We start from the raw sequence: 175,144 nt of genomic DNA, 5'->3' as shown, positions 1-175,144 counted from the left end.
CCCGTTTACGGTGGGCTGGAAGGTGAACCTCTGCAGCGTCGGGGAGTTTCGGCGTGAACGGCGTTGCTGTAACTGCCTTTCCCGCCCGCCCACCCGTCTCGGGCGTTTTTGGGTTCACCTATTAACCCGTCGTAAACGGGTGGTGGGTGGGCGCAAGGTGGCCATGTTCTCCGGGCCGTGCCCGGTGTGGACCTTCCGGGCAACAGCCCTGCCCCGTCAACTCGCCCTGCCCAGCCGATCAGCACCTCCCACACGCCGGGGGAACCCCAGACGCGGGCCACAGCCTTGACAATGAAGCTGGGCGTGGTGAGTGTTTTTGAAGCCGCACCCATCATCACCAGGGCCTCGGCTACGGCGACGAGGTCTCTGCTCGATTCTTGCAAGGGGGAAGGTGTGTGACGTTCACGATTCTCGCGGCGGACCCGCAAACCGGGGAGTTAGGGGTTGCCTCGTTCAGCTTTGGGCTTGCCGTCGGAGCCGGAATTGTGCACCACTCCCACACATACGGACTTGTCGCCGTGCAGGCGCTCGGCGATCCGGCGTGGGCATCTCGTCTGCTTCCGAACCTCGCTTCGGACGCGTGGCCCGATGCCGTTGCCGAGCTGAGCCGAACACCTGGTTTCGAATCCGGTCAGGTGGCTGGACTATCGACCAGCGGCGACACCTTCGCGTTCACCGGCTCGGACACGGAGGCGTTCGCCGGGGCTGCTTGCGAGCAGAACATCTGCTGTGCCGCGAACCTCATGGCGGTTGACTCCCTTCCCGTCGTGGTGACCGATTACTTCCGGTCGCTCGACCCCCAGATGTCGTTGGCTTCCCGACTCGTCCAGTCGGCGCACCACGCAGACGTGCTGGGTGGCGATGTGCGTGGGCGCATGTCGGCCTTCGTCAGGACATTCCACAGCGATCCGGAATACCGGCCGGTGGACTTGCGTGTCGACTGCCATCCGGACGCTGTCGTGCAACTGCTGCACCTTGTGCGGATCGAGCGGGCTCACAGATTCCTCACTTCAGCGCTCGACAAGCAAGGCAGGTACGCCGACGTTTCGGCTACGCAAGCTGCCTACCAGCTCGCTCCGGAAAGCGCGGTCGCTGCGTCGGCGCACTTGCTCGCCCGACTCCGGACGGAGGACCTGACCGATCCCGAGCTGAGAGCCTTCACCGACGAGCTGGTTCGACAACAACCCTGTCTTCCTGAGCGTCTTCGGCGACTGGAGTCGGCGGGACGCCTTCCGGACGGAACAGCGGAGGGGCTCGACCTGCTCGAGGCACCTCAGCGGGATGCATGACGCGGACGGATCGAGGCTCCCGTTGTGGACGGATGGCCTTGCCGGTCGCCGTTCAGAACCGGAGCCTCGACGTGTCGTCGGTCTGCCACCGTCTGCCTCGTCAAGCCACCTGCGCTGCCGGGGTGTTCGGGGTTGTCGCTGGCGGAACGGCTGGTCGGGCTGCCGGACCCGCGCCGTCGCCGGGGCGTACGTCACCCATTCCTGGCGGTGCTGTTGATCGCCGCCTCGGCCGTGGTGGCGGGAGCGCGTTCGTATGCGGCGATCGGGCAGTGGGCCCGCAAGGGGCGGAGTCAACGGTTTGGTGGATGTACCACAAGGTGCGTGGCCGGAGGGGCATGGTCCGGGCCGATGCGGTGCTCAAGGCTGCGGCGTTCACCAGGTCACGATCGACTGCGTAGCCATCATCAGATAACCAAGGATCAATCCTTCGATTTCCTTGTTCAGGTAAAGAGGGAATGGAAAAGGCAATATTCCCACGCGTGCGTGGTCGATTCGTGCCGAAGGCGTGGGGGATTTTCTTACTTACCCGCCAGGGGGCGTGGAGTGAAAAGTAGCCACGAGTCAATCGCCAAGCTCAAGTCTCGCTCAGAATGTTCGATTTTTCTTGACGATCACCTAGGCATTCGATGATTGTTCTGTCCATGTCGCTCCCGGAGGGGGCGAAACGGAGGGAACCAATGAACGCCACGCTGACTCGCGCATGGACAGCCGCTGTGCTGACCGCCTTTCTGGCTGTAGGAGGGGGAGGGGCGGGCACTGCCTTTGCGGTGGACACCCCGACGACGGCCAATCCTGACAATGCAGACCAGGACGGGAACCCGATCCCTCAGGCGCCGGCCGACGCCGACGTCGACAGTACGGTCCACCCGGACGGCTGCCCGGCCGACCCGGGCTTCTCCTTCTCCAAAGTCAAGAGCACGTTCGTCGGTGACAAGACCAAGACCGTCTACGGACAGTCCGGCATTTTGCTCTCGGTCTCGGTGGCCAAGGGCCACACCTGGACCGGCACCGTCACGTACGCGGCCAAGTTCAGCGAGGGGATCCTCTTCGCGTCCGCCGAGGAGACCATCAGCGGCTCGATCTCCTACGCCAAGACCACCACCGTCACCCTGGGTGGGGCGTGGAAAGTTCCGGCGAACCAGGCGGATGGATGGCTTGCCCTTGGTTCGAAGGGATACTCCTTCAACTGGGAGCGCGGTTCTTACAACGGTGGCTGCAAGTGGATCGTCTCGAATCACGGGACCGCCAAGCTCCCGGCGCTCTCGCCCTACATCGCCCACTCGTGAGCTGAGGACGACCTGATGAAGCGCTCCCTGCTGGCCGCATCCCTGTCGGCTCTGGCTCTGGTGTCGGCCTGTTCCGGCGGCTCTCACTCACAGGCGACCGCCACCCACGGGTCGACGTCGGCACCGGCGAAAGCGACGACGGGGTCCGATGCGACCCCTTCTCCGGCGCAGACCCCGACGAGCCCGGACCGCCTTCCCAATCCGGTCCAGTCGTCACTCCCTGTTGGGTCGAAGACGTTGTACACGGGGTCGGGGCATGGCGCGGGCGGCGTAACGCTTCCGGCATCCGCGGGGAAAGCCTCATCCGTCACGGTGATGTGGACATGCGCCGGTCCCTCCAAGTTCAACGTAATCGCAGCTGGAAAGTCCCTCATCGGGTCTCAGTGCGGTGACGGGAGCGGCGTGTTCACCGCCGAGATACCGCACGCCAAGATGCACGAACTGGCGTGGAAGTTCTCAGCGGCCAATTCGGTGATCTGGCGGATCGTCGTCACCCAGCCATCCGGGAACTAAGCAGTTCACCATGGGCATTACGGTTGGCGGCGCCGATCCTTCACGCCCGTTTTAGGCGTTCAGTGCTTCTGGCTGACACCCAGCGCGGCCACGCGGTCTTCCTCGCCAGGACGAAGGGGGCGCACTACGCGTTCACCGTGGAGAAGAACCGGCCCGCGTCGCACGAGCGTCTGCGCACGCTGCCCCGGGAGCGGGCTACGGCGAAGTTCTACGACCGCAGCGAGGGCCACGGCCGCAAGGAGACACGGGTGGTTCAGGTGCTGACCGTCGAGGACCTGGACTTCCCGCATGCGGCGCGGGTAGCAACTACGCCACGATCAAGGGACTTTGAAACAGCCCTGGGTCTGGGGGCGGAACCCCCAGGGACGGTCACGCCCCACTCAGCTCGGCCACTCCCACGCGCCGGAACTCGATCGTGTCGTACGCACTCACCGCCCCCGTCTCATAAAGCACCCCCACCACGCCCCCGCCCATCCCCACCAGATCCGAATACCCCGCCCACTCCCCCGACAACGTCACCGCCTTCACAAAGCTCCCCCCGCCGTCCGCACTCCGCCAAACAGCCATCCCCTGCCGCGCGTTGGGAACAGACGGCGCCGAGAACAACAACGGAGCCCCCTCGCCCGGCAGTTGGAGAACGCTCCCCTCCACCACCGGCACGTCGTCCAGCGTGTGCTGGACCGCGTAAGGCCGGTCGAGACTCACGCCCCCGTCACTGGAGTACGTGTCGAGCCGGTTCCCCACACTCGTGCCCAGCTGATCCCGCGAGCTGAAGTACAGCCGCCCGTCGGGGAGTTCGGCCGCGGACGACTCGTTCGCGTTGTCGATCCCGTCGTACGTGGAGTCCACGAACCCCACCCGCCACGTCTCACCCCCGTCGTCGCTGTACAGGTCGTGCCCTCCGTAGTACTTCGCCTCCTGGCCGGTGTCGGTGGACCCGGCGGCAGGCGCGGCGGAGTGGTTGGCCGGGATGACCAGGCGCCCCGCATGCGGGCCCCGCGTCAGCGCGACCGCGTGACCGGGCCCCGTCGCGTACCACCGCCAACTCGGCGGCTTCACCTCCCCCGTGATGTCCCGAGGAGCCGTGAAGGTGCGGCCGTCGTCCCAGCTGCGCTGCACGAACACCCGGCGGCTCTGTTCCGCCGTGACCTCGCCCCGCATGATCTGGCCCTCGGTGACGGCGCCGCTGTTGTAGGAGGTGACGAGCACGATCGCGCCGGTGCGCGGGTCGACTACGGGGGCGGGGTTGCCCCGGGTGTCCCCGTCCCCCGCGGCCACCACCGCCAACGGGCCCCACGTGCAGCCGCCGTCGGTGGAGCGCCGGAGGACGACGTCGATGTGGCCGGTGTCGCCCGCGCTGTTGTGGCGTCCCTCGGCGAAGGCGAGGACGGTGCCCTGGCCGGTGACGACGGTCGCCGGGATGCGGTAGGTGTCGTAGCCGCCGTCCCCGGAGACATACGGCACGGACGACGTGCAGCCGGAGCGCGCGGAGGCGTTCGCGGCGAAGGTGATCGGGGCAACCAGTACTGCTGCTACGAGAAGCGTGCGGCTCAGGATGGTCATCGCTCTCCCTTACGGAGGTCGCCCTCGCGGGACGACGCCGACCTGTCCGTCACAGCCTCCCCGGAGTCACCGGCCCGGACGCGCGCCCCACGACGCGCACGCCACCGGCACCACCTGTCCCGGCCACCACGCCCCAACTCGCCCATGACACGCCTGACGTGCGTCTTTCACAGCGATCACCCGACGTTCCCGCGCGTCGAGGCACGCGGCGAGACACGCGGCGGACCGCATCGGGGAGTTCGGCCGGACGAGTGTCCGTGCCGAGGGAGGAGGGCCGGGGAGCGGGTCCGCCTACGACGGCGTCCGCGCCGCCGCCAGCAGCCGTGTCACGTCGTCCGAGCAGATGGTGAGGGCCGCGCCCACGGTCGCCAAGGCGTCGCGTTCCGCCGGGGTGTAGGGGCCGTCCGCGAGGGCGATGCGGGCGCCCTGGAGGAGGATCGATTCGCGGCCGGCGGGGGCGAGGTGCGGGGCCAGGGGGTCGAGGGCCTCGTGGAGTTCTATGGCGAGGCCCGCTCCGCTGGGTTCGCCGAAGACGCGGCCGGTGTCGGCGGCCAGGGCCTCGACGAGGGCGCCGAGCTGTTCCTCCGTGCACTCCTGGAAGCCGGCGGCGCGCACGGTGCCCGCGGCGGCCTCCAGGGACGTACGGGCGCAGCTGCCGCCCGCCGCGAGGACCGCGAGGGCGACCGTGTGGACGGCGTCGCGGAGCATCGCGGAGAAGCGGCTCGTGGTGGGGTGGTCGAGGACGTCGGTGCCGTAGTGGCCCTGGCAGGCCGCGCACTCGACGACCGGGCCGGTGTCACCGCGCGGCAGCACCGGCATGCCGAGCAGGGTGAAGCGGCGGCGCCCGGTGAGCCGCTGGTAGTTGCGGTCGCCCCCGCATCCGGGGCAGAAGAACTCGCCGTCTCCGACGCTGGTCCACGCGGTACGGATGCCCAGCACGCGCGCCGCTCGGCCCTCGTGGACCACTCGGCCGTCTCGTCCCCGTTCAGGCAGCACGTCGCACCTCCGTAACGCCGCGGCAACATCGCCGCGCTGGCGTGATGTTAGCCACATTGTCGAGCCGGAGTCAGTACCCCGGACGAGACCTCTCCGTGACCTGCACACGGATTGGCCGGGAAACGACGGGGCCCCGCCCGCCGGAGACCGGCGTACGGGGCCCTTCTGCGACGAGTAAACCGCCGGTCAGGATGGTTCAGCGGGTAGCGCGGTTGACGGCCGAGACGACCGCCTTCAGGGACGCACGTGTCGTATTCGCGTCAATGCCGATTCCCCACAGGATCTTGTCGTCGATCGCGCATTCGATGTACGAGGCGGCCTGCGCGGAGGCTCCCTCGCTCATCGTGTGCTCCTGGTAGTCCAGGAGCCGTACGTCGATGCCGACGGACCCCAGGGCGTCGAAGAACGCGGAGATCGGGCCGTTGCCGGAACCGGTCAGGACGGTGTCGACGCCGTCGACGGTGGCCTCGACCTTGAGCGTGTCCACGCCGTCGGTGTCGGTGGTCGACTGGCCGTTCTTCACCTGGATACGGCCCCAGGCGTTGTCCGGGTTGGGCAGGTACTCGTCCTCGAAGGTCGCCCAGATCTGCTTCGGGGTGACCTCGCCGCCCTCGGCGTCCGTCTTGGCCTGAATGAGCTTGGAGAACTCGATCTGCATCCGGCGCGGCAGGTCCAGCTTGTGGTCGTTCTTCAGGACGTACGCGATACCGCCCTTGCCCGACTGCGAGTTGACCCGGATGACGGCCTCGTAGGACCGGCCGACGTCCTTCGGGTCGATCGGCAGGTACGGGACCGCCCACTCGATGTCGTCGACGGTGACGCCCTTGGCGGCCGCGTCGGCCTCCATCGCGTCGAAGCCCTTCTTGATGGCGTCCTGGTGGGAGCCGGAGAAGGACGTGTAGACCAGGTCGCCCACGTACGGGTGGCGCGGGTGGACCTCCATCTGGTTGCAGTACTCCCACGTACGACGGATCTCGTCGATGTTCGAGAAGTCGATCTGCGGGTCGACGCCCTGGGAGAAGAGGTTCATGCCCAGGGTGACCAGGTCGACGTTGCCGGTGCGCTCGCCCTGGCCGAACAGGCAGCCCTCGACGCGGTCGGCGCCGGCCATCAGCGCCAGCTCGGCGGCGGCGACGGCCGTACCGCGGTCGTTGTGCGGGTGGATCGACAGCACCACGTGCTCGCGGCGGGACAGGTGACGGCCCATCCACTCGAAGCGGTCGGCGTGGGTCGAGGGGGTCGAACGCTCAACGGTGGCAGGCAGGTTGAGGATGATCTCGCGGTCCGGGCCGGGCTGCCAGACGTCCATGACCGCCTCGCAGACCTCCAGCGCGAAGTCCAGCTCGGTGTCCGTGAAGATCTCCGGCGAGTACTGGTACCCGAACTCGGTCTCGGGACCCAGCAGCTTCTCGGCGTACTCCATCACCAGGCGCGTGCCGTCGACGGCGATCTGCTTGATGTCGTCCTTGGAGCCGCGGAAGACCACACGGCGGAAGACGGGCGCGGTCGCGTTGTAGAGGTGCAGGGTCGCGCGCTTGGCACCCTTCAGGGACTCCACGGTCCGCTCGATCAGGTCCTCGCGGGCCTGCGTCAGCACGGAGATGGTGACGTCGTCCGGGATCGCGCCGTCTTCCTCGATGATCGAGCGCACGAAGTCGAAGTCGGTCTGGCCGGAGGCCGGGAAGCCGACCTCGATCTCCTTGTAGCCCATCTTGACCAGCAGGTCGAACATCGCACGCTTGCGCGCCGGTGACATGGGGTCGATCAGGGCCTGGTTGCCGTCACGCAGGTCGGTGGAGAGCCAGCGGGGGGCTGTGGTGATCCGCTGCTGGGGCCAGGTGCGGTCGGGGATGTCGACCTGCTCGTACTGGCCGTACTTGTGGATCGGCATGGAACTGGGCTGCTGGCGATTGACGCGGCTGCTTGCCATGATGCGGGGGCTCCTCGTGGTGTCCTGAAGGACGGCCGACGGCGCAACGCCAGACTCCGCGGGGAGGGGGTCGGCCTACGACTACAGGCCCTCGCCGCGGCAGCTAAGGAGAAGCAGCCCGATACGCATGATGCTCAGCAGAGTAGCCGAGTCGTACGCCGTGCGGGGGGCCGTATCACTATGCGGGATATTCGCCGTCGTATACCACTCTCCGCTACGAGACTGTGATGAATGTCCGCGTTTTCCACCAATCAAGGTTGCCGGTAGTGACATCCACGTCACTCGGTGCCAGGGTGCCGACCATGACGACTCACGGGGGCTTCGAGCCCGTCTTCTGCACGATCGTCCCGCCGCATGTCCTCGACAAGCTCGCCCAGCACGAGGACCCCGCGCTCTCCGGTCCCGCCCGCGAGACCCTGGAGCGCGACGCCTACGAGCGCACCCACCGCCGGCTGACCACCGTCATCGGCGCCCCGTCGATCGCCGCGCCGGTCGCGTCCGACAAGCCGCAGCGGACGATCTACGACGCGAAGCACAAGCAGGACCTGCCGGGGAAGAAGGTGCGCGCCGAGGGCTCCGACCCCGGCAAGGACGCCACCGTCAACCGCGCCTTCGCCGGGCTCGGCGCCACCTTCGAGCTGTACCTCAACGCCTTCAACCGCCACTCCATCGACGGCCAGGGCCTGCCGCTCAACGCGTCCGTCCACTACGACGTGAAGTACGACAACGCGTTCTGGAACGGCGAGCAGATGGTGTTCGGCGACGGCGACGGCGAGCTGTTCCTCGACTTCACCATCCCGGTCGACGTCATCGGCCACGAACTCACCCACGGCGTCACGCAGTACACCGCGAACCTGACCTACTTCGGCCAGTCCGGCGCGCTCAACGAGTCCATCTCCGACGTCTTCGGCTCGCTCATCAAGCAGTACACGCTCGGCCAGACCGCCGCCGACGCCGACTGGCTGATCGGCGCGGGCCTGCTCGCCCCGCGCGTCTCGGGCGTCGCCCTGCGCTCCATGAAGGCCCCGGGCACGGCCTACGACGACGACGCCCTCGGCAAGGACCCGCAGCCCGCGACGATGGACGACTTCGTCAACACCGGCAGCGACAACGGCGGCGTCCACATCAACTCCGGCATCCCCAACCACGCCTTCTACCTGGTCGCGGACGCCATCGGCGGGCACGCCTGGGAGAAGGCGGGCCAGATCTGGTACGACGTCCTCACCGGCGGCGAACTCAAGAAGGACGCCCTGTTCGCGGACTTCGCGAAGCTCACGGTGGCCGCCGCGAAGACGCGGTTCGGGGACGGCGGCGAGGAGTTGCAGGCCGTGACGAAGGCGTGGGAGCAGGTCGGGGTCCCGACCTCGTAGTCGCGACGGTCGCGCCGGACCCGTATCCGTACTAGACAGGGCCCATGCGTATTCAGGTACGACGCACGGGCGGGTTCGGCGGTATCCAGCGCCGCGGCGAGGTCGACACCTCGACGCGGCCCGATGCCCACGAGTGGCACGCGCTGGCCGAACGGGCGGTCGCCGCCGGGCACAGCGCGCCCACGACGGGGGTCCCGGACGGCTTCCACTACGAGATCACGGTGGACGGGAAGACGGTGCACACGGCCGACCCCCGGCTCACCGACGATCAACGGGAGCTGATCTCAAGGGTGTTGAAGGAAGGCGCCTGAACGGGTGTCGACGGGTGGGGCGTAACTGCTTGTTCACGCCCGCCCGTTGACACCCGTTACCGCCGGTACCGATGATCCGGCGCATGGCGATTGATGCAGGCAACCCGATCCCTCGGTTCCCGGCCGGATTCCTCTGGGGCGTCTCGACTTCGGCCCATCAGATCGAGGGCGCTGCGGACGAACGCGAACCGTCCGTCTGGGACAGGTTCGAGGCCGAGCCGGGCCGGATCAAGGACGGCTCGACGGCGGCGGTGGCCTGCGACCACTACCACCGCCACCGCGAGGACGTGGCCCTCCTGGCCGACCTGGGCGTGGACGCGTACCGCTTCTCGATCTCCTGGCCGCGGGTGAACTCCCCCGGCGGCCTCGACTTCTACGACCGCCTCGTCGACGACCTGTGCGCGGCGGGCGTACGCCCGGTCCCGACCCTGTTCCACTGGGATCTCCCGGTGACGCGGGACTGGTTGGACCGGGACACGGCCGCCCACTTCGCGGAGTACGTGTCGGTGGTCGCCGACCGCCTGGGCGACCGCGTGAAGAAGTGGATCACCCTCAACGAGCCTGCGGAACACACCCTGTTGGGCCACGCGCTGGGCGCCCACGCCCCCGGCAAGACGCTCCTGTTCGACGCGCTCCCGGTCGCCCACCACCAACTCCTGGCGCACGGCCTGGCGGTACGGGCCCTGCGCGCGGCCGGTGCCACCGACATCGGGATCGCCAACTCCCACGGCCCCACTTGGCCGGCGTCACAGGAGCCGGAGGACATAGAGGCGGCGAACTTCTACGACCTGCTCCTCAACCGCCTGTTCGCCGACCCCCTCCTGCTGGGCGAATACCCGTCCGGCCTGGGCGAGTTGATGCCGGGCGACGTCGAGTCCGACCTGAAGGTGATCTCCGAACCCATCGACTGGTACGGGATCAACTACTACGCGCCGAGCCGGGTCGGGGCACCCCAGGGCGCGGAGATCGAGTTCGGCGGCCTGACGCTCCCCGCCGAACTCCCCTTCTCGGTACGGGAGATCGAGGGCGTCCCGGTGACGGACTTCGGCTGGCCGGTGGTCCCCGAGGGCCTGACGGAACTCCTCACCACCTTCCGCGACCGCTACGGCGACCGCCTCCCGCCCGTCGTCATCACCGAGAACGGCTGCTCCTACGACGGCATCGACGACCAGGACCGGATCGCCTACCTCGACGGCCATGTCCGGGCGCTGCACGGGGCGTTGGAGGCGGGCGTGGACGTACGCGGGTACTTCGTGTGGTCACTCCTCGACAACTTCGAGTGGGCGGAGGGCTACGAGCGCCGCTTCGGCCTCGTACACGTGGACTACGACACACAGGCACGCACTCCGAAGGCGTCGTACGGCTGGTTCCAGGGCATGCTGCGGGCGCAGAGATGACGACGACGGGGAGTTCAGTGGACGACGGCAACCCGGCTCCCGCCACGGCCACTTCGGCGCTCGCCCTGGCCGAACCCGTCGAACGCGTGGGCCGGGGCTGGACGTCCGCGCTCTCGCTCGCCAACGGGGCGATCTGGGTGGGCTGGTACGGCCCGCTGCAGATCCTGCTGGCGTCGCAGGCGAAGGACTTCGCGCCGGGCACCGGTATGTCCAAGGAGTCGATGCTGGCGTGGGTGACGGGCGCGGGCGCGCTGGTGTCGCTGGTCGCCAATCCGCTCTTCGGCGCGCTGTCCGACCGGACGACGGCGCGGTGGGGCCGCCGTACGCCGTGGATCGTGGGCGGGGCGGCGGGCGGGGCGCTGTCGTTGCTGCTACTCGCGGGCGCTGGCGGGGTCTGGACGATGGCGCTGGGCTGGTGCCTGGTCCAACTCACCCTGAACGCGGCCTTCGCGGCGGTGACCGCCGCCGTCCCCGACCGCGTCCCGCGCCTCCAACGGGGTTCTGTGGGCGGCTGGTTGGGTGCCGCGCAGATCCTGGGCGTGGTGGGCGGTACGGGGCTGGCGACGGCGGCCGGGGGCATCGGGGCGGGCTATGTGGCGTGCGCGGTGTTCACGGCGGTGGGCGTGCTGCCGTACGTGCTCCGCTACAAGGATCTCCAACTCCCGCCCACGGAACGGCCGGTGTGGTCCTGGCAAGGCTTCTTCAAGGGCTTCTGGCTGAGCCCGCGCCGCTATCCCGACCTGGGCTGGGCGTGGCTGACCCGCTTCCTGATCAACCTGAGCAACGCGCTGGTACTGCTGTATCTGTTGTATTACCTGCGGGACCGCCTGCACTACCACGACCCCGACCAGGGTGTCCTGATCCTCACGGCGGTGAACGGGCTGACGCTCCTGGCCACGGTGGTGGTGGGCGGGGTCTGGTCGGACCGCGTCGGCCGCCGCAAGCCGTTCGTGATCTGGTCCGGCGTGCTGATGGCGGTGGCGACGGCGGTCCTCGCGGGCTGGCAGACCTGGCCGGGTGCGATCACCGCGGCGGCGGTCCTGGGCATCGGCTTCGGCGTCTTCACGTCGGTCGACTTCGCCCTGATGACGGACGTTCTCCCGAAGGCCCTGGACCGCGGCAAGGACCTCGGCGTCATCAACGTGGCGAACGCGTTGCCGCAGGTGGCGGCGCCCGCACTCGCGGCGCCGATCGTGACGTATCTGGGCGGGTACCGGGTGCTGTATCTGGTGTCCGCGGTGATCGGGATGGTGGGGGCGTTGTTGGTTCGGCGGATTCGGGGGGTGGACTGAGGTGGGTCAGAGCACCCCTGCGTCCCGTGCCGACCAGGCCGTCGGGAACAGCGGGCGGTAGCCCAACTCACGGCGGATCCGCTCGGTGGACATGATGCCCAACCACGGGTCGGGGTCGGTGTGTTCGTGGAGTTCGGCGGGGATCTCGACGCCGTTGAGCAGGTGGAGTTCGACCGCGGTGACCGGGGCGTCGTCGGCGATGTTGTAGATCCGGCCGGCGATTCCCGGGGTGTGCAGGATGCGGAGGAGGCCCTGGGCGACGTCCGCGTGGTGGCCCATGTGGAGGCGTTGGTTCGAGGCCCAATGTGCCGCCCACTGGAGGGAGTTGGCGAGGTGGGGGTCGCCCTCGCCGTAGACGAAGGGCAGTCGGGCGACTCGTACGTCCATGTCGTCGAGCGCGAGGAGTTCCCGTTCCGCCGTCGCCTTCGCGTCGGGGTAGGCGCCCCACATACGGCCGCCGGGGCGGCTCTCGTCCTCCTCGGTCATGGGGCGGCCCCGCCCGGTGCCGTACACGAGCCCCGTGCTGACCTGGACGAAGCGCCGTACGCCGGAGGTCAGGGCGGCGTGGCCGAGGGCTACCGCCGCTTCGTGGTTGACGGCCCAGGCCTCCTCGTCCGGTACGCCGCGGAAGGACGCGGCGACGTTCACGACCGCGTCCACGCCGGCGACCGCCTTGCCGAGGGCGTCCTCGTCGCGCAGATCGCCGAGTACGACCTCGGCGCCCAGGTCGGCGAACCGTTCGCCGCGGGCCGCGTCCCGTACCAGCACCCGCACCCGCTCGTCCGGCCTCGACTGCGCCAGCAGCCTCGGTACGAAGCGGCGTCCGACCTGGCCTGTCGAGCCTGTCACCAGTGTCAACATGTTGTGCTCCTCTCGTCTCCGACCAGCTTTGGGCAGGCGGGCCGGTACCGGGAGAGACCTTCCGATCAGGGGATCGGCACTCCCTGGATAAGCCGGGCGGACTGCCGCACCCTGGAAGCGTGAACCGAGCCGAACTCGCCGACTTCCTGCGCCGCGGCCGGGCCCGCCTGGACCCCGCCGACGTGGGCCTCACGTCCGGCCCCCGCCGCCGTACGCCCGGGCTGCGCCGCGAGGAGGTGGCCCAGCTGACGGGCATGTCCGTGGACTACTACACACGCCTGGAACAGGCCCGCGGGCCGCACCCGTCCCGTCAGATGCTGACGGCGCTGGCGCGGGCGCTACGGCTCACGGAGGACGAGCGCGACCACCTGTTCCACCTGACGGGCGAGGAGCCGCCGCGCCGGGGCGCCTCCGGGCACCTGCAGCCGGGCCTCCTCCTGGTCCTGGACCGGCTGCACGACACCCCGGCGCACGTGTCGAGCGACTGCGGCGAGATGATCGCGCAGAACGCGATGTCGCGGGCGCTGACCGGCGACGTGTTCGCACGCCCGCCCCAGGACCGCAACCTGCTCCGCCGTTTCTTCCTGAACCCGACGGCACGGGAGATGTTCCCCCCGGAGGACGTCCCGGACCACGCGCGCTCCCACGTGGCGAACCTGCGGGCAGTGGCCGCGGCCCGCCCCGACGACCCCGAGCCGGCCGCGCTGGTGGCCGAACTCCGGTCGTCCAGCGAGGAGTTCGCGAGGCTGTGGGAGGAACACGAGGTGGCGGTACGGCGCCAGTCCACGAAGCGGTTCCGCCACCCCCTGGTAGGCCTCATAGAGCTGGACTGCGAAATCCTCCTGAACCAGGACGCCCACCACCTCCTGATCATCCACACGGCCCGCCCCGGCACGGAGTCGTACGAACGCCTGCAACTGCTAAGGGTGATCGGCCTCCAGGACATGTCCCCCACGCCCCTGGGTGCTACGCCCCCAGACCCCCATCGGCCCTGAAGGGGCCTCGTCCTCAAACGCCGGACGGGCTGGATGGTGCGGACCGGCACTAGAAAGTTCCGGTCGACGAAACCCCGGCCCGGCGCCAGAATCCCAGCCCCTCCGAGAGAACCCAGCCGCGCCGGCATGACCGGCCGCGCCGAAAATCCAGCCCCTCACACCCAGCCCCTCCGGCGTCTGAGGAGCGGGGGTCCGGGGGCTGGCCCCCGAGGCGGGGTCGAAGGGGCAACGCCCCTGGAGGATGGGACGGGTAGGGGCGGCGGGGGCGAGAAAAACCCTCAGAACCCCCAACTCCCCCTCTAGAAGCCCAGCTTCCGCAACTGCCGAGGATCCCGCTGCCAGTCCTTCGCGACCTTCACATGCAGGTCGAGAAACACCGGCGTACCGAGCAACGCCTCGATCTGCTTACGCGACTTGATACCGACCTGCTTCAGCCGCGCGCCCTTCGGCCCGATGATGATGCCCTTCTGGCTGGGCCGCTCGATGTAGACAAAGGCGTGGATGTCGAGGAGCGGCTTGTCGGCGGGCCGGTCCTCGCGAGGCAGCATCTCCTCGACCACGACGGCGATGGAGTGCGGCAGTTCGTCCCGAACCCCCTCCAGCGCGGCCTCCCGGATCAACTCCGCGATCATGACCTGCTCGGGCTCATCGGTGAGGTCACCCTCGGGGTAAAGGGCCGGCCCCTCCGGCAGCAGCGGAATCAGCAGATCGGCCAGCAGATCCACCTGCTGGTCCGCGACCGCCGACACCGGCACGATCTCCGCCCACTCGAACCCCAGCTCCTTGCCCAGCTGATCAATGGCGATCAACTGCTCGGCAAGCGTCTTGGAGTCGACCAGGTCGGTCTTCGTGACGATCGCGATCTTCGGCGTCTTCTTGATGGACGCGAGTTCCTTGGCGATGAAACGGTCACCCGGGCCGAGCTTCTCGTTCGCCGGGAGGCAGAAACCGATGACGTCGACCTCGGCCCACGTCGTACGGACGATGTCGTTCAGCCGCTGCCCGAGCAACGTGCGCGGCTTGTGCAGCCCAGGCGTGTCCACCAGGATCAGCTGCGCGTCCGGCCGGTGGACGATGCCGCGCACCGTGTGCCGCGTGGTCTGCGGCTGGTTGGCGGTGATCGCCACCTTCTGGCCGACCAGAGCATTCGTAAGGGTGGACTTGCCCGCGTTGGGGCGGCCCACGAAGCAGGCGAAGCCGGCGCGGTGAGGGGCCTCGGACGGCTTGGATGACGGGGTACGAACGCTCATGGCGCCCATTGTCCCTGATCCACAAGCTCCCGCCGCACAACAGTCCACCCGAGCCCGGCACGGTGAGCTTTCGGAAACCCCACTGCAACGAAACGTCACGGAAACACCCCCGTGCACAACCGGAAACCCGGGCCGGTGACCCTCTGACGAGCCCCCACACCGTTGGAGACGACCGTGACCCTCGCCGCCACCGAAGCCGCCACTCAAGCCACCGCACTGGCCGCCGCACACGTCGACACCGGCGACACCGCCTGGCTGCTCGCCGCCACCGCCCTCGTCCTGCTGATGACCCCGGGCCTGGCCCTCTTCTACGGCGGCATGGTCCGCACGAAGAGCGTCCTCAACATGCTGATGATGAGCTTCGTGTCGATCGCCCTGGTCACGGTGGTCTGGCTGACCGCCGGATACTCCCTCGCGTTCGGCGACGATGTCGGCGGCGGCCTCATCGGCGGCCTGAAGCACGCCGGCATGGCCAACCTGGGCCCCGACAGCGTCCACGGCACCGTCCCCACCCTCCTCTTCGCCACCTTCCAGCTCACCTTCGCGATCATCACGGCCGCGCTGATCAGCGGCGCGGTCGCGGACCGGGTCCGGTTCGGGGCCTGGCTGGTCTTCGTACCCGTCTGGGCACTCCTCGTATACGTTCCCGTCGCGCACTGGGTCTGGGGCCCGGGCGGCTGGATCGCGGCGCACCTCGGCGCCCTCGACTTCGCGGGCGGCCTGCCCGTGGAGATCACGTCCGGCGCCTCGGGCCTGGCCCTGTGCCTGGTGGTCGGCCCGCGCCTCGGCTTCAAGAAAGACGCCATGCGCCCGCACAACCTCCCCATGGTGATGCTGGGCGCGGGCCTGCTCTGGTTCGGCTGGTTCGGCTTCAACGCGGGCTCCGCGCTCGGCGCCAACGGCCTCGCCGCCGCGGCCTTCCTCAACACCCTCACCGCCGGCTGCACCGGCCTCCTCGGCTGGCTCTTCGTGGAGCAGAAGCGCGACGGCCACCCCACCACCCTGGGCGCGGCCTCGGGCGCGGTCGCCGGCCTGGTCGCGATCACCCCGTCCTGCGGCTCGGTCTCGCTGCTCGGCGCGCTGGTCGTCGGCCTGGCCGCCGGTGCCGTCTGCTCGTACGCGGTCGGCTGGAAGTTCAAGCTGAACTACGACGACTCCCTCGACGTCGTCGGCGTCCACCTGGTCGGCGGCATCATCGGCACCCTCCTGATCGGCGTCTTCGCCACCACCGAACTGACCGGCGACACCGACGGCCTCCTCTACGGCGGCGGGCTCGCCCAGCTCGGCAAGCAGCTGGTGGCCGTGGTCGCCGTAGGGGCGTACGCGTTCCTCGTGACGTACGGCATCGGGAAGCTGCTCGACAAGGCGATGGGGCTGCGGGCGAGCGAGGAGGAGGAGCGGACCGGTCTTGACCTTACGGTGCACGCCGAGAGCGCATACGATCACGGCGTCCTGGGCCACGGAGCCCCGGTCGGCGCCACCCTCCCCTCCGCTCAGAAGGTCAGCACCCAGGCATGAAGCTCATCACCGCGATCGTCAAGCCGTACCGCCTCGACGAGGTCAAGACGGCGCTCCAGGAGCTCGGCGTGCACGGCCTGACCGTCACCGAGGCCAGCGGCTACGGCCGGCAGCGCGGCCACACCGAGGTGTACCGCGGCGCCGAGTACCGCGTCGACCTCGTCCCGAAGGTGCGGATCGAGGTCGTCGTCGACGACGCGGACTCGGACGCCGTGATCGACGCGGTCGTCAAGGCCGCGCAGACGGGGAAGATCGGGGACGGGAAGGTGTGGTCGATCCCGGTCGAGACGGTCGTACGGGTTCGGACGGGCGAACGCGGCCCCGACGCGCTCTGACCGCGAGCACTCCCCCGACGAACCCGACCGCGAGCAGCAGCGCCGCCGCGAGCCACGGCAGCGCGAAGAACGACGCGCTCGCCGACTGCTTCGTGCCCGGCGCGCTCGCGGTCAACGTGATGTCCCCCCAGTCGAGTTGGGGCGACCCCTTCCACGGCTCGCTCAGCTTCACGCGCTGCCCCGGCAGCAACTCGGCGGGGATCCTGGTCAGTCCGCGTGTCAGCAACGTACGGCCGAACAACCCCTGCGCCTTGAGCGTCACCTTCGGATCGAGGGTGACGTTCCCGGTGTTGTGCAGCGTGTAGGAGATCGTGGCGTCGCTGTCCCCCAACCCCGGTACCAGCGGCTGGTGATGGGACACATGGACGTGTTCCACGGCGAGCGCGGGCAGCGTCGGCCCGCTCACCCGGAGGTAGACGCGGGCGCCGACGGCCCGCTGCACGCCGAGCGCGAGGGAGCCGTCCCCCTTGTCGACGCGTTCGTCGAGGGCGACCAACGCGCCCGGGTGGTCGCCCGGTTCGGCCCCTTCGGGCACGTGAAGCGTGAACGGCACGGTAACTGTCTTGTGGGCGGGCACAGTTACCCGCGACTTGGCGGGCTTGGCCCAGGCCCCCACCCCGCGCATCGTCTCCGTCACGGTCCGCACGGCGAACCCGCCGTCACGCGCGGTGTTGTAGGCGTCGGCCGCGTACAGCCGGAAGGTCAGCGGCTTCGCCGTCTTGTTGGCGACGACCACCTTGTCCTGGATGGTCTGGCCGGGATCGGCGGAGAGATAGAAGTACGGCCGCGCGGCGACCTGCGAGGCGGCCGGGTAGACGGACCAACTGCCGTTGTCGGCCGCGGAGGCGGAGGGCGCGGCGAACACGCCGGAGCAGAGGCCGAGGCAGAGGCTCAGGAGGAGGACGTACAGCTTGCGCATGGGTGCGGACCCCCACGGACGAGGTGTGTGGCGGTCGGGCGGGTGCGGGCGCCCGGCCACCGGAGGTGAGGCGGACGGTCAGGTGAGCGTCAGCGTGAGCACGCCGGAGTACGAGCCCGGAGGCGTGAACGCCGGTACGTTCAGGGAGAGTCCGGCGTCGACGGTGAACTGGCCGCCGGTGACGGTGCCGTCGGGCGTGGACGCGAGCGTCGCTCCCGAACTGCCCACCGTGCCCGCCGAACCGGCCGCGCAGGTGCTCGGGCTGCCCGCCTTGGTGACGCAGGCGGGTGTCCAACTCAGCGCCCCGGCATCGATCTTGGCGCCGGGACCGGTGAAGTCGGTGACCTTGCCGGTCAGGGACCAGCCCGCGGGTCCGCCGCGGAAGTCCTGGACCGTCACCGTGTTGAGGGCGCCCGTGGAGGCACCGCCCTTGCCGAAGTCGACGGCGGAGAGACCGACGGCGTCCCCGGCCTGCGCCATGGACAGCGTGCCCGCCTTGACGGTGGTCGTCAGCTTCTGACTCCCCGGCGGAACGGGCGTGGTGTCGTTGACGACGTAGGCGGCCGGTCCGGCACCGAGGTCAGCGCTCCACGCACTGCCCTCGTAGGCCACGACACCGGTGGTCGTCTTGTCGTTGACGACGAGCGAACCACTGATCGTGCCGCTGCTGCTCGCCGTGACGGTCGCCGTGTCCGCGGTCTGGGCGGTTCCGGACCGCCCGGCCAGGGTCACGGTGGCACCCGGGGTGAAGTTGCTGCCGGTCACGGTGACACTGTCACCGGCGTTCCCGGAGGCCGAACCCAGGCTGATCGCACGGGTGTTGACCGGCACGGTGGCGGTCGCGGTGACGGTCTCGGAGACCGGGGCCGGCGGGTTCGTCACCGTGCAGGGGGTGTCCAGCTCCAGGATGTAGCTGGTGTGGATGTTGTAGTCGCCGGGCGAGAGGGTGATCGCGCCCGGGGTGGTGACCGTGAAGGTGCCGGTCATGGAGAACGACGGGAAGGCGCCGTTGCCGGGCACCGGGTCGTTCTTCTTGGGCCCGGCCACCGTGACGCTGCCGGTCTGGGCACCGCCGAGAGTGACCTTCCCGGTGGGCGTCATGATGTCGGCCGGCAGCGCGATCGCGGTGGGGTTGCTGGCGGCGGGCTTGACCACCGTGTAGGTCACGGTGACGGTGTCGCCGACCTTCGGCGCGGTGTTGTCCACCGTGATCGCGGCGGTCGTGGTGCCGTCGATCGGCGGGATGCCCGCGACCGCTGGCGGGATGCAGTGCGTGGCGAAGTCCACGTTCGTGGACGCACCGGCCGGACAGGCCAGCGCACCGCCCGTGGCGACCGCGAGCGCGGTCACCCCGAGCAACGACGCCCAACGGCGTCTTCGGAATGTCGTAGCCATGGCTGTGCCCCCTCCTGAGGACGGTGGGCACAGCGGCTCGTCCGCGCCCACAGGGGGCATTGATGTGGGGATCGCGTGAGAAGTCAATGGACACACCCAAACAAACTGATGGGCCGTCAGTTCCCGCCAACAGCGGGAACCGACGGCCCAGTTGAGCCCGTGGGGGGAATTCTCAGTCGAACACGAACGGACCCGGTGACTGCGGCCCGGTGGCGGTGCACGTGACGGCGATCCCGAAGATCGTCATCTGCAGCGAGCCGCCGTACGCCTCCAGGCTGTCGCCGGAGGCCACGGTCCCGTCGAGCGGACCGACGGTGACGGCGTCGCCGGTCGCCATGGCCGGGTTCTTCGTGCCGCTGAAGACGGTGGTGCCACCGCTCGCGTTCTCGAACGTGAAGGTGGAGGAGATGGAGTCCTGCGACAGGGCGAGCGGCGCCGTGATGGAGGAGGTGATGGTGACCGTGGCCGCGGTGCCGTCCTGCGTGGCGGTGAGCGTTGCCGCGCCTCCGCCGAAGATGCCGCAGTCCGCGGTGATCGTCGCCGTCTGGGGAGTGACGGCGAGCGCGCTGGGCGCGAACGCCAGCGAGGCGGCCGCGAGGACCCCCGTCACCAGTGCCGCACCGGTACCGATCCGCTTGCTTCTCAGCTTGCCTTTCATGGGTCTGGTTCCCTTCCCGTGTCTGGGAATGCCATGTGGGGACGGACGGACAACCACCTCGGAAACCCCTCACGAACGCGGTGCGGTGCGCCACGCGAGCGAGAATCTGACGGTCCGTCGGAACTTACGGTTCCATTGATGCGCGGGAGGCGGGGGGAGAGCAAGGGCGAAATCCGGACGGGTTACTTCCGGACACGGGGACTGTTGAAGCACCGGTCGACACAATCCAGCCCGTCCGGCGTTTGAGGACGAGGCCCCTTCAGGGCCGATGGGGGTCTGGGGGCGCAGCCCCCAGCACCACCTCAGCCAGCAACGACCGTCAGCCGGACAACCCCGTCCGGCGAAGCCACGTGCACCGGCGTCCCCGCCCCACCCAGATCCCGTACAGCCGCCAGATCCTCCGCTGCCACGGACTCCGCCTCCGTGACGACCGCCGCCGCCTCCAGCGACTTCGCCCCGGAAGCCACCGCCATGGCCACCGCCGTCCGCAACGCGCTCAGCTCCAGCGAGGGAAGGGCGACCGTCCCGGCGACATACGTCCGCCCCGTCTCGTCCCGCACGGCCGCGCCCTCCGGCACACCGTTGCGGGCCCGAGCCGAACGGGCCAGGGTGACGATCTTGCGGTCCTCGGGGTCAAGCGCGCTGCTGTCGGTCATGACCAGAGCATACGAAGGACCAGGACGAGGACCGACAAGGACCCTCACCCCGCCACGGGGTACATCGCCCCGCGCCGCCCCTCCGGAGAGGCCAGCCACTCCAGCTTCCCCACCGTGTTCGCCTCGTCCAACGGCGTGTGCAGCACGATCGTGAGATCGGGCCGCGCCGGCACCCGCAACGCCGTCGACTCGACGCACAGCAGGCCGACCAGCGGATGGTCCAGCTCCTTGCGGACCACCCCCGCGTCCAGGATGTCCCGCCGCTCCCACAACTCCGTGAACTCCTGGCTCACGGCGGTCACTTCGGCCAGCACCGCCTGCAGCCCCTCATCATCGGGCCGGTCCGCGCACATCGCCCGGAACTGCGCGACGACGGTCCGCGCGTTCCGCTCCCAGCTCTGCGAACGCGCCCGGTAGAGCGGGTCGGTGAAGAAGTCGACGAGGCAGTTCTGGGTGTTCTCGGGCCGCAGGCCCAGCACCCAGCCCGCCGCCTCGTTGTACATCACGCAGTTGTAGTACCGGTCCATGATGTGCGCGGGGAACGGCATCCACGCGTCGATCAGCCGCCGTATGCCCTCACAGCCGTGATCGGCCGCGGGCTCAGGCGCGGGCGGGTTCAGCCCGGCCAGCGCGTACAGATGCCGCCGCTCGGCGTTGCTGAGCCGCAGCACCCGGGCGACGGAGTCGAGGACCTGCGGCGACACGGAGATGTCCCGCCCCTGCTCCAGCCACTGGTACCAGGACGCGCCCACCCCCGCGAGCACGGCGACCTCCTCGCGCCGCAGCCCGGGCGTACGGCGCCGCGCCCCACCGCCCGGAAGCCCCGCCTCGGCCGGGGAGACCCGGGCCCGGCGGCTCATCAGGAACTCGCGCAGTTCGCTCAGCCGACGACTCTTCAGGGCATCCTCAGCCACGTACACATCCCCCTCGTGCTGCCTGGTGGTGCCACCACCAGCACAACTTGCGGCTCCCCACGGCTATTCCGGCGCCGGGAAGCTCGACACATGGCGACCGACACCACCACTCCCGTCCACGAACCCCTCGGCGAACCCCGCCTCTCGACCCGCGACAAGCTCACCCTCTTCGTCCTCTGCGCGGCCCAGTTCATGGTCGCCCTGGACTTCTCCGTCCTCAACGTGGCCCTGCCCACCCTCGGCGCCGACCTCGGCATGAGCCGGTCCGGACTCCAGTGGGCGGTCACCGCGTTCGCGCTCCCGTCCGGCGGCTTCCTGCTCCTCTTCGGCCGCATCGGCGACCTCTACGGCCGCCGCCGGCTGTTCCTCACCGGCCTGACCCTGTTCGGCGCGGCCTCCCTGCTGGCGACCTTCGCCTGGGACCCGGCATCGTTCCTGACGGGCCGGGCGCTGCAGGGCCTGGGTGCGGCGGCGATCGTCCCCACCGGCATGAGCCTGCTCACCACCACGTTCCCCGAGGGCCCGGCCCGCGACCGCGCGCTCGGCATCTCCGGCACCCTGCTCTCGCTCGGCTTCACGGTCGGCATGGTGGCGGGCGGTGTCCTGACCGACGCGTTCGGCTGGCGCTCGACGATGGCCCTGCTGACCCTGTTCGCGGTCCTGGTCCTCCCCCTGGCCCCCGCCCTGCTCCCCGAGTCCCGCACCCCGGACCGCCCGCGCCTGGACGTCCCCGGCGCGATCACGGTCACCGCGGGACTTCTGTCCCTGATCTACGCCCTCTCGACAGCGGCGGACCACGGCTTCGCCCGCACGGACGTCATCGTCACCCTGATCGCGGGCGTCCTGCTCCTCACGGCCTTCACGTACATCGAGTCCCGCACGCCCCAGCCTCTGGTCTCCCTCCCGATGCTGCGCCGCCGCACGGTGGCGTGGGGCAACCTGGGCGGCCTGGTCACCTTCTCGATGATGTCGACGGTGGTCTTCGTCCTGACCCTGTACCTCCAGGAGATCCTGCACCTGTCGTCCTTCGAGACGGGCCTGGTCTTCGGCGTCCAGGGCATCCTCTCGGCGGTGGCCGGCGTCTACGCCCCGAAGGTCATCGGCCGCATCGGCGCCCGCCGCACCCTGATCGCCTCCCTCACCGGCCAGGCGGCCCTGACCGCGGCCCTCCTGGCCCTGAACACCCACACCTGGTCGGTCTGGTTGGCCACGGCCGCCGTCTCCCTGGCCAGCATGTGCCACCTGGGCGCGATCATCTCCTACGGCCTCACCGTCACCTCGGGCGTCCCGGACGAGGAACAGGGCCTGGCCACCGGCCTGGTCACCTCCACCCAGCAGGTGGGCATCACCATCGGCATCCCCCTCCTGGGCGTCCTCGCCACCACTTCGGGCGACCTCATGTCGGGGGTCCACACAGTCGTCGGCATCGACGCGGCGATCGCGTTGGGGGCGGCGGTGCTGGTGGCCGTAGGGCTCGGCAGGAACCGGAAGGCCGACCCGGCCGCCGTATGAGATGTCAGTCCAGGGTCTGGACGAGTTCGGAGCGCGCGGCCGTGTGGACGACCCGGCCGCGCGCTCCGTTCACGAGCGGCAGATACGGCGGGACATGACCGCACTCGACATCGGCGACCACCGGCACGCCCAGCGGTCCGAGCGCGTCCATGACGGCCTCGTGCTGGGTGAGCGTGGGGCTGTCGGGCGCGTGGGTCCGGCCGACGAGCACGGCGTTCGCCGCGTCGAAGAACCCGGCCAGCCGCATGCCGTGCAGGTTCCGGCAGATGGTGAACGCGTTGTCCTCGCAGGCCTCGACATACACGAGCAGCCCCTCGGGGGCCGCGCTCCGCGCGAAGGCGGCGACGTCCAGGTACGGCGTCCCGGCGAGATTGGCCAGCGTCTCGACGCAGCCGCCGATCAGCCGGCCCTCGATGTCGACGTCACCGTCACCGTCGAGGCGGGTCCAGCGCCCCGGGGTGTCGAGGGTGAGGTCCCGGACCTCCGGGTGACCCGCGAAGTCGTCCCGGCCCGGGCTCCGATGGCGGCCCGGCGGGGTCTGCGTGAACGGCTCGCCCTGCGGCGCCGCGACGATGTCGAGCCAGGACAGCAGCCCCTCGGGCGCCCGATAGGGCGTCTCCATAAGGGAGTTGCCGTGCACGGTCGCGGTCCCGGTCAGCAGGGTCAGCGGCGTCAGCAGGGTCGAGATGTCCGAGTAGCCGACCACCCAGGTCGGTTCGGCGCGCCCGATCCGCCCGAAGTCGAGCAACGGCACCAGGTCGATCGCGGTCTCCCCGCCCCACGGCGGGACCACGGCCCGGATGCCGGGGTCGGTGAGCATGTCCGTCAGCTCGGCGGCCCGTTCACCGGCCGGGGCGCTGACATGGCCCGTCCCGTCCATGCACCGGCCGACGACGACCTCGTACCCGCGCGCCTCGACCTCCCGGATCGCGACATCGAGGCGCTTGCGCAGCGCGTCCGGGACCCCGCTGGACGGAGACGTGACACCGACACGGTCGCCGGGGCGGAGAGGACGCGGATATCGCACAGCAGCAGCCATGTGCCGGATTCTGACACGCCTTCACCGGCCGCTCACCGGGATTTACGGCCGGTCGAGCCGCAGCCGCTCCGCCCTCGGGAGACCGGCCACGACCAGGTCGTACGAGTCCTCGATCAGTTCCTTGAGGAGCCGGTCCGGGAGTCCGCCGTCCACCGTCACGGTGTTCCAGTGCCGCTTGTTCATGTGGTACCCGGGGATGATCAACCCCTCGTGCTCCTCCCGGAGTCGGATCGCGTCCTCCGGGTCGCACTTGAGGTTGACCGTGAGGGGACGGCCGTCCAGGCGGGTCAGGGCGAAGAGCTTGCCGAGAACCTTGAAGACGGACGTGTCCGGGTTGAAGGGGAAGTCCTCCACCGTCGCGTTGAACGACAGGCAGAACGCGCGCAGTTCCTCGGGGCTCACTCCGGCTTCGTCTCCTCCTCGGCCGGGCCGTCCGGATCCACCGGCTCGACCAGCACCGTCACGATCTTGTTCCGCCGCCCGGCCGAGGCCTCCGCCGTCAGGCGCAGTTCGCGCCCGTCCGGCAGTTCTACGACCGAGGAGGCACCGGCGATCGGGACCCGGCCCAGGGCCTTCGCCAGCAGCCCGCCGACCGTCTCCACGTCCTCGTCGTCGTAGGCCTCGAAGCCGTACAGCTCGCCGAGGTCTCCGATGTCGAGGCGGGCGGTGACCCGGTAGCGGTCGTCGCCCAGCTCCTCCACCGGAGGGAGTTCCCGGTCGTACTCGTCGGTGATCTCGCCGACGATCTCCTCCAGGATGTCCTCGATGGTGACGATGCCGGCCGTGCCGCCGTACTCGTCGATGACGACGGCGACGTGGTTGCGCTCCTGCTGCATCTCGCGCAGCAGGTCACCGGCGTTCTTGGTGTCCGGGACGAAGGTCGCGGGGCGCATGGCCGTCGAGACCAGTTCGGACTCGGCGTCGCGGCTGATGTGCGTCTTGCGGACCAGGTCCTTCAGGTACACGATCCCGACGATGTCGTCCTCGCTCTCGCCCGTGACCGGGATGCGCGAGAAGCCGGAGCGGAGCGCGAGGGTGAGGGCCTGGCGGATCGTCTTGTAGCGCTCGATGACGACGAGGTCGGTGCGCGGAACCATCACCTCGCGGACGAGGGTGTCGCCCAGCTCGAAGACGGAATGCACCATGCGGCGCTCCTCGTCCTCGATCAGGGACTCCTTCTCGGCGAGGTCCACCAGCGCGCGCAGCTCGGCCTCGGAGGCGAACGGGCCGCGCCGGAAGCCCTTTCCAGGCGTCAGCGCGTTGCCGATGAGGATCAGCAGGTACGGGATCGGGCCCATGATCCGCGCGAGCGGCAGCAGGACGTACGCCGCCGCCGTGGCCGTGTTCAGCGGGTGCTGGCGGCCGATCGTGCGCGGGGAGACCCCCACCGCGACGTACGACACGAGGACCATGACGCCGATCGCGGCGAGCAGCGCGGGCGCGGTGCCGTGGATGACGTGCAGGCACTCGTAGGTGACGAGCGCGGCGGCGGCCATCTCGCAGGCCACCCTGACCAGCAGGGCGACATTGAGGTAGCGGGTCGGGTCGGCGGCGACCTGCGCGAGCTTGGCGCTGCCGCGCCGACCGGACCGTACGGCCTCCTCGGCGCGGAAGCTGGAGACGCGCGCGAGGCCCGCCTCCGCGCAGGCGGCGAGCCAGGCGACAACGACAAGGGCGATGGCCCCGACGACGATCTGAGGACTCATGAGATGGGGTGACCCGCTGCCCTAGGAGACCGTCGGTGCCGGGGACGGGCCGGTGTGGCCCTTCTCCGCGCGCCAGCCGTCCACGATGGCGGCCTGGAGACCGAACATCTCGGCCTTCTCGTCCGGCTCCTCGTGGTCGTAGCCGAGGAGGTGCAACACACCGTGGACGGTGAGGAGTTGGAGCTCCTCGTCCATGGTGTGCTGCGTCTCGGCCTCGGCCCCCTGCTTCGCGGCGACCTCCGGGCACAGCACGATGTCACCGAGCAGCCCCTGCGGAGTCTCCTCGTCGTCCTTGCTCGGCGGACGCAGCTCGTCCATCGGGAAGGACATGACATCGGTCGGCCCTGGCAGGTCCATCCACTGGATGTGGAGCTGCTCCATGGCGTCCTCGTCCACGACGATCACCGAGAGCTCGGAGAGCGGGTGGATGCGCATCCGCGCGAGGGCGTAGCGGGCGATGTCGAGGATCGCCTGCTCGTCGACCTCGGTTCCGGACTCGTTGTTGACGTCGATCGACATGGTCGTGCTGATCTACTTCCGCTTGTCACGGGCACCCTTGTGGGTGCCGTTCTCCGTACCGTTCTCGCTGTCGTACTTCTCGTACGCGTCGACGATACGGCCGACCAGCTTGTGCCGGACGACGTCCGCCGACGACAGGCGGGAGAAGTGCACGTCGTCGAGGCCCTCCAGGATGTCCTGCACCTGCCGCAGCCCCGACTTCGTGCCGCTCGGCAGGTCGACCTGCGTCACGTCACCGGTGATCACGATCTTCGACTCGAAACCGAGCCGGGTGAGGAACATCTTCATCTGCTCGGGGCTCGTGTTCTGGGCCTCGTCCAGGATGATGAAGGCGTCATTCAAGGTGCGACCCCTCATGTATGCCAGCGGCGCCACCTCGATCGTCCCCGCCGCCATCAGCTTCGGGATCGACTCCGGGTCGAGCATGTCGTGCAGCGCGTCGTACAGGGGGCGCAGGTACGGGTCGATCTTCTCGTAGAGGGTGCCCGGGAGGAAGCCCAGGCGCTCGCCCGCCTCGACTGCGGGGCGGGTCAGGATGATCCTGCTGACCTGCTTGGCCTGGAGGGCCTGGACCGCCTTGGCCATGGCGAGGTAGGTCTTGCCGGTGCCGGCGGGGCCGATGCCGAAGACGATCGTGTTCTTGTCGATCGCGTCGACGTACCGCTTCTGGTTGAGGGTCTTGGGGCGGATCGTGCGGCCTCGCGAGGACAGGATGTTCTGGGTGAGCACCTCGGCCGGTGTCTCCTCGGGACCATCCCCGTTCTCACTCGCCCGCAGCATGGCGATCGAGCGTTCCACTGCGTCCTCCGTCATCGGCTGCCCGGTGCGCAGCACCAGCATCATCTCGTCGAACAGGCGCTGGACGAGGGCGACTTGGCGGGCGTCGCCGACCGCGCTGATCTCATTGCCCCGGACGTGGATGTCGGCCGCCGGGAAGGCCTTCTCGATCACGCGCAGGAGGGCGTCTCCGGACCCCAGGACGGTGACCATCGGATGCTGGGCGGGGACGGTGAACCGTGCCTTCGCCTGCTCCTGCGCGGGGGTGTGAGCTGTGGGTGTCTGAGTCATGGGCCGGCTCTGTAGGCCTTGCTCGTCCTCCTCGAAAAGACTCGCCCGCCACAAGGGCGGCCTGGTGATTCCAGGGTACGCCGGGCCACTGACAACGCCGTAGGGCTTTTCGGTGACCGTCGGGCCACGAAATCCGGGCCTGTCGCGGGAGCGGGTCCGGCGCAGGGGAGGCGCGCGGGGTGCCGCCGTGAGCCCTGTTCGCGCCCCCTCGCTTGTACGGACAATGTGCTGTGTCAGCCAAGTGTCAGCAGGAGGTCCGGCCGGTGGGCCGTGGCTCCCACCGCCGGGCCGTACAGGGAAAGCAGGTCGGCCGCTGTGTTCGTGCGTCTGCCCACGTCCGTGTCCGAAGCGCAGGAGTGCCTGGTCGAGGGGGCGGTGCCCGTCGGCGGGGCGACGCTCGTGTGGGCCTCGTGGCAACGGGACGGGTTCCCCGAGCAGGCGGTGTCCCTGCGGGAACTGCCCGAGGCGAAGGTGATCGGGGACGGGACGCTGGGCGCGGCCGTACTGCTGCACGAGATCGACGAGCGGGTGCCGGAGGTGCTGCGGCGGGCCGCGGCGGGCGTCGGAACCGGGGCCGTGCGCCGGACCGCCACCGTCGGCGGCAACATCGTCGGCAGCACGCTGCGCTGTCTGCTCCCCGCCGCGCTGGTGCTGGACGCGCGCGCGGTCGTCCTGGAACCGGACGGTCCCGTCGAGACCGACCTCGCCGAGCTGCTCGCGAAGCGGCCGGTGCTGTTGAGTCTGCGCTGGCCTGAGCCGGTCGCGAGCGGCTATCGCAAGCTGACCGGTGTGCTGCGGGGCGAGGTTCCGTTCGTGGTCGCGGTGGCGGTGGGAGCGGCGGAGGACACGGAGGCGCGCGTCCTGCGGGTCGCGGTCCGTGACGGCTACGACGTGCTCAGCGAGACCGTCCCCTACGACACGGACACCGGCCGGATACTCCGCGCCCTGGCCCTGACACCGCTCGGCACGCTGCCCGAGGCGGTCTTCGAGGCCGTACGGGAAGAGGTCACCGGTGTGCTGGAACGTGCGGGGGCCCGCTGAGCCGGAACGGTTCGCCTCCGGGACTCCGGGGCCTCGTTGCCGCTCCTAGGTGGACCGGCCGAACCCGATCGTCGGCACCGCCCGGCGCAACGGCCAGGGGCTGCCGCTGCCCCGCTCCTCCGGTACGAGTCCCGCCAGGAACGCGTACCGGCGCAGGGCCGCCGGGTCCTGGCCCTCGACCGACTGCACCTTGCGCCACCAGGCGCCGAGCTCGGACCAGCCCGGTGCGGACAGGGAGCCACCGAACTCCTGGACGGAGAGGGCGGCGGTGAGTCCGGCGAAGGCGAGCCGGTCGGCGAGCGGCCAGCCCGCCAGGGTGCCGGTGACGAAACCGGCCACGAAGACATCGCCCGCGCCGGTGGGATCGAGCGCCTCGACGGCGATCGCCGGGACCTCGGCGGACTCCCCCGTACGACGGTCGACGGCGTACGCGCCGTCCGCGCCGAGGGTGACGACGGCGAGCGGTACGTGTTCGGTCAGCGCGTGGGCGGCGGCGCGGGGGCAGTCGGCGCCGGTGTAGCGCATGGCCTCCTCGGCGTTCGGCAGGAACGCCTCGCAGTGCGCGAGGTCGGCGAGTCCGGCGAGGTCCCAGGCGCCGGTGTCGTCCCAGCCGACGTCGGCGAAGATCCGGGTGCCCTCGCTCGCGGCCTGGGCGACCCAGGGGGCCTGCTTGCCGGGGGTGAGCGAGGCGACGGCGGCACGCGCGCGTGGCGGGCAGTCAGGTGCGCCGCCCTGCCCGAACACGACCTCCGGGGGCGGCTCGTGACCGTGGGACACCATCGTGCGCTCACCCTCGTACGCCATCGACACGGTGACCGGCGAGTGCCAGCCGGGCACCGTACGGGAGGCGGAGAGGTCGATGCCCTCGCCCTGCTGCAACGCGTCCCAGCAGTACTCGCCGTAGTGGTCGTCGCCGAAGGCCGCGGCGAGCGAGGTCCGCAGCCCGAGCCGGGCCAGCGCGGTCGCCATGTTGGCGACTCCACCGGGGCTGGACCCCATCCCGCGCGCCCAGGACTCGGTGCCGCGCACGGGTGCGGACTCGAGCCCGGTGAAGATGATGTCGAGGAAGACGGTGCCGGTGAGGTACACGTCCCAGGGCGGATCGTCCGCCGCACGCAGCCCGGCCAGCGGGTCGACCCCGCAGGACGGCCCTTCGCTGCGGGACGACGGTCCCTTTCCGGTGGACGCGTTGGACGCGGTCACGGTGCGCTCCCTGACGTGATACGGATCAGGCCAGTGTGCACCACCACGCGCGCGTGAGGGCGGCTCCCGCACCGGGACCACCCGTCGCACCGGTACCGGCCAACCGCAGGTCCGGGCTCTACGGTGCCTGCCGCCCCCGGTGACGGCCCGGGCACCGGTCCCGCACCGGGCGCGTCCGGATCCGGCCGCTACCAGCGCGGCATCGACGGCGTGACCCACTCCGGGTCCGTGATCCGCATCGCGGCCGCGTCGTCGCGCTCGCGGAGGGCGCCGTCGTCGTCGAGCCAGCGCCGGTGCAGGAACTCCAGCTTGGCGCGGTCGAGTTCGACGCCGAGGCCAGGGGCGTCGGAGACGGTCACCTTGGCGTCGGTGAAGGTGAGGCGTTCGGTGAGGACGTCCTCCGACTGCCAGGGGTAGTGGGAGTCGCAGGCGTGGTGGAGGTTGGGGACGGTCGATGCGACGTGGGTCATCGCGGCGAGGCTGATGCCGAGGTGGGTGTTGGAGTGCATGGAGATGCCGACGCCGAACGTGCGGCAGATGGCGGCCAGTTGCTGGGTGTTGCGCAGTCCGCCCCAGTAGTGGTGGTCGGAGAGTACGACCTGTACGGCGTCCTTCGTGAAGGCTTCCTTGATCTCGGCGAACGTCGTCACACACATGTTGGTGGCGAGCGGCACGTCGGTCCCGGCGGACACCTCGGCCATCGCGGGGGTGCCCAGCGCCGGGTCCTCCAGGTATTCGAGGACGTCCCCGAGTTCCTTCGCGACCTTCAGCGAAGTCTCCACGGACCAGGCGCCGTTGGGGTCCAGGCGCAGGGGATGGTCGGGGAAGGCCGCCGCCAACGCCCGTACGGCGGCGATCTCCTCGTCGGGCGGGAAGACCCCGCCCTTGAGCTTGAAGGAGGTGAAGCCGTACCGCTCCTTGAACTTCCGTGCCTGCTCGACGACTCCGGCCGGGTCGATCGCGGCGCCCCAGTCGTCCTTCTCGCTCGCGATGCCCTCGGGGTGGTCGGCCCACTTGTAGAACAGGTACGCGCTGTACTCGACCGCGTCCCTCAACTTGCCCCCGAGCAGGGCGTGTACGGGCAGTCCGAGCGTCTTGCCGAGGGCGTCGAGGCAGGCGACCTCGAAGGCGGAGACGACGGACAGGCGCAGCTTGTCGGCGGTCTGGACACCGCGCAGTCCGCCGACATCGACCTGCCCGGAGACCCGCGAACTGTCGACGGCCAGCTCGTCCGCGACCGTGAACAGACCGTTCAGGTCACTGACTTGACGGCCGATCAGCTTTCCGGCGAAGGGGCGGGCCAGTTCCAGGTACTTGGTGTCGCCGTAGGTCTCGCCGAGTCCGGTGATCCCGTCGGCCGTCTCGATCTCGACGATCAGGCGCGGGGTGTAGGGCTGGTGGACGCCCTGGGTGTTCAGCAGCGGCGGATCCGCGACCAGGATCGGGGTCAGGCGGACGTCGGCGATGGTGAGGTTCACAGCGCGGCTCCTACGAGGTCGAGTCCGGTGGCGAGCAGGGTCGTAAGTTCGGCGAGGTCGGCGGCCGAGGGATCGGTGAGCGGGGCGCGTACGGGTCCCACCGGCTGGCCGCGCAGCCGGGCCGCCGCCTTGACCAGCGACACGGCGTATCCCGGTACGCGGTCGCGGAGTTCGACGAGGGGGACGTAGAAGTCGCGCAGCAGTTTCTCGATGGTCTTGTCGTCGCCGTCCTGCAATGCCGCGAAGAAGGCGTTCGCGATCTCGGGGGCGAAGGCGTGGACGGCGGAGGAGTAGGCGGGGACGCCGACCGTGGCGTAGGCGCGGGCCTGGATCTCGGCGGTCGAGGCGCCGTTGAAGAAGAGGAAGCCCTCGGGGGCGGCTAGCGTGAGGCGTTGGAGGCGGTCGAGGTCGCTGTGGCCGTCCTTGAGGCCGATGACGCCGGGGATCTCCGCGATTCGCCTCAACGAGCTTGCGGTGAAGGCGACTTGGCCGCGCTGGTAGGCGATGAGCGGGAGCCGGGTGCGGGCGGCGAGCTGCTCCAGCTGGGCCACCAGGCCGTCCTGCGGGGCGGCTACGAGGTAGTGCGGGAGGACGAGGAGTGCGTCGGCGCCGGCCTCCTCGGCGATGCGGGCGAAGCGGGTGGCCTGTGCCCAGCCGTAGCCGACACCGGCGACGACGGGGACGCGGCCGGCCGCCTCCTCGACGGCGATGGTGACGACCGTGCGGTACTCGTCCTCGTCCAGCGAGAAGAACTCGCCGGTGCCGCAGGCCGGGAACACGGCGCCGGGGGCGGTGGCGATCCGGGCCGCGACATGGGTGCGGAAGCCGTCCGGGTCGAGGGAGCCGTCGTCGTGGAAAGAGGTCAGCGGGAAGGAGAGCACGCCGCCCGCCATCCCGTCCCGGAGCCTGCGCACCACGGTCTCCGTGTCGCCGTTCACTGCCATCTCCCTATGTAGACGTCATCCACGTATGAAGACAGAGGTTAGATACGCGAACCGCGACCGTCAATGGGGCAGCCGGTCCTTGGACCCCGCTCGCTACGATCGGTGCATGTCAGAGCCCGGTGGCGTCCGCGAGGTGAAATCCGCCGCCCGTACGGTCGAGCTGCTCGAACTGCTCGCCGCGCGCGGTGACCGTCCCGCGCGCCTCCAGGAACTCGCCGACGAGCTGGGCGTGCCGCGCAGCTCGATGTACGCCCTCCTCCAGACCCTCATCGCGCACGGCTGGGTCCGCACCGACATCACCGGCTCGCTCTACGGCATCGGCATCCACGCCCTGCTCACCGGCACGACCTATCTGGACTCCGACCCGCGCGTGAGGGTCGTACGGCCGTATCTCGACGAGGCGTCCCAGGCGCTGGGCGAGACGATCCATCTGGGGCGGCTGGACGGGCGGGATGTTGCGTATCTGGCTACGCGGGAGTCCCACGAGTACCTGCGGACGATCAGCAGGGTGGGGCGGCGGCTCCCGGCCCATGTCGGCGCCCTGGGCAAGGCGCTGCTCGCCGAGCGGCCGGACGCGGAGCTGCCCTCCGGGCCGTACGAGGCGGCTACCCCCAACACCCATACCTCCCGGGAGGCGTTGGCCGCGGACCTCGCTTCGATCCGCGCCCGGGGTTACTCGGTCGACCGTGAGGAGGGAGTCCTCGGGATCGTCGGTTTTGGCTTCGCCCTGCGGTACGACAACCCGCCGCTGGATGCGATCAGTTGCTCGGTGCCGGTGGCTCGGCTGACGCCGGAGCACGAAGGGGAGATCGTGGCGGTGATGCGGGAGGTCCGGGCGAAGATCGAGAGTGCGTCGGCTGCGGCGGGTGGGGCTGTGCACTGGCGGTAGTGGGCGCGCCTTCCGGGGGCTGCGCCCCCAGACCCCCGCATCGGCCCTGAAGGGGCCTCGTCCTCAAACGCCGGACGGGCTGAGTATTGCGGGCCTGCGTTGAGAGGTTGCCGGGCGGGCTGAATGTGCGGGCCTGCGTTGAAAGGCGCAGGAGCTGAAAGGCGCCGCACAGGCCGAGCGTGCCGGCCCGCGCCGAGACCTTCCAGCCGAACCGAGCGTACTGGCCCGCTGGCCTGCACCAAGACGCGCCGTACGGGCCGAACGACGCCCCCGGCACCACAAATTCGGCGCTCGTTTACCCGACTCCCCCGACCCCAAACTGAACGTGCCCCAGATCACACCCCCCGCCCTTCTTTCGCGAACCGGGTGCTTGATACAAATTGGCCGCGCGTTCCTGTCCGTCGACGGTCGTCGCCCAATCCCCTTTTTGAGCCGCTTCTTTCGCATGCCCTGGGAACGCCCGTGTTCGCCCGCAGCACCACCACGCCCTGGCCCCTCGTCGCCCTTTTCACGGCCGGGTATCTAGCCCCCTACCTCCTCCCCACCACCGTCGGCAGACTCGACGCGGGACTGCCGCTCTCCGCCACGCAGGCCGGTGCTGTCGGCAGTGCGCTGCTGCTGAGTTCCGCCGCGGCGGGGTTCCTGCTCGCCTCGCGCGTCGAACGGGTCGGCCCGCGCACGCTCGCGCGGATCGGCCTCGCGCTGGCCGTTCTCGGATACGGCTCGGCCGCGCTCACCCACGCCGTCCCCGCGGTCATCGCGGGCGCGGTGGTCGGCGGGTTCGGATCGGGTACGGCCACCACGGTCGCCGCCTCCGGGATCGCCGCCGAACGGGACCCCCATCGCGCTTCCACGCTCGGCCTGTTGTGCGTGTCGGCGCTCGCGGGTGCCGTCTACCTGACCGTCCCGCACCTCGGCGCGGGCCACGGCCAGCCGCTCGCCGCGATCGCCCTCACCGCACTCGCCGTATGGCCACTGACCGGACGCCTCCCGGTCCGTACGACGACGGCGCACACGCGCGTGGAGACCACCGGACTCCCCCACCGCCGCGCCGGACTCGTCCTCGCCGGCACCCTGCTCTGCTGGTCCCTCGCCCAGAACTCCCTCTGGGGCGTCAGCGGCCGCATCGGCATCAACCAGGCGCACCTCTCCGAGGTCACCGTCGGCGCGGTCTTCGCGATCGCGCTCGGCACGGGGCTGGTGGGCGTGATCGGCGCGGGCGCGCTCGGGGCCCGGCTGGGGCGCGCGGTGCCGATCGGCGCGGGGACCGCGCTCATCGCGGGCTGCATCGTGCTCAGCGCGTCCGCACACGACCTGAGGACGTTCGCGACCGGCGAGATCGCCTGGAACACCCTCTACCCGATCGTCCTGTCCTACGTCCTCGGCCTCGCCGCCTCCCTTGATCCGCGCGGCCGTTGGGCCGTCCTCGTCGGCTCGGCCTCGTCGCTGGGTACGGCGGCGGGCCCCCTGGCAGGCAGCGTGCTGTCGGCACGGGCCGGGTTCCCCGCGATGGGCGCGATCCTCGCGGTCGGGCTGGTCGTGATCACCGTGCCGATGACCGGGGTCGCCCTCCACACCGGCGGCCGCCTCCTGGTACCCGGCACGGTCCGGCGACGCGGAGGCACCCCGGCCGCCGTCATCGCCTCGTCGACCGGCTCCCCCGAGCAACCGGTCGTCGAGATCCCCCTGGACACCCCGGCCCTCCCGGCACAGGGCGCCTACGACACGGCGGGCCCCCGGCAGGCGGCCACAGCAACCGGCGGCTGACCAGCACACCGACACACGCCCAGGCCCAACCCCCAGGGGCGCGGGGAACTGCGCGACCAGCCCCCACCGGCCACGGCCACGGGCGGCTGACCAGCACACCGACACACGCCCAAGCCCAATCCCCCAGGGGCGCGGGGAACTGCGCGACCAGCCCCCACCGGCCCGCAGCTTCACCACCCGCCTACAGGAACTCGTACGCCTCCACCTCGGCCAGATAACGACCCCGCCGCTCCTCGTCGTCCTCCAAGAAGGACGCCACAAAGGAGTTCCGGGCCAGCTCACGCAGCCTCTCCTCGGTCAGGCCCAGCGCCGAGCGAACCGCATCGAAGTTGTCCCCCGCATACCCCCCGAAGTACGCCGGATCATCGGAGTTCACCGTGCAGAGCAGCCCCGCGTCCAGCATCGCCGGCAGCGGGTGCTCGGCAAGGACGTCCACCGCTCGCAACCGGACGTTAGACAGGGGGCAGAGCGTCAGCGGAATCCGGTCCCGCACCAACCGCGCCACCAGCTCCGCGTCCTCCATGCACCGCAGCCCATGGTCGATCCGCTCGACCCCCAGAACATCCAGCGCCTCGGTGATGTAGGCCGGCGGACCCTCCTCACCGGCGTGCGCGACCCGTCGTAGACCCAGCGCGGCAGCGGCCTCGTACACCTCGCGGAACTTCACCGGCGGGTGGCCGACCTCGGCCGAGTCGAGGCCGATGCCGGTGATGCGGTCGAGGTACGGCTTCGCGGCCTCCAGGGTCCGCAGCGCCGAGTCGGCGGACTCGTCGCGCAGGAAGCACAGGATCAGGCGGGTCGAGATGCCGTGGTTCGTCTCGCTGCTGCCCAGCGCCCGCCACAGGCCCTCCACCACCGTGCCCATGTCCACGCCCCGGGCGATGTGCGCCTGCGGGTCGAAGAAGATCTCCGCGTGCCGGACGCCCTGCGCGGCGGCGCGGGCGAGATAGGCGTTGGCGAGGTCCTCGAAGTCCCGCTCGGTGCGCAGGACGGCCATCAGCTCGTAGTAGAGGTTCAGGAAGGTCTGGAGGTCCTCGAAGAGGTACGCCTTCCGGAGTTCCTCGGTGTCCGCGTACGGCAACTCGACGCCGTTGCGGGCCGCGAGCGCGAAGGCCAGCTCGGGCTCCAGGGTGCCTTCGATGTGCAGGTGCAGTTCGGCTTTGGGAATGGGCATCGAAGTATCGTACGGGTGTTTTACCGCCGTTTCGGAACCGGCACCCTGAGTAGATCGTGCGCCACGGTCAGCTCCCCCTCGAACCCCGCGGCCCGCGCCTGCCGCTCGAACTCCTCCGGCTCGGAGTAACGCTGGCTGAAGTGGGTGAGGACCAGGTGTCGTACGCCTGCTTCCTGCGCGACCCTCGCCGCCTGCCCGGCCGTCAAGTGGCCATGGTCCACGGCCAGTTGCTCGTCCTCGTCCAGGAACGTCGACTCGATCGCCAGGAGGTCACAGCCCTCCGCGAGCACCTCCACCCCCTCGCAGAGCCGGGTGTCCATGATGAACGCGAAACGCTGGCCTCGGCGTACCTCGCTGACGTCGTCGAGGGTCACGTCACCGAGCGTTCCCTCGCGCTGGATGCGGCCGACGTCCGGGCCCTTGATGCCGTGCGCGGCCAGGCGGTCGGGGAGCATGCGGCGGCCGTCGGGTTCGGTGAGGCGGTAGCCGTAGGACTCGACGGGGTGGGAGAGCTTGTGGGTCTCCAGGGTGTACGCGGGAGTGGTGGCCAGTACGCCGTCCTCCGACACCGGGGACTCCGTGATGCCCACCGTCTCGCGGTACGCCGTCGCGTAGCGCAGGCGGTCGAAGAAGTGCTGGCCCGAGTGCGGGTAGTGCGCCGTGATCTCGTGCGGGACGCGGTCCAGGTTGATGCGCTGGATGACGCCCGCGAGGCCGAGGGAGTGGTCGCCGTGGAAGTGGGTGACGCAGATCCGGTTCAGGTCGTGCGCTGCCACCCCGGCGCGCAGCATCTGGCGCTGGGTGCCCTCGCCGGGGTCGAAGAGGATGCCCTCGCCGTCCCAGCGGAGGAGGTAGCCGTTGTGGTTGCGGTGGCGGGTGGGGACCTGGCTCGCCGTGCCGAGGACCACCAATTCACGTACGGACATGGTGAGTTATCCGGGCGGCCACTGCATGCCGCGGCCGCCCATGACGTGGGCGTGGGCGTGGAAGACGGTCTGGCCCACGCCGCTGCCGGTGTTGAAGATGACGCGGTAGCTGTCGAGCTTTTCGTCGGTTGCCACCTCGCCGGCCTCGCGGAGTACGTCTGCGGCGATTGCCGGTTCGGCTGCGGCGAGGGAGGCGGCGTCGGGGTAGTGGACGCGGGGGATGACCAGGACGTGGGTCGGGGCCTGGGGGTTGATGTCCCGGAACGCGACGGTGGTGGGTGTCTCTCGGATGATCGTCGCGGGGATGTGGCCTGCGATGATTTTGCAGAACAGGCAGTCGTCCTGCGGGGCCCCTGACATGTGGGTTTCCTCCGAGGCTGGGGGTGATTTACGCGTGCATCGTACGTCGTCGGGTGCGGGTGCGTGGGGGCTGAGCGCGCAGTTCCCCGCGCCCCTTAGGTGGGCAAGGTTGGCGGGGTTTTTGCGGGAACGGTCTCCAGGGACTCCAGCGCCAAGCGGATTGCCTCGTCCAGCTGGGCGTCCCGTCCCGCCGCGTAGTCCTGAGGGCGCTGCACCACCTCTACGTCCGGATCGACGCCGTGGTTCTCGACCCCCCACCCGTAACCCTCAAGCCAGAACGCGTACTTGGGCTGGGTGATCAAGGTCCCGTCCACCAACCGGTACCTGCTGTCGATGCCGATCACGCCGCCCCACGTGCGCGTGCCTACCACCGGGCCGATGCCCAGCGCCTTGATCGCCGCGTTGACGATGTCGCCGTCGGAGCCGGAGAACTCGTTCGCTACGGCGACCACGGGGCCGCGGGGTGCGTCCTCGGGGTAGCTGTAGGGGCGCATGCCGCGCGGGAGGTCCCAGCCGACGATGCGGCGGGCCAGTTTCTCTACGACCAACTGGGACGTGTGGCCGCCGCGGTTCTCGCGGACGTCGACCACCAGGCCCTCGCGGGCCACCTCCACGCGCAGGTCGCGGTGGATCTGGGCCCAGCCGGGGGCCTGCATGTCGGGGACGTGGAGGTAGCCGAGGCGGCCGTTGGACTTCTCGTGGACGTAGGCGCGGCGGTCGGCGACCCATGCGTGGTAGTAGAGGGGTTCCTCGTCCGCGAGGGGGACGACGACCGCGTGGCGTGGGTCTCCGCCGCCTGCCGGGGAGATCGTCAGCTCGATGGGTTTGCCCGCCGTGCCGACGAGCAAGGGGGCGGGGCCCGTCACCGGGTCCACGGGCTGGCCCGCCACCGCGAGGATCGCGTCTCCCGCGCGGACCGCTACGCCGGGGGCCGCGAGCGGGGCGCGGGCGTGGGGGTCGGAGGTTTCCGAGGGCAGGATGCGGTCGATGCGCCAACTGCCGTCCTCGTGACGGGAGATGTCCGCGCCGAGCAGACCCTGGCGCTCGCCGTGGCCGTAGCCGCCGCGCGGGGTGACGTAGGCGTGCGAGGTGCCGAGTTCGCCGTGCACCTCCCAGAGGAGGTCCACCAAGTCGTCGTGGGTGGCCACGCGGTCGAGGATCGGGCGGTAGCGGTCGAGGACGCCGGTCCAGTCGACGCCGCTCATGTCCTCGCGCCAGAAGTTGTCGCGCATGATGCGGCCGGTCTCGTCGAACATCTGGCGCCACTCGGCGGCCGGGTCGACGGTCTGGCGGATGCGGGACAGGTCGACGTTGATGTTCGAGTCGTTGTCGTCGTCCTCGGAGGAGGCGCGGCGGTCGCTCGGGACGACCCGCAGTTTGTGGTCGGTCCAGAGCAGGACGCGTTTGCCGTCGCCGCTCACCTCGAAGTGGTCGGCGTCCCCGGCGAGGTGCTCGATGCGCTGCTGGGCGAGGTCGTAGCGCTCCAACTCCGTTTTGGGGTCCGGGTCTTCGGGGGTCGCGCGGGTGGCGCCGAGGACTCCCTGGACCGGGTGGCGCAGCCACAGGACGCCGTCCTTGGCCGTGCGGAGGTTGGAGTAGCGGCCGGCCTCGACCGGGAAGGCGACGATGCGGTCGGCGAGGCCTTCGAGGTCGACGCGGGTGGTGGGGCGGCCCTCGCTGTCGGGGGTCTCCTCCTTGTCGGGGGCCTCGAAGGGGCGGCCGTGCCGCTGCGGGCCGAAGGGGGACGGGGTCGTCGCGGCGAGGGTGATCAGGTGCGGGCGGTCGCCGACCACGAAGGCCAGGTCGAAGACGTGCTCGTCGTAGACCGGGTCGAAGGAGCGGGTGGAGAGGAACACCAGGTGCTTGCCGTCGAGGGTGAAGGCGGGGGCGTAGTCCTGGAAGCGGAGGGGGGTGGCCTCCGTCACCGACAGGTCTGTGGTGTTGGCCAGCTTGAGCTGGCGGAGGGGGCGCGGGCCCGGGTGCGACCAGGCGAGCCAGGTCGAGTCCGGGGAGAAGGCGAGGCCCGACGCGTCGCCGTCCTCGCTTCGGTCGACCTCGCGGACCTCGCCGGTCTCGCGTTCGACGAGGAGTACGCGGCCGTCGTGCGACGCCACGGCGACCCTGCTGCCGTCGGGGGCCACGGTGAGGGCGAGGACGCGGCCGAGCTGTCCGGCGGCGAGTCTGCGCGGGGTGGCGCCGGGGGCGAGGCCGGTGGCGGGGGCGAACTCCAGGGCGTCGTCGCCCTCGGCGTCCGTCACCCACACCACCCACTCCTCGCCGTCGGTGCGAAAGGTGCGGGGCAGCCGGGCGCGGACGCCGGGGGTGGCCGCCAGCGCGCGGGCCGGGCCGGAGCGGTGGGTGACCCAGTGGACGGCGCCGCGTACGGCGACCGCGCTGCCGCGCGCGGTGTGGTCGGGGGACGCGGATCCGAACCAGCGGGCCGCGGGCACCGGGAACGGCTGCTGGTCGATGCGCTGGCCGCCGAGGCGGATGTCGAGGCGGCGCGGTTCGGCGCCGTCCAGGTCGTCGAGGAGCCAGAGTTCACCGGCGGAGGAGTAGACGATCCGGGTGCCGTCGCCGGACGCGTGCCGGGCGTAGAAGCCGTCGAGGGGGGTGTGGCGGCGGAGGTCCGAGCCGTCCGCGAGGGAGGAGTACAGGGCGCCGGTGCCCTCGTGGTCGGAGAGGAACGCGATCCGCTCCCCCGCCCACACCGGGTACTCGAGGTTGCCGTCCAACTCCTCGTGCAGGCGCGTGAATTCGCCGTCCCCGTCGCGGTCGATCCACAACTTGCCCGCCGTGCCGCCCCGGTAGCGCTTCCACCAGGCGGCCTCGCGGCCCATCGGCGCGGAGAGGAGGACCGTGCCCGGTTCGCCGATGGCCACGTCGCCGACCCAGCCGTACGGGAGGGTCGTCGCCGGTCCGCCGTCCAGCGGGACCGAACGCGCCCAGCTGCGGCGGAGGTTGGCCTGGCCGTGGGTGGTGACCACCAGGACCTCGCCGTTCTCCGTCCAGCCGCGTACCTGGGTGCGTGAACTGCCCCAGTACGTCAGGCGTTTGGCGGGGCCGCCGTCGACCGGGGCGATGTGCACCTCGGGGGCGCCGTCGCGGGCGGAGGTCCAGGCGACCGTCGTGCCGTCGGGCGAGATGCGGGGGTGGGTCACCGGCACGTTCTCCGCGCTGACCCGCCAGGCCCGGCCGCCGCTGTCGAGGGACGCCAGCCACACGTCGTCCTCGGCGGTGAAGGCGACCAACTCGCCGTGCAGGTGCGGGAAGCGGAGATAGGCCTGGGCTGCGGACGCTGAGGGCTGAGTCACCTGATCAGGTTATGCACCGGCGCTATCCGCCGACAGCCCTTTGGATCACTTGCCCTCGACAGGCCAGCAGGTCGGGTCGCCCTTGCACCAGATCGTCTTGGTGACCGTGACGGTCGGTCCGGGGCCGTAGGTCAGCGTCGGATTGGGGTTGTTCACGGACGACGGCGTCGCCGCGTTGCAGTCGCCGAGCCCGGTGACGTGGAAGACCTGTTTGCCGGCCACCTTGGCGACCAGGTCGCCGCGCACACACGCGCCGTCGACGGCCCGGGTGACCTTGCCGGTGACGGTGATGTCCCGGTTGTCGCTGGTCTGCCCCTGGCAGTCGACGCTGACGACCGTGGTCTCGGTCGGCGAGGGCGTCTTCCCGGGCGTGTAGGCCTTGTTGTTGCTCCCGTAGTTGCCCGTGCAGGTCAGCCAGCGCACGCTGACATGGTCCCGCTTGAGCTCCGCGGTCGCCGTCTTGTCGGTGGTGTACGCGACGGTCGCCGAGCTGAGATCGCCCGGCTGGCACGCGACGGCCCCGCCCACGGCCACCACCGCGAGCCCCGCCACAGCGGCCACCCGCCGCCCGCGCGGCCGAAGCAGGTTCCGTCTCAACACCCTCATGGGCGGCAGCCTGTCACCGTCGGAGCGCGCGCGGAAGAGCGCATACGGCCACCCGCGCGCCGGGGGCGCAATTCCCCGGCGGATCACCTCACCCGCGCAGCAGCAGCCACTCCTGAAGCTCCACCACATTGCCCTCGGGGTCCTTGAGATGGGCGACCCGCATCCGGTCCGTCATCGGCGCGGGACCGTGCAGCAGCTCCGCGCCCCGGGCGGTGATCTGCCCGCAGTACCCGTCCAGGTCGTCGACGCGCAGGACGACCAGCGAGCGGTGCCCGGTCGCCAAGTCCCCGAGTTCGCCGAGGACTTGGGCCATCATCGCGCGGTCCTGGAGCGCGATCCCGGCGGACCCGATCGCGGGGCTGAACTTCTCGTACGGTCCCTCGGCCGCCCCCGACTGGGGCTTCAGGCCGAGGACGTCGGCGTAGAAGCGGTAGCAGGCGGTGAAGTCGGTGACGAGCAGCCGTACTTGGGCGAGTTCCACGGCGATCCCCCCTGGTTCAGGACCAGCGTCCGGTACGGCCCAGGAGCAGGGCGGTCGCCGCGGTCCCGGCCGTCGATGTACGCAGCACGCTACGCCCGAGGCGGTAGGCCTTCGCCCCCGCGTCCTCGAAGAGGGCCAACTCCTCGGGGGAGACGCCTCCTTCGGGGCCCACGACCAGCACGATCTCGCCCTCGGTGGGGAGTTCGGCGGTGGCCAGAGGCTCGCTGCCGTAGTCGCGGTCCTCGTGCAGGACGGCGGCGAAGTCGGCTTTGGCCAGAAGTGCCGCAACCTGTCTGCTCGTTGCCGCGTCCGCGACCTCCGGGAAGCGCAGCCGGCGGGACTGCTTGCCGGCCTCGCGTGCGGTGGCCCGCCACTTGGCGAGGGCCTTGAGACCCCGCTCGCCCTTCCACTGCGTGATGCAACGGGAGGCCGCCCAGGGGACGATCGCGTCGACGCCGGTCTCGGTCATCGTCTCCACGGCCAGTTCGCCGCGGTCGCCCTTGGGGAGGGCCTGGACGACGGTGATACGGGGAGCGGGCTCCAACTCGACGGGGAAATCGTGGAGTTCGACGATCAGGCGGTCCTTGCCCTCGGCCCTGAGGACCACACCGGAGGCGCCCCGGCCCTGTCCGTCCGTGAGGACGACGTCCTCGCCCGGCTGCAGCCGCCGTACGGAGACGGCGTGCCGTCCCTCGGGGCCGGCCACCTCGGTGACGGAGCCGGGGGTCGCGCCCTCCAGGGACTCGACGACGAACACCGGCGCGGTCATCGGAGGTCGCCCCCGGTCGACAACGCTGTCCGGGCGGAGGCCAGTTCGGCGACCAGGACCTCGACCAGTTGTCCTGCGGGCAGCTCGCGGGCCATGCGGTGGCCCTGGCCCGCCCACAGCGCCATGCCCTGCGGATCGCCGGACGCGGCGGCCTGCTTGCGGAGCGGGGAGGTCAGGTGGTGGATCTCCGGGTACGCGGCGGGGGCGTAGGGGCCGTGCTCGCGCATGAAGCGGTTGACCAGGCCGCGGGCCGGGCGGCCGGAGAAGGCGCGGGTCAACTCGGTGCGGGTGAACAGGGGGTTGGTGAGTGCCTGCTTATGCAGGACGTTCGCGCCGGACTCGGGGGCGGCGAGGAACGCCGTGCCGAGCTGGGCCGCGCTCGCGCCGGCCGCGAGGGCCGCGGCGATCTGGCTGCCGCGCATCAGACCGCCGGCGGCGACGATCGGGAGGTTCACGGTCTCGCGGATCTGGGCGACGAGGGAGAGCAGGCCGAGGCTCGCGCCGTCGTTCTCCGGGAGGTCGCGGTGGGTGCCCTGGTGGCCGCCGGCCTCGACGCCCTGCGCGATCACCGCGTCGGCACCGGCCCGCTCCACGGCGAGGGCCTCCTCGACGGTGGTCGCGGTGACGAGGGTGAAGGTGCCGGCCCGGCGCAGCGAGTCCAGCACCTCGGGCGTCGGGACGCCGAAGTGGAAGGAGGCCACCGGCACCGGGTTGTCGAGCAGGACGGACAGCTTGGCGTCGTAACCGTCCTCACGGCCGCTGTCCGGGTCGCCGAGCTCCGTGTCGTACCACGTGGCCTCGCCAGCCAGCTGGTGGGCGTAGACGTCGACCGCGGCCTTGTCCGCGTACTCCGGCTGCGGCATGAAGAGGTTCACGCCGAAGGGGCGGGCCGTCAGGCTCCGCAGCTGCTTGATCTCCTGGTACATGCCGTCGGCCGTTTTGTACCCGGCGGCGAGGAATCCCAGCCCGCCGGCCTCGGCCACGGCGGCCGCGAGGCGCGGGACGGAGACACCGCCCGCCATCGGGGCCTGCACGATCGGATGAGGGAAGAGATCGGTCAGTGCGGAGGACATGACGGCATGTTGTCACGTCCTTTGAACAAGTCCGAATCCGGCCTTGGCGCTGGCACATGCCAGTACTTTCGGCCGGTCCGGCACGGAGGAGGGGGTCCGGGGGCGGCTGCCCCCGGACCCCCTCAGCGACCGTTGAAAGCGTCCTTGAGGCGCGAGAACAGCCCCTGCTGACCCGGCTGGAACGTCCCCATGGGGCGCTCCTCGCCGCGCAGCTTGGCCAGTTCGCGGAGCAGACGCTCCTGCTCGACGTCCAGCTTGGTCGGGGTGGTGACCTCGACGTGCACGATGAGGTCGCCCCGGCCGCCGCCGCGCAGGTGCGTGATGCCCCGGGTGTGCAGCGGGATCGACTGGCCGGACTGGGTGCCCGGGCGGATGTCGACCTCCTCCATGCCGTCGAGCGTCTCCAGCGGCACCTTGGTGCCGAGGGCCGCCGCCGTCATCGGGAGGGTGACCGTGCAGTGCAGGTCGTCGCCGCGGCGCTGGAACATCGCGTGCGGCAGCTCGTGGATCTCGACGTACAGGTCACCGGCGGGGCCGCCGCCGGGGCCGACCTCACCCTCGCCCGCGAGCTGGATCCGCGTGCCGTTGTCCACGCCCGCCGGGATCTTGACCGTGAGCGTGCGCCGCGAGCGGACGCGGCCGTCACCGGCGCACTCCGGGCACGGCGTCGGCACGACCGTGCCGAAGCCCTGGCACTGGGGGCAGGGGCGGGACGTCATGACCTGGCCCAGGAAGGACCGGGTCACCTGCGAGACCTCACCGCGACCGCGACACATGTCACAGGTCTGCGCGGAGGTGCCGGGAGCCGCGCCTTCACCGTTGCAGGTGTTGCAGACGACGGCCGTGTCGACCTGGATGTCCTTCGTCGTACCGAAGGCAGCCTCGTCGAGCTCGATCTCCAGCCGGATCATGGCGTCCTGGCCGCGGCGGGTGCGCGAGCGCGGTCCGCGCTGCGACGCCGTGCCGAAGAACGCGTCCATGATGTCCGAGAAGTTCCCGAAGCCACCGGCCCCGAAGCCCGCGCCCGCGCCGCCCGCCTGCGAGAGGGGGTCGCCGCCGAGGTCGTAGACCTGCTTCTTCTGCGGGTCCGAGAGCACCTCGTAAGCGGCGTTGATCTCCTTGAACCGCTCCTGGGTCTTCGGATCCGGATTCACGTCCGGGTGCAGCTCGCGCGCGAGCCTACGGAAGGCCTTCTTGATCTCATCCTGCGACGCGTCGCGACGCACGCCGAGAACGGCGTAGTAGTCCGTGGCCACTTAGGACTCCGCCAGGATCTGTCCGACGTACCGTGCCACTGCGCGTACCGCTCCCATCGTTCCCGGGTAATCCATGCGGGTCGGTCCGACCACGCCTAGCTTGGCGACTGCCTCGCCGCCCGAACCGTAGCCGACCGACACCACCGACGTGGAGTTGAGTCCCTCGTAGGCGTTCTCATGACCGATCCGTACGGTCATGCCCGAATCCCCCGCCTCACCAAGCAACTTGAGGAGGACGACCTGCTCCTCCAGAGCTTCCAGGATGGGGCGGATGGTGAGGGGAAAGTCATGTCCGAAGCGGGTGAGATTGGCGGTGCCGCCGATCATCAATCGCTCCTCGGTCTCCTCGACGAGGGTCTCCAGGAGGGTGGAGAGCACCGTCGCGACCGTGCCGCGGTCCTCGGCCTCGAAGGCCTCCGGCAGGTCCTGCACGAGCAGCGGTACGTCCGCGAAGCGGCGGGCCGCGACCCGGCTGTTGAGCCGCGCGCGTAGATCCGCGAGCGAGCTCTCCCCGAAGGGCGCCGGGCAGTCGACCATGCGCTGCTCGACCCGCCCGGTGTCGGTGATCAGCACGAGCATCACGCGCGCGGGAGCCAGCGACAGCAGCTCCACGTGGCGGACGGTCGAGCGGGTCAGGGACGGGTACTGCACGACGGCGACCTGCCGGGTGAGCTGCGCGAGCAGCCGTACCGTACGGCCGACGACATCGTCGAGGTCGACCGCGCCGTCGAGGAAGTTCTGGATCGCCTTGCGCTCGGGGCCGGTCATCGGCTTGACGCCGGCGAGCTTGTCGACGAAGAGCCGGTAGCCCTTGTCCGTCGGGATGCGCCCCGCGCTGGTGTGCGGCTGGGCGATGTAGCCCTCGTCCTCCAGGGCCGCCATGTCGTTGCGCACGGTCGCCGGGGAGACGCCGAGGCTGTGCCGCTCGGTGAGCGCCTTGGACCCGACCGGCTCCTCGGTGCCGACATAGTCCTGGACGATGGCGCGCAGCACCTGAAGCCTGCGTTCGCTGAGCATCGCGCACACCTCCAGTTCTGGTCGCCGTTTTGTTGCCGGGCTGCCCTTTCCTGGCACTCTGTGCGCGTGAGTGCCAGCGTTCCCCGGCCCAGTGTACGGCCGTGAGGTACACCCCGGGCAAGGCCGGTCCTGCGATGTCACGCCCGGAGTGCCGTCACCGTTAGCGTCGCCGTATGAGGGTGACTTGGGAAGAGGCGGGGTGGGAGCGGCTCGCGGACGGCGTGGGCCGGTGCCGGCTGCCTGGCTGGGACTGCACGGTCGGGCTGGTCGTGGGGGCGGGCTCGGCGCTGCTGATCGACGCGGGGTCGAGCCTGGCGGAGGGCGCGCGGTTGCGCACAGAGGCGCGGGCGCTCGCCGGTCACGCTGTGACCCATCTCGCGCTCACCCACGCCCATTTCGACCACGTCTTCGGGGCGGCGGAGTTCGCGGGCGCGGAGGTGTACGGCGCGGTGGGCGTGGAGCGCGTGCTCACGGATGAGCGGGAGGCCCTGCGTGCGGACGCGGTCGAAAACGGCCTCCACGCACGCGTGGCCGACGAGGCCGTAGCCGCTCTGGCGTACCCGCGTCACCTGGTGTCGACCGCGTTCACACTCCCCCTGGGCAACGACCGACAGGCCAGACTCGCGAACGTCGGCCCCGGACACACGCCCCACGACCTGGCGGTCCTGGTCCCCGGCTCCCGCCCGGTCGTCTTCTGCGGCGACCTGGTCGAGGAGTCAGGCGAACCGCAGGCGGGCCCGGATGCGGTTACGGCGCTCTGGCCTGAGGCGCTCGACCGGCTCCTCTCCCTGGGCGGGGAGGACGCGCTGTACGTTCCCGGTCACGGAGCGGTTGTGGACGCGGGGTTCGTACGGGCCCAACGGGACTCGTTGGCAACGCGTTTCGGCGTGTCGTGACGGCCGTCGCCCCGGTTCTCCTATCGTCATCCGAATGCGCCAGTACTCCGCCGACCTGACCCCACCGTGGAAGAAGCCCAAGCCGGCCCCCGAGGTCCCCGCGGAGGCGGGCCTGGTGGTCGAGGAGCCGGGCACCGGTTTCTGCGGCGCGGTGATCCGCTGCGAGGCCGGCACGGTCACCCTGGAGGACCGCTTCGGCAAACACCGGGTGTTCCCGATGGAGCCTCGGGGCTTCCTGCTGGAGGGCAGGGTGGTGACCCTGGTGAAGCCCGTGTCGAGTCCGCTACGGCCCACTCGTACGGCGTCCGGCTCGGTGGCCGTCCCGGGTGCACGCGCGCGTGTGGCCCGCGCCGGGCGGATCTACGTCGAGGGGCGCCACGACGCCGAACTCGTCGAGCGGGTCTGGGGCGACGACCTGCGCATCGAGGGCGTGGTGGTCGAGTACCTGGAGGGCGTCGACGACCTCCCGTCGATCGTCGCGGAGTTCGATCCCGGCCCGGACGCGCGGCTGGGCATCCTGGTGGACCACTTGGTGCCGGGCACCAAGGAGTGGCGCATCGCCCAGTCGGTCACCAGTGAGCACGCCCTGGTCGTAGGCCACCCGTACATCGACATCTGGGAGGCCGTGAAACCGTCCTCCGTGGGCATCACCGCCTGGCCCCGCGTCCCGCACGGGCAGGACTGGAAGACGGGGGTGTGCCGGGCCCTGGGTTGGCCGGAAAACACCGGTGCGGTGTGGCAGGCGATTCTGGCCAAGGTGGGGTCGTACAAGGATCTGGAGCCGGAACTGCTGGGGCGGGTGGAGGAGTTGATCGACTTCGTCACGGTCGGCGGTGAGGCCTGACTCCGGGAAGCGTGCCGAACCCACTGGTATCCAACTCGACGTCGAGCAGGTCCAAGGGCACGGGGTCGCCGAACTTGGTGATGCGTTGCACCTGATAGTCGGCCGCGTCACCCACACCTTGGGGTTCGGTGAGCAGCACGCATTGGGCCATGACCGGGTCAACGATCAGATAGGCCGGTACTTTGCCCGCGGCGTAGACCGAGCGCTTGACGCCGTAGTCCCGGTCGACGCTGGTCTTGGAGACGACCTCGACCACCAAGGTGATCAGCCGACACGGCAGCAGGCGCCCTGACTCCGGGCTGACGCCACGCTCCAGCACGACCAAGTCCGGTACCGGCTCGCTGGCTTCGTCGATGATGTCAACGTCCTGAGTCTGCAGCCGCTCCCAACGCCGATGCGGGATCTGGTCCTGCACCTCCGCGACGATCCGGTTGTGCACCAGATCAGGGCTGGACATCATCACGACTTCCCCCCGGAGAAGCTCTGCCTTGATGCCGTCGGGAGGCTCGAACCCCGCGAAGAAATCGGCCATCCCACGCTCATCCACAGCGGTCATCTCCGTGGTCCTCCACATCCGCCGCGTTCTGTCGACGGCAGCCTAGGAACCAGCGTAAGGACCGAACCGACGATCCGCACTGATTCACTCCCCCGAGTGAATCAGTCCACCAAGTCCCTGACCACGGCATCGGCCAGCAACCGCCCCCGCAACGTAAGCACCGCACGCCCCTCCTCGTACGGCCCCGCCTCCAGCAGCCCCTCCCCCAGCGCCCGGCGCGAAGCCGCGAGCCCCTCCGGGCGGAGGAGGTCCAGCGGGGCGCCCTCGCGGAGTCGTAGCTCCAGGAGGATGCGTTCCACCCGGCGGTCCTCCTCGGAGAGGATCTCGCGGCCCGCGCCCGGTGAGCGGCCCGCCGCCAGCGCGCCCGCGTACGCGCCCGGGTGCTTCACGTTCCACCACCGGACCCCACCGACGTGCGAGTGGGCTCCGGGGCCCGCGCCCCACCAGTCGGCGCCGCGCCAGTAGAGCTCGTTGTGGAGACAACGGCCGGAATTCGATGTCGCCCAGTTCGAGACCTCGTACCAGTCGAAGCCCGCCGCCGACATCACCTCGTCGGCGATGAGGTAGCGGTCGGCGTGGACGTCGTCGTCCGTCATGGGGACCTCGCCGCGGCGGATGCGGCGGGCGAGCTGGGTGCCCTCCTCGACGATCAGGGCGTAGGCGCTGATGTGGTCGGGGCCCGCGCCGAGGGCGGAGTCGAGCGAGGCGCGCCAGTCGTCGTCCGTCTCGCCCGGGGTGCCGTAGATCAGGTCGAGGTTGACGTGGTCGAAGCCGGCCGCGTGGGCCTCGGCGACGCAGGCCTCGGGGCGGCCGGGGGTGTGGGTGCGGTCCAGCACCTTCAGTACGTGCTGTTTCGCGCTCTGCATGCCGAAGGAGACGCGGTTGAAACCGCCGTCGCGGAGGGCCGCGAGGTAGGCGGGGTCCACCGACTCCGGGTTCGCCTCCGTCGTGATCTCCGCGTCCGGTGCCAGGCCGAACTCGTCCCGGATCGCGCCCAGCATCCGGACGAGATCGCCCGCCGCGAGCAGCGTGGGCGTGCCGCCGCCGACGAAGACCGTGCGGACCGGGCGCGGGTCGTCGCCGAGGACCTTGCGGGCCAGGCGGACCTCGTCGATCAGGGTGTCCGCGTAGTTGTCGCGGGAGGCCAGCACTCCGCCCGTGCCGCGCAGCTCGGTCGCCGTGTAGGTGTTGAAGTCGCAGTAGCCGCAGCGGGTCGCGCAGTACGGGACGTGCAGGTAGAACCCGAGGGGGCGGTCGGCGGCCCCGGCGAGCGCCTGTGCGGGCAGTGCGCCGTCTTCGGGGACGGGATCGCCGTCGGGGAGTGCGGAAGGCATGTCTTCCATTGTCCAGCACCGGTACGACTGCCTACTCCGCCTGTTCCGCCTGGAGCACCAGCAGCGCCATGTCGTCCTCCGGCGGGCGGCCACCGAACTCGTGGACCAGGCGTTTGATCCGCTCCGCGATCAGCTCGGCGCTCAGCCCCGCGCAGTCGGCGAGCGCGGTCGCCAGCCCGTCGCCGTCGTCGAACTGGACCGAGCCGGAGCGCCGCTCGGTCACCCCGTCCGTGACGCACAACAGGCTGTCGCCGGGCCGGAGTTCGAAGGTCTCGCTGGTGTACGTCACGTCCTCGATGACCCCGAGGAGGGTCTGCGGGCGGGCCGCCGTACCGACGCTGCCGTCCGGGCCGAGGAGCAGCGGCAGCGGGTGTCCGGCGGAGGCGAGGGTGCAGTGGACGCCGCCGTCGAAGGGGACGAGCTCGCCGTAGAGGAGGGAGAGGAAGCGGGGGCCGTCGCCGACCGGGCCCGGCATGCCGCCCGCGGCCACGAGCGCGTGGGCGGCCGCGTCGGCGGCCTCGGTGGCGTCGTCGAGGAGCAGCTGGTTGAGGCGGTCGAGGACGTCGGCCGTGCCGTAGCCCTCGCGGGCGAGCAGGCGTAGCCAGGGGCGGGCCAGGCCGATCACCACGGCGGCCTCGGGGCCCTTGCCCTGAACGTCGCCGAGGGCGAAGCACCAGCGGCCGTCGCCGGCCGGGAAGAGGTCGTAGAAGTCGCCGCTGGGGCCGCCCTTGTCGCACGGTTCGTAGACGAGGGCGCTGTGCACGCCGGGGATCTCGGCGACCGCGCCGGGCAGCAGGCCGCGCTGGAGGACGCGGCTGATGGTGGCCTGGCGGGCGTACTGGCGGGCCGCGCCGATGGCGAGCGCGACGCGGCGGCTGAGGTCCTCGACCAGGCCGGTGACCTCGTCGGGGAAGCGGGGCAGCCCGGACCGCCCGATGACCAGCGTGCCGAGCGGTCGGCCGCCCGCGATGAGGCGGTACGACAGTGCCGCGCCGTGGGTGCCGTGCGGGCCCAGCGCGTCGGCGGGCCAGGGGTAGGACACGGGCCGCAGGGTGTCCGGCGGGCGGGGCGGGTCCTTCTCCAGGGCGGCGCGCAGTTCCTCGATGCGGTTCTCGCTGCCGTGCCAGACGCGGGCGAGGCGCGGCCCGGCGCTGGTGCCCTCGCCCCAGCCGCCGCCGCGGCCCATCGCCTCGTCCTCCAGCCATACGGCGCACCAGTCGGCCAGCCTCGGCACGATCAGCTGTCCGGCGAGCGCGGCGACGAGATCCTCGTCGAGCTGTCCGGCGAGGAGGTCGGAGGCCTCGGCGAGGAAGGAGAGCGCGCCGCGGCCGAGCCAGTCCCGGTCGCGTTCGGCGCGTTGGGGTTCGGGGGCGAGGATCTCGGCTACGCGCAGGCCGCGTTCACCGCCGTAGGTCTCCAACTCCTCGGCGGCCGGGGTGCCTTCGGCGGGCAGGCGGGCCCAGACGGTCTTGACGCCGGTGCGGTAGGTGACGCCCCAGGCCTCGGCGAGGGTGGAGACGAGGCGCAGGCCGCGACCGAACTCCGGTGTCTCGTAAGCCGGTTCGGCGCTGTTGTCGCGCGGGGCGCGGGAGGGGTGGTGGTCGGCGACCTCGACGACGATCGAGTCGGTGTCCTCAAGACGGCACACCAACTCGACGTCCGTGCCCGCGTGCACGACCGCGTTGGTGACGAGTTCGCTGACGACGACCATCGCGTCGTCGACCAGCCGGTCGGTGAGCTTCTCGGTGCCGGGCAGGCCGAGTTCGGCCCACTCACGGAGCGCGGCGCGCACCAGTCCGCGGGCGGAACCGGGTGCGAGGGGGCTGCCGGAGAGCGTGGCGCGCACCGTCGTACGCCGGTCCGCGCCGGGGTGCGCGGGCGCATCGGGAGCACGCCAAGTGGTCTCCCGTTGCGTGGGTATGGCCCCCATGCGCAGCTCCCCGAGCAGTTCGGACGAATACGCCTCGATCGATGCGGACAGAGTGACAGACTGACCGCGCGCATAAGCGCCGAGTTACCGAAGTGGGCCGCCATGAGTGAGAACAGTGCTACGCGTGTGCTCGAAGTCGGTCAGAAAGACGACTGGATTCGAGCATCCGATCTCCGTCCGCTGCTCGCCGTGATGACGGCCGCCCGCGACGGCGACTTCACGAAGGCGCCGGAGACGGGCCACGGCATGGTGGCCGAACTGACCGCCGCCTTCAACCAGATCATGGACCGCAGCACCCACTTCAACTCCGAGACGCAGCGCGTCCGGCGGGAGCTGATCCGCCACGGCCGCCTGGACGAGCGCCTCTCGGCCAGCCCCGGCCAGGGCGGCTGGACCTCCCGCGTCAACGACGTCAACCAGCTCCTCGACGCCCTGGTCGCCCCGGCCGCCAACGCGACCCGGGTACTGGACGCGGTGGCGGGCGGCGATCTGACCCAGCGGGTCGATCTGCACGACGGCAGCAGGCAGTTGCGCGGTGACCTACGGCATCTGGGCCGGGCCGTGAACAAGATGGTGGACCAACTCTCCCTGTTCACCGGCGAGGTGACCCGGGTGGCCCGCGAGGTTGGCACCGAGGGCAGACTCGGCGGCCGCGCCAAGGTGACACGGCTGTCCGGGAGTTGGCGCGATGTGACCGAGGCGGTCAACACGATGGCGTCCCGGCTGACGGCGCAGGTGCGGGACATCGCCCTCGTGACGACGGCGGTGGCGCGCGGTGACCTGACCCGTACGGTCACGGTCGAGGCGACCGGTGAGCTGCTCGAACTCAAGCTCACCGTGAACACGATGGTCGACCAGCTGTCGGCCTTCGCGGACGAGGTGACGCGCGTCGCCCGAGAGGTGGGCACCGAGGGGCAGTTGGGCGGTCGCGCGCAGGTGCGGGGCGTGTCCGGGGTCTGGAAGGACCTCACCGACAACGTCAACTTCATGGCGTCGAACCTGACTTCACAGGTGCGGAACATCGCCCAGGTGACCACCGCCGTTGCCAACGGCGACCTGTCACAGAAGATCACGGTCGACGCGCAGGGCGAGATCCTGGAGTTGAAGTCGACCATCAACACGATGGTCGACCAGCTCTCCGCCTTCGCGGACGAGGTCACCCGCGTCGCCCGCGAGGTCGGCACCGAGGGCAACCTCGGCGGGCGCGCTCAAGTGCGGGGCGTGAGCGGCGTCTGGAAAGACCTCACCGACAACGTCAACTTCATGGCGGACAACCTGACTTCACAGGTCAGGAACATCGCCCTCGTGTCGACCGCCGTCGCGCAGGGCGACCTCGGCAAGAAGATCACGGTGGAGGCCAAGGGCGAGATCCTGGAGCTGAAGTCCACGATCAACACGATGGTGGACCAGCTCTCCGCCTTCGCCGACGAGGTCACCCGCGTGGCCCGTGAGGTCGGCACCGAGGGCAACCTCGGCGGACAGGCGCAGGTGCGGGGCGTCAGCGGCGTCTGGAAGGACCTCACGGACAACGTCAACTTCATGGCCCTGAACCTGACTTCACAGGTGCGGAACATCGCCCAGGTCACCACCGCCGTGGCCAACGGCGACCTGTCGAAGAAGATCACCGTCGACGCGCGCGGTGAGATCCTCGAACTCAAGGACACCGTCAACACGATGGTGGAGCAGCTGCGCGCCTTCGCCGACGAGGTGACCCGGGTGGCCCGCGAGGTCGGCACGGACGGCCGACTCGGCGGCCGGGCCCAGGTGTTGGGCGTCTCGGGTGTCTGGCGGGACCTGACCGACAACGTCAACTACATGGCCGACAACCTGACTTCGCAGGTACGGAACATCGCGCAGGTCGCGACGGCGGTGGCGCAGGGCGACCTGTCGAAGAAGATCGACGTGGACGCGCGCGGCGAGATCCTGGAGCTGAAGACCACCATCAACACGATGGTCGACACGCTGTCGTCCTTCTCGTCCGAGGTCACCCGGGTGGCGCGCGAGGTCGGTTCCGAGGGCCAACTCGGCGGCCAGGCAAGGGTGGAGGGCGTCTACGGCACCTGGAAGCGCCTGACGACCAACGTGAACGAACTCGCACTCAACCTCACCACGCAGGTCCGCGCGATCGCCGAGGTGGCCTCGGCGGTGGCGCAGGGCGACATGTCCCGCTCGATCACGGTGGAGACCCAGGGCGAGGTCACCGAGCTCAAGGACAACATCAACCTGATGGTGGCCAACCTCCGCGAGACGACCCGCGCGAAGGACTGGCTGGAGTCGAACCTGGCCCGCCTCGCCGCGCTGATGCAGGGGCACCGGGACCTGATGGAGGTCGCCGACCTGATCCTGCGCGAGCTGACCCCGCTGGTGAACGCGCAGTACGGGGCGTTCTTCCTGGCCGATCCCGACGAGGACAGCCTGCGAACGGCCATCCCTGCCAAGGGACTTGCCTTCATCGCCGGGTACGGGTCGGCGCAGGCCGCGACCGTGGACACGGGCGCCATGCCGGTGCACGGGCTGGTGCGGCAGGCGGCGCGGGAGAAGAAGCGGATCCTGGTGGAGGAGGCCCCGCCGGACTACATCAAGATCAACAGCGGGCTCGGGGAAGCCGCCCCGGCGAGCGTGGTCATCATCCCGATCATCTTCGAGGACAAACTCCTCGGCGTGATCGAACTGGCCTCGTTCTCCCGCTTCTCCGACGTCCACCTGGCCTTCTTCGACCAGTTCGTGAACACCATCGGCGTCGCAATCAACACCATCATCGCCAACTCCCGCACGGAGTCCCTGCTCGGCCAGTCCCAGCGGCTGGCCACGCAGTTGCAGGAACGTTCGGACGAACTCCAGAAGCAGCAGGCCGAGTTGCAGCGGTCCAACGCCGAACTGGAGGAGAAGGCTGCCCTGTTGGCGACCTCCTCGCAGTACAAGTCGGAGTTCCTGGCGAACATGAGCCATGAGCTGCGGACCCCGCTGAACTCGCTGCTGATCCTGGCCCGGCTGCTCTCCGACAACCCGGACGGCCGACTCTCCGACCAGGAAGTGCAGTTCGCGACCACGATCCACCGCTCCGGCTCGGACCTCCTCCAGCTCATCAACGACATCCTCGACCTGTCGAAGATCGAGGCCGGCCGCATGGACGTACGCCCGAAGCGGCTCCCGCTCATCAAGCTCCTCGACTACGTCCACGCCACGTTCCGCCCGCTCACCCTGGACCGGGGGCTCTCCTTCGAGGTGTCGGTCGGCGAGGACGTACCGCGCGAGCTGTGGTCGGACGAGCAGCGGCTCCAGCAGATCCTGCGCAACCTGCTGTCCAACGCCATCAAGTTCACCGCGACGGGCCGCGTCGAACTCCGCGTCAACCGGGTCAAGGACCCGGAGCACCGCTACTGCGACGACAGCGACGAGGTCATCGTGTTCGCCGTCTCCGACACCGGGATCGGCATCGCCGCCGAGAAACTCCCGGTGATCTTCGAGGCGTTCCAGCAGGCCGACGGCACGACCAACCGCAAGTACGGCGGTACGGGGCTCGGGTTGTCCATCAGCCGTGAGATCGCGGGCCTGTTGGGCGGCCGTATCGTCGCCGAGAGCGAGCCGGGACGGGGGTCCACCTTCACTCTCTACGTCCCCGTGGTCAGCCCCGGGCACGCGGCGGGCGGCGCGCCGCTCACCGAGGACCGCGAACTCCCGCTGCTGGCCGAGCAGTTGTCCAGTGAGCCGTACACCTCGACCGAGGTGGACGACTCGTGGCCGACGCCCACCAAGCTGGAGGCGTGGAAGGCCGGGCGGGCGGGTCAAGTGCTGCCCGGGCGGCGGGTGTTGATCGTGGACGACGACATCCGCAACGTCTTCGCGCTCACCCATGTGCTGGGGCGGGTCGGGATGCCGGTGCTCTACGCGGAGAACGGGCGTGAGGGCATCGAGACGCTGGAGCGCAACCCGGACGTCGAACTCGTGCTGATGGACATCATGATGCCGGAGATGGACGGGTACGAGACCATCGCCGCCATCCGCCGCGCTCCGCGCTGGACCGGGCTGCCCATCGTCGCGCTCACCGCGAAGGCGATGCCGGGCGACCGGGAGAAGTCCATCGCGCGGGGCGCGAACGACTACGTACCGAAGCCGGTGGATGTCGATCAGTTGTTGACGGTCGTCTGCGCGCTGCTGGATCCCGAGGGCGAGGCCGGCGCCGCGTCCGAGGACATCACGGTGGCGGATCCGGGTACTTCAGGGGAGACGGCGGCACCGCCGACGACTGAGTGAGGCACAGTCATCATGAGCGCTGAGGCAACGACCGACGAAAGTGCCGGCATCCTCCTGGTCGACGACATGGAGGACAACCTGGTCGCGCTGGAGGCCGTCCTGGGGTCCCTCAACGAGCCGCTGGTACGGGCTCGTTCGGGCGAGGAGGCGATGAAGGCGCTGCTGCGGCAGCGGTTCGCGGTGGTTCTGCTGGACATCCGGATGCCGGGCATGGACGGGTTCGAGACCGCGGCGAACATCAAGCGGCTCGATCAGACCAAGGACGTGCCGATCATCTTTCTCACCGGCACGGACGCGGATGCGGGGTATGCGTTTCGGGGGTATGCCACGGGTGCGGCCGACTATCTGACCAAGCCGTTCGATCCCTGGGTGTTGCGGGCCAAGGTCAGCGTGTTTCTTGAACTGCACCGTAAGAACCAGTTGTTGGAGCGGATGCTGGCGCGGGAGCAGGGGCAGTTCGATGAACTGGCGTTGCGGCTCAAGGAGATTGAGGCGCGGATGGCTGCGAGTTCGATTGTTGAGGTGGGGGAACTTCGGGTTCAGGTGCGGGAGATGGGGCAGCTGGTGAGGGATCTGCGGCGGCGTTAGGGCGCGGTGGGTGCGTTGTTGCCTGCGGGCCGGTGGGGGCTTGTCGCGCAGTTCCCCGCGCCCCTGATGGCCCGCGGCCCCTTCGGGGCGCGGGCCATCAACATGACTACGCCTCGCGTGAGCCCGCGTACATCTCGTCGATCAGGTGCTTGTACTCGCGTTCCACCACCGGGCGCTTGAGCTTGAGGCTCGGGGTGATCTCGCCGTGTTCCACGTCTAGGTCGCGCGGGAGGAGGCGGAACTTCTTGATGGTCTGCCAGCGTTGGAGGCCCTCGTTGAGTTCCTTGACGTAGGCCTCGATCAGGGCGACCGTCGCGGGGGCGGCTACGACCTCGGCGTAGGACTTGCCCTCCAGGCCGTTCTCCTTGGCCCATTCCAGGATGGAGGGTTCGTCGAGGGAGATGAGGGCGGTGCAGAAGTTCCGGTCGGCGCCGTGGACCAGGATGTTGGAGACGTAGGGGCAGACGGCCTTGAACTGACCCTCGACCTCGGCGGGGGCGATGTACTTGCCGCCGGAGGTCTTGATCAGGTCCTTCTTGCGGTCCGTGATGCGGAGGTAGCCGTCGGGGGACAGCTCGCCGATGTCGCCGGTGTGGAACCAGCCGTCGGATTCCAGGACCTCGGCGGTCTTCTCGGGGAGGCCGTGGTAGCCCTCCATGATGCCGGGGCCGCGCAGCAGGATCTCGCCGTCGTCCGCGATGCGCACCTCCGTGCCGGGCAGCGGCTTGCCGACCGTGCCGGTGCGGTAGGCCTCGCCGGGGTTCACGAAGGAGGCCGCGGAGGACTCGGTCAGGCCGTAGCCCTCGAGGATGTGGATGCCGGCGCCGGCGAAGAAGTAGCCGATGTCGGGCGCGAGCGCGGCCGATCCGGAGACGCAGGCGCGCAGCTTGCCGCCGAAGGCCTCGCGGATCTTCGCGTAGACCAGCGCGTCGGCGACCTTGTGCTTGGCGGCGAGGCCGAAGGGCGCGGTGGCCGTGCCGGTGCGGCGGAAGTTGTCCTGGGTGACCTTGGCGTACTCGCGGGCGACCTCGGCGGCCCACTGGAAGATCTTGTACTTGGAGGCGCCGCCCGCGCGTGCCTTGGCCGCGACGCCGTTGTAGACCTTCTCGAAGATGCGCGGGACGGCCGCCATGTACGTCGGCTGTACGACCGGCAGGTTCTCGATGATCTTGTCGACCCGGCCGTCCACGGCGGTGACGTGCCCGATCTCGATGTGCCCGGAGGTGAGCACCTTGCCGAAGACGTGGGCGAGGGGCAGCCACAGGTACTGGACGTCCTCGGGGCCGAGGAGGCCGGTCGCGGCGATGGCCTTGGCGAGGTAGGACCAGTTGTCGTGCGGGAGGCGGACTCCCTTGGGGCGGCCGGTCGTTCCCGAGGTGTAGATGATCGTCGCGAGCTGGTCCTTGGTGATGGCCGCGACCCGCTCCTTGATCAGGTCCGGGTTCTTCTCCAGGTACGCGGCGCCGCGCTGCTCCAGCTCGGCGAGGGTGAGCACCCAGTCGCCCTCGTCGGCTCCGGTCTCGACGCCGGTCGGGTCGATGACCACGACGTGCGTCAGCTCGGGCAGGTCGGCGCGCTTCTCGCGCGCCTTGGCGAGCTGCGCCGCGTCCTCCGCGATGAGGACCCTGCTGCCGGAGTCGGCGAGGATGAAGGTCGACTCGTCGGCGTTGGTCTGCGGGTACACCGTGGTCGTGGCGGCGCCGGCGCACAGGATGCCCAGGTCGGCGAGGATCCACTCGACGCGGGTGGCGGAGGCGAGCGCGACACGCTCCTCGGGCTGGACGCCCAGTTCGATCAGACCGGCCGCGATCGCGAAGACCTGCTCGGCGGCCTGCGCCCAGGTCAGCGACTTCCACTCGTCGGGGCCCGCACCGGAGGCCGCCGGCACCGGGTAGCGGTAGGCCTCGGCGTCCGGCGTGGCCGCCACGCGCTCCAGGAAGAGGCCCGCCACGGACGGCGGACGGTTCTCGATCAGGGTCTGTGTGTCGCTCACGACATCCTCCGGGGCCCGCGACAGTGCGGTCACTGGCTCATTGCTGCGGCGGTTGGCTCAATGCGGCTGGTGGCTCTTGTGGCTGTTGTTTAACTCGCGAGTAACTATCGAGCAGTGATCAGAGTAAGCCGCGACCGGCCGGTGCGTAAGGGGCGGTGGACGGTCACTTCGAACAGCGCCATGACCACTTCGTACAGAGCCAAGACTCAGGGCCCGCGGCGCCGAAGCGCAACGGGCCCTGGGAATCGTCTGGCTGTCGTCCGAAATTTCGGTGTACGGGGTCGCTACTTCCCGCCCTCGGCGCCGCCTACTTCTTGCCCTTGGCTCCGCCACCGCTGTCGTCGCTGGACAGCACCGCGATGAAGGCCTCCTGGGGAACCTCCACGGAACCCACCATCTTCATCCGCTTCTTGCCCTCCTTCTGCTTCTCCAGCAGCTTCCGCTTACGGGAGATGTCACCGCCGTAGCACTTGGCGAGGACGTCCTTGCGGATGGCGCGGATGGTCTCGCGGGCGATGACCCGGGAGCCGATCGCGGCCTGGATGGGCACCTCGAAGGCCTGCCGCGGGATGAGTTCCCGCAGCTTGGCGACCAGCCGCACGCCGTACGCGTACGCCGCGTCCTTGTGCGTGATCGCCGAGAAGGCGTCCACCTTGTCGCCGTGCAGCAGGATGTCCACCTTGACCAGGCTGGACGTCACCTCGCCGGTGGGCTCGTAGTCGAGCGAGGCGTAGCCGCGGGTCTTGGACTTCAGCTGGTCGAAGAAGTCGAAGACGATCTCCGCGAGGGGGAGCGTGTAGCGGATCTCGACGCGGTCCTCGGAGAGGTAGTCCATGCCGAGCAGGGTGCCGCGCCGGGTCTGGCACAGCTCCATGATCGCGCCGATGAACTCCGACGGCGCGAGGATCGTCGCGCGGACGACGGGCTCGTAGACCTTGTCGATCTTCCCCTCGGGGAACTCGCTCGGGTTGGTGACGACGTGCTCGCTGCCGTCCTCCATCTCGACCCGGTACACCACGTTCGGCGCGGTCGCGATGAGGTCGAGCCCGAACTCGCGCTCCAGCCGCTCCCGGATCACGTCCAGGTGCAGCAGCCCGAGGAAGCCGACGCGGAAGCCGAAGCCCAGCGCCGCCGAGGTCTCCGGCTCGTAGACGAGCGCGGCGTCGTTGAGCTGGAGCTTGTCGAGGGCCTCGCGCAGCTCCGGGTAGTCGGACCCGTCCAGCGGATACAGGCCCGAGAAGACCATCGGCTTGGGGTCCTTGTAGCCGCCGAGCGCCTCGGTCGCGCCCTTGTGCAGGGTGGTGATCGTGTCACCGACCTTGGACTGGCGGACGTCCTTCACCCCGGTGATCAGATAGCCGACCTCGCCGACCCCGAGCCCGTCCGCGCCGAGCATCTCCGGCGAGTTCGTCCCGATCTCCAGCAGCTCGTGCGTGGCGTTCGTGGACATCATCCGGATCTTCTCGCGCTTGGTGAGCTGTCCGTCGATGACCCTGATGTACGTCACGACACCGCGGTAGGAGTCGTAGACCGAGTCGAAGATCATGGCGCGGGCGGGCGCGTCCGCGTTCCCGACCGGCGCCGGGATCTCCTTGACGACCTTGTTCAGCAGCGCGTCGACCCCGATACCGGTCTTGGCGGACACCCGCAGCACGTCGTCGGGGTCGCACCCGACGAGGTTGGCCAGCTCCTCCGCGAACTTCTCCGGCTGCGCGGCCGGCAGGTCGATCTTGTTCAGCACGGGGATGATCGTGAGGTCGTTCTCCATCGCCAGGTAGAGGTTGGCGAGGGTCTGGGCCTCGATGCCCTGGGCGGCGTCCACGAGCAGCACGGTGCCCTCGCAGGCGGCGAGCGACCGCGAGACCTCGTACGTGAAGTCGACGTGTCCCGGGGTGTCGATCATGTTGAGGATGTGGGTGCTGCCCTGGTCGTCCCCGAGGGTCGGGGCCCACGGCAGACGCACGGCCTGGGACTTGATCGTGATGCCACGCTCGCGCTCGATGTCCATGCGGTCGAGGTACTGAGCACGCATCTGCCGGCTGTCGACCACTCCGGTCAGCTGGAGCATCCGGTCGGCGAGCGTGGACTTGCCATGGTCGATGTGCGCGATGATGCAGAAATTGCGGATCAGCGCCGGGTCGGTACGGCTCGGCTCGGGCACATGGCTGGGGATCGCGGGCACGCAGGGTCCTGATTCTTGAGGCGTCCGCAGTGTCTGCGGTCTCGGGTCGGATCGATACGTAGCTTCCATCGTCCCACGCGCGGGAGGTGCGGTCCGGTTTGGGAGGGTGCGGGACGGTAACCAATGGCCCCTCGGCGACCGGTTTGGGTGGGCCGGTGGGCGGCTGGTAGCCTGGGTGGCTGTGCCTCATCCCTGATCGGTATCTCCGCTCGGTGCGAGGCGCACCCCAAGGAAAATCATCGGCCCGGGACCCTTGCGGCCCCGTGCCAGAACCTGCAAAGGCTCATTCGTGGCGAACATCAAGTCCCAGATCAAGCGGATCAAGACCAACGAGAAGGCTCGGCTGCGCAACAAGGCCGTCAAGTCCTCCCTGAAGACCGCGATCCGCAAGGCCCGCGAAGCCGCTGCCGCGGGTGACGTCGAGAAGGCCACCGAGTACCAGCGCGCTGCCGCGCGTCAGCTCGACAAGGCCGTCGCGAAGGGCGTCATCCACAAGAACCAGGCCGCCAACAAGAAGTCGGCGCTTGCTTCCAAGGTCACCGCGCTCCAGGGCTGATCCTCCGCACTTGCCTCGGCCCGCGCTCGCGCGGACCGGAGCAGTAGCAATCCACCGTGAGGACAACGTCGAGCCCTCTACCTCGATTCACGGACAGACATCGTGGTCGCCACGCCACGTACAGTGCCCCCGGACCCACTTCGGGGGCACTGCTGTTTCCCGGGGCGCTTGCGCCGCCTGCGAGTCGAGACGGAGCCGGGGTCAGGCCTGGCCCCGGGACCGAGCGGCCCGGGCGATCGCGACGACCGCCTTCTCCAACGCGTACTCCGGATCGTCCCCCCCGCCCTTCACTCCCGCGTCCGCCTCGGCCACCGCCCGCAGCGCGACGGAGACCGCGTCCGGTGTCCACCCCCGCATCTGCTGCCGTACCCGGTCGATCTTCCACGGCGGCATCCCCAGCTCACGCGCCAGATCCGCCGGCCGTCCCCCGCGCGCGGACGACAGCTTCCCGATCGCCCGCACCCCCTGCGCCAACGCGCTGGTGATCAGCACCGGCGCCACCCCGGTGGACAACGACCACCGCAACGCCTCCAGCGCCTCCGCCGCCCGCCCCTCCACGGCCCGGTCCGCGACCGTGAAGCTCGACGCCTCGGCCCGCCCCGTGTAGTACCGCCCGACGACCGCCTCGTCGATGGTCCCCTCGATGTCGGCGACCAACTGGGAGACGGCGGACGCCAGTTCCCGCAGATCACTGCCGAGGGAGTCGACCAGCGCCTGGCAGGCCTCCGGCGTGGCGGATCTCCCGGTCGCCCGGAACTCACCCCGCACGAACGCCAGCCGGTCCGCCGGCTTCGTCATCTTCGGGCAGGCCACCTCCCGCGCCCCCGCCTTGCGCGCGGCATCGAGCAGCCCTTTGCCCTTGACCCCGCCGGCGTGCAACAGCACCAGCGTGATCTCCTCGGCGGGCGCACCGAGGTACGCCTTCACGTCCTTGATCGTGTCCGCGGACAGATCCTGCGCGTTGCGTACGACCACGACCTTGCGCTCCGCGAAGAGCGACGGGCTGGTCAACTCGGCGAGTGTGCCGGGCTGCAGCTGGTCCGAAGTCAGGTCACGTACGTCCGTGTCGGCGTCGGAGGCCCGAGCAGCGGCCACCACCTCCCGCACGGCACGGTCGAGCAGGAGGTCCTCCTGGCCCACGGCAAGCGTCACCGGGGCGAGAGGGTCGTCATTCGCAGTCTTCCTGGCCATCTCGTAAAGCATCGCACGCGCCACTGACAACGCGTCCCGCGTGCCGGGTGCCGTGTGCCGGGTCGGACGGGGGTGCGGGTCCGGGTGCGAGTCCGGGTGCTCGGGTTCGGGCGCGGTGCGGGTTCAGGCGCGGGTGCGGGTCCGAGTCCGACCGTAGAATCCGCCGCCGCTACGGCTCCTCGCGCCAGCCGTCCCACTCCCCCGCGAACGCGTCCAGCTCCGCGGGATCGAGCCGGCCGTCCTCGTCCCGCAGAACGAGCAGCCACTGCGCGTCCTCGGCATCGTCCTCACCGGCCAGCGCGTCCCGCACCAGCCGCGGTTCCTCGTCGAGTGCGAACCGCTCCCCGAGCACCTCCGCCGCCTCCTGAGCCGCGTCACGGTCGGGCAGCACCAGCACATGTCTCACATCGCTCACGGGGACATTTTCTCCCCAGGCGCCCGCACCTCCGGAACCGACCCCAGCTCGATCCCGAACCGCTCCCGGTACACCCCCAGGACCTCCTCGTCCGCAGCCAGTTCACGTACGTCCCGCGTCCCCTCCTCACTGGTCGTCGTGAGGGTCCGGCCGGCGAGTGTGATCCTCCCGCCGTCCTCCAGGAGCCGTGAACAGACCAGTGACCGGGTGAAGTGCGAGGCCGGTGACGTGCTGTGCCACCACGCTCCGGCCACGAAGTCACCGAGCACCCGGGGCCGCACCTCCAGGCGGTACTCGGGCCTCCCGTTCCGCACCACATCCAGGTCAGTCGCCTCCCCCGAAACCGCTCCCGCTCCCTCTCCGGACACCCCGCCCCGAACCCCGGCCGCATCCGGTCCCGACGCGACAACCCTGAACGTGCCGCCGGGATCCTCCTGTTCACCCCGCTCCTCGAAGGCCAGCGGATAGTGACTGTGCGTCCCGAAGCCCACGTCGGCCAGCCACGCGCCCCCGTCCGCCGTCCCCACCCGGAGCGCGAGATGGTCGTACGGAATCCCCGTCCGCCCCTCGTCCCCGTACACCCGCGCCGCGAGCAGCGTGACGTCGAAGCCCAGCGCGGTGAGCAACGCGCCGAACAGTCCGTTCAGTTCGTAGCAGAACCCGCCCCTTCCCTCGCCCACCACCTTGTCCAGCAGCCGGTCCTCCTCCAGCACGATCTCCTCTCCCAGATGGATCGACAGGTTCTCGAACGGCACGGTCCGCAGGTGGCGCAGGTGCAGCTCGCGGAGGGCATCGGCGGTGGGCGACGCCGGGTGCTGGACTCCCAGCCGGCGGAGATAGGCATCAACCTGTGCGGGATTCATGCCCTCAGTCTCGCGCCACCCGCAGCCCGTCTCCTTCCCCACTCACCGCCAACGCCCCGTCCACGTCCGTCCGGAGGACAACCGCACCCATGGCCCGCAGTGCCGCGACCGTGCTGGGGGCGGGGTGCCCATAGGTGTTGTTCTCTCCGCAGGAGATCAATGCCAGCCGCGGGGCCACCCTGCGTATCAGGTCCGGATCTTGAAAAGCCGATCCATGATGCGCGACTTTGAGAACGTCCACGCCTCCCAGCAACGCTGCCGCCGGTGACCTCAACAGCTCCTGCTGGGCCGGGGGTTCGAGGTCCCCGAGCAGCAGCATCCGCAGCCCGGCCGTCCGTACCAGCAGCGCGACGCTCGCGTCGTTCGGCCCGTCAGGGTCCGGTGCCGGGCGCGCTGGGGGCCACAGGACCTGCCAGGACAGCGGGCCGGTGCGGCGCTGTTCCCCGGCTACGGCCCGGGTGATCGGGATGTGCCGTTCCGCCGCCGCTCTCCGTACGGCCTCGACCTGGTCCGCGGGCTCTTCGAACGACGTCGTCTCGATCGCGCCCACCGAGCGGCCCCGCAGCACCCCGGGCAACCCTGCCACGTGGTCGGCGTGGAAGTGGGTGAGGACGACGAGCGGGATCCTCGTGATGCCGAGCGTGCGCAGGCACTGGTCGACCAGCTTCGGATCGGGTCCGGCATCGACGACCACGCCGGTGCCCTTGCCCGCCGCGAGGACCGTCGCGTCACCTTGCCCGACATCACACATCGCGAATCTCCAACCCGGCGGCGGCCACCCCGTGATCACCCGCGTCAACGGCGCCGGCGCCACCACGATCAGCAGCAGCGACAACCCGCAGACACCGCACAACCAGGGGTGCCTCAACAGCCGCCGCCCGACCAGCACCAGGGCCGCGACAGCGAGGGCGAGCAGCAGTGCCCCGGTCCAGCTGCCCGGCCAGTCCACTCCCCCACCGGGCAGCGCCGCGCCGGTCCGGGCGACGTCCGCGATCCACCCGGCGGGCCAACTCGCGCCCCAGGCAAGGACCTTGGCCACCGGCATCGCCACCGGTGCCGCCGCCAGCGCCGCGAAGCCCAGCACCGTGGCCGGTGCGACGGCGATCTCCGCGAGCAGATTGCACGGCACCGCCACCAGACTGACCCGCGCCGACAGCACGGCCACGACCGGCGCGCACAACGCCTGCGCGGCGGCAGCTGCGGCGAGCGCCTCGGCCAGCCGCGGTGGAACCCGGTGCCGCCGCAGCGTCTCGCACCAGCGCGGCGCGAGCGTGAGCAGGGCACCGGTGGCCAGCACGGAGAGCAGGAAGCCGTAACTCCGGGCCAGCCACGGGTCGTAGAGCACCAGCAGCAATACGGCCGTCGCCAGCGCCGGGATCAGTGATCTGCGGCGCCCGGTCGCCAGGGCGAGCAGTGCGACGGCACCGCAGGCCGCGGCCCGCAGCACGCTCGGGTCGGGGCGGCACACGACGACGAACCCGAGCGTGAGCACCCCGCCGAGCAGTGCGGTCGCCCGGAGGGAGATGCCCAACCGCGGTGCCAGACCCCGGCGTTCGATGTGCTGGGCGAGGCCGGGTGGTCCGATGAGGAGGGCGAGCAGGATGGTGAGGTTGCTTCCGGAGACGGCGAGCGTGTGCGCGAGGTCCGTCTCCTTGAAGGCCTCGTCCAACTCGGGTGTGATCCGCGCGGTGTCCCCGACGACCAGCCCCGGCAGCAACGCCCGCGCGTCCGCCGGCAGCCCGTCGGTCGCCGCACGCAGCCCGGCCCGCAGCCGTCCCGCGAACCGCTGCGCTCCGGACGGCTCCCCCACCACCTCCGGCACCGGCTGGTTCCGCACCCGCAGCACGGCCGCGACCCGGTCCCCGCCCGTCAGCGAGGGCGCCAACCGCGCGGTCACCTTCACCCGCGTCGACGGAAGCAGCCCGAGCCAGGGCGAACGCTCCGGCCCACCACGGGAACCCCGTGCCCGGCCCTCTCCCTTGGAGGACGAACCCGGGTCGACGATCAACAGCACCGGCGCCCGCGTCTCCACGACCGTCCCGTCCAACTCCTCGACCCGCCGCACCTCGGCGTCGACCAGCACGGAGACCGGAGCCGCGTGATCCCCGCTGACCCGGGGCCGGGTCAACCGTGGATCGGAACCGACCTCCACCTCCGCGGTCACGGTCGCGTACTCCCGCGCCAGCTCGGGCACCGGCCCACGCCGCAGATCCGCCCCGTGCAGCCCGGCGGAGGCCGCGGCCGCGGCGATGGAAAGGAGCAGGGCGGCGATGGAGACCCGGGGCCATGCGGCCTGCCGCCATGAGCGTGTGGGGCGAACGCCTTCCGGTGAAACGCCTTCCCGTAAGAGGTCGGCATCCGGCTGTGACCGGGCGTGGCCGGCATCTGCCCCTGCCCTGTCCCGCCGCCGCGTCACCAGCAGCAGCACGAGCCCCACGGTCAACGAGGCGACGGCGACTCCGGTGACCCAGGCCGGTGACGCGTCCAGCGCCAGTGCCGCCGTCGCCCAGGCCGCGAGCGCGGGCGGTACGAGTCGTAGGTCCGTCGGTTCTTCCTGTTGGGGGTGTGCGGCACCCCGCCGACTGCCGGAGTCGGCGTGCACCGTTCGGCGGGGCGGCGAGGAGACGTCGTCCTGTGCGGTACGGCGAGGCGTCGCGGGCTCGGGCGGATCGTCGTGGACGTGGGTCATGGCTGAACCAGGTCCCGCAGATCGGCGAAGCGGCGGTCGCCGATGCCGTTGACCTGGCGCAACTCGTCCACCGAGCGGAACCCGCCGTGCTGGGTGCGGTAGTCGATGATGTGCTGGGCCAGCACCGGGCCCACGCCGGGCAGGGTGTTGAGCTGGTCCGCGGTGGCCGTGTTGAGGGAGACCGGAGCGGTCGGAGCGGCGGCGCCCGCAGCCGAGCCGACCGCCCCCGCCGTGTTCGCGCCACCCGCACCGGGCACCGCCGCGGGCGCCGGACCGCCGACGACGATCTGCTCCCCGTCCACGAGGAAACGAGCCCGGTTGAGCCCGTCGGTGTCGGTGCCCGGACGTACCCCACCCGCCGCCCGCAACGCATCGGTCACCCGCGAACCGGCCGGAAGCCGATGAACCCCGGGCTCCCGGACCTTGCCGCCGACGTCCACGACGATCTCGGTACCGGCCGCACCCGAAGCACCCCGCGCTCCGATTGACGAGGCACGCGGTTCGGCACCCTTCCCCGCAGCCCCGCCCCTGCTTCCAACCCCGTCCCCATCTCCATAGGGAGCCGCCGCCCCCACCACCTCCGGGGCACGCACGGGTTGGGTCCGGCCCACCCAGAAGTGCTGCACGGCGAAGACCGCGGCCACGACGAGCAGTACACCGAGCGCGACCACGTTCCGCCGCTCCAGCCCACACCGCGTCTGCACCCACACCGGCATCCGCTCCCGCAGAGCCGCCCCGGCTCGCTCCCGCCAGGCCCCCGGCGTACGATCCCGCCTGCCGTCGACCTCGCCGGTGCCGCTGAACTCCCCAGCGTCTCCGGCCACTTCGGCCCCTCCGGCGTACGAGAAACCATCCGGCTCCAGGGCAACACGCACCGGCGAACCCACCCGGGCCACCCGCGGCTCCGGCCCCGGCCCCGGCTCCGGCCCCGGCCCCGGCTCCGGCTCCGGCTCCGGCTCCGGCTCCGGCTCCCGAGCAGTCCACGGACCAGCATCAACAGGCGCAGGAGAACGAAGCCCCGCCGCCCTGACCACAGGCGGCACAGGCAGCACGGACGAAGCAGCCTGCCCCCTAACCTCAGCCCCCGGGAGAACCGGAGGCCCTACGGCCTCACCCCCGTCCTCACCATCACCGCCACTGCCCCCTCCACCCGGCGGCCCATTCCCCAACTCCCCCCACTCCCCGGCACGTTCACCAGGTTCGCCAGGTTCGCCAAAGAGCAGTTCCGCCCGTCGCCGAAGCTCATCCGCCGAGGCTTCGCGATGTGCCCGCCCCCGTGCGGGCGCGCGGCGATGCCGAGTCCGGCCGTCGGAGGACGGGGCGCGGCCCGGGCCGCTGGTCGCAGTCGCTGTGTGTGAGCGTGATCGAAGTGCCATGCGCCGAGGATCCGACATTCCCCGACATCGCGATGATCTTGGTCAATTCCCGGGGACGACCGCCCAGTTGTGGATAACTCCGTCACCCGAACGAGCGGCATCCACCCAAGGCACCGCTCCGACAAACCCCGTCACCGAGGCGAAACCACAGCCCCCAACAACCCAGGCCCGGTATGCGCCCCGATCACCGCCCCGACCTCACTGACATGCAGATCGGCCAGCCCCGGCACCCGCGCCCGCAACCGGTCCGCGAGCGCCGACGCCCGCTCGGGCGCGGAGAGATGGTGGACGGCGATGTCGACCTGTGCGCTGCCCGCCCGGTCCGCCGCGAGCTCCTCAAGGCGGGCGATCGCCCTCGACGCCGTCCGTACCTTCTCCAGGAGTTCGATGCGCCCGCCCTCCAGCTGGAGCAGCGGCTTCACGGCGAGCGCGGAGCCCAACAGGGCCTGTGCCGCGCCGATACGGCCGCCCCGGCGCAGATAGTCGAGGGTGTCGACGTAGAAGTAGGCGGAGGTGCCGGCGGCCCGCTTCTCCGCGGCCGTGACCGCCTCGTCCACCGTGCCGCCCGCCTCCGCCGTTTCGGCCGCGGCGAGGGCGCAGAAGCCGAGCGCCATCGCGACCATGCCGGTGTCCACTACCCGCACCGGCACCGGTGCCTCACGCGCGGCGACGACCGCCGCGTCGTAGGTGCCCGAGAGTTCGGCGGAGAGGTGGAGGGAGACGATGCCGGTGGCGCCGGACTCGGCGACCTTGCGGTAGGTCTCCGCGAAGAGCTGGGGGCTGGGGCGCGAGGTGGTGACCGGGCGGCGCTTCTGCAGGGCCTGGGCCAGGGAGCGGGTGGAGATCTCGGTGCCCTCTTCGAGCGCCCGGTCGCCGAGGACCACGGTCAACGGCACCGCTGTGATGCCGTGGCGCTCCATCGTCAGCGGCGGCAGGTAGGCCGTTGAATCGGTGACGATCGCGACATGGCGGGACATGAGCTGGAGGTTACCTGCCGTAGCGGCCGGGCGGCAGCCCGACCCCTTTCACCTGGGCCGGAACCGGCCGGATCACCACACGTCGCACACGCACACCGTGCCGCCCGGTCAAGTCGTGCTCTCGGGACGGGGTTTCTTCTGCCAGGGGTAGCTGGGGCGCCGTCCCGGCGGGGTGATGGCGGACGGGGCGGGCTCCTCGGCGGCGGGACGGGAGCGCGGAGTCTCCGGCCAGGTCTGCTGTCCGGCAGCGGCGTCGGCGGGCGGGGCATCGGGCCACGGCGGTGTCGTGTGCTCCGACTTCGTCCAGTGGCGGAGGGCACCGGCCTCCATGTCTATCTGGGCGCTCAGCGTGTCCAGGTCGTCCTCCGCGAAGCGGCCGGCGCGGTCGCGGGCCGCCCAGCGCAGCGAGTCCGCGGACTTCGTGATGCGCTCGGTGCGCTCGCGCAGGGCGGGCAGCCGCTCGGCGAGTGTCTTGCGGTCCGGCTCGGACTCCAGGCGCCTGAGCTCGCCGTCGAGTTCACGACCGTGCGCGCTGAGCCGCTCGAAGAGGCCCAGGGACTCCTTGAGGGACTCGTCCTCGGGCACGCCCGCGCGCAGCGCGTCCTGGGTCGCGCGCATCGACGTCCGCAGTGCGAGCCGGAGTTGGGCCACCTGTCCCTGCGGGCCTGGCTGGGCGAAGGACTTGGCGCGCAGGGTGTGGTCCTCGACCGAGCGCCTGGCCTGCGCGACCGTACGGTCGACACCGCGCTTGGCCGCGCCGACCGCCTTGACCGCCGCATAGCCGCCCACGACCACGAACAGCAGGAAGAGAAGGGCGAAGACTGTGATCACGGCTTCCAACGCTCCTCCACCGGCTCCGGGCGGCACACGCCGCGCCGCTCTTCAACGGTAAACGCAACGGGCAGGTCCGGAGTTCCACAGGAACCCTGGACCTGCCCGTAGGGGACTACCCCGAGGCAGCCGCCCCGACCCCGGCGAAGGGCCGCGCAGAACTACGCCGGAACGATGTTGACCAGCTTCGGCGCCCGCACGATGACCTTGCGGATGCCCGCGCCCTCCAGCGCCGCGACGACCTTCTCGTCGGCCAGCGCGACCTTCTCCAGCTCGGCGTCGGAGATCGACGGCGAGACCTCCAGGCGCGCCTTGACCTTGCCCTTGATCTGCACGACGCAGGTCACGCTCTCGTCCACGACGTACGCCGGGTCGGCGACCGGGAAGTCCTGGTGGACGACCGTGTCGGTGCGGCCCAGCTTGCGCCACAGCTCCTCGGCGACGTGCGGGGCCAGCGGCGCGATCAGCAGCACCAGCGACTCGGCGACCGGGCGCGGCACCGCGCCGCCCGCCTTCGTCAGCTGGTTGTTCAGCTCGGTGATCTTGGCGATGGCCGTGTTGAAGCGCAGGCCCGCCAGGTCCTGGCGCACCCCGTCGATCGCCTTGTGCAGGGCACGCAGCGTGTCCTCGTCGGGCTCGGTGTCGACGACGGTGACCTCACCGGTCGTCTCGTCGACGACGTTGCGCCACAGCCGCTGCAGCAGCCGGTACTGGCCCACCACCGCGCGCGTGTCCCACGGCCGGGACACGTCCAGCGGGCCCATGGCCATCTCGTACAGGCGCAGGGTGTCGGCGCCGTACTCGTCGCAGATCTCGTCCGGAGTGACCGCGTTCTTCAGGGACTTGCCCATCTTGCCCAGCAGCCGGGAGACCTTCTCGCCCTGGTAGTAGTACTCGCCACCCAGCTCCTCGACCTCGGCGGCCGGCACCGGGAAGCCGCGGCTGTCCCGGTAGACGTAGGCCTGGATCATGCCCTGGTTGAACAGCTTGTGGAACGGCTCCGGGGACGAGATGTGCCCCAGGTCGAACAGCACCTTGGACCAGAAGCGCGCGTACAGCAGGTGCAGTACGGCGTGCTCGGCGCCGCCGACGTACAGGTCGACGCCGCCGTGCGGCATGCCCGCGCGGGGGCCCATCCAGTACTGCTCGATGGCCGGGTCGACCAGCTTCTGGTCGTTGTGCGGGTCCAGGTAGCGCAGTTCGTACCAGCACGAACCGGCCCAGTTCGGCATGGTGTTGGTCTCGCGGCGGTACTTCTGGGGGCCGCGGCCGTCGCCCAGGTCCAGGGTGACGGCGACCCAGTCCTCGTTGCGGGACAGGGGCGTCTCCGGGGACGTGTCGGCGTCGTCCGGGTCGAAGGTGCGCGGCGAGTAGTCCTCGACCTCCGGCAGCTCCAGGGGCAGCATCGACTCGGGCAGCGAGTGCGCGATGCCGTCCTCGTCGTAGACGATCGGGAAGGGCTCGCCCCAGTAGCGCTGGCGGCTGAACAGCCAGTCCCGCAGGCGGAAGTTGACGGTGCCCTCGCCGATGCCCTTGCGGGCCAGCCACTCCGTGATGCGGGCCTTGGCCTCGGCCACGGGCAGGCCGTCCAGGGAGATGTCGTCGTTCGAGGAGTTGATGATCTTCGCGTCGTACGACCCGAAAGCGTCCTCCCAGGTGGACGTGTCCGTGCCGCGGCCGTCGGTCGGCTCGACGATGCAGGTGATCGGCAGCTCGAAGGCGCGCGCGAAGTCGAAGTCGCGCTGGTCGCCCGCCGGGACGGCCATGATCGCGCCGGTGCCGTAACCCATCAGTACGTAGTCGGCGATGAAGACCGGGATGCGGTCGCCGTTGACCGGGTTGGTCGCGAACGCGCCGGTGAAGACGCCGGTCTTCTCCTTGGCCTCGGTCTGCCGCTCCACGTCGGACTTGGTGCCGGCCTGCGCGCGGTACGCGGCGACGGCCTCCGCCGGGGTGGCGTGACCGCCGGTCCACGCGTCGCGCGTGCCCTCGGGCCAGGCGTCCGGGGTGAATGTGTCGACCAGGGGGTGCTCGGGTGCCAGCACCATGTAGGTCGCGCCGAACAGGGTGTCGGGGCGGGTGGTGAAGACGGTGATGCTCTCGCCGTCCACGGGGAAGTCGACGCGGGCGCCTTCGGAGCGGCCGATCCAGTTGCGCTGCTGCAGCTTGATGGCCTCGGGCCAGTCCAGCTCCTCCAGGTCCGCCAGCAGCCGGTCGGCGTAGGCGGTGATGCGCATGTTCCACTGGCGCAGCTTGGCCTTGAAGACGGGGAAGTTGCCGCGCTCGGAGCGGCCGTCGGCGGTGACCTCCTCGTTGGCCAGCACGGTGCCCAGTCCGGGGCACCAGTTGACGGGCGCGTCGGAGGCGTACGCCAGGCGGAACTCGCCCAGGACGTCGGCACGTTCGGTGGCGCTCAGCTCGGGCCACGCGCGCGTGTGCCCCGGTACGGCACGCTCACCGGTCTCGAACTGGGCGATCAGCTCGGCGATCGGGCGGGCCTTGTCGGCCTCGTCGTCGTACCAGGAGTTGAAGATCTGCAGGAAGATCCACTGGGTCCACTTGTAGTACTCGGGGTCGATCGTGGCGAACGACCGGCGCTTGTCGTGGCCCAGGCCCAGCGCGCGCAGCTGGGACTTCATGTTGGTGATGGCGGCCAGGGTGGTGATCCTGGGGTGCTCGCCGGTCTGGACGGCGTGCTGCTCGGCCGGCAGGCCGAAGGCGTCGAAGCCCAGGGTGTGCAGCACGTTGTGGCCGGTCATCCGCTGGAACCGGGCGAAGACATCGGTGGCGATGTAGCCCAGGGGGTGGCCGACGTGCAGGCCCGCACCGGAGGGATACGGGAACATGTCCATGATGAACTTCTTGGGGCGGGCGGCCAGTTCGGGGTCGCCGGCCAGGTCACCGGTCGGGTTCGGCGCCTCGTAGGTGCCCTCGGCGTCCCAGAAGTCCTGCCAGCGTGCTTCGATGTCCGCGGCCATCGCGGCCGTGTAGCGGTGCGGGGCGACCACCTCGGCGGCGGCAGCGGGGTTCGTCTCGCTCATGATCCTCAAAGCTCCATCGATCGTCTCTGCCAGCGGCTGCGACATTTCAGGCTGTGACATCCGCCATGGACATCCAGCAAATGAAAAATCCCCTCGCACAGGAGGGGACGCCGCGCTGATTCCGACCTCACCGTTCACCGGTGGTCGGGACTGATCAGCGCGGCTCGCTAAGCAGAAGGCGTACGGCACGCATGGCGTCAGAGTACCGCAGCCCTTGAGCACAACGCGACGCGCTTCCGTATCACCCTTGGCACCCTGTCCACACCGGCGTGGACTGACCCCGGTTCAAGGATTACCTTCGCGTACCACCCACTACGGGACATCACAGCAAGCGCATTGTCGTTTGATAACAACGCAATAACTCAAACCTCGTACCCACCGGTATGGAGCCACTTAGAGTTCGGCAGCGGGACCGCTTTCCCGATACTGCTCGGAGTTGCCCCCATGAACGCTCGTCGTAGTACCAGTTCGCTCCCCAAGCCGGGCCGCTCGGCCTATGGCGTGGTGAGCCTCGTCGTCCTGATCTTCATACCCGTGTTCGTGCTGGCCGGAGGCAGCCAGGTACAGGACTTCCTCAACTTCGGTGCGGGCGTTCTCTCGCTCGTCTCCCTCTCCTGCTCGGTGATCTGGGGGCTCGTCGCCCAGGACCGGGTCATCCTCAACATCCGCCAGCGGATCGTGGCGCAGGGCATCCACCGGGTGACCGCCGTCGGCTCGATCGCGTTCCTCGTGGTGCACATCACGGTCAAGCTGGCGCTCGACCACACCGTCCTGATCGCCGCGCTGATCCCCTTCAGCCTCGGCGTGAAGGGCAGCGCCGGGCTCATCGGCCTCGGTTCCCTGGGCGGCCTGCTCATGATCTTCGTGGGCATCACCGGCGCCCTGCGCAACCAGTTCGCGTCCCCCGCGCCGGTCGCCGCCCGCTGGCGCGCGATGCACATGCTGGCCTACCCGGCCTGGTGCGCGGCGCTGGTCCATGGCCTGTTCGCGGGCCGCGCGGCGAAGCCGTTCTTCATGATCTCGTACGAGCTGTGCCTGGTCGGGGTCGCCGCCGCCCTCGCCCTGCGCTCGGCTCCCCGCCCGTTCAAGCGGAAGTTCGCCAACAGGGTCGCCATGCTCCTGGGCAACGAGGAGCGGCCCGGTCTCGACGAACTCGACGCGAGCCGGGGCCGCGCGGGCGAGTCCGCGCAGCCGGGCTTCGAGAACCGGCGTCCGGCCGAGGGCCGACGGGCCGCGCGGCAGCCCTCGTTCACCGACACCGGGTCGGTCCCGCGCGTGGACCCCGCCGGCGCGTACGAGACGAGGTCCATGACCCCGGAGCCCGACACGAACAGTTTCGCGGCCGCCTACCGCACCGCCACACCGGAGTCCACCGGTCAGATGCCGTACGTCACCGACCAGACCTCGCGCATGAACGTGCCGATGGACATGCAGAACACGCAGGCGGCCCCGCGCGTGGACAGCGGCGGCAGCACCTCCGGGAGCTGGCCGGTCCCGTCGCCGCCGCCGGTCGGCGAGGCGCCCCCGTCGGCCTACGACCCGCTCCAGGACACCGGGTACAACATCCCGACGTACAACAACAACGCGAACACGGGCGGGTACGGCGAGGGATACGTGTACGACACCGGTGAGTCGAACGGTGCCTCCGGTACGTACAACCCCAATGACACGTACAACAGCGGTCCCGCCACTGGTCAAACGCCCAACGCTTCGTACGACTTCGACGCGCAGGGCGGCTCGGGCGAACCTTGGAACACGCCTTCCGGAGGCTATAGGTGAACGAGGCCCTGCCCGACGTCCCAGAAGTCCGCGTCGTCGGGCTTCCTCAGCTCACGTCAGGCTTCGACCTTGTCGAGAGACTCGACCTGCCCATGCACCTCAAGGTGCACGGGCCGCTCGAACCGATGGGCGGGGAGCAGCTCGCGAAGCTCTCCGAGGCCATCAACCTGAAGGGCCGCGGCGGCGCGGGCTTCCCCTTCCACAAGAAGCTGCGCTCGGTCGCCGAGGCGGCGATCAAACGCGGTGTACGGCCGGTCGTCGTCGTCAACGGCAGTGAGGACGAGCCGGCCTGCCGCAAGGACACGGTGCTCATCAACCGTGCCCCGCACCTCATCCTGGACGGCGCCCTCCTGGTCGCCGAGGCCCTGGGTGCCCGCACGCTCGTGGTGGGGGTCACCCGTGAGTCGACGCAGCGCTCCATGGAGGCCGCGCTCTCGGAACGCGGCCTGAGCAACACCCGCCGTTCGGCACTGAAGGCGTTCGTCCAGCGCAACCCGGTCCGCATGGTCACCGGCGCCGCGGCATCGCTGATCCGCTCGATCGACGGCGGCCCGGCGATCCCGCCCGGCCGCAAGGTCAGCGCCTCCCAGAACGGCGTCGGCGGCGCCCCGACCCTGCTCTCGAACGCTGAGACGTTCGCCCAACTCGCCATCGCCGCCCGCATCGGCCCCGAGCGCTACGGCAACACCGGCCTCTACGACGAGCCCGGCACCGTCATGCTCACGGTCTCCGGGGCGGTCGCGCGCCCCATGGTGATCGAGGTCCCCACAGGCGTACCGCTGCGCTACGTCCTGCAGTTGGCCGGCGCCCCGCCGGTCCCCCAGGGTGTGCTGACGGGCGGTTACCACGGCAAGTGGATCGACGCGGCGACGGTCAACGAGGCGATCGTCTCCCGCAACTCCCTGGACGCGGTGGGCGGTGCGCTCGGCGCGGGCGCCATCATGCCGATCACCCAGGAGACCTGCCCGCTGGGCGAGTCGCTGCGCGTGGCCCAGTGGCTGGCCGACGAGAGCGCGGGACAGTGCGGTCCCTGCTACCTCGGTCTGCCCGCCGCCGCGCGCGGCATGGAGGACATCCTCAACGGCGGCGGCCCGGCCGCCCTGGAGGCGCTCAAGCAGGTCGCCAAGGCCGTGAAGCGGCGCGGCGCGTGCTCGCACCCGGACGGCTCCGCGATGTTCCTGGAGTCGACCATCAAGGCGTTCACGGACGACCTCGCCGCCCACGTCCTCGGAAACGGCTGCGGAAGGCCCGTGGAGGGCGTTCTGCCGCTCTTCGAGGGCGGCCAGCTCCCCGCGGGCATCACCAGCGGCGCGGAGCCCGAGGACAACGGCCCCAGCCGTCAGAAGATCTACGTCGACTGGACGCTGTGCCGGGGCCACGGTCTGTGCGCGGACATCCTCCCCGAGGTCTTCGAGCTCGGCGCCGACGGCTTCCCCACCGTCGCGCAGGCCCAGGTACCTCGCTACGCGGAGGCGAAGGCGCTCCGCGCGGTGCGCCGTTGCCCCGCGCTCGCGCTACGCCTGGAGGAGGAGACCGCGCGGGACAAGGGTCCGTCCCGCAACCTGCCGGTCCTCTCCCAGGGCCGCGGCCGGCGGGCCCTCGGCCGCTGAGCGCACGAACAGCGGGCCGCCCTCTTCTTTAAGAAGGGTGCGGCCCGCTGTTCCGTGAACGGCGTCAACTGCCCCTGAACACACCGAAGGCGGGTCATCCCGAGGGATGACCCGCCTTCGACTTCTGTGGAGCTAAGGAGAATTGAACTCCTGACCTCCTGCATGCCATGCAGGCGCTCTACCAACTGAGCTATAGCCCCGTGCCGTGTCCTACCGGGTCTCCCCGGCGGCGACGCCAACATTACCGGTGGACCCTCTGGACCACCAAATCGTTTCCGTCCCCGCCACCATGACCGTGATCGCCGGGACCTCCTCGCGGGGTCCCGGCCATGGTCAAGCGGTGACGAAGGAATAGAACCGTTTCAACGTGCAGTGCTCTTCCAGGAGTCGACCGTAGATCGGCTCGCCCTCGAGTTCGCGGTACGTCTCGATCGGGTCGCCTTTTATGATCAGCGCCCGCGCGCACTCCTCGCACCAGTACTGGTAGTCGGGATTCACCGGTTCCATGTCGCGGACGATCGGCGTACCACTGCCGCACCAGTCGCACTTTCGCCTGTGTGCACCCATCGATCAGCTCCAGCTGTGGCCGCAGGCCGTGCACACGTAGGAAACTCCGCCGTTGTCACCGAGGACTTGGGCCACGTGGGCGGAACCGCAGGAAGGGCAGCTCAGGCGGGTGATCGTATCCCGTATCAACGCCGCATCGAAGAGGTGGTCGACCTCCTCGATGATGCTCGCAGGCATCGCTACTCCCTCCCGTCGGGCCGCGCCCCCTTCCGGCCGTTTGATTCTGCCACGGCCGGACCAATACGGTCAGCGACGCCTCAGTACCAGTCCGGACACGGCCCCCACCGCGGCCGTCCCCGCCAGCGCGAACATGCACGCCAAAAGCGCCTCCGCAGAGGTATACGCCCCCGGGGCCCCAAGTGACTCAAGCCGGTTCAAGAACAGTGTGCCGAAAACCGCGACCCCGAGCAGCTGACCCAGCTGCGCGACCGTGGAGAGCAGACCACTGGCGTCCGCCGCGTCCTCGGGCCGCACCGTCGCCAGGGCCCGCGTCAGCGTCGGACTGAAGGCGAGCGCGAGCCCGGCCCCCACGCCGACGTACGCCACGTACAGTACGGCCCCGCCGCGGTCACCGCCTTCGAACGCCAGGCCGACTCCCAGGACGGACGGCATCGTGATCAGGAATCCGACCGGGGTCAGCGCCCGTTGCCAGGCCGCCGGCCACCTGCGCCAGGTCAGCCCGACCACCCCGAACACGACCGCCGTCGGCGCGAAGGTGAGACCCGCACGCAGCGCGCTGAAGCCGAGGCCGCCCTGGACGTGCAGCGTGAGCGCGAACAGGAAACCGGCGTTGACGGCCATCACGGCCAGGATCCGGAAGACGGCGAGACCCATGCCCGGGTGACGCAGCACACGCGGTGCGATCAGCGGGGCTCCCCCGCGCCGGGCGAGCCGGGATTCGTAGGCGCAGAACGACGCGAAGAGGACGGCCGCCGCGATCAGGGACAGCCACGACCACAGCGGCCAGCCCTCCTCCTGCCCCAGCACCAGCGGAACCGTCAGCAGCGAGACCGCCGAGGCGAGCAGCACAAGCCCCGGCACGTCGAAGGCCCGCGCGCGCTCCGGCTCCGCCCCGCCGTCCCTCGGGAGCACGCGCCTGCCGAGGAACAGGAGTACGACGCCCACGGGCACGTTGACGAGGAACACCGGCCGCCAGCTCGTGCCGAACAGGTCGGCGCTGACGAGGACGCCGCCGACGATCTGCCCCGCCGCGGCGCCGACGGCGACGATCGCCGAGTACAGGCCGAGCGCCCGCACCCGCGCCTCGCCGATGAAGTGTCGCTGGATCAGACTCAGCACCTGAGGGAGCATCAGCGCCGAGCCGGTCCCCTGGACCAGGCGGAACACGATCAGCTCCGTGGAGCCCTGTGCCAGACCGCAGGCGAGCGAGGCCGCGGTGAAGAGGGCGAGCCCGGCGAGGTGGACCCGGGCGTGACCGAGCCGGTCGCCGAGCCGGGCGCCGGTGATCAGCAGCACCGAGTACGTGATGGTGTAGCCGGCGATCACGAGCTGCAGGTCGGCGCCGGACGCGTGGAGTTCGGTGCCGATGGTGGGGGCGGCGACGTTCACGATGAACACGTCGAGCAGCGCCATGAACAGGGCCGCGAGCAGCACCGCGAGCAGCGGCCCACGGCGATTGTCAGTGCCAGGGTCTTTACTGGTCGCAGGAGTTGGGACGGGTGCGGAATCCGGTTCCGTCCGGGGTGGTGTCGTCATGCGGTCGAGCGTGGGGGCGCTCCGGTACGGGTGCCGAGAGCCCACTGATGCTGGTACTGGCAGCACCTGGCAGGGAGCAGGTCGAGCGTCGAACATGGGGGATGTGACGATGGGGATGGGGACGACACAGCGCCGCCGGCCCGAGCTGGCCGCGTTCCTGCGCAGCAGGCGCGCGAGGGTGACACCGCACGACGTCGGCATGCCGCCGGGCTTCCGACGGCGTACGCCGGGACTGCGCCGCGAGGAGGTCGCGCAGCTCTCCGGAGTGGGCGTCACCTGGTACACCTGGCTCGAACAGGGGCGTCCGATCAACGCGTCGGCGCAGGTCCTGGACGCCGTGGCGCGCACGCTCCGGCTCGACGCGCCGGAGCGGGAGCATCTGTACCACCTGGCCGAGGTGCCGTACACCCATCCTCCGGAAGCGATCGCGCAGACAGTGGGACCGGAGATCCAGGGCATCCTCGACGCCCTGGAGCCACGTCCGGCGGTGGTCTACAACTCGCGGTACGACATCCTCGCCGCCAACACCGTCTATCAGCACCTGTTCGGGATAGATCCACTGTCGGGCGGCCCGGTGCCCAACGCGCTGTGGAGGCTGTTCGCGGTGCCGGAGGCGGAGTCACCGCTGCTGTGTCGGGGGCCGGAGTTGCCGGTGATGGTGGCGACGCTGCGCTCGGCCTACGGAGTGCACACCGGCGAGCCCGTCTGGGAGGAGTTCATACGCGGGCTGTCGGCGGCGAGCCCGCTCTTCACGCGGCTGTGGAAGAGCGGGGACGTGGCGGAGCCGGGGCAGCGGGTGAAGACGTTCCGGCACGCGGAGGTGGGCGAGATGCGGATGACGTCGGTGTCGTTGTCGGTCAACGGCATGCCGGAATGCCGGATCGTGGTCCACACCCCGGCCGACGAGGAGACTCGGCGGCGCGCGGAGGCGCTGACAGCAAAGAAAAGATCCCACCCCTGAAAGGGATGGGATCTCATCGATTCGATCGTGGACGACTCTCGATCCTTGACAACTCAAGAGTGTCGATCTGTGGAGCTAAGGAGAATTGAACTCCTGACCTCCTGCATGCCATGCAGGCGCTCTACCAACTGAGCTATAGCCCCGTGTGTTCTTCCCGCTCGGCGGGCGAACAAGAAGAACTTTAGCCTGCGACCTGCCGGAAAGTGAAATCCGGGGTCGGGGCCCTGGAGGGCCGCTCAGTCGTCGTCGCCGAGCACCGGTTCCGGGAGCGTGCCGGCGTTGTGTTCCAACAGGCGCCAGCCGCGGGCACCCTCGCCGAGCACGGACCAGCAGCAGTTGGAGAGGCCGCCGAGACTCTCCCAGTGCTGGGACTCCAGACCGAGGAGACGCCCGATGGTGGTGCGGATCGTGCCGCCGTGGCTGACCACCACGAGGGTGCCGTCCTCGGGCAGCTTCTCGGCGTGCCGCAGCACGACGGGGGCGGCCCGGTCGGCGACCTCGGTCTCCAGCTCGCCGCCGCCGCGGCGCACCGGCTCCCCGCGCTTCCACGCGGCGTACTCCTCGCCGTGGCGGGCGATGATCTCCTCGTGCGTCAGCCCCTGCCAGACGCCCGCGTAGGTCTCCCGCAGGCCCTCGTCGTGGGTGATGTCGAGGTCGGTGAGGGCGGCCAGCTCGGCGGCCGTGTTCGCCGCCCGCTTCAGGTCGGAGGCGACGATCGCGTCCGGCTTGAGGGAGGCCAGCAGCCGGGCGGCGCGACGGGCCTGGCCGATGCCCGTCTCGGTGAGCTCGACGTCCGTGGTGCCCTGGAAGCGGCGCTCCACGTTCCACGCGGTCTGGCCGTGCCGCCACAGGATGACGCGTCGGCCCCGGCCCGCCTTGCGGCCGTCGGCCCCGGCGGTCACCGCACCTCCCCGAACTCGGAGGTGTCCTCCTCGGCCTGCAGCTTGGCGTGCTCGGTAGCCTTGCCGCGGGTGGCCACGGCCTCGGCCGGGAGGTCCAGCTCGGGGCAGTCCTTCCACAGCCGCTCCAGGGCGTAGAAGACACGCTCCTCGCTGTGCTGGACGTGGACGACGATGTCGACGTAGTCGAGCAGGATCCAGCGGGCGTCGCGGTCGCCCTCGCGGCGCACCGGCTTGGCGCCGAGCTCCTTGTTCAGCCGCTCCTCGATCTCGTCGACGATCGACTTGACCTGACGGTCGTTGGGAGCGGAGGCCAGCAGGAAGGCGTCCGTGATCGACAGCACATCGCTGACGTCGTAGGCGATGATGTCGTGCGCGAGCTTGTCGGCGGCCGCCTGGGCGGCGGCGGAGATGAGCTCGATGGAGCGGTCAGTGGCGGTCACTACGCGGCTTTCGGTCGGCGGTCAACAGACCTCAAGGGTCTCACGGACCGCGGACGGCACCCCACGTGAATAACGGATCATGCCCCGGAAGCCGGTCGGGACACCGGCTCCGGCCTCCGGGGCATGCTCTCCGTCACGACGGCACGGCTACGGCGGCTACGGCGTCATGAAGCCGACGACGGCTTGTAGTCGGTGCCCAGGACCACCGAGACATCCGCGTTCGCGGCGACTGTGCCCTTGGTCACGGTGCTGGTGGGCAGGCCCAGGGTCTTGGCGACCTCGGTGGCGTTCTCCTTGTCGGCCGCGTCGGAGTACGTGATCTTGGACGTGGCCGAGGTCCCGGAGGGCGTGCCGGCCTCCAGGAAGGTGAAGCCGCCGTTGAGGAGGACGACGCGGGCCTTCTCGGTGTCGTCCTTGACGCCGGTGGCGTTCTGGACGGCGACCCGGACCGCCGAGCCCTCGTCGGGGCTCTTCGCGGTGCCGCCCAGGATGTCCTTGACGACGCTGGCGGAGGCCTGCGCGGTCAGGGTGCCGTCGTTCTGGACGGGCAGCAGGGCCGTCTTGTAGTCGCCGCTCTTGGCGAGATCGGCGAGCTTGGCGAGGAAGGTGCCGAGGTCCTTGTCGGTGAGCGGCGGGTCCAGGATCTGGGCCAGGGTCTGCACGGTGGTGGTCGCCGCCGTCGGGTCGGAGGTCAGCTGGCGCAGCACGCCCTGCATGACCTGGCCGAACCGCTCCAGCTGGGCGTTCTGGGCTTCGCCGGAGGCGCGGTAGGTGGCGTAGGCGACGGCCATCTTGCCGCTGAGGGTCTGGTCCTTGCCCTTGTGGACGAGGGGCGCGGCGTTCTTCTTCGTCGCGTCCGGGTCGGGCACGTCGGCGTTGGTGTCGAGGTCGATGTTGCCGACGAGGTCGACCAGGTTCTGCAGGTAGGGGGTGTCGAGGCGCCAGGTGCCCTCGATGTCGGTGCCGAGGACCGTGTTCAACTGGTCGACGGTCCCGGAGGTGCCGTCGTCGCCGACCGACTTGGCCAGGGTCGTCGTGTTGCCGTCGTCGTCCGTGAGGGCGAGGGAGTTGGGCAGCAGCACGGTGGTGCCCTGCTTCAGGGTCGTGTTGTCGACGAGCAGCACCGAAGAGGTGCCGCCCTTCGCGGTGTTGTGCAGGTGGACGACGATCACGTCGCGGTTCTGGGCGCCCGCGGCCGTCGTGGTGCCGGACTTCGCGGCGGACGAGGAGACCCCGGGGAGCTTCCCGGCGTACCAGAGGTAGCCGACGCCGCCGGACGCGACCAGCGCCAGGACCACGACGAGGGCGACCATGCGGCCGCGGGCACGGCGCTTGGCCTCCTCGCGGCGCTCGGTGCGGTTCTCGGTGAAGTTCAGCCAGTCGATGACGTCCTCGGAGTCGTCGGTCGGCTCCTCCACGAAGGCGAACTGCTCGGTGCGGTAGTCCCGTTCACCCGTCTCCGGGGTCTTCGGGGCTTCGGTGTCCTCGGCCGGGCCGCCCTGCTGCGGGATGTAGGCGGTCTGCTCGGCGACCCTGGGCTGCTGTCCGCTGGTCGCGGTCTGCCCGTAGGGGTCGTAGGCCGTCGTCGTCCCGGTGGCGTACGGGTCGTAGCCGGACTGGGGGGCCTGCTGGCCCGTGTCGTACGTGCCGGTGTCGTAGGCCGGGGGCTGCTGCTGGGTGCCGGTCCCGTACGGGTCGTAGGCGTAGCCCTGTTGTTGCTGCTGCCCGTACGGGTCGTACGGCTGCTGCTGCGGGGGCTGTTGGGTCTGCTGGGCCGGGACCTGACGGTAGACAGGCTGGTTGTACTCGTCGTAGCCGACGAGTTCGTACTGGTCGCCGCCGTACCCGGCGTCGTATCGGTCGTTCACCGGTGCCCCTCTCGGCTCACTCGCCGCGGTACAGCTCGCGCTTGTCGATATAGCGCACGACTCCGTCGGGCACCAGGTACCAGACGGGGTCTCCCTTCGCGACTCTCGCACGGCAGTCTGTTGAGGAGATGGCCAGCGCGGGAACCTCGATCAGCGAGACGCCGCCCTCCGGGAGGCCCGGGTCGGTCAGCGTGTGGCCGGGGCGGGTGACCCCGATGAAGTGCGCGAGGGAGAACAGCTCCTCCGCGTCCCGCCAGGTCAGGATCGCGCCGAGGGCGTCGGCGCCGGTGATGAAGAAGAGGTCCGCGTCGGGGTTGATCGCGCGCAGGTCACGCAGGGTGTCCGTGGTGTAGGTGGGGCCGCCGCGGTCGATGTCGATCCGGCTCACCGAGAACTGGGGGTTCTCGGCGGTCGCGATGACCGTCATCAGGTAGCGGTCCTCGGCCAGCGCGACCTTGCGGTCGGTCTTCTGCCACGGCTGACCGGTCGGGACGAAGATCACCTCGTCCAGGTGGAACTGCGCGGCGACCTCGCTGGCCGCCACGAGGTGCCCGTGGTGGATCGGGTCGAACGTTCCGCCCATGACGCCGAGACGGCGCTTGCCGGGGTTCGACGGGCCGTTGTTGCGCGGGCCGTTCGCCATTCGGATCTCCGTGCCGCGCGTCGTGTCGTTCGCCGGACCGGTAGGCATGTCCTGCTCTCCCATGCGTGCAGACCCTACCGGCCCGGTGTGAAGGCCCCGGGACCCGTCCGGCGGACAGAAAGGGACAGACCCTAGCGGTCGCGGTTGAACCGGGTGGTGATCCACAGCAGGAGCATCAGGACGATGAACGCGCCGCCACCGGTGATGATCGGCTGGAGGCTCTCGTGGTTGCCTCCGCCCTCCCCCTCGGCGGCAAGGGTGACCAACTGGGCAGCAGTGCCGTGGATGCTCATCTTCAGCAGAACCTATCCGGTGGGCGGGATAAAGATGTCGGCCCATGGTAAGCGGGCGCCCCGGCGGCGATCACGCCGACTCCGCCATTGGGAACGCGACATGGGCGTCGGCGGGGAACTCGACGGGCTTCTCAGTCGTCCTTCTGTTTGTACCCGCGCAGCAGGAACCACGCGGTCAGGATGCAGCCGAGGAACATCACGATCAGTACGACCCTGAGCAGATCCCCCGACCCTTGCCGGGGGGCGGCGCTCGCGGCCTCTGCGAGCCAGGCGGCTGCGGAATGGGGCTCCATGCGTTGACTCCTTCGCTGTACTGCCCGTCCACGGTATCTCCGCCTAGGCTGGGCTCTGCTTCGGGGGCACTCAGGGCACACACACGCACATGGGGGACCACATGTCCGAAGACGGCCACGAGCAGAACGGGCACGAGAACGTACCGAGCAGGCAGCGCAGGCGCTTCCCGGGGATCTCCTCGCGTGCGTACGAGCACCCGGCCGACCGCTCCGCCCTGGTGGCGCTGCGCAAGCTGACCGGGTTCGACACGGTGTTCAAGGCGCTCAGCGGGCTGCTCCCCGAGCGCAGTCTGCGGCTGCTGTTCCTGTCCGACTCGGTGCGCGTGTCGGACCAGCAGTTCGCGCACCTCAACGACATGCTGCGGGACGCCTGTTACATCCTGGACCTGGAGAAGGTCCCGCCGATGTACGTCACCCAGGACCCGCAGCCCAACGCGATGTGCATCGGCCTGGACGAGCCGATCATCGTCGTCACCACCGGCCTGGTCGAGCTGCTCGACGAGGAGGAGATGCGGGCGGTCGTCGGCCACGAGGTGGGCCACGCACTGTCCGGCCACTCCGTGTACCGCACGATCCTGCTCTTCCTCACCAACCTGGCCCTGAAGGTCGCCTGGATCCCGCTGGGCAACCTCGCGATCCTGGCGATCGTGACGGCGCTGCGCGAGTGGTTCCGCAAGTCGGAGCTGTCCGCCGACCGCGCGGGTCTGCTGGTCGGCCAGGACCTGCGGGCCTCGATGCGCGGCCTGATGAAGATCGCCGGCGGCAACCACCTGCACGAGATGAACGTGGACGCCTTCCTCAAGCAGGCCGAGGAGTTCGAGTCGGGCGGCGACCTGCGCGACTCAGTCCTGAAGATCCTTAACGTGCTGCCTCGCTCCCACCCCTTCACCACCGTGCGGGCGGCCGAGCTGAAGAAGTGGGCCGAGTCCCGCGACTACCAGCGGATCATGGACGGGCACTACCCGCGGCGCAGCGAGGACAAGGACACCTCGGTCACGGACTCGTTCCGCGAGTCGGCGGCGAGCTACGCGAGCAACGTCAAGAACTCCAAGGACCCGCTGATGAAGCTGGTCAGCGACTTCGCCGGCGGCGCGGGCGACCTCGGCGGCCGGGTGCGGCGCGGCTTCGGCGGCTTCGCGAGCTCGGCCCCGCAGGACGAGCCGCCGTCGAGCTCGGCCAACGGCACGGAGCAGCCGCCGACGGACGACACCCCGCCGCGCGACGAGAACTGACCCGCACCTGCCACCTCGCTTACGGGGCCGACCTCGCCCATGGGGAGGGGTCGACCCCGCTCGCGTACGACAAGGCAGGGCGACAGCCGGGGCAATGGACGGGGCGACAAAGAGCCCTTGGCGGGCACGTCCCCCGCGTGGAAATTCAGGAAACTCACACCTTCGGTTGCGCGCTCGTCGCCAGCGTCCCGCACAGCGCCGTCGCACTGCCCGTCGCGTACGGGTCCGTGCCCGCCGGGCCGCCCGCCTTGGCGGTCTGGCCGGCGAGCAGGGGGCGCAGATACGTCACGGAGTCGTCGGCGCAGGACAGGGGCCCGGCCTGGACGTAGGAGACCACGATCTGGGCCTGGTGCATGCGCAGGTCGTCGCGGTCGAAGCGGAAGTGCAGTTCGCGGCGGACGGTGAACAGGGACACCTGGGCGGCCTTGTCGCCGGAGCCGGCCGAGGCCGTCGAGCCGTTGGGCCGCAGCGCGTAGACGAAGGTTCCGTCGGCGGTGACTTCGAGGGTGGACGAGTCGGTCTCGGTGGCCGCCAGGGTGCCCTGGACGCGGATCTTGCGGTCGGCCAGCTGGACGCGTGAGGGGTCGAAGCGAACCAGCCATCCGGTGGGTTCGTGCCGGCCGTCGGCGGTCGGGTGCTCGAAACTCTGGTCGAACTGGTCGAGTTGGTCCGGGTCGACGAGGACGCGGGCGGGGCGGATCTGTCCGCCGGTGAGGACCGCCGGGTAGAGCGAGGACTCCACGATGTAGTCCTTGGCGGTGCTCAGGGCGGCGATGACCTGGCTGTCCGAGAAGTGCGCGGTGCGCCGCGCGGCCGGCAGCGGTACGCCCTCGGCGCCGACACTGAACTGCGCGGCGGGGCTGTGCGCGTAGAGGTCCTCGGCGTCGGCCGCCCCCGGCACCGCGCCCTGGGGGGACAGCGGGATGACGGTCATCCGCAGCGGTTCGACGGGCTGCTGGGCCGTGGGGGTCGTGTAGGGGTGCCGTACGCCCATGTAGATCGCGGTGCCGAAGGCGACGGCGATCAGCATGACCAGGATCAGGGCCTGCCGGGAGAGACCGCGGCGCAGGGCCGGGCGGCGGCGGACGGCGGGGGCGTGGTCGGCCAGGCGCTCCTGCGCGGAGAGCTCCTGGAGGCGGGCAGCGCGGACGAACGACTCGTCGAAGACGACGGATCGGTACTCGTCCTCACCACCACCGGGAGCGCCCTCGGGCGTGCCCTCAGGTGGGTCTCCTGGACCGCCCATACTTTCAGAGTAGGTCTCTGGAGCCTCAGGTAAACGCCCTGGTACACGACAAGTTCTGACAGGTTCTCACCGGGCCGCCCACAAGTCGCTCAGGGCGTGCGCGGTACGGCCGACAGCGGTGGCTGGGAGTTGTCGGCGGAGGCGGAGGGCGCCGCCGCCGTGCCCTGTTCCACGCCGGTGGAGGCCGGGGGCGGGACACGGTCCCGGCCGCCCGAGGACGCGCCGCGGTAGACCGCCGAGAAAGCCAGGGCGACCATGCCGATGCCCATCACGAGGGCGAGCAGCCAGGCGACGGGGCGGTGCCAGCGGACCTGTTTGCCGTAGGTGCCCGGGGCGCCGTAACGGCCCTCGACGAGATCGGCGTCGTCCAGGTCGTCGAGTTCCGGATCATGGCCGAATTCGCGCCCGTAGGCGTCCTCGAACGGATCGTCGTCGCCTCGTCCGCGTCTGCCGTGCTGCGCGCGGCGGGCCTCGGCCTCGGAGGCCTCCGCTCTCGCCTGGGCAGCGGCAAGGAGGCGTTCGACAGCCGTCGGCTCGTGTACTACGGCCGCCCGTATGAAGGCCTCGTCGAAGACCACGGATGCGAACTCTTCGTCCGACATTCCGCGGTCGTGGTCGTCGTCGGGCTCCCAGCCGTCGGGAAACGGCCTGCCCCCCACGTCCTCCGGCACCTCTCCAGAGTAGACCTGGGGGGTCAATTTGGGCAGGCGGTAGGGAAATTCATCCGTTGGGTGAGACGCCTCTCCCCCGACGAGGCGTTATGCCCACCGCATATGCCAGACGGCGGGACCTCAGCGGCGGATGTGCCCATCACCCGTGACGATGTACTTGGTGCTCGTCAGCTCCGGCAGGCCCATCGGGCCCCGTGCGTGCAGCTTCTGGGTGGAGATCCCGATCTCGGCGCCGAAGCCGAACTGGCTGCCGTCCGTGAAGCGCGTGGAGGCGTTCACGGCGACGGTGGTGGAGTCGACCAGCTGGGTGAAGCGGCGGGCGGCCTGCTGGGAGCTGGTGACGATCGCCTCGGTGTGGCCGGAGCTCCACAGCCGGATGTGCTGGACGGCCTTGTCGAGCGAGTCGACGACGGCCGCGGCGATGTCGTAGGAGAGGTACTCGGTGTCCCAGTCCTCCGGGGTGGCCTCCACGACCGTGGCCTCGGAGTCCTTGGCGTAGGCGAGGACGCGCTCGTCGGCGTGGACGGTGACGCCGGCCTCGGCGAGGGCGTCCAGGGCGCGCGGGAGGAACTCGGGGGCGATGTCCTGGTGGACGAGGAGGGTCTCGGCGGCGTTGCAGACGCTGGGGCGCTGGGCCTTGGAGTTGATCAGGATGTCGATCGCCATGTCGAGGTCGGCGTCCGCGTCGACGTAGACGTGGCAGTTGCCGACGCCGGTCTCGATCACGGGGACGGTCGACTCGCTGACGACGGTCTGGATCAGGGAGGCGCCGCCGCGCGGGATGAGGACGTCGACGAGGCCCCGGGCGCGCATCAGTTCGCGGACGCTCTCGCGGTTCTCGCCGGGCACCAACTGCACGGCGTCGGCGGGGAGTCCGGCGCCGCCGACGGCGTCGCGGATGACGCGCACGAGGGCGGTGTTGGACTCGTAGGCGGAGGCCGAGCCGCGCAGGAGGACCGCGTTCCCGGACTTGAGGCAGAGCGCGGCCGCGTCCACGGTCACGTTCGGGCGGGCCTCGTAGATGATGCCGACGACGCCGAGGGGGACGCGGACCTGGCGCAGGTCGATGCCGTTCGGGAGGGTCGAGCCGCGGACGACCTCGCCGACCGGGTCGGGCAGCGCGACGACGTCCCGTACGTCGGAGGCGATGGCCCGTACGCGCTCGGGCGTGAGCGTCAGCCGGTCGATGACCGTCTCGCTGGTGCCGGCCGCGCGGGCCTTGGCGATGTCCTTGGCGTTGGCCTCGACGATCTCGCTCGTACGGACCTCCAGCGCGTCCGCGATGGCGAGCAGCGCGTCGTCCTTCTCGGCGCGCGGCAGCGGCGCGAGGTCGGCGGCAGCGGACTTGGCGCGGTACGCGGCCTGCGTGACCGGGGACAGGGAGTCGTACGGCGAGAGCGTGGTCATGAGGGAAGGGTAGTGCGCCCTGCGGGGGCGTCCACCGGCTATCCCAAACCGCGAGACAAGCGCGGAAGAGCCCGAAGACGGCTCAAAACGGATCCCGAGGAGATCTCAGAACGGATGGACGCCGACCGGGGTCGCGGGCAGCGGACCGTAGCCCTCGGAGATGCGCTGGTGGTAGGTCTCGCGGTCGATGACCTCCAGGCCGACGATCTCCCACGGCGGCAGCTTCGCGGTCTGACGGTGCTCGCCCCACAGGCGCAGCGCCACGGCGGCCGCGTCGTGCAGGTCGCGGGCCTCTTCCCAGTAGCGGATCTCCGCGTGGTCGTTGGCGTAGCGGCTGGTCAGCAGAAAGGGGTGGTCGTGGGCGAGCTGTTCCAGACCGCGCCGGACCTCCTTCAGCGGGGCCTCGCCGCCGGAGACGCTGAGGGTGACATGCCAGAGCCGGGGCAGGTCCTTGGGTTCCTCGCCCTCGTACCGGGCGCCGGCCGCGACGCTCGTCAGCGTGCGCTCCTCGCCGGGCGCGCGGGAGGTGGTACCACCGCGGGACGCCGCCGCCCCAGGGCGCACTCGTCTCACGACGGCCTCCTTACGCAATGGTCGAGCTGCGGTGCTCGCGCGGAATTTGTCCCCGAGACAAAGTTGAGCAGGCCGAAGCCGTCCGCGTGGCGCTTTTACGGAAGGTCCACCGCGGGGAGGCGGACGTTTCGGTTGTTTTACGGGTGCAGGATCACGAGGTCGTCCCTGTGTACGACTTCCCTCTCGTACGACGGTCCCAGCTCCCGTGCCAGTTCCCTGGTGGAGCGGCCGATCAGCTGGGGGATCTCCTTGGCGTCGAAGTTGACGAGACCCCGGGCGACCGCGAGCCCGTCGCCGTCCCGGAGTTCGACGGGGTCGCCCGCGCTGAACTCGCCCTCGACGGCGGCGATTCCGGCCGGCAGCAGGGACATCCGGCGCTGGACGACCGCGCGTACGGCACCGTCGTCGAGGGTCAACGAGCCCTGGGGGGTGGACGCGTGCTGCAGCCAGAGCAGCCGGTCCGCGGAGCGTTTGCCGGTGGCGTGGAAGTACGTGCCCGTGTCGCCGCCGGTGAGCGCGTCGGTGGCGTGGACCGTGCTGGTGAGCACGACGGGGATGCCCGCGGCGGCGGCGATCCGGGCGGCCTCGACCTTGGTGACCATGCCGCCGGTGCCGACGCCGGCCTTGCCCGCGCTGCCGATCTCGACGTGTGCGAGATCCTGCGGTCCCCGGACTTCCGCTATCCGCGAGGTGCCCGGCTTGCTCGGGTCGCCGTCGTAGACGCCGTCGATGTCGGAGAGGAGGACCAGGAGGTCGGCGTGGACGAGGTGGGCGACGAGGGCGGCGAGCCGGTCGTTGTCGCCGAAGCGGATCTCGTCCGTGGCGACGGTGTCGTTCTCGTTGACGATCGGGAGGGCGCCCATGGCGAGGAGCTTGTCGAGGGTGCGGGAGGCGTTGCGGTGGTGGGAGCGGCGGCTCATGTCGTCGGAGGTGAGCAGCACTTGGCCGACGCGGATGCTGTAGCGGGCGAAGGAGGCGGTGTAGCGGGCGACGAGGAGGCCCTGGCCGACGCTGGCGGCGGCCTGTTGGCGGGCGAGGTCCTTGGGGCGGCGGCGCAGGCCCAGCGGGGCGAGGCCTGCGGCGATGGCGCCGGAGGAGACTAGGACGACCTCTTTTTCTCCTCCGCTGCGGCTCTTGGCGAGGACGTCGACGAGTGCGTCGACCCTGTCGGCGTCCAGGCCGCCGGCCGCGGTGGTCAGTGAGGAGGAGCCCACCTTGACGACGATCCTGCGGGCCTCGGTCACGGCCTGCCTTGCCCCTGCCACGTGCGCGGTCCCCTCGGGTAGGTCGGGGTGGCAATCTACGCGAACCGGGTTGCCCTGTGCACGTTCGTCCAGGTCTCGGACAGATGGGTTGAGTTCATGGTGCGGGCCCGGTGGGGGCTGGTCGCGCAGGCGCCCACACGGCGAAGCTGAAAGACCCGGGCGGGCCTGCGTCTTCAGCTCGCGCCCACACGGCGAAGCTGAAAGACCCGGGCGGGCCTGCGTTTTCAGGTCGCGCCCACGTGGCGGAGCTGAAAGACCTGGGCGGGCCTGCGTTTTTAAGGGGCGCGGGGAACTGCGCGACCAGCCCCCACCGGGCCGCACCCGACCGGCTACCGACCCGTCCTCAACATCCGACGCGCTTTCCTCATCACCCGGCGGAGGAGAACCGCCCCCTCCCGGTATCCCTCCACCCCACGCGCCTCCCGGGGTTCGGCCAGGTAGAGGGAATCAGGGAGCCCGACCGACGCGGAGCGGAAGTGGGGATACGCCAGGTACACACGGCGGCCACCCCTCTCCAGGACGGAGTCCGGTCGCTTCTTCGACTTGATGAACTCGGCCACGGCCAGCAGGAGTTCGGGGCGTTCCTGCGCGACCAGGTGCAGACGCAGCCGCTCGTCGACCTTGAGGCGTACCGCCACTTCGTCCGTCCAGTGGGCGTCCATCAGCGGCTTGGCCAACTCGAACTTGTGGCGCCGTACCTCCTCGCTGTCCCCCACGTACTTCGGGCCGAACTGCGGGAGCAGCGTCACCAGGAACGGCCGCACCATCAACTTGTCCCGCTCCACCCCCGGCGGGACCATCTCCGCGATGAGGTTCATCAACGCACGGGCGGAGTCGAAGCGCAGGGTGTAACTCCCGCTCTTCGTCACGTGTTTGCCGTCGTCGCGGCCGACCAGGTAGTAGCAGGTGTGGTCGGCGATGACCGAGACGCCGTCGGCCCGGAGATACGCCTCCATCGTGAACAGCGCGTCCTCGCCGGTGAACAGCGACTCGTCGAACCGCATGCTGTGCCGCTCCAACAGCGCCCGCCGGAACAGCTTCTGTGCGCTCAGCGTGAACTTGATGTTGGAGTGGAAGACGTCGGTGCGCTCCAGGGTCTCCACCCAAGCCGCCTTCGGCGGGACCCGGTTGATGCCCTCGACCTTGCCGAGCACCACGTCCGTGCCGTTCCGGTCGGCCATCGCGACCATGCGCTCCAGCGCCTCGGGGGCGAGCCGGTCGTCGGCGTCGAGGAAGAAGACGTAGCGCCCGCTCGCCTTGCCCAGGCCGACGTTGCGCGGGGAGCTGGGGCCGCCGGAGTTCTCCTGGTGGAGCACGGTGACGTGGGCCGCTGCGCGGGCCGCGAACTCCTCCAGGTACTCCCCCGTGCCGTCCGTCGAGCCGTCGTCCACGGCGATGACCTCGATGCGGGCCGCGTCCAGGGTCTGCGCCTCGACCGAGCGCAGGCACTCGACCAGGTACGGCATCGCCTCGTACGCCCCGACGACCACGGTCACATCAGGCTGCGTCACGGTCACGCGCCCCCCTTTGTCCATTGAATCGCCATCTACAAGACGGCCGATCGAGTGGATCGGTTGTCCTTCGTCAGCAGGGGATACGCAAAAGAGCCCGGTTTTCGAGGATCACTCCTCGAGAACCGGGCCCTTCTTGACCAAATCCTGGCCGAAAGCGGTCAGCCGACCGTCGGATCCGCCGACAGCTGCGCCTCGGTCGGACTCGCCGCGTCCCCGCTCGCCGCCGCCCGCTCCTGTCCGACGTTCCGCGTCTCGGACTTGGCCGCGAGGTTCCCCACCGCCGAGTTGAACTGCTCGATCGACGTGGGCTCGTCCGGACCGAGCAGGTACTCCTTGAGTTCCTTGCGGTCCTCGGCCATCGGGTCGGCGTCCGGGGTGCGGACCGCCGCGAGCAACTCGCCCAGTTCCGCCGCCTTGTTGGAGAGGATCACCGCGGCGCGCACCGCCGTGTTCTGCCGCTTGAACTCCTCCACGCCCAGCACCGCCGAGTCCGTCACCGCGTACGGCTTGCCGCTCGCGATGAAGTCGGAGACCACGCTGGAGATGTCGGAGACCATCGCGTCGGACACGTTGAAGCAGTCGTACAGGCGCGGCTCGGAACCCGAGATGACGCGGTGCTCGAAGGTGCCGGCGGCGGTCCAGTACGCGTCGTTCCACTCGGCGCGCAGCCGGGCGATCTCCTCGTACTTGACCAGGTCGACCACGCCGTCACGGGTCAGTTCGGCCTCGTCGCCCTTGTCGGCGGGGCCGCCGGAGAGTTCGGCGATACGGGCCTCGATGCGGGCCAGGTCGGCCTTGGCCTTCGTCTGTACGGCCGCGTCGGCGGTGAAGCGGGGGTCGCTCGCGCGCTGGACGGCGGCCTTCTCGACGAGGGCGACGACCTTGCGGTGCGCGGAGCCGGCCGCGGGGCTGACCGTGCCGGTGAAGGGGTGCGGCTTGTACAGCACGCGCACCGGCGGGTCGGCCTTGAGCAGCTTCTTGACGATGTTCTCGCCGGCCAGCAGGAGGGAGGTGTTGCCGGGGTCGTTGTCCCAGCCCTCCCAGGTGGGGGCGTAGAGGACCGTGGGGATACGGCCGTCGGGGACGCCCTGCCAGGTCTGGATGGGGGCGAGCTGGGGGCGGCCGACCTCGACGATGTCGTCGTCGCGGACGCCGACGTCGGCGATGGCGTAGCGGTCGCGGCCCGCGCGGCCGGCGGTCCACACCTCGTCGTAGACCTTGCTGAACGGGTTGACGCTGGCCAGCTTGTCGCTGTCGCCGTGGCCGATGAAGACGTGCTTCATGGTGGGGACGCGCAGCAGGTGGATGTTCTTGCCGACGTTGGCCGCGTAGAGCGCGACGCGCACGGTCGAGAGGTCCATGTTCATCAGGTGCACACCGCCGGGCACGCAGATGACGGGGGCCTTGGTCTGGGCGAGGTTCTGCAGTATCACGCGCTCACGGAGCAGGACCAGCGGCCGGGTGTCCAGCTGCTCCATGGTCTCCAGCCACATGTTGACCTGGTACGCCGAGTCCTTGGAGCCGGAGAAGTAGAGCACCGTCTGCGGCTTGTACTCGTGCAGCCAGTCGTCGACGGCCGCGAGGATGACCTCGGGCGTCGGCGGGATCTTCGTACCCCTTATGTACGGCAGCAGCGCGGCGACGTAGAGGGTGCCCAGGAACAGGGTGACGCCGATGCCGACGAAGGCGGCGACGGCCGAGTCGAGCTGCGCGGAGATCAGCAGGCCGACGACGGCGAACAGGTCGAGGTGGAGCATCTTCTCGGCGGAGCGCTCCAGCAGGCCGAACTTCGGGGCGTCCGGGATGTGGATGCGGGAGCCGAGGTCGACGTTGCGGGTGGCGACCGGCATCCGGCGGCGGTTGCGGATCAGCGCGACGACCGCGCCGTGCGGGGCCTGGAGGCCGTAGAAGGCGATGAAGCAGGCGATCGCGCCGTAGAAGATCAGGTGGTCGGAGAGGTCCATGCGGGCCAGCAGCAGGATCAGCAGCAGCTGGCGGATCAGGAAGCGGATGGAGAGGCCCGCTCTGACCTTGCTGAGGCGGTTGATCAGGTAGCTGGCCTGGCGGTGGAGGTAGTGGTCCGCGACGTACGTCACGACGGCCGCGGCGGCGAAGGCGGGGACGCTCGGGATGAGGGCGGCCAGCATGAGGGCCGGGTATCCCAGCATCATCAGGACGGCGGCGGCCAGCTCAGCCGCGCTGCCCACCCGGGCCACGCGAATAGCGGTGGAAATCACTGATGAACCTGCTCTTGGGGGTTTCGAGTAATTTACCGGAGCTCAGAGTCAGGCTTGATTAAACGCCGTCCTGGACGTCCAGGACCGAGGCGAGGGCGGCCTCGAAGCCGGACGCCTTGGCCGCGCCGGCCGTCGGGTCCTGCTGGCGGACGTCGATGACATGGCCGGTCAGCTCGGACAGCAGCACGTCGAGCGAGGTACGGGCCACGGCCTCGGAGGACAGCAGCGTGCCCGTGGGCTCCTGGCCGAAGGCCTTGGTGCGCATCGGGGTGGCGGTGCGCTCCGGGTTGATGCAGTTCACGCGGATGCCGTCGCCGGCCCACTCGTCCGACAGGGCCTGCGTGAGGTTGACCATCGCGGCCTTGGTCGAGGAGTACAGGCTGTACTCGGCGCGGCCGCGCGTGTAGCTGCTGGAGGTGTAGAGCAGCAGCTGGCCCTTGGTCTCGGCCAGGTACTTGTACGCGGAACGGGCGATCTGCACGGGCGCCAGGTAGTTGACCTTCAGCGCCTCCTCGATCGTCGCGTTGTCCGTCTCGGCCAGCTTGCCGATGCGCAGCACGCCCGCGGTGTTGATGACGTAGTCGATGCGCCCGGTCTCGCCGTACGCCTTGGACAGCGCGTCGTCGACCTCCTCGGGGTTCTCGACGTGCGTGCCGGTGGTCGAGCGGCCCAGCGCGTACACCGTGGCGCCGTAGCCCTCGGCGACCTCGGCGATGTCCTTGCCGATGCCGTACGAGCCGCCGAAGACGACGAGCGTCTTGCCGGTGAGCAGCTCGCGGTAGGCGGCCTCGTCGACCTGCTCGGGCGCGGCGGTGGAGGCGAGCTGGAAGAGCTTGTCGGCGATGAAGACGTCGACGGGCTGGGTGACCTTCATGTTGTACTCGTCGCCCGCGACGACGTGGATCGGCACGTCCGGCAGGTACTTGAGTACGACCGAACAGTCGTCCGTGGCCTGGAAGTTGGGGTCACCGGCCGCGACCTCGTAGGCGCGGCGGATCGTGGACAGCTTGAACGCCTGGGGCGTCTGGCCGCGGCGCAGCCGGGAGCGGTCCGGGATCTCGGTGATGAACTCGCCGTCGTCGCCGTGGGTGCGGGTCACGATGATGGTGTCGGCGGACGGGATGGCCACGTCCACGGCCTGGAAGCGCTCCAGGGCGATCACACAGTCGTCGATCACGCGCTGCGAGAGCAGGGGGCGCACGGCGTCGTGGAAGAGGACGTTGCGGTCCTCGCCCTCGGCCAGGCCCTCACCCAGCGCGGCGATGGCGCGCTCGGTGGTCTCGTTCCTCGTCGAGCCGCCCTCGATGATCCGGGTGACCTTCTGGAAGCCGGCCTTGGCGACGATCTTCTCGATGTCCGGGACGTAGCCCGGCGCCATCAGGACGATGATGTCGTCGATCGAGTCGGCGTTCTCGAAGGTGGTCAGGGTGTGCTCGATGACTGCCTTGCCGGCGATCTTCAGCAGCTGCTTGGGGATCGAGAGACCCACCCGCTGGCCGGTACCGCCGGCCAGGATCACTGCGGTGGTGCGGGGCTTGGCTATGTGCGACACAGGTGACCTTGACCTACCTCGGGACAACGGGGGAACTCGCAAATGGTCCCACTCGCGGTTACCGCAGTGCAAGGCGAGTGACCTCCACCGCATATGTGCGCGACACCTGTCATTCATCTTGCACTGCCGGTAACCGGACGATGACGGGACTCAGCGCCGACGGAGCTTCTTCAGACAACGGTGGCCGAGAACCCGTACGAGTTCCTTCGACGACGTCTGGTGGACCGTCCGCGCCTTAGCCGGCGCACTGTGCCGCACGGGCGCCGACGCGGCCGCCGCGAGCGCCCCGTAGAGCGCCTGCGCGGCCACTTCGGGCGCGATCCGCGGCACCCCGGAGGCCTTCCCCACGGCCTCCGAAGCGGCCTCCGGTACGGCCGAGAGCAGTGCCGTGTCCCCTACGACCCGTACGCCCGTGGCGGCGATGGTCCCGGCCATCTCGGCGCCGATCGCACCGGCCGCCTCGACCGCCCACCGGGGCGTGGTGATCTTCACGTCCTGCGGAGTCGGGCTGCACGCATTCTTCATATGCATGACCGCGCCGTTGCGCACGAGCTTGGAATACAGCTCGTCGGGGAGTCCATTGCCGCGGAATTCCACGTTGAGCTTCCGCAGCATTTCGGTCTCGGCGAGGGTAAGAGAACGGTTCGCCGCGTCCGGAACCGGCCGCAGGAGATTCGCGGGCAGTCCGAGCAGCGTCTCGAAGGTGCGCAGCAGTCCGTCCCGGTCGCTGTCGTCGACGACTACGACGGTGAGGCGCTCGGGACCGACGACCCGGGCCCAGCGCTCGACCAGCCGGTCGTGCCGGTGCCGGCGCCAGAAGCTGGGGTTGGGCTGCTCGTACGGCGCCTTGCGGAGCATGTGCTCCAGCCAGTTGTCGTAGCCCATGCGCAGGCCGTTCTGCACGTACTGCTGCCACTGCGAGGGCATGATCCTCGCCAGCGGGCGCAGGGTGATGAGGATGTGCACGCGCTCGCCGCCGAGCTGTTCCACGATCCTGGCCAGCGTCTCGTCGTCCTGGGCGTCGGCGAAGAACTCGCTGCTGATCACCGAGGTGCGGTCGCCGGTGGCGCGCACGGCGTCGAGAAGGCGCGTCCAGTGTTTGTCGGTGGGCACGGTGTCGCCCATCATCGCGGGCCGTGCGCAGGCGGCGAGGGCCGCTTCCATCGGGTGCCTGCTGTGCGCGGGGAAGTCGACGCCGTGCTCGGGCATCGTGTCCTTCGCGGCGAAGAGCGCGCCCTGGATGGCCGTGGTCCCGGTCTTGTGCGGGCCGATGTGCAGCAGCCGGGTCCCGACGGGCAGCGCTTCCTTAATACAATCCGTCTCCATGGTTAACGGACGGTAAGAGTTGTTCCTGAGTTTGCCCTGAGAGGAGCCTGGGACACAGATGAGTCCCAGGCTCCGGTCACACAGGGTTCATGTTTCCAGAAAGTGTGACACTTTCACGAAAAGTGTCACACTTTTTCTACCCCGGGTCGGCCCGCCTCCACCCGGAGCGAGGCGTACGTGCTCGGTGTCGCCGCGGGCTTGAGCACGGTGTCCACGACCCTCACCCGCGCGTCGATGCCGTCCTTGCGGATGTCGAACAGGTGGTAGCCGCGGTGGGCGTCGATCACCTTCCAGTGCGGGTTGTCCGCCATCAGCGGGTCCCACTGGGCGTGGAAGGCGGCCTGGTCCTGGTCGCCGTTGCTGGAGATGGACGTACCGACGAACTCGGCGCCGACGACGTCGGAGTCCGGATCGGCGAAGTCCTCCTTCAGATCGCTGATCATCGTGAGGTGGCGGTCGCCGCTGAGGACCACGGGGTTGCGGACGCTCTTGAAGTCCTCCAGCAGGGCGTTGCGTTCGACCTGGTAGCCGTCCCAGGCGTCGTAGAACCACTGCTTGCCCGCGCCGAGCAGGATGTCCGTCTCGGCCATCATGATCTGCGAGGCGATGACGTTCCAGCGCGCGGGCGAGTGCCGCAACCCGTGCAGCAGCCACGCCTTCTGCTCGGCGCCCATCATCGTCATCGCCGGGTCCTCGGCGCCGGCCTGGGTGGTCGCCTGGTCGCTGCGGAACTGCCGGGTGTCGAGGACGTTCAGGCGCATCAGACGGCCGAATTCGAGCCGCCGGTACATCTGGATGTGCGGCCCGCTCGGCACGGCGGTCGCGCGCACCGGCATGTGCTCGTAGTACGCCTGGAAGGCCGCGGTCAGCCGCGCGACGAACGCGTCGTGCGACTGCTTGTCGGGGTCCTGCGGGACCTCCCCCGCCCAGTCGTTGTCGACCTCGTGGTCGTCGAAGGTCACGACCCAGGGGGTGTTGGCGTGCATGGCCAGCAGATCCGGGTCGGTGCGGTACTGCGCGTACCGGTTCCGATACTGCACCAGGCTGTACGGCTCCCCGGTCCCCTCGTGCCGCCGCGGACCGGCCGCGGAGGGCGCCGACTCGTAGATGTAGTCACCGACGAAGAGCACGAAGTCGGGGTCCTGGGCCAGCATGTCGGCGTACGGCGTGAAGTAGCCGTTCTGCCAGTTCTGACAGGAGGCGAGCGCGACGCGCAGCCGGCCGCCGGAGCTGTTCGCGTGGGGCGCGGTACGGGTCCGGCCGGTGGCGGAGATCTGCCCGCTGACACGGAAGCGGTACCAGTAGTCACGGCCGGGGCGCAGTCCCCGTACATCCACGTGAACGCTGTGCCCGTACTCGGGCCGCGCGGGCGCGATGCCGCGGCGCACGGGCTTTCTGAACCGGGCGTCCTCGGCGAGTTCCCACTCCACGGGCACGACACGATCGGGCATCCCGCCCCCGTTGAGCGGGTCCGGGGCGAGCCGCGTCCACAGCACGATGCCGTCGGGCAACGGGTCCCCGGAGGAGATACCGAGGCTGAACACCCCGTCAGGCAAAGGCGTTTCGGCAGCCTGCGCGGAGCTGGGCAGCCAGAGCTGAGCGGAAGCGGCGGCCCCGAGCACCGCCGCACCGGCCGCGAGAAAACGTCGTCGATCGGGTGATACGGCTCCGGTCATCGGTGAACTCCCTTGCGACGTTGGCCTCTTGGGTCACTTGGAAGCCTCACAGTGCGCGGAGTCCCGCCCGTTGAACAGTAAGTATCGCGTCCATGACAAACAAGCGCACAGCAAGAGACCCGTTACTCCGAGAGCAACGGGTCTCAGCCACTTTGGTCACGGCGGCGAATGATCTTCACGCCTGACGGACGATCACCGGCCCGGAAGAGGCGCCGGACAGGTCGATCAGAACGGCTTGAAGTCGTTGAACTCCTGGGTCGCCTCGTCCCGCTCGGCCTGGTTGTCGCGGCGGCGCTGTGCCGCCGGGCGCGGGGCCTCGAAGCGGTGGTCCTCGCCGCGGCGGCCGAGCATCTCCGCGCCGGCCATCACCGTCGGCTCCCAGTCGAAGACGACCGCGTTGTCCTCGGGGCCGATCGCGACGCCGTCGCCGGAGCGGGCGCCCGCCTTCATCAGGGACTGCTCGACGCCGAGGCGGTTGAGGCGGTCGGCGAGGTAGCCGACGGCCTCGTCGTTGCTGAAGTCGGTCTGGCGGACCCAGCGTTCGGGCTTCTCACCGCGCACGCGGAAGAGGCCGTCCTCCTCCTGTACGACGGTGAAGCCGCTGTCGTCGACCGCCTTCGGGCGGATGACGATCCGGGTCGCCTCCTCCTGCGGCTTCGCGGCGCGCGAGGCGGCGATCAACTCCGCGAGCGCGAAGGAGAGTTCACGCAGTCCCGTGTGCGCGACCGCCGACACCTCGAAGACACGGTAGCCGCGCGCCTCCAGGTCGGGGCGCACCATCTCGGCCAGGTCCTTGCCGTCCGGTACGTCGATCTTGTTCAGGACGACCATGCGCGGACGCCGGTCGAGGCCGCCGTACTGCTTCAGCTCCTCCTCGATCATGTCGAGGTCGGAGATCGGGTCGCGCTCGGACTCCAGCGTCGCGGTGTCCAGGATGTGCACGAGGACGCTGCACCGCTCGACGTGGCGCAGGAACTCCAGGCCGAGACCCTTGCCCTGGCTCGCGCCGGGGATGAGGCCGGGCACGTCGGCGATCGTGTAGACCGTCTCGCCGGCCGTCACCACGCCGAGGTTCGGAACCAGGGTCGTGAAGGGGTAGTCGGCGATCTTGGGCTTGGCCGCGCTCAGCACGGAGATCAGCGAGGACTTGCCGGCGCTCGGGTAGCCGACCAGCGCCACGTCGGCGACCGTCTTCAACTCCAGGACGATGTCCCGGAGGTCACCGGGGACGCCGAGGAGCGCGAAGCCGGGGGCCTTGCGGCGGGCCGAGGCCAGCGCCGCGTTGCCGAGACCGCCCCGGCCGCCCTGCGCGGCGATGTACGACGTGCCGTGGCCGACGAGGTCGGCGAGGACATTGCCCGCGCCGTCCATCACGACCGTGCCGTCCGGCACCGGCAGGACCAGGTCCGTGCCGTCCTTGCCGGAGCGGTTGCCGCCCTCGCCGGGCTTGCCGTTGGTGGCCTTGCGGTGCGGGGAGTGGTGGTAGTCGAGCAGCGTGGTCACGGACTGGTCGACGATGAGGATGACATCCCCACCCCTTCCGCCGTTGCCGCCGTCCGGGCCGCCGAGCGGCTTGAACTTCTCACGGTGGACGGAGGCACAGCCGTGGCCTCCGTTACCCGCGGCGACATGCAGCTCGACGCGGTCCACGAAGGTGGTCATGGGATGTGCCTCCAGTTACGTACAACAGTGTTTCTAGGTCAACACGCGAAAGGCGGACCCGCTTCCCGGAAGGGAAGTGAGGTCCGCCTCGCGAAAGCTTCCGATCAGTTGCCTGAATCAGTTGCCTGAATCAGCTACCTGATGTGTCAGGCGACCGGAACGATGTTCACGACCTTGCGGCCACGGTGCGTACCGAACTCCACCGCACCGGCGTTCAGCGCGAACAGCGTGTCGTCGCCGCCACGGCCGACGCCCGAACCGGGGTGGAAGTGGGTGCCGCGCTGGCGGACCAGGATCTCACCAGCGTTGACGACCTGACCGCCGAAGCGCTTCACGCCGAGCCGCTGGGCATTGGAGTCGCGACCGTTCCGGGTGGACGATGCGCCCTTCTTGTGTGCCATCTCTCCTCAGTCCCTTACTTCGCAGCCGCGGGGATCTCAGTGACCTTGATCGCCGTGTACTGCTGGCGGTGGCCCTGACGACGGCGGTAACCGGTCTTGTTCTTGTACCGAAGGATGTCGATCTTGACGCCCTTGTGGTGGTCCACGATCTCGGCCTGGACCTTGATGCCGGCCAGCACCCACGGGTCGCTGGTCACAGCGTCGCCGTCGACAACGAGCAGGGTCGAGAGCTCGACCGTGTCGCCAACCTTGGCAGTGGAAATCTTGTCAACCTCAACGATGTCGCCGACAGCAACCTTGTGCTGGCGACCACCGCTGCGCACGATGGCGTACACGCGGATCTCACTCTCTAGCTCAGGGACGGCACCCCCGCAGTCCAGCCGCCCTGCGGAGCAGACGGCCTCTCCCGGCGGAACACGCCCGGGAGGAAGAGGTTTACGGGGATGTGGCGTGTCACCAGTGGACACGCCGACAGTCAAGGTTACGGGGCCGCAGCCGAACGGGTCAAACCGGGCCCCTGCGGGTGTGCGACCGATCACATGGACCGGCCGCACACCCCCTGGGTTCAGCCCTCGTCGGTGGAGGCGGTAACGGAGGACGGGCTCGTCTGCTCCGCCGCCGCGGTCTTCTTCGACGTGGTCTTGGCGGCCTTCTTGGCCGTCGTCTTCTTCGCGGCCGTCTTCTTGGCCGCGGTCTTGGTGGCCGCCGTCTTCTTGGCGACCGCCTTCTTCGCCGGGGCCTTCTTGGCGGCCTTGCGCGCGGCCGTCTTCTTGGCCGGAGCGTCCGCCTCGGCCTCAGCGACCGGCGCTTCCTCCACCACGGCCGACGGTACGACCGTCACGGCCGCCTCCTCGGACGCGGTGGGCGCGGTCGCCTTGCGCACGGCACGACGCCGCGGGCGGGCCGGAGCCGCGCTCTCGGCGGGCGCCTCGGGCTGCTCGACGGGCGCGGGCGCCTCGACGACGACCGGCGCGGCGGCCTCGGTGACCGTCACGACGGCGGCCTCCTCGGACCCGGCCGGCGAACCGGCGGGCGCGGTCGCCTTACGGGTCGCACGCCGACGCGTACGGCCCTTGGGCGCTGCATCGTCGACAACGGGAGCCTCGTCGACCACAGGGGCTTCGACAGTGACCGGAGCCTCGACAACCGGGTCCTCAACGGCGACGGGCTCGGCCTGCGCGACAGCGGCCGGCTCGGCCTCCTCACGCACCTCGCGCGACTGCCGCTCGCCCCGCGGCGCACCGGCCGGAGCCGACGCCCGCCGGCTCGTCCGGCGCCGCGAACGCCCACCACGGGTGGCCGCGGCCTCCGCCTCGGCGGCGCTGCTGTACAGGTCCTCGTCGGGCCGGAACTCGGGCTCCGCGAACGGAACCGGCGTGGCGACCTCGGCGGCGACCTCCGCCTCGGTCTCGACCTCGTCGTCGGCCACATCGTGCTCGTGGTCGTGCTCGTGCGTGTCGTGGACGTCCTGCCCGGTCCCGTCACCGCCGCGCCCGCGCCGCTTGCGCTTGCCGCCGCCACCGACCGAGGTCGGCTGCTCCATGTGCACGATGACACCGCGGCCGTTGCAGTGGACGCAGGTCTCGGAGAAGGACTCCAGCAGGCCCTGTCCGACGCGCTTGCGGGTCATCTGGACCAGGCCCAGCGAGGTGACCTCGGCGACCTGGTGCTTCGTACGGTCGCGTCCCAGGCACTCCAGGAGCCGCCGCAGGACCAGGTCCCGGTTGGACTCCAGGACCATGTCGATGAAGTCGATGACGACGATGCCGCCCAGGTCGCGCAGCCGCAGCTGGCGCACGATCTCCTCGGCCGCCTCCAGGTTGTTCCTGGTCACGGTCTCTTCGAGGTTGCCGCCCTGACCGGTGAACTTGCCGGTGTTGACGTCGATCACGATCATCGCTTCGGTCTTGTCGATGACCAGCGAACCGCCGCTGGGCAGCCAGACCTTGCGGTCCAGCGCCTTCATCAGCTGCTCGTCGATGCGGTACGTCGCGAAGACGTCGACCTCGGAGGTCCAGCGGGAGAGCCGGTCGGCGAGGTCGGGGGCGACGTGCGCCACGTAGCCGTGGATGGTGTCCCACGCCTCGTCACCGCTGACGATGACCTTGGTGAAGTCCTCGTTGAAGATGTCGCGCACGACCCGGACGGTCATGTCCGGCTCGCCGTAGAGCAGGGTCGGCGCGTTCGAGCCGCCACCGCTCTTCGCCTTCTTCTGGATGTCCTCCCACTGCGCCTGCAGCCGCTCGACGTCGCGGCGCAGCTCGTCCTCGCTCGCGCCCTCGGCGGCGGTGCGCACGATGACGCCCGCGTCCTCGGGGACGATCTTCTTGAGGATGGTCTTCAGCCGGGCCCGCTCGGTGTCGGGCAGCTTGCGGCTGATGCCGGTCATGGAGCCCTCGGGGACGTACACGAGGTAGCGACCGGGGAGGGAGACCTGGCTGGTGAGGCGAGCACCCTTGTGTCCGATCGGGTCCTTCGTGACCTGCACGAGGACCGACTGACCGGACTTCAGGGCGGACTCGATGCGGCGCGGCCCGTTGGCCATGCCGAGCGCCTCGAAGTTGACCTCACCGGCGTACAGGACGGCGTTGCGCCCCTTGCCGATGTCGATGAACGCGGCCTCCATGGAGGGCAGCACGTTCTGGACCTTGCCCAGGTAGACGTTGCCGACGTACGAGGTCGACTGCTCCTTGTTGACGTAGTGCTCGACGAGCACGCCGTCCTCCAGGACGCCGATCTGCGTGCGCTCACCGCTCTGCCGGACGACCATCACACGCTCGACGGCCTCGCGGCGGGCCAGGAACTCCGCCTCGGTGATGATCGGGACGCGCCGGCGCCCCTGCTCGCGGCCTTCACGGCGGCGCTGCTTCTTGGCCTCGAGACGCGTGGAGCCCTTGATGGACTGCACCTCGTCACTGGGGTGGTCGTCCTTCTTGGCGCGCGGCTCGCGGACCTTGACGACGGTGCGCTCGGGGTCGTCCGCCGACGCGGGCGCCTCGCTCTCGCCGCCCGAGTCACCGGCGCGACGACGCCGACGGCGCCGGCGACGGCTGCTGCTGGACCCGGAACCGCCCTGGTCGTCGTCCGCCTCCTCGGCGTCCTCCTCGACCTGCTCGGCGGTGTCCTCGGCATCCTGGGCGACCTGCTCGGCGGCGTACTCCTCGCCGTCCTCGCCCTCGTCCTCACCGGTGGCGGACTCGCCACGGCGACGACGCCGGCCACCACGCCGCCGGCGGCGGCGCGAACCGGTCTCCTCGGCCTCGTCACCGTCGGCGGAGTCCTCGGCCTCGTCGGCCTCTTCGGGCTCCTCCTCCACGACGACGGCCTCGACGACAGCGGGCGCCTCGGGCTCGGCCTCGAAGGCGGCACCGCGACGACGACGCCGACGACGCCCGCCGGTCTCCTCCTCGACAACCTCCGCCACGACGGGCTCCGCTACGACGACGACTTCTTCCTCGTCGTCCTCCACGGCCTCGGCGGCAGCGGCCGCGGCGGCGCGCTCCGGGGTCTGGAACATCGGCTCGGTGAAGACGGGCGCCTGGAACACGGCCACAGCGGGCCGCCTCGGGCGACGCGGACCGTCCTCCTCCTCGGCAGCGTTCCCGTTCTTGGGCGCGGGCGCGGAGAACCCGCCGGCGGCGGTCCGCACGGCCCGGCGCCGACGACGCGGCCCGGAGTCCTCGGCGGGAGCCTCGGCAGGGGTGTTCGTCTCCGCGGTGTCCGCGGTGGTCTCGTCGTTCACAGGGGCCTCCTCGCCCACGGGCGTCCCGGCAGGCGCGGACACACGGCGCGTGGCGCGACGACGGCTCCGACGCGGCCCGGCATCCTCATCGGACGCGGCAGCGGCGGAACCTTCGGTCACTTCTTCGGTCACTGAGGTCACGGCGGCGGCTTCGACGCTCTCGGCCGCCTCGGGCGCACCGGCGGGTGCCGACACCTTCCGGGTGGCACGCCGACGCGTACGCCCGGCGGGCGCGGCAGCCTCTTCCTCCACGACAGCCTCTACGGCGGCGGGCGCCTCGGCGGCGACAGGCGCGGCCTCGGGCTCCTCCACGGGCTCGGCCACGGCAGCCGGGGCAACGGTCTCGGGCGCGGTCACCCGGCGCGTGGCCCGACGGCGGGTGCGCTTGGGAGCGGCGTCCTCATCGGACACGACGTCCGGCGCGGCCTCCTCCACGGCGGCGGGCGCGGCGGCGGCAACGGCCGGCACCACGATCTCGGCCGCCTCGGGCACCGCACTCGCCTCGGGCGCACCGGCGGGCGCGGACACCCGCCGGGTGGCACGCCGACGCGGCCGCCCGGCAGGCGCGGCCTCGTCCGCCACAGGCCCCACAGGCGCCTCTACGGCAGCGGGTGCCCCGACACTCTCGTCGGCCCCGCTCTTCTCTTCCGCCTCGCTCACCTCGGCCGGTATGGCCGGAGCGCTGTTTTCGACCGCGCCCTCGGCGCCGGTCGGCGGTCCCGCTGGGCGAGACGCGGCGCGGCGCCTACGGCGCGGCGGCAACGTGTCGCTCGGGGTGTTCAGTTCGGAACCCTCTGCGGGTTCGGTCGGTTCGAGCATGCGGGCGTTTCTCCCGTCAGGCTCCCGGGCGCCGCGCCTGGTCCGGCAGGGATGCCGGTGACGTCCGCGGCTCGCGCGTTGCGCGGTGCCGCCGTCCGGGGCGCGGGCGCCGCACGGGAGCTCTCTGTGTCCTGTCTCGCCGGTTCCGTACGCCCAGATGCGGACGGCCTGGCGAAAGTCTTGTGGTCGGTGCGCTGCCCGACCCAGGTGGCTCCCGAGTCCGAGGGCGGCGCTACGACATCGGTCCCTACGCGGAACCTTCCCTACGCCGGCGCCTTCGCGGCGGCAGCTTCGGCGACCGTGGAATTTCCGGTCACTGCTGCCTCGCGGTCGGGCGCGAGCGGGTCGGTCACCGTGCCGGTCTCTTCATCGAACAGCCCCTGCGCCAGCCTGGTCACCGCTGCGGCGACCGGCGGCGCCAGGTCGGCCACGGCGCGAAGACCGGACAGGACGTCGTCGGGTCGAACGGCAGGCGTCACGTGCCGAACAACCAGCCGCAGTATCGCACAGGCCTGGTCGGTAGGCCTATCAGCCTGTGGACCGACCGTCTCGAGATGCGCTACGGCGGGGCGGGCGTCGAACGTCCGCATGCCGTTCTTGGCCATGCGCTGGACCTCGACGCTCTCGGCCGCGTTGAACGCGGCCACCGCGCGCTCGGCGTCCTCGGGCGCCACCCCGTCGAGCCGCAGCTCCCACACGGAAGCCGTGAGCCGGTCGGCGAGCCCGGAGGTCCGGGCCTCGACCGCGTCGATGATGTCGAGGCCCACGGGCATCGACTCGTCGAGCAGCTCGCGCAGCGTGCCGGGGTCGCGCTCTGCGGTGAGCGCGATCTCCAGGTATTCCGCCTCACTGCCCGTGCCGGTGGGTGCGGCATTGGCGTACGACACCTTCGGATGCGGCGTGAACCCCGCCGAGTACGCCATCGGCACCTCGGCGCGGCGCAGCGCACGCTCGAAGGCGCGCTGGAAGTCTCGGTGGCTGGTGAACCGGAGGCGGCCGCGCTTGGTGTAGCGCAGTCGGATGCGCTGCACCGCGGGTGCGGGCGGCGGGCCTTCGGGCTGTCGCTTGCCCAGTGTCCTAGTCCTTCGTGAGAACGGTCGTGCTTCTACCAAGAGTACGTGTCTCGTCGCCCATCGGTTCCCGTCGCTCCACCGGCTCCGGCTGCCGCGGCTCGCCGAAAACCATCCGCCGGAAGTCGGCACGGGCCTGCCGGGCGGACTCGCGCGCGGCGGTCAGCACCTGCCGGGTGACCCGTCCCACAGCGCGCGCGGCCTCGGCGGCGGGCCGCAGCACCAGGTCCCGTACGACGTGTCCGACCGGGGTGAGGACCGTCCGGTACACCCAGCTCACGGGCTCGACGAAGATCCACCGGAAGAGGGTCCCGAGGACCCGCCCCACGGCGAGCGAGATGTGCCCGGCGATCCGCCAGGCGTGCCCGAGGGCGTCCCACACCTCCCGCCCGACGACGGCGAGCACGCGCCCGACGGGTGTCAGCACCCAGCGCCAGAGGCCGATCGCGGGCAGCACGAGCAGAATCCGGGCGGTCCAGTACAGGACGACACCGATCCCGGTACCGACCGCCCGCACCAACCACATGAACCCCCGCCCGCACCAGGCGATCGAGCGCCCGACCGGCGCGAGGACCCAGGCGTACAGCCACCCGGCGGGCACGACGAACAGATACCGCCCGAGCCAGGCCACGCCGGCGGCCACCCCGTTCACCACCCACGCGCACGCGTGCCCGACGGGAGTGAGCACGCGCGCGTAGACCCACACCAGCCCGCTCCCGAGTTGCCGGGCGATCCAGGCGAGGCCGTGCCCGACCGGGGTGAACACGTACCGGTACAGCCAGACGAGCGGCACGACGACAAGGAGGTTGGTGAGCCGGCCGAGCGCCTTGGCGAGGGGCACGACGACGTACCGCCACAGCGCCACCCACGGCCACACGAACACCGCGCGTGCCACCGGCCGCAGCACGCTCCGGTACAGGAACCGCCCACTGACCACCAGCCCGTCCCACACCAGCCGCACCGGCACAACGAGCACGAGCACGACGATCCGCACCGGGACGCGGATGGCGACGGCGAGACACCCCTCGGGCGACGACTGCGGCGACGGCCGTACGGGCGGCTTCTCGAATTTTCTGGGGGCGTCCATACCGGGCAAGACGCCTCAGCTCCCCGTCCGGATCCAGTACCGCAATTTCCCGTCCCGCTCGTCCTCGAACTTCCCGCCACCGGCCTCGATCACCTTGCGGGACGCGGTGTTGGCGGCATCACAGGTCACGAGGACCGGATCCAGGCCGAGCGCATGAGCGTACGGCAGCACGTCACGGAGCATCGCGGTCGCGTGCCCCCGGCGCCGGGCGCCCGGCCGGACGCCGTAGCCGATGTGGCCGCCGTAGTCGAGGAGCCACTGGGTGAGGCGGTGCCGTATCTGGATGCGGCCGAGGTAGGTGTCGCCGTCGACGTACCAGTACCAGGTGCTGGGCACGAAACCCTCGGGCCGGCGCCCGTCCTCCGCCTCCTCCTCGCGCACCGACTCGACGTACCGCGCGAACCCCGCCGGCCGGCGCCAGGTGCTGCCGTGTTCCCGCAGTTCGCGCGCGAGGGTGCCGCCAAAGAAGTCGTCCTCGACGATGTGCTCGTACACGGCGTCCAGGAAGGAGACCCGCAACCGGGCGTCGGGCAGGATCAGTTCGGGCATCGGTCAAGGGTAGGGGTCGCTGCGGCAGACCCGGGTGGGCAGGAGCCGGGGCGAGGAGTGGACGGTGACGCGTTCGAGCCCGAGGTCCTGAGCGCGGGCCAGCACCGCCTCCACCAGCCGCCCGCCGACATCGCCGTCGCGCTCACCGGGGATGACGTACACGCACCGCAGATCACCGTCGCGTTCTCCACTGCCCAGTTGGCTGAGTACCGTGCGAACTCCTCGCAGGCGGTGGTGGGTTGGTGGTGACGGGTTGATCCCCGCCCTCAAGAATCCACCGCCACCGGAGCCCCGCGACGACGTCCAACTCGGCGGGTTCCGCGGGGCGGATCGTGATGTCGTCCACCCGTGCATTGTGCGGCAGTTCAGCGGTCGTCGGCAGGGGGCGCCAGCAGCGCGTCGACGATCTCCCGTAGCGGCGCGGCCAGTTGGGCGGCGGTCGCGTCGCGCAGGGGGCGCAGGCCTACGGCGGACCGTACGACGGCGACGCCGACGCCGAGCGCGACGAGGAGTTCGGCGCGCAGCAGGCGTTCGTCGTCCTCCCCCGCCGGGCCCTCGCCGGACGCTTCGAGGATCTGGCGGCTGAACTCGTCCAGGGCCTTGCGGCGCAGGGCGTCCACGCGTTCGTCGCCGGAGCCGCGCAGCAGCATCAGGACGGGGTGTTCGCCGAACTCCGGCCAGGCACCGGCGGACAGTTGGTGACTGAGCGCCTCGGCGAGACCGGCCCGGTCGTGCGGGAACTCCTCATCCCGGCCCAGGAAACGGGGAGTTGAGGCCAGCGCCGCCTTGAACAACCCCTCCTTCGAGTCGAAGTACCGCTTGATGAGCGCCAGGTTGACCCCGACGTCGGCGGCGACGTCCCGCAACGTCGTGCGGTCGTACCCGAGCCGGGTGAACCGGCTGCTCGCGGCCTCCAGCAGCGCCTGCCGGGTCGCCGCAGCGTCCCGCCGCCGGGGCTCGTCGGCCTCATTCACGTCACCCGCCACCACCGGCGACCTCCCTCGACCAGCTCAAGTAATCACTCGTTGACATGACTACAGGGCATGGCTACGTTAGGCAAGTAATCACCTGATGACTTAGCGACCGAGCGCTCAGCTCACGGAAGGACAGCCATGTCCGAAGCCCTCCTCGTCATGGACGTCCAGCGCGTGATCGTGGACCGTTACCCCGACCCGGACTACCTGCCGCGCCTGCGCAAGGCGATCGAGACGGCCCGTGCGAACGGCGTCCGCGTGATCTACGTGACCGTCGGCTTCCGCCCCGGCGCCCCGGAGATCAGCCCCCGCAACAAGCTGTTCGGCAGGCTCGCGGGCGTCACCCTGCCGGCGGCCGCCGCCCAGGCCAACGAGATCCACCCGGACGTGGCCCCCGGCCCCGACGACATCCTCGTCACCAAGCGCCGCGTCAGCGCGTTCGCGGGCAGCGACCTCGACCTGGTCCTGCGGGCCAACGACATCGACCACCTGGTCCTCACCGGCATCGCCACCAGCGGCGTCGTCCTGTCCACCCTCCGCCAGGCCGCCGACCTGGACTTCACCCTCACCGTCCTGTCCGACGCCTGCCTCGACAACGACCCGGAGGTCCACCGCGTCCTCACGGAGAAGGTGTTCCCGATGCAGGCCGAGGTGACGACGGTGGCGGACTGGGCGCCCTGAACCGGGACTTCAGCCCTGCGCCGTAGGCCTGACGACGATCTCGTTGACGTCGACCTCCGCGGGCTGGTTGACGGCGTAGACGATCGCCTCGCCGATCGCGGTGGCCGGGATCGCGATGCCCATCATGTCCTCGGCGACCGCGCGCATGCCCAAGTCGCCGATGCCGTCGGTCAGTTCGGTGCGGGTGAAGCCGGGGCTGATGACGGTGACGCGCAGGTCGCGGCTCTCCTGCCGCAGGCCTTCGGAGATGGCGCGGACCGCGTACTTGGTGGCGCAGTAGACGGCCGCGGTGGGGTCGACGCGGTGCCCGGCGACGGAGGCGACGTTCACGACGTGCCCCGCGCCCTGCTCGCGCATGACGGGCAGCACCGCGGCGATGCCGTGCAGCACACCGCGGATGTTCACGTCGATCATGCGGTTCCACTCGTCGACCCTCAGGGCGTCCAGCATCGCCAGGGGCATCACCCCCGCGTTGTTGACGAGCACGTCGACCCGGCCGTACGACTCCCGCGCGGCCCGGACGAAGTCCCGCACGCTCTCCAGGCTGGTCACGTCCAGCTCGCGGTGCTCGGCCGTGCCGCCGGCCGCCTGGATGTCCTTGGCCACGGCGGCCAGGCGGTCGGCGCGCCGGGCGCCGAGGAACACCCGGTGCCCCGCCGCGGCCAGCAGCCGGGCCGTGGCCTCGCCGATTCCGCTGCTCGCGCCGGTGATCAGGACGGCCTTGGACGGGACGGTGGTGGTCATGTGCAACCCCTTGGAGGAAAGCCGATCGCGCGGCGGTGGTCCACCGCGTCTTCCGTGCTGTCCGAGCATCGGCGGGATCGGCCCGATGAGGCAGGACGAGGCTTCCGGGGTGTGCCACACCCAGGAAGCGGGAGCGGGGTGGCGGGACCGCCGTAGGCTTTTGGAATGGACGGCATGGACGGTACGGACGGCTACGCGCTCGGTGACTTCCTGCGGGCGCGGCGGTCCCGGCTGACGCCCGCCGAGGTGGGCTTTCCCAGTTCCGGGGCGCGCCGGGTGGCCGGGCTGCGGCGCGAGGAGGTCGCCGTGCTGGCCGGGGTCAGCGCCGACTACTACGCCCGGCTGGAGCAGGGCCGCGAGCGCAGCCCGTCGGGCCAGGTGGTCGACGCCATCGCCCGCGCCCTGCGCCTCGACACGGACGCCCGCTGGCACGCGTACCGCCTGGCCGGCCTGGTCCCGAGGCCCGTCCCCGCCGAGCCGTCCGACGAGGTGGACCCGGCGCTGCTCCAGTTGATGCACGCGTTCCCGACGGCGGCGGCGTACGTCATCAACCGGCGCCTGGAGGTCCTCGCGTCGAACGCACTCGCCGACGCGCTCCTCGCACCCCTGGGCGACCGCCGCCGTATGGTCCGCTCACTGTTCCTGGACCCCGCGGCCCGGGACCTGTTCGCCGACTGGGAGCACGTGGCCCGCTGCTCCGCCGAGGCGCTCCGACTGGCCACGGGCCACGACCGGGACGACCGCGAACTCGGCTCGCTGATCGCCGAACTCCTCGGCGGGAGCGAGGAGTTCGCGACGTTCTGGCAGGACCACAGCGTCAGCCGTCCCGGCCGCCAGTCCAAGACCTTCAACAACCCGGACGTGGGCCGCATCACCCTCACGTACCAGACGTTCGACGTGCAGAGCGCCCCTGGCCAGTGCCTCCTGGTCGGCACGGCCGATCCGGACACGGAGGATGCGGCGGCACTGGCCCGGCTGGGGTCCCTGCACGCGGCCGGAACCCCCAAGGCACCCCTGCCGTAAGCGAGTTACCGCCCGGCGAGCCAGTCCGTGTAGTGGGTGGCGGTGACGCGGGCGCCGTCCGGAGCGGTGAGGACGTCACCGGGGGCGGCGGCGAACATGCCCGCGGCGTCATCGGTGACCACGGAACCCGCGCCGCCCTTGGCGGTCAGGGTGATCCGGCCGAGGTCGTCGAGGGGGTAGACGTCCGGGCCCGCGATGTTCAGGACGCCGTTCAGCGGGGCGCCCGCGGCGACCTCGGCGACGACGGCGGCGACCTCCGCGGCGGCGATCGGCTGGATCGGCGTACGCGGCAGCCGGACGGTGTCGCCCTCGGTGGTCATGGCGAGGGTCGCGTCCATGAACTCCATGAACTGCGCGGCGCGCACGATGGAGTACGGCACCGCCCCGTCCTTGAGGAGATCCTCCTGGAGGACCTTCGCCCGGTAGTAGTCCAGCCCCGGCACCTGGTCCACGCCGACGATGGACAGGATGACGAAGTGCCCGACCCCGCCCTTCTCGCTCGCGGCGAGCAGGTTGTCCATCGAGGTCTGGAAGAAGCCGATCGAGGCGTCGTCGAAGGTCGGTGAGTTCGTCAGATTGACGACGGCGTCGGCGCCCGCGACGGCCGCCTCCAGCCCCTCACCGCTGATGATGTCCACGCCGGTGGACTGCGAGTGCGGCACGGCCTGGTGCCCGGCCGCGTTCAGGTTCTTCACGACCTGCGACCCGATCAGCCCGGTTCCGCCGATGACTGCGATCTTCATGGCCTACGCCTTCCGTAGATGACTGACGTCCGATATGTACCGCCGTGCGATCACGACAGCACCCCGAGACCAAACCCGGACACTTTCTATCCGAGATACTACTCGGACAATACATATCCGAGTCAACGGGGGTCTGAGTAAAATGGCTGAGTGAAGATGTCCGGCGGAGTCGAGTGGGCCCTGCACTGCTGCGTTGTCCTGACCTCGACCCAGGCCCCGGTCCCGGCCGCCCGCCTGGCCGAGTTCCACGACGTGTCCCCGACCTACCTGGCCAAACAGCTCCAGGCCCTCTCCCGCTCCGGCCTGGTCCGTTCGGTCCAGGGCAAGTCCGGCGGCTACGTCCTGACCCGCTCCCCCGCGTCGATCACGGTCCTCGACGTCGTCGAGGCGATCGACGGCCCCGACCCGGCCTTCGTCTGCACGGAGATCCGCCAGCGCGGCCCGATGGCCACCCCGCCCGAGGCCTGCGCCACGCCGTGCGCGATCGCCCGCACGATGGCCGCGGCCGAGTCGGCCCGCCGCGAGGCCCTCCGCTCCGTCACGATCGCCGACCTGGCCCGCGACGTGGAATCGGACTCCGGGGACGGGACGCTGGCGGGGGTCGGTGTGTGGCTGACTTCCGACTGACCGATGAGTTCCGGAGCCGGGCGCGGTCTACCCCCGCACAAGGCACAGCCACGCCCACAAGCTCTGCGAGGGACCATGACCGCCGACGCGCTACCCCCCGTCGTTGACACCACGACGTGGGAGACCCAGCTCGCGACCCTCCGCGCCCGCGAAAAGGCCGCGACCCGGGAACTCGACGCCATCGCCGCCGAGCGGCGCCGCCTGCCGATGGTCGAGATGCCCGACTACACCCTCGACGGCGCGGACGGCCCGGTCCGCCTGGCCGAAGTCTTCGACGGCAAGCGGCAGTTGATCGTCTACAACCACATGTGGTTCGCCGGCAAGGAATGGCAGTGCCCGGGCTGCACCGGGTTCACCTCGCAGTACACGCGCCTGGAGTTCCTCGACAGCTACGACGCCCGGTTCGTCATCGTCACCCAGGGCCCGATCGACGAGGCCCTCGCCTACAAGGAGCGGGTCGGCAACCGCATGCCGTGGTACTCGACCGCGAACAGCTCCTTCGGCGCCGACGTCGGCGCCCCGCCCGACGGCGGCTTCGCGGTCAACGTGTTCCTGCGCGACGGCGACACCGTCTACCGCACCTGGCACACCAACGGCCGCGGCACCGAGCAGCTCAGCCACAGCTTCGCCCTGATCGACCTCCTCCCCTACGGCCGCCAGGAGGAATGGCAGGACTCACCCGAGGGCTGGCCCCAGTCACCCACGTACAGCCGGTGGGCGGGGTCCCAGGAGATCGCCGCGGCCTACGGCCCCTCGGACCCCGTCAGCTGACCGACACACCCGGTCAGTGCGTGTGCCCACTCCCCGCCGGCTGCTTCACCGTCAGCGGGAGCAGCTTCTTGCCCGTGGGGCCGATCTGGATCGACGTGTCCATCTGCGGGCACACCCCGCAGTCGAAGCACGGCGTCCACCGGCAGTCCTCGACCTCGGTCTCGTCGAGGGCGTCCTGCCAGTCCTCCCAGAGCCAGTCCTTGTCGAGGCCGGAGTCGAGGTGGTCCCAGGGGAGGACCTCCTCGTAGGTCTTCTCGCGGGTGGTGTACCAGTCGACGTCGACGCCGAAGGCGGGCAGCGTCTTCTCGGCGCAGCGCATCCAGCGGTCGTAGGAGAAGTGCTCGCGCCAGCCGTCGAAGCGGCCGCCGTCCTCGTAGACCGCGCGGATGACCGCGCCGATGCGGCGGTCGCCGCGCGACAGCAGGCCCTCGACGATGCCGGGCTTGCCGTCGTGGTAGCGGAAGCCGATCGAGCGGCCGTACTTCTTGTCGCCGCGGATCTTGTCGCGGAGCTTCGTGAGGCGGGCGTCCGTCTCCGCCGCCGAGAGCTGCGGGGCCCACTGGAACGGCGTGTGGGGCTTGGGGACGAAGCCGCCGATCGAGACCGTGCAGCGGATGTCGTTCTGGCCGGAGACCTTGCGGCCCTCGGCGATCACCTTCATCGCCATGTCGGCGATCTGCAGGACGTCCTCGTCGGTCTCCGTCGGCAGGCCGCACATGAAGTACAGCTTCACCTGGCGCCAGCCGTTGCCGTACGCCGTGGAGACCGTGCGGATGAGGTCTTCCTCCGACACCATCTTGTTGATGACCTTGCGGAGGCGTTCCGAACCGCCCTCGGGGGCGAAGGTGAGGCCCGATCGCCGTCCGTTGCGCGTCAGCTCGTTCGCCAGGTCCACGTTGAACGCGTCCACGCGGGTGGACGGGAGGGACAGGCCGACCTTGTCCTCCGTGTAGCGGTCCGCCAGGCCCTTCGCGATCTCGCCGATCTCCGAGTGGTCCGCCGAGGAGAGGGACAGCAGGCCGACCTCCTCGAAGCCCGTCGCCTTCAGGCCCTTCTCGACCATCTCGCCGATGCCCGTGATCGACCGCTCGCGCACCGGGCGCGTGATCATGCCCGCCTGGCAGAAGCGGCAGCCGCGCGTACAGCCGCGGAAGATCTCGACCGACATGCGCTCATGGACCGTCTCGGCGAGCGGGACCAACGGCTGCTTGGGGTACGGCCATTCGTCGAGGTCCATGACGGTGTGCTTCGACACCCGCCAGGGGACACCGCTCTTGTTCGGTACGACCCGCGCGATACGGGCGTCCGGCAGGTACTCGACGTCGTAGAAGGCCGGGATGTACACCGAACCCGTCTTCGCCAGGCGGAAGAGGACCTCCTCGCGGCCGCCGGGGCGGCCCTCCGCCTTCCAGGCTCGGATGATCTTCGTCATGTCGAGGACGGCCTGTTCGCCGTCGCCGATGATCACCGCGTCGATGAAGTCCGCGATCGGCTCGGGGTTGAAGGCCGCGTGGCCGCCCGCCAGCACGATCGGGTCGTCGAGCGTCCGGTCCTTCGACTCCAGCGGGATGCCCGCCAGGTCCAGGGCCGTGAGCATGTTCGTGTAGCCGAGCTCGGTGGAGAAGGAGAGGCCGAAGACGTCGAACGCGCCCACCGGGCGGTGGCTGTCGACCGTGAACTGCGGGACCTTGTGCTCCCGCATCAGCGCCTCCAGGTCCGGCCACACGCTGTACGTGCGCTCGGCGAGGACGCCCTCCTGCTCGTTCAGGACCTCGTAGAGGATCATGACGCCCTGGTTGGGCAGGCCGACCTCGTAGGCGTCCGGGTACATGAGCGCCCAGCGGACGTCGCACGACTCCCACGGCTTGACCGTGGAGTTGAGCTCGCCGCCGACGTACTGGATCGGCTTCTGTACCTGCGGGAGCAGGGCTTCGAGCTGCGGAAACACGGACTCTGCGGCCGCAGCGACTTCGGCAGGCATCTCGCGAACCTTCGTGAGCGGGACTGAACGGACGGGTGACCATCCAGACTAACGCGATCCCGGACCTCACCCGTACGCACCAGCGGTCACACCTGTGCGGACCCCTCGGCCACGATCGCCTTCCACGCCTCCGGCAACGCGGCCTCCACCCCGGCCGCTCGCTGCTCCTCGCGTCCGTAGAGCACCCCGTACGTGAACGAGCTCTCCCCCGCCGCGTGCGCCACCGCGGACAGCTCCCGCAGGGTCACCCGGACCATCACGCTGTCCTGGTGCTCACCGAGCAGGCTGGTCAGCGACTTCATGGACTTGGCGAGCGCGCGGGCCGGAGTGCCGAGAGCCGGTGTCGCCGCCTCCGCCGCGTACCGGGTGCGCTTGGCCTTCTTGCGGGCCTCGTGCAGGGCGAGGTCGCGGTCCGGGCCGGGCGGCGCCTCGATCGCCTCCTCGACGAGCGCGGAGACCTTTCCGAAGTCCTTGCGTACGGCCTTGCCGATCACCTTCTCCGGCTTGCCGGCCGCGTCCGGCAGCACGGGCGGTTCGGCGACCAGCGCGTCCAGGGTGTCGAGGAGGCCGAGATACCGCTCGGAGTCCAGGACGCCGATCAGCCGGCCGCGCGATCCGCCGCGCCGGGCGTTCGCCCAGGTGTCCAGGCGGGCGCGGATCGGGCCGGAGATCAGGGCGGGGGGCAGCTCGCCGAGGACCGTCGTCAGCCGCTCGGTCATGACCTCGCGGTCGCGGTCGACCCCCAACTCCCCCGCCAGCCACTTCAGTTCCTCGCCGACCGGGTCGGTGACCGTGCGGTCGAGAACCTTGCCGTACGAGCGGAACGTGCTGCGCAGCCGGCGGGTGGCGACGCGCATGCGGTGCACCGAGTCGTAGGCGTCCTGGCGTACGGCCGGGTCGAGTTCGAGGATCGCGTCGCGCTGGGCGCGGGCGTAGGCGAGGACGTGGTCGCCGGCGGTCGTGGGTTCCCCGGGGACGGGCGGCGCCTTGCGCTTCTTCTTCCCCGACCCCGGCGGGCGCGTCTCCGCCAGCGCCCGCGCCAGCTTGGAGGACGACGAGGACGGCCGTACCCCGGCCTTGCGCAGCCGCTTCTCCACCTTGTCGAGGAACACCGGGTCGCCGTCGTCGGCGAGTTCGACCTCGATCTCGGTCCACTGGGCGGTGCCGCCGCCCTCGGTGAGGCGCTCCGCGTGCACGGCGTCCACGCTGACCTCGGCGAGGAGCTTGCCCTGGGCGTCCACGAGGTGGCGTACGTCGCGGTCGGAGCGCAGGCGGACGGCGGGCGCCAGCTCGGCCTCGCGGACGCGGGAGCGGACCAGCGCGGCGAGGGTGTCCGGCACGGTGTCGGAGAGCGGTTCCCGGATCTCGTCGCGGACACCGGGCGCGACCGGCACCTTCAGGTGCCAGCCCGCGTCGTCTCCGCCGGTGCGGCGGCGCAGGGTGAGGGAGGCGGCGGCGAGGCGCTCGTCGGCCGTGTCGTAGTAGACGGCGTCGAGACTCACGACGCCCTTGTCGATCACGGACACCACCCCGGCGACGCCGGTCAGGTCGGGCAGACCGCTGTCGTCGGACTCGTACTTACGCTCGATCTCGCGCTTTGTGTCCGCCATGCACCGAATCTAGTTGTTGACGAGCCGGGATGGCAGGGGGCGTCCCAAATGAACCCCGGGGGAACTCGGGTAAATGGGGTGGTAACGACCGGGCAAAAGTTGTGACTACGCGGACATCGGGCGCTGCACCCGGATCGACTGCAGCAGCCCCACCGCGAGCCACACCGCGAACATCGACGTACCTCCGTACGACACGAAGGGCAGTGGCAGACCGGTGACCGGCATGATGCCGAGGGTCATGCCGACGTTCTCGAAGGCCTGGAAGGCGAACCAGGCGACGATCCCGGCGGCGACGATCGTGCCGTAGAGCTCGGTCGAGTCGCGGGCGATGCGGCAGGCGCGCCACAGGACCACGCCCAGGAGGACGAGGATCAGGCCCGCGCCGACGAAGCCCAACTCCTCGCCCGCGACGGTGAAGACGAAGTCCGTTTGTTGTTCGGGGACGAACTGGCCTGTCGTCTGGGAGCCGTGGAAGAGGCCCTCGCCGGTGAGGCCGCCCGAACCGATCGCGATGCGGGCCTGGTTGGTGTTGTAGCCGACGCCGGCCGGGTCGAGGCTCGGGTTGGCGAAGGCGGCGAAGCGGGCGATCTGGTACTCGTCCAGGAAGTGCAGCTGCCACACCGCGATCGCGCCCAGGGTGCCCGCGCCGAGCAGGCCGAAGATCCAGCGGTTGGACGCGCCGGAGGCCAGCAGGACGCCGAGCACGATGATGACCATGACCATGACCGAGCCGAGGTCGGGCATCAGCATGACGATCATCATCGGGACCGAGGCGAGGCCCAGGGCCTGGAGGACCGTGCGGTGGTCGGGGTAGGGCTTGTCGCCCGCGTCGACCCGGGCGGCGAGGATCATCGCCATGCCCAGGATGATCGTGATCTTCACGAACTCCGAGGGCTGGAGCGAGAATCCGCCGCCGAGCACGATCCAGGAGTGCGCGCCGTTGACCGTGGAGCCCAGCGGGGTCAGCACCAGCAGGATGCCGAACACCGAGGCGCCGTACAGGAACGGGACGACGACGCGCAGGGTGCGGTGGCCGACCCAGATGACGCCGATCATCAGGGCGATGCCGATGCCGGTGTTCATCAGGTGCCGGATCAGGAAGTAGTACTGGTCGCCCTGGTTGATCTCGGTGCGGTTGCGGGTTGCCGAGTAGACCAGGAGCGAGCCGATCAGGGACAGGCCGATCGCCGACAGCAGTATCGGCCAGTCCAGCCGGCGGGCCATCGAGTCACGGGCGAACACCCGTGTCCAGCCGGCCCGGTCGGGCCCGTATCCGGAGACGGAGAAGCTGTTGCCGGTCATGTGAGCATCCTCCGGCTACCCCTTCTGCGCGGACGCCTGCGGGTGTTGCTGTTGGTGGTGGACGGTGAGGGCGCGACGGCCGGCTGCTGGGTGTCGTCCGCGGGGGTGACGCCCCCCTCGGTCGCCTTCTCCTGCTGCTTCTCCAGCTCCTTGGCCGGGTCGGCGGTGATCTTCGGGGAGGCGATCGTGCCGTCGGCGCGGACCTTCGGGAGGCTCGTCTGCGGCGTGGGCAGCATCGCCTTCTTCTTGTCGATGGAGCCGTCGGCCTGGACGCCGTACATCGCGTTGTAGATGTTGCGCACGGCCTCACCGGAGGCGCCGGAACCCGTACCGGCCTGCGCGATCGTCATGACGACCGTGTAGTCCTTGGTGTAGGTGGCGAACCAGGAGGTGGTCTGCTTGCCGTAGACCTCCGCCGTACCCGTCTTGGCGTGCAGCTCGATCTTGTCCTGCGGCCAGCCCTGGAACTTCCAGGCGGCGGTACCGCTGGTGACCACGCCCGCGAGGGCCTTGTCGATGCCCTTGTGGGTGGCCGCGCTGATCGGCAGCTTCGCCTTCACCTTGGGCTTGATCTCCTGGACCGTCTTGCCGTCGGCGCTGACGATCGCCTTGCCGATGGTGGGGACGTACTCGGTGCCGCCGTTGGCGAGCGCGCCGTAGATCATGGCCTCCTGGATCGGCGTGACGAGGGTGTCGCCCTGGCCGATGGAGTAGTTGATCGAGTCGCCCTCGCGCATCTTGTTGCCTTCGAGGCAGTTCTCGTACGCGATCTGCTGGACGTACGTGCCGCCCTTCTTGCCGGTCTTGCACCAGTAGGCCTTGTTGGCCTCCCAGGTCTCCTGCTTCCACTTGCGGTCCGGGATCCGGCCGGTGACCTCGTTCGGGAGGTCGACGCCGGTGGTCTTGCCGAGGCCGAACTGGTGGGCCGCCTTGTAGAAGTAGTCCTTGGGCTCACCCTTCTTCGGGTTGATGCCGCCGTCCTTCTTCCACTGGGCGTCGGCGAGACCGTAGAAGACGGTGTCGCAGGAGACCTCCAGCGCGCGGCCCAGCGAGATGGGGCCGAAGTTCTCGCCCTCGAAGTTCTTGAAGACCTGGCCGCCCACCGAGTACGAACTGGTACAGGGGTAGCCGCCGTCCCAGGTGTAGCCGGCCTCGACCGCGGCGGCCGTGGAGACCACCTTGAACGTCGAACCGGGCGCCGACTGACCCTGTATGGCCCGGTTCAGCAGCGGGTAGTCGGAGTTCTTGCCGGTGAGCTGCTTGTAGTCCTTGGCGGAGATGCCGCCGACCCAGACGTTCGGGTCGTACGTCGGCGCGGACGCCATGGCGACGATGCGGCCGGTCTTGGCCTCCATCACGACGACGGCACCGGAGTCGGCCTTGTAGTTCTCGCCGGTGATCTTGTCGAACTGCTGGCGGGCGCTCTTCATCGCCTTGTCGAGCTGGTACTCGGCGACGCGCTGCACGCGGGCGTCGATGCTGGTGACGAGGTTCGAACCGGGCTGCGGGGCATCGGACTTGGCCTTGCCGATCACGCGGCCGAGGTTGTCGACCTCGTAGCGGGTGACGCCGGCCTTGCCGCGCAGCTCCTTGTCGTACTCGCGCTCCAGGCCCGAGCGGCCGACCTGGTCGGAGCGCAGATACGGCGAGTCGGAGTCCTTGGCCTGGGTGATCTCGTCGTCGGTGACCGGCGAGAGGTAGCCCAGCACCTGGGCCGCGTTGGCGTCGCCGGGGGCCGCGTAACGCCGGACGGCCTCGGGCTCGGCGGTGATGCCGGGGAAGTCCTCGGCGCGCTCGCGGATCTGCAGGGCCTGCTTGGCGGTGGCCTCGTCGGTGATCGGGATGGGCTGGTAGGGCGAGCCGTTCCAGCAGGGCTGCGGGGTCTTCGCGTCGCACAGCCGGACCTTCTGGATGACGTCCGCGGGCTTCAGGCCCAGCACGCCGGCCAGCTTGGTGAGGACGGCCTTGCCGTCGTCGGCCTGCTTCAGCAGGTCGGTCCGGGAGGCGGAGACCACGAGCCGGGTCTCGTTGTCGGCCAGCGGCACACCGCGCGCGTCCAGTATCGAACCGCGCACCGCGGGCTCGACGACCTGCTGGACGTGGTTGCCGGACGCTTCCTTCTGGTACGCGGCGCCCTCACGGATCTGCAGGTACCAGAGGCGCCCGCCGAGGGTGCCGAGGAGGGAGAGGACGAGAATCTGGATGACGACGAGCCTGATCTGAACCCGTGGAGTCCGACCGGTCTCGGGAATGTTAGTCATGGGCGAAGCCCATCCCTTTGAGGGTGGTGGTGGGAGACGGGTGGGCGTTGGTCATGTGGTGCTGCCTCCCCCTCTCAGTGCGCGTACACGATGCGTGTATGAGTCATATACGACGGACCTGTGGATCTGTGGCCCAACTCCCCGGAGTTCAAAGCCTCTTGACCCCCTTGATACGTCCCGCACGGGCCACGCGGGCGCGAGCGGTCTTCATCTTCAGGCCGCCGCGCTGGCCGCCGATCTTCAGGCCGGTGCCGGAGGAGAGCCAACCCGAGGAGATGTCGGCCGACTTGGCCGCGTTCGTCTCCGCGAGCGGGTCGTTGTCGGCGCGCCGGGCCAGCGCCATGATCCCGGGGACGACGAACGGCGCGAGCAGCAGGTCGTACAGCGAGGCCGTGAACAGCAGGCTGCCGAGGCCGACATGGCGGGCGGCGGTGTCGCCGACGAGGGCGCCGACACCGGCGTAGAGCAGGGTGGCGCCGATCGCGGCGGCGACCACGACGGCCATCGGGCCGGTGGCCGACTTCAGGCGGCCGTTCTCCGGCTTGGCCAGGCCCGCGAGGTAGCCGATGACGCACAGGACGAGGGCGTACCGGCCGGCCGCGTGGTCGGCGGGCGGGGCCAGGTCGGCGAGGAGACCCGCGCCGAAGCCGATGAGGGCGCCCGAGACATGGCCGTAGACCATGGCGAGGCCGAGGACCGTGAGGAGGAGCAGGTCGGGGACGGCGCCCGGGAGGTGGAGGCGGGCGAGGACGCTCACCTGGATCACGAGGGCGACGACGACCAGCGGCACGGAGAGCAGGATCCGGTTGACACGCATGGGGAGGGGCTCCTACTGCTGTTGCTGGCCGTCGACCGGCGCGTTCGCGGACGGGGTGACCGTGACGGTCACCGTCGGGGTCGGGGTCGGCTTGGGCTTCGCGGGCAGGACCGTGTCACGCGGGTCCTTCTTCGGGGCCTCCACGACCACGCCGACGATGTCGAGCTTGGTGAAGTTCACGTACGGCGTGACGTACAGCGTGCGGGTCAGGCCGCCGCCGGAGGGGTCGACGCGGGAGACGACACCGACCGGGACACCGGGCACGAACGGCTTGTCGGCCTGCGAGCCGAAGGTGACCAGCCGGTCGCCCTTCTGCACCTCCGCCTTGCCGTTGAGGAGTTCGACGCGCAGCGGGCCGTCGCCCTCGCCGGAGGCGAAGCCGAGTTCGTCGTTGCCCTCCATGCGGGTGCCGACGGTGAAGTCGGGGTCGTTGGCGAGGAGGACGGTGGAGGCGTCCGGGCCGACGGTCGTCACGCGCCCGACCAGTCCGTTGCCGTTCAGGACGGTCATGTCGCGCTTGATGCCGTCGTTGGCGCCGACGTCGATGGTGATCGTCCAGGAGAAGCTCTGCGCGGCTCCTATCGCGATGACCTGGGCGCCCTTGATGCCGTACTGGCCCTCGCCGGCCACCTTCAGCATCTTGTCCAGCTGGGTCAGGCGGCTGCGGTTGCGGTCGTCGCTGCCGAGCTTCGCCTTGAGGGCCGCGTTCTCCTTCTCCAGGACGGCGAGCCGGTCGTGCCGCTCACCGGAGTCGCGGACCGCGGAGACCGCGTCACCGACCGGATTGACGGCGGACGACACGCCGTTCTCGATCGGGCCGAACACAGTGGCCGCGGCCCGGCGGGCTCCGTCGACCGGCGAGTCCTGCCCTCCCCGGATGTCCACCGTGATCAACGCGAACGCTACGGCGATCAGCAGCACCAGGAGCAGCCGGCTCTCTCGTGTGTCCCTCACGTGCGGCGGCCGTGCCTTCCTCATAGAAATGTGCAGAGGTTCAGGTATGGAGGTGTTGTACGAGCGGGAGTTGTACGTGCAGACGGAAACAAAGGCTTATGTCGGAGCCTATGCCTCCGTATCAACGATCCGCCGCACGAGAGGAGATCATCCCGTACGGCGGAATCGAAGCGTTACGTCATCTGCGCGGCTGGGCGTCCAGAACCTGCTGGAGCGCCTCGAACTCCTCGACGCACTTGCCGGAGCCGAGCGCCACGCTGTCGAGCGGGTCCTCGGCGATGTGGATCGGCATGCCGGTCTCCCGGCGCAGCCGCTCGTCGAGACCCTTCAGCAGGGCTCCGCCGCCGGTCAGAACGATTCCTCGGTCCATGATGTCGCCGGACAGCTCCGGCGGGCACTTGTCGAGGGTCGTCTTCACCGCGTCGACGATCGCGTTGACGGGCTCTTCGATCGCCTTGCGGACTTCGCCGGCGGAGATGACTACGGTCTTGGGCAGGCCGGAGACCAGGTCCCGGCCGCGGATTTCGGTGTGCTGGTCGTCGTCGAGGTCGTACGCGGAACCAATCGTGATCTTGATCTGCTCAGCCGTCCGCTCACCCAGAAGGAGCGAGTACTCCTTCTTGATGTGCTGGATGATCGCGTTGTCCAACTCGTCGCCCGCGACGCGGATGGACTGGGCGGTGACGATGCCACCGAGCGAGATGACCGCGACCTCCGTGGTGCCGCCGCCGATGTCCACCACCATGTTGCCCGTGGCCTCGTGGACCGGCAGGCCGGAACCGATGGCCGCGGCCATGGGCTCCTCGATGATGTGCACCTGGCGGGCGCCGGCCTGGGACGACGCCTCGATGACGGCACGGCGCTCGACGCCCGTGATGCCCGAGGGCACACAGACGACGACGCGGGGGCGGGCCAGATAGCGCCGCTTGTGGATCTTCAGGATGAAGTAGCGGAGCATGCGCTCGGTGATCTCGAAGTCGGCGATGACACCGTCCTTCAGCGGACGTACGGCAACGATGTTGCCGGGCGTGCGCCCGATCATCTTCTTGGCTTCGGAGCCGACCGCGAGAATGCCACCGGTGTTGGTGTTGATCGCGACGACGGACGGCTCGTTGAGTACGATCCCGCGACCCCTGACGTACACCAGCGTGTTGGCGGTCCCGAGGTCGACAGCCATGTCACGGCCGATGAACGACATTGAGTTCCCCATCAGGATTCGTCTGGCCTTCCCGGGAGCTTTTGAGGGCTTTTCAGGTCGGCGAAGTGGGTGCTGTGACGTGAAGGCTTCCATCGTAGACGCGCCATCACGAACACTGCGCGAGGGTCTTCGCCATTGTCAGCATGTGAGGCGCGGCCTCGCTTGTGGAGACGGCCCAACGGGGGCACTCGTTCCCCCGATCGGCACGCATATGCCAAGAGACGGCCGGAAAAACACGGCCGCCCCTGGTCAGGCATGTGGGTTACTGATGGAGATTCAGCCGCGCCCGGGGAAGAAGATCTTCACCTCGCGTTCGGCGGACTCCTCCGAGTCCGAGGCGTGGATCAGGTTCTCGCGGACGATGACTCCGAAGTCGCCGCGGATCGATCCCGGCGCGGCGGCGATCGGGTCGGTCGGACCGGCCAGCTGGCGTACGCCCTCGATCACCCGGTCGCCCTCGACGATCAGCGCGAGCACCGGGCCGGAGGCCATGAACTCCATCAGCGGCTCGTAGAACGGCTTGCCCTTGTGCTCGCCGTAGTGCTGCTCCAGGGTGTCCTGGTCCAGGGTGCGCAGCTCCAGCGCGGTGATCTGCCAGCCGGCCTTGCGCTCGATCCGGCTGATGATCTCGCCGGTCAGGCCACGACGTACGGCGTCGGGCTTGAGCAGGACGAGGGTGCGCTGGGTCACGACAGGACTCCTTCTGATCATGATGGTGCGGGTCGGCTCATGGTCGTGTCACGGTCGTCTCACGACAAGGCCGAGGCTACAGGGCGTGTCCATGCGCCCATTACGCAACGTCAGGTGTAGTGGAGCCGGCCTGCGCGGCCTGTGCCGCGAACCGCGCCTTCGCCTCGTCGATCTTCCGGCCGTAGTGCACCGAGGCCCACCACAGGGCCGCGAAGATCGCCCCGAGGAAGAACATGGACGGCACGACCACGCCCGACGCGATCAGCGCGATCTGCAGCGCCCAGCCGAGCGCGGTGCCGGCCGGCCGGGTCACCACGCCGCACAGCGCGACGGACAGGAACATCGCGATCCCGCACACGGTCCACACGGTGGAGGTGGCCAGGTCCGGGTCCTTCATGGCCACGAGCCCGGCGAAGCCGATCACGAAGAACTCGCCGATCAGCGTGGAAGAACAGAGCGTACGCACGGAAGGTCAGCCCCTCCCCAGGAGCAGTCGGGCTTCACCGACGGTGATGACGGAACCGGTGACGAGCACACCGCCGCCCGCGAACTCGCCGTCCTCCTCGGCCAGCGTGATCGCGGCCTCCAGCGCGTCGGGCAGCCGCGGCTCGACCTGCACGCGCTCGTCGCCGAACACCTCGACGGCGATCCCGGCCAGCTCGTCCACGTCCATCGCGCGGTGACTGGAGTTCTGCGTGACGACGACCTCGGCGAACATCGGCTCGAACGCTTCGAGCAGCCCGCGCACGTTCTTGTCGCCGCTGGCGCCCACGACTCCGATCAGCTTGCTGAAGTCGAACGCCTCCGCCACGGCCTCGGCGGTGGCGCGGGCGCCCGCCGGGTTGTGCGCCGCGTCCAGCACGACGGTCGGCGAGCGCCGCACCACCTCCAGCCGCCCGGGCGAGGTGACGGACGCGAAGGCCTTCCGCACGGTGTCGATCGAGAGCGGATCGGGCCGCTGCGCCCCGACCCCGAAGAACGCTTCTACGGCGGCGAGCGCCACGGCCGCGTTGTGCGCCTGGTAGGGGCCGTGCAGCGGGAGGTAGATCTCCTCGTACTCGCCGCCCAGCCCACGGAGGTTGACCAACTGCCCGCCGACGGCGACCTGCCGGGACACGACCCCGAACTCCAGCCCCTCGCGGGCCACGGTCGCGTCCACCTCGACGGCCTTCTTCAGCAGCACCTGCGCCGCGTCCACCGGCTGCTGCGCCAGGATCACGGTCGCGTCCTGCTTGACGATGCCGGCCTTCTCGGTGGCGATCTCGCCTGTCGTCTCGCCGAGGCGGTCGGTGTGGTCGAGGTCGATGGGGGTGACCACGGCGACGGCGGCGTCGATGACGTTCGTGGCGTCCCAGGTGCCGCCCATGCCGACCTCTACGACGGCCACGTCGACCGGCGCGTCCGCGAACGCGGCGTACGCCATGCCCGTGAGCACCTCGAAGAACGACAGGCGGAACTCCTGCTGGGCGTCGACCATCTCGACGTACGGCTTGATGTCCTCGTACGTCTCGATGAAGCGTTCGGCGGAGATCGGGGCGCCGTCGAGGCTGATGCGCTCGGTGATCGACTGGACGTGGGGGGAGGTGTAGCGGCCTGTGCGGAGCTCGAAGGCGCCGAGGAGGGCCTCGATCATGCGGGCCGTGGAGGTCTTGCCGTTCGTTCCCGTGATGTGGATCGAGGGGTACGAGCGCTGGGGGTCGCCCAGGACGTCCATCAGGGCGGCGATGCGGGTGACTGAGGGTTCGAGTTTGGTTTCGCCCCAGCGGGTGGCGAGGTCGGCCTCTACCTTGCGGAGGGCGGCGTCCAGCTGGGGGTCTTCCGGGCGGCCGGGTACGTCTGGCTGGGGGGTGCCGGTGCCCTGGGTGCGGAGGGTGCGGCTGCCGGCCTCGATGACCGCGAGATCTGGGTCGCGGTCGGTCTCGGCGGCGACGATCTCTTCGAACGGGTCGCTGTCAGTCACACGGTCAGTCTACGGAGGTCTGCGTGGTCTTTCGTCTGCGGGCCGGTGGGGGCTGGTCGCGCAGTTCCCCGCGCCCCTAGGGGATGAAGGCCCCGGCGCTGAAAAGCACCGGGGCCTTCACCTGACTACAAATCCCTACGCCTCCGGCAACGCGTCCAGCTGGGTCTTGATGCGGGTGATGTCCTCGTCGGCCTTGGACAGGCGGCCGCGGATCTTGTCGACCACGTTGTCGGGGGCCTTGGCCAGGAACGCCTCGTTGCCGAGCTTGGCCTCGGCCTGCTGGCGCTCCTTCTCGGCCGCCGCCAGATCCTTCGCGAGGCGCTTCCGCTCCGCCGCGATGTCGATCGTGCCGGAGAGGTCGAGGGCGACCGTGGCGCCGCCGACCGGGAGGGTGGCCGTCGCCGCGAAGGCGTCGCCCTCCGGCTGGAGGCGGAGGAGCTGGCGGATGGCGGCCTCGTGGGGGGCCAGGGCCGTGCCGTCCAGGGTGAGGCGGGCCGGGACGCGCTGGCCGGGCTGGAGGCCCTGGTCGGCGCGGAAGCGGCGGACCTCGGTGATGACCTGCTGGAGCGTCTCGATCTCACGCTCGGCTGCCGGGTCACGGAAGCCCGAGTCCTTCGGCCAGTCGGCGATGACGATCGACTCGCCGCCCGTGAGGGTCGTCCAGAGGGTCTCCGTGACGAACGGGACGATCGGGTGGAGCAACTTCAGGGTGACGTCGAGGACTTCGCCGAGGACACGCTTGGAGACCTCGGCCGGTTCGCCGCCCGCCATGAACGTCGTCTTGGACAACTCGACGTACCAGTCGAAGACTTCGTCCCACGCGAAGTGGAACAGCGCGTCGGAGAGCTTCGCGAACTGGTAGTCCTCGTAGAGCGCGTCGACTTCGGCGACCGTGGAGTTGAGGCGGGACAGGATCCAGCGGTCGGTCGCCGACAGGCGCTCGGCGTCCGGGAGTTCGCCCTCGATCGTCGCGCCGTTCATGAGGGCGAAACGGGTCGCGTTCCAGAGCTTGTTGGCGAAGTTGCGGGAGCCCTGGACCCAGTCCTCGCCGATCGGGACGTCGACGCCCGGGTTGGCGCCGCGCGCGAGGGTGAAACGGAGCGCGTCGGAGCCGTACTTGTCCATCCAGTCGAGCGGATTGACCGCGTTCCCGAAGGACTTGGACATCTTCTTGCCGAACTGGTCGCGGACCATGCCGTGCAGGGCGATGGTGTGGAACGGCGGAGTGCCGTCCATCGCGTAGAGGCCGAACATCATCATCCGGGCGACCCAGAAGAAGAGGATGTCGTAGCCGGTGACCAGGACGGAGTTCGGGTAGAACTTCGCGAGCGACTCGGTCTGTTCGGGCCAGCCGAGGGTGGAGAAGGGCCACAGGCCGGAGGAGAACCAGGTGTCGAGGACGTCGGTGTCCTGGTGCCAGCCCTCGCCCGTGGGGGCCTCGTCGTCGGGGCCGACGCAGACGACCTCGCCGTTCGGGCCGTACCAGACCGGGATGCGGTGGCCCCACCACAACTGCCGTGAGATGCACCAGTCGTGGAGGTTGTCGACCCAGTCGAAGTAGCGCTTCTCCATCTCCTGCGGGTGGATCTTGACCCGGCCGTCGCGGACCGCGTCGCCGGCCGCCTTCGCGAGCGGGGCGACCTTGACCCACCACTGCATGGACAGCCGCGGCTCGATGGTCGTCTTGCAGCGCGAGCAGTGGCCGACCGAGTGGACGTAGGGCCGCTTCTCGGCGACGATCCGGCCCTCGGCGCGCAGGGCGGCGACGATCGCGGAGCGGGCTTCGAGGCGGTCCTGGCCCTGGAAGGGGCCGGGGACGGTGATGACGGCGTGCTCGTCCATGACCGTGATGGCCGGCAGGTCGTGCCGCTGGCCGATCTCGAAGTCGTTCGGGTCGTGGGCCGGGGTGACCTTCACGGCACCCGTGCCGAACTCGGGGTCGACGTGCTCGTCCGCGACGACCGGGATGGAACGGTCGGTCAGCGGCAGCCTGATGAGCTTGCCGACGAGGTGCTTGTACCGCTCGTCGTCGGGGTGAACGGCGACGGCCGTGTCACCGAGCATGGTCTCGGCGCGAGTTGTGGCGACGACGATCGTCTCGTCACCCTCGCCGTACTTCATGGAGACGAGCTCGCCGTCGTCGTCCTGGTACTCGACCTCGATGTCGGAGATCGCGGTGAGACAGCGCGGGCACCAGTTGATGATGCGCTCGGCGCGGTAGATCAACTCGTCGTCGTAGAGCCGCTTGAAGATGGTCTGGACGGACTGGGACAGGCCCTCGTCCATCGTGAAGCGCTCGCGCGACCACGCGACACCGTCGCCGAGGCGGCGCATCTGGCCGGAGATCTGGCCGCCGGACTCGCCCTTCCACTGCCAGACGCGCTCGACGAACGCCTCCCGGCCCAGGTCGTGGCGGGACTTGCCCTCCTTGCCCAGCTCGCGCTCGACGACGTTCTGCGTGGCGATGCCGGCGTGGTCCATGCCGGGCTGCCACAGCGTCTCGTAGCCCTGCATGCGCTTGCGGCGCGTGAGGGCGTCGATGAGCGTGTGCTCGAAGGCGTGCCCCAGGTGGAGCGAGCCCGTGACGTTCGGCGGCGGGATGACGATCGTGTACGGCGGCTTCTCGCTCTTCGCGTCCGCCTCGAAGTAACCCCGCTCCACCCAGCGCTCGTACAGCGGCCCCTCTACATCGGCCGGCGCGTACTGGGTCGGCAGTTCGGAGTCGGGCGCTGGTGGCTGCTGCTGAGCGTTCTCGGTCACGGGCCCAGTTTAGGGGTGTCGCGGGGGTGTCCCGAAACGCGTTTGTTCTGTAACGGTGCGCCCCCCGATGCTCTGCGCTTCCTGTGACTGGGCCAGGATGTCGGGATCACATAAGCATCTGGAGGGGAACCCAGAAATGAGCTACAACCAGCCGGGCCCGTACGACGGGCAGCCTCAGCAGCCCGGTCCGTACGGTCAGCCGGGTCCCTACGGCCAGCCTCCCCAGCAGGCGCCGCAGGGCGCCCCCCAGCCCGGCTACGGCTACCCCCAGCAGGCTCCCCCCGCCCAGCCCGGCTACGGCTACCCGGCGCAGCAGCCCCCGCAGGGCGTCCCGCCGCAGGGACCCTACGGCCAGCCGCAGCCGCCGTACGGTCAGCAGCCGCCGTACGGCCAACCTCCTTACGGGCAGCCGCCGTACGGGGTTCCGCAGCCTCCCGCGGGCGGCGGCAAGAAGAAGACGGGGCTGGTCATCGGTGCGGTCGCGGTGGTCGCCGCGGTGGCCGTCGGCGCCTACTTCCTGCTGGCCGGCGGCAGCGGATCCGGTCTCGCGGACGACGGTCCGCACAAGCTGACGACGCCGGCGAAGGTGCTCGGTGACTACAGCCGGGCGACCAAGGACGGCGACACCAGCGACAGCGGCTCGTCGACCGTGAAGGACCTGGAGAAGAGCGGCGTCAAGAACGGCACCGCCGTCTTCGGCGCCTACACGACGGCCGACCTGAGCGGCTACAACCCCAGCGACCCCTCCACCGCGCCCAGCGCGGCGGAGCTGCTCACGGCCAAGGGCATCTCGCTCATCGGCGCCTACGGCAAGATCGCCGATCCGCAGAAGGCCCTCGACGCGTTCTTCGCGGACATCCAGAAGGACGTCAAGCAGAGCGGCTCCTCCAGCAGTTCGTCGGGCGGCAGCCAGCTGGTCGGGGACCCCGAGTCGGTCGACGTCGACGGCGCGGTCATGAAGTGCCAGGCGGCCAAGGGCACCAACCAGGCGACCAAGAAGACGCAGACCGACTGGTTCTGCGCCTGGGCCGACTACAGCACCATCGCGATGGTCTCCCCCGGTGACAACACGACCGACGTGTCCAAGGACACCGCCGTCTCCATGACGACCAAGCTGCGCAAGGAAGTTCGGGTGAAGAGCTAGCCCCGAGGCTTCAACTACGAAGGGCGCCCGGTCGGTTGACCGACCGGGCGCCCTTCGTGTCGTACTGGGTGCGGCTGTTACGCCGTCTTCTGCTCGCCCGGACCGCGGCCCCGCGCGTCACGCGGGATCAGGGTCGGGTTGACGTTCGACAGGACGACGTCCGCCGTGATGACGACCCGGGCCACGTCCTTGCGGGACGGGACCTCGTACATGACGCCCTGGAGGACTTCCTCCATGATGGCGCGCAGGCCGCGCGCGCCGGTCTGGCGGAGGATGGCCTGGTCGGCGATGGCCTCGAGGGCCTCGCGCTCGAAGTCCAGCTCCACACCGTCGAGTTCGAAGAGGCGCTCGTACTGCTTGACGAGTGCGTTGCGCGGCTCGATGAGGATCTGGAGCAGGGCCTCGCGGTCCAGGTTGTGGACCGAGGTGATGACGGGCAGCCGGCCGATGAACTCGGGGATCATGCCGAACTTCACCAGGTCCTCGGGCATGACGTCCTCGAACTGGTCCTTGGCCTGCAGCTCCCGCTTCGAGCGGATCGTCGCGCCGAAGCCGATGCCCTTGGCGCCGGCCCTGGACTCGATGAGCTTCTCCAGGCCCGAGAAGGCGCCGCCCACGATGAACAGGACGTTCGTCGTGTCGATCTGGATGAACTCCTGGTGGGGGTGTTTACGGCCGCCCTGCGGCGGGACCGAGGCCGTGGTGCCCTCCAGGATCTTCAACAGGGCCTGCTGGACGCCCTCGCCGGACACATCACGCGTGATCGACGGGTTCTCGCTCTTGCGGGCGACCTTGTCGATCTCGTCGATGTAGATGATGCCCGTCTCGGCCTTCTTGACGTCGTAGTCGGCGGCCTGGATGAGCTTCAGCAGGATGTTCTCGACGTCCTCGCCGACATAGCCCGCCTCCGTGAGCGCGGTCGCGTCGGCGATCGCGAACGGCACGTTCAGCATGCGGGCCAGGGTCTGGGCGAGGAGGGTCTTGCCCGAGCCCGTGGGGCCGAGCAGGAGGATGTTGGACTTCGCCAGCTCGATGGCGTCCTCGCGGCTCTGGCCGCCGCCGTTCTCACCGGCCTGGACGCGCTTGTAGTGGTTGTACACCGCGACCGAGAGCGCCTTCTTCGCCGACTCCTGGCCGACGACGTAGCCCTCGAGGAACTCGTAGATCTCGCGGGGCTTGGGGAGTTCCTCCCAGCGGACCTCGCTCGTCTCCGCGAGTTCTTCCTCGATGATCTCGTTGCAGAGGTCGATGCACTCGTCGCAGATGTACACACCGGGCCCTGCGATGAGCTTCTTGACCTGCTTCTGGCTCTTGCCGCAGAACGAGCACTTGAGCAGATCGCCGCCGTCACCGATGCGTGCCACGGTGTGCTTCCCCTTCGCCTGGGAGCCGCCTGGGTACAGCGACTCCTGGTGCTGCCTTATGTCCGACGGTACCTTGCCGGGCCCCCCGTTCGGGCCCCCCTTGGCACGGTTCACTTCCACGTGGACGTGCCAAGGGGTGGTGGACGATACAGGTCCGGGTCAGCGGACGTCGGCGTTGTTCATCTTCCGGGTGGAGATGATCTGGTCGATCAGGCCGTACGCCAGGGCGTCCTCGGCCGTGAGGATCTTGTCGCGCTCGATGTCCTCGCGGATCTTGTCCAGCGGGGTCGTCGAGTGCTTGGCCAGCATGTCCTCCAGCTGGGCACGCATGCGGAGGATCTCGTTGGCCGCGATCTCGAGGTCGGAGACCTGGCCCCGGCCCGTCTCGCTGTACGGCTGGTGGATCAGCACGCGCGCGTTCGGCAGCGCCATGCGCTTGCCCGGCGTACCGGCCGCCAGCAGGACGGCGGCGGCGGACGCGGCCTGGCCCATGCAGACCGTCTGGACGTCCGGCTTCACGAACTGCATCGTGTCGTAGATCGCAGTCAGCGCGGTGAAGGAGCCACCGGGGCTGTTGATGTAGATCGAGATGTCGCGGTCCGGGTCCATCGACTCCAGGCACAGCAGCTGCGCCATGACGTCGTTGGCCGACGCGTCGTCGATCTGGACACCGAGGAAGATCACGCGCTCCTCGAAGAGCTTCGCGTACGGGTCGTACTCACGGACGCCCTGCGAGGTGCGCTCGACGAAACGCGGGATCACATAACGGGACTCGGCGGCGGGAGCCGTGTATTCGGCGCGTGCGTGGTCGTTCAGGCCGTTGCCGGGGAAGTTGTTCACTGTCTCTCTCCTGGGGGCTGTGGCGGTCGGCTGGTGGCTGTCCTGGGGCCTCAGGCCCCGGTGCCGCCACCGCCCGGCATACCGGCGGCCGTGGGGATCACGTCGTCGATGAGGCCGTACTCCTTGGCCTCCAGCGCGTCGAACCAGCGGTCGCGGTCCGAGTCGCGGGTGATCTGCTCGATGCTCTGGCCCGTGTGCTGGGACGTGAGCTCGGCCATGCGCTTCTTGGTGTGCAGCAGCCGCTCCGCGTGGATCTTGATGTCGGAGGCCGAACCGGCCAGGCCGGCGGAGGGCTGGTGGATCAGGATCTCGGCGTTCGGCAGCGCGAAGCGCTTGCCCGGGGTACCCGCGCTGAGAAGGAACTGGCCCATGGAGGCGGCGAGGCCCATGGCGATGGTCACCACGTCGTTCTTGATGAACTGCATGGTGTCGTAGATCGCCATGCCGGCCGTGATCGAGCCGCCGGGGCTGTTGATGTAGAGGTAGATGTCCTTGTCGGGGTCCGCGGCAAGGAGGAGGAGCTGCGCGGTGATCTTGTTGGCGATGTCGTCGTCGACCGCCTGACCGAGGAAGATGATCCGCTCACCGAGCAGCCGGTTGTAGACCTGGTCGCCGAGGCCACCGATAGAGGGCTCGCCGGCGGCTGTAGGCATCAGATTCGTCACGTATCCACCTGCTCGTCTTTACGACGGCGCCGGGCCGTCTCACGTGTACTGCCGGGGGCAACGGGGACTCCCCTGCCCTCGTATTCATGGACCCTAACGCGCGGGTCCCTCCGGGGAATCCCGCAAAGGGAACTGTTCGCTGTCAGCGCATGCGCTGCGCTGGCCTGAGCGGAATCCCCTGGGGTGGGGTGGTTGCGCTTGTATCGGGGCTGCGGGTCCGTGGGGGCTGGGCGCGCCCGCGCGGCGGAGCCGCAAATCGATACAGCCCCGCGCCCCTTTGGGGCGCGCCCCAGTGGCCGGTACGACAAAGGGCCCCGGGGCTTGTCGCATCCCAGGGCCCCTCGTACGGCTGATTACTCCTCGGTCGCGGCCTCGGCCGTCTCCGTGGTCGTCTCCGCCGTCTCGTCCTCGTCGTCCAGGTCGACGATCTCGCCGTTGGTGTCCTTGACCGTGGCCGCCTCTACGACGACCGCCAGGGCCTTGCCGCGGGCGACCTCGCCGACCAGGAGGGGGACCTGGCCGCCCTCTACGACGGCCTGGGCGAACTGGTCGGGGGACATGCCGGAGGAGGCCGCGCGGCGCATGAGGTGCTCGGTGAGCTCCTCCTGGTTGACGTTCAGCTTCTCCTTGTTGACGAGCTCGTCGAGGACGAACTGCGTCTTGATGCCCTTGACCGCGGCTTCCTTGGTCTCGGTGTCGAACTCCTCGGCCGTCTTGCCCTGGATCTCGAGGTACTTCTCGAGGTCGAGGCCCATCTGGCCGAGCTGGTGGTGCTCCAGGTTGTGCTTGCGGGTGTTGATCTCGTCCTCGAGCAGCTTCTCGGGGACGGGCACCTCGACGAGCTCCAGCAGCTTCTCCAGGACGCGCTCCTGGGCCTGCGTGGCCTGGTCGTACTGCTTCATGTTCTCGAGGCGCTTGCGGCTGTCCGCGCGCAGCTCCTCCAGGGTGTCGAACTCGGAGGCGAGCTGTGCGAACTCGTCGTCCAGCGCGGGCAGTTCGCGGGCGGCGACCTGGGTGACCTTGACGGTGACCTGGGCCTCCTGGCCGGCCGCGGAGCCGCCCTTGAGCTCGGAGGCGAAGGTGGCCTCGCCACCGGCCTCCAGGCCGGTCACGGCCTCGTCGATGCCTTCGAGCAGCTCGCCGGAGCCGATGGTGTAGGAGACGCCCTCGGCGACGCCGTCCTCGAGGACCTCGCCGTCGACCTTGGCCTCCAGGTCGAGGGTGACGACGTCACCGTCGACGGCGGCGCGCTCGACCGGGGAGGTCGCCGCGAAGCGCTCGCGGAGCTGCTCGACGGACTCGTCGATGTCCGCCTCGCTGACCTCCACGGCGTCGACCTCGACCTCGATGCCCGAGTAGTCCGGGATCTCGATGGTCGGGCGGATGTCGACCTCGGCGGTGAAGTTCAGCGTCTCGCCGTCCTTCAGCTCCGTGATGTCGACCTCGGGCTGGCCGAGCGGGTTGAGCTCCGCCTCGTTGACCGCCTCGGTGTAGAACTTCGGAAGCGCGTCGTTGACCGCCTCCTCCAGGACCGCACCGCGGCCGAACCGCTGGTCGATGACGCGCGCCGGGATCTTGCCCTTCCGGAAGCCCTTCACCGTGACCTGCTGGTTGATCTTCTTGTACGCCGCGTCGAGGCTGTCCTTGAGCTCCTCGAAGGGCACCTCGATGCTGAGCCGAACCCGGGTCGGGTTCAGGGTCTCCACGGCGCTCTTCACGGTTCGGTCTCCTTGGGGGCTGACTTCTTGGTTTGCGGACCCAGACAGGTCCGGCGGTTTCTGGTCGCCCGGAGGACTTCAGAGTGTGAGAGACACACGGGCGCGCAGCTTGCATAGTAGCCGCAGCGACGAGACCCCCCAAAAGGCGATCCCGCGAGGTACTGGTGTGATACCGGACCCGGAGGTCCGGCAGGTGGTCGGGGTGGCGGGATTTGAACCCACGGCCTTCCGCTCCCAAAGCGGACGCGCTACCAAGCTGCGCCACACCCCGTCTGGTGCGACACGTAGGGTACATGCCCGCAGGCGGTGAAGCCGCCGCATTTCACGAGCGCCGGGGTGCCGGAGGGGGCATGGGGAATGCGGTGTGCGCTGAGGGCACCCGACCCGCTACGATGCCTTCTGTGCCGCGGTCGTCTGACCTGCGGCGCGTCCTGTGCGGGCGTAGCTCAATGGTAGAGCACTAGTCTTCCAAACTAGCTACGCGGGTTCGATTCCCGTCGCCCGCTCCAGACATCTCAGGGCCAGGCCGGAGGATCACTCCTCGGTCTGGCCCTGATGCGTTCCCCGCCTTTTGGCCGGAAGGGGAAGGCTTCAGGGGAGCCGTCGGAGCCAGAGCGAGGCGAGGCCGTAGGCGGCGAGCGCCGCGGCGAGGCCGACGAGGCCCGATGCCCTGTACGCCCAGTCGGGCAGCGCGTGCCGGAAGTAGTCGAACGTGACGTCGCGCGCGAGCAGGAAGGCGGCGAACGCCGCGAACAGGGCGCCCGCCGACTCCTTGGTGAACCGTCGGCTCGTCGGTGTCGAACCCCTTGCCGTGCGCTGCCGCACGCGCGCCTCCGCCGGAAGTCGGTCGAGCGTCGGAAAGCGATCGGGGTCAGAAGCTGATCGAGTTGATCGTCTCCGCCAGTGAGTTTATGAACCGGTTGATGGACGGAGCCATCCCGGTCGAGGCGAGGAAGAAGCCGAAGAGGATCGCGACTATGGCTGGGCCGGCCTTGATCGATCCCCCTCGGATCAACACCACCAGGATGATCGCCAACAGCAGCACCACAGACAGTGAAATGGCCACAACTGATCACACCCTCGGTCGGTCCGCTCTCCCGGCCCGGGGACGCAACCCGCGCACCCCGCCAGAACCATCGTGCCACCAACGCGGCCCACCTATGCGGCGGGTGACGCATCGTTGGTCGCAAAGGTTCGGCACAGATGCGTTCGCAGTCCGTTCGCATTATTGGCATGCGCACATGAACAGGCTTTCCCCGTGTGCCCTTTTGCGCCTTTTGATCGGGATGAATCGTGACATCGTGAACAGATTCCGGACGCGCGTCCGATGGTTTCACCGATTCCCACAGGCAACGCTAGGGTGCCTCAGATGTTCCACGTTGACGCGCCCCCGGGCCAGAACGAACAGAGCAAACAGAACGAAAAGAACGAACAGCCCAAATCGCGCGACGCGTTCTTCGACAACGCGAAGTACCTGGCGATCCTGTTGGTCGCCATCGGGCACTCCTGGGAGCCCCTGAAGGGCGACAGCAGAGTGCTCCAGGGCCTGTACATGGTCGTGTACAGCTTCCACATGCCGGCGTTCATCGTCATCTCCGGCTATTTCTCCCGCAGTTTCGACATGAGCCCCGCCCGGCTGAAGCGGCTCCTCACCGGTGTCGCGCTGCCGTACATCGTGTTCGAGATCGCGTACTCGCTCTTCAGCCGCTACGCCAACGACGACCCGCACCAGCAGATCACCCTGCTCGACCCGCTGTATCTCACCTGGTTCCTCTGCTCGTTGTTCATCTGGCGGCTCACCACCCCGATCTGGAAACTGGTCCGGCACCCGCTGCCGATCGCCCTCGGCATCGCCATGCTCGCCTCCTGCACCCCGGCCATGACCGACGACTTCGATCTGCAGCGGACGGCGCAGTTCCTGCCGTACTTCGTGCTCGGCCTGGTCCTGCGGCCCGAGCACTTCCGGCTGGTGCGGCGGCCCGAGGCGCGGAAGTTGGCGGTGCCGGTGTTCGTGGGCGCGCTGGTGTTCGGCTACTGGGCGGTGCCGCGGATGAACGCGAGCTGGCTCTACCACCACGACTCCGCGCAGGAGTTCGCCGCGCCCTGGTGGGTCGGGCCGGTGATGACGCTCGCGATGTTCGGCTGCTCGCTGCTGCTGACCGCTGCCTTCTACTCCTGGGTGCCGAGCCGCACGACCTGGTTCACGGCGCTCGGCGCGGGCACCCTGTACGGCTATCTGCTGCACGGCTTCCTGATCAAGGGCGCCGGTTACGCGGGCCTGTACGACCACACCTGGCTGCACCGGCCCTACGGCGTCGCCCTGGTGACCGCCCTCGCGCTCACCGGCGTCACCCTGCTGTGCACCCCGCCCGTACGCCGGGTGTTCCGCTTCGTGATCGAGCCCCGCATGGAGTGGGCGTTCAAGCGTGACGCGGCCGAGGCCGCCCGTGAGCGGCAGCGGGCGCTGGTGGGCTGAGCGGCCGTCTCAGGCGCCCTTGAGGTGCCTCATCAGCCGCTCGAAGTCCGTCCATCCCGCGAGGTCCGAGGGGTCGCCCGGGAAGGGGTAGTACAACGCCGGGCGCCTCTTCGGGCCCAACTCCCGCGGCGGCCGCGGCAGCGGGGTGCGCCTGGCCCGGTCACCAGGCAGCTCACGCACCTCCTCGGCACCGAGGACGAAGGCGTACGGGACGCCGGGCCCCTCGAAGCGCGGCGGGACGGACAGGTCGCGGCGGGCCCGCCGGACCTGGACCAGCATCGACTGCAGATCGTGCCGGGTGGCGAGGACCTCCGCCGCCCGGGTCACGTCGGCGTCCGTCGGCACCGTCTCACCCGGGCCGTAGCCGAACGCCAGCGTGACGTCCTCCTCCACACCGGCCTCGGTACGGCTGATCCGGACCGTCGCGAGGCCCGGGCGCTCCGGAGTGCCGACGACCACCAGCCAGGTCGGCTCGGGCGCCCGCTCGTAGGCCAGGTCGGTCAACTGCCGCAGCGACCAAGGCAGGTTGGCGGGCTCCTCGGTGCCCCAGCCGGCCGGCGGTTCTCCGGTGAGCTCGCGCCATACGGCTTCCAGGGCGCCGCCGAGCACGAGGCGGTCGTCCGCCGGGTGGACGGCCCGGAAGGAGACGGCCAGTTGGCGTTCGCCGTCGTCGGCGGTCTCGGAGGTGAACGACTCGGCCACGGGGGTGCGGGGGTCCTCCGGCGTCGCGTCCGGGGACCCGGCCGTCACGAACAGGCCGTTGTCCCAGCGCAGTACGGCTCCGGACAGTCCGTCGTAGTAGCCGTCCTTCTTGTCCTGTACGACCCAGCGCGAGGGCCAGCCCGGCAGGCTGCCGCGGACCGCCGGGGACAGGCGGGTGCCGGCGGGGGTGACGATCTGCAGGCCCAGTCCGGCGTTGGCGACGGCCCGGAAGGCGTCCGAGAGCCAGGCGGTCATCGCGACCACCGGGCGGTCCTGGATCACCACGGCGACCTTGTCGGTGAGCACGTCCACGGCGGGCTGCGCCGCGGCCGGGGCCGGCACCGCGCGCACCCCGTCGGTGTCGACCACCGCCAGCGACCGCGCCGCCTGCGGCGGCCAGGCGGTGCCGCCGACCAGGGTGGCGACGCGGGCCGCGAAGGTGCCGGCGAGTTCCTCGGCCTCCTTGACGCCGGTGGTGGCACGGGCCTCGGTCCACCAGTACGGCACCTCGGGCTCGGTCGCCCCGAGCAGCCGCGCCGCCTCTCCCCTGACCCGCACCAGCAGGGGTGCCTCTACGGAGACGAGGGGACGGCCCCGCTCGTCGCAGAGCTGTACCACCGCGCCGTCCCCCTCGACGCCCGCCAGCATCTCGGGGCCACCGGCCAGCAGCCCGGCGAGCACGCTCAGCGGGTCGGGCATCGTCCTGGTGAGAGCGACGACATCCTTCGTCATGGGTACCTCGTCCCGTTGCCTGTGCCCACGCCGGCCTGCCTGGTTCCCGCGTGGACGGTCTGGATCAGCCGGTTCGGCTCGCCCCTGCGGACCAGGACGCCGCGGCCGGACGGCTGCTGCCCGGCGTACACACCGGGGAAGAGCTGGCCCTCGCCGCGGTCGCCCGCCATCACCAGCGCCGAGGCGCCGGACTCGCGCAGGCTCTGCAGCAGCGGCTCGTACAGGCCCCGGGAGGCGCCCGCGACCCGGCGGGTGAGGACGAAGTGGAGGCCGATGTCCTGGGCCGAGGGGATGTACGGCAGGAAGGGCGCGAGCGGCTGCTGGCCGGCGGTGGTGAGGACGTCGTAGTCGTCGACGAGGATCACGATCCGCGGGCCCGAGCCCCAGCTGCCCGGTTCCAGGTCCGCGCCGTCCGCGCTCTCGTCGGGCAGCCGCTTCTCCAGTTCGCCGGCGATGCCCGCGGACAGGCCCGCGCACAGCTTGGCGTTGTAGGCGTAGCCGCCCCGGTACTCCTCGGGGACGGCGCCGCGCAGGCCGCGACGCGGGTCCATGACGCCGAAGACGAGTTCGTCCTCGCTGTAGCGCTCGATCAGGCCCTCCACGACGGCCCGGAGCAGGTTGGTCTTGCCGCACTCGCTGTCGCCCATGATCAGCAGATGCTGGTCGTGCTCGAACAGGTCGAGCAGGACGGGCGCCAGGTGGGTCTGGTCGAGGCCGATCGGGACCCGGCGCGGTTCGGCCGCCGGACCGGGCAGCAGGTGCGGCTCCAGGACGTGCGGCAGGACCCGGACCGGCTGGGCGGTCTCGCCGGACCAGGTCGCGCGGATCGTACGGGCCGTGTGTTCCAGGACCGTGCCGAGGTCGGCCGTGTCGGCGACGCCGTCCGTGCGGGGCAGGGCGACCTGGGCGAAGAGCTTGCTGTCGGTGAGGACGCGGCCCTTCTCGTCGGGCGAGAGGGTCTGCGCGAGTTTGCGCTCGATGCTGGACTCGCCGGCGTCGTTCAGCCGGAGCTCCACCCGCGTGCCGAACTGGGACTGGGCGGCGATGCGCACGTCGTTCCAGCGGAGCATGCCGGCGACCACGTGGATGCCGTAGCCGCTGCCGCGCTTGAGGATGTCGCCGACGCCTTCGTCGAGTTCCTCGAAGTCGTCGCGCAGGGCGCCGAAGCCGTCGACGAGCAACACGATCTCCGTGGAGGCCAGTTCGGGGACGCGGCCCGCGGCGCGCAGGGTGCGCAGCTGTTCCAGGGAGTCGATGCGGTGGCGGCGGAACAGCTCCTCGCGCTGGTCCAGCATGCCGCGTACGGAGTCGACGGTGCGGGCGCACCGCTCCCGGTCGGCCCGGCCGGCCACCCCGCCCACGTGCGGCAGGCCGGACAGCGCCTGCAGACCGCCGCCGGCCAGGTCGAGGCCGTAGACGCCGACCTCCTGCGGGGTGTGGGTGAGCGCCAGGGACAGGGCGAGGGTGCGCAGCAGGGTGGTCTTGCCGGACTGGGGGCCGCCGATGACCGCCGCGTGGCCGCCCGCCACCGTGAGGTCCAGGTACCACTGGCCCTGCCACTGCCGGGCGGGATCGTCCAGGACGCCCAGCGGCACCTGGAGCGGGCCCCGGCGCCGGGCGAGCTGCATGCCGCGCGCGCCGACCTCGACGGGGCCGGCGACCTGGTCGAGGGCGACGGCGGCGGGCAGCGGGGGCAGCCAGATCTGGCGTACGGACCTGGTGTCGGCATTCTCTATCTGCCGGACCATGACGCCCATCTCGGTCAGCCCGGTCTCCCGGCGCCGCATCTGCGGCTCCTCGGGTGCCGTGCTCTCGCCCTGGCCCAGGGTGTTGTACGCCGGGTACTCCAGGGCGAGCGGCCCGGTGTCCTCGGTCTCGCGCCGGACGGGGCCGCTGTAGGCGCCGGAGACGTAGCCCGCCTTGAACCGCTCGTAGTGGCTGGTGTCGACCTTGAGGTAGCCGAAGCCGGGCAGCGGGGGCAGGTGGAAGGCGTCCGTGGTGTCGAGGACCGTGCGGGACTCGTCGGCGGAGAAGGTGCGCAGGCCGAGCCGGTACGACAGATAGGTGTCGAGGCCCTTGAGCTTGCCGCCCTCGATGCGCTGGCTGGAGAGCAGCAGGTGGACGCCGATGGAGCGGCCGATGCGGCCGATGGACAGGAACAGGTCGATGAAGTCCGGCTTGGCGGTGAGGAGTTCGCCGAACTCGTCGATCACGACGAACAGGTGGGGCAGCGGTTCGAGGTCGGGGCGCTTCTCGGCGCGCAGGGCGGCGTAGTGGCCGATGTCGGCGACGTTGCCCGCCTCCTTGAGGACCTGCTGGCGGCGCTTGACCTCGCCGGCGAGCGAGGCGTGGACGCGTTCGACGAGGCCGGCCTGGTTCTCCAGGTTGGTGATCACCCCCGCCACGTGCGGGACGTCCGCGAAGGGGGCGAAGGTGGCTCCGCCCTTGTAGTCGACGAGGACCAGCGCGAGGTCCTCCGGCGGATGGGTGGCGAGCAGCGCGAGGACGAGGGTGCGCAGCAGCTCCGACTTGCCGGAACCGGTGGCGCCGACGCAGAGGCCGTGCGGGCCCATGCCCAGCTCGGAGGACTCCTTCAGGTCGAGGAGCACGGGTTCGTGGCTGTCGCCGACGCCGATCGGGACGCGCAGGAAGGCGCGTTCGCCGCGGGGCGCCCACAGCCGGTCCAGGTCGAGGTCGGCGACGTCGTCGATGCCGAGCAGTTCCGCGAAGTCGACCGGGCCGGTCAGCGGGGCGCCGACCAGGGACTCCGCGGACAGCCGCAGCGGGGCGAGCATTCGGGCCAGGCCCTCGGCGAGGGCGGTGCCGACCTCGTCGACCGTGCCGTGGGCGCTGATCGGCTCGGCCTCGCGCAGGTCCTCGATGACGGTCCGGGCGCCGTCGACGGTGATGCGCACGCCGACGCTGCCGGGCTCCCGTACCCGCTCGTCGAGCAGGTGCAGCACGGTGACGCCCATCTCCCGCAGGCCGACCGCGTCGTCGGGGCGCGGCAGGTCGACGGCGTCGTCCCCGTGCCCGTCGGCGACGACGAGGAGCCGGGAGGTCAGGCCGAGCGCGTCCTTGCCGGACATGCCGCGGCGCACCTCGGCCGCGTAGGAGGCGCGGCGGCGCAGCTCACCGCCGATCCGCCGGGCCAGTTGGGGCAGCGAGGGGGCGATACGGCGGGCGGCGACCGGGCCGTCGAACTGCTCGGTGTCCAGCAGGTGCGGCAGCCACTTGACCCACTCCCAGTCGGCCAGCCGGTCGCCGGGGGCCGCGACGGCCAGGGCGACGTCGTCGGGCGCGTGGGTGGCGGCGGCCTGGACGAGCAGCGCGCGGGCGACGCGCAGGGTGTCCTCGCGCGGGCCGATGACGCTGATGTTGCCGACGCGGTCGAGCGGGACGGTGAGCGGGAGTTCGGTGCCGGTGCTGAAGCGGGAGGTCAGCGCGGAGGCCTCGTTGAGCATGAACTGGTCGGGCGGGGTGAGCGCGGAGGAGCCCTGCTGGGCGATCTGCAGATCACGCACCGGCATCTGCCCGGTGCCGACGCGCACCCGCAGGAAGTCCCCGTCCGTCCGGCGCCGTTCCCACAGCCGGGCGGGGTCGCGGACGATGTCGTAGAGCGCGTCCGGCGGCGGGTTGAGCACCTGGGCGCGCTCGCGCCGTTCGCGTTCCTCCTTCGCCAGTTGTTCGCGCAGGTCCTCCAGGTAGGCGAGGTAGGCCTCGCGCTGGGTGCGGCGGACGCGCTGGGCCTTGCCCCGCTGGGAGAAGGCCATGGCGAGGGAGCCGGCCAGGGTGACGACGAGGATGATCGCGCCCAGCCCGGCGAACTGGCTGTTGCGCACGAAGGTCATCATCACGACGGACGACATGACCCCGGCGACCGGCAGCAGCGAGTGCAGCACGGAACCGGCCTTGCCCTCGGGCAGGTTGGGCGGCGCCTCTATCGTGCGCGGCTCGGGGGCGGCCGGCGGGCGGGTGGTGCGGGCGGGACGGTGGATCAGTCGGGTGCTCATCTTCGGTGCCTGGTCCTCGGGTCGGGTTCCTCGGTGCCTTCCTGTCGGGCGGTCAGCGCTGCTTCTGGGAGAGCTGGAAGACGTCGGCGGCCAGCCGGGTGGCGGCCTGCCGGGTGGCCCGGGCGAGGAGATCCGTACGGATGGTGCCGCCGGACGCGAGGTGGCGGTCGTAGGGCAGGACCGTCACGGTGACTCCGGCCTCGGTCAGCTCCTGGGTGGCCCTGGCGAGGTCGACGCCGAGGTGCGGTGCGGTCTCGGTGACGACGACGACGGTGGAGGCCAGCACGTGCGGGGGCAGGTTGCGCATCCACTCCAGGACGGCGCGGGTGCTGGCGATGCCCTCCAGCGTCGCGGGCACGGTGAGCACCCGGGCCTGCGCGGCGGACAGCGCGGTACGGGCGACCTCGGCGGGCAGGGTCTCGCAGTCGACGACGGTCACCCCGAAGAAACGGCGCAGCGAGACCATGACCCGCTCGTAGCCCGTGGTGTCGAGCATGGCGCCGACCTGGCCCTGGCTGCCGGGCAACAGCCAGGCGTTGCCGGGGAGTTGGACCAGGTAGCCGGTGACGTCGAGCAGCGACATCTGCGGTTCCACCAGTCCGGCGAGGTCACCGGTGGTCCAGCGCAGGGACTCCGCGCCGAGGCGCAGCGGCAGCGAGCCGAGCGCCGGGTCGGCCTCGACGACGAGCACCGGGTCCTGGCGGTAGTGGGCGTAGGTGGCGCCCAGCAGCGCGGCGACCGTCGTCTTGCCGGAGCCGCCGCGGATGGACGTCACCGCGATCTGCCGCCCGGTGGTGACCGCCTGCTGCAGCACCTCGGCGGTCGCCGCGCTGTCGGCGACCTCGCGGGCCGCCGAGGAGGAGACGGTACGGCGTACGGCGCGCAGGGCGCGGACCCCGAACGCCTCACCGCGGCGCGGCTTGAGCGCGGCGTCGGCGAGCCGCTTGTCGAGCACGGGGCGGGAGTCGGGGGTGACGCGGTGCGGGGCGCGGGGCTGCGGCTGGTAGGTGTGGGCCTGGTGCTGGTGCTGGTGCTGTGGAGGCGGCTGGTCGGCGTACGCCCGCTGCTGGTGGTGAGGAGGCTGGTCGGCGTACGCCTGCTGCTGTGGGTAGCCGTACGCCGGGGCGCCGGGCCCCTGCTGCGGTAGCGGTTGTTGTTGCTGCGGCGATGGCTGTTGTTGCTGTTGCTGCGGCGGCACAGGCTGCTGACGCTGAGGCGTAGCGCCTCTCAGATCGCGCAGCACGTCGCTCTGCCAGTTGTCCCCGTTCGGCATGTCGCCCTTCACTCCTGCCCTGGCCTCAGAACTTGTTGAGCAGTTGCCCATAGATGCCGAACACCCCGACGGCGAGCGGGAAGAGCCCGATCACGCCGAGGGACTCGATCAGGTCGCCGATCCGCCGCAGCCGTACCTGCACGTGCTCGGGCGGCTGGACCGCGAGGACCAGCAGCGGCAGCACCCCGGCGACGCACAGCAGCACCAGTGCCCCGGCGCCGCCCGCGTGGTCCACCCACTCCACCGCGAGCCGTACGACGAGCAGCGCGGCGCCGCTGAACAGCGCCACCACCTCGGCGACCAGCGGGAAGGCGCGGGCCTGGGACAGCAGCACCACGGCGGTGAGCGCGGTGAGGGCCACCGTCCACACGGTCGGCTGCCCGGACGCGGTCAGCAGCCAGCCGCCGGCGGCGGCCGAGACGACGGTGGCGACGGTGATCAGCGCGAGCCCGCGGTGCGTCGCGGCGAGCGCGTTGGCGACCTGGTGGCGGCTGACCGACGCGCCCGCGGAGCGCCGGTCGTCGAGTCCCGTCAGCCCCGAGGCCATCAGCGCCAGCCGCGGCAGCACGCCGAGCAGGACGACGGAGAACACGGCCATCACCGCGCCGAGCCGGTCCGGCCGGTCCTGTACAGCGGCGACGGCCTCCCACACCAGGGTGATGAAGGCGGTGGCGCCGGCCCCGAGGAGCGCGCCCCGGCCGAGCGGGGAGAAGTAGGCGAGCAGCACGAGAGTGAGCACCAGCGCGGCGACGACACCGGCCAGCCGGGCCGGTCCTGACCAGCCGTAGGCGTCGGCGGCCGTCCAGGCGGCGAGCAGTCCGAGCCCTCCGGAGGCGAGCAGCAGCGCCGTGGCGAGGCCGCGGTTGCCGTCGCCGATCTTCGAGACGAGCGCGCCGGCGACCAGGAACACGACCGTGACGGCCGCGAGCGCGGTGGTGACGGACTCGAGCGCGAACTCGCGCCGGGCCAGCAGGGCCGCGGCCACGGCGAACACGACGGTGGCCACCCCGGAACTGGCCCGGCGCGCGGCGGGCCGCCAGCGCCAGGCCCGCAGATCGAGGTCGTCGGCGACCTGGTCGGTGACGTCGTGCACGACGGGTGCGGGCGGCGCGGCGTGGGCGCGCACCAGCTGGAGCACGGCGCCGTCGGGCACCTCGGACGAGGACAGCGTGGCCTCGTGCGGCAGCACCGAGCCGTCGGAGGTGATCAGTTGCCGGGTCATGGGCCGCGTGGCGGCCCGGTCGTCGAGCAACTGCAGGATGTCGGGCAGCAGTTGCCCGATCGGGGTGTCCGACGGCAGGACGATGTCGACGCGTCTGCGCTCACCGACCAGCGTGACCCGGCTCAGTTGTGTCCGGGACGCCGTTTGCGTCCGGGACGTCGTTGCTGCACTCACCACTTACCGGAACCCATTCATCGCGAAGTTGTGGCCGAGGGCGCCGAGGACGCCGCGGACGGCTGTGCGGAGGTGCCGCCGTACTGCTGCTGCTCCTGCTGCTGTTGCTGCTTCTGCTTGGCCAGGGTGGCCTGCAGGAAGGACCACCCGACGCATCCGGCGCACAGGACGGCCGCGATGGCGATACCCGCGAACACCTTCCCGAGCCGCTCGTCGGCCGAGCGCCGGGTGCGCTGCGCGCCGAAGAGCAGCGCGTCGCGCATCCGGCGCCGGCGCACCGCCACCGACTCCAGCAGTTGGCTGTCGTAGTCCCGTGCCATTGAGTTGGTCCTGTGCCTGTGCTCTCTGTGGGGTCGTCAGTTGTCGGGGGTAGTGAAGGTTTCGGGGCTGTCAGGGGTTTCGGCGGTGAGGCCGAGGTACTGCCGCATGTCGGCGTACTTCCGGGTCAGACGCCGTGCGGTGGGCTCGTCGAGTACGGCCAGTCGGCGCGGGTCGGCGTTGTGCGCGAGGTCGGCCGCCTTGACGAGCCGCGCGCCCTCGGTGGCGAGGATCCGCTCCGCGTAGGCCCGCGGCTCCTCGCCCGGCCGTTTGCTCAGGGCCAGTACGACGTCCTTGGTGCGCCGGCTGAGGTTGGCCGCCGCCAGCCACTCCTCGCTCAGCACGCCGTCCTCGACCGCGTCGTGCAGCCAGGCGGCGGCGATGAGTTCGCGACCGCCACCGCGGGCGCGTACGCCTTCGGCGACGGCCTCCAGGTGTTCGGCGTAGGGCCGGCCGGCCTTGTCCCGCTGCGCGGCGTGCGCGGCACGGGCGACGGACTCGACCTCGGCGAGCGTCATGACCGGAGCGGACGACCCGTCGTACGGCATAGCGCATCCCCCCTGTCCCCGTGACTTCGCCCGTGCAACATAAAACATGGACGAGCGGGCGGCGTACCCGGGGAGCCCGGGCTGCCGGGAACGGCGCCGAAACCTCCGCAGAACCTGCACACCTGGGGTTCCCGATGTCGAATCCGGCTCACAGGGCGGGGTGCGCGGCATGCGCGGCGTGCCGGTCCAGGAGCGCGACGACCATGGCGTCGAAGAGACCACTCTGGACGGCTTCGTCCACCGACCCCTCGTTGACGCGTTCACCGACCGCGAGGAAGGTCGCGGCGCGTACGGCGTCCGCGGGACGCAGCCGTCCGTGGGGCGGCACCGCGGGAGGCGGAGCGGAGCTCCAGCGGTACTCCGGGGTGACGGCACCGATGCCCCACAGGGCCTTGACGACTCGCCACAACGGCTTGCTGTAGACCGGATACGGCCACTGGGTCGCGCCGTTCGCGTTCTTCTCGCCACCGCCCCAGCGGACGGCACGGTCGTCGTCAGTGAGGGCGGCGTAGGCGTCGGCCAGCTCCTGCCAGGCTTCGACGTCGTCGTGGTCGAGCTGGGCCAGCAGGCGCCGGTCGTCGGCCTCGGTGACGGCGCGGGCGAGTTCGTCCACGGCCTCGGGGCCGCGGACGCCGACCGGGGGTCCGGTGCCGGCGTCGCGGGCGAGTTGGGTCAGCGCGCCGGCCAGCGGAATGCCTCGCTCGCGGGCCTCCGCCACCTTGGCCGCCCATGTCTCGCCGAGGCGATACCCGTCGACACCGGTCGCGGCGCGGCGCGACCACTCCAGGGTGCCTGCGGCGTAGTCGGCCCAGACGTATCCGACGACGTCGCCGTCGGGGGTCTCGACGGCGACGTACTGGACGGGGTGCTGGTGCTGCATGCGGGGTCAGGCCTCCTGGGCGACGGCCTTGACCGCGGCGGTGTTCGGGGCGTCGGTGAGGGAACCCGGCAGCGGGCGGCCCCTGCCACCGGGCTCCGGTCCGGCCAGGAACTCGGCGACAGCCTGGGACGGGCGGATGCCCCGCGCCTTGGCTTCACGCAGCCTGCTGATCCAGGACATGCTCTCGTTCGCCCCCACGGGACCGGCGGCCCGCCTCGGTACGTACGCGGCGGCGTCGTCCTCGTCACCGCCCCACACGTATCCGAGGACGGCACCGTTCTGCTTGTCGACCACCGTGAAGTACTGCACCGGCTTGTCGGTCCTGTCCTGGTACCGCGCCGGGCCGCCGGGCACCTCCACGAATCTCATGTCCTCGGCGAAACGCGGGTTGACCGGTCGTTCACTGCTCATGGTGGTGCGTATGTCTCCTAGTCACCCTTGGCAAGGGTCTCGACCGCGGCGGCGTTCGGGGCGTTGGTCAGGGAGTCGGGCAGGGCCCGGCCCTTGTTGCCTTCCGGATTGGCGAGCAGCTCCCTGAGGGCCTGGGACGGCAGGATGCCCCGCCCCTTGGCGGCCTCCAGCCTTGCGTGCCAGATGCCGCCCTCGCGGAACGCCCGGGGTCCGGCCGCCTCGCGCGGTTCCCACGCGGCGGCGTCGTCCTCGTCGTTGGCCCAGAGGTAACCGAGGACCGCGCCATCCTCCTTGTCGACAACCGTGAAGTACCGCACCGGCTTTTCGGTCCGGGTCCGGTACCTCGGCGGCCCCGGCGACACTGAGTTGAAGTGCACGTCCTCGTCGAAGCGCCGGTTGATCGGCGCGGGTTCAGTCACCAGAGGCCATTTCCTTGAGTGCGGCAAGCGTCGGGGACTCGGTGAGCGAGCCGGGGACGGCGTGGCTCGGCTCGCTGTCGTTGGTGCCCCGCGCCAGTTCCGCGAGCAGGGCCGTCGGGGCGAGCTCCCGGGCCTTGCCTGCGCGGAGGGCCCGCAGCCACCTCGCGCCGGCGTTGACGGCGCCGGCCGAAAGCCCTGGCGGCACCAGCCAGCCGGCCGCGTCGTCCTTGTCGTTCGCCCACAGGTACCCGATGACCGCACCGGTCCGGTCGGCGAAGCTCAGGTACGCGACCGGGCCATCGGTGCTCCGGCCGTACATCGCCGGACCTGCCACCTGCTTCAGCTGGAGGTCTTCTGCGAAGCGCGGGTTGACCGGTCGTTCGCTGCTCATGGTGGGGCGTATGACTCCTAGTCACCCTTGGCAAGGGCTTTGACCACTGCGGCGTTCGGGGCGTCGGTCAGGGAGTCCGGCAGGGCCCGACCGAATTTGCCTGTCGCCGGTTCGGCCAGCATCTCCTCGATGGCCTGGGCGGGTCGGATACCCCTTCCCTTGGCCTTCTCCAGACGGTTGAACCAACCGAGGCCCTCCATCAACGCCCGGGGTCCGGCGGCCTGCCGAGGTTCCCACGCGGCGGCGTCGTCCTCGTCACCGGCCCACACGTATCCGAGAACCAAACCGTTCTCTCTGTCTGCCACCTCGAAGTACCGCACCGGCTTTTCGGTCCGGGTCCGGTACCTCGGCGGGCCCGGCTTCACGAGGTTGAAGTGCAGGTCATCGTCGAAGCGCGGGTTCACCGGCAGTTCACTTCTCCCCCTTGGCAAGCGCCTCGACAGCAGCGGCGTTCGCGGCGTCGGCGAGGGAGCCGGGCAACGGCCGCCCCTTACCGGTCGGGGCAGGGTCGGCCAAAAACTCGGCGAGGGCCTGGGACGGCCGAAGGCCTCGTTCCTTGGCGTTGCGCAGCCGACGGATCCAGAAGCTGCCCTCGTTCACCGCCCGAGGCCCCGCGGCCTGCCGCGGCTCGTACGCCGCGGCTTCGTCCTCGTCACAGGCCCACACATACCCGAGGACCGCGCCACCCTGCTTGTCGACCACCGTGAAGTACCGCACCGGCTTGTCGGTCCAGTCCTGGTACCTCGCTGGACCGCCGGGCGCCTCCTGGAACCACATGTCCTCGGCGAAGCGCGGGTTGATCGGTCGTTCGCTGCTCATGAAGTCCACATTCCTTTACCCCTGCCTGGTTCGCAACGAGGCTACGACCTCGGCAGAACTTCCCCATACACGTGATACTTGCCGTCCGTCTCGTCCAAGAAAACGCGCGTCACTTTGTACTCCGTACCGCTCGCGAGCAGCATTTCCCGTTCTCCGGGGTTTGCAGAGATGTGGTCGATCCACAGGGCGGGCGTGCCCTTCGGCACCCGCAGGTGCATGTACACCGGCTTCAGGTCGAAGGGTGGCGGCACCGTCTCACCAAGCGCAGTGGATGTGTACCCACCGTCTGGGTAGGTACGGCCCTGCATCTCAAGCGGCGACCTCAGCCCGAGATAGTCGACCCCGGTGCCACGGATGATCATGACGTCCTCGGGCACGGGTCGTGTACCCATGACGTTGTCCATCTCGTCGATGGTGTTCCGGATGTGTGGAGACACGTCGGGAGTCAGTCCCCGGAGATAGCTGTTGATCTGTGCGTAGTGGTAGTCGCTGTAGGTGTGCAGCGCATTCCGCGGGCCATCGTCGAGATTGTCCAGGTAGTCGTTCCAGTACGTGTCGCCGTACGCCTGTCCCGCGTCGTCGCTGAGGCTGGGCGCGGGATTCGTGCCGCGCTCCAGCTCCGCCATGGCGACCGCGTGCTTCTCCGCGTCGGTGGCCAGGTTGTCGAAGTCGTCCTCCGACATGTACGGCTTGTACTCGAACGGCTCCCCCACCCCGCCATGCCCCGGCACCTCCGTGCCCGAGTGACCCGGCGTACCCGCGTCCACGCCGTCGTGCCCGGCGATGTCCGCCGCGTCGTGACCGACGCCGGAGTGATCGAGGCCGCCGTGGTCACCGCCGTGCCCGGCGTCGTGACCGGCGCCGTCATGCCCGCCGTGACCGGCACCATCGTGACCTGCACCGTGGTCCGGATGCCCCCCGGTACCCGGGGCGTCATGCCCGCCCGTGTGCGGGCCGGCCGGCGGAGCGTCGTGCGGGGTGGTGTGCGGCACCTCGTGCGCCGGGGCCGTCGGGGTCTCGTGGTACCAAGCCGAAGGCGTCGTACCGGCGTGCCCGCCCGCCGAGACCGCGTCGCCCGTGCCGTGCGGGACGCCTCCGTGAACGCCGCTGCCGGGGACGTGCGGGACACCGCCATGCACGGCGTTGCCCGGGACGTGCGGAACCCCGCCATGGACACCGTCACCGACGGGCTTCGGGATACCACCGTGGATCCCGTCCCCCACGGACTTCGGAATGCCGCCGTGGATCCCGTTCCCAGGAACATGCGGGGCGCCACCATGCACCGCGTTGCCCGCAGAGTGCGGAATCCCGCCGTGAACACCGTCACCCACGGACTTCGGAATGCCACCGTGAATCCCGTTCCCCACATGCGGAAGCGCCCCATGCGCCCCATTACCCACCGCATGCGACACACCCACAGCCGCCGTTTCCGGCGCCGGGACCGTCCAGTGGGCCGGAAGTCCAGGAGCCGCTTCCTTCGGGATCGGGGTCGTCTCGACGTTGCCCGTGTGGTCGAGGAGGTTGCCGTTCGGCTCCAGGAGCCGGCCGTCGGGGAGGTGTACGGAGCCGTCGGGGAGGGTCGGGACGTCGATCTTGCCGACGCCCTTCAGGTTCTTGGCGATGTCGCCGACCTTGGACAGGCCCGCGCCGGCGCCCTTCATGACGTACGTCATCGGGTCGATGATCTTGCCGGCCTTCCCGGCCAGGGAGACCGCCTTGGCCACCGCGCCCGCCTTGCCGGCGCCGGCCGCGGCCGCGCCCTCGCCGCCGGTGAAGACCGTGGTGAGGACATTGAAGGTGACCGCGCCCGCCGCACGCGCGGGGTTCTTGCCCCACTCGTCCCACGCCAGCAGCGCCTTCCCCGTCTGCTTCATCGTGTTGCGCGACTCACGGAACCACGACGGCAGGGCCTTGTCCGGCAGCGCCCAGAACGCGAGCTGGGCACCCGGCATCATCGACAGCGTGAGCCCGGTCGCCAACTGCGCCAGGCCCTTCCACGCCTGCCCCATCGCGTCCCAGCCGCCGAACCCGACCAGCGTCCCCAGACCCTTGATGGTGCCCCAGACGCCGTCCACGATCAGGCCGTCCCACACGAACGACTTCACCCAGTGCCCGACCTCGTACCAGTGGTGCTTCTCCTCCACCGGGTCGCCCCACGGCAGCTTCGCGTCCTTCAGGTCCGACGCGTTGTAGCCGTACTGGTTCTTCTTGTCGGAACCGTCGCCGGCGATCATCTGCGTGCCGTGCCACAAGGCCGTGATCTCGTTGTGGCACGTCCGCTCGGCGGCCCAGAACGCCGCCACCGCCGCCGTGATGTCGTCCCGGATCCGGTTGTGCTTGTCGACCTTGTCCCCGTCGTACTCCCAGTCGTCGTCCCCCTTGACCGAGGCGACGAACTCCGTGGCCTCCGTCTTCAGCTGCTTCAGCTTCGCCACCAGCGGACGGATCTCGGTCGCGTACCCGGACAGCGCCGAGGAGACCGTCTCCAGGTCCGTGGCGAAGGTGTCCGAGCGGTCCGACACCGGCTTCGTCGACGCGAACAGCGCCTCCGCCTCCGGAGCGTGGTAGTACGCCGACAGCCCCTGGAACTGCGAGTGCACGTCCGCACCAGTGGAGCGGATGTTCCCGGCGTCCTTCTTCAGGGAGCCGTAGTCCTTCTCCAACTGCTCCAGATCACCGGTGAACTCGGGGATCTCCTGCGGATCGATCACGGCTGATCCACTCCCGGCATCGTCACCCCGGGCATGGACGCCTTGCGCTGCACCTCGGCGGCCATCGCGTCGTCGCCGTTCAGATACGCCGTCGTCGCGTCCACCGCGCCCTGCATCGACTTGCCCGCCCGCGCGGCGATGAACTGCAGGTCCTTCATCGCGTGCTCGGCGTACTGCGACAGTGCCAGCGCCACCAGGCCGCCCTGCGCCTTCCCGCCGTCCTTGCCGCCCTGGCCTCCCGACGCGCCACCCGATCCGCCGTCGGCGGAGATCGTGCCCGCGCTCGACGCCGCCGACTGCAGATGCGCGCCGTAGTCCTTCGCGTACGTCTCCAGATGCGACGCCGTCGTGCCCGTCGTCGTCAGCACATGCTGAATGCCCTGCGGACGCAGGTCCCAGCCCGTCATACCAACCCCCGTGAACCCGGCACCCGGCCGTCACGAACCATCAAGAACCACAAACAGGCGCTACGGCCCCGGTGAACCACCGACGGACCGTCAACCGGCCGCGGTTCAGCCGATGTTGTCCACCGCCGACTTCGCCTTCGCCAACGTCGCGTGCGCCGTCGAGTCGTTCTTCTCCATCGTCGTCTTCAGCAGCTGGATGATGTTCCGGACCTCCTGCGAGGCCTGGTTCCAGCGGTGCTCCTTGCCGTGGTACTCGTCCGCCACCCCGTCGGCCGTGAAGTCCGACATCGCCTTCTTCACCTGCTTGTCCCGCGCCGAGATCACCGCCTCCAGCTGGGCGATCACCCCCGCGAGATTCCCCTGCACATCCCCCGACGCCGTCGTGTCGTAGGAACGACGATCCGTACCCGCACCCGCCATCACACACCACTCCCCGAAAACACCCTGAACACCCTGAACAAACGGAACACCCTGAGCAACCGGAACGAACCGGACCCTCAGCGGCCCGAGAACCGCGCCGCGTCGAAATTGGCCGACCCCATGTGCTGCCGGGCGTTGTCACGCTGCTCGTCGTCACCCGTGCTGAACGCGCTGTCCATCCCGGACTGGCCGCCCAGAATCGCCGCCAAGGACGAGTCCAGCTCCTTCGTGATCCCGTCGGCCCGCGCCTTGAACTGGTCGAAAGCCGCACGGCCGCCGCCGTTGAACTTCCCCTCCAAGGGCTCCGCCGCCTGCACCAACTGCCGGATCAGCGTGCCCAGATCCTGACTCGATCCGCGCGAGTCACGCATCAGCGTCGACAGCGCCTGCGCACCCATGTCGAACTTCATGTCGGCTCCCCCGTACAGGCTCACGCGGCGTGTGCCGCTCGTGTCGCATACGGATTCATCAATATCAACTCGCGAATCGCCCGGGCAACCCGGGGTCTTCACCATCACAAAGTCGGCAAACTTTCCTCACCGAAAACCGAGGACTCACCGAAACCCGGGGACTCACCGATACACCGGACGCTCACCGAAAACCGGGGGAACCGCCTCGCCCGTCGCCGGCGTCAGCGCCCCGCCTGGGCCGTCGGGCCCTCGCGGCAGACCAGCAGCAGGGCCCGGTCGTCGTTGACGTCCTTCGCGACCGCCTCGATGAGGTGCCAGGCGGCGCCGTGGAAGCCGCCGGCGACATAGCGGTCGGCCTCGCCGGTGAGGCGGTCGATGCCCTCGACGATGTCCCGCTCGGAGGTCTCCACCAGCCCGTCCGTGAACAGCATCAACACGTCCCCGGGCCGCAGCGATCCCTTCACGGGGTCGAACTGCGCGCCGTCGTACACACCCAGCAGCGGGCCGTCGGCCGCCTTCTCCTCCCAGCGGCCGCTGCCCGCGCTGAGCTGGAGGCCCGGCGGGTGGCCCGCGGAGAAGAGTTCGTAGTCGCCGGAGTCGAGGTCCAGGACGAGGTGGATCGAGGTCGCGAAGCCCTCGTCCCAGTCCTGGCGGAGCAGATAGCCGTTGGCGGCGGGCAGGAACGCGTGCGGGGGCAGCGAGCCGAGCAGGCCGCCGAAGGCGCCGGACAGGAGCAGGGCGCGCGATCCCGCGTCCATGCCCTTGCCGGAGACGTCCGTGAGGACCACCTCCATGGTCCGACCACCGTTCGTCCGGGCCGCGACCACGAAGTCGCCGGAGAACGACTGGCCGCCCGCAGGGCGCAGCGCCATCTCCCGGTGCCAGCCCTGCGGGAGTTGGGGCAGCTTGCTCTGCACCCGGATCCGCTCGCGCAGGTCGAAGAGCATGGTGCCGCCGCGCCGCCAGGGCACGCCCACCCGGCTGCGGAACTGCGCGATCAGCAGCCCGAAGAAACCGCACGCGGCCACCACGAGCACCACGCCCGGGGTCACCCGCGCCGGGCCCTCGGTGTACGGGCCGAGCTTCACCGACTCCACGATCAGACCGGTGGCCGCCGCCGCGTACAGGCCGAGCAGGCTCGCGGGGCGCAGCAGCAGGCCGCCCGCGACGATCGGCAGGACCAGCGCGGCCGCCGAGAACCACACCGCGTTGGCGAGGGTCATGGCCACGATCACCGGGATCGTGATCAGCAGCCCGGCCAGCGCGACCCAGTCCGAGCCGTCCCCGCGGAAGTAGTCGACGGCACTTCTGCGCAGGCCGGTGCGGACCCGGTGAACCAGCTTCTTCAACCGGGCCGTGAACGTGTCGGCCTCCGCGCGCCGCTCTCGTCCTGCTGCCATTAGTTCGGGACCCTATCCATCCGACCAGCCGCTTGGCACGGGAGGTCCCACTTGTCCCCCCTGCGAGGTTCAACTTCACAGTGAACTTCACCGGAGGCCCTCGCGGTGGCACCGAGCGGAAATTCCCTGGCTCGTCCCGCAATGCGCTGGTAGGCATGGTCCATGGGGACAGACGCGAGCAACACACCGGCCGGGCGGACCGAGCTGCGGGTACTGCGCCAGGACGAGTGGAACACCTGGTACGACAACCTCGTCGACGCCTTCGGTGGCGTCCCGGAGTCGCCCGAGGAGCGCAAGCTCTGGGAGGGGCTCACGGAGTTCGACCGCTCCCTCGGCGTCTGGGACGGGGACGCGTGCGTGGGGACGGCGGGCGCCTTCAGCTTCCGGATCACCGTGCCCGGCGGCGCCTCGGTCCCCGCGGCCGGCGTCACGATGGTCAGCGTGGCCGCCACGCACCGGCGCCGCGGCATCCTGACGTCGATGATGCGCCGGCAGCTGGACGACGTACGGTCCTGGGGCGAGCCGTTCGCCGTGCTGACGGCCTCCGAGCCGGTGATCTACGGCCGGTTCGGGTACGGCACCGCGACGATGCGGACGACCGCCGAGATCGACACCGCCCGGGTGCGGCTCTCGGTGCCGCCGGGCACGGACGACGTACGCCTGCGCTACGCCGAACCCGCCGCCGCGCGGGACGAGTGCGAGGCGGTGTACGCGCGGCTGGTGGCCGGGCGGCCGGGGATGACGGCCCGGCGGCCCGGGTGGGAGAACCTGCCGCTGCTGGACCCGGAGAGCGAGCGGGAGGGGTCCTCGCCGCTGCGGTGCGTGGTGGCGGAGCGGGAGGGTGAAGTCGTCGGCTACACGCGGTACTTCGTCAAGCCCGAGTGGGACGTCCAGGGCCCCAAGGGGACGGTCGTGCTGCGTGATCTGGAGGCGCTGGACCCGGCGTCGTACGCGGCGCTGTGGCGGTTCCTCTTCGGCATCGACCTGACGTCGAAGCTGGCGCTGCGCAGCCGTCCCGTCGACGACGCCTGGCAGCAGCTCGTCTCCGACATCCGCCGGTGCTCGATCCGGCAGGCGGACTCGCTGCACGTACGGCTGGTGGACCTCGGCGCCTCGCTGGAGGCGCGTACCTACCAGGCGCCGGTGGACGTCGTGTTCGAGGTCGCGGACGCCTTCTGCCCCTGGAACGAGGGGCGTTGGCGGCTCACCGGCGACGCGAAGGGCGCGTCCTGCAAGCGCACCGAGGAGCCGGCCGATCTCGCCCTGTCCGTACGGGAGTTGGGGTCCGCGTATCTCGGCGGGGTGTCCCTCGTGTCGCTCGCGGGGGCCGGCCGGGTGCGGGAGCTGCGGGCGGGGGCGCTGGCGGAGGCGTCGCTGGCGTTCGGGTCGACGGTCGCGCCCTGGCTGCCGCACGGGTTCTAGCGGTACCGCTGAACGCCCCTACGGCTGCTGGCAGTTGGGGCACCAGAAGAGGTTGCGGGCGGCGAGGTCGGCGGTGCGGATCTCGCCGCCACAGATGTGGCAGGGCTGGTGGGCCCGGCGGTAGACGTAGACCTCGCCGCCGTGGTCGTCGACGCGCGGCGGGCGGCCCATCGCCTCGGGGGTGTGTTCGGGGCGGACGGTGTCGATGCGGTTGTTGCGGACGCCCTCGCGCATCAGCTCGACGAGGTCGGTCCAGATCGCGTCCCACTCGGCGGGCGTGAGGTCCTTGCCCGCGCGGTACGGGTCGATGCCGTGCCGGAACAGCACCTCGGCGCGGTAGACGTTGCCGACGCCCGCGATGACCTTCTGGTCCATCAGGAGGGCCGCGATCGTCGTACGGCTGCGGGAGATGCGCCGGTACGCCGCGTTCGGGTCGGTGTCCTCGGCCGGGCGGAGGGGGTCGGGGCCGAGGCGGTCGTGTATCGCCTGCTTCTCGGTGTCCGTGATCAGGGCGCAGGTGGTGGGGCCGCGGAGATCGACGTACGACGTGTCGTTCGCGAGGCGTAGGCGGACGGTGTCCGTGGGCGGGGGTGCGGGGGCTCCGCCGAAGGTCACCTTGCCGAAGAGGCCGAGGTGGATGTGGATCCACTCCTCGTCCCGGAAACCGAGGAAGAGGTGCTTGCCGTGGGCTTCCGTGCGGGTGAGTTCCGTACCGTTGAGCAGTGCGGCGGCGTCGCTGAACTTGCCCTGGGGACTGGTGACTTGAGTGGCTCGGCCGGTGAAGTGAGCGCCGTAGTCCAGTGCAAGCCGATGAATCGTGTGCCCCTCTGGCACTTGGCGAACTCCCTTTCCCACCCGCCCACCTGTCTCGGTCAGTTGACAGGTGGGCGCTCCAAAGACCTCGGGGCTCCGCCCCGGACCCCGCTCCTCAAAAGCCGGAGCGGCTGATTCTGCTTACTGCTTCGGATGATGCGCCGGAATCTCCGGCAGCTCCCCCGTCGCCTCGTACTTCGTCAGCATGTCGATCCGCCGAATGTGCCGCGGATCCTCGGAGAACGGCGTACCCACGAAGATCTCGACGAACTTCGTCGCCTCCTCCTCCGTGTGCATCCGCGCGCCGACAGCCACCACATTCGCGTTGTTGTGCTGCCGCCCCAGCGACGCGGTCTCCTCGCTCCAGGCGAGGGCCGCCCGCACGCCCTTCACCTTGTTCGCCGCGATCTGCTCGCCGTTGCCGGAGCCGCCGATGACGATGCCGAGGGCCTCGGGGTCGGCGGCGGTGCGCTCGGCGGCGCGGAGGCAGAAGGGCGGGTAGTCGTCCTGGGCGTCGTAGATGTGCGGCCCGCAGTCGACGGGCTCGTGGCCCGCCTCCTTGAGCCACTCGACGAGGTGGTTCTTGAGTTCGAAGCCCGCATGGTCGGAGCCGAGATACACGCGCATGCGTCGAGTGTGACACGGCTGTTTCCGGGAAGCAGCTCCGGGGCCCGACCACGTTAAATACAGGCAACGCCTCGCAACCTCAAGGAAACCTCAAGTAACGATCTGGATTCAAAGGTTCAGGAATTCCTTTACCTCCGATTCACTGGACCGACTCGTACGCCGCTCGTACGGGCACCCCCCACCGGCATCCCAACCGGCGTAAAGGAACTCCCCCCATGACTTCTGGTTCCGGCCTTCAGGCAGGACTCAAGAACCGACATCTCTCGATGATCGCGATCGGCGGTGTCATCGGCGCCGGCCTGTTCGTCGGCTCCAGCTCGGGCATCGCGACCGCTGGCCCCGGCATCCTGCTCTCCTACGCGCTCGTCGGCACGCTCGTGGTGCTGGTGATGCGCATGCTCGGCGAGATGTCGGCCGCGAACCCCACGTCCGGATCCTTCTCCGCACACGCCGACCGCGCGCTCGGCCGCTGGGCCGGGTTCTCGATCGGCTGGCTGTACTGGTTCTTCTGGGTCGTCGTGCTCGCCGTCGAGGCGACCGCGGGCGCCAAGATCCTCGAAGGCTGGATACCGGCCGTACCGCAGTGGGGCTGGGCGCTCCTCGTGATGGTGGTCCTGACCGCCACGAACCTCGTATCGGTCGGTTCCTACGGCGAGTTCGAGTTCTGGTTCGCCGGGATCAAGGTCGTGGCGATCGGCGCGTTCATCGTCGTCGGCGCGCTCGCGATCTTCGGCGTACTCCCCGGCGCCCACACCGACAAGGCGGGCTTCGGCAACCTCACCGAGCACGGCGGCTTCCTGCCGAACGGCCCCGGCGCGATCCTGACCGGCGTACTCCTGGTCGTCTTCTCCTTCATGGGCAGCGAGATCGCCACGCTGGCCGCCGGTGAGTCCGAGGACCCGCAGCGCGCGGTCACCAAGTCGACCAACAGCATCATCTGGCGTATCGGCGTCTTCTACCTCGGCTCGATCTTCATCGTGGTCTGCCTGCTCCCGTGGAACGACCCGTCGATCAAGGCGCAGGGCTCCTACGTCGCCGCCCTCGACTCCCTCGGCATCGCGCACGCCGGCCAGATCATGAACTTCATCGTGCTGACCTCGGTACTGTCCTGCCTCAACTCCGGCCTCTACACGGCCTCCCGCATGGCCTTCTCGCTCGGCGGCCGCGGTGACGCGCCGAAGGCGTTCGCCAGGACCACGTCCCGTGGCGTCCCGATGGCGGCGATCATCGCCTCCGTCGTCTTCGGGTTCGTCGCCGTGTTCTTCAACTACGCCTTCCCGGACACGGTCTTCCTCTTCCTCGTCAACTCCTCCGGCGCGGTGGCCCTGTTCGTGTGGCTGGTCATCTGCGCGTCGCAGCTGCGCCTGCGCCGGATCATCGAGCGCGAGTCGCCGGAGAAGCTCGTCGTGCGGATGTGGCTGTACCCGTACCTCACCTGGGCGACGATCGCCCTGATCGTCTTCGTCCTCGGCTACATGCTCACCGACACCGAGGGCGAGAGCAGCGGCCGTACGACCGTACTGCTGTCCCTGCTGGTCGCGTTGGCGGTCGTGGCGGTCTCGGTGATCAAGGAACGGGTGCGGGGTGGACAGGCGGTCACGACCGCCGAGACGGACACCGACACGGACAAGGTGTCTGTGGGCTGAGGGAGTTCACTCAGGACGTTCACAGCACGACGAAGCTGTTCTTGACCTTGTCGTAGGTCTCCAGGGCCTGGGTCTCCACGCCCGGCTGGTACCAGGTGTTGATCTGGTACGACTTCCCGTCCTCGTCGAATCCGAGCAGCCGGGCGTGCCACGGGACGCCCTTGAGCGTGAACGTGTACTCCCAACTCACCGCCGGATACCCGCGGAACGTCGTCCTGCCGAGCCGGATCTTCCGGTAGCTCTCCCCCTGATGGGCGTTCCGCTCCGAGGCCTCCCAGGTCTCCATCAGGTCACCGCGCGCGAGCGAGGACTTGCCGACCAGTTCCTGGGTGCCGTCGGGGGATGTGTAGTGCACCTCGGCCCCCGTCTTCAGATCCCGCCGCCAGCCGGCGGGTGTAGCCCACGCGAACCCGCCCGCTTCTCGGTGCGTGCCCGGGGGCAGGGTCGGGGGGCGGGAGGTGCCCTCGACTGTGGGGGAGGGGGAGACGGCGGTCGGGGACGGAGACGGGGACGAGGTCGGGGACTGGGAGGCGGAAGGTTCGGTCGAAGCCGCTGAAGCGGTCGATGAACTACCGGAAGAGCCACCGGAGTTCGCGAGGATCGTCCCGATGACCGCACCCACGACCACCACTGCCGCACCGGCGATCAGTCCGAAACGGCGACGGCGGTTGGTGAACGGCTGAGCGGGGCCCGGGAGTTCACCGCCAAGCGGCAGAGCGGCGGCGGGGCGAGGCACACGGGCCGGATGCGGGCCGAGGACGCGGCGCGGTGGTGCCGGGCGGGAGCCGGGAACGGAGTCAGGGCCAAGGCCGCCGGGGTGCGGTGGTGCCGGGCGGGGAGCCGGCGGGTGGGCCGGGAGGGGCACTGGCTTTCGCGCGGTCAACGCCGCGGCTCGTTCGGCGAGTTGAGCCTCTTCGCTGCGCTCGGCTTGTGCGGCGGGTTCGGCTTGTGCGGCACGGTCGGCCTGATCGGCGCGACTGGCTTGCTCGGCGCGAGCAGCTTGTTCGGCGCGCTCACCCTGATCGCCGCGACCGGCCTGCTCGACGCGACCCGCTTGTTCGGCGCGACCGGCCCGCTCGGCGCGACCCGTTTGCACGGCGCGCTCAGCCTGATCGGCGCGGACAAGGGAGACGCCCACCCCGCGTGGCGCAGAGCGCCCGGAGTTGTTGGCCGAGGCCTCGGAGCTCAGCTCGGAGGCCGCTTCGGACGCGGCTCCGGATGCGGCCTCGGCGGCGGCCTCGGAGGCGGGAGCCAGTTCTTCTACGGCGGGCCGCTGCGTCGGTATCGCATCCTCGATGGGGTCAGGGTCGTACAGCCGGGGATCGCGTGCCGCGCGGACAAGGAACGGCGCCAGGAAGGCCGGGGTCGGTGACTCCCGATAGGCCTCGGGCGGCGACTCCTCCAACTCCGCTTCCGCAGCCGCCAGTTCCTCACTCCCCTGCCCCTCATCCCCCTCCGGCTCCTCAACCCCCTGCGGCTCCTCAACCCCCTCCCGCGGAAACGCCACCCGCACCAGAACCCGCTCCAACTCCCCCAACCCCGGCCGAGCTTCCGGCTGCTTCCGCAGAAGCGCCGCGAGGATGTCGCGCAACGGGCCCGCAGCCACCGGCAGTTCAGGCTCCTCGTACAGAACCGCGTGCAACGTAGCCAGTGTTGTGTCCCGGGAGAACGGTGAGCGGCCGCCCAGTGCGGCGCAGAGGGTCGCGCCGAGGGACCAGATGTCCGAGGGCGGTCCCTGCGGATAGCCGGAGATCCGCTCGGGTGCCATGTAGTCGGGCGAGCCCACCAGCATGCCGACCACCGTCAGCGCCGTGGCGTCCTGGATCGCGGCGATGCCGAAGTCGGTGAGCACGACGCGTCGGCCGCCGTTCTCGACGAGCACGTTGCCGGGTTTGATGTCGCGGTGCAGGACGCCCCCCGCGTGCACCTGACGCAGGGCGGCCACCAATCCGAGGCCTATACGAGCCGCCTCGCGCGGGCCGAGCGCGCCGTCATCCGTGAGGATGCGTTCCAGGGAGCGCCCGGCGACCAACTCCATGACGATCCACAGGCGTTCGCCCTCGTCGACGACGTCGTAGACGCGCACGACGTTCGGGTGGTCGATGCGGGCCGTCGCCCTGGCCTCGCGCAGGGTGCGCTCGCGGCGGGTGCGGGTGTCCTCCGGGTCGAGGCCGTCGATGCGCATTTCCTTGACCGCGACCTGCCGGTCGAGTATTTCGTCGGCGGCTCGCCACACCCGCCCCATTCCCCCCTGGCCGATACTTTCGACTAGCCGATAGCGTCCGGTCACCAGGATTCCCGGAACACCGCCACCCCTCACGTTCCCCGAATTTCCCGCATTCCCCGGCAATCCGCTGCACCCCCACAATGGTCACACTTCATGCCGTACCAGCATAGTGCGGAGAAATCTTGTGGTACCTCTTCAAGTACTGCGAATTCAGGCACAGTCGCAGGGGGAAACAGGGGAACACAAGGGGGACGAACATGAGTTCTCATCGCGCTAAGGCCAGGACCATCGCGGGATCGCTGCTCACGGCGGCTTTCTCGGCGGTGATGGTCCTTTCCTTCACCGCCTCGGCGGACGACCAGGGACCGGGGAGCAGCAAAGGCGGAAAGGCGATGGACGCGGCTCCGGCGGGGGTGAAACTGACCACGCTCCTGCCGGAGAAGATCTCGGTCGACAACAGTTCGAAAAAGACGGCGATCACCGCCACCGTAAAGAACGAGGGGACCAGGGCGAGCGGTGATCTCAATCTCCTGGTCGTCGGTTTCGACGGCCTCAAGGTCAATGGCGTGCAGGGTTGTTCGGCGATCGCGGAAAAGGATCTGCCGCCCGGTTCGAACAGCGGATTCAAATGCGCCGTCGGCACGCTCGCCGGGGGCAAGTCGAAGTCGTACGCCGTCGACGCGACGTACGACCTGAACAAGGCCGGGAAGATCTGTCTGCCGGTGACGTCCGCCGACGGCAAGAAGACCTTCTGGCAGCAGGGCCCGGTCCCGTTCGGTACGACGAACCCATCGCCGAACGCCCCGGCCACCCCGCTGCTGCTCGGCACCGACAACAAGCCGGTGGCACCGGGCGGCGACACCCTGCCCAAGACGGGGGTCGGCGATGACGTCCTGCCCCTGGGCGCGGCCGGCGCGGCACTGATCGCGGTGGGCGCGGCGGGTGTGTACTGGTCCCAACGGCGGCCGGGGAAAGGGCCGTTGGAAAGCTAGGGGCAAGTTGGAAAGCTAGGGGCAAGAGGGGGAGGGCCGGGTCGCGGGAGCACCCGGCCCTCCCCCTCTCACTCCCACTGGAAAACCTGACGGTACGTGTCAGGTTATGCGGCCAGCATGACCCCATGAACCACACACACCCGCTCACCTTCCACCCCACCGACCCCGGCTACGAGGACGAACTCGCCGGTTTCCAGACCGGGTTCACCCAGCGCCCCGCCGTGATCCACGGCGCGCGCTCGGCCGACGACGTGATCGCCGCCGTACGGTACGCGGCCGCCGAGAACCTGCGGGTCCGCGTGCAGGCCACCGGGCACGGGCTGCCGGGTGGCTCCGAGGGCGGGGTGCTGATCACGACGAGGCGGATGGACGGGGTACGGGTCGACCCCGAGGCACGTACCGTGCGCGTCCAGGCGGGCGTGCGCTGGGGCCAGGTCGTGGCCGCCGCCGAACCGTACGGCCTCGCTCCCCTCAACGGATCAGCGCCGAGCGTCGGCGCCGTGTCGTACACGCTGAGCGGCGGACTCGGCATCCTGGCAAGGGAGTTCGGGTACGCGGCCGACCACGTCCGCTCGCTCGACGTCGTCACCGCCGACGGTCGACTCCGCCGGGTGACAAGGGAGTCGGAGCCCGACCTGTACTGGGCACTGCTCGGCGCGGGCCACGCCTTCGGTGTCGTCACGGAGTTGGAGATCGACCTCGTCCCCGTGCGCACGCTCTACGGCGGTTCGCTCGCCTTCGACGGGCGGGAGGTCGACCCGGCTGCCCTGCTGCGGGCGTACGAGGAGTGGACGCGGACCGTGCCGGACGAGCTGACCTCGTCCTTCGCCGCCGTACCGTACCCGGACATCCCGGCGCTGCCCCCGCAGCTGCGCGGGCGGTACGTGCTCTCCGTGCGCGTCGCCTACACGGGCAGCGGCGACGAAGGTGCCCAACTCGTCGCGCCGCTCAGGGAGTTCGGGCCAGTGTTGGCCGACTCGTTGCGGGAGATGCCGTACACCGAGAGCCACACGATCCACAGTGACCCGCCCGCCCCGCACGCGTACTACGGGGACAGCGCGGTGGTGAGTGAGCTGGATGTGGCGCGGGTGGGCGAGGCGCTGTCCCTCGCCGGGCCGGACACGGCCGGCATGTGTGTCGTACAGGTCAACCATCTCGGCGGGGCACTGGCGCGGTCCGCGCCGAACTCGGTGCCGTATCGCGAAGGGCGGTTCCTGGTACGGATGTTGGCGGTCGGGGAGCGGGAGGTCGCCCGGGCTCAACTCGATCCGGCCTTCGCGCTGCTCGCGCCCCACACGCTCGGGCGGGCGGTCAACTTCGCGTTCGGGGCCGGTGATCGGAGCGAGGGGCTGTACGACGCGGAGACGCGGAAGAGGCTCGCCGGGCTGAAGTCGGAGTACGACCCGGCGAACCTCTTCCGCGGGAACTGCCTTGTCAGCGCTGCTTGTTGACGAACTTCCAGGCGGTCGGGGCCGCGCCCATCGCCAGGGCCGCCTTCAGGGCGTCACCGATGAGGAACGGGGTGAGGCCTGCGGCGAGCGCGGCGCTCGTCGAGAGGTCGAGGCTCAGCGCGAGGTACGGGACGCCGATCGCGTAGATGATCGCCTCGCCGAGCAGCATCGTGCCGGCCATGCGCAGGACCGAGCGGTCGGCGCCGCGGCGGGCCAGGGCACCGACGGCGGCGGAGGCGAGCAGCATGCCGACGATGTAGCCGAAGGAGGCGCCGCCGCCGGAGGTGCCCTGGGCGAACCACGGGACGCCGGCGAGGCCGAGCAGCGCGTACAGGGCGAGGGAGAGGAAGCCGCGGCCGGCGCCGAGGGACGTGCCGACGAGGAGCGCGGCGAAGGTCTGGCCGGTGACCGGGACCGAGGAGCCCGGCACGGGCACGGCTAGCTGGGCGGCGAGGCCGGTGAGCGCGGCGCCGCCGAGCACGAGGGCGATGTCCCGGACGCGGGAGGCGGGCAGCAGGTCGGCGAGGACCTGGCCCGGGCGGGTGGTGGCGACGGCGGTACTCAAGGGGACTCCGCAGGTTGACGGGGTACAGGGGGACCTTGCGACGCTATCCCGGGGTCCTCGGTCCGATCACCGTCAGCGTCCGACAAAGGGTCCGACGCGGACTTGGTGGGCTCCGGACAAAGGATGCCCGCTACACGCGCCCAGGCGTGATGCCGGTCACGCGGCCCTCGTGCCGTCCCGCACACCGGCACCGTCGCCGTCCCGCACACCGGCACCCATGCCGTCTCGCACATCGCCACGCGTGCCGTCTCGCACACCGGTCACCGTCTGGGCAGCGGTGGGCCGTTTTGCTAGCTTCGACCGCATGGTTGCCCAGGCCCGGAACTTCGCGTCGCGTCGCTATGTCGACCTGCGACGCCAAGCCGCGGCGACCTGTTACCGCCCCTGAGGCGGGCGGAGCGGATCCGGTGCGCCTCCCATCCGAGACGGCGCACTGTCGGACCCGTTCCCGAGGAAGATCCCCATGCCCCGTACCGCGGCACCCCTGCTCGCCTCCCACTCCCCCAACTCCCCCGTTCCGCGCGCCGCCGACAGCGACCGGCGGCGCACCAACGCGAGCGTCATCCTGCGCTCGGTGCTGGAGCACGGCCCGGTGGCCCGCTCCACCATCTCCCGGCTGACCGGGCTGTCCCCGGCGTCGGTCACCGACTACTGCGCCCGCTTCACCGAACTCGGTCTCATACGGGAGTCCGCCACACCCCAGCGCTCGAAGGGTGTGGGCCGACCCCATGTGCCCGTCGACCTGGACGCGTCACGGTTCGTTGTGGGCGGCGTCCATGTGGCGGTGCCCTATACGACGGTCGCGCTGCTGGATCTGCGCGGGCGGGTGGTGGCCGAGCACCGGATCGGGCACGACGGCCACCTCGCCGATCCGTCCCGGGTGCTGGCACGGGCCGCCGAAGGACTGGCCGCGTTGCTCGCGGAGGCGGCCGGGGCCATCCCGCTGGGTGTCGGCGTCGCCGCCGGGGGCTGGGTCGACCGGGACTCCGGGACCATCGTCGACCATCCGCTGCTGGGCTGGCGGGACGTGCCGGTGCGCGAACTGCTCGGCGCCCGCACCGGGTTGCCGGTCCATGTGGACGGCCACGCCCGGGCGTTGGTCAACGGCGAGCGGCTCTTCGGGCGGGCCCGAGGCAGCCGTAGCGTGCTGCATCTCTTCGTCGGCAATGTGGTCGACGCGGCCTTCGCGACCAACGACGAGGTGCACCACGGGCCGCGCTCGCAGGCCGGGGCGATCGCCCATCTGCCGTTGCGCGGCGGCACGGAACCGTGCGACTGCGGGCGGGTCGGCTGCCTCCAAGTGGAGCTGAGCGAACGGACGTTGTGCCGGCGGGCCCGGGAGGCGGGGATCGTCGACGGGGTGAACCCGACCCACGTCGTGACGGCGGCGGAGCGCGGAAACCGCGTCGCCGTACGGCTGTTGACGCAGCGTGCGCGGATGGTGGGGCGGGCGGTCGGGCTGCTGCTCGACATCCTCAACCCCGAGACGGTGGTCGTCACCGAGCTGGGGGTCATACGGCGGGAGGACTGCCTGCGCGCGCTGCGCGAGGAGGTCGGGGACGCGCGGGCGTCGGCGGTCGTACCGACGAGTTTCCCGGATTCCGTGCTGGCGGTGGCGGGCGGTTCGGTGATGCTCGATGTGCTGTACCGGGATCCGTTGGGCGTGTGACCCGGTGTGCGCCCCAGCGTGTGACCGAGCGTTTCACCGGGGCGTATTTAATTCAGAAACTCGGAATGTTGACAGGGGGCGCGCGTGACCGGGAACATCCTGGTCATGAGCCTGCAGATGAGTTGTCGCACTTCTTGTTGCTGACCCGTTGACGCGCCCCGGGGCGCCGGTCTCATCCTGCCTGCATTTCTCTCTCCGGACCGCTCCGCCTTTCGCGCTCCGTGAATTCCGCGCGCATTCCCGCGTTCCCGCGACTTTTGATCAGGGAGTCCTCCCATGCCTCATTCCCGTGCGCCCGGCCTCGACCGGCGGCTCTTCCTCACCTCCGTGCTCGGTGCCGCCGCAGGCATCGCCGGCCTGAGCGGCTGCGCCACGAGCAGTGCCGCGGCCGCCAAGTCGGGGGCCGGACTGTCCGCCCCGCTCGCCGAGAAGGTCCCGTCCGGCACGAGCCTGAAGATCTCCTCGTACCTGAACACCCAGCAGCTCCAGTTCAAGCTGGCGAACCTGCCCAAGTTGCCCTTCACGGTGTCGAGTTGGGTGAACATCGGCGCCGGCCCCGATGTCATCAACGCGTTCCGCGCCAAGTCCCTCGACCTCGCCAACAACGCGGGCATCCCGCCGATCCAGGCGCACTACCAGGGCTACGACGCGAAGATCGTCGCGATCGACGTCACCCGCAAGCCCAACTACCTCTTCGCGACCAAGCCAGGCAGCGACATCCGCACGGTCGCGGACTTCAAGGGCAAGAAGCTGGCGTTCTCGCAGGGGCAGGCCCAAGGCGTCGTACTACTAAGGGCGTTGAAGGAAGCCGGGCTGAAGTACGACGAGGTGAAACTCGTCCCGCTGACCAGCAACCAGTTCTTCACCGCCCTCCAGTCCGGCCAGGTCGACATCGCCCCGCTCGCCAACAGCCAGGCACCGGCGTACCTCAAGCAGTACGAGGCGAAGGGTGCCCGCGCGATCACCACCGATGTCGTAGACCTGCTCAACCTGTTGTGGGCGCCGTCCGCCGTGCTGGCCGACTCGGCGAAGGCGGCCGCGATCGCCGCGTACATCCCGCAGTGGGCGCAGGGTCAGGTCTGGCAGTACGAGCACCCGGACGCCTGGAACGAGGAGTTCTACGTCAAGACGCAGAACCTGACGCTCGCGCAGGCCAAGTCGGTCACCGCGCTCGCCAACAAGCCGTTGTTCCCGCCGAGTTGGGACGAGGCCGTGAAGTGGGAGCAGGAGACCGCCGATCTGCTCGCGGAGGGCGGCTTCGTGAAGGAGTTCAAGGTGGACTCGCTCTTCGACCGGCGCTTCGAGGGGATCGCGGCGAAGGCCGTGGCGGCGGAGTACCGGAGGTGACGGCGATGACCACCTCCCAGACTCTGGATACGTCTACCTCAACTTCCTTTCCAGTGACCGCCGTTGAGGGTGCCGTCGAGGCTCCGCGCAGGCGGCGGCGCGGTCTGGCCCCCGGCAAACGGCTGCCCGCCTCCCGGATCATCGGCCCCGCCCTCTTCCTCACCCTCTGGGCCGTCGCCTCCGCCGCCGGGCAGTTGGACCCGGCCGCGATCCCGGCGCCCTGGACGGTGTTGAGGACCGCGGGCCGACTATGGACGTCCGGGACGCTCCCCACGGACATGCTGACCTCCCTGGAACGCGCCGCCTACGGCTTCGCGCTCGGCCTCACCGCCGGTGTCGTCCTCGCGCTGGCCGCCGGGCTGAGCCGGGTCGGCGAGGCGCTGATCGACGGGACCGTGCAGCTCAACCGGGCCATCCCCACCCTCGGCCTGATCCCGCTGTTCATCCTCTGGCTGGGCATCGGCGAGACCTTCAAGATCGCCATCATCGCGATCGTCGTCTACATCCCGATCTACCTCAACCTGCACGCCGCGCTGTCCGGCATCGACCACCGCTATGTCGAACTGGCCGAGGTCCAGGGCCTGTCGAGGCTTCAGTTCGTCCGCCAGATCGTCATCCCCGGCGCCCTGCCCGGCTTCTTCGTGGGCCTGCGCCTCGGGGTGACCGGCTCCTGGCTGAGCCTGGTGGTCCTGGAGCAGATCAACGCCACCAGCGGCCTCGGTTACATGATGTTCCAGGCCCAGAACTACGGCCAGTCGGACGTCATCCTCGTCGGCCTGCTGATCTACGGCGTGTTCGGCCTGGTCTCCGACAGCGCGGTCCGTCTCGTCGAACGGAGGGTGCTGTCATGGCGCCGCACACTCAGCAGTTGACCGGCACGGGCGTGGTTCCTGCGGTTCCTACGGTTCCTGTGGTTCCTGCCGTTCAACTCCGGGGGCTTACGCGGTCGTTCGACGGTCGTACGGTTCTCGACCACGTCGATCTGGATCTGCCCGCCGGGCAGTTCACCGCGCTGCTCGGGCACAGCGGTTCCGGCAAGAGCACGTTGCTGCGGGCCATCGCGGGGCTGGACCACGAGGTCGTCGGGAGTGGTCAACTCACCGCGCCTGAGCGGGTGTCGGTGGTGTTCCAGGACTCCCGGTTGCTGCCGTGGCGGCGGGTTCTCGACAACGTGCTGCTGGGGACGGAGGGTAAGGAAGCCGCCGCGAAGGGGCGTGAGGCTCTTGCCGAGGTGGGGCTTGCCGGGCGGGAGCGGGCGTGGCCCAACGAGTTGTCCGGGGGTGAGGCGCAGCGGGCGGCGTTGGCTCGGTCATTGGTGCGTGAGCCTGAACTCCTGTTGGCTGACGAGCCGTTCGGGGCGCTGGACGCACTGACCCGGATCCGGATGCATGTGCTGCTCCGTGAGTTGTGGGAGCGGCATCGGCCCTCGGTGCTGCTGGTCACCCATGACGTGGATGAGGCGATTGTCCTCGCGGATCGGGTGCTGGTGCTTGAACAGGGGCGGATCGGGCTGGACTTGGCGATCGATCCTGAGGTGCCGCGTGCGGAGTACCGGGAGCGGTTGTTGGCGGCGCTCGGTGTGACGTCGGATTCCCGGTGAGCGTCGGCTGCTCGCGCCGTCTGCTGGGGGCTGCGCCCCCAGACCCCCATCGGCCCTGAAGGGGCCTCGTCCTCAAACGCCGGACGGGCTGAGTAATGCCAGCCTGCGTCGAGAGGTCGCCCAACGAGCGGATCGGTACCGCCCTGCGCTCGAAAAGTCCCCCTGCCTGTCCGTCGCAAAGGACAACCATGCCCCGCCAACTCCACCTCAACGCCTTCCTCATGAACACCGGCCACCACGAGGCCTCTTGGCGCCTCCCGGAGAGCAACCCGTACGCCCACGTCGAGCTGGACCACTACACCCACCTCGCCCGGATCGCGGAACGCGGCACCTTCGACTCCCTCTTCCTCGCCGACGGACCGCAGTTGTGGAGCAACCTCGCCCAACGCCCCGCCGGAGCCCTGGAACCACTCACCCTCCTCACCGCACTGGCGACGGCCACCGAACACATAGGCCTCATCGCAACGGCATCCACGTCCTACAACTCCCCCTACAACCTGGCCCGTAAGTTCGCCTCGCTCGACATCATCAGCGGCGGCAGGGCGGGTTGGAACATCGTCACGACCGCCGGTGCGGAGGCCGCCCGCAACTTCGGGCTGGAGCACGAGCCCGCGCACGCCGAACGGTACGCACGTGCCGCCGAGTTCCTCGATGTGACGCTGAAGCTCTGGGACAGTTGGGAGGACGACGCGATCGTCGCCGACAAGGCGGCCGGTGTGTGGGGCGACGACACGAAGATCCACCCGCCCCACCACCAGGGGACGTACTTCAGCGTCGAGGGCGCCCTCAACGTCCCCCGCTCACCCCAGGGTTACCCACTCCTCGTACAAGCCGGATCAAGCGAGGACGGCAAGACGTTCGCGGCGCGGTACGCGGAGGCGGTGTTCACCGCGCAGCAGACCCTTGCCGACGCGCAGGCCTTCTACAAGGACCTCAAGTCCCGTACGGCGGCGGCCGGTCGGGACCCCGAGCACATCAAGGTGCTGCCCGGCATCGTGCCCGTGCTCGGCGGGACGGAGGCCGAGGCGCGCGCCAACGAACGCCTGCTGGAGGACCACATCGTGTACACGCACGGCGTGGACCGCTTGGAGCGACTCCTCCAACTACCCCCCAACACACTGGAGTTGGATGCCCCGCTTCCCCCCGACCTCCCGCCCGAGGACGCCATCGAGGGCGCGAAGAGCCGCTACACGCTCGTCGTCGAACTGGCCCGCCGCGACCGGCTGACCGTACGCCAGCTCATCGGCCGGCTCGGGGGCGGGCGCGGGCATCTGACCTTCGCCGGTACGCCGGAACAGGTCGCCGACGCGATCGGGACGTGGTTCACGCAGGGCGCGGCCGACGGTTTCAACATCATGCCCGCGGTCCTGCCGTCCGGCCTCGACGCCTTCGTGGACCACGTCGTCCCGCTCCTCCGCACCCGCGGCCTGCTCCGCACGGAGTACGGCCCGCGCACCACCCTCCGGGAGCGCTACGGCCTCCCCCGCCCCGCCAACCAGTACACCCGACCCACTCAGCCCGCCCAACCCGCCCTCGTCTGAAAGGACTTCACCATGTCCATCGAGATCCAGAAGGTCACCGCGAACATCGGCGCCCGCGTGTCGGGCGTGGACATCGGCAAGCCGCTGGAGGTCGAGGAGGTGACGGCGATCCGCGAGGCCCTGAACCTCCACAAGGCGCTGGTCTTCGACGACGTCCACCTCGACGACGAGGGCCAGGAGGCCTTCGCCCGCCACTTCGGCGACCTCACCACCGCGCACCCCACGGTGCCCGCGGTCGACGGCGCCCCGAACGTCCTGCCCGTCGACAGCGAGCGCGGCCGCGCCAACCACTGGCACACGGACGTGACCTTCGTCCTCAACCCGCCCCAGGCCAGCACCCTGCGCAGCATCACGGTCCCGCCGTACGGCGGCGAGACCCTGATCGCCAGTTCGGCGGCGGCCTACCGCGACCTGCCGGAACCGCTGCGCGTCCTGGCGGACACCCTGTGGGCGGAGCACACCAACGACTACGACTACGCCGTACCGGAGGAGTCGATCGACGCCGAAAAGGCCGCCCAGCGCGCCCAGTTCACGTCGATCAAGTTCCGCACGGTCCACCCGGTCGTCCGCGTCCACCCGCTGACCGGCGAACGCGGCCTGTTCATAGGCGGGTTCGCGCAACGGATCGTCGGCCTGTCGGCGACCGAGTCCCGCAAGATCCTGGACCTCCTCCAGGCGTACGTCACCCGCCCGGAGAACATCCTGCGCTGGCGCTGGTCCCCCAACCAGCTCGTCCTCTTCGACAACCGCATCACCCAGCACTACGCCATCGACAACTACGACAACCAGCCCCGCCGCCTCAACCGCGTCACCGTCGCCGGCGACATCCCGGTCGGCATCGAGGGCAAGGAGAGCTACTCGATCGAGGGGGACGCGTCGCACTACACCTCGGTGGCGGAGTAGCCACAGAGCACCTTTTCGCTGCTAGGTTGTAGTTGCAAGTTATGTGCAATAAGAAGTCCGGAGGGGATCGATCCGCCATGCCCGTCTACACGCTGCCCGACCTGCCCTACGACTACTCCGCGCTCGCCCCCGTGATCAGCCCCGAGATCATCGAGCTGCACCACGACAAGCACCACGCGGCGTACGTCAAGGGAGCCAACGACTCGCTGGAGCAGTTGGCGGAGGCACGCGACAAGGAGCAGTGGGGTTCGGTCAACGGGCTGGAGAAGAACCTGGCGTTCCACCTCTCCGGCCACATCCTGCACAGCATCTACTGGCACAACATGACGGGCGACGGCGGCGGCGAACCGCTGGCCGCGGACGGACTCGGTGGCCTGGCGGACGCCATCACCGAGTCCTTCGGCTCCTTCGCCGGCTTCAAGGCCCAGCTCACCAAGGCCGCGGCGACGACGCAGGGTTCGGGCTGGGGCGTCCTGGCCTACGAACCCCTGAGCGGCCACCTGATCGTCGAGCAGATCTACGACCACCAGGGCAACGTCGGCCAGGGCTCGACCCCCCTCCTCGTCTTCGACGCCTGGGAGCACGCCTTCTACCTCCAGTACAGGAACCAGAAGGTCGACTTCATCGACGCGATGTGGGCGGTCGTCAACTGGCAGGACGTGGCCCGCCGTTACGAGGCGGCGAAGTCCCGCCAGACGATCATCCCCGCATAGGAAGCGTCCTGCCTCGTGATCGTCTTCTCAACCTTCACGCGGGCAGGCGGTTGAAGAGGAGGACCCCCGCGAGGACGTGACTCGCGGGGGTCTCCCTCACTTCACTTGCCTTCGAAGACGTGCCTCACGAGTCCCGGTCCTTCTTGGGGAGCGCCAGGTCGAACGTGCCGTCGGCGGTGACCAGTTCGTAGCGCTCGAACTTCGGTCCCAACGGCAGCTTCACGCCGGTGGGCTTGAGTGAGAAGGGCGGCCTCAGGCTCGCGGTCCGGTCTCCCCGCCGGTCTGTCCAGACCGGTTCCTCCCCCAGGGCCAGACGCAGTTGGCCCGATCTGAGGCGCGCGATCTGCTCGCCCTTGCCGACCGAGGACATGGCTGCTCCGCCGATGCTCTTCGTGAACCCCGCGGCACGCCGTGCCGCCCGCTTCTCCTGCCTCATCGTCCCCACCCTTTTCGGCCGTCGATTACACAGGCACGTTAAGCGAGAGGAACGCGGTCCGACCCGGCGCCATCCGGATCTCGGACACCGCCGCGTTGCGCAACCGCGGAAACACCCGCCGGTACTCACCGACCGGAATCCCCAGCAACCGGCACAGCACCAGGCGGAGGAGGGTGTTGTGGGCGACGACCAGGACCCGTTCCCCGCAGTGCTCGGCGGCGATGCGGTGCAGGGCAGCCGTTCCGCGCGTCGCGGCTGCCGCGGGGTCTTCGGCCTCGGGGAAGGGATGCGCCACCGGGTCGGAACGAAAAGCCTCCGCCGCCCCGGGGTTCTCCGTCTCGAACTCCGCGAGCGTACGGCCCTCCAGCACCCCGAAGTCGCATTCGCGCAGGGCCGGTTCGGTGTGGGGGGTGAGGTTCAGGGCGTGGGCGGCCGGGGCTGCCGTGAGGATCGCCCGGGACAGCGGGGACGTCCAGATCGCGTCGACCGGGTGGGCTGCCGCCCAGCGGCCGAGGGCTTCCGCCTGGGCGACGCCCGTGTCCGTCAGGGCGACGTCGCTGATGCCGGCGTAGCGGTTCTCCGCGTGCCAGACGGTCTGGCCGTGACGGGCCAGGAGGAGGGTGGTGGTGCTCATGAGTCGATCGTGTCCTGGTTCAGGCGGGTGCGGGTGTGGGTCGCGAGCGGGGTCGGCAGCCAGCCCCGGGTCTCCAGTTCGTCCACCAGGCGAGCGTACGGCTCGGCGAAGCGGGCCGTGTGGGACGCGCGGGGTTCGAGGAGCGTGCGGATGCGGACCATGCCGTCGGCCACCTCCGACAGCGCCCTGCCGCCCGGCCCCGCTCCGTACGCCGCCAACACCGCCATCCCCAGGGCCGGTTCGATCTGTTCCGGAACCCGGGCCGGGCGGCCGAGGATGTCGGAGCGGAGCTGGTTCCAGTACGCACTGCGGGCCGCGCCGCCCGTGAAGGTGAGGGGGCCGTCTATCGGGGCGCCCAAGTAGTGCAGATAGTCCAGGCACAGGCGCTCCGTGAACGCCACGCCCTGCAGCACCGCCGCCCAACTGTCCGCCTCCGACGCCGGAGTGCCGAGCGTGAAGGCGGTGGCATCGGGGGCCAGGAAGGGAAAGCGTTCGCCGGGTGAGGTCAGGGGGTACGTCAGGGCGCCCGACGGTTCGTACGCCGCCGCCCGGCTGTCCAGCTCTGCCAGCTCCGCCGGGTCCGCCACCGTCGGCAGCGCACCCGCCCCCACACTCGACGCCCCGCCCGGTAGCCAACTGCCGTCCGGCGCCCGGTGGTTGTAGACCACCCCGGCGTCGTCCCGGACGCGTTTCGCGGACGCTCCCTTGAGGACCAGGGTGGTGCCCAGTACCGAGTTCCAGGCACCGGAGCGCAACGCCCCCGACGCGATCTGGGCCGCGCAGCCGTCCGTCATCCCCGCGACGACCGGGGTACCGGCGGGGATGCCGGTCGCTTCGGCGGCGGCCGAACAGACCTCGCCCAGCCGGGTGCCGGGGCGGACCACCGCCGGCAACACCTCACCCAAGTGGGCCAGTTGGGGCGGCCAGGCCTCGCGCTCCACGTCGTAGCCCGTCTTGAGGGCGTGGCTGGAGTCGGTCGGGATCACCACCCCGCCCGTCAACTGCGCTGTGATGACGTCGGGTTGGTGAGCGACCCGGGCCACCTGCCCCCGCCCCTCCCTCCAGCCGTGTGCATCCAGCAGCCACAAGGCCTTCGGCAGCGCCCAGCTGGTCTGCATCCCGACCCGCGCCGCCTCCTCCACCGCGCGCCCGTCGTCGTACATCAACCCCGGTGTGAGCGGGCGGCCTTGGCCGTCCGTCAGCAGAACCGTCCCGGAGGTGCCGCACACCGCGAGGCCGCTCAGCCGTACCTGTGCGGGCCCCTGCGACATGGCAGCCCGGGACGCCGCGCACACCGCCTCCCACCACTCCCCCGGATCCTGTTCGTGCCGCACCCCGTCCCGTCGGCCGGTCAGCGGAGCGGTACCGCTGCCCAGGACCCTGCCGTCGGCCGTGACCAGCAGTGCGCGGACGCTCTGCGTGCCCAGGTCGATCCCCAGCCACGCTTCCGCTTCACCCTCGAACATCATCCGGACCTCCCTCAGGGGTTACGCATTCGGCGTTCCCCGTTCATCGTGGCGGAGAGGGAGGGAGCCCCACGATGACCGAGACCCTGCGTGTCGTCGCCGCCGGTGACCATTTCGTACTGCCTTCGCTGATCACCGCGGCCATCACCGAGGAACTGCGCGAACACCCCTTCACCGTAAGAGAGTTGAAGCTCGGCTGGCCTCTGGAACCCTTCGGGACCGTCGCCGAGGTGGAGGAGGCCAGCGACGCCGAGGACGAGGTGATCGAGGCCCTGCGGGACAGCGGAGCGCATGCGCTGGTCACCCAGATGGGGCCCGTCACCGAGCGCGTACTGCAGGCCTGCCCCGATCTGCGGCTGGTCGTCGTGTGCCGGGGCGGTCCGGTCAACGTCAACCTGGACGCCGCGAAGACCCACGACGTACGAGTGTGCTTCGCGCCCGGCCGCAACGCCGCCGCGACCGCCGAGTTCACCGTCGGGATGATGCTCGCCGCGCTCCGCCGCATCCCGCAGGCCCATGAACTCCTCTCCGGACAAGGGAGTTGGGAGGCAGGCGCCGCCTACTACACCTACGAGCACAGCGGGTTGGAGCTGGAGGACCTGCCGGTCGGGCTCGTCGGCTACGGGGCCGTCGGCAGTCGCGTCGCCCGGGTGCTCTGTGCCTTCGGGGCACGCGTGATGGTGTACGACCCGTATGTGCACGGCGAGATCCACGGACTCCGGGTCAGCGAGCTGGACGAACTCCTGCGCCGGTCCCAAGTCATCACCCTGCACGCCCGGTTGACCCCCGAGACACGTGATCTGATCGGCGCCCGCGAGCTCGCGCTGCTGCGGCCCGGCGCCGTGGTGGTGAATGTGGCACGGGGTCCATTGCTGGACGAGGAGGCGCTGTGCGACGCGTTGGAGAGCGGCCAGGTGTCAGCCGCCGCCCTCGACACCTACGCCCGCGAGCCATTGCCCGCCGGGTCACGCCTGTTCGGCTTCGCCGACCGGGTCACCCTCACCCCGCACCTAGGGGGTGCCTCCCGACGGCCGAGAGGGAGCCGTAGGGGCGCGCCGGTGTCGAGAGCCCCAGCGCGCGGAGGCGCGCAGCGCCGAGCACGGTGGGGCTCTCGACACCGGCTCCCAGCGCCCCGAAGGCGACCGAACCAAAAGAGGTGCGCGCGGGGTGCGTTGACAGCACAGGCCCACCTACGCGACACCACTCAACACCGGCCCACTTACGCAATGCCATCCAACACCGGCCCATTTACGCGAAAAAACCCAACACCGGCTCACCTACGCAAAGCCACCCAACACCGGCCCACCTCCACCCCACCCCACCCCTGTCTCT

General features: G+C 70.1%; 152 protein-coding genes, 4 tRNA genes and 1 pseudogene. 43 read left to right on the top strand and 114 right to left on the bottom strand.

Annotated features, from left to right (window positions below; genetic code table 11):
• Positions 1-395: 395 nt before the first annotated feature.
• Genes OO69_RS40730 through OO69_RS40725 form a run of 3 tightly spaced genes read left to right on the top strand, consistent with a single transcriptional unit; the run spans position 396 to position 2,575 of the window.
• On the top strand, positions 396-1,289 hold the full coding sequence (locus tag OO69_RS40730) for a DUF1028 domain-containing protein (protein WP_033285977.1): 894 nt from the start codon (positions 396-398) through the stop codon (positions 1,287-1,289).
• 24 nt (positions 1,290-1,313) lie between these two features.
• Complete coding sequence (locus OO69_RS50855; RefSeq protein WP_234444660.1) at positions 1,314-1,919, top strand: transposase family protein; 606 nt, start codon at positions 1,314-1,316, stop codon at positions 1,917-1,919.
• A 47-nt stretch (positions 1,920-1,966) separates the two neighbouring features.
• The gene (locus tag OO69_RS40725; protein WP_158713479.1) at positions 1,967-2,575 is read left to right on the top strand and encodes a hypothetical protein; all 609 of its coding nucleotides are present in this window, start codon (positions 1,967-1,969) and stop codon (positions 2,573-2,575) included.
• Positions 2,576-3,457: 882 nt separating this feature from the next.
• On the opposite strand, the gene OO69_RS40720 is transcribed toward OO69_RS40725, so the two are convergent.
• The 3 genes from OO69_RS40720 to leuA all read right to left on the bottom strand — a co-directional run bounded on the left by OO69_RS40720 (position 3,458) and on the right by leuA (position 7,577).
• Complete coding sequence (locus OO69_RS40720) at positions 3,458-4,651, bottom strand: sialidase family protein (RefSeq protein ID WP_033285975.1); 1,194 nt, start codon at positions 4,649-4,651, stop codon at positions 3,458-3,460.
• A gap of 291 nt (positions 4,652-4,942) precedes the next feature.
• A complete protein-coding gene (locus OO69_RS40715) occupies positions 4,943-5,647 on the bottom strand; it encodes a TerB family tellurite resistance protein (RefSeq protein ID WP_033285974.1) in 705 nt (234 codons plus the stop codon).
• Between the two features lie 196 nt (positions 5,648-5,843).
• Complete coding sequence (gene leuA / locus OO69_RS40710; protein ID WP_051801582.1) at positions 5,844-7,577, bottom strand: 2-isopropylmalate synthase; 1,734 nt, start codon at positions 7,575-7,577, stop codon at positions 5,844-5,846.
• 302 nt (positions 7,578-7,879) lie between these two features.
• Here leuA and OO69_RS40705 point away from each other — a divergent pair, with 302 nt between their 5' ends.
• The 4 genes from OO69_RS40705 to OO69_RS40690 all read left to right on the top strand — a co-directional run bounded on the left by OO69_RS40705 (position 7,880) and on the right by OO69_RS40690 (position 11,947).
• Positions 7,880-8,947 carry a M4 family metallopeptidase gene (locus tag OO69_RS40705; RefSeq protein ID WP_033285973.1) on the top strand — a complete coding sequence of 356 codons (1,068 nt, stop codon included), beginning with the start codon at positions 7,880-7,882 and terminating at the stop codon, positions 8,945-8,947.
• A gap of 44 nt (positions 8,948-8,991) precedes the next feature.
• Positions 8,992-9,258, top strand: a complete 267-nt coding sequence (locus OO69_RS40700) for a protealysin inhibitor emfourin (RefSeq protein WP_033285972.1) — start codon at positions 8,992-8,994, stop codon at positions 9,256-9,258.
• A gap of 71 nt (positions 9,259-9,329) precedes the next feature.
• Positions 9,330-10,655, top strand: a complete 1,326-nt coding sequence (locus tag OO69_RS40695) for a GH1 family beta-glucosidase (protein WP_033285971.1) — start codon at positions 9,330-9,332, stop codon at positions 10,653-10,655.
• A complete protein-coding gene (locus tag OO69_RS40690) occupies positions 10,652-11,947 on the top strand; it encodes an MFS transporter (protein WP_051801581.1) in 1,296 nt (431 codons plus the stop codon). Before OO69_RS40695 ends, OO69_RS40690 begins: the two co-directional genes overlap by 4 nt.
• Positions 11,948-11,953: 6 nt before the next feature.
• Here OO69_RS40690 and OO69_RS40685 read toward each other — a convergent pair whose 3' ends face one another.
• Positions 11,954-12,808, bottom strand: coding sequence for an NAD-dependent epimerase/dehydratase family protein (locus OO69_RS40685; protein WP_033285970.1), 855 nt, complete (start codon positions 12,806-12,808; stop codon positions 11,954-11,956).
• Between the two features lie 119 nt (positions 12,809-12,927).
• Here OO69_RS40685 and OO69_RS40680 point away from each other — a divergent pair, with 119 nt between their 5' ends.
• Complete coding sequence (locus OO69_RS40680; RefSeq protein WP_033285969.1) at positions 12,928-13,803, top strand: helix-turn-helix transcriptional regulator; 876 nt, start codon at positions 12,928-12,930, stop codon at positions 13,801-13,803.
• 299 nt (positions 13,804-14,102) lie between these two features.
• On the opposite strand, the gene era is transcribed toward OO69_RS40680, so the two are convergent.
• Positions 14,103-15,062, bottom strand: coding sequence for a GTPase Era (gene era / locus OO69_RS40675; protein WP_199811129.1), 960 nt, complete (start codon positions 15,060-15,062; stop codon positions 14,103-14,105).
• Between the two features lie 153 nt (positions 15,063-15,215).
• Between era and OO69_RS40670 the strand changes: the two genes are divergently transcribed.
• The gene (locus tag OO69_RS40670) at positions 15,216-16,571 is read left to right on the top strand and encodes an ammonium transporter (RefSeq protein ID WP_051801580.1); all 1,356 of its coding nucleotides are present in this window, start codon (positions 15,216-15,218) and stop codon (positions 16,569-16,571) included.
• Positions 16,568-16,906 (top strand): P-II family nitrogen regulator, encoded by a 339-nt coding sequence (locus tag OO69_RS40665; RefSeq protein ID WP_033285968.1) that lies wholly within the window; start codon positions 16,568-16,570, stop codon positions 16,904-16,906. The genes OO69_RS40670 and OO69_RS40665 overlap by 4 nt, the downstream gene beginning before the upstream one ends.
• On the opposite strand, the gene OO69_RS40660 is transcribed toward OO69_RS40665, so the two are convergent.
• The 5 genes from OO69_RS40660 to OO69_RS40640 all read right to left on the bottom strand — a co-directional run bounded on the left by OO69_RS40660 (position 16,800) and on the right by OO69_RS40640 (position 21,394).
• Positions 16,800-17,825, bottom strand: a complete 1,026-nt coding sequence (locus OO69_RS40660) for a WxL protein peptidoglycan domain-containing protein (RefSeq protein ID WP_033285967.1) — start codon at positions 17,823-17,825, stop codon at positions 16,800-16,802. The two genes, OO69_RS40665 and OO69_RS40660, sit on opposite strands and share 107 nt — an antisense overlap.
• A 78-nt stretch (positions 17,826-17,903) precedes the next feature.
• On the bottom strand, positions 17,904-19,220 hold the full coding sequence (locus OO69_RS40655; RefSeq protein ID WP_051801579.1) for a beta-xylosidase: 1,317 nt from the start codon (positions 19,218-19,220) through the stop codon (positions 17,904-17,906).
• 172 nt (positions 19,221-19,392) lie between these two features.
• Positions 19,393-19,878 carry a hypothetical protein gene (locus OO69_RS40650; protein ID WP_033285965.1) on the bottom strand — a complete coding sequence of 162 codons (486 nt, stop codon included), beginning with the start codon at positions 19,876-19,878 and terminating at the stop codon, positions 19,393-19,395.
• Positions 19,879-20,180: 302 nt separating this feature from the next.
• Positions 20,181-20,534 carry a cytidine deaminase gene (locus OO69_RS40645; RefSeq protein WP_033285964.1) on the bottom strand — a complete coding sequence of 118 codons (354 nt, stop codon included), beginning with the start codon at positions 20,532-20,534 and terminating at the stop codon, positions 20,181-20,183.
• A 44-nt stretch (positions 20,535-20,578) separates the two neighbouring features.
• Entirely contained in the window at positions 20,579-21,394 is an 816-nt protein-coding gene (locus tag OO69_RS40640) for a helix-turn-helix transcriptional regulator (RefSeq protein WP_051801588.1), read from the bottom strand.
• Between the two features lie 144 nt (positions 21,395-21,538).
• Between OO69_RS40640 and OO69_RS40635 the strand changes: the two genes are divergently transcribed.
• A complete protein-coding gene (locus OO69_RS40635; RefSeq protein ID WP_033285963.1) occupies positions 21,539-22,960 on the top strand; it encodes an MFS transporter in 1,422 nt (473 codons plus the stop codon).
• 4 nt (positions 22,961-22,964) lie between these two features.
• On the opposite strand, the gene OO69_RS40630 is transcribed toward OO69_RS40635, so the two are convergent.
• The 5 genes from OO69_RS40630 to OO69_RS40610 are packed head-to-tail and all read right to left on the bottom strand — an operon-like array spanning position 22,965 to position 27,292.
• Positions 22,965-23,999 carry a S66 family peptidase gene (locus tag OO69_RS40630; protein WP_033285962.1) on the bottom strand — a complete coding sequence of 345 codons (1,035 nt, stop codon included), beginning with the start codon at positions 23,997-23,999 and terminating at the stop codon, positions 22,965-22,967.
• A gap of 42 nt (positions 24,000-24,041) precedes the next feature.
• The gene (locus OO69_RS40625; RefSeq protein WP_033285961.1) at positions 24,042-24,401 is read right to left on the bottom strand and encodes an MmcQ/YjbR family DNA-binding protein; all 360 of its coding nucleotides are present in this window, start codon (positions 24,399-24,401) and stop codon (positions 24,042-24,044) included.
• Positions 24,398-25,705 carry a hemolysin family protein gene (locus OO69_RS40620; protein ID WP_033285960.1) on the bottom strand — a complete coding sequence of 436 codons (1,308 nt, stop codon included), beginning with the start codon at positions 25,703-25,705 and terminating at the stop codon, positions 24,398-24,400. Before OO69_RS40620 ends, OO69_RS40625 begins: the two co-directional genes overlap by 4 nt.
• A gap of 21 nt (positions 25,706-25,726) precedes the next feature.
• The gene (gene ybeY / locus OO69_RS40615) at positions 25,727-26,224 is read right to left on the bottom strand and encodes an rRNA maturation RNase YbeY (protein ID WP_033285959.1); all 498 of its coding nucleotides are present in this window, start codon (positions 26,222-26,224) and stop codon (positions 25,727-25,729) included.
• 12 nt (positions 26,225-26,236) lie between these two features.
• Entirely contained in the window at positions 26,237-27,292 is a 1,056-nt protein-coding gene (locus OO69_RS40610) for a PhoH family protein (protein ID WP_033285958.1), read from the bottom strand.
• A 315-nt stretch (positions 27,293-27,607) separates the two neighbouring features.
• On the opposite strand from OO69_RS40610, the gene OO69_RS40605 reads away from it, so the two are divergent.
• On the top strand, positions 27,608-28,333 hold the full coding sequence (locus tag OO69_RS40605; protein WP_033285957.1) for an FAD binding domain-containing protein: 726 nt from the start codon (positions 27,608-27,610) through the stop codon (positions 28,331-28,333).
• Between the two features lie 45 nt (positions 28,334-28,378).
• Here OO69_RS40605 and OO69_RS40600 read toward each other — a convergent pair whose 3' ends face one another.
• The 3 genes from OO69_RS40600 to OO69_RS40590 form a co-directional block, all read right to left on the bottom strand.
• Positions 28,379-29,536, bottom strand: coding sequence for a carbohydrate kinase family protein (locus OO69_RS40600; RefSeq protein ID WP_033285956.1), 1,158 nt, complete (start codon positions 29,534-29,536; stop codon positions 28,379-28,381).
• A gap of 188 nt (positions 29,537-29,724) precedes the next feature.
• A complete protein-coding gene (locus tag OO69_RS40595) occupies positions 29,725-31,014 on the bottom strand; it encodes a glucarate dehydratase family protein (RefSeq protein ID WP_033285955.1) in 1,290 nt (429 codons plus the stop codon).
• Entirely contained in the window at positions 31,011-31,958 is a 948-nt protein-coding gene (locus OO69_RS40590; protein ID WP_033285954.1) for a 5-dehydro-4-deoxyglucarate dehydratase, read from the bottom strand. Before OO69_RS40590 ends, OO69_RS40595 begins: the two co-directional genes overlap by 4 nt.
• Positions 31,959-32,064: 106 nt before the next feature.
• On the opposite strand from OO69_RS40590, the gene OO69_RS40585 reads away from it, so the two are divergent.
• Together OO69_RS40585 and OO69_RS40580 are read left to right on the top strand one after the other, a co-directional pair.
• Positions 32,065-32,847, top strand: a complete 783-nt coding sequence (locus tag OO69_RS40585) for an IclR family transcriptional regulator (protein ID WP_033285953.1) — start codon at positions 32,065-32,067, stop codon at positions 32,845-32,847.
• A 462-nt stretch (positions 32,848-33,309) separates the two neighbouring features.
• Positions 33,310-34,614: an MFS transporter gene (locus tag OO69_RS40580; protein ID WP_033285952.1), complete on the top strand. Its 1,305-nt coding sequence runs from the start codon at positions 33,310-33,312 to the stop codon at positions 34,612-34,614.
• Positions 34,615-34,795: 181 nt separating this feature from the next.
• Here the strand turns inward: OO69_RS40580 and OO69_RS40575 are convergent, their stop codons facing one another.
• From OO69_RS40575 to hrcA, 10 genes are all read right to left on the bottom strand, one after another.
• Positions 34,796-35,788 (bottom strand): adenosine deaminase, encoded by a 993-nt coding sequence (locus tag OO69_RS40575; protein ID WP_033285951.1) that lies wholly within the window; start codon positions 35,786-35,788, stop codon positions 34,796-34,798.
• A 20-nt stretch (positions 35,789-35,808) separates the two neighbouring features.
• On the bottom strand, positions 35,809-36,714 hold the full coding sequence (locus OO69_RS40570) for a ribonuclease Z (RefSeq protein WP_033285950.1): 906 nt from the start codon (positions 36,712-36,714) through the stop codon (positions 35,809-35,811).
• A gap of 6 nt (positions 36,715-36,720) precedes the next feature.
• On the bottom strand, positions 36,721-37,074 hold the full coding sequence (locus OO69_RS40565; protein ID WP_033285949.1) for a histidine triad nucleotide-binding protein: 354 nt from the start codon (positions 37,072-37,074) through the stop codon (positions 36,721-36,723).
• Between the two features lie 95 nt (positions 37,075-37,169).
• Positions 37,170-40,388: a S41 family peptidase gene (locus OO69_RS40560; protein WP_033285948.1), complete on the bottom strand. Its 3,219-nt coding sequence runs from the start codon at positions 40,386-40,388 to the stop codon at positions 37,170-37,172.
• 45 nt (positions 40,389-40,433) lie between these two features.
• The gene (locus OO69_RS40555) at positions 40,434-40,994 is read right to left on the bottom strand and encodes a hypothetical protein (RefSeq protein ID WP_234444659.1); all 561 of its coding nucleotides are present in this window, start codon (positions 40,992-40,994) and stop codon (positions 40,434-40,436) included.
• An 88-nt stretch (positions 40,995-41,082) separates the two neighbouring features.
• Positions 41,083-41,475, bottom strand: coding sequence for a VOC family protein (locus tag OO69_RS40550; RefSeq protein WP_033285946.1), 393 nt, complete (start codon positions 41,473-41,475; stop codon positions 41,083-41,085).
• A 16-nt stretch (positions 41,476-41,491) separates the two neighbouring features.
• Complete coding sequence (locus OO69_RS40545) at positions 41,492-42,244, bottom strand: 16S rRNA (uracil(1498)-N(3))-methyltransferase (protein WP_033285945.1); 753 nt, start codon at positions 42,242-42,244, stop codon at positions 41,492-41,494.
• A complete protein-coding gene (locus OO69_RS40540; protein WP_033285944.1) occupies positions 42,241-43,317 on the bottom strand; it encodes a nitronate monooxygenase in 1,077 nt (358 codons plus the stop codon). The genes OO69_RS40545 and OO69_RS40540 overlap by 4 nt, the downstream gene beginning before the upstream one ends.
• A 122-nt stretch (positions 43,318-43,439) precedes the next feature.
• Positions 43,440-44,573 carry a molecular chaperone DnaJ gene (gene dnaJ, locus OO69_RS40535; protein WP_033285943.1) on the bottom strand — a complete coding sequence of 378 codons (1,134 nt, stop codon included), beginning with the start codon at positions 44,571-44,573 and terminating at the stop codon, positions 43,440-43,442.
• Positions 44,574-45,590 (bottom strand): heat-inducible transcriptional repressor HrcA, encoded by a 1,017-nt coding sequence (gene hrcA, locus OO69_RS40530; protein ID WP_033285942.1) that lies wholly within the window; start codon positions 45,588-45,590, stop codon positions 44,574-44,576.
• Positions 45,591-45,763: 173 nt separating this feature from the next.
• Here hrcA and OO69_RS40525 point away from each other — a divergent pair, with 173 nt between their 5' ends.
• Entirely contained in the window at positions 45,764-46,486 is a 723-nt protein-coding gene (locus OO69_RS40525; protein WP_033285941.1) for an MBL fold metallo-hydrolase, read from the top strand.
• Positions 46,487-46,520: 34 nt separating this feature from the next.
• Positions 46,521-47,330, top strand: coding sequence for a DUF3097 domain-containing protein (locus tag OO69_RS40520; protein ID WP_033285940.1), 810 nt, complete (start codon positions 46,521-46,523; stop codon positions 47,328-47,330).
• Here the strand turns inward: OO69_RS40520 and OO69_RS40515 are convergent.
• The 3 genes from OO69_RS40515 to OO69_RS40505 form a co-directional block, all read right to left on the bottom strand.
• A complete protein-coding gene (locus OO69_RS40515; protein WP_033285939.1) occupies positions 47,308-47,886 on the bottom strand; it encodes a Uma2 family endonuclease in 579 nt (192 codons plus the stop codon). The genes OO69_RS40520 and OO69_RS40515 overlap by 23 nt on opposite strands.
• Positions 47,887-47,987: 101 nt before the next feature.
• Positions 47,988-49,220, bottom strand: coding sequence for a radical SAM family heme chaperone HemW (gene hemW, locus OO69_RS40510; protein WP_033285938.1), 1,233 nt, complete (start codon positions 49,218-49,220; stop codon positions 47,988-47,990).
• A gap of 31 nt (positions 49,221-49,251) precedes the next feature.
• Positions 49,252-51,150 carry a SpoIIE family protein phosphatase gene (locus OO69_RS40505; RefSeq protein WP_033285937.1) on the bottom strand — a complete coding sequence of 633 codons (1,899 nt, stop codon included), beginning with the start codon at positions 51,148-51,150 and terminating at the stop codon, positions 49,252-49,254.
• 102 nt (positions 51,151-51,252) lie between these two features.
• Between OO69_RS40505 and OO69_RS40500 the strand changes: the two genes are divergently transcribed.
• Positions 51,253-55,404: a HAMP domain-containing protein gene (locus OO69_RS40500; RefSeq protein WP_199811128.1), complete on the top strand. Its 4,152-nt coding sequence runs from the start codon at positions 51,253-51,255 to the stop codon at positions 55,402-55,404.
• 12 nt (positions 55,405-55,416) lie between these two features.
• On the top strand, positions 55,417-55,992 hold the full coding sequence (locus OO69_RS40495; protein WP_033285936.1) for a response regulator: 576 nt from the start codon (positions 55,417-55,419) through the stop codon (positions 55,990-55,992).
• Positions 55,993-56,098: 106 nt separating this feature from the next.
• On the opposite strand, the gene OO69_RS40490 is transcribed toward OO69_RS40495, so the two are convergent.
• Both OO69_RS40490 and lepA read right to left on the bottom strand, forming a co-directional pair.
• Positions 56,099-57,985 carry an AMP-dependent synthetase/ligase gene (locus OO69_RS40490; RefSeq protein ID WP_033285996.1) on the bottom strand — a complete coding sequence of 629 codons (1,887 nt, stop codon included), beginning with the start codon at positions 57,983-57,985 and terminating at the stop codon, positions 56,099-56,101.
• Between the two features lie 307 nt (positions 57,986-58,292).
• The gene (gene lepA / locus OO69_RS40485; protein WP_033285935.1) at positions 58,293-60,167 is read right to left on the bottom strand and encodes a translation elongation factor 4; all 1,875 of its coding nucleotides are present in this window, start codon (positions 60,165-60,167) and stop codon (positions 58,293-58,295) included.
• 289 nt (positions 60,168-60,456) lie between these two features.
• On the opposite strand from lepA, the gene rpsT reads away from it, so the two are divergent.
• The gene (gene rpsT, locus OO69_RS40480; protein WP_019064182.1) at positions 60,457-60,723 is read left to right on the top strand and encodes a 30S ribosomal protein S20; all 267 of its coding nucleotides are present in this window, start codon (positions 60,457-60,459) and stop codon (positions 60,721-60,723) included.
• Between the two features lie 201 nt (positions 60,724-60,924).
• Here rpsT and holA read toward each other — a convergent pair whose 3' ends face one another.
• The 8 genes from holA to leuS all read right to left on the bottom strand — a co-directional run bounded on the left by holA (position 60,925) and on the right by leuS (position 72,106).
• Positions 60,925-61,914: a DNA polymerase III subunit delta gene (gene holA, locus OO69_RS40475; RefSeq protein WP_199811127.1), complete on the bottom strand. Its 990-nt coding sequence runs from the start codon at positions 61,912-61,914 to the stop codon at positions 60,925-60,927.
• Between the two features lie 169 nt (positions 61,915-62,083).
• Entirely contained in the window at positions 62,084-62,329 is a 246-nt protein-coding gene (locus OO69_RS40470) for a hypothetical protein (RefSeq protein ID WP_033285933.1), read from the bottom strand.
• The gene (locus OO69_RS40465; protein ID WP_033285995.1) at positions 62,326-63,192 is read right to left on the bottom strand and encodes an arylamine N-acetyltransferase family protein; all 867 of its coding nucleotides are present in this window, start codon (positions 63,190-63,192) and stop codon (positions 62,326-62,328) included. The genes OO69_RS40470 and OO69_RS40465 overlap by 4 nt, the downstream gene beginning before the upstream one ends.
• Before the next feature lie 4 nt (positions 63,193-63,196).
• Entirely contained in the window at positions 63,197-65,881 is a 2,685-nt protein-coding gene (locus OO69_RS40460; protein WP_420707952.1) for a ComEC/Rec2 family competence protein, read from the bottom strand.
• Complete coding sequence (locus OO69_RS52670; protein WP_420707953.1) at positions 65,878-66,915, bottom strand: helix-hairpin-helix domain-containing protein; 1,038 nt, start codon at positions 66,913-66,915, stop codon at positions 65,878-65,880. The genes OO69_RS40460 and OO69_RS52670 overlap by 4 nt, the downstream gene beginning before the upstream one ends.
• Before the next feature lie 473 nt (positions 66,916-67,388).
• Positions 67,389-68,234, bottom strand: coding sequence for a DegV family protein (locus OO69_RS40445; protein ID WP_033285931.1), 846 nt, complete (start codon positions 68,232-68,234; stop codon positions 67,389-67,391).
• A gap of 108 nt (positions 68,235-68,342) precedes the next feature.
• Positions 68,343-69,074, bottom strand: coding sequence for a hypothetical protein (locus tag OO69_RS40440; protein ID WP_033285930.1), 732 nt, complete (start codon positions 69,072-69,074; stop codon positions 68,343-68,345).
• Positions 69,075-69,226: 152 nt separating this feature from the next.
• Positions 69,227-72,106, bottom strand: coding sequence for a leucine--tRNA ligase (gene leuS / locus OO69_RS40435; protein ID WP_033285929.1), 2,880 nt, complete (start codon positions 72,104-72,106; stop codon positions 69,227-69,229).
• A 444-nt stretch (positions 72,107-72,550) separates the two neighbouring features.
• Here leuS and OO69_RS40430 point away from each other — a divergent pair, with 444 nt between their 5' ends.
• The gene (locus OO69_RS40430; protein WP_199811125.1) at positions 72,551-73,885 is read left to right on the top strand and encodes a cytochrome b/b6 domain-containing protein; all 1,335 of its coding nucleotides are present in this window, start codon (positions 72,551-72,553) and stop codon (positions 73,883-73,885) included.
• Positions 73,882-75,495 carry an NADH-quinone oxidoreductase subunit NuoF family protein gene (locus OO69_RS40425; protein ID WP_033285928.1) on the top strand — a complete coding sequence of 538 codons (1,614 nt, stop codon included), beginning with the start codon at positions 73,882-73,884 and terminating at the stop codon, positions 75,493-75,495. The genes OO69_RS40430 and OO69_RS40425 overlap by 4 nt, the downstream gene beginning before the upstream one ends.
• A gap of 127 nt (positions 75,496-75,622) precedes the next feature.
• Here OO69_RS40425 and OO69_RS40420 read toward each other — a convergent pair.
• From OO69_RS40420 to OO69_RS40410, 4 genes are all read right to left on the bottom strand, one after another.
• Positions 75,623-75,695 (bottom strand) — tRNA-Ala (locus tag OO69_RS40420).
• A 133-nt stretch (positions 75,696-75,828) separates the two neighbouring features.
• A complete protein-coding gene (locus OO69_RS40415) occupies positions 75,829-76,062 on the bottom strand; it encodes a hypothetical protein (protein WP_003976229.1) in 234 nt (77 codons plus the stop codon).
• A gap of 3 nt (positions 76,063-76,065) precedes the next feature.
• Entirely contained in the window at positions 76,066-76,239 is a 174-nt protein-coding gene (locus OO69_RS51585; RefSeq protein ID WP_019063265.1) for a hypothetical protein, read from the bottom strand.
• A gap of 69 nt (positions 76,240-76,308) precedes the next feature.
• Positions 76,309-77,778 carry an MFS transporter gene (locus OO69_RS40410; protein ID WP_420707951.1) on the bottom strand — a complete coding sequence of 490 codons (1,470 nt, stop codon included), beginning with the start codon at positions 77,776-77,778 and terminating at the stop codon, positions 76,309-76,311.
• A gap of 94 nt (positions 77,779-77,872) precedes the next feature.
• On the opposite strand from OO69_RS40410, the gene OO69_RS40405 reads away from it, so the two are divergent.
• Entirely contained in the window at positions 77,873-78,739 is an 867-nt protein-coding gene (locus OO69_RS40405; RefSeq protein WP_051801577.1) for a helix-turn-helix transcriptional regulator, read from the top strand.
• 70 nt (positions 78,740-78,809) lie between these two features.
• On the opposite strand, the gene OO69_RS40400 is transcribed toward OO69_RS40405, so the two are convergent.
• The 7 genes from OO69_RS40400 to OO69_RS52660 all read right to left on the bottom strand — a co-directional run bounded on the left by OO69_RS40400 (position 78,810) and on the right by OO69_RS52660 (position 83,178).
• Positions 78,810-78,882, bottom strand: a tRNA-Ala gene (locus OO69_RS40400).
• Between the two features lie 93 nt (positions 78,883-78,975).
• Entirely contained in the window at positions 78,976-79,641 is a 666-nt protein-coding gene (locus OO69_RS40395) for a histidine phosphatase family protein (RefSeq protein WP_033285926.1), read from the bottom strand.
• Positions 79,638-80,081, bottom strand: coding sequence for a ribosome silencing factor (rsfS, locus tag OO69_RS40390; protein ID WP_033285925.1), 444 nt, complete (start codon positions 80,079-80,081; stop codon positions 79,638-79,640). Before rsfS ends, OO69_RS40395 begins: the two co-directional genes overlap by 4 nt.
• 164 nt (positions 80,082-80,245) lie before the next feature.
• A complete protein-coding gene (locus OO69_RS40385; protein WP_033285924.1) occupies positions 80,246-81,949 on the bottom strand; it encodes an LCP family protein in 1,704 nt (567 codons plus the stop codon).
• A gap of 16 nt (positions 81,950-81,965) precedes the next feature.
• A complete protein-coding gene (gene nadD / locus OO69_RS40380; RefSeq protein ID WP_078652786.1) occupies positions 81,966-82,655 on the bottom strand; it encodes a nicotinate-nucleotide adenylyltransferase in 690 nt (229 codons plus the stop codon).
• Positions 82,656-82,723: 68 nt separating this feature from the next.
• Positions 82,724-82,885, bottom strand: coding sequence for a hypothetical protein (locus tag OO69_RS52665; RefSeq protein WP_033285922.1), 162 nt, complete (start codon positions 82,883-82,885; stop codon positions 82,724-82,726).
• 131 nt (positions 82,886-83,016) lie between these two features.
• Positions 83,017-83,178: a hypothetical protein gene (locus tag OO69_RS52660; protein WP_033285921.1), complete on the bottom strand. Its 162-nt coding sequence runs from the start codon at positions 83,176-83,178 to the stop codon at positions 83,017-83,019.
• 101 nt (positions 83,179-83,279) lie between these two features.
• Here OO69_RS52660 and OO69_RS40365 point away from each other — a divergent pair, with 101 nt between their 5' ends.
• Positions 83,280-84,410 (top strand): M48 family metallopeptidase, encoded by a 1,131-nt coding sequence (locus OO69_RS40365; protein ID WP_033285920.1) that lies wholly within the window; start codon positions 83,280-83,282, stop codon positions 84,408-84,410.
• Positions 84,411-84,564: 154 nt separating this feature from the next.
• Here OO69_RS40365 and OO69_RS40360 read toward each other — a convergent pair whose 3' ends face one another.
• The 17 genes from OO69_RS40360 to OO69_RS40280 all read right to left on the bottom strand — a co-directional run bounded on the left by OO69_RS40360 (position 84,565) and on the right by OO69_RS40280 (position 107,207).
• Positions 84,565-85,656, bottom strand: coding sequence for a hypothetical protein (locus tag OO69_RS40360; protein ID WP_033285919.1), 1,092 nt, complete (start codon positions 85,654-85,656; stop codon positions 84,565-84,567).
• 89 nt (positions 85,657-85,745) lie between these two features.
• Positions 85,746-86,354 (bottom strand): hypothetical protein, encoded by a 609-nt coding sequence (locus OO69_RS40355; protein WP_318016291.1) that lies wholly within the window; start codon positions 86,352-86,354, stop codon positions 85,746-85,748.
• Positions 86,355-86,447: 93 nt separating this feature from the next.
• Complete coding sequence (locus OO69_RS40350) at positions 86,448-87,734, bottom strand: glutamate-5-semialdehyde dehydrogenase (protein WP_033285917.1); 1,287 nt, start codon at positions 87,732-87,734, stop codon at positions 86,448-86,450.
• Positions 87,735-87,839: 105 nt separating this feature from the next.
• Entirely contained in the window at positions 87,840-88,298 is a 459-nt protein-coding gene (locus OO69_RS40345; protein ID WP_033285916.1) for a hypothetical protein, read from the bottom strand.
• 146 nt (positions 88,299-88,444) lie between these two features.
• Positions 88,445-89,551 (bottom strand): glutamate 5-kinase, encoded by a 1,107-nt coding sequence (proB, locus tag OO69_RS40340; RefSeq protein WP_033285915.1) that lies wholly within the window; start codon positions 89,549-89,551, stop codon positions 88,445-88,447.
• Positions 89,552-89,901: 350 nt separating this feature from the next.
• Entirely contained in the window at positions 89,902-91,089 is a 1,188-nt protein-coding gene (locus tag OO69_RS40335; RefSeq protein WP_078652785.1) for a glycosyltransferase family 2 protein, read from the bottom strand.
• A 155-nt stretch (positions 91,090-91,244) separates the two neighbouring features.
• A complete protein-coding gene (locus OO69_RS40330) occupies positions 91,245-93,323 on the bottom strand; it encodes a hypothetical protein (RefSeq protein WP_033285913.1) in 2,079 nt (692 codons plus the stop codon).
• A gap of 58 nt (positions 93,324-93,381) precedes the next feature.
• Complete coding sequence (locus tag OO69_RS40325; protein WP_033285912.1) at positions 93,382-94,875, bottom strand: bifunctional cytidylyltransferase/SDR family oxidoreductase; 1,494 nt, start codon at positions 94,873-94,875, stop codon at positions 93,382-93,384.
• Positions 94,876-95,025: 150 nt separating this feature from the next.
• Positions 95,026-96,201, bottom strand: coding sequence for a hypothetical protein (locus OO69_RS40320; RefSeq protein ID WP_033285911.1), 1,176 nt, complete (start codon positions 96,199-96,201; stop codon positions 95,026-95,028).
• A gap of 125 nt (positions 96,202-96,326) precedes the next feature.
• Entirely contained in the window at positions 96,327-97,877 is a 1,551-nt protein-coding gene (locus OO69_RS40315) for an alkaline phosphatase D family protein (RefSeq protein WP_033285910.1), read from the bottom strand.
• Positions 97,878-98,102: 225 nt separating this feature from the next.
• Entirely contained in the window at positions 98,103-99,539 is a 1,437-nt protein-coding gene (obgE, locus tag OO69_RS40310) for a GTPase ObgE (protein WP_033285909.1), read from the bottom strand.
• A gap of 146 nt (positions 99,540-99,685) precedes the next feature.
• Complete coding sequence (rpmA, locus tag OO69_RS40305) at positions 99,686-99,940, bottom strand: 50S ribosomal protein L27 (RefSeq protein WP_019063244.1); 255 nt, start codon at positions 99,938-99,940, stop codon at positions 99,686-99,688.
• 14 nt (positions 99,941-99,954) lie between these two features.
• Positions 99,955-100,275: a 50S ribosomal protein L21 gene (rplU, locus tag OO69_RS40300; protein WP_006374708.1), complete on the bottom strand. Its 321-nt coding sequence runs from the start codon at positions 100,273-100,275 to the stop codon at positions 99,955-99,957.
• A gap of 230 nt (positions 100,276-100,505) precedes the next feature.
• Positions 100,506-104,501 carry an Rne/Rng family ribonuclease gene (locus OO69_RS40295; protein ID WP_033285908.1) on the bottom strand — a complete coding sequence of 1,332 codons (3,996 nt, stop codon included), beginning with the start codon at positions 104,499-104,501 and terminating at the stop codon, positions 100,506-100,508.
• 263 nt (positions 104,502-104,764) lie between these two features.
• Positions 104,765-105,532 carry a TIGR03936 family radical SAM-associated protein gene (locus OO69_RS40290; protein WP_033285907.1) on the bottom strand — a complete coding sequence of 256 codons (768 nt, stop codon included), beginning with the start codon at positions 105,530-105,532 and terminating at the stop codon, positions 104,765-104,767.
• 46 nt (positions 105,533-105,578) lie between these two features.
• Positions 105,579-106,658 (bottom strand): hypothetical protein, encoded by a 1,080-nt coding sequence (locus OO69_RS40285; RefSeq protein ID WP_033285906.1) that lies wholly within the window; start codon positions 106,656-106,658, stop codon positions 105,579-105,581.
• Between the two features lie 15 nt (positions 106,659-106,673).
• Entirely contained in the window at positions 106,674-107,207 is a 534-nt protein-coding gene (locus tag OO69_RS40280) for a GNAT family N-acetyltransferase (RefSeq protein ID WP_033285905.1), read from the bottom strand.
• Between the two features lie 57 nt (positions 107,208-107,264).
• On the opposite strand from OO69_RS40280, the gene OO69_RS52200 reads away from it, so the two are divergent.
• On the top strand, positions 107,265-107,456 hold the full coding sequence (locus OO69_RS52200) for a hypothetical protein (RefSeq protein ID WP_033285904.1): 192 nt from the start codon (positions 107,265-107,267) through the stop codon (positions 107,454-107,456).
• Positions 107,457-107,572: 116 nt separating this feature from the next.
• Here the strand turns inward: OO69_RS52200 and OO69_RS40270 are convergent, their stop codons facing one another.
• Entirely contained in the window at positions 107,573-108,181 is a 609-nt protein-coding gene (locus OO69_RS40270) for a TetR/AcrR family transcriptional regulator (RefSeq protein ID WP_033285990.1), read from the bottom strand.
• Positions 108,182-108,319: 138 nt separating this feature from the next.
• On the opposite strand from OO69_RS40270, the gene OO69_RS40265 reads away from it, so the two are divergent.
• Complete coding sequence (locus OO69_RS40265) at positions 108,320-108,862, top strand: cysteine hydrolase family protein (RefSeq protein ID WP_033285903.1); 543 nt, start codon at positions 108,320-108,322, stop codon at positions 108,860-108,862.
• A 9-nt stretch (positions 108,863-108,871) separates the two neighbouring features.
• Here OO69_RS40265 and OO69_RS40260 read toward each other — a convergent pair whose 3' ends face one another.
• Positions 108,872-109,606, bottom strand: a complete 735-nt coding sequence (locus tag OO69_RS40260) for an SDR family oxidoreductase (RefSeq protein WP_033285902.1) — start codon at positions 109,604-109,606, stop codon at positions 108,872-108,874.
• Positions 109,607-109,780: 174 nt separating this feature from the next.
• On the opposite strand from OO69_RS40260, the gene OO69_RS40255 reads away from it, so the two are divergent.
• Positions 109,781-110,629: a helix-turn-helix domain-containing protein gene (locus OO69_RS40255; protein ID WP_033285989.1), complete on the top strand. Its 849-nt coding sequence runs from the start codon at positions 109,781-109,783 to the stop codon at positions 110,627-110,629.
• Between the two features lie 5 nt (positions 110,630-110,634).
• Here the strand turns inward: OO69_RS40255 and OO69_RS40250 are convergent, their stop codons facing one another.
• Positions 110,635-111,372, bottom strand: a complete 738-nt coding sequence (locus OO69_RS40250; protein WP_033285901.1) for an SDR family oxidoreductase — start codon at positions 111,370-111,372, stop codon at positions 110,635-110,637.
• A 156-nt stretch (positions 111,373-111,528) separates the two neighbouring features.
• On the opposite strand from OO69_RS40250, the gene OO69_RS40245 reads away from it, so the two are divergent.
• Positions 111,529-111,999, top strand: a complete 471-nt coding sequence (locus OO69_RS40245) for an RrF2 family transcriptional regulator (RefSeq protein WP_033285900.1) — start codon at positions 111,529-111,531, stop codon at positions 111,997-111,999.
• 75 nt (positions 112,000-112,074) lie between these two features.
• A complete protein-coding gene (locus OO69_RS40240) occupies positions 112,075-112,770 on the top strand; it encodes a DUF899 domain-containing protein (protein WP_033285899.1) in 696 nt (231 codons plus the stop codon).
• A gap of 13 nt (positions 112,771-112,783) precedes the next feature.
• Here OO69_RS40240 and OO69_RS40235 read toward each other — a convergent pair whose 3' ends face one another.
• The 11 genes from OO69_RS40235 to OO69_RS40185 all read right to left on the bottom strand — a co-directional run bounded on the left by OO69_RS40235 (position 112,784) and on the right by OO69_RS40185 (position 128,303).
• Positions 112,784-114,751, bottom strand: coding sequence for a TIGR03960 family B12-binding radical SAM protein (locus OO69_RS40235; RefSeq protein ID WP_033285898.1), 1,968 nt, complete (start codon positions 114,749-114,751; stop codon positions 112,784-112,786).
• An 86-nt stretch (positions 114,752-114,837) separates the two neighbouring features.
• Positions 114,838-116,361, bottom strand: coding sequence for a CYTH and CHAD domain-containing protein (locus OO69_RS40230; RefSeq protein WP_033285897.1), 1,524 nt, complete (start codon positions 116,359-116,361; stop codon positions 114,838-114,840).
• Between the two features lie 105 nt (positions 116,362-116,466).
• Entirely contained in the window at positions 116,467-117,663 is a 1,197-nt protein-coding gene (gene rodA / locus OO69_RS40225; protein ID WP_033285896.1) for a rod shape-determining protein RodA, read from the bottom strand.
• Positions 117,660-119,924, bottom strand: a complete 2,265-nt coding sequence (gene mrdA, locus OO69_RS40220; protein ID WP_033285895.1) for a penicillin-binding protein 2 — start codon at positions 119,922-119,924, stop codon at positions 117,660-117,662. The genes rodA and mrdA overlap by 4 nt, the downstream gene beginning before the upstream one ends.
• Positions 119,925-120,072: 148 nt before the next feature.
• Positions 120,073-120,741, bottom strand: a complete 669-nt coding sequence (mreD, locus tag OO69_RS40215; protein ID WP_033285894.1) for a rod shape-determining protein MreD — start codon at positions 120,739-120,741, stop codon at positions 120,073-120,075.
• Between the two features lie 12 nt (positions 120,742-120,753).
• Positions 120,754-121,695, bottom strand: a complete 942-nt coding sequence (gene mreC / locus OO69_RS40210) for a rod shape-determining protein MreC (RefSeq protein ID WP_033285893.1) — start codon at positions 121,693-121,695, stop codon at positions 120,754-120,756.
• Positions 121,696-121,873: 178 nt separating this feature from the next.
• Complete coding sequence (locus OO69_RS40205) at positions 121,874-122,893, bottom strand: rod shape-determining protein (protein WP_019065566.1); 1,020 nt, start codon at positions 122,891-122,893, stop codon at positions 121,874-121,876.
• 276 nt (positions 122,894-123,169) lie between these two features.
• The gene (gene ndk / locus OO69_RS40200; RefSeq protein WP_033285892.1) at positions 123,170-123,583 is read right to left on the bottom strand and encodes a nucleoside-diphosphate kinase; all 414 of its coding nucleotides are present in this window, start codon (positions 123,581-123,583) and stop codon (positions 123,170-123,172) included.
• Positions 123,584-123,683: 100 nt separating this feature from the next.
• Complete coding sequence (locus tag OO69_RS40195; RefSeq protein ID WP_033285891.1) at positions 123,684-124,049, bottom strand: DUF4233 domain-containing protein; 366 nt, start codon at positions 124,047-124,049, stop codon at positions 123,684-123,686.
• A 6-nt stretch (positions 124,050-124,055) separates the two neighbouring features.
• Positions 124,056-125,543 (bottom strand): bifunctional tetrahydrofolate synthase/dihydrofolate synthase, encoded by a 1,488-nt coding sequence (gene folC, locus OO69_RS40190; RefSeq protein WP_033285890.1) that lies wholly within the window; start codon positions 125,541-125,543, stop codon positions 124,056-124,058.
• Positions 125,544-125,678: 135 nt separating this feature from the next.
• Positions 125,679-128,303 carry a valine--tRNA ligase gene (locus OO69_RS40185; protein ID WP_033285889.1) on the bottom strand — a complete coding sequence of 875 codons (2,625 nt, stop codon included), beginning with the start codon at positions 128,301-128,303 and terminating at the stop codon, positions 125,679-125,681.
• Positions 128,304-128,439: 136 nt separating this feature from the next.
• On the opposite strand from OO69_RS40185, the gene OO69_RS40180 reads away from it, so the two are divergent.
• Positions 128,440-129,447 (top strand): membrane protein, encoded by a 1,008-nt coding sequence (locus OO69_RS40180; protein ID WP_033285888.1) that lies wholly within the window; start codon positions 128,440-128,442, stop codon positions 129,445-129,447.
• A 77-nt stretch (positions 129,448-129,524) separates the two neighbouring features.
• Here OO69_RS40180 and clpX read toward each other — a convergent pair whose 3' ends face one another.
• The 5 genes from clpX to OO69_RS40155 all read right to left on the bottom strand — a co-directional run bounded on the left by clpX (position 129,525) and on the right by OO69_RS40155 (position 134,305).
• Positions 129,525-130,811 carry an ATP-dependent Clp protease ATP-binding subunit ClpX gene (gene clpX / locus OO69_RS40175; RefSeq protein ID WP_033285988.1) on the bottom strand — a complete coding sequence of 429 codons (1,287 nt, stop codon included), beginning with the start codon at positions 130,809-130,811 and terminating at the stop codon, positions 129,525-129,527.
• A gap of 159 nt (positions 130,812-130,970) precedes the next feature.
• Entirely contained in the window at positions 130,971-131,651 is a 681-nt protein-coding gene (locus tag OO69_RS40170) for an ATP-dependent Clp protease proteolytic subunit (protein WP_033285887.1), read from the bottom strand.
• A 50-nt stretch (positions 131,652-131,701) separates the two neighbouring features.
• Positions 131,702-132,304 carry an ATP-dependent Clp protease proteolytic subunit gene (locus OO69_RS40165; RefSeq protein ID WP_033285987.1) on the bottom strand — a complete coding sequence of 201 codons (603 nt, stop codon included), beginning with the start codon at positions 132,302-132,304 and terminating at the stop codon, positions 131,702-131,704.
• 365 nt (positions 132,305-132,669) lie between these two features.
• Positions 132,670-134,034, bottom strand: a complete 1,365-nt coding sequence (tig, locus tag OO69_RS40160; protein ID WP_033285886.1) for a trigger factor — start codon at positions 134,032-134,034, stop codon at positions 132,670-132,672.
• Positions 134,035-134,228: 194 nt separating this feature from the next.
• Positions 134,229-134,305: transfer RNA gene (locus OO69_RS40155), tRNA-Pro, on the bottom strand.
• Between the two features lie 164 nt (positions 134,306-134,469).
• Here OO69_RS40155 and OO69_RS40150 point away from each other — a divergent pair.
• Positions 134,470-134,543 (top strand) — tRNA-Gly (locus OO69_RS40150).
• A gap of 82 nt (positions 134,544-134,625) precedes the next feature.
• Here OO69_RS40150 and OO69_RS40145 read toward each other — a convergent pair.
• Positions 134,626-134,859 (bottom strand): hypothetical protein, encoded by a 234-nt coding sequence (locus OO69_RS40145; RefSeq protein ID WP_033285885.1) that lies wholly within the window; start codon positions 134,857-134,859, stop codon positions 134,626-134,628.
• Positions 134,860-134,905: 46 nt separating this feature from the next.
• The gene (locus tag OO69_RS40140; RefSeq protein WP_026151384.1) at positions 134,906-135,100 is read right to left on the bottom strand and encodes a hypothetical protein; all 195 of its coding nucleotides are present in this window, start codon (positions 135,098-135,100) and stop codon (positions 134,906-134,908) included.
• Positions 135,101-135,403: 303 nt separating this feature from the next.
• Between OO69_RS40140 and OO69_RS40135 the strand changes: the two genes are divergently transcribed.
• The gene (locus OO69_RS40135; protein ID WP_033285884.1) at positions 135,404-136,510 is read left to right on the top strand and encodes an acyltransferase family protein; all 1,107 of its coding nucleotides are present in this window, start codon (positions 135,404-135,406) and stop codon (positions 136,508-136,510) included.
• A gap of 9 nt (positions 136,511-136,519) precedes the next feature.
• Here OO69_RS40135 and OO69_RS40130 read toward each other — a convergent pair whose 3' ends face one another.
• The 17 genes from OO69_RS40130 to OO69_RS40050 all read right to left on the bottom strand — a co-directional run bounded on the left by OO69_RS40130 (position 136,520) and on the right by OO69_RS40050 (position 153,760).
• Positions 136,520-137,944: a DUF6177 family protein gene (locus OO69_RS40130; RefSeq protein ID WP_033285883.1), complete on the bottom strand. Its 1,425-nt coding sequence runs from the start codon at positions 137,942-137,944 to the stop codon at positions 136,520-136,522.
• The gene (gene eccCa, locus OO69_RS40125; protein WP_051801571.1) at positions 137,941-141,957 is read right to left on the bottom strand and encodes a type VII secretion protein EccCa; all 4,017 of its coding nucleotides are present in this window, start codon (positions 141,955-141,957) and stop codon (positions 137,941-137,943) included. The genes OO69_RS40130 and eccCa overlap by 4 nt, the downstream gene beginning before the upstream one ends.
• 52 nt (positions 141,958-142,009) lie before the next feature.
• The gene (locus tag OO69_RS40120; RefSeq protein WP_078652783.1) at positions 142,010-143,230 is read right to left on the bottom strand and encodes a MinD/ParA family ATP-binding protein; all 1,221 of its coding nucleotides are present in this window, start codon (positions 143,228-143,230) and stop codon (positions 142,010-142,012) included.
• 25 nt (positions 143,231-143,255) lie between these two features.
• Positions 143,256-144,629 (bottom strand): type VII secretion integral membrane protein EccD, encoded by a 1,374-nt coding sequence (gene eccD, locus OO69_RS40115; RefSeq protein ID WP_033285881.1) that lies wholly within the window; start codon positions 144,627-144,629, stop codon positions 143,256-143,258.
• A 14-nt stretch (positions 144,630-144,643) separates the two neighbouring features.
• A complete protein-coding gene (locus tag OO69_RS40110) occupies positions 144,644-144,946 on the bottom strand; it encodes a hypothetical protein (protein ID WP_051801570.1) in 303 nt (100 codons plus the stop codon).
• Positions 144,947-144,982: 36 nt separating this feature from the next.
• Positions 144,983-145,462: an HD domain-containing protein gene (locus OO69_RS40105; RefSeq protein ID WP_234444657.1), complete on the bottom strand. Its 480-nt coding sequence runs from the start codon at positions 145,460-145,462 to the stop codon at positions 144,983-144,985.
• 178 nt (positions 145,463-145,640) lie between these two features.
• Positions 145,641-146,372 (bottom strand): DUF6508 domain-containing protein, encoded by a 732-nt coding sequence (locus OO69_RS40100; RefSeq protein WP_033285879.1) that lies wholly within the window; start codon positions 146,370-146,372, stop codon positions 145,641-145,643.
• A gap of 6 nt (positions 146,373-146,378) precedes the next feature.
• Positions 146,379-146,783 (bottom strand): hypothetical protein, encoded by a 405-nt coding sequence (locus OO69_RS40095; protein ID WP_033285878.1) that lies wholly within the window; start codon positions 146,781-146,783, stop codon positions 146,379-146,381.
• Positions 146,784-146,800: 17 nt separating this feature from the next.
• On the bottom strand, positions 146,801-147,202 hold the full coding sequence (locus tag OO69_RS40090; protein ID WP_051801568.1) for a hypothetical protein: 402 nt from the start codon (positions 147,200-147,202) through the stop codon (positions 146,801-146,803).
• Complete coding sequence (locus OO69_RS40085) at positions 147,195-147,593, bottom strand: hypothetical protein (protein ID WP_033285877.1); 399 nt, start codon at positions 147,591-147,593, stop codon at positions 147,195-147,197. The genes OO69_RS40090 and OO69_RS40085 overlap by 8 nt, the downstream gene beginning before the upstream one ends.
• Before the next feature lie 17 nt (positions 147,594-147,610).
• Entirely contained in the window at positions 147,611-147,997 is a 387-nt protein-coding gene (locus OO69_RS40080; RefSeq protein ID WP_234444656.1) for a hypothetical protein, read from the bottom strand.
• Positions 147,998-148,004: 7 nt separating this feature from the next.
• Complete coding sequence (locus tag OO69_RS40075; protein WP_033285982.1) at positions 148,005-148,412, bottom strand: hypothetical protein; 408 nt, start codon at positions 148,410-148,412, stop codon at positions 148,005-148,007.
• Positions 148,413-148,453: 41 nt separating this feature from the next.
• Positions 148,454-151,123, bottom strand: a complete 2,670-nt coding sequence (locus OO69_RS40070; protein ID WP_033285876.1) for an ADP-ribosyltransferase — start codon at positions 151,121-151,123, stop codon at positions 148,454-148,456.
• Entirely contained in the window at positions 151,120-151,530 is a 411-nt protein-coding gene (locus OO69_RS40065; protein ID WP_033285875.1) for a DUF6507 family protein, read from the bottom strand. The genes OO69_RS40070 and OO69_RS40065 overlap by 4 nt, the downstream gene beginning before the upstream one ends.
• 105 nt (positions 151,531-151,635) lie before the next feature.
• A complete protein-coding gene (locus OO69_RS40060; RefSeq protein WP_033285874.1) occupies positions 151,636-151,950 on the bottom strand; it encodes a pore-forming ESAT-6 family protein in 315 nt (104 codons plus the stop codon).
• Between the two features lie 77 nt (positions 151,951-152,027).
• Complete coding sequence (locus OO69_RS40055) at positions 152,028-152,360, bottom strand: hypothetical protein (protein WP_033285981.1); 333 nt, start codon at positions 152,358-152,360, stop codon at positions 152,028-152,030.
• A 221-nt stretch (positions 152,361-152,581) separates the two neighbouring features.
• Complete coding sequence (locus tag OO69_RS40050) at positions 152,582-153,760, bottom strand: PP2C family protein-serine/threonine phosphatase (protein ID WP_033285873.1); 1,179 nt, start codon at positions 153,758-153,760, stop codon at positions 152,582-152,584.
• 162 nt (positions 153,761-153,922) lie between these two features.
• On the opposite strand from OO69_RS40050, the gene OO69_RS40045 reads away from it, so the two are divergent.
• A complete protein-coding gene (locus OO69_RS40045) occupies positions 153,923-155,182 on the top strand; it encodes a GNAT family N-acetyltransferase (protein WP_033285872.1) in 1,260 nt (419 codons plus the stop codon).
• Positions 155,183-155,200: 18 nt separating this feature from the next.
• Here the strand turns inward: OO69_RS40045 and OO69_RS40040 are convergent, their stop codons facing one another.
• The gene (locus OO69_RS40040; RefSeq protein WP_033285871.1) at positions 155,201-156,016 is read right to left on the bottom strand and encodes an Fpg/Nei family DNA glycosylase; all 816 of its coding nucleotides are present in this window, start codon (positions 156,014-156,016) and stop codon (positions 155,201-155,203) included.
• Positions 156,017-156,136: 120 nt separating this feature from the next.
• Positions 156,137-156,622, bottom strand: a complete 486-nt coding sequence (locus tag OO69_RS40035) for a ribose-5-phosphate isomerase (RefSeq protein ID WP_033285870.1) — start codon at positions 156,620-156,622, stop codon at positions 156,137-156,139.
• A gap of 215 nt (positions 156,623-156,837) precedes the next feature.
• On the opposite strand from OO69_RS40035, the gene OO69_RS40030 reads away from it, so the two are divergent.
• A complete protein-coding gene (locus OO69_RS40030) occupies positions 156,838-158,268 on the top strand; it encodes an amino acid permease (protein ID WP_033285869.1) in 1,431 nt (476 codons plus the stop codon).
• A 19-nt stretch (positions 158,269-158,287) separates the two neighbouring features.
• Here the strand turns inward: OO69_RS40030 and OO69_RS40025 are convergent, their stop codons facing one another.
• The gene (locus OO69_RS40025; RefSeq protein WP_078652781.1) at positions 158,288-160,513 is read right to left on the bottom strand and encodes a serine/threonine-protein kinase; all 2,226 of its coding nucleotides are present in this window, start codon (positions 160,511-160,513) and stop codon (positions 158,288-158,290) included.
• A 239-nt stretch (positions 160,514-160,752) separates the two neighbouring features.
• Between OO69_RS40025 and OO69_RS40020 the strand changes: the two genes are divergently transcribed.
• Together OO69_RS40020 and OO69_RS40015 are read left to right on the top strand one after the other, a co-directional pair.
• A complete protein-coding gene (locus OO69_RS40020; protein WP_199811124.1) occupies positions 160,753-161,487 on the top strand; it encodes an LPXTG cell wall anchor domain-containing protein in 735 nt (244 codons plus the stop codon).
• Positions 161,488-161,612: 125 nt separating this feature from the next.
• On the top strand, positions 161,613-162,938 hold the full coding sequence (locus OO69_RS40015; protein ID WP_033285867.1) for an FAD-binding oxidoreductase: 1,326 nt from the start codon (positions 161,613-161,615) through the stop codon (positions 162,936-162,938).
• On the opposite strand, the gene OO69_RS40010 is transcribed toward OO69_RS40015, so the two are convergent.
• Complete coding sequence (locus OO69_RS40010; protein ID WP_033285866.1) at positions 162,922-163,503, bottom strand: biotin transporter BioY; 582 nt, start codon at positions 163,501-163,503, stop codon at positions 162,922-162,924. The genes OO69_RS40015 and OO69_RS40010 overlap by 17 nt on opposite strands.
• Positions 163,504-163,966: 463 nt before the next feature.
• On the opposite strand from OO69_RS40010, the gene OO69_RS40005 reads away from it, so the two are divergent.
• The 7 genes from OO69_RS40005 to OO69_RS39975 all read left to right on the top strand — a co-directional run bounded on the left by OO69_RS40005 (position 163,967) and on the right by OO69_RS39975 (position 171,276).
• The gene (locus OO69_RS40005) at positions 163,967-165,172 is read left to right on the top strand and encodes an ROK family transcriptional regulator (RefSeq protein ID WP_033285865.1); all 1,206 of its coding nucleotides are present in this window, start codon (positions 163,967-163,969) and stop codon (positions 165,170-165,172) included.
• 276 nt (positions 165,173-165,448) lie between these two features.
• Positions 165,449-166,519: an ABC transporter substrate-binding protein gene (locus OO69_RS40000; protein ID WP_033285864.1), complete on the top strand. Its 1,071-nt coding sequence runs from the start codon at positions 165,449-165,451 to the stop codon at positions 166,517-166,519.
• A gap of 5 nt (positions 166,520-166,524) precedes the next feature.
• Entirely contained in the window at positions 166,525-167,391 is an 867-nt protein-coding gene (locus OO69_RS39995; protein ID WP_033285979.1) for an ABC transporter permease, read from the top strand.
• On the top strand, positions 167,367-168,119 hold the full coding sequence (locus OO69_RS39990) for an ABC transporter ATP-binding protein (protein ID WP_033285863.1): 753 nt from the start codon (positions 167,367-167,369) through the stop codon (positions 168,117-168,119). The genes OO69_RS39995 and OO69_RS39990 overlap by 25 nt, the downstream gene beginning before the upstream one ends.
• A 188-nt stretch (positions 168,120-168,307) precedes the next feature.
• Positions 168,308-169,660: an LLM class flavin-dependent oxidoreductase gene (locus OO69_RS39985; protein WP_033285862.1), complete on the top strand. Its 1,353-nt coding sequence runs from the start codon at positions 168,308-168,310 to the stop codon at positions 169,658-169,660.
• 12 nt (positions 169,661-169,672) lie between these two features.
• Positions 169,673-170,563, top strand: coding sequence for a TauD/TfdA dioxygenase family protein (locus OO69_RS39980; RefSeq protein ID WP_033285861.1), 891 nt, complete (start codon positions 169,673-169,675; stop codon positions 170,561-170,563).
• A 77-nt stretch (positions 170,564-170,640) separates the two neighbouring features.
• Positions 170,641-171,276, top strand: coding sequence for a superoxide dismutase (locus OO69_RS39975; RefSeq protein WP_033285860.1), 636 nt, complete (start codon positions 170,641-170,643; stop codon positions 171,274-171,276).
• Between the two features lie 124 nt (positions 171,277-171,400).
• On the opposite strand, the gene OO69_RS39970 is transcribed toward OO69_RS39975, so the two are convergent.
• Genes OO69_RS39970 through OO69_RS39960 form a run of 3 tightly spaced genes read right to left on the bottom strand, consistent with a single transcriptional unit; the run spans position 171,401 to position 173,815 of the window.
• A complete protein-coding gene (locus OO69_RS39970) occupies positions 171,401-171,712 on the bottom strand; it encodes a hypothetical protein (RefSeq protein WP_158713478.1) in 312 nt (103 codons plus the stop codon).
• A gap of 25 nt (positions 171,713-171,737) precedes the next feature.
• A complete protein-coding gene (locus tag OO69_RS39965; RefSeq protein WP_033285858.1) occupies positions 171,738-172,346 on the bottom strand; it encodes a histidine phosphatase family protein in 609 nt (202 codons plus the stop codon).
• Positions 172,343-173,815: an FGGY-family carbohydrate kinase gene (locus OO69_RS39960; protein WP_033285857.1), complete on the bottom strand. Its 1,473-nt coding sequence runs from the start codon at positions 173,813-173,815 to the stop codon at positions 172,343-172,345. The genes OO69_RS39965 and OO69_RS39960 overlap by 4 nt, the downstream gene beginning before the upstream one ends.
• 71 nt (positions 173,816-173,886) lie before the next feature.
• Between OO69_RS39960 and OO69_RS39955 the strand changes: the two are divergent.
• A pseudogene (locus OO69_RS39955) lies at positions 173,887-174,936 on the top strand (2-hydroxyacid dehydrogenase); the annotation flags it as partial.
• Between the last annotated feature and the right edge of the window lie 208 nt (positions 174,937-175,144).

It is taken from the genome of Streptomyces sp. NRRL F-525 (assembly GCF_000716605.1).
Taxonomy (GTDB): Bacteria; Actinomycetota; Actinomycetes; order Streptomycetales; family Streptomycetaceae; genus Streptomyces.
Note: the sequence above shows the minus strand (reverse complement) of the source record. Positions and strands in the feature narration are given on the sequence as shown.

Coding starts and splice junctions, on each gene's coding strand:
- OO69_RS40725 (WP_158713479.1), top strand. CDS start 1,967: ATGAACGCCACGCTGACTCGCGCATGGACAGCCGCTGTGCTGACCGCC.
- OO69_RS40720 (WP_033285975.1), bottom strand. CDS start 4,651: ATGACCATCCTGAGCCGCACGCTTCTCGTAGCAGCAGTACTGGTTGCC.
- leuA (WP_051801582.1), bottom strand. CDS start 7,577: ATGGCAAGCAGCCGCGTCAATCGCCAGCAGCCCAGTTCCATGCCGATC.
- OO69_RS40705 (WP_033285973.1), top strand. CDS start 7,880: ATGACGACTCACGGGGGCTTCGAGCCCGTCTTCTGCACGATCGTCCCG.
- OO69_RS40700 (WP_033285972.1), top strand. CDS start 8,992: ATGCGTATTCAGGTACGACGCACGGGCGGGTTCGGCGGTATCCAGCGC.
- OO69_RS40695 (WP_033285971.1), top strand. CDS start 9,330: ATGATCCGGCGCATGGCGATTGATGCAGGCAACCCGATCCCTCGGTTC.
- OO69_RS40690 (WP_051801581.1), top strand. CDS start 10,652: ATGACGACGACGGGGAGTTCAGTGGACGACGGCAACCCGGCTCCCGCC.
- OO69_RS40685 (WP_033285970.1), bottom strand. CDS start 12,808: ATGTTGACACTGGTGACAGGCTCGACAGGCCAGGTCGGACGCCGCTTC.
- era (WP_199811129.1), bottom strand. CDS start 15,062: ATGGGCGCCATGAGCGTTCGTACCCCGTCATCCAAGCCGTCCGAGGCC.
- OO69_RS40665 (WP_033285968.1), top strand. CDS start 16,568: ATGAAGCTCATCACCGCGATCGTCAAGCCGTACCGCCTCGACGAGGTC.
- OO69_RS40660 (WP_033285967.1), bottom strand. CDS start 17,825: ATGCGCAAGCTGTACGTCCTCCTCCTGAGCCTCTGCCTCGGCCTCTGC.
- OO69_RS40655 (WP_051801579.1), bottom strand. CDS start 19,220: ATGGCTACGACATTCCGAAGACGCCGTTGGGCGTCGTTGCTCGGGGTG.
- OO69_RS40650 (WP_033285965.1), bottom strand. CDS start 19,878: ATGAAAGGCAAGCTGAGAAGCAAGCGGATCGGTACCGGTGCGGCACTG.
- OO69_RS40645 (WP_033285964.1), bottom strand. CDS start 20,534: ATGACCGACAGCAGCGCGCTTGACCCCGAGGACCGCAAGATCGTCACC.
- OO69_RS40640 (WP_051801588.1), bottom strand. CDS start 21,394: ATGAGCCGCCGGGCCCGGGTCTCCCCGGCCGAGGCGGGGCTTCCGGGC.
- OO69_RS40635 (WP_033285963.1), top strand. CDS start 21,539: ATGGCGACCGACACCACCACTCCCGTCCACGAACCCCTCGGCGAACCC.
- OO69_RS40630 (WP_033285962.1), bottom strand. CDS start 23,999: ATGGCTGCTGCTGTGCGATATCCGCGTCCTCTCCGCCCCGGCGACCGT.
- OO69_RS40620 (WP_033285960.1), bottom strand. CDS start 25,705: ATGAGTCCTCAGATCGTCGTCGGGGCCATCGCCCTTGTCGTTGTCGCC.
- ybeY (WP_033285959.1), bottom strand. CDS start 26,224: ATGTCGATCGACGTCAACAACGAGTCCGGAACCGAGGTCGACGAGCAG.
- OO69_RS40610 (WP_033285958.1), bottom strand. CDS start 27,292: ATGACTCAGACACCCACAGCTCACACCCCCGCGCAGGAGCAGGCGAAG.
- OO69_RS40590 (WP_033285954.1), bottom strand. CDS start 31,958: ATGGCAGTGAACGGCGACACGGAGACCGTGGTGCGCAGGCTCCGGGAC.
- OO69_RS40585 (WP_033285953.1), top strand. CDS start 32,065: ATGTCAGAGCCCGGTGGCGTCCGCGAGGTGAAATCCGCCGCCCGTACG.
- OO69_RS40575 (WP_033285951.1), bottom strand. CDS start 35,788: ATGCCCATTCCCAAAGCCGAACTGCACCTGCACATCGAAGGCACCCTG.
- OO69_RS40570 (WP_033285950.1), bottom strand. CDS start 36,714: ATGTCCGTACGTGAATTGGTGGTCCTCGGCACGGCGAGCCAGGTCCCC.
- OO69_RS40565 (WP_033285949.1), bottom strand. CDS start 37,074: ATGTCAGGGGCCCCGCAGGACGACTGCCTGTTCTGCAAAATCATCGCA.
- OO69_RS40555 (WP_234444659.1), bottom strand. CDS start 40,994: ATGAGGGTGTTGAGACGGAACCTGCTTCGGCCGCGCGGGCGGCGGGTG.
- OO69_RS40545 (WP_033285945.1), bottom strand. CDS start 42,244: ATGACCGCGCCGGTGTTCGTCGTCGAGTCCCTGGAGGGCGCGACCCCC.
- OO69_RS40540 (WP_033285944.1), bottom strand. CDS start 43,317: ATGTCCTCCGCACTGACCGATCTCTTCCCTCATCCGATCGTGCAGGCC.
- hrcA (WP_033285942.1), bottom strand. CDS start 45,590: ATGCTCAGCGAACGCAGGCTTCAGGTGCTGCGCGCCATCGTCCAGGAC.
- OO69_RS40525 (WP_033285941.1), top strand. CDS start 45,764: ATGAGGGTGACTTGGGAAGAGGCGGGGTGGGAGCGGCTCGCGGACGGC.
- OO69_RS40520 (WP_033285940.1), top strand. CDS start 46,521: ATGCGCCAGTACTCCGCCGACCTGACCCCACCGTGGAAGAAGCCCAAG.
- OO69_RS40515 (WP_033285939.1), bottom strand. CDS start 47,886: ATGACCGCTGTGGATGAGCGTGGGATGGCCGATTTCTTCGCGGGGTTC.
- hemW (WP_033285938.1), bottom strand. CDS start 49,220: ATGCCTTCCGCACTCCCCGACGGCGATCCCGTCCCCGAAGACGGCGCA.
- OO69_RS40505 (WP_033285937.1), bottom strand. CDS start 51,150: ATGGGGGCCATACCCACGCAACGGGAGACCACTTGGCGTGCTCCCGAT.
- OO69_RS40500 (WP_199811128.1), top strand. CDS start 51,253: ATGAGTGAGAACAGTGCTACGCGTGTGCTCGAAGTCGGTCAGAAAGAC.
- OO69_RS40495 (WP_033285936.1), top strand. CDS start 55,417: ATGAGCGCTGAGGCAACGACCGACGAAAGTGCCGGCATCCTCCTGGTC.
- holA (WP_199811127.1), bottom strand. CDS start 61,914: ATGGCCAGGAAGACTGCGAATGACGACCCTCTCGCCCCGGTGACGCTT.
- OO69_RS40465 (WP_033285995.1), bottom strand. CDS start 63,192: ATGAATCCCGCACAGGTTGATGCCTATCTCCGCCGGCTGGGAGTCCAG.
- OO69_RS40460 (WP_420707952.1), bottom strand. CDS start 65,881: ATGACCCACGTCCACGACGATCCGCCCGAGCCCGCGACGCCTCGCCGT.
- OO69_RS40445 (WP_033285931.1), bottom strand. CDS start 68,234: ATGTCCCGCCATGTCGCGATCGTCACCGATTCAACGGCCTACCTGCCG.
- leuS (WP_033285929.1), bottom strand. CDS start 72,106: ATGAGCGAGACGAACCCCGCTGCCGCCGCCGAGGTGGTCGCCCCGCAC.
- OO69_RS40430 (WP_199811125.1), top strand. CDS start 72,551: ATGAACGCTCGTCGTAGTACCAGTTCGCTCCCCAAGCCGGGCCGCTCG.
- OO69_RS40415 (WP_003976229.1), bottom strand. CDS start 76,062: ATGGGTGCACACAGGCGAAAGTGCGACTGGTGCGGCAGTGGTACGCCG.
- OO69_RS51585 (WP_019063265.1), bottom strand. CDS start 76,239: ATGCCTGCGAGCATCATCGAGGAGGTCGACCACCTCTTCGATGCGGCG.
- OO69_RS40410 (WP_420707951.1), bottom strand. CDS start 77,778: ATGACGACACCACCCCGGACGGAACCGGATTCCGCACCCGTCCCAACT.
- OO69_RS40405 (WP_051801577.1), top strand. CDS start 77,873: ATGGGGGATGTGACGATGGGGATGGGGACGACACAGCGCCGCCGGCCC.
- nadD (WP_078652786.1), bottom strand. CDS start 82,655: ATGGGAGAGCAGGACATGCCTACCGGTCCGGCGAACGACACGACGCGC.
- OO69_RS52665 (WP_033285922.1), bottom strand. CDS start 82,885: ATGAGCATCCACGGCACTGCTGCCCAGTTGGTCACCCTTGCCGCCGAG.
- OO69_RS52660 (WP_033285921.1), bottom strand. CDS start 83,178: ATGGAGCCCCATTCCGCAGCCGCCTGGCTCGCAGAGGCCGCGAGCGCC.
- OO69_RS40365 (WP_033285920.1), top strand. CDS start 83,280: ATGTCCGAAGACGGCCACGAGCAGAACGGGCACGAGAACGTACCGAGC.
- OO69_RS40360 (WP_033285919.1), bottom strand. CDS start 85,656: ATGGGCGGTCCAGGAGACCCACCTGAGGGCACGCCCGAGGGCGCTCCC.
- OO69_RS40350 (WP_033285917.1), bottom strand. CDS start 87,734: ATGACCACGCTCTCGCCGTACGACTCCCTGTCCCCGGTCACGCAGGCC.
- OO69_RS40320 (WP_033285911.1), bottom strand. CDS start 96,201: ATGGAGACGGATTGTATTAAGGAAGCGCTGCCCGTCGGGACCCGGCTG.
- OO69_RS40315 (WP_033285910.1), bottom strand. CDS start 97,877: ATGACCGGAGCCGTATCACCCGATCGACGACGTTTTCTCGCGGCCGGT.
- obgE (WP_033285909.1), bottom strand. CDS start 99,539: ATGACCACCTTCGTGGACCGCGTCGAGCTGCATGTCGCCGCGGGTAAC.
- rpmA (WP_019063244.1), bottom strand. CDS start 99,940: ATGGCACACAAGAAGGGCGCATCGTCCACCCGGAACGGTCGCGACTCC.
- OO69_RS40295 (WP_033285908.1), bottom strand. CDS start 104,501: ATGCTCGAACCGACCGAACCCGCAGAGGGTTCCGAACTGAACACCCCG.
- OO69_RS40285 (WP_033285906.1), bottom strand. CDS start 106,658: ATGGACGCCCCCAGAAAATTCGAGAAGCCGCCCGTACGGCCGTCGCCG.
- OO69_RS40280 (WP_033285905.1), bottom strand. CDS start 107,207: ATGCCCGAACTGATCCTGCCCGACGCCCGGTTGCGGGTCTCCTTCCTG.
- OO69_RS40265 (WP_033285903.1), top strand. CDS start 108,320: ATGTCCGAAGCCCTCCTCGTCATGGACGTCCAGCGCGTGATCGTGGAC.
- OO69_RS40260 (WP_033285902.1), bottom strand. CDS start 109,606: ATGACCACCACCGTCCCGTCCAAGGCCGTCCTGATCACCGGCGCGAGC.
- OO69_RS40255 (WP_033285989.1), top strand. CDS start 109,781: ATGGACGGTACGGACGGCTACGCGCTCGGTGACTTCCTGCGGGCGCGG.
- OO69_RS40250 (WP_033285901.1), bottom strand. CDS start 111,372: ATGAAGATCGCAGTCATCGGCGGAACCGGGCTGATCGGGTCGCAGGTC.
- OO69_RS40245 (WP_033285900.1), top strand. CDS start 111,529: ATGTCCGGCGGAGTCGAGTGGGCCCTGCACTGCTGCGTTGTCCTGACC.
- OO69_RS40240 (WP_033285899.1), top strand. CDS start 112,075: ATGACCGCCGACGCGCTACCCCCCGTCGTTGACACCACGACGTGGGAG.
- OO69_RS40235 (WP_033285898.1), bottom strand. CDS start 114,751: ATGCCTGCCGAAGTCGCTGCGGCCGCAGAGTCCGTGTTTCCGCAGCTC.
- OO69_RS40230 (WP_033285897.1), bottom strand. CDS start 116,361: ATGGCGGACACAAAGCGCGAGATCGAGCGTAAGTACGAGTCCGACGAC.
- rodA (WP_033285896.1), bottom strand. CDS start 117,663: ATGACCGGCAACAGCTTCTCCGTCTCCGGATACGGGCCCGACCGGGCC.
- mrdA (WP_033285895.1), bottom strand. CDS start 119,924: ATGACTAACATTCCCGAGACCGGTCGGACTCCACGGGTTCAGATCAGG.
- mreD (WP_033285894.1), bottom strand. CDS start 120,741: ATGCGTGTCAACCGGATCCTGCTCTCCGTGCCGCTGGTCGTCGTCGCC.
- OO69_RS40205 (WP_019065566.1), bottom strand. CDS start 122,893: ATGTCGTTCATCGGCCGTGACATGGCTGTCGACCTCGGGACCGCCAAC.
- OO69_RS40180 (WP_033285888.1), top strand. CDS start 128,440: ATGAGCTACAACCAGCCGGGCCCGTACGACGGGCAGCCTCAGCAGCCC.
- OO69_RS40165 (WP_033285987.1), bottom strand. CDS start 132,304: ATGCCTACAGCCGCCGGCGAGCCCTCTATCGGTGGCCTCGGCGACCAG.
- OO69_RS40135 (WP_033285884.1), top strand. CDS start 135,404: ATGTTCCACGTTGACGCGCCCCCGGGCCAGAACGAACAGAGCAAACAG.
- OO69_RS40130 (WP_033285883.1), bottom strand. CDS start 137,944: ATGACGAAGGATGTCGTCGCTCTCACCAGGACGATGCCCGACCCGCTG.
- eccCa (WP_051801571.1), bottom strand. CDS start 141,957: ATGAGCACCCGACTGATCCACCGTCCCGCCCGCACCACCCGCCCGCCG.
- OO69_RS40120 (WP_078652783.1), bottom strand. CDS start 143,230: ATGCCGAACGGGGACAACTGGCAGAGCGACGTGCTGCGCGATCTGAGA.
- OO69_RS40110 (WP_051801570.1), bottom strand. CDS start 144,946: ATGGCACGGGACTACGACAGCCAACTGCTGGAGTCGGTGGCGGTGCGC.
- OO69_RS40105 (WP_234444657.1), bottom strand. CDS start 145,462: ATGACGCTCGCCGAGGTCGAGTCCGTCGCCCGTGCCGCGCACGCCGCG.
- OO69_RS40100 (WP_033285879.1), bottom strand. CDS start 146,372: ATGCAGCACCAGCACCCCGTCCAGTACGTCGCCGTCGAGACCCCCGAC.
- OO69_RS40095 (WP_033285878.1), bottom strand. CDS start 146,783: ATGAGCAGTGAACGACCGGTCAACCCGCGTTTCGCCGAGGACATGAGA.
- OO69_RS40085 (WP_033285877.1), bottom strand. CDS start 147,593: ATGAGCAGCGAACGACCGGTCAACCCGCGCTTCGCAGAAGACCTCCAG.
- OO69_RS40075 (WP_033285982.1), bottom strand. CDS start 148,412: ATGAGCAGCGAACGACCGATCAACCCGCGCTTCGCCGAGGACATGTGG.
- OO69_RS40065 (WP_033285875.1), bottom strand. CDS start 151,530: ATGACGGGCTGGGACCTGCGTCCGCAGGGCATTCAGCATGTGCTGACG.
- OO69_RS40060 (WP_033285874.1), bottom strand. CDS start 151,950: ATGGCGGGTGCGGGTACGGATCGTCGTTCCTACGACACGACGGCGTCG.
- OO69_RS40055 (WP_033285981.1), bottom strand. CDS start 152,360: ATGAAGTTCGACATGGGTGCGCAGGCGCTGTCGACGCTGATGCGTGAC.
- OO69_RS40050 (WP_033285873.1), bottom strand. CDS start 153,760: ATGGCAGCAGGACGAGAGCGGCGCGCGGAGGCCGACACGTTCACGGCC.
- OO69_RS40045 (WP_033285872.1), top strand. CDS start 153,923: ATGGGGACAGACGCGAGCAACACACCGGCCGGGCGGACCGAGCTGCGG.
- OO69_RS40035 (WP_033285870.1), bottom strand. CDS start 156,622: ATGCGCGTGTATCTCGGCTCCGACCATGCGGGCTTCGAACTCAAGAAC.
- OO69_RS40030 (WP_033285869.1), top strand. CDS start 156,838: ATGACTTCTGGTTCCGGCCTTCAGGCAGGACTCAAGAACCGACATCTC.
- OO69_RS40025 (WP_078652781.1), bottom strand. CDS start 160,513: ATGGGGCGGGTGTGGCGAGCCGCCGACGAAATACTCGACCGGCAGGTC.
- OO69_RS40020 (WP_199811124.1), top strand. CDS start 160,753: ATGAGTTCTCATCGCGCTAAGGCCAGGACCATCGCGGGATCGCTGCTC.
- OO69_RS40015 (WP_033285867.1), top strand. CDS start 161,613: ATGAACCACACACACCCGCTCACCTTCCACCCCACCGACCCCGGCTAC.
- OO69_RS40005 (WP_033285865.1), top strand. CDS start 163,967: ATGCCCCGTACCGCGGCACCCCTGCTCGCCTCCCACTCCCCCAACTCC.
- OO69_RS40000 (WP_033285864.1), top strand. CDS start 165,449: ATGCCTCATTCCCGTGCGCCCGGCCTCGACCGGCGGCTCTTCCTCACC.
- OO69_RS39995 (WP_033285979.1), top strand. CDS start 166,525: ATGACCACCTCCCAGACTCTGGATACGTCTACCTCAACTTCCTTTCCA.
- OO69_RS39990 (WP_033285863.1), top strand. CDS start 167,367: ATGGCGCCGCACACTCAGCAGTTGACCGGCACGGGCGTGGTTCCTGCG.
- OO69_RS39985 (WP_033285862.1), top strand. CDS start 168,308: ATGCCCCGCCAACTCCACCTCAACGCCTTCCTCATGAACACCGGCCAC.
- OO69_RS39980 (WP_033285861.1), top strand. CDS start 169,673: ATGTCCATCGAGATCCAGAAGGTCACCGCGAACATCGGCGCCCGCGTG.
- OO69_RS39975 (WP_033285860.1), top strand. CDS start 170,641: ATGCCCGTCTACACGCTGCCCGACCTGCCCTACGACTACTCCGCGCTC.
- OO69_RS39970 (WP_158713478.1), bottom strand. CDS start 171,712: ATGAGGCAGGAGAAGCGGGCGGCACGGCGTGCCGCGGGGTTCACGAAG.
- OO69_RS39965 (WP_033285858.1), bottom strand. CDS start 172,346: ATGAGCACCACCACCCTCCTCCTGGCCCGTCACGGCCAGACCGTCTGG.
- OO69_RS39960 (WP_033285857.1), bottom strand. CDS start 173,815: ATGATGTTCGAGGGTGAAGCGGAAGCGTGGCTGGGGATCGACCTGGGC.